This is a genomic window from Methylosinus sp. KRF6 (assembly GCF_018887255.1).
Classification (GTDB): Bacteria; Pseudomonadota; Alphaproteobacteria; order Rhizobiales; family Beijerinckiaceae; genus Methylosinus; species Methylosinus sporium.
This window is the reverse complement of the sequence record NZ_JAHLJF010000001.1, coordinates 1198635-1424109: the sequence shown is the minus strand read 5'-3', so window position 1 is coordinate 1424109 and position 225475 is coordinate 1198635. Positions and strand designations below refer to the sequence as shown.

197 protein-coding genes and 5 pseudogenes are annotated in these 225475 nt (G+C 62.7%); 96 read left to right on the top strand and 106 right to left on the bottom strand.

All coding sequences use genetic code 11. The features are described from left to right. Positions 1–445: 445 nt before the first annotated feature. From KP010_RS06830 to KP010_RS06820, 3 genes are read left to right on the top strand one after another with little or no spacing between them, the layout of a single operon-like run. The gene (locus KP010_RS06830; RefSeq protein WP_371824198.1) at positions 446–862 is read left to right on the top strand and encodes a putative toxin-antitoxin system toxin component, PIN family; all 417 of its coding nucleotides are present in this window, start codon (positions 446–448) and stop codon (positions 860–862) included. Beyond that, positions 859–1134, top strand: a complete 276-nt coding sequence (locus KP010_RS06825) for a toxin-antitoxin system HicB family antitoxin (RefSeq protein WP_216280324.1) — start codon at positions 859–861, stop codon at positions 1132–1134. The genes KP010_RS06830 and KP010_RS06825 overlap by 4 nt, the downstream gene beginning before the upstream one ends. A gap of 36 nt (positions 1135–1170) precedes the next feature. After that, positions 1171–2085: a recombinase family protein gene (locus tag KP010_RS06820; protein WP_216280695.1), complete on the top strand. Its 915-nt coding sequence runs from the start codon at positions 1171–1173 to the stop codon at positions 2083–2085. Positions 2086–2126: 41 nt separating this feature from the next. Here KP010_RS06820 and repC (KP010_RS06815) read toward each other — a convergent pair whose 3' ends face one another. From repC (KP010_RS06815) to KP010_RS06790, 6 genes are all read right to left on the bottom strand, one after another. Then, positions 2127–3461 carry a plasmid replication protein RepC gene (gene repC / locus KP010_RS06815; RefSeq protein WP_216280694.1) on the bottom strand — a complete coding sequence of 445 codons (1335 nt, stop codon included), beginning with the start codon at positions 3459–3461 and terminating at the stop codon, positions 2127–2129. A 150-nt stretch (positions 3462–3611) separates the two neighbouring features. After that, positions 3612–4607, bottom strand: coding sequence for a plasmid partitioning protein RepB (gene repB, locus KP010_RS06810; RefSeq protein ID WP_216280693.1), 996 nt, complete (start codon positions 4605–4607; stop codon positions 3612–3614). A gap of 78 nt (positions 4608–4685) precedes the next feature. Continuing rightward, a complete protein-coding gene (gene repA / locus KP010_RS06805) occupies positions 4686–5897 on the bottom strand; it encodes a plasmid partitioning protein RepA (RefSeq protein WP_216280692.1) in 1212 nt (403 codons plus the stop codon). 551 nt (positions 5898–6448) lie between these two features. Next, positions 6449–6832 carry a DUF5615 family PIN-like protein gene (locus KP010_RS06800; RefSeq protein WP_216280691.1) on the bottom strand — a complete coding sequence of 128 codons (384 nt, stop codon included), beginning with the start codon at positions 6830–6832 and terminating at the stop codon, positions 6449–6451. 4 nt (positions 6833–6836) lie between these two features. Continuing rightward, positions 6837–7454, bottom strand: coding sequence for a DUF433 domain-containing protein (locus KP010_RS06795; RefSeq protein ID WP_216280690.1), 618 nt, complete (start codon positions 7452–7454; stop codon positions 6837–6839). A 569-nt stretch (positions 7455–8023) separates the two neighbouring features. Next, a complete protein-coding gene (locus KP010_RS06790) occupies positions 8024–8671 on the bottom strand; it encodes a hypothetical protein (RefSeq protein WP_216280689.1) in 648 nt (215 codons plus the stop codon). Between the two features lie 989 nt (positions 8672–9660). Here KP010_RS06790 and KP010_RS06785 point away from each other — a divergent pair. The 5 genes from KP010_RS06785 (at position 9661) to KP010_RS23255 (ending at position 15375) form a co-directional block, all read left to right on the top strand. Next, positions 9661–9855 carry a hypothetical protein gene (locus tag KP010_RS06785; protein ID WP_216280688.1) on the top strand — a complete coding sequence of 65 codons (195 nt, stop codon included), beginning with the start codon at positions 9661–9663 and terminating at the stop codon, positions 9853–9855. Further along, the gene (locus KP010_RS06780) at positions 9848–11362 is read left to right on the top strand and encodes a DUF4173 domain-containing protein (protein ID WP_216280687.1); all 1515 of its coding nucleotides are present in this window, start codon (positions 9848–9850) and stop codon (positions 11360–11362) included. Before KP010_RS06785 ends, KP010_RS06780 begins: the two co-directional genes overlap by 8 nt. Positions 11363–11375: 13 nt before the next feature. Then, positions 11376–12071 (top strand): response regulator transcription factor, encoded by a 696-nt coding sequence (locus KP010_RS06775; RefSeq protein ID WP_216280686.1) that lies wholly within the window; start codon positions 11376–11378, stop codon positions 12069–12071. Positions 12072–12142: 71 nt separating this feature from the next. Further along, the gene (locus KP010_RS06770) at positions 12143–13702 is read left to right on the top strand and encodes an ATP-binding protein (protein ID WP_216281480.1); all 1560 of its coding nucleotides are present in this window, start codon (positions 12143–12145) and stop codon (positions 13700–13702) included. Continuing rightward, positions 13699–15375: a DUF2809 domain-containing protein gene (locus KP010_RS23255; RefSeq protein WP_216280685.1), complete on the top strand. Its 1677-nt coding sequence runs from the start codon at positions 13699–13701 to the stop codon at positions 15373–15375. The genes KP010_RS06770 and KP010_RS23255 overlap by 4 nt, the downstream gene beginning before the upstream one ends. Positions 15376–15861: 486 nt before the next feature. Here the strand turns inward: KP010_RS23255 and KP010_RS23250 are convergent, their stop codons facing one another. Both KP010_RS23250 and KP010_RS06755 read right to left on the bottom strand, forming a co-directional pair. Then, entirely contained in the window at positions 15862–17232 is a 1371-nt protein-coding gene (locus KP010_RS23250) for a HAMP domain-containing sensor histidine kinase (protein WP_216280684.1), read from the bottom strand. Then, positions 17229–17906, bottom strand: coding sequence for a response regulator transcription factor (locus KP010_RS06755; RefSeq protein WP_216280683.1), 678 nt, complete (start codon positions 17904–17906; stop codon positions 17229–17231). The genes KP010_RS23250 and KP010_RS06755 overlap by 4 nt, the downstream gene beginning before the upstream one ends. A 656-nt stretch (positions 17907–18562) precedes the next feature. Between KP010_RS06755 and KP010_RS06750 the strand changes: the two genes are divergently transcribed. The 8 genes from KP010_RS06750 to KP010_RS06715 all read left to right on the top strand — a co-directional run bounded on the left by KP010_RS06750 (position 18563) and on the right by KP010_RS06715 (position 28921). Then, a complete protein-coding gene (locus KP010_RS06750; RefSeq protein WP_216280682.1) occupies positions 18563–20809 on the top strand; it encodes a TonB-dependent siderophore receptor in 2247 nt (748 codons plus the stop codon). Positions 20810–20949: 140 nt separating this feature from the next. Further along, positions 20950–22221, top strand: a complete 1272-nt coding sequence (locus KP010_RS06745; protein ID WP_216280681.1) for a PepSY domain-containing protein — start codon at positions 20950–20952, stop codon at positions 22219–22221. A 47-nt stretch (positions 22222–22268) separates the two neighbouring features. After that, a complete protein-coding gene (locus KP010_RS06740) occupies positions 22269–24416 on the top strand; it encodes a S46 family peptidase (RefSeq protein WP_216280680.1) in 2148 nt (715 codons plus the stop codon). A gap of 418 nt (positions 24417–24834) precedes the next feature. Then, positions 24835–25419 carry a hypothetical protein gene (locus tag KP010_RS06735; protein WP_216280679.1) on the top strand — a complete coding sequence of 195 codons (585 nt, stop codon included), beginning with the start codon at positions 24835–24837 and terminating at the stop codon, positions 25417–25419. Between the two features lie 1126 nt (positions 25420–26545). Beyond that, positions 26546–26905 (top strand): hypothetical protein, encoded by a 360-nt coding sequence (locus KP010_RS06730; protein WP_142864565.1) that lies wholly within the window; start codon positions 26546–26548, stop codon positions 26903–26905. Positions 26906–26962: 57 nt separating this feature from the next. Further along, positions 26963–28081, top strand: a complete 1119-nt coding sequence (locus KP010_RS06725) for a hypothetical protein (RefSeq protein WP_216280678.1) — start codon at positions 26963–26965, stop codon at positions 28079–28081. Positions 28082–28214: 133 nt separating this feature from the next. After that, the gene (locus tag KP010_RS06720) at positions 28215–28616 is read left to right on the top strand and encodes a hypothetical protein (protein WP_216280677.1); all 402 of its coding nucleotides are present in this window, start codon (positions 28215–28217) and stop codon (positions 28614–28616) included. Then, positions 28604–28921 (top strand): hypothetical protein, encoded by a 318-nt coding sequence (locus KP010_RS06715; RefSeq protein WP_216280676.1) that lies wholly within the window; start codon positions 28604–28606, stop codon positions 28919–28921. The genes KP010_RS06720 and KP010_RS06715 overlap by 13 nt, the downstream gene beginning before the upstream one ends. Positions 28922–29228: 307 nt before the next feature. Here KP010_RS06715 and KP010_RS06710 read toward each other — a convergent pair whose 3' ends face one another. Genes KP010_RS06710 through KP010_RS06700 form a run of 3 tightly spaced genes read right to left on the bottom strand, consistent with a single transcriptional unit; the run spans position 29229 to position 32979 of the window. After that, a complete protein-coding gene (locus KP010_RS06710) occupies positions 29229–29780 on the bottom strand; it encodes a hypothetical protein (RefSeq protein ID WP_216280675.1) in 552 nt (183 codons plus the stop codon). 1 nt (position 29781) lies between these two features. Beyond that, complete coding sequence (locus KP010_RS06705; protein ID WP_216280674.1) at positions 29782–32169, bottom strand: DotA/TraY family protein; 2388 nt, start codon at positions 32167–32169, stop codon at positions 29782–29784. 54 nt (positions 32170–32223) lie between these two features. Then, entirely contained in the window at positions 32224–32979 is a 756-nt protein-coding gene (locus KP010_RS06700) for a hypothetical protein (protein ID WP_185966629.1), read from the bottom strand. Positions 32980–33876: 897 nt separating this feature from the next. Here KP010_RS06700 and KP010_RS06695 point away from each other — a divergent pair. Then, on the top strand, positions 33877–34191 hold the full coding sequence (locus KP010_RS06695) for a hypothetical protein (protein ID WP_216280673.1): 315 nt from the start codon (positions 33877–33879) through the stop codon (positions 34189–34191). Positions 34192–34355: 164 nt separating this feature from the next. Here the strand turns inward: KP010_RS06695 and KP010_RS06690 are convergent, their stop codons facing one another. From KP010_RS06690 to KP010_RS06680, 3 genes are read right to left on the bottom strand one after another with little or no spacing between them, the layout of a single operon-like run. Further along, a complete protein-coding gene (locus KP010_RS06690; RefSeq protein ID WP_216280672.1) occupies positions 34356–35564 on the bottom strand; it encodes a hypothetical protein in 1209 nt (402 codons plus the stop codon). A 12-nt stretch (positions 35565–35576) separates the two neighbouring features. Continuing rightward, on the bottom strand, positions 35577–36128 hold the full coding sequence (locus tag KP010_RS06685; RefSeq protein WP_142864574.1) for a hypothetical protein: 552 nt from the start codon (positions 36126–36128) through the stop codon (positions 35577–35579). Beyond that, the gene (locus KP010_RS06680; protein ID WP_216280671.1) at positions 36125–36613 is read right to left on the bottom strand and encodes a hypothetical protein; all 489 of its coding nucleotides are present in this window, start codon (positions 36611–36613) and stop codon (positions 36125–36127) included. The genes KP010_RS06685 and KP010_RS06680 overlap by 4 nt, the downstream gene beginning before the upstream one ends. 705 nt (positions 36614–37318) lie before the next feature. Here KP010_RS06680 and KP010_RS06675 point away from each other — a divergent pair. The 33 genes from KP010_RS06675 (at position 37319) to KP010_RS06520 (ending at position 68363) form a co-directional block, all read left to right on the top strand. After that, positions 37319–37759, top strand: a complete 441-nt coding sequence (locus KP010_RS06675) for a helix-turn-helix domain-containing protein (protein ID WP_159729435.1) — start codon at positions 37319–37321, stop codon at positions 37757–37759. 90 nt (positions 37760–37849) lie between these two features. Next, positions 37850–39193 (top strand): hypothetical protein, encoded by a 1344-nt coding sequence (locus tag KP010_RS06670; RefSeq protein WP_216280670.1) that lies wholly within the window; start codon positions 37850–37852, stop codon positions 39191–39193. Positions 39194–39507: 314 nt separating this feature from the next. Then, complete coding sequence (locus KP010_RS06665; protein WP_216280669.1) at positions 39508–40134, top strand: DotI/IcmL/TraM family protein; 627 nt, start codon at positions 39508–39510, stop codon at positions 40132–40134. Between the two features lie 16 nt (positions 40135–40150). Further along, a complete protein-coding gene (locus KP010_RS06660) occupies positions 40151–41107 on the top strand; it encodes a DotH/IcmK family type IV secretion protein (RefSeq protein WP_216280668.1) in 957 nt (318 codons plus the stop codon). Then, complete coding sequence (locus KP010_RS06655) at positions 41108–42430, top strand: DotG/IcmE/VirB10 family protein (protein WP_216280667.1); 1323 nt, start codon at positions 41108–41110, stop codon at positions 42428–42430. 10 nt (positions 42431–42440) lie between these two features. Further along, the gene (locus KP010_RS06650) at positions 42441–43877 is read left to right on the top strand and encodes a hypothetical protein (RefSeq protein WP_216280666.1); all 1437 of its coding nucleotides are present in this window, start codon (positions 42441–42443) and stop codon (positions 43875–43877) included. 39 nt (positions 43878–43916) lie between these two features. Further along, on the top strand, positions 43917–44453 hold the full coding sequence (locus tag KP010_RS06645; RefSeq protein WP_216280665.1) for a hypothetical protein: 537 nt from the start codon (positions 43917–43919) through the stop codon (positions 44451–44453). Positions 44454–44542: 89 nt separating this feature from the next. Then, entirely contained in the window at positions 44543–44809 is a 267-nt protein-coding gene (locus KP010_RS06640) for a hypothetical protein (RefSeq protein WP_216280664.1), read from the top strand. A 325-nt stretch (positions 44810–45134) separates the two neighbouring features. Further along, positions 45135–45545, top strand: coding sequence for a hypothetical protein (locus KP010_RS06635; protein ID WP_216280663.1), 411 nt, complete (start codon positions 45135–45137; stop codon positions 45543–45545). Between the two features lie 246 nt (positions 45546–45791). Further along, positions 45792–46301, top strand: a complete 510-nt coding sequence (locus tag KP010_RS06630) for a hypothetical protein (RefSeq protein WP_216280662.1) — start codon at positions 45792–45794, stop codon at positions 46299–46301. Between the two features lie 3 nt (positions 46302–46304). After that, positions 46305–49358 carry an ATP-binding protein gene (locus KP010_RS06625; protein WP_216280661.1) on the top strand — a complete coding sequence of 1018 codons (3054 nt, stop codon included), beginning with the start codon at positions 46305–46307 and terminating at the stop codon, positions 49356–49358. A gap of 327 nt (positions 49359–49685) precedes the next feature. Continuing rightward, on the top strand, positions 49686–50153 hold the full coding sequence (locus tag KP010_RS06620; protein WP_216280660.1) for a DotD/TraH family lipoprotein: 468 nt from the start codon (positions 49686–49688) through the stop codon (positions 50151–50153). Then, positions 50146–51126: a type IV secretion system DotC family protein gene (locus KP010_RS06615; protein ID WP_216280659.1), complete on the top strand. Its 981-nt coding sequence runs from the start codon at positions 50146–50148 to the stop codon at positions 51124–51126. Before KP010_RS06620 ends, KP010_RS06615 begins: the two co-directional genes overlap by 8 nt. A gap of 80 nt (positions 51127–51206) precedes the next feature. Further along, positions 51207–52367, top strand: coding sequence for a type IV pilus twitching motility protein PilT (locus KP010_RS06610; RefSeq protein WP_216280658.1), 1161 nt, complete (start codon positions 51207–51209; stop codon positions 52365–52367). Then, on the top strand, positions 52367–52615 hold the full coding sequence (gene icmT, locus KP010_RS06605) for an IcmT/TraK family protein (protein WP_216280657.1): 249 nt from the start codon (positions 52367–52369) through the stop codon (positions 52613–52615). The genes KP010_RS06610 and icmT overlap by 1 nt, the downstream gene beginning before the upstream one ends. Then, positions 52612–53010, top strand: a complete 399-nt coding sequence (locus tag KP010_RS06600; protein ID WP_216280656.1) for a hypothetical protein — start codon at positions 52612–52614, stop codon at positions 53008–53010. Before icmT ends, KP010_RS06600 begins: the two co-directional genes overlap by 4 nt. Continuing rightward, a complete protein-coding gene (locus KP010_RS06595) occupies positions 53007–53540 on the top strand; it encodes a lytic transglycosylase domain-containing protein (RefSeq protein WP_216280655.1) in 534 nt (177 codons plus the stop codon). Before KP010_RS06600 ends, KP010_RS06595 begins: the two co-directional genes overlap by 4 nt. Further along, positions 53540–54673, top strand: a complete 1134-nt coding sequence (locus KP010_RS06590) for a hypothetical protein (protein ID WP_216280654.1) — start codon at positions 53540–53542, stop codon at positions 54671–54673. The genes KP010_RS06595 and KP010_RS06590 overlap by 1 nt, the downstream gene beginning before the upstream one ends. Before the next feature lie 62 nt (positions 54674–54735). Next, complete coding sequence (locus KP010_RS06585) at positions 54736–55158, top strand: hypothetical protein (RefSeq protein ID WP_216280653.1); 423 nt, start codon at positions 54736–54738, stop codon at positions 55156–55158. Between the two features lie 28 nt (positions 55159–55186). Further along, on the top strand, positions 55187–57505 hold the full coding sequence (locus tag KP010_RS06580) for a type IV secretory system conjugative DNA transfer family protein (protein ID WP_216280652.1): 2319 nt from the start codon (positions 55187–55189) through the stop codon (positions 57503–57505). Between the two features lie 17 nt (positions 57506–57522). After that, on the top strand, positions 57523–58044 hold the full coding sequence (locus KP010_RS06575; RefSeq protein WP_216280651.1) for a DUF2726 domain-containing protein: 522 nt from the start codon (positions 57523–57525) through the stop codon (positions 58042–58044). Between the two features lie 54 nt (positions 58045–58098). Then, complete coding sequence (locus KP010_RS06570) at positions 58099–58311, top strand: hypothetical protein (RefSeq protein ID WP_216280650.1); 213 nt, start codon at positions 58099–58101, stop codon at positions 58309–58311. A 77-nt stretch (positions 58312–58388) separates the two neighbouring features. After that, positions 58389–59126 carry a phospholipase D-like domain-containing protein gene (locus tag KP010_RS06565; protein WP_253203578.1) on the top strand — a complete coding sequence of 246 codons (738 nt, stop codon included), beginning with the start codon at positions 58389–58391 and terminating at the stop codon, positions 59124–59126. 20 nt (positions 59127–59146) lie between these two features. Further along, entirely contained in the window at positions 59147–60487 is a 1341-nt protein-coding gene (locus KP010_RS06560; protein WP_216280649.1) for a DUF1173 domain-containing protein, read from the top strand. A 69-nt stretch (positions 60488–60556) separates the two neighbouring features. Then, positions 60557–60769: a hypothetical protein gene (locus KP010_RS06555; RefSeq protein WP_216280648.1), complete on the top strand. Its 213-nt coding sequence runs from the start codon at positions 60557–60559 to the stop codon at positions 60767–60769. A gap of 101 nt (positions 60770–60870) precedes the next feature. After that, positions 60871–61425 carry a hypothetical protein gene (locus tag KP010_RS06550; protein WP_216280647.1) on the top strand — a complete coding sequence of 185 codons (555 nt, stop codon included), beginning with the start codon at positions 60871–60873 and terminating at the stop codon, positions 61423–61425. Between the two features lie 620 nt (positions 61426–62045). Then, positions 62046–62462, top strand: coding sequence for a PAS domain S-box protein (locus KP010_RS22685; RefSeq protein WP_253203576.1), 417 nt, complete (start codon positions 62046–62048; stop codon positions 62460–62462). Between the two features lie 26 nt (positions 62463–62488). Next, positions 62489–63190: a sensor histidine kinase gene (locus tag KP010_RS22680; RefSeq protein WP_253203574.1), complete on the top strand. Its 702-nt coding sequence runs from the start codon at positions 62489–62491 to the stop codon at positions 63188–63190. A 289-nt stretch (positions 63191–63479) separates the two neighbouring features. Then, on the top strand, positions 63480–63818 hold the full coding sequence (locus KP010_RS06540; protein ID WP_216280646.1) for a phasin family protein: 339 nt from the start codon (positions 63480–63482) through the stop codon (positions 63816–63818). A 626-nt stretch (positions 63819–64444) separates the two neighbouring features. Beyond that, positions 64445–65524: an alpha/beta fold hydrolase gene (locus KP010_RS06535; protein WP_216280645.1), complete on the top strand. Its 1080-nt coding sequence runs from the start codon at positions 64445–64447 to the stop codon at positions 65522–65524. 350 nt (positions 65525–65874) lie between these two features. Then, entirely contained in the window at positions 65875–66078 is a 204-nt protein-coding gene (locus KP010_RS06530) for a hypothetical protein (protein WP_216280644.1), read from the top strand. A gap of 237 nt (positions 66079–66315) precedes the next feature. Further along, positions 66316–67455 carry a PAS domain S-box protein gene (locus KP010_RS06525; protein WP_216280643.1) on the top strand — a complete coding sequence of 380 codons (1140 nt, stop codon included), beginning with the start codon at positions 66316–66318 and terminating at the stop codon, positions 67453–67455. A gap of 587 nt (positions 67456–68042) precedes the next feature. Further along, positions 68043–68363 (top strand): hypothetical protein, encoded by a 321-nt coding sequence (locus KP010_RS06520; protein ID WP_216280642.1) that lies wholly within the window; start codon positions 68043–68045, stop codon positions 68361–68363. Between the two features lie 19 nt (positions 68364–68382). Here the strand turns inward: KP010_RS06520 and KP010_RS06515 are convergent, their stop codons facing one another. Continuing rightward, positions 68383–68553 carry a hypothetical protein gene (locus KP010_RS06515; RefSeq protein ID WP_216280641.1) on the bottom strand — a complete coding sequence of 57 codons (171 nt, stop codon included), beginning with the start codon at positions 68551–68553 and terminating at the stop codon, positions 68383–68385. A 644-nt stretch (positions 68554–69197) separates the two neighbouring features. Here KP010_RS06515 and KP010_RS06510 point away from each other — a divergent pair. Beyond that, entirely contained in the window at positions 69198–70202 is a 1005-nt protein-coding gene (locus KP010_RS06510) for a complex I NDUFA9 subunit family protein (RefSeq protein ID WP_371824197.1), read from the top strand. A gap of 606 nt (positions 70203–70808) precedes the next feature. Here KP010_RS06510 and KP010_RS06505 read toward each other — a convergent pair. From KP010_RS06505 to KP010_RS06475, 7 genes are all read right to left on the bottom strand, one after another. Next, positions 70809–72449, bottom strand: a complete 1641-nt coding sequence (locus tag KP010_RS06505; RefSeq protein ID WP_216280639.1) for an electron transfer flavoprotein-ubiquinone oxidoreductase — start codon at positions 72447–72449, stop codon at positions 70809–70811. A 625-nt stretch (positions 72450–73074) separates the two neighbouring features. Next, the gene (gene mobF / locus KP010_RS06500) at positions 73075–76215 is read right to left on the bottom strand and encodes a MobF family relaxase (RefSeq protein WP_216280638.1); all 3141 of its coding nucleotides are present in this window, start codon (positions 76213–76215) and stop codon (positions 73075–73077) included. Positions 76216–76218: 3 nt separating this feature from the next. Beyond that, on the bottom strand, positions 76219–76536 hold the full coding sequence (locus KP010_RS06495) for a hypothetical protein (RefSeq protein WP_216280637.1): 318 nt from the start codon (positions 76534–76536) through the stop codon (positions 76219–76221). A 157-nt stretch (positions 76537–76693) separates the two neighbouring features. After that, the gene (locus tag KP010_RS06490; protein WP_216280636.1) at positions 76694–77032 is read right to left on the bottom strand and encodes an integration host factor subunit alpha; all 339 of its coding nucleotides are present in this window, start codon (positions 77030–77032) and stop codon (positions 76694–76696) included. A gap of 336 nt (positions 77033–77368) precedes the next feature. Next, entirely contained in the window at positions 77369–77563 is a 195-nt protein-coding gene (locus tag KP010_RS06485; RefSeq protein ID WP_216280635.1) for a hypothetical protein, read from the bottom strand. A gap of 264 nt (positions 77564–77827) precedes the next feature. Next, positions 77828–79054, bottom strand: coding sequence for a PepSY domain-containing protein (locus KP010_RS06480; protein ID WP_216280634.1), 1227 nt, complete (start codon positions 79052–79054; stop codon positions 77828–77830). A gap of 82 nt (positions 79055–79136) precedes the next feature. Continuing rightward, positions 79137–81311 (bottom strand): TonB-dependent siderophore receptor, encoded by a 2175-nt coding sequence (locus tag KP010_RS06475; protein ID WP_253203573.1) that lies wholly within the window; start codon positions 81309–81311, stop codon positions 79137–79139. A gap of 745 nt (positions 81312–82056) precedes the next feature. Between KP010_RS06475 and KP010_RS06470 the strand changes: the two genes are divergently transcribed. Continuing rightward, positions 82057–82737 (top strand): response regulator transcription factor, encoded by a 681-nt coding sequence (locus KP010_RS06470; RefSeq protein WP_216280632.1) that lies wholly within the window; start codon positions 82057–82059, stop codon positions 82735–82737. Then, entirely contained in the window at positions 82734–84134 is a 1401-nt protein-coding gene (locus tag KP010_RS23245; protein WP_216280631.1) for a HAMP domain-containing sensor histidine kinase, read from the top strand. Before KP010_RS06470 ends, KP010_RS23245 begins: the two co-directional genes overlap by 4 nt. A 149-nt stretch (positions 84135–84283) precedes the next feature. Here KP010_RS23245 and KP010_RS06460 read toward each other — a convergent pair whose 3' ends face one another. The 4 genes from KP010_RS06460 to KP010_RS06445 form a co-directional block, all read right to left on the bottom strand. Beyond that, complete coding sequence (locus KP010_RS06460) at positions 84284–84511, bottom strand: hypothetical protein (RefSeq protein WP_216280630.1); 228 nt, start codon at positions 84509–84511, stop codon at positions 84284–84286. Between the two features lie 135 nt (positions 84512–84646). Continuing rightward, positions 84647–85867, bottom strand: coding sequence for a chromate efflux transporter (gene chrA, locus KP010_RS06455; protein WP_216280629.1), 1221 nt, complete (start codon positions 85865–85867; stop codon positions 84647–84649). A 6-nt stretch (positions 85868–85873) separates the two neighbouring features. After that, positions 85874–86449 carry a hemerythrin domain-containing protein gene (locus KP010_RS23240; RefSeq protein ID WP_371824230.1) on the bottom strand — a complete coding sequence of 192 codons (576 nt, stop codon included), beginning with the start codon at positions 86447–86449 and terminating at the stop codon, positions 85874–85876. Between the two features lie 152 nt (positions 86450–86601). After that, positions 86602–86946 carry a PadR family transcriptional regulator gene (locus KP010_RS06445; protein ID WP_216280627.1) on the bottom strand — a complete coding sequence of 115 codons (345 nt, stop codon included), beginning with the start codon at positions 86944–86946 and terminating at the stop codon, positions 86602–86604. Positions 86947–87333: 387 nt separating this feature from the next. On the opposite strand from KP010_RS06445, the gene KP010_RS06440 reads away from it, so the two are divergent. Both KP010_RS06440 and KP010_RS06435 read left to right on the top strand, forming a co-directional pair. Beyond that, positions 87334–87510, top strand: a complete 177-nt coding sequence (locus KP010_RS06440; protein WP_216280626.1) for a hypothetical protein — start codon at positions 87334–87336, stop codon at positions 87508–87510. 80 nt (positions 87511–87590) lie between these two features. Next, complete coding sequence (locus KP010_RS06435) at positions 87591–88097, top strand: hypothetical protein (RefSeq protein WP_216280625.1); 507 nt, start codon at positions 87591–87593, stop codon at positions 88095–88097. Between the two features lie 254 nt (positions 88098–88351). Here the strand turns inward: KP010_RS06435 and KP010_RS06430 are convergent, their stop codons facing one another. Next, positions 88352–88810 carry a YaiI/YqxD family protein gene (locus KP010_RS06430; protein ID WP_216280624.1) on the bottom strand — a complete coding sequence of 153 codons (459 nt, stop codon included), beginning with the start codon at positions 88808–88810 and terminating at the stop codon, positions 88352–88354. A 221-nt stretch (positions 88811–89031) separates the two neighbouring features. On the opposite strand from KP010_RS06430, the gene KP010_RS06425 reads away from it, so the two are divergent. The 3 genes from KP010_RS06425 to KP010_RS06415 are packed head-to-tail and all read left to right on the top strand — an operon-like array spanning position 89032 to position 94398. Beyond that, entirely contained in the window at positions 89032–89784 is a 753-nt protein-coding gene (locus KP010_RS06425; RefSeq protein ID WP_216280623.1) for an ImuA family protein, read from the top strand. Then, entirely contained in the window at positions 89699–91222 is a 1524-nt protein-coding gene (locus KP010_RS06420) for a DNA polymerase Y family protein (RefSeq protein WP_216280622.1), read from the top strand. Before KP010_RS06425 ends, KP010_RS06420 begins: the two co-directional genes overlap by 86 nt. Beyond that, the gene (locus KP010_RS06415) at positions 91219–94398 is read left to right on the top strand and encodes an error-prone DNA polymerase (protein ID WP_216280621.1); all 3180 of its coding nucleotides are present in this window, start codon (positions 91219–91221) and stop codon (positions 94396–94398) included. Before KP010_RS06420 ends, KP010_RS06415 begins: the two co-directional genes overlap by 4 nt. 190 nt (positions 94399–94588) lie before the next feature. Here KP010_RS06415 and KP010_RS06410 read toward each other — a convergent pair whose 3' ends face one another. Further along, a complete protein-coding gene (locus KP010_RS06410) occupies positions 94589–95443 on the bottom strand; it encodes a Rha family transcriptional regulator (RefSeq protein ID WP_371824229.1) in 855 nt (284 codons plus the stop codon). On the opposite strand from KP010_RS06410, the gene KP010_RS23235 reads away from it, so the two are divergent. From KP010_RS23235 to KP010_RS06395, 4 genes are all read left to right on the top strand, one after another. Further along, a complete protein-coding gene (locus tag KP010_RS23235; RefSeq protein WP_371824246.1) occupies positions 95390–95554 on the top strand; it encodes a hypothetical protein in 165 nt (54 codons plus the stop codon). The two genes, KP010_RS06410 and KP010_RS23235, sit on opposite strands and share 54 nt — an antisense overlap. A gap of 501 nt (positions 95555–96055) precedes the next feature. Continuing rightward, positions 96056–96745 (top strand): hypothetical protein, encoded by a 690-nt coding sequence (locus KP010_RS06405; protein ID WP_216280619.1) that lies wholly within the window; start codon positions 96056–96058, stop codon positions 96743–96745. Positions 96746–96849: 104 nt separating this feature from the next. Next, a complete protein-coding gene (locus KP010_RS06400; protein ID WP_216280618.1) occupies positions 96850–97683 on the top strand; it encodes a hypothetical protein in 834 nt (277 codons plus the stop codon). Beyond that, the gene (locus KP010_RS06395; RefSeq protein ID WP_216280617.1) at positions 97680–98375 is read left to right on the top strand and encodes a hypothetical protein; all 696 of its coding nucleotides are present in this window, start codon (positions 97680–97682) and stop codon (positions 98373–98375) included. Before KP010_RS06400 ends, KP010_RS06395 begins: the two co-directional genes overlap by 4 nt. A gap of 96 nt (positions 98376–98471) precedes the next feature. Here KP010_RS06395 and KP010_RS06390 read toward each other — a convergent pair whose 3' ends face one another. The 7 genes from KP010_RS06390 to KP010_RS06360 all read right to left on the bottom strand — a co-directional run bounded on the left by KP010_RS06390 (position 98472) and on the right by KP010_RS06360 (position 101484). Beyond that, positions 98472–98903 (bottom strand): DUF4326 domain-containing protein, encoded by a 432-nt coding sequence (locus KP010_RS06390; protein ID WP_216280616.1) that lies wholly within the window; start codon positions 98901–98903, stop codon positions 98472–98474. Positions 98904–98954: 51 nt separating this feature from the next. Then, a complete protein-coding gene (locus KP010_RS06385; protein ID WP_216280615.1) occupies positions 98955–99134 on the bottom strand; it encodes a hypothetical protein in 180 nt (59 codons plus the stop codon). Between the two features lie 36 nt (positions 99135–99170). After that, on the bottom strand, positions 99171–99389 hold the full coding sequence (locus tag KP010_RS06380; protein ID WP_216280614.1) for a hypothetical protein: 219 nt from the start codon (positions 99387–99389) through the stop codon (positions 99171–99173). Positions 99390–99459: 70 nt separating this feature from the next. Further along, positions 99460–99909: a hypothetical protein gene (locus KP010_RS06375; protein WP_216280613.1), complete on the bottom strand. Its 450-nt coding sequence runs from the start codon at positions 99907–99909 to the stop codon at positions 99460–99462. Between the two features lie 63 nt (positions 99910–99972). Next, entirely contained in the window at positions 99973–100110 is a 138-nt protein-coding gene (locus KP010_RS06370) for a hypothetical protein (RefSeq protein ID WP_161915343.1), read from the bottom strand. 344 nt (positions 100111–100454) lie between these two features. After that, positions 100455–100724 (bottom strand): hypothetical protein, encoded by a 270-nt coding sequence (locus KP010_RS06365; protein WP_161915344.1) that lies wholly within the window; start codon positions 100722–100724, stop codon positions 100455–100457. Positions 100725–100905: 181 nt separating this feature from the next. Further along, a complete protein-coding gene (locus KP010_RS06360) occupies positions 100906–101484 on the bottom strand; it encodes a hypothetical protein (protein ID WP_216280612.1) in 579 nt (192 codons plus the stop codon). Positions 101485–102608: 1124 nt separating this feature from the next. On the opposite strand from KP010_RS06360, the gene KP010_RS06355 reads away from it, so the two are divergent. From KP010_RS06355 to KP010_RS06345, 3 genes are all read left to right on the top strand, one after another. Next, a complete protein-coding gene (locus tag KP010_RS06355) occupies positions 102609–103913 on the top strand; it encodes a MobA/MobL family protein (RefSeq protein WP_216280611.1) in 1305 nt (434 codons plus the stop codon). 78 nt (positions 103914–103991) lie between these two features. Continuing rightward, positions 103992–104249 carry a hypothetical protein gene (locus tag KP010_RS06350; RefSeq protein WP_216280610.1) on the top strand — a complete coding sequence of 86 codons (258 nt, stop codon included), beginning with the start codon at positions 103992–103994 and terminating at the stop codon, positions 104247–104249. Positions 104250–104346: 97 nt separating this feature from the next. Beyond that, on the top strand, positions 104347–104916 hold the full coding sequence (locus KP010_RS06345; protein ID WP_216280609.1) for a hypothetical protein: 570 nt from the start codon (positions 104347–104349) through the stop codon (positions 104914–104916). An 11-nt stretch (positions 104917–104927) separates the two neighbouring features. On the opposite strand, the gene KP010_RS06340 is transcribed toward KP010_RS06345, so the two are convergent. Next, a complete protein-coding gene (locus KP010_RS06340) occupies positions 104928–105368 on the bottom strand; it encodes a single-stranded DNA-binding protein (RefSeq protein ID WP_371824196.1) in 441 nt (146 codons plus the stop codon). Between the two features lie 656 nt (positions 105369–106024). On the opposite strand from KP010_RS06340, the gene KP010_RS23050 reads away from it, so the two are divergent. After that, positions 106025–106618 (top strand): BPSL0067 family protein, encoded by a 594-nt coding sequence (locus tag KP010_RS23050; protein WP_371824228.1) that lies wholly within the window; start codon positions 106025–106027, stop codon positions 106616–106618. A gap of 1024 nt (positions 106619–107642) precedes the next feature. On the opposite strand, the gene KP010_RS06330 is transcribed toward KP010_RS23050, so the two are convergent. From KP010_RS06330 to KP010_RS06265, 14 genes are all read right to left on the bottom strand, one after another. Beyond that, positions 107643–108050, bottom strand: coding sequence for a hypothetical protein (locus KP010_RS06330; RefSeq protein ID WP_216280607.1), 408 nt, complete (start codon positions 108048–108050; stop codon positions 107643–107645). A 44-nt stretch (positions 108051–108094) separates the two neighbouring features. Then, positions 108095–108343, bottom strand: coding sequence for a hypothetical protein (locus KP010_RS06325; protein ID WP_216280606.1), 249 nt, complete (start codon positions 108341–108343; stop codon positions 108095–108097). A 22-nt stretch (positions 108344–108365) separates the two neighbouring features. Continuing rightward, on the bottom strand, positions 108366–108704 hold the full coding sequence (locus tag KP010_RS06320) for a hypothetical protein (RefSeq protein ID WP_216280605.1): 339 nt from the start codon (positions 108702–108704) through the stop codon (positions 108366–108368). A gap of 23 nt (positions 108705–108727) precedes the next feature. Next, positions 108728–108904 (bottom strand): hypothetical protein, encoded by a 177-nt coding sequence (locus KP010_RS06315; protein WP_216280604.1) that lies wholly within the window; start codon positions 108902–108904, stop codon positions 108728–108730. Between the two features lie 98 nt (positions 108905–109002). Continuing rightward, entirely contained in the window at positions 109003–109281 is a 279-nt protein-coding gene (locus tag KP010_RS06310) for a hypothetical protein (RefSeq protein ID WP_216280603.1), read from the bottom strand. Between the two features lie 275 nt (positions 109282–109556). Then, positions 109557–111380, bottom strand: a complete 1824-nt coding sequence (locus tag KP010_RS06305) for a ParB N-terminal domain-containing protein (protein WP_216280602.1) — start codon at positions 111378–111380, stop codon at positions 109557–109559. 237 nt (positions 111381–111617) lie between these two features. Next, positions 111618–112121, bottom strand: coding sequence for a hypothetical protein (locus KP010_RS06300; protein WP_216280601.1), 504 nt, complete (start codon positions 112119–112121; stop codon positions 111618–111620). Continuing rightward, positions 112118–113011 (bottom strand): phosphoadenosine phosphosulfate reductase, encoded by an 894-nt coding sequence (locus KP010_RS06295; protein WP_216280600.1) that lies wholly within the window; start codon positions 113009–113011, stop codon positions 112118–112120. The genes KP010_RS06300 and KP010_RS06295 overlap by 4 nt, the downstream gene beginning before the upstream one ends. Before the next feature lie 57 nt (positions 113012–113068). Next, entirely contained in the window at positions 113069–118126 is a 5058-nt protein-coding gene (locus tag KP010_RS06290; RefSeq protein ID WP_216280599.1) for a DEAD/DEAH box helicase family protein, read from the bottom strand. 109 nt (positions 118127–118235) lie between these two features. Then, positions 118236–118481, bottom strand: coding sequence for a hypothetical protein (locus tag KP010_RS06285; protein WP_216280598.1), 246 nt, complete (start codon positions 118479–118481; stop codon positions 118236–118238). Between the two features lie 37 nt (positions 118482–118518). Next, a complete protein-coding gene (locus tag KP010_RS06280) occupies positions 118519–118845 on the bottom strand; it encodes a hypothetical protein (RefSeq protein WP_216280597.1) in 327 nt (108 codons plus the stop codon). A gap of 216 nt (positions 118846–119061) precedes the next feature. After that, positions 119062–119496, bottom strand: coding sequence for a hypothetical protein (locus KP010_RS06275; RefSeq protein WP_216280596.1), 435 nt, complete (start codon positions 119494–119496; stop codon positions 119062–119064). Between the two features lie 64 nt (positions 119497–119560). Further along, positions 119561–120613, bottom strand: a complete 1053-nt coding sequence (locus tag KP010_RS06270) for a phosphoadenosine phosphosulfate reductase family protein (protein WP_216280595.1) — start codon at positions 120611–120613, stop codon at positions 119561–119563. A gap of 5 nt (positions 120614–120618) precedes the next feature. Continuing rightward, positions 120619–121596 (bottom strand): ArdC family protein, encoded by a 978-nt coding sequence (locus KP010_RS06265; protein WP_216280594.1) that lies wholly within the window; start codon positions 121594–121596, stop codon positions 120619–120621. A 352-nt stretch (positions 121597–121948) separates the two neighbouring features. Here KP010_RS06265 and KP010_RS06260 point away from each other — a divergent pair, with 352 nt between their 5' ends. Next, positions 121949–122434, top strand: coding sequence for a MucR family transcriptional regulator (locus KP010_RS06260; protein WP_216280593.1), 486 nt, complete (start codon positions 121949–121951; stop codon positions 122432–122434). Positions 122435–122953: 519 nt separating this feature from the next. On the opposite strand, the gene KP010_RS06255 is transcribed toward KP010_RS06260, so the two are convergent. Then, positions 122954–123733, bottom strand: a complete 780-nt coding sequence (locus KP010_RS06255; RefSeq protein WP_216280592.1) for a LuxR family transcriptional regulator — start codon at positions 123731–123733, stop codon at positions 122954–122956. 136 nt (positions 123734–123869) lie between these two features. On the opposite strand from KP010_RS06255, the gene KP010_RS06250 reads away from it, so the two are divergent. The 3 genes from KP010_RS06250 (at position 123870) to KP010_RS06240 (ending at position 127342) form a co-directional block, all read left to right on the top strand. Beyond that, positions 123870–124463 carry an acyl-homoserine-lactone synthase gene (locus KP010_RS06250; RefSeq protein ID WP_216280591.1) on the top strand — a complete coding sequence of 198 codons (594 nt, stop codon included), beginning with the start codon at positions 123870–123872 and terminating at the stop codon, positions 124461–124463. Continuing rightward, positions 124423–125715, top strand: coding sequence for a cytochrome P450 (locus KP010_RS06245; RefSeq protein ID WP_216280590.1), 1293 nt, complete (start codon positions 124423–124425; stop codon positions 125713–125715). Before KP010_RS06250 ends, KP010_RS06245 begins: the two co-directional genes overlap by 41 nt. Before the next feature lie 1273 nt (positions 125716–126988). Then, complete coding sequence (locus tag KP010_RS06240; RefSeq protein ID WP_216280589.1) at positions 126989–127342, top strand: helix-turn-helix domain-containing protein; 354 nt, start codon at positions 126989–126991, stop codon at positions 127340–127342. 34 nt (positions 127343–127376) lie between these two features. On the opposite strand, the gene KP010_RS06235 is transcribed toward KP010_RS06240, so the two are convergent. The 10 genes from KP010_RS06235 to KP010_RS06190 all read right to left on the bottom strand — a co-directional run bounded on the left by KP010_RS06235 (position 127377) and on the right by KP010_RS06190 (position 142194). Further along, a complete protein-coding gene (locus tag KP010_RS06235) occupies positions 127377–128000 on the bottom strand; it encodes a hypothetical protein (RefSeq protein WP_216280588.1) in 624 nt (207 codons plus the stop codon). 242 nt (positions 128001–128242) lie between these two features. Further along, positions 128243–128581 carry a 3'-5' exonuclease gene (locus KP010_RS06230; RefSeq protein WP_371824227.1) on the bottom strand — a complete coding sequence of 113 codons (339 nt, stop codon included), beginning with the start codon at positions 128579–128581 and terminating at the stop codon, positions 128243–128245. Between the two features lie 828 nt (positions 128582–129409). Then, on the bottom strand, positions 129410–131128 hold the full coding sequence (locus KP010_RS06225; protein WP_216280587.1) for a cyclic peptide export ABC transporter: 1719 nt from the start codon (positions 131126–131128) through the stop codon (positions 129410–129412). 279 nt (positions 131129–131407) lie between these two features. Further along, complete coding sequence (locus tag KP010_RS06220; protein WP_216280586.1) at positions 131408–133474, bottom strand: prolyl oligopeptidase family protein; 2067 nt, start codon at positions 133472–133474, stop codon at positions 131408–131410. 323 nt (positions 133475–133797) lie between these two features. After that, positions 133798–134646, bottom strand: a complete 849-nt coding sequence (locus KP010_RS06215) for an alpha/beta hydrolase (protein WP_216280585.1) — start codon at positions 134644–134646, stop codon at positions 133798–133800. A 386-nt stretch (positions 134647–135032) separates the two neighbouring features. Continuing rightward, a complete protein-coding gene (locus tag KP010_RS06210) occupies positions 135033–135737 on the bottom strand; it encodes a hypothetical protein (protein ID WP_216280584.1) in 705 nt (234 codons plus the stop codon). A 35-nt stretch (positions 135738–135772) separates the two neighbouring features. After that, positions 135773–138046, bottom strand: coding sequence for an adenosylcobalamin-dependent ribonucleoside-diphosphate reductase (locus KP010_RS06205; RefSeq protein ID WP_253203566.1), 2274 nt, complete (start codon positions 138044–138046; stop codon positions 135773–135775). A 182-nt stretch (positions 138047–138228) separates the two neighbouring features. Then, entirely contained in the window at positions 138229–140346 is a 2118-nt protein-coding gene (locus KP010_RS06200; RefSeq protein ID WP_253203564.1) for an ATP-dependent helicase, read from the bottom strand. Next, positions 140330–141256, bottom strand: a complete 927-nt coding sequence (locus KP010_RS06195) for a hypothetical protein (RefSeq protein ID WP_216280583.1) — start codon at positions 141254–141256, stop codon at positions 140330–140332. The genes KP010_RS06200 and KP010_RS06195 overlap by 17 nt, the downstream gene beginning before the upstream one ends. Next, positions 141253–142194, bottom strand: coding sequence for a DUF3991 and TOPRIM domain-containing protein (locus tag KP010_RS06190; protein WP_216280582.1), 942 nt, complete (start codon positions 142192–142194; stop codon positions 141253–141255). The genes KP010_RS06195 and KP010_RS06190 overlap by 4 nt, the downstream gene beginning before the upstream one ends. 258 nt (positions 142195–142452) lie before the next feature. On the opposite strand from KP010_RS06190, the gene KP010_RS06185 reads away from it, so the two are divergent. From KP010_RS06185 to KP010_RS06175, 3 genes are all read left to right on the top strand, one after another. Beyond that, positions 142453–142809 (top strand): WGR domain-containing protein, encoded by a 357-nt coding sequence (locus KP010_RS06185; RefSeq protein ID WP_216280581.1) that lies wholly within the window; start codon positions 142453–142455, stop codon positions 142807–142809. Continuing rightward, positions 142787–144994 (top strand): ATP-dependent RecD-like DNA helicase, encoded by a 2208-nt coding sequence (locus KP010_RS06180; RefSeq protein WP_253203820.1) that lies wholly within the window; start codon positions 142787–142789, stop codon positions 144992–144994. Before KP010_RS06185 ends, KP010_RS06180 begins: the two co-directional genes overlap by 23 nt. An 87-nt stretch (positions 144995–145081) precedes the next feature. Continuing rightward, positions 145082–145336, top strand: coding sequence for a transposase family protein (locus KP010_RS06175; protein ID WP_216280579.1), 255 nt, complete (start codon positions 145082–145084; stop codon positions 145334–145336). A 104-nt stretch (positions 145337–145440) separates the two neighbouring features. Here the strand turns inward: KP010_RS06175 and KP010_RS06170 are convergent. Further along, positions 145441–146573 (bottom strand): IS3 family transposase gene (locus tag KP010_RS06170; protein WP_216280578.1). Its coding sequence is split into 2 segments (ribosomal slippage): positions 145441–146318 and positions 146318–146573, totalling 1134 coding nucleotides; the frame shifts between segments, so codons are not numbered across the junction. A gap of 259 nt (positions 146574–146832) precedes the next feature. On the opposite strand from KP010_RS06170, the gene KP010_RS06165 reads away from it, so the two are divergent. Beyond that, positions 146833–147093: a hypothetical protein gene (locus tag KP010_RS06165; RefSeq protein WP_216280577.1), complete on the top strand. Its 261-nt coding sequence runs from the start codon at positions 146833–146835 to the stop codon at positions 147091–147093. Positions 147094–147325: 232 nt separating this feature from the next. Beyond that, positions 147326–148069, top strand: a complete 744-nt coding sequence (locus KP010_RS06160; RefSeq protein ID WP_216280576.1) for an SDR family oxidoreductase — start codon at positions 147326–147328, stop codon at positions 148067–148069. Between the two features lie 316 nt (positions 148070–148385). Here the strand turns inward: KP010_RS06160 and KP010_RS06155 are convergent, their stop codons facing one another. The 8 genes from KP010_RS06155 to KP010_RS06120 are packed head-to-tail and all read right to left on the bottom strand — an operon-like array spanning position 148386 to position 158944. After that, a complete protein-coding gene (locus KP010_RS06155) occupies positions 148386–149102 on the bottom strand; it encodes a M48 family metallopeptidase (RefSeq protein ID WP_216280575.1) in 717 nt (238 codons plus the stop codon). Continuing rightward, a complete protein-coding gene (locus tag KP010_RS06150) occupies positions 149099–152314 on the bottom strand; it encodes a type I restriction endonuclease subunit R (RefSeq protein WP_216280574.1) in 3216 nt (1071 codons plus the stop codon). Before KP010_RS06150 ends, KP010_RS06155 begins: the two co-directional genes overlap by 4 nt. Continuing rightward, complete coding sequence (locus KP010_RS06145; protein ID WP_216280573.1) at positions 152311–153159, bottom strand: HAD family hydrolase; 849 nt, start codon at positions 153157–153159, stop codon at positions 152311–152313. Before KP010_RS06145 ends, KP010_RS06150 begins: the two co-directional genes overlap by 4 nt. Next, positions 153152–154603, bottom strand: coding sequence for a Shedu immune nuclease family protein (locus KP010_RS06140; protein WP_216280572.1), 1452 nt, complete (start codon positions 154601–154603; stop codon positions 153152–153154). The genes KP010_RS06145 and KP010_RS06140 overlap by 8 nt, the downstream gene beginning before the upstream one ends. Beyond that, positions 154603–155814 carry a restriction endonuclease subunit S gene (locus KP010_RS06135; protein ID WP_216280571.1) on the bottom strand — a complete coding sequence of 404 codons (1212 nt, stop codon included), beginning with the start codon at positions 155812–155814 and terminating at the stop codon, positions 154603–154605. The genes KP010_RS06140 and KP010_RS06135 overlap by 1 nt, the downstream gene beginning before the upstream one ends. Further along, positions 155807–156832, bottom strand: coding sequence for a virulence RhuM family protein (locus tag KP010_RS06130; RefSeq protein ID WP_216280570.1), 1026 nt, complete (start codon positions 156830–156832; stop codon positions 155807–155809). Before KP010_RS06130 ends, KP010_RS06135 begins: the two co-directional genes overlap by 8 nt. Then, positions 156825–158342 (bottom strand): type I restriction-modification system subunit M, encoded by a 1518-nt coding sequence (locus KP010_RS06125; RefSeq protein WP_216280569.1) that lies wholly within the window; start codon positions 158340–158342, stop codon positions 156825–156827. The genes KP010_RS06130 and KP010_RS06125 overlap by 8 nt, the downstream gene beginning before the upstream one ends. Then, entirely contained in the window at positions 158339–158944 is a 606-nt protein-coding gene (locus KP010_RS06120; RefSeq protein WP_216280568.1) for a restriction endonuclease subunit S, read from the bottom strand. The genes KP010_RS06125 and KP010_RS06120 overlap by 4 nt, the downstream gene beginning before the upstream one ends. Positions 158945–159722: 778 nt before the next feature. Between KP010_RS06120 and KP010_RS06115 the strand changes: the two genes are divergently transcribed. After that, positions 159723–159863: a hypothetical protein gene (locus tag KP010_RS06115; protein WP_216280567.1), complete on the top strand. Its 141-nt coding sequence runs from the start codon at positions 159723–159725 to the stop codon at positions 159861–159863. 442 nt (positions 159864–160305) lie between these two features. Here KP010_RS06115 and KP010_RS06110 read toward each other — a convergent pair whose 3' ends face one another. Then, positions 160306–160635 carry a low molecular weight protein tyrosine phosphatase family protein gene (locus KP010_RS06110; RefSeq protein ID WP_216281468.1) on the bottom strand — a complete coding sequence of 110 codons (330 nt, stop codon included), beginning with the start codon at positions 160633–160635 and terminating at the stop codon, positions 160306–160308. 251 nt (positions 160636–160886) lie between these two features. Between KP010_RS06110 and KP010_RS06105 the strand changes: the two genes are divergently transcribed. The 4 genes from KP010_RS06105 to KP010_RS06090 all read left to right on the top strand — a co-directional run bounded on the left by KP010_RS06105 (position 160887) and on the right by KP010_RS06090 (position 163799). Then, entirely contained in the window at positions 160887–161996 is a 1110-nt protein-coding gene (locus KP010_RS06105) for a tyrosine-type recombinase/integrase (protein ID WP_216280566.1), read from the top strand. 443 nt (positions 161997–162439) lie between these two features. Further along, complete coding sequence (locus KP010_RS22660; RefSeq protein ID WP_253203560.1) at positions 162440–162721, top strand: hypothetical protein; 282 nt, start codon at positions 162440–162442, stop codon at positions 162719–162721. Positions 162722–162894: 173 nt separating this feature from the next. Continuing rightward, positions 162895–163161, top strand: a complete 267-nt coding sequence (locus tag KP010_RS06095; RefSeq protein WP_216280564.1) for a hypothetical protein — start codon at positions 162895–162897, stop codon at positions 163159–163161. Beyond that, on the top strand, positions 163158–163799 hold the full coding sequence (locus KP010_RS06090; protein WP_216280563.1) for a PIN domain-containing protein: 642 nt from the start codon (positions 163158–163160) through the stop codon (positions 163797–163799). Before KP010_RS06095 ends, KP010_RS06090 begins: the two co-directional genes overlap by 4 nt. Positions 163800–163933: 134 nt before the next feature. Here KP010_RS06090 and repC (KP010_RS06085) read toward each other — a convergent pair. Beyond that, positions 163934–164098, bottom strand: a pseudogene (gene repC, locus KP010_RS06085) (replication initiation protein RepC); the annotation flags it as partial. A 402-nt stretch (positions 164099–164500) separates the two neighbouring features. Between repC (KP010_RS06085) and KP010_RS06080 the strand changes: the two are divergent. Next, positions 164501–164662: a hypothetical protein gene (locus KP010_RS06080; RefSeq protein ID WP_216280562.1), complete on the top strand. Its 162-nt coding sequence runs from the start codon at positions 164501–164503 to the stop codon at positions 164660–164662. A gap of 8 nt (positions 164663–164670) precedes the next feature. Here KP010_RS06080 and KP010_RS06075 read toward each other — a convergent pair whose 3' ends face one another. Continuing rightward, on the bottom strand, positions 164671–165321 hold the full coding sequence (locus KP010_RS06075; protein ID WP_216280561.1) for a nitroreductase: 651 nt from the start codon (positions 165319–165321) through the stop codon (positions 164671–164673). Positions 165322–165634: 313 nt separating this feature from the next. After that, complete coding sequence (locus tag KP010_RS06070; RefSeq protein ID WP_216280560.1) at positions 165635–165784, bottom strand: hypothetical protein; 150 nt, start codon at positions 165782–165784, stop codon at positions 165635–165637. Between the two features lie 522 nt (positions 165785–166306). Here KP010_RS06070 and KP010_RS06065 point away from each other — a divergent pair. After that, the gene (locus tag KP010_RS06065; RefSeq protein WP_216280559.1) at positions 166307–167488 is read left to right on the top strand and encodes an FAD-binding domain; all 1182 of its coding nucleotides are present in this window, start codon (positions 166307–166309) and stop codon (positions 167486–167488) included. A 341-nt stretch (positions 167489–167829) separates the two neighbouring features. On the opposite strand, the gene KP010_RS06060 is transcribed toward KP010_RS06065, so the two are convergent. The 9 genes from KP010_RS06060 to KP010_RS06020 form a co-directional block, all read right to left on the bottom strand. After that, positions 167830–168465 (bottom strand): TetR/AcrR family transcriptional regulator, encoded by a 636-nt coding sequence (locus KP010_RS06060; RefSeq protein ID WP_216280558.1) that lies wholly within the window; start codon positions 168463–168465, stop codon positions 167830–167832. A gap of 15 nt (positions 168466–168480) precedes the next feature. Beyond that, complete coding sequence (locus tag KP010_RS06055) at positions 168481–170214, bottom strand: FAD-dependent monooxygenase (RefSeq protein ID WP_216280557.1); 1734 nt, start codon at positions 170212–170214, stop codon at positions 168481–168483. 257 nt (positions 170215–170471) lie between these two features. Continuing rightward, on the bottom strand, positions 170472–172244 hold the full coding sequence (locus KP010_RS06050) for a PQQ-binding-like beta-propeller repeat protein (RefSeq protein WP_216280556.1): 1773 nt from the start codon (positions 172242–172244) through the stop codon (positions 170472–170474). A 69-nt stretch (positions 172245–172313) separates the two neighbouring features. Further along, positions 172314–173438, bottom strand: coding sequence for a patatin-like phospholipase family protein (locus KP010_RS06045; RefSeq protein WP_216280555.1), 1125 nt, complete (start codon positions 173436–173438; stop codon positions 172314–172316). 55 nt (positions 173439–173493) lie between these two features. Then, positions 173494–174648 (bottom strand): cytochrome o ubiquinol oxidase subunit IV, encoded by a 1155-nt coding sequence (cyoD, locus tag KP010_RS06040; protein ID WP_216280554.1) that lies wholly within the window; start codon positions 174646–174648, stop codon positions 173494–173496. After that, positions 174645–175310, bottom strand: a complete 666-nt coding sequence (locus KP010_RS06035; RefSeq protein ID WP_216280553.1) for a cytochrome c oxidase subunit 3 — start codon at positions 175308–175310, stop codon at positions 174645–174647. Before KP010_RS06035 ends, cyoD begins: the two co-directional genes overlap by 4 nt. Then, a complete protein-coding gene (locus tag KP010_RS06030) occupies positions 175307–177313 on the bottom strand; it encodes a cbb3-type cytochrome c oxidase subunit I (protein WP_216281466.1) in 2007 nt (668 codons plus the stop codon). The genes KP010_RS06035 and KP010_RS06030 overlap by 4 nt, the downstream gene beginning before the upstream one ends. Before the next feature lie 2 nt (positions 177314–177315). Then, the gene (gene cyoA, locus KP010_RS06025) at positions 177316–178158 is read right to left on the bottom strand and encodes a ubiquinol oxidase subunit II (RefSeq protein WP_253203556.1); all 843 of its coding nucleotides are present in this window, start codon (positions 178156–178158) and stop codon (positions 177316–177318) included. Between the two features lie 630 nt (positions 178159–178788). Next, positions 178789–179439: a TetR/AcrR family transcriptional regulator gene (locus KP010_RS06020; RefSeq protein WP_216280551.1), complete on the bottom strand. Its 651-nt coding sequence runs from the start codon at positions 179437–179439 to the stop codon at positions 178789–178791. 144 nt (positions 179440–179583) lie between these two features. Here KP010_RS06020 and KP010_RS06015 point away from each other — a divergent pair, with 144 nt between their 5' ends. From KP010_RS06015 to KP010_RS23045, 3 genes are read left to right on the top strand one after another with little or no spacing between them, the layout of a single operon-like run. Beyond that, positions 179584–179874: a DUF1330 domain-containing protein gene (locus KP010_RS06015; RefSeq protein ID WP_216280550.1), complete on the top strand. Its 291-nt coding sequence runs from the start codon at positions 179584–179586 to the stop codon at positions 179872–179874. Positions 179875–179932: 58 nt separating this feature from the next. Then, the gene (locus KP010_RS06010) at positions 179933–180496 is read left to right on the top strand and encodes a carboxymuconolactone decarboxylase family protein (protein ID WP_216280549.1); all 564 of its coding nucleotides are present in this window, start codon (positions 179933–179935) and stop codon (positions 180494–180496) included. 39 nt (positions 180497–180535) lie between these two features. Continuing rightward, positions 180536–180760: a GFA family protein gene (locus KP010_RS23045; RefSeq protein WP_256448887.1), complete on the top strand. Its 225-nt coding sequence runs from the start codon at positions 180536–180538 to the stop codon at positions 180758–180760. A gap of 1 nt (position 180761) precedes the next feature. Here KP010_RS23045 and KP010_RS06000 read toward each other — a convergent pair. The 4 genes and pseudogenes from KP010_RS06000 to KP010_RS23230 form a co-directional block, all read right to left on the bottom strand. After that, positions 180762–181376 (bottom strand): annotated as a pseudogene (locus tag KP010_RS06000) (IS3 family transposase); the annotation flags it as partial. Then, positions 181370–181498: pseudogene (locus KP010_RS05995) on the bottom strand (IS701 family transposase); the annotation flags it as partial. The pseudogenes KP010_RS05995 and KP010_RS06000, both read right to left, overlap by 7 nt. 1254 nt (positions 181499–182752) lie before the next feature. Beyond that, the gene (locus KP010_RS05990; RefSeq protein ID WP_216280547.1) at positions 182753–186013 is read right to left on the bottom strand and encodes a plasma-membrane proton-efflux P-type ATPase; all 3261 of its coding nucleotides are present in this window, start codon (positions 186011–186013) and stop codon (positions 182753–182755) included. 399 nt (positions 186014–186412) lie between these two features. After that, positions 186413–186862, bottom strand: coding sequence for a hypothetical protein (locus KP010_RS23230; RefSeq protein ID WP_371824195.1), 450 nt, complete (start codon positions 186860–186862; stop codon positions 186413–186415). A 143-nt stretch (positions 186863–187005) separates the two neighbouring features. Here KP010_RS23230 and KP010_RS05980 point away from each other — a divergent pair. Next, positions 187006–188138, top strand: a protein-coding gene (locus KP010_RS05980; RefSeq protein ID WP_371824194.1) for an IS3 family transposase whose coding sequence is annotated in 2 segments (ribosomal slippage) — positions 187006–187261 and positions 187261–188138 — 1134 coding nt in all. Because the reading frame shifts where the segments join, the coding sequence is not laid out codon by codon here. 35 nt (positions 188139–188173) lie between these two features. Here KP010_RS05980 and KP010_RS05975 read toward each other — a convergent pair. The 3 genes from KP010_RS05975 to KP010_RS05965 form a co-directional block, all read right to left on the bottom strand. Beyond that, on the bottom strand, positions 188174–189619 hold the full coding sequence (locus tag KP010_RS05975) for a bifunctional enoyl-CoA hydratase/phosphate acetyltransferase (RefSeq protein ID WP_216280545.1): 1446 nt from the start codon (positions 189617–189619) through the stop codon (positions 188174–188176). A 32-nt stretch (positions 189620–189651) separates the two neighbouring features. After that, on the bottom strand, positions 189652–190416 hold the full coding sequence (gene fabI / locus KP010_RS05970) for an enoyl-ACP reductase FabI (protein ID WP_216280544.1): 765 nt from the start codon (positions 190414–190416) through the stop codon (positions 189652–189654). Between the two features lie 80 nt (positions 190417–190496). Beyond that, on the bottom strand, positions 190497–192452 hold the full coding sequence (locus KP010_RS05965) for an alpha/beta hydrolase (protein WP_256448886.1): 1956 nt from the start codon (positions 192450–192452) through the stop codon (positions 190497–190499). Positions 192453–192733: 281 nt separating this feature from the next. On the opposite strand from KP010_RS05965, the gene KP010_RS05960 reads away from it, so the two are divergent. After that, the gene (locus KP010_RS05960) at positions 192734–193990 is read left to right on the top strand and encodes an IS110 family transposase (RefSeq protein WP_216280543.1); all 1257 of its coding nucleotides are present in this window, start codon (positions 192734–192736) and stop codon (positions 193988–193990) included. Positions 193991–194148: 158 nt separating this feature from the next. On the opposite strand, the gene phbB is transcribed toward KP010_RS05960, so the two are convergent. Then, positions 194149–194871 (bottom strand): acetoacetyl-CoA reductase, encoded by a 723-nt coding sequence (phbB, locus tag KP010_RS05955; protein WP_216280542.1) that lies wholly within the window; start codon positions 194869–194871, stop codon positions 194149–194151. Positions 194872–195538: 667 nt separating this feature from the next. On the opposite strand from phbB, the gene KP010_RS05950 reads away from it, so the two are divergent. After that, positions 195539–196612 carry an AI-2E family transporter gene (locus KP010_RS05950; RefSeq protein ID WP_216280541.1) on the top strand — a complete coding sequence of 358 codons (1074 nt, stop codon included), beginning with the start codon at positions 195539–195541 and terminating at the stop codon, positions 196610–196612. Positions 196613–196621: 9 nt separating this feature from the next. On the opposite strand, the gene hpnK is transcribed toward KP010_RS05950, so the two are convergent. From hpnK to KP010_RS05925, 5 genes are all read right to left on the bottom strand, one after another. Next, positions 196622–197464, bottom strand: a complete 843-nt coding sequence (gene hpnK / locus KP010_RS05945) for a hopanoid biosynthesis-associated protein HpnK (RefSeq protein WP_371824193.1) — start codon at positions 197462–197464, stop codon at positions 196622–196624. A gap of 5 nt (positions 197465–197469) precedes the next feature. Beyond that, positions 197470–198636: a bacteriohopanetetrol glucosamine biosynthesis glycosyltransferase HpnI gene (gene hpnI / locus KP010_RS05940; RefSeq protein WP_371824226.1), complete on the bottom strand. Its 1167-nt coding sequence runs from the start codon at positions 198634–198636 to the stop codon at positions 197470–197472. A gap of 36 nt (positions 198637–198672) precedes the next feature. Further along, positions 198673–199347: a hypothetical protein gene (locus KP010_RS05935; RefSeq protein WP_216280538.1), complete on the bottom strand. Its 675-nt coding sequence runs from the start codon at positions 199345–199347 to the stop codon at positions 198673–198675. Positions 199348–199381: 34 nt separating this feature from the next. Beyond that, entirely contained in the window at positions 199382–200509 is a 1128-nt protein-coding gene (locus KP010_RS05930; RefSeq protein WP_216280537.1) for a cyclopropane-fatty-acyl-phospholipid synthase family protein, read from the bottom strand. A gap of 160 nt (positions 200510–200669) precedes the next feature. Further along, positions 200670–201716 carry a glycosyltransferase gene (locus KP010_RS05925; RefSeq protein WP_216280536.1) on the bottom strand — a complete coding sequence of 349 codons (1047 nt, stop codon included), beginning with the start codon at positions 201714–201716 and terminating at the stop codon, positions 200670–200672. Between the two features lie 500 nt (positions 201717–202216). Between KP010_RS05925 and KP010_RS05920 the strand changes: the two genes are divergently transcribed. Further along, positions 202217–203239, top strand: coding sequence for an AI-2E family transporter (locus KP010_RS05920; protein WP_216280535.1), 1023 nt, complete (start codon positions 202217–202219; stop codon positions 203237–203239). 305 nt (positions 203240–203544) lie between these two features. Here the strand turns inward: KP010_RS05920 and KP010_RS05915 are convergent, their stop codons facing one another. The 5 genes from KP010_RS05915 to KP010_RS05895 all read right to left on the bottom strand — a co-directional run bounded on the left by KP010_RS05915 (position 203545) and on the right by KP010_RS05895 (position 211156). After that, positions 203545–204213: a hypothetical protein gene (locus tag KP010_RS05915; protein WP_216280534.1), complete on the bottom strand. Its 669-nt coding sequence runs from the start codon at positions 204211–204213 to the stop codon at positions 203545–203547. A gap of 412 nt (positions 204214–204625) precedes the next feature. Beyond that, positions 204626–206419: a glycoside hydrolase family 15 protein gene (locus KP010_RS05910; protein WP_216280533.1), complete on the bottom strand. Its 1794-nt coding sequence runs from the start codon at positions 206417–206419 to the stop codon at positions 204626–204628. A gap of 625 nt (positions 206420–207044) precedes the next feature. Then, entirely contained in the window at positions 207045–208376 is a 1332-nt protein-coding gene (locus KP010_RS05905) for a DUF2254 domain-containing protein (RefSeq protein WP_216280532.1), read from the bottom strand. 603 nt (positions 208377–208979) lie between these two features. Next, positions 208980–209663 carry a CPBP family intramembrane glutamic endopeptidase gene (locus tag KP010_RS05900; RefSeq protein ID WP_216280531.1) on the bottom strand — a complete coding sequence of 228 codons (684 nt, stop codon included), beginning with the start codon at positions 209661–209663 and terminating at the stop codon, positions 208980–208982. A 215-nt stretch (positions 209664–209878) separates the two neighbouring features. Further along, entirely contained in the window at positions 209879–211156 is a 1278-nt protein-coding gene (locus KP010_RS05895; RefSeq protein WP_371824225.1) for an aconitase family protein, read from the bottom strand. Between KP010_RS05895 and KP010_RS05890 the strand changes: the two genes are divergently transcribed. Then, entirely contained in the window at positions 211110–212264 is a 1155-nt protein-coding gene (locus tag KP010_RS05890; protein WP_216280529.1) for a cation:proton antiporter, read from the top strand. The two genes, KP010_RS05895 and KP010_RS05890, sit on opposite strands and share 47 nt — an antisense overlap. Here KP010_RS05890 and KP010_RS05885 read toward each other — a convergent pair. The 4 genes from KP010_RS05885 to KP010_RS05870 form a co-directional block, all read right to left on the bottom strand. Beyond that, on the bottom strand, positions 212234–212668 hold the full coding sequence (locus KP010_RS05885; RefSeq protein WP_216281462.1) for a phosphate acyltransferase: 435 nt from the start codon (positions 212666–212668) through the stop codon (positions 212234–212236). The two genes, KP010_RS05890 and KP010_RS05885, sit on opposite strands and share 31 nt — an antisense overlap. A 3-nt stretch (positions 212669–212671) precedes the next feature. Further along, the gene (locus tag KP010_RS05880) at positions 212672–213211 is read right to left on the bottom strand and encodes a hypothetical protein (protein ID WP_216280528.1); all 540 of its coding nucleotides are present in this window, start codon (positions 213209–213211) and stop codon (positions 212672–212674) included. A 269-nt stretch (positions 213212–213480) separates the two neighbouring features. Next, positions 213481–215763, bottom strand: a complete 2283-nt coding sequence (locus tag KP010_RS05875; protein WP_253203550.1) for a DUF3141 domain-containing protein — start codon at positions 215761–215763, stop codon at positions 213481–213483. Between the two features lie 167 nt (positions 215764–215930). Further along, positions 215931–216137, bottom strand: coding sequence for a hypothetical protein (locus KP010_RS05870; RefSeq protein ID WP_216280527.1), 207 nt, complete (start codon positions 216135–216137; stop codon positions 215931–215933). A gap of 132 nt (positions 216138–216269) precedes the next feature. Here KP010_RS05870 and KP010_RS05865 point away from each other — a divergent pair. The 6 genes and pseudogenes from KP010_RS05865 to KP010_RS05840 all read left to right on the top strand — a co-directional run. Then, positions 216270–216840, top strand: a pseudogene (locus tag KP010_RS05865) (ATP-binding protein); the annotation flags it as partial. Between the two features lie 298 nt (positions 216841–217138). Beyond that, positions 217139–219511, top strand: coding sequence for a glycoside hydrolase family 65 protein (locus KP010_RS05860; protein WP_216280526.1), 2373 nt, complete (start codon positions 217139–217141; stop codon positions 219509–219511). Further along, positions 219508–220344 carry a universal stress protein gene (locus KP010_RS05855; protein WP_216280525.1) on the top strand — a complete coding sequence of 279 codons (837 nt, stop codon included), beginning with the start codon at positions 219508–219510 and terminating at the stop codon, positions 220342–220344. The genes KP010_RS05860 and KP010_RS05855 overlap by 4 nt, the downstream gene beginning before the upstream one ends. Further along, a complete protein-coding gene (locus tag KP010_RS05850) occupies positions 220341–221126 on the top strand; it encodes a beta-phosphoglucomutase family hydrolase (RefSeq protein ID WP_216280524.1) in 786 nt (261 codons plus the stop codon). The genes KP010_RS05855 and KP010_RS05850 overlap by 4 nt, the downstream gene beginning before the upstream one ends. A gap of 102 nt (positions 221127–221228) precedes the next feature. Beyond that, positions 221229–224801: a plasma-membrane proton-efflux P-type ATPase gene (locus KP010_RS05845; RefSeq protein ID WP_216280523.1), complete on the top strand. Its 3573-nt coding sequence runs from the start codon at positions 221229–221231 to the stop codon at positions 224799–224801. 114 nt (positions 224802–224915) lie between these two features. Next, a pseudogene (locus KP010_RS05840) lies at positions 224916–225122 on the top strand (IS110 family transposase); the annotation flags it as partial. Positions 225123–225377: 255 nt separating this feature from the next. On the opposite strand, the gene KP010_RS05835 reads toward KP010_RS05840, so the two are convergent. Then, the coding region (locus tag KP010_RS05835; protein ID WP_256448914.1) for a helix-turn-helix domain-containing protein at positions 225378–225475 on the bottom strand (98 nt) is incomplete at its 5' end.

The window sequence follows — 225475 nt, the reverse complement described above, 5'->3', positions numbered from 1 at the left end:
CGACGGGACTGGAGCGAAGCCGCTCGTCGAAACGCGCGAGGGCGTCCGACGCGCTTTCGAAGGGCGCTTGCAGGCGCTCGAATGAAACAGAGCCCGGGAGATCTAACCACATTTTAATTCCATGCGAATCAAGACAATTATCAATTTAATTCAATTTTAGCTTGAGTGATAGAGGATGCTATTTTCTCTTTCGCCGCCAGGATCGAGATGCGTCGCCGCGGCCGCCGAAAGCAAGCGTCGGAACGGCTCTGGAGGCGGGCTTTCTGCCTGCAAATCGGCAAAAAGGTCTGTTTTTTCGGGCCTTTCTCCTGCTCACCGCTATGTCCGGCGCGGAACTTCGGCCTTCGGCTACGTTTTCAAACGACCATTTATTGATATTTAGCATAATTGAAATCTTGGCTATTGATCACATCGTGGACGATATGATATCGTCGCAGCAATGAGATTGGTTCTGGATACGAACGCCCTGATCGCAGCACTCCGAAGCCCAAGCGGAGCCTCCGCCGAGCTTCTCAAGCTTGCACGTCGAGGACGTATCCAGCTTCTGGCCAGCGCCGCCCTCGCAATCGAATATGAGGCCGTGTGTCTGCGCGACGAACACCGAAAAGCGGCCGGCCTGTCGACGAAAGAGGTCGGTCAGTTTCTCGACGCGATCATCGATCTGATCGAACCGGTCGAAATCTGGTTCCTTTGGAGGCCGCAATTGCGCGATCCGGGCGACGAGTTGGTGCTCGAGGCGGCGGTGAATGGGCGGGCCGCGACGATCGTCACGTTCAATTTGCGTGACTTCGGACTTGTGCGAGAGCGCTTTGGGATCGACGTTCTCACGCCGAGAGATACGCTGATGAGGATAGTGCAATGAAAACCAAAACAGCCGCTTATGCGCTTCGGCTCCCCGCTTCGATGAAGGCGGAAGCCGAAAAGATCGCCGCCGAGGATGGCACGAGCCTCAACCAGTTCGTCGCTTCGGCGGTGGCCGAAAAGGTTTCGGCGTTACGGACCGCTCGCTATTTCGCGGAAAAGAAAGGCCGGACCGATTGGAGCGCCTTCGACCAGATCATGCGCCGCGAGGGTGGCGCTCCGCCGGTTGCGGACGACGAGATTCCTGAAGCTTATCGAACGGCTCGCAAATAGTCCGTCGCTGATTTCGTCGGAAGGAAACCAGCGCGAATGCCCCTGATCGGCTACGCCCGCGTCTCGACCGAGGATCAGGTCACGGACGCGCAGACCGATGTGCTGAAGGCGGCCGGCTGCGTCGAGATTTTTCGCGAGCATATGTCGGGGGCGAAAGCCTCGCGGCCGGAACTCGCCAAGGCCCTTTCGCGGGTGCGCCGCGGCGACGTGCTGGTCGTCGCGCGGCTCGATCGTTTGGCCCGCTCGCTGTCGCATCTCCTCGCCCTGATCGCCGAGCTCGACGCCAAGGGCGCGCATTTCAAATCGCTCGCCGATCCCATCGACACCACGACCCCGCAGGGCCGGTTCGCCCTGCAGGTTCTCGGCGCCGTGGCCGAGTTGGAGCGCGCCCTGATCCGCGAGCGCACCAAGGACGGCCTGCGCGCCGCCAAGAAGCGCGGCCGCATCGGCGGCAACCCAAAACTGCGCGCCGGCGACCGCGACGCCATCCAGCGCATCGTCGACGCCAAGGCGGCGAATTATTTCGAGCGCGTCAATCGAACGGCCGAACATTGGTTGCCGGTCGTCCGGCAAATGCGCCCGGATCACCGCTGGCAGGATGTCGTGCGCGTGCTCAACGCCAAGCGCGACGCCGCCAGCGGCGCTCCCCTGCCCCAATGGACCGTCGAGCGCCTGAAGCGCGCCGTCAAACGCTTTGCCGCTGAGGGTTTGATCGAGCCCCGCCTTCTTCAGCAAGCCGCCAGCCGAAAAGTCAGCAGCGAGCGCCTGGTCACGCTCGTCGCCGGGATCAAACGGGCCAATCCCGATCTGACGCTCGCGCAAATCGGCGCGCAGCTCGAAGCCATGTATGAGCGCACGCCGCGCGGCGGAACGCGCTGGGCTCCCTCCTCCGTCAAAAGCCTGCTCGCTCGCGCCGAAAAGCTCCGATTGCTCGACGCCGAAACGCTGTGAGCGAGCAGACTGCCTCGGCGCGTCCAAAAATCCTCTCCACGTCACCCCGTTTTCTTTCGTTCGCGCGCCGCCTTCGCGGCCCTGCCACGCAACAGAGCCATCAGCACAGGCCCGAGCGAGAACTCCCCTGCCCTCGCCTTTTCGGTCAGAACTCGGAGATAACCTCCAGCGCTCTTGATCTCCTCACCGCGTTGCAGGATCGCGGCGATGACGATCGAGGCGTCATGCTCGCCCAAGACGTCCAAGGCCTGCGCCCAGGCGTCTGGCGAAACGCCGAGCGCCGAGCGCACCGTCGCCGCCGCAGTAGCCAAATCCCGCCACGATGAGATCTCGCCACTCGGACCGTAATCGACGATGGCGGGACAGGCCTCCAGCACCATGCCGAGCGGATAGGCTCGAAGCCCCGGCTTAGGATCGGTAGTCCGAGAGCGTTCCGAGGATACTTCCGGCGCTAGCTCGATCGGCCCCCTGCCCTGTTCGAAGTTTGGCTGGGATGGATCGCCCCTGCCTTCTCGAAGGCTAGGTTCAAGATCAGAAAAGTTTGTGGTTTGATTCTGTATGTGACGCTCAGATTGAGACTCATTGCCGCTCATATTCTGAGCTTTTACGTGAGCTTCCAACAGCTTGTGAATTTCGACCGCCAACCCGGCGAGCTCCCCGGCCAGAGCCTCCAGATCGGCGCGCGAAAGCCCCCGCCCGTAGCGCCCCGAGAGCGCCGCATAGCGCTGATGCGCGTCGTCCCAGTCACCCGAAACGCCCTCCTCCAATCCTGTCTCGATCATCTTGACGATGTCTCGCCGCGTGAGCGTAATCTTTTCGCGCAGCAGCGTGATCGCGCGGTTCTCGGCCCGCACCTCCTCGGCGAGGTTCTCGATTTCAGCGGCGCGCGCGACGAGCGGCGCGAGGTCGAAACCGAAGGCATCCTCTATGGCTCCCCCCTGCCCTTTCCGGGCGAAGCGTTTGCCATTCGGAGAATCGCGGCGAATGATGAGTCCGGCGTCGACCAGGCATGCGAGATGCCGGCGCAGCGTCGCCGGCGCCATGCCATGGGCTCGGATCGAGAGTTCTCTGTTCGACGGAAACACGACGATGCCGCCGGCGGCTCCGCCCATCTGCTCGCGCTGCGCGTTATTCCCTGGCAATGAGAGCGCTGTCTCCTGGTGGAAGCTCAGCAGCGCGTGCAAAACGGATAGCGCGCGCTCGGTGACGCCGAGCGGCTCCTTGGCTTCGGTGAGCGCGCGAAACAATCGCCACTTATGGACGACAGTTTCGGATGCGCCCGGCTTTGCGGCGAAACTCTCAGTCGCGGTCTGGCTCGCCACCATGGCGAGCGACAACGGCCGCCGCCCAAAGGGCGTCGTTGGACGTGTCTGCATGATCCTTTGCCTCGTTCAGGCAAAAGAAATCTGCTCGCCGAAACGGCGCCGACTCTTGACAGCGATTTGCGGAAGTGTGATTCTCGGAGTGCTTAGATCAGAGAAAGGCTTCCGGGCGGCGACGTTCGGGGGCTTTTTTCTTTTGCGCGTTCAATCTCCTGATTCACTTATAATCTTCGTCTCCTTAAACGCTCGATAGAGTGCGTCGAGATTAGACGAGATGTATCGGCCGAACTCACCCGCTTCTTTCGACTTGAGCGAGAGGTTGAAGCTGCTTCCGTTATTCCGGTAGCTTGCAGACACGGTCTTGCCCTCCGATTCCCAGGACGCCGGATCGATATTTCCCCGCGCGGACTTCCGTGCCTTGCGTCCAAGCGTCTGGAGCTGGGCGAGCAAAAAATTGAACCGCTCCATTACGTCTTTGGAGCGGAATTCGTCGGACGCCACGACGACTATCGCAGCCTCTGCGGCCTTTGGCGACTTCACCTGCTTCTTGAGTTCTTCCCACCGGTCACGGCCAATGGTTTTGGCCGCGCCGATTGCTTCGATCACGGGTGCAGGAACCGTCTCCACCACGGAAAGCATCCTCGACAGCAAGCTGTCGTCGATCGTCAGTGCGGATTTGATGGTTTCCTTCCGCTGCCCCATGTCGAGGAGCTTCTTGGCGAACAGCGCCTTCTCGATGAAGGACAAATTTGCTCGTGCCGTGTTCTCCTGACCCTGCGCGATAATATGCGCGATATCCTCCAGGTTCTTGATCACCGCGCGAACAGGAATACCCAGTTCTTTGGCGACACGCGCGCGACGGTGGCCAAACACGATCATGAATCGACCCTTGCTCTGCGGATGAGGCCGCACAAGAATCGGCGTCGATTGTCCATGCTCCCTGATCGCCTCGCGCAGATCGGCGAAATCAGCATCGTCGTCTTCGATACGATCCGCGACAAAAGAGCGATCTAGAACTGAGACATCGAGTTCGACGACTGTTTCTCCGGCCAGCATTTTCTTCGCGTTCTCGGCCATCTCATCGATCGAAAGCATCATCGAGCGAGACGCTCCGCGAAGGGCATAATCATGCCGCGCGGCAACATCGGCCTTCGGCGTCTCCGCTCCCGTGACCGTCGCCAAGAGGTTCTTACGGGCCATATCAGGCACCTCTCCCTTGCGCTAATCTCTTGAGGAATTTAGCGATTCGACAATTCTGCACGGCTGTCAAAATGAAGATCATCTGCGCCCCCAAGCTTGATGGACGAGCGCTGTGATCTCCTCATTGACTGCATTCAATGCCTCCAATGCGCGATCATATGTTGCGCGCGTGAATTGGGCGCGCTCGACTTCGTACAGCGTCTGATTGGTGATTCCCGCGTCCGAAATAGCGGTCGATTTCACCATCGGGCTTTTGAGCATCTGTTTTGGAAACAGCGATTGCATGAAACCGACCATTTGCGCCTGCGGGCCATCGGTCGGCTCGTAGCGCGTGACGAGATACCGAAACCATTTGAGGCGAACATCGGCTCCGGCTCCACTGATCGATTGAAGAACGCCGCCCAGCATTAGCAAAAATTGGCTCATCGACATGACGTCCAGCATCTGAGGATGGATGGTGATGAGAACGGCGGTGGAAGCCGCCAATGCCGTCAAGGTGAGATAGCCGAGCTGCGGGGGGCAATCGATCACCACGACGTCATAATTGTGATCGACCTCCTTCAATGCGTCGGTGATCCGGGTGAAGAACATCCGCCCCTCCGTCGAGGATTTGTCGGAAGCGGCGAGAGGTGTTTCATATTCGTATTCCTGCAGTTCTAAATTCGCAGGAACGATGTCGAGCCCGGGGAAATTGGTGCGCCGAACAACCTCGGATATCGGCTTCTTCGAGCCATCGTAACGTAAGGCCTCGTAGAGTGACGGATTCCGATCGAGCTCGGGCTGAATACCGTGAAGTGCGGATAGGGACGCCTGTGGATCGAGGTCAATTGCGAGCACGCGATGGCCGGTGAGAGCCAGGTGCTGGGCCAGATGAGCGGCCGTCGTGGTCTTTCCACTGCCGCCTTTGAAATTGACGACGGCGACGACTTGGAGCTCTTCCCCCGCACGTCGATGCGGCACATATTTTTTGTAATCGGCTCGCCCATGACGATCGAGATACTGCCGCAACTCCAACATTTGCTCAGCCGTGTAGCTCCTACGTCCAGACGCAGAGGTGGCGGGAGTAGGGCCCTTGCCTTCGAGATGGAGCTTCTTAATGTTAGATGACGTCACGCCCAGAAAATATGCGGCCTCCGCCAAGGAAAAGGGGCGAAGGCTCTTAACGGCGTCGGGCGGATAATGCTCAAGCCGGAGCATGTTCAGCTTATCCGAGATCAATTCTCCCTGTTGAAGAATAGTCTCGTAGAAGCTGAAACCGCCCGTCTCGTCGATAGCTGTCGTCACATTCATCGGCGTCAATTCCCGAAATAACGCTTTTCCACGCCAAACACGCTTACAAGCGGGAATTAATCCTGATTCTCTCTGCTCCGCAACGAGTTTTTGGTTAATCACTGGTTAACGTCGCCGACCGCTCCAACGACGAGTCTTGACTCACGTCCAGCGCCATCTAGCTGTTTTTAAGAGCATTTCTTAGATCTTGCACGGCTGTCAAAATGAGGCTGCGAGCATATCATGCGTTCGCTGGAGCATCGAATTGTCGGCGCGCACACCAACGCTGACGAGCAGACGATTGCAGCGCGCGCCGGCCACGCTGCGCATGCGGACGCAACGGGACCGGAGAAGGAGAGGGTGCCGTTATAGAATAATTGAAGCCGTGCATTATCCGCGATTTCGCGACCTCTGAGTGCTAGGTCGGGTCCTAGGAGCGCGAGAAGCTCCAAACCGAAAAGGCGCACGCCGAGCCTTTCGCTTGGAAAGCCCATCGATAGCTTGGCGGACGAGCGTGGCGCCTGCCATCACCCCCTTAAGTCACGCCGATTCCACTCAGCTGAAACCGACGCTCATTCCGAGGCGGACAGGGCGCGGAGCGCGGGTCGACCGTCTGCGTCGAAGTCGAGACAGTGATTGATCATCGCGTCCATCGGATCGCCGCCGTGCCTTTCAAGGAAAACGAGCGCTGCTTCGATCAGAGCCCATCCGCGGGCGCGACTTGTCTGGGGCAGGGCGATCAGTCCCGGATGGATCGGTTCACGGCCGAGTAAGGCGCGAAAATCGCCGATGTTTTCGGTGACGATCACTCGATCCTCGGCGATGCAGAGATCCTTTACCGTGTGGTCGAGCTGACCGCGTCGGCCAACGTGAAGCGGGTGAATTGCGTCATGCCCCAGATGGGCGAGTTCGATGGCAAAACTCGGCGACAGACACTCGTCGATGAACAATCGCATTCGATCAAGCCGCTGGCCGTCGCGAGACGTTTTGGGGGCGGCCGGAGAGCGGATGCGATCTGGCGAACAGGAGCGCCGCTTCGAGGGCTTCGCGTGGCAGATCCGGATTTTCGGCGACGATGTCGTCCATGCTATCGCCGTGTTCGAGGCGAGCCTCGATGGAATGCACCGTGAGGCGCGTGCCTTTAATAACAGGCAGTCCTCCTTTGATGCCAGGGACGCTGTCGATCCAAGTATCGCGCGCTCTCAGATACCGATCGGTCCGCTCTAGGGCCTCACCGGCGAGCTCCCCGATATCGGCCGTTACAGATGGCGCGATTTCGACGTGCGCGGTTTTTAGACGCGATAGCTCGTGGCTTTTGAGAGCCTTTATCAGTTTGCGCTTGCCTGCGATCGTCAACGTGACGTCCCCGGTCAGTCGACGGACCAACGTGGCGTAGGCGACGCTCTCCACTCCGAGGAGGCGGCGCGTGCCCGTCGCCTTGCCGGAACGCAAGGGAGGAATTTTGCCGGTATGAACCGGTAGGACTTTTTCCTCGATCGCCTTTTCGATGGCCCGTTTGGGTACACCGGCGAGTTCGGCGACTTCGCGCGGTGTGAGATCGGCTGCAGTGCGGGTCATGCTCGCCTCTAAATTAGCTCCCAATAAGGGATAAGTTATATGATGGAGCGAGAAAATCCAATGTCGGTCCGACACGGCGCTCCCAAGCGAACGAGCCAGTGGATTTTTATGCCCTACAGCTCTGGTGAGATTCAGCTCAAACCGCTCGCGCTTACGCTGAGGGCGGCAGAACCTCTCGGCGCCGGTGTCGCCGAACCGCCTGTCGCTCGGTCTTCACAAGCGGCGATAAGACGAATCGAAATGCGCGAACTCGGATCGGCCACAACTGGTCACGAGTTAGATCGGATTTGAGCGGCGACTCGACTTTGGACTCGATGCGGCCGGCCTGGTCAACCTCCTCGCCCGGGAGGGTGATCCGCATAGTCCGATTGACGACGCGGCAGACGCGAGAGCGCGCCTCGCGTCTTGGGCACAGGCCAACGACGTCGATCCGACGCGCTTGCGGCGCTTGACGCTGTAGCGACGCTACCCGAGCCGTCCGCCTGCGTGGTTCTCTAGCCAGCCCCCATCGGTCTGTCGCGCCCGCTTCGAGGCACCGCCGGGCAGCCCACCGCTCACGGCCTGCCGCCTCAGTGTAAAGTCGTCCTCTTCGCATGCCCCGCGGAGAAATCCGAAGCCCGGGCGCGCCTGCAAGCAAGAACCACGGCATGAATCGACTTCTCGGCAGTGAGCGTCATCTCTCGCATTCGATCGAGGGTCTCGGCGAAATCCTTCTCACTCGCCGCCTTCGTCGGGTCTCCCGTCATCTCTTCGATGGCTACGAACATCGCCCGGAGCGTGGAGAGCACGGTCATCGCGTCAACGGCCCGTTCCGACAGATCCAATTCCTCGGCGCCCCCGAACAGCCCCTCCGCGAATCCATCCAGCTCCTGCCGTCGCATGGTCGCCAGCGACATGATTTCCTCTCTAATCGCCCGTGACTGCACTCGCTTCAGCCGGAACGGATCGCTACGTTCCTGATGCCTCGTCAATCGGTTCCATAGACCCATGACGAGCGCGCCGATGAGTTCGTTCGCTTCGTCGATCGAGTCGAACGGAGGCAGTTCACCACCCCACAGGCTCTTCACGGTCTCGATTGGCGACTTCGAGGAAGGGCTAGCGATGTTGCCGAGGAGCCGCGCACGGACTTCGTGGAATGGCACGGGACACTGGTAACGATCGAGCAACGCCTGCACTTGGGCGTCGGTCGCCGTGGGCGAATTGGGCCGTTTTGCCACGTCGCTCCTCTGAGCGGGATGGTGTCGCGCCGACTGACGTTAGCGTGGGAAAACATGTGCGTCCATCACAGGTCGGCGAACGCGTTTTTATGACCGTTTAAACATGCATCCGAAGGCCAAAGTTCGCCGCCGCGACATTGGTGACGAGGTGCGAATGGCCGGGAAAATAGCCCTTTTCGTCGATTTGCGACCCGAAAGCTCGTCTCCGGCGCCGTGCCGAGGCTTGCTTTCGGCTGTCGTGGCGCCGGATTTCGATCCGGTCGGCGAAAGGAAAATAAATATCGTCTGTCACTCAAGTCAAATTGGATATACCTTGATCCATATCGTGATTTGCACGGAATTAAAGTGGGTTTAGGTCTTCCCGCCTCTGTTTCGTTCGACCGCCTCCAAGCGCCCTTTGAGAGTGCGTCGGACGGCCTCGCGGGTTTCGACGAGCGGCTCCGTTTCAGTCCCGTCGCCTAAGCCTTCGTTCTTCGCGCAACAGATCGACCAATGGGGGGAGCGGGGGCAGGGCACCTCACCGCTGCAGTAAGGGCGGATGTCGGCGTGCGCGTTGCGGGCATATGGCGAGCCTTGACGCCGACCGCGGCGATATGCACTCGAGCGGGCCGAGCGGCGCCGGCCGGGGAGGGCGCACCGCCGGAAGCTTTCAAACTCTTTCGGTTGGTCGGGGCCACGCGCCCCAAGGAGCCGGAAGCGGAGCCTATCGCCCGAGATACCGCGACCACCGCCATATGTCCGATAAACCAACCATACCTCGTCTCCGACCTGCCCGAGGCCTAAACTCGGGCAATACCCCGTTCATCATCATTGCGGGAGACAAACCGCCGTCCTTCGGAATCAGCTCCCGACGGAGCCATCAGGCCATTTTTCCCGGTATTGAAGACCGTAACGGCCAGCCCGCGGGCTGCACGAAAACTGCAAAATAATCCTCGAAATCTGAGACCGGCCGGCAATCGCGCTGCAAAGCCCCAGCGCATTGTCCGAACATGGCCGACGTCATCTCCTTTCCATTACTCGCAGGACGACTGCCGCGCCGGCTCGTGAACGACGGCTGGTGGCTCGCCCGCCATCCCAACCAGCCGCCCGCGGAAATCTCGTCATTCCCCGTTCGCCGCCGGCGGCTCTGTAACGTCATTCCCTTCCCGATTGCGCATCGCCAAAGGAAAACCAGCGATGATTGAATATTCACTGTCCTCTCGCACTCCCATTCAATGGCTGGCGTGCAGGCTCTCGCTTGCCGCCGTGGCTGCGGCTCTCGCCGATTGGCTGTTCTTCGATCGGGCCGGCGTCGGCTTGTCGCTCTCTCTGTTTCTCGGCGCTGTCGGCCTGCTGACGATTCTCGTCAATCCGATCCGCGCGAACAAGCGATTGCGGATCGCCGCCGCCGCTGCCCTTATTCTCGCGCTGCTGGCCATCACGGAGAACGTCTCTTGGCTGTCGTTTCTCCTCGTTATTGGAGCGACGCTGATGTTCGCGCAGGTCATGACTTTCGGCGGCGGCGTCTGGCCGTCGCAACTCCGCCGCGCCTGCAATCTGCTGTTCGTCGGCCCGTTCTGGCTGATCGGCGATATTCTTCGTGCGCGAAGGCTGTCGCGGAGCAGGTCCAGGACTGTCCAGCCTGCGGGGACGCTGGTCGCCTGGATCGCTCCGATCGGCCTGTTCCTCATATTCCTGTCGCTCTTTGCTACCGCGAATCCCGTGATCGACGAATGGGTGCGCCTATTCGATCCGAGGCGCATATTCGAGCTGATGTCGCCGATACGCATCCTGTTCTGGCTGCTGATCGCGTGCTTCATATGGCCATTCGTTCATCTGCGTCGGCGGCGTGCGCCGGCGCCGCGATCGGCCCCGGCATCTATGAGCCAGAGGGACGACGGGGCCCTGCTCGGCGTCGATGCGGTGCTGCGATCTCTAATCCTGTTCAACGCCTTGTTCGCCGTGCAGACGTCGCTGGACGTCGCCTATCTCTGGGGCGGATTGGCCTTGCCGCATGGCCTCACCTATGCGGCCTATGCGCATCGCGGCGCCTACCCGCTGGTGGCAACGGCATTGCTCGCCGCTGGCTTCGTCCTCGTGGCGATGCGTCCAGGCGGCCCTGCCGAAACGTCACGTTGCATAAAGCCCCTGGTGCTGATCTTCGTCGCGCAGAACGTCATGCTCGTCCTATCGTCGCTGTTTCGCACAGGACTCTATGTCGACGCCTATTCCCTCAGCGAGCTGCGGCTCGCGGCGATGATCTGGATGGGCCTGGTCGCCGTCGGCCTCATGCTGATCACCGTCCAGATCGCCGCGCGAAAATCGAACAAATGGCTGCTCGACGCCAATGCGCTCGCCGCGGCCGCGACGCTCTACTTCTGCTGCTTCCTGAATTTCCCTCACATCGTCGCGAGCTACAATGTGACGCATTGCGCCGAGACGAGCGGAGCCGGCCCGGCGCTCGACGTCGACTATCTTCTTTCGCTCGGACCACAGGCGATCCCCGCCTATGATCGATATGTCCGGCTCTACGCCGAGCGGACAGGGCGCCGCCCACCGAGAGAGGAGAAATTCGCCCGCGCCTTCGCCCGCGCCGCCGTCACCGATATCGACTGGCGCAGCTGGACCTTTCGCGGATGGCGCCTGAAACGATATTTCGATACAAATCCGCAGGGCGCGACGCCGACGAGCGACGACGCCTCTGACAAATGATAGGCGCGCTTCCGTGGCCCACCGCATTCTCGTCGCCGACGACGATTCCCACATTCGCGACATCATCTGCTTCGCGCTGGAGAAGGCAGGCATGAAGACGGTATCCGCCTGCGACGGAGCCGAGGCGCTGCGCCGCTTCTCCGAGGCGACGCCGGATCTCGTCGTGCTCGACGTCGGCATGCCGGAAATGGACGGCCTGGAGGTTTGCCGCCGAATCCGCAAAATCTCGGATGCGCCGATTCTATTCCTGTCCGCGCGCGACGAGGAGATCGACCGAGTGATCGGCCTCGAAATCGGCGGCGATGATTACGTCACCAAGCCCTTCAGCCCGCGCGAGCTGGTGGCGCGCGTCAACGCCATTCTAAAGCGCGCGCAGGCTCGCCCTGCGCCAGAAGCCGCGGCGCTGTCGCGCGGCGATCTCACCCTCGATCCGAACGCCCATGCCGCGACCTTTCGAACGCAACCGATCGCATTGACGGCGATCGAATTCGCAATATTGAGGACTCTGCTCGCCCGGCCCGGCATGGTGTTCACGCGCGACCAGATTCTCGATGCCGCCTATGGCGGCGCGATCCATGTGGCCGATCGCACGATCGACAGCCACATCCGCAACATTCGCGCGAAATTCGGCGCTCTCGCCTGCGACAATGCGATCGAGACGGTGCATGGCGTCGGCTTCCGGATCGGTCGTTGCGGGGCGAAGGCTTGATCGACCGACCGCCGAATATAGAAGTCCCGCGCAAATGGCGGCCGAGCGTCGGCTTGATCGTATCGCTCGTCATGGCGACCGCGCTGGCGCTGCCACTCGCCGGCCTGTTCTTCTTCCGCATCTATGAGAACCAGCTCATACATCAGACGGAATCCGAGCTGATCGGACAGAGTGCGGCGATCGCCGCCGTCATGCGCCGCGAACTCGAAATGCGCGCGCCGGAGAATATTCCTCTGGGCGCGGAGGTCTCCGCGCCGAGAACCGATCCTGCGGAGCCCTATGCGCCGATCCTGCCGACGCTCGATCTGACCACCGACGACATGCTGGGACGAAGACCCGAGGCGCGGCCCGCCACAGCGCTGGCCGATCCGAGCTTCGTCGCGCTCGGCGCGCGCCTCGCGCCCGACCTCGTCGAAATCCAGCAGGTCACGCTCGCCGGCTTTCGTCTGCTCGATCCCAAAGGCATCGTGATCGCCGGACGCGAGGAGATCGGCCTATCGCTCGCCCATGTCGAGGAGGTCGCCGAGGCGCTCGAGGGGCGGTTTCGCAGCGTCATGCGTTCGCGGATTTCGAAGCACGAGCCGCCGCCGCTCTATTCCTGGAGCCGCGGGACGGCCGTGCGCGTCTTCACCGCCATGCCTATCGTCCTGCGCGGCCGCGTCGCCGGCGTCGTCTACGCCTCGCGCACGCCGAGTAATATTTTCAAGAATTTCTACGACGAGCGCGGCAAGGTGGCGCTCGCGGGTCTGACCATTGCGAGTCTCGCTCTGCTGATCGGCTTCGTGTTCCAGCGTACGATCACACGGCCGATGCGCGAGCTCATGCGCCGCACGGCCGCCGTCGGCCGCGGCGATCGTAGCGCGCTGCGGCCGCTCGCCCATCATGGCGCAATGGAAATTGCGCAATTGTCGCAGAGCTTTCTCGACATGGCCGCCAATCTCCAAAATCGGTCGGACTTCATCGCGACCTTCGCCGCCCATGTTTCGCACGAGCTGAAATCGCCATTGACGTCGATACAGGGCGCGGCGGAGCTGCTGCGCGACGATCTCGATCCATCCGCCCAAGGGATGAGCACAGAGGATCGGCGCCGCTTTCTCGACAATATCATTTCGGACGCGGGCCGATTGACGGCGGTGGTGCAGAGGCTGCGCGAGCTCGCCCGGGCGGAAGCCACGCCGACCTCGGGATCGACGACGGCGGCCGACGCCGTCATCGATTTACGATCGGGCTTCGAAACTCTGAGCATAGAGGCGAATGGCGATCTCGACCGCGCGATCCGGATTTCGGCGGAAAACGTGCGCATCGTCCTCTCGCATCTCGCCGACAATGCCGCGCGCCATGGCGCCACGCAATTGACGATCGCGGCCGCGGTGCAAGGCGAGGACCTGCGTATCGCGGTTCGGGACGATGGTTCGGGCGTGTCGCGCGCCAACCGCGAAAAGGTCTTCGACAGTTTCTTCACGACGCGGCGCGACAGCGGCGGCACCGGCATGGGTCTCGCGATCGTGCGGGCCATGCTGCGAGCGCATGGAGGAAGCATTGCTCTGGCAGAGGATGGCGAGGGCGCGTCACCGGGCGCGGCATTCGTTTTGACTATCCCGCTCGCAGAGCAGGAGCGTTGGCAGTCATGAAAATGCGCTTGGCCATCTGCGCAGCGATAATTCTCGCCGGCCTATCCCTGCGCGCATTCGGACATGGACTCGGCCTGCCGGCTTTCCTGGTGAAATACGGAGGTTCCGTACTATGGGCGGCGATGGTCTATTTTCTCGTCGCTGTCGGCCGCGGCGACTGGCCGCGATGGCGGATCGGAGCGGCCGCCATGTCGATCGCGATCGCGGTGGAGGCCTTCCGCCTCTATCACACGCCCTGGCTCGACGCTTTTCGCTTGACGCTTCCAGGCGCGCTGCTCCTCGGCCGCATATTCTCTTTGTGGAACATTCTCGCCTACGCCATCGGCGTCGCTGTGGCGGCCGTTTGCGATCCTTGCGGGGGACATGGCGCGCGGCCCACGTTTTCGCGCGCGATGTTCGTACTCCTATGGGCGACCGGCGCCGGCGCGATCGCTATCGCCGTCAGCCTAGAAGATCCTTTGTTCCTTCCGTATCGGAACTGGGCATGGGCGGCGATCATCGGCGCGTCGATCGCAGGCGTACCCACGTCGGTTTTCGCCATGCGGCGCGACGAGGGAGTTCTGCGCGAGGGGCGCCTCCTCATCGCGCTTTGGTGCTGCGTTCCACTCGCGCTCGCCAGCAATTGGTTCTGGGCGCGGCTGCGTGAACATCGCGTGATGAGCACGCCACTGGAACTCGGCCAGCGCTACGGCCGACATTTCATTGTCGGCTATGAGAGCGTCGGCGAGGTCGCGCCTCTCGCCGCGCGCGGTCTGATCGGCGGGATTTTCATCACCCATCGCAATGCGGCCGGTCGGAGCCTCGACCAATTGCGCGACGAGATCGCCCAGCTCCAAAGACTGCGGCGCGACGCCGGACTACCGCCACTGATCGTCGCCGCCGATCAAGAAGGCGGGATCGTCTCGCATCTGTCGCCGCCGCTTCCCGCACATGCTCCTCTGTCCGATCTCGCAGGGCTGCCGCCCGACGTCCGACGCGCAAAGGCGCGCGAGGCTGGCGAAACGCTCGGCGCCGAACTCGTCGATCTCGGCGTCACCGTCGATTTTGCGCCCGTGGTGGATCTGCGCTTCGAGCGATGGGCGGATGCATCTGACAATGGGAGCCGTATCGCAAGCCGCGCCATCGACTCAGATCCCGCCGTCGTCGCGGAAATCGCCACGGCCTTCGGCTTGGGACTTTATGCGAAAGGCGTGAGCGCGACCTTGAAGCATTTCCCCGGCCTCGGCCGTGTGCGGGAGGATACGCATGCGGTGCAAGCCCGCCTCGCCGCGAGCGCGGACGAATTGACCGAATCGGACTGGGCGCCCTTCCGCGAAATCGCGCGACAGTCGCCCGCGCTCGTCATGGCGAGCCACGCGATCATAGATGCGCTCGATCCGCTTCATCCGGTGTCCCAATCGAAAGCGGCGATCTCTGGCTTGCTCCGCAGCGAATGGGGCTTCGAAGGCCTCGTCGTGACGGATGATCTCGACATGGGCGCCGTCTACCGCCACGATATCTGCTCCGGCGTCGTCGTCTCGCTCAATGCCGGCGTCGACTTGCTGCTGGTCGCGTACGACGGTCGCCAATACTACCCGCTGATGGAATGCGTGCTCACCGCCGACGCTAAAGGCCAAATCGATCGCCAGATGCTGGCTGTCAGTGACGCCCGACTTTACGTTCGCCAAAATTGATCAAGTCCAGCGAATCACCACTGCTGAACGGCAGCGCAAGGTCCGCACCGCCGCGACCCTACCATACGTGAACGTGAAACTCTGACCCGAACCCGACCCATCGCGCCCGTGGACGGACGTCCGGTTACGCCGACAACAGACGTTCCGGTGGCAGAGTGCGCATCGAAAAACGTCGTCGCAGCGGGCCTACGGAAGTCGCTTCTTTCTCGGTCGTCCATAAAGTTCTGAAGCAGTCAAACCAAACACTTGGCGTTCCTCGTTGCGGAGAAGAGTCGATTGCCCGTGGCCGATTATTTCTGCTCGGTTTAACACTGAAACTCGGCCCTCCGAGCCAAGAAGGCGCTCTTCGTCGAACATTTCATCTTTGAAGGGGCCGCGACGCCCCTTTGGCGCCGAGTCCGTCGACCCGGACACTCAGTCGCCCTCGAGGCAGTGATTTGACTGGGTCGACATTCTCGCTTCCGCCGCGTGGTGAGCGCGAACCCCTTACGTCAGAATTCTCTCGAGCGACACTTCGAAGGTCGCTCCGCCTCCCGGCGTCGGCGTGACGGAAATCATTCCGGCGTGTAATTCCACGAGATCCTTCGCGATCGACAGTCCAAGTCCGGTTCCGCGGGAATGTTCGTCTTTCCGCCAAAACGGCTCGAAAATTTTCGATAGCTCGTCGTGAGAAATCCCTTCGCCGTGGTCGATGACCCTGATGGTCGCGTCACGGCCGACCTGCACGAGGACCGTCCCGCCCTCCGGCTCGGCGCGCAGCGCATTGTCGATCAGATTGGCTACCACGCATTCGAGAGCTCGCCGGTTGCCGCGCACGAGCACGGTCGAAGGCGGAGGATCGAACTCGATATGGCGTCGGTTCTCGATCACCAACGGCATATAGTCGGCGACCATGGTCAAAACGATCGCGCTGAGATCGAGCTCTTCATCCATTGCGCTCTCGGCATTGGATATTCGCGCTGCAGTCAACAATTGCTCGACGATTGTCTGAATACGCCGCACGTCGCGCTTCAGCTCCTGCGTGAAGGTCACGTCGTCGTAGGTTTCGAGGCGCGCACGCAATATGGCGACCGGCGTGCGCAGCTCATGCGCCGCATTGGCCGTGAAACGCCGCTGCGTGGCTACGCCGGCCGAAAGCCGGTCGATCGCCTGATTGACCGCGGTGACGAATGGCGCGACTTCTCCCGGAATACCCGCTTGCGGGATCCGTTGATCCAGGGAGTCGAGATCGATGCGCGATACTTCGGCGGCGGCGGCGCGCAGAGGCGCCAGCCCGCGCCGCACCATCAGCCACGCGATCGCCACGGCGCCGAAAATCATAGGGGAGGCGGACAGAAGACCGGGAATGGAAAAGAGGCTGCCGATGACAAAAAGCAGATCGTTCCACTGAAACGAATAGCCATACACGGCGATCAGCATGTCCTCGAAGGGCGGAGCCGTTCGATAAGCATATCCACGAGAATTCTCGTCCTCGTCGTCGCTGATATGAAATCTGAGCGAAGCCGCCTCTATCTTGCCGAGCCCGGCGAGAGTCGCGGCGAGTTCGGGAGAGGAACCATGCGCGACCGCGCGCGTTCTCGCATCGATCGCAGCTACGCGTAGCCGCGGCTGCTCGGCCATATAGGCGCGTAAAGCGGGAGAAGCGTCTAATCGCACAGAGCCGTCCGCCGCACGGACGAGCGAACCGACCACGAGATCATAAGCGTGACCTTGCGCCCAATCGTTGATGGTCATGTTCGACGCCGGCGCGCCGCCGGAAATCGAAATCAGAAAGGTAAAGAGCGGAATAGCGCCGAACGCAATCACCTGTGCGCTCAAGAGAACGGCGACGAGACGAAAGGACAGCGAGCGTCTCACGTTGATTTCTTCAACAGATAGCCGATCCCTCTCGCCGAATGAATCTCGACGCCGGCGCAATGATCGAAAAGCCGGCGGCGAAGGCGAGAGACGAGAATATTCAGCGCATTTCCTTGAATATCGTCGTCGAATCCGTAGATTTCATCCATCAGCGATGTGCGCAAGACGACACGGCCGGCATTGCGGACGAGCGTCTCCAGCAACGCCAATTCGCGCCGATGCAGCACGATGGACTCCCCGTGAATCCGCGCCTCACGGGCGTCGAGATCGAAAGACAGAGCCCCGATAACGACCGGCGGCAGGCGCTCGCCCCCCGGACGTCGAAGGCAGGCGCGGACGCGCGCCATCAATTCGTCGGCGTCGAACGGCTTGGTGAGATAATCATCTGCGCCGGCGTCGAGGCCGTCGATCCTGTCATTCACTGCGTCGCAGGCCGTCACGACGAGCACGCGCAGACCCGGCTGCAATTTTCGAATGTCTGCGAGCAGAGTCACGCCGTCGCCATCTGGAAGCCGTCGATCGAGAATCACGCAGGCGTATGAATGCGCCTCCAGCGCGCCGTGCGCTTCGGAGAGCGTGCGCATGTGATCGGCTATGAATCCGGATTTGCCGAGCTTGGCGGCGATCAGGCGCGCCATCTCGGGCTCATCCTCGACGAGCAGTATTCGCGTCACTCGATCCTTCCGCCTCGACGATCGCACGTAGCAAGCGGATAATTGCGGCAAATTTGTCACGACGCCAGCAAAAACCGCTGGGGCGCCATGATGTTATCCTCATGAAAGCTTAGGATGTCAACAATCTGCGCGCGGCGGAACGTGGGTGAGAGGCGAAAGAAAGGCGATGCGGCGAGGCAAAGGCCGAAAATACGGGACGAGCGCCACGGGCATGGTCATCCTCTGTCTGCTGGCTCTGCGGATCCTGTTCGCCGCCGCCGTTCCGGCGGTCGCTAGTCCTACGCATGGAGCGCCCGCGGAAGCATCGTTTCTCGTCCCCCAATCCTGCATTCACGCGGATGAAATCTCCAGCGACCCTTCTTCCCATTCGGAGCGGCGCCAATGTGACGCCTGTTGCCCTTGCGGCGTATGCGGACATACGCTCGCCGACCGTATCGCGACACGCGGCGCGCTGTGGAGTCTTACCCGCGGCGCGGCGCGGCGACCGTCCACCATCGACGACGCAGCGCCGGCGCGGCCGGATTCGCTTGCCCGCGGTTGGTCGCAAAGGGCGCCTCCTCCATCATTCTCGTGACGCCGTTCGCGGCGCCAGCTCTTCGTTTGCCTTTTCCTCTCCGATTTGCCCGCGCGACTGACGCGCAAAGAAAGTCGTCCCCATGTCCAGCTTCGATTCAGCGCGCGGCGCTTTCGCCGGCGTCCTGACGCTCGCCCTGTTCTCCTCCGGCGCCTTGTCGCAGGAGTCTCTACCGACGATCGAGATCGGCGCGGCGTCGAGCTCCCGCCCTGGCCCCCGGGCCGAAGACAAAGCCACATACCGGCCTCAGAACGCCTCCACGGCCTTGAAGACGAATACCCCGATCATGGAGACGCCGGCGTCGATACAGATCGTTCCGCAGCAGGTGTTGCAGGATCAGCAGGCGACGACCATTTCGCGCGCCATCGAGAATGTCAGCGGCGTCGCCGCTCTACCGCCGCTGGCCGCCGGCGGCGTCGAGCAATTCTACATTCGCGGCTTCCAGACTTACGATTATTACCGCGATGGCGTTCGCATGAACAGCATCGAGCAGAACTCCGGCGCCGAGAACATCGCCAATGTCGATCGCGTCGAAGTGTTGAAAGGGCCGGCCTCCATTCTCTATGGGCGCGCGGAGCCGGGCGGCGTGATCAATCTCGTGATGAAGAAGCCGGAAGCTACTCCGTTCTACGCGGTGCAGCAGCAGGCGGGCTCCTGGGGGACCTATCGCACGACGGTCGACGCCACCGGGCCGATCACGAAGGACGACACGCTGCTCTATCGCTTCGATTTCGCCTATGAGAACAATCACGACTTCTTCCAATTCTCGGGAAATCGCAATATTTTCGTCGCGCCGAGGCTGCGTTGGAATATCGACGCCCATACGCAGCTCGACATTTATCTCGACTATAAATCCGCCGCTTTTCCAAAGGGCTACGCCATTCCCGGCCTCGTGAGCAGCCAGGCCGCCTCGCGGGTCTATGGCGCGGGTCCGCTCTCCTTCCTGCCGCGGGGCTTCAACACCTCCGAGCCATGGTCGCGCGGCAATTCCGACGATGTGGTGTTGGGATATCAGTTCTCACATGATTTCGCCGAAGGGTGGAACATCAAGCACAAATTCCAGGCCGAGCTCGTCGATCTGACGAGCCAGACCGCCGCTGAGCTCGGCATAAACATCTTCAAGCTCCCGTTTGCCGATCGGGCCATTTCCGCCGATCGAGTCGCGGTCGCTCTGCCGGCATGGCATACGCATACTTATTTCACCAATCTCGACGTGACCGGAAAATTCGATCTCCTCGACACGAGCCACACGCTGCTCGTCGGGGGGGATTTCCAACATCTCGACGTGAATGGCTACAATCTGGAGCCGGCCCTGAATTTCTCCTGCATCTGCTATATTTCGCCGCTCAATTTCAACGCGCCTGTCCACACTTCCTATCCGACCTTCGGTTATGATCCGACGACGCGCAGCGACACCGCCTTCCGAGAAAATTGGTATGGCTTCTATCTCCAGGACCAGGTGAAACTGCCCCATGATTTCTTCCTGCTCGCCGGTCTGCGCTATGATCATTCGAATACCTACAATGTCGTCACGCGGCGGACGAACGACGATTCGCAAAAGGTCTCGCCGCGCTTGGGACTCCTGTGGCGGCCGGTCGAAGAGCTGAGCGTCTATGGATCTTATCTGACCAATTTCGGCGGCTCCAACGTCGGCGCCAAAAATCCGATGCCGCCACAGACGGCGGAGCAATGGGAAGTCGGCGTCAAGAGCGAATGGTTCGACAAGCGCGTCACGGCGACGATCGCCTATTATAATCTCATCAAGCAGAACATACCCGCCCCCAATCCAGATCCGCAGCTCGCGGCTCAGGGATATAGCGTCGCTGTCGGCGAAGTGCGCAACCGCGGCGTCGAGCTCGATGTCGCCGGCGAAATCCTCTCGGGGTGGAAAGTGATCGGCAGCTATTCCTATATCGACTCGCTCATCACCAAGGACAATGGACGTGTGACGGATACGAATGGCGTTCTCGTCAGCGTGACGGGAAACAAGGGACACACGCTCTTCAACGTGCCGAGGCACAGCGGCAGCTTGTGGACCACTTACGAATTTCAAAACGGCGATTGGCGCGGGCTGAAGCTCGGCGGCGGCGTCGTGGCGCGCGGCATCCGCCAGGGCGACAACGCCAATGATTTTCAACTGCCGGGCTATGCGACGGTCGGACTAATGGCTGGCTATGATTTCAAGCTGGAGGGCGCCACTGTAAAGCTTCAGTTCAATGTCGATAATCTCGCCGACACGAGATATTACCCCGCCGCCTCCAGCGCTGCATTCGCAATTTTCGCCGGGGCGCCGCGCAGCTTCAAAGGATCGGTGCGCATCGAATATTAGTCGCCGTCCGAGGCGACCGGTGGCAAGTGATTCTGCGGAAACGTATCGGGATTAGACCGGGTAACGCATGGGACTTCGCCATTGTCTCCCGATTACCGAGACAAGGCCCGATCGTCGATGCAAAATGATGGAGGAACGAGATGAGCATCGGCCAAACCAGGATCGGGGAGGCGGCGCCTCGAGCGGCCGAGCGCGTGCGGAGCAAAGGGAGATTGCGCCGCTTCTCTATGTCCGCGCACCGCTGGATCGGACTTGTCGCCGGCGCCTATCTCGTCCTCGCCGGCCTCACGGGAAGCTTCCTCGCTTTTTGGCAGGACATCGATGAATGGCTGAACGCCGAGACGATGCTCGTCGAGCCGCCATCCGCCGACGCCGCCTATCGGCCACTCTCGGAAATCTTCGCGGCGGCGCGGGAGCATATGCCGCCAGAAGTCGCGCCGGGGTCGAAATTCCCGATCTTCATGAAGTTTCCGGGCCATCGCCGCGGCGCCATCTGGGTCGCCTATATTACGGGCCTTCCCGACAAGGCGACCACCGATCCAGGCGCAAAGCCGGATATTTCGAAGATCGAGGGCCGCACGATCTTCGTCGACCCTTATCGCGCAGCCGTGACCGGTGAACGCCTTCAGAACAAAATGAGCGACGCTTTCGCGCAGCCCTTCGTCTATCTGATGATGAGCCTCCATTGCGCGCTGCTCTGGGAGCCCTTCGGGCGGATCGCCATCGCTGTGGTCGGCATGTTCCTGCTCGTCTCGACCTTCGTCGGCATCGCGCTCTGGTGGCCGTCGCGTGGCAAATGGAAGACGGCGATCGGCGTTAAGTCGAAGGCGTCGCCGGAACGGCTCGTATACGACATACACAAAACGGTCGGAGCACTTCTGGGACTCGTTCTTCTCGTCTCGATCTTTTCCGGTGTCTATATGAATTTCAAGGCGCCGTGGCGCGCGCTCGTCTCCCTCGTCTCGCCGGTTCGCGAGCTGCCGATGAAGGCGAGATCAGAGGCGGCCGAAGGACGCGCGCCGCTCGGTCCAGATGCGATCGCCGACGTCGCGGACGCGATGTTTCCTGGCGGCTATTTGCAAATGCTGCAATTTCCGCTCGGCGCCGAAGGAACCTATGTCGTCGGCAAGCATGCCGACGACGAGATCAACAAGGCCGGCGGCGGTCGTATCGCAATCATCGACCAATATAGCGGAAAGGCGCTCGCCTCACAGGATCCTCACGCCTTCACGGCGGGCGAACGCTTTTTCGAATGGCAGTATCCGCTGCATTCGGGCGAAGCCTTCGGCGATGTGGGACGCGCCTTCATGGCGGTCTTTGGCGTGATTCCGCTCATTCTATATGTAACAGGTTTCATCCGCTGGCGGCATAAACGGCGCGCGCGCCAGTTCATGAAGCGACGCCGCGCGTGATCCTCTTTCGGTAGAGGCGCGATCGGTCGCGCACCCGGAGCTTCTTCATGACATTTTCGCCTCGTCTTCGTCTATTGCTCGCTCTCGGATTGCTCTCCTGGGCGGGAGCCGCGTCGCCTCGCGCGGAGGAGGGCTTTTGGCTCTTTTCCGAGGCGCCCATCGACAAGATCGCGGACAAATATGGAATCCGACTGACATCGGACTGGCTCGATCACCTCGAGCAATCGACAGTCCGGTTCAACACCAAGCGCTTCGACGTCTATATCGGCGGATCGGGAGCCTTCGTCAGCGCCGATGGACTGATTGTCACAAATCGCCATGTCATTCCCCGCCAACTTCTCGCCGCGATATCAAGGCCCGATGCAGATCTGGCGCGTGACGGTTTCGTTGCGATGAGCGAGCGAGAAGAGCTCGAGCTTCCCGGCCTCTCGCTCGACGCCATCGTCGCGAGCGCCGATGTGACGGCGCAAGTCGCGGCGCACGTCACAGCGGCGGGGCTCGGAGCGGAAAACGAGAGCAGCCGCCGCGAGGCCATCGGAGAAATTGAGCGAAATGCGTCGCGAGCGCCCGGACTCGTCGCGGAAGTGGTCACGCTCTATTCCGGCGCGCGCGACATCCTCTATGTCTACCGCCGCTATTCGGACATAAGGCTCGTTTTCGCGCCGGAAGCGGAGGCTGCTCGGCGCCTGGGCGATCATCCGGCGCCAGTTTTCGACGTAGCGCTGGTGCGGGCCTACGAGAGCGGCGTCCCGGCCCGCTCTCCCCGGTTCCTGCGACCGTCGATGCGCCCGCTCGCCGAGGGGGAGCCGATCTTCATCAGCGGCGTACCGACCAAGTCGAGCCGCCGTCTCTTCGTCGCCGAGCTCGAGGCTCAGCGCGATATCGAACTCCCGCGCTGGGTGAGAGCCTATGCCGAGTTTCATCATCGGCTCGCCGCCTTCGCCGCAGGAAGCGCGGAGAAGGCTCGAGCCGCGGCGCTGCTTCTCGGCACGATCGGCTTTTCTCGACAGATCATCGAGGATCGCCTCGCATCGCTACAAGACGGACATTTTCTCGCTTTTCGTCGTCAAAAGGAGAGCGCGATTCTGACAGCCCTAGGCGAGCGTCGAGATGAACAGTCGATCGAGCTCATCCGTAGCGTCGGGGCGAATGTGGCGGGGCACGTGGAGAACAAGTTTCGCGGCGAGCTTCTGGCCTTCGGCGGCCCTCCTCCCTGGCGCGGGCAAGTGGTCACGCTGCCCTATGGCGTCGAATTGGCGGGACCGCTCTATTCCTTCGGCAATGTTCTGCTCAAACTGCGCCGAGAGCGGGAACTGCCGGAGAAGGACCGCAGCGACGGCTATCGTGTGGACGAGCGTGCCGAACTCGAGAAGTGGTTGCTCGGCGCTCAAATTATCGATCCAGACATCGAAGCCTTGCGGCTCATGAGCTTCTTCGAATCGCTCGTCGAGACGTTCGGGGCGAACCATCCGGTCGTGCAAATCACGCTTGCCGATGCTTCCCCGGCGCAAAGAGCGGAGAATCTCGTCCGCGGCACACGGCTCGCCGACCCGGCCTTTCGTCGCGCCCTATACGAGTCCGACCGCGAACATTTCGACGCCGCTCGCGACCCTCTTCTAGATATGTTGCGCTCGGTCGAACGTGAAAATTCGCGCATCGCGGATGCGTGGCGCGAGAGCGAACGTCTCCTCGACGAGGAGGGGGCTCGCGCGCGACGGGTTGCGGCGTCGGTTCGTGAGGAGAACAGCTATCCGGACGGAACGCGTAGTGCGCGCTTCGGTTTCGGAGAGGTGCAAAGTTGGGTTCGACAAGGCTCGAAGATCGCCGCTGTCACGCCGCTGGCCGCCTATTACGACAGTGACGGCAGTGATCCTACGGATTTTCGCCGGGCCCCGCCGCCCCGCTGGGCGCTGGCCGCCGACAAGATCGACCGCAAGGTGCCGCTCGATTTCGTGAGCACAGCGGACGTGGTCGGAGGCAACTCCGGGAGCCCGACGGTCGACGCCGAGGGGCGGCTCATCGGCGTCGTTTTCGGCCCAGGCGCGATCGAAGGCGCTATTGCGGCCGACATCGCGTACCAAGCCGGAAAGCCTCGCCGGACCGCTCATGTCACCGCGGCCGCGATCATAGAGGCGCTCGCGCATGTCTACGACGCGTCTCGCCTCGTCGACGAGATGCAGAGAGGCGATCACTGAACATCATCCGATCCCACGCGGATGTGCGGCCTATGAATTAGCGACGCCAGATTCCTTCAGGGATAGAAATTTGGCTGGAGCCCTTCGGGCATCACAGGAAACGAACTCAACGGTCAGCCAATCCTCCGCCGTGAACGTGCGCGAAATTGGAGGGAAAGCGGACCCTCGTGACGTCCGCGACGAACGGCCGCAATGTATAGAGAAAGCCGACCTTCGGTTCGCGAAGGTCGAATGTCCCCTTCTGGCGCATCCTCGCCATTAACGAACGCGAGAAGTTTGTTCGAACGTCACGCCACGAGCGCCCTGAACGCGCGTCAGTTCGCCGAACTTGATGTGTTCGAAGTTGGTTCACCCAGGCTGGCGTCCTATGATCCACGAATGAGAGCGCGGCATTCATCTCAGCGGGGAGTTGGACACCATGGGGAAAACCAAATGTGAAGGGTGCGGCCGTCAGACGCCGAGCTTCGAGATCGTCGAATATGGTTCGATGGAAAACGGATACAAGCAGCTTTGCCGCCGCTGTTTCAATAGCGAAGCGGCCGCCGCCGCCGGCCTCAAAGACTTCGAGCATGTGGAATTTGACCCCATACGTCTGAAAGACAGCGGAGGAAAGGTCCATGAATTCCATTTCCGTATATTCTTGTTTGGGACTGGCGTCGCTTTGGACGCGTTCGAACTACGCAAGGGAGCCCCGGCGGGCTACCAGTTCCAAGTGATTGCAGGCCCCGAAGAAGACCTTCTCGCCATGCTCGGTCGGCTGATCGCAAAGATACAGCGTGCCCTTGCCGTAAAACATCTCGAGGACGGCGAGCACGGTCTGCAGATCGCAAAGGCCGGCGTGGTGCGCGCCCTCATCGACTGGGATCCCGCGACAGAAGGAGGCCTGCCGCTCCTTATCATTGATGGACGGGAGATTTCCTGGGAGGATTTGGGCCGATGCCTGATGTCATTCGAGGGATTCCAGTTCAAGTTGGAGGTGCACGACAAAAGCGATGAAGTTTGACGCTGCTGGGCGCCGAGGAAGACAAGACCAGTGCTGAGGCCGACATGGTTTGGCGAAGCGCAACTTGCGCGGATCCGCTTGTGAATTCCCAATTGACGAAAAAGCGTCTTGCGGTCCCTGATGCCAACACCCTCAGCCAACCCCTCATTTTCATCCAACGGCGAGCACGGCGGCCGTCACTGAGTTTTGCATGATGAACGCCTGGAGGCGTTCCAAGAGCGCGATCAATTTCGGCTCTGGCATGTTCGGATCGGCAACGCGATCCCGTATAAACATCAGTAGCGGTCTGCCCTCCCAAACGACGTCGCCACTTGACAGCGATTTCCGCTAGTGGTTCGCTGATTCTGCAAGTGGATCGGCTAGGGCTTTCGGGACGGTGACGTTCCGGAAGCCTTTCTTGTTTTACGCGACGAAACTTCTGATCGATCGTCGAAAACTGCTGCGCGGCGGCATATTCTTCGTGCTGCTCAACAAGCGCGCTCAGCGCTGCGAGGGCACGCAGACAACATCCATTTTACGGGAAATGCGCCTTCAGCTCCATATAGGCTCCGTGAAGGGAGAGAAGTCTTCACCGCCGACGCTCGACCCCGGTCTAGGGAGCGCGCTCTCCAGTAACTCATCGAACCCTCCGATGTGGCGAACGTAGGCGGCGTCTCGATCGAAAAGAAGGCCACGTTTCCGTTTCGACGATCTCTGTTTCATATCAGACTCTCTTTTACGTCAGAGCCGTTGCTGCCGTGGCCAACAGAACCGACACGCATCGATGTTGAAGCGCTTCGGCGCGAATGTTTCGAAATGCGTCACGTCGACGCCGAGCGGCGAATTATGGGTGCGGCGAAATGACTCACTCGACACCGATTCGCGATTTCGATGCGCTCTGCGGACTAACTCTGGAAAGGCGTGAGTCCTGAAGGCAAGTTACGGCGCAAGCGTTGGCATGGCGACGACTCTTGAAGCAGAAACAGCGGGGTATTGCGTAGGGGAGATGTTGCTGTATTCTCGAGACCGAGACCTGTGACGAAGGCGGCGCGCGCGGTTCCTACCCCCTCCCTTTGCGTGTGCGTCTATTCCGATCAGCGAAACCAAAAGTGACGGCGCGATGTTATGCGTCAGAGCGATATCTTTTATGGAGCAGGGGGAGGCATTATTTTCAGCAGGGTGCGGCGAAATGGCGAAGCACGAACGAATTGACGACGCTGCCGTCGACAAAGCCTGTCCGATGACACTCGAACAGCAATGCGATCACCTCATCCAATTGGTGTTCACTCGCTATGGCAGCATGACGACGATCATTGCCCGCGTCGCGGCAGATGACGATATCGACCGCCGCTTTGTCGAGCTCGCTGGCATTCCACCGCGAACTCGCGACGACCTGCTGGCGAAAAAGGCATTGGCGACCGCATATACGGAATTGTTTGTCGGAAGGCCGAATGTCCTGACCGAGCTTTTGAAATCGATATGTGACGATTTCGAAGCGATCACATAGTCTGCGCTTTGGGTTCGCGCAGAATTTGCAGATGCTGGTGGTCGAAAGGAGACCACCATGAAATCGCATTCGGTTACGATCGCCGCGATACTCGCCGCGACGCTCGCCCTGGGCGAACCAGGGACATCATGGGCTGGAACAGAGAACGACGCGGGTGGGTCAGGAGGCCCGCCCGTGTCCGAATTGGAGAAGGGCGCCGCGAGCGTGGCTCTCGGCGCGTCGAAGCTTTCACCCCTTGCAACGGAATTCATCGAGCGGACGCCGGCGCTCAATCATCTCGCGAAAGCCGGCGCGCAGCTGTTCGATGCGGAGGGAGCGCATGGCCTGCGCGCGGTGGTCGCGCGGCAGGGCGAAGAGTTCATGATCTTGCAGGTCACGCCGGACGGCGAGGCGATCGTCGCGGGCGTGCAGACCGATTTGTCGGCAGATCTGCTGCTGACGATTGCCGGACGAAGCGAGCCACGAGTAACTGAGCTCGGCGTGAGCCACGGGATGCGAGGGCTGTTCGTGCGTAATGGACGACAGTTCCAGGTGTTCTACGTCACGCCGGATGGCGAGCGGGTGATCCCGGGCGTGATGTGGGACGCGAGCGGAAAAAACATCACGCGTGAACAAGTCACGCCGCTGCCCGGGGTGGCGCCCACCGTGACGATCGGCGGCGAGAAGGAGACTGGAGCGGGCAGCAGCGCCGGCCGGGGCAAGACCGTCTCGGCATTGGAGGCCGCCCGTAGCGCGACCTTCGGAACGATCGGCGCCGAAGCCGCGCCGCGGATCTACGTCTTCATCGATCCATTGTGCGGATATTCGGTTCGCGCTCTGCAGCAGTTGCAGCCGTTCGTCGCGGCCGGGAGAGTGCTCGTCGCGATCATACCCGTGTCGTTGCTGGACCACGAGGATGAAGGCCGAAGCACCAAGAGCGCCTTGGCGATGTTGAGCAAGCCCGCCGATCAAATGGCGACGGCCTGGTCGCTTGGTGATTTGAACGGGCCGCCCTTGAGCGGAGCGGAAGAGCTGCTTCGACGAAACATGGCGATCGCCGAAGCGATCACACTGCGCGGGACCCCGACGGTGATCTGGCGGAAGCAGGATGGCTCCGAGGGGCGGGTCGATGGGCTGCCGGAGGATTGGAATTCCGTGATCACATCCATAGGGAGTGAGAGCCATGCGGCGCGATAGATGGAAGCCGAATCGATCGGACACACTGAAACGAATCTCGCCGCTGAACAGAGCGTGGAACGAGGTGAAGTGGATCGGCTCCATACCGGGACGTGCGTTCCCGAAGCACGAAGTGACCGAAGGAGGCCGTGTTTTGACGGGATTGCTCGCCGGGGTTCGTCGTGGCCTGCGGCGCGATACGCGGTTCAGAGTCGATGTAGATCGCCACTTCGATCTCGAGGCGACGGCCTTTCTCCACGGCATGAAAGTCTGGCAGGTCGAGAGCCGCTTGCTACGCCGTCGCCGGCAGACCGCGCTCTCGGCCTATGTCTTTTTCGGGGCGGGTTGGGTGCTGTTCTTCTACTGGCTGTTCGAGATCGCGATCACGCCGTGGACGACTTGGAGCATTGCGCCGGTGCTGGAATTCGCGCCGTTCTGCTTGTTTCTCTTTCTGACGGCGTTTCAAAGCGGGCTGCAAAATTATCAGCTCAGAACACGGCGGCTGGCGACGGCGTGGGAATATCTCACCACGTCCGAGCGATTTTGGCCGAGCTGAAACGCGCTCGTATCCGCAACTCGACCCCGCCGAAGTCGCCGGCGGCGTCGACGACCGCGCCGAGAAACGCATGGCGCGCTGCCATTCCGATCGATCTCCAGCATGGCGAAAAAGGCTCGGGCGATGCCCAGTTTTTATCCGCGCATGGCCCGACGCATTTGGCCTGCAACGGCGAGCGAGGCCAGCTCGCTCGCGTGATTCGGCCGATCGGCGGACGATCGCGTGCGGCCCACGATCAGAACGTGCCGGGAGGCGCATTGCGGGAGCCCCCCGCCACGCCGGTCGCCCATGGCGCCGATTCGTAGTTGGGCCGGGTAGCCTGGGTGGAAGGTTCCGCCGGCTTGACCACGGATCCGTTCCTATCGATCACCGGCGGCCTCCATGTGGCGTTGGCCTCGCCATAAGCGGCGTAGGGGTCGTAGAATGGATGCCTGACTGTGGGGGCGGGAGGCGCGTCGTAATCGGCCGGGGCGTGGACATTTCCCGAGGAACACGCCGCGAGCGGGAGGGAGAGGTAAATGAGTGGGAGGAAGAGCTGTCGCATGAGGGTCTCCTGTGCGAAACCATCATGCGACGAGGCTGCGCGAATGCCGTCATGCTATCTGAAGTGGATCACGTCTTGAGTGCTCGCCACAGAGCGGCGATTCGTGGCCCCAGAGCGTCAGGGCGGCAAAGGATCTCGCCCTTCGACCACGCATCAATCATTTGATAGACGATAGACTTGAGTTCGGAATACTCTGGACGCTCTGCCTTGCCTTGTTCTGCCGCCTTGAGCAGAGACCAAAGACATTCTTCCAGACCGCTTTTGAATTTCTGCGTATTCAACAGTTTCCTGGAAGTCTCTTCGCCATGACTATCGGAGTTGGCCAGAGACTGTCGCAGGGATTCATTTTCGGCGACGAGCTGAGCATTGCGCTTCCGCTCCTTGTTGAGGAGGTCCATCCAGGCGTTGAAATCTTTGATATGGATCGAACGCCAGCCGGCGCGGTACTCGGCTTCCTGCTGGGCGTCGACGTTGCGCAACGCCGCCTGTTCGCCATTGCGGAAGCCATGGTTTCTCCCGTTCCGAAAGCCATCGCTCTCGCCGCTCGAATAGCCATCAGAGTGCCCGACCTCATACCAGAGAAGGCCGCTTCCAGAGCCGGGCTCGTCATCGTCGCGCATCTCAGGCCTCCTTATTATGATCTCCGACGTCGGTTTGTGCGCTCAAGGTCGAGTCGACGTTTCCATCTTTCGCCGAGCTCCCTGCCGGACCGGTGATCCCCTTCCGCGGAGAGGATAGCGTGCGGGTCGAAGATGATCCTACACCGTTCGCGCCGTTTTGTCCCGGCTCCTTGGTCAGCTGATTTCTCGCGTATCCGTCGATCGTTCGCAGGGTTCCGCGCGTTCCTGTCCACGCGGCCGCCTTGCTGAACTCGTCCATATCGACGCGGTTCGCCGGCGAGAAGCCGAGCATCTTCGGCACATGATGCGGGATGAGCGAGATCAGTCCGAAGGCTTTGATCGCGACCACGATATGCAGCAAGACGAAAATCGCCAGGAGCACCACGAGCCCGATCAGATTGGTGACGAACCAGCCCTTTTCGAGAACAAAATGCACAGCGACTCCAAAGCTTATGCGGATGAGCCAGGAGACCGACGAGAACACGAAATAGCCGGCGAAGAGCCCCAGGAGCATGAGGACCGGCCGGAAGAGCACGTTGAACAGTAGCTCATAGACCTGGATGGCGCGACCATGCAGGCCCTCGCCCTCGAATGTCATATGGGCGACCATCATGAGCGGAACGGCGATCACCGCTTCGATCACGAGGATCAGATAGCCGGTCACGCCGGCGATCCACATCACCCAGGGGATGAGCGGCAGCACATAGGCGATCATGATGCCGGGAATGAGAAGCGCCAGGAGACCGAAGAACAAGGGCGTCAACAGCGCCTTGAAGACGTCGGAGACCGTGGCGAGACCGGCGGCGGCGGCGGCCCCGGCGAAATTGCCGGTGAGCAGCGAGAAGGCCGCCGCTCCCGTCTGAACGGTCCCGGACGACGCGGCGATCGCGAGCCCATAAGCCGTCAGCGCCGCGGTCATGAGATATTGGCCGAGCGTGATGAGCGAGCCGAAGGGGTCAGACCACTGGTTCGATGTCGGAGAGATGCTGTTCGCGATATAGTTCAAGAGCGGCTCGCTGAGATTGATCGAACGGAAAACGCGCTCGATCCAGGAGCCGCCTTCGCGAGCCGCAGCATTTCCGAACGTGTCGGCGTTACCTGCAGGCGGGTTAGCCCCGTCGGCGGTGTTCACATAGGTGCGCAGCTGCGCGAGAAAATTGTCGCTGGCTTGGATCAGCGGCGCGAGATCTGTCTTGAGCGCATTGCTCCAGCCGCTGTAGCTCGGGCCGTTGACGATCGGCAGATCGTTGAGCAGCGACAGCGTGCGGCCATTCAGCTGAGCGAAGGTCAGATAATAGGACCCGGCTGACGCCCATCCGAGCGTCGACAGATCGGTCGTCGTGTTGTTGATGAGACCGAGCTTTCCGGTCCGCGCATCCTGGGGTTTGATGGCGTTCTGCAGCTGCTTCTGAATGTCGCTCGCCGCAGAGGTGAGCTGCTGCGTGTAGTCGCGGGTCGCATTCTGATAGGCGGCGAGCAGCGGAGTGAGCGCCGAGGTCTGCTTCGTCTGCCAATAGCTTTTCGCGACACTCTCGGCAACGGGACGAATATCCGACGCGATGATGTTCTGGAGAATTTCCTTCTGCTTTGCCGTCATGTCGGTATTGACGCCGGCGATGGGCTGCTGCGCGCCGGAGGGCTGGTTGACCGTGATCGTGCCGCAGCTGGGCGAGCCGGTCTGATTGCCCGGGGACAGCGAATAGGCCCAGGTGGTCGAGCCGGAGACGAGCGTCGGCGTCGGGGCTGGCGCAATCTGCGGGTTGGCGGTCGCTTCATTGACGAAGGCCCGGCAGAGCTCGTTCTCCATGACGCCGAGAACGATGTTTTTCGTGCCGGGGACGATCGGCGTGGCGATGACCATTGCATCGGGTCCGATGGCCTTGATCGCGAATTTGAAGAGCGATCCCGCCATGCCGATGCCCCACATGGAGGTTTGGACGACGGCGGCCTGACCGATCGAGAACCCAGACGTTATCGGGAACATCATGATGGCGGCGAAGCCGATCCTCACGACGAACATAGAGGTCATCGCGTTGGTGAGGAGATTGCTGGTCTCGGCGGTGCGATAGATATTCCAGATGGTCAGGTAGCACACATAGAACATGCCGAGAGCCATGGAGAAGCCGGTGAAGCGCCCAAGCAACTCGCCGATGACGGTGGCGGCGGAACCGGTGCATGTCGCGGACTGCGCGGCGCCGCTGCAACTGCTACCGTTGATCGGGAATACCGCTTTGATGACTTCCGCGGCCCAGTCGAGGCCTGGATCCAGGGCAGACCAGCTGACGTCGTAGTTCGGCGCCGCCGGGGTGGCGGATTGGGCGAGCGCCGGGGTGGCGCAAGCCACGGCGAAGAGAGCGATCGAGAGAGTGGGAAAGGTTCGGCGTGACATGGCGTCCTCGCGTGCAGATTGGTCAAAGCAATTTCGGGGGACGAAAAGGAGCCATCACGGTCCCGGGCTCGGGGAGGGCCGCGCTTCGGGATCGCGGTGAAACACGGCTTTGATTTTTTCGAGGACTTTTTCGACGATCTCGCGGGCCTTTTCGCCGAGATGCTCCAGCATGCTGCCGTCGCCCTCATGCCTGGGAATGGAGGAAGCGGCCTCGCCGACGGCGGCGTCGAGCTTCTTGAAATGATCGGTCCAGTTCGAGGCGTTTGGATGGGAGCCTAGAGCCGAAACGACTGCTCCTCGGTCCTTGCCGTATTGCCTAAGAGCATCGGCGGCTCGATCGTAAGCAGCGCCGAACGTATTGTTCTCGGAAATTGCTGCCTTGAGCTCCTCGCGCAGTCCTTCGAACCGGCCTCCAGCCTTCATGCCCTCGATTACAGCGCTCATGCCGCCCCTATTATTGGCGGCGGCGTCCTGGATGCGATTGAGGATCGAGGCGCCCGGCGCGTCTCGAAGCGCGCTCATTGCGTCGAGGGCCGCTCTGCCAGACGTATCGGCGGCGTGCAGCAGCGAGTCGTCGCGTTTCGATTGCATGCGCGTGTTCTCGAACTTCTGCAGGCGGCGTTGGACGTCTTCGGTGTTCGCCTGCTTCTCGCGCGCCGATGGCTCACGCGGCTGTTGCGCGCCTGGCTGCATTGCCGCTTGTGACGATGGCGTTGCGGCCTCCAGAATTCGGCCGATCGCGCTGGCGGAGCGCCCGACCACCCCGAGGGCCTTTCCGAACACGCCGCCCACCACGATCTTTTCCTGCACGAATTGCACTTCGTGTTTCGTGATCGGATCAGTCTCGTCAGGGTCCGGCGGTTCCGACGATGCCGGGGTTTTCGGAGCGTTGGGAGGCGTGGCCGGCGAGGCGGGCCGAGCGGCCGAAGCAGCAAGATTGCGGTCGTCATTGGCGGGCGTCGAGGGGGCCGGAGCGCCGCGCGAAGCAGGCGCCGGACCTTCGGACGAAGGAGCTACGGGAGACTTCGCCTGTGCGTTCGGCTCGTGAGCAGTCTCTGAAGACGTCGATGCGCGCGCCGTCGATGGAGCCGCAGCGTCGAAAGCCGCGATCTCGATTTTGCTTCTATCCGCGAGCGCGGACGGCGTGTTCGCCGTTTCGTCTGCCGGCTTGTTGTGTGACGTTACGCTCGGCTCCGCCGGCGTAGCGGAAGCCGGCATATTGCGAGGCGATTCATCGGCGACCGCGGGAGCCGTCCCAAAACCCTCGGGCTCCGATGGCCGTGCGGCCTCGACCGCAGCGTGATCGGAACTCGCGGAAATGGAGCGAGCCCTCGGATCATCGAAGGCGTCGATCTCCGCCTGTCTCGCGGGAATGCCCCGCGTTTCCGCGGCCGCTTCGGGAGCGGTCGGCGGCGCGCCGACCAACGCGACAGAAGGAGCGGGAGACATCGCGATCGGACGTTCGGGCTCAACCGACGGGCTGGCGATCGGCTGCGCGCCCGCCTCTCGGCGTGGCGCGTTCAGCACCTCGAATGACAGGGCGAATATTTCGCCTTGGACGGCCTTCGTCATCTGGTTCGATTTGGCGGCGATTTCCGCCGCCTTCTCGCGTAGCCGCTGGACCAGATCGGGGTCATCGAGCGTTTGGGTTTTTTCAAGAAGACTGCGCATCTGCTCGTTTTTGAGCCCAGGGCTCGACACTGCCAGTTGCGTGAGTTGGTCGCGAAGATCCTTGTCGACCCGGAGCGGACCGACAATTTTTTCTGCATCCTGCGCCGCATAAGCGAGAACGGTCTTGAAACTCGGATCGCGGAGCCGCTCGTTCGGATTGTCCAGAAACGTATCGGCAACGCGATCAATCCGCGCGACGAGCTGAGGATCTCGTACTTCGATCTGCGGCCGGCGTTCCTCGAGCTGGGCGAGCAACCCGGCTGTCGCCAAGTGGTCGCGGGCGCGCGTCAGCTCTTCACCGATCGTCTTGCGCTCGCGCGGGTTCATTGCGCCGTTCAGCTCAGCGCGTAGCTCTTCGACATGTTGCGCGTTGGGCGCGTCGACGCGCCGCTCGTCAGAAGCAGAGGTCGGATCGGGCTTGCGGGGAGAATTCTCGGGTTCGGTCGGCATGGGATTTTAGCCTCGTGGAACAGAGAAATGGAGAAGGAATTCGTGTGATGGAAGGCATGGGGCGATCAGTTGGAGAGGTTCGGGGTCGGCAGCTCGACGGCAGGCTTGAGGGTCTGAAGGTCGCGCTCGGCGACCGCCGCCAGCGTCGTGGCGTTGACGCTCGCGTTCTTCATCGCCATTCGGTAGTTCTCCAGGAGCAGGTAATTGGTGACGGCGAGCTCATTGGCGATCTCGCGTTCGACCGCGGCAGGCGTCATGCTCTGCAGCTGCGCCGCCGAATTGACGTCGCTGTATCGGCGATGCACGTCGAGTTGCAGGGCTTGCACCCAGGAGCCGGTGTCGACGGCCGTAAGACCTTCGTTCTGCATCTGCTGCTTCTGTGCGGCGTTGAGCGGAATCGACGGCGATTGAGCGGCGAGGACCTCGTTGAGCACGCTGCGCGCCAGCGAGACGCGCGACTCGTATTGGCGTCGCCGAACCGACGCTTCCTTGGCGGTGAGCGACGTCATTTGCGCGCCCCGCTGCGCCGTCGGCACGATCGGCTGGATCAGATTGGTGACGTAATCGTTGGCGGAATTGACGCCGTCCTGGCCGTCATAGGTCCCGGTTCCGAACAGCGACGAGGCGCGCTGATCGGCATTTTCCCGTTGGGACGCGCTGCAGAGGCCAGCGGCCGCTTCGTCCGCGGAACAGTAGCGCGAATAGTGCAGCATATTGATCGCTTCGACGGCCTGGGCGGCTCCATAGTAGGACGGCGTGCCCTTCGCCGCTTCGCCGCGTTGATCCGCGACCGTCTGGATCGCAGTGGCGACTTTCCACGACTGCCCCGCACCGACCGTGATCGTCTGGCCATTGTCGAGATGAGCGCAATGCAATGGACTGACGACATGTTCGTCGCGGATCACAGCGTTGCGCTTGTCGCGTTCGAATCTCGCCATGGCCGCGTTCGAGGCGTCGGCGATCTGTCGCTGGGCCGAGACCTGCGCCTTCGAGTAATTGGCGTTTTGCGTAAACCCCTGACGAAGGAGGGTAGTCACGTCTCCATAGCTGTTGGAGCCGAGCAGGCTCGCGAGTGGACCATTCAGGCCGAGCTGGCCCGTGATCGTGTTCAAGAAACTGTTGGCTTGGTCCTGAAGCTTTTGCAGCGCCTGCTGAACCGCGATCGACGTCGCATCGATGACCGCCAATTGCGCATTTGCGGGAGCTGCGCCGAAGACGATGGCTCCGATGACGACGCCCGTCGTCGCCGAAAGAAGATGAGAGGTCTTGTTCATAGGATTAGCTCCTCACCAGAGGCCGATCGTGTTCGGTAGCGAGTATCCGGTCGGCGCCCGGCCGGAGCCATTGACGTAGAGACTGCCGCTGCCGCCGGCGCCGCCGATTCCGATGTAGCCCATGGGCGGCCCTCCGCCGCCGAAGCTCAGCTTCGGGCAGGAAAGACCGCCGCCGAGATTGCCGCCGAAGTTGAACGCGCCGAGATTGAAGCCGCTCAGCGTGATGCCGCATTGCGCGCTGCCGAGCGCTTTCTTCCAGGCGTTGGTGACGGCGTTGCAGAGCTGGCCTTCGATAGCGTTGAAAAGATTCGTCGGGTCGAGGAGATTGACCACGACATTGAGACCGACGCCCTTTAGAATGTTGTCGAGGCAGGTGAGCGACTTCACAGTTTGGGGCGGTGCAATGTCCTTGTCGTCCGCCGCGATGCGCGCCGACGCGGCGCTGGCGGCCTGTTGGTAGAGCGTGCCGCAGGCGCCGGCGGAACCGGACGGCGGCGCGGTTTGCGCAAGGGTGGCGGTGGAGAGGGCGATTGAAACGGTCGCCGAGATGATCGTGCGTTTCATAGATAGGATTCCCTTTGATTGAATTTGTCTCGACGGCGCTCCATCGCGCAGAGGGCGAGAGAGCGAATGCGAAGTTCGGCAGTGATGCGACGGAGCAGAGCGTTTCTGGTCGCAAAGCGTGTCGCTCTACGGATCGCGTCGGAGGCGTCTCCCACCTCGGGCGCGATGAGAGCGGCGAGTATCACCTTGCGATTCGGCTTGTCGGGCTCCGTCAACCAAACGAGCAGGCGGAGGAGCCGCTCGGTCCCAAGCTGCGCGAGCACGGACTGGAACAAGGTTCGAGATGGATCGGTTCGAATGCATCGCGCGAGACCTGGCGGGTCGAACGCTGCGGCGTCGTCCAGGGCGACGCCGAGAGCGACGACGGCTGACTCGACGCTCGGATCCAACTCCGCGCGACGAGCCGCCTCGGGCAATTCGCTCAATAGATCGAGCCGGCTCGGATCGAGCCAGCTACCAGTTTGGAGGATGTCGAGATCTGGCATTCGGCCTCCTTTTCTGCTCGAGGCAGGATCGAAGCGTTGTGCGCGAATGACGAACGGATTTATCGACGGGTGATGGAAACCACGCGCTCGCGAACGACCGCGCGGAGGCCGAGCGGACGGATCGCGTCGCGGAGCACGCTCGGCCATGCTCGTCCTCCGCGCCAATCCACGAGGACGTTTCGATCCGCCTCATTGATGAAGCTGACTTTGATCGGCGCGGGGACAATTTGTCGCACCGCGAAGGAGAGAGGTATCGCCGTTCCGAAACCCCGCGCCAGCAAGCGTTTTGGCGTGGAATGATCGATTTTGCTCTTCTTCGACGGCGACGTCGCCGGCCGTGTCCGCGTTGGCGAGCGCTGTGGGGCCTCGGCTGGCGGCGTCGGCACGGAAACCGACCCTTGTTCCGTTGGAAGCAAGGAGAAATCGGCTTTCGCCGGGTCATGAAGACATATTAAAACCAGGGTCGGGCAGACGCGCAGGATCGTTGAGGCTCGCATGGGGAATGTCTCCGTTGATCCGGGGAGCGTGCGAGCGATCTGCGCGAATGACCACGGTGAATCGACGATCTCGGCGCGAGCCTGCCGTGATCGGGCATCTATTCGCGAACCAGGATCATTCGGGAAGCGGTATTGTCGGCTGCGTGTACTAGTTGCCAGATATGAATCACATCGAAAAGGTCACCGGGGAGAGACGAGGCGCTGGGCGATGGTCAAGAAAAAAAAGGAAGAGCAACAACCTGATGACAAAGAGCAGGAGGAGAATAGAGACGAGTTCCTGGTGGCGATCGGAGAGCGAATCCGGGCTTTGAGAACGTCGCACGGGTGGACGCAGCGCACGCTCGGCGATCGATGCGGCATGGCTGCGACCGCTATCTACCTGATCGAAAAAGGAACGCAGAACAGCTCTCTCACGACGCTGAAAAAGGTTACTTCGGCGTTGGGCGTGACGGTGGCGACGGTGCTGCCGGAGGCTGAGAGGGGAGTCGAAATGTCGTTTCGACTGTCGGAAAATTTGACGAACAGATCGGAAGAGCTGCTGGAAACGCTTCGCTCTCGCCGCAAGTCCGTGGACGCTTCGTTCGAGGAGATCGAAAAAAAGGTTCTCGTCTACCTCGAGCTGATGAAGGACCTGGAGGCCCCGAAATAGCATCTGACAACAGCGTATAATATATGGTGCGTTGACGCTCTTGTTAAACGGTGTTATCGGTCTGCTTCGGTGAGAGCCGGAGCAGACGCCATGCTCGATTGCGACCGTTCATTCGAAACATCCATTTTCAAAGCCACGCCCCATGAGGCGGGATTGCTTTTGGCGCTACTGGGCCGCGAATTGGCCAGCGCCGAAGGCCTCATCGACGGAATGTTGCGCGTCGGTCTCGGCGTCGACGCCATCGCAGCCTATTTGGGCTGTGCGCGAACGACCATCCTCGACGAAATTGCAGACCGAGCGATTCCCATCGATTCGGATCAGCTCGACAAGCCATTCCGGCCGCGCAAGAACGCCTGGCCGCTGATGGATCACACGCTGTTCATCGTCGGATGGACCTGCGGCGTGCGTATCCCGGCTTTGGCCGAATTGCTCGGGCGTTCAGCGGGTTCGCTCTATGGAAAGCGCCGTCGCATCGGCCTGCCGACGCGACGTCTGGCTACGGCGGATGGCCGCAGGAAGCCCGAGCAGCCAAAGAAATCCGCCTCCGCGTCAGCGACGACGCATGACGACACCTCCGCGCCTGCGACAACAAACGGGAAGCGAACACGTCGTCAGCCGACCCCCGAAGCGGTCGCAACGCCGACGGTGGATGCGACCTCGGAATCGCTGGAAACATTGCTGGACGTCTCATCGACGCCGATGGTTTCTCCCGTTCGCCTCGCGCCGGAAACGACTCAGACGATTGAGGAAATCCTGTCCCCGCAAGTGGAGCCGGTGGACCCGCCGCCCGCGACCCTTCCTCCGCATCGCCCTTCCGAGCCCAAAATCGAAGGACCCCTCGCCGGCGCCAAAGAGAAAAACCAGCGCGCTCCACGACAAGCGAAGCCGCTGCCATCGATCGCCGAGACGCATCCCGAATGGCATGCCGCGACGGAGCATTTCAAGGCGAACCGGCTTCCGCATGATGTGGCTATCATTGGCTGTCCCTCCATCGAGCTGAAAATTCTCACGGCTGTCGGGATACTGGGCGGAATGAGCAAGGCCGCGATCGAAGCTGCGACGGGATTGACCCTTCCATGCATAGGCAGCCATGTGTCTCGGATGCATCTCAGCTCAAAGGGCGCGACCAGCTCCACCTTCGATCGGCAGCGATACGAGGACGCCTTGAAGGTGCTTACCCCGAAAGCGGGCGGAGTGTCGCGTTGCTTGATATTCCGCGCGCCCGGAGACCATCGCCCCAACGTCGTCGACGAGAGCAACGAAAGAAGACGAAAAGCAGCGATAGGAAAGATAGGAAAGATAGCGAAGAACGCCGACGAATTCGTCGAGGAGAAGCTGAAACACGAGCCGTGGTGGACCGGGATCGAGGTTCGCAACGGCGTGCGCTTGTCCGCCGTTCCCAGCCTGTCGAAACCGTTCGAGTTCACGATATAGACTTCGTCTGCGACAGCATCCCGACAAAGCTGACTTCGCTTGCACGCACTCTGCTGCGCGAACGGTGAGCGCTACGCGTGATCCGACGGCGCCGTGACGCAGTCCCGGGAATCGCCGCGCGAACGTGTCGCTCAATCTCGACGGTTGCGATGATTGCGACGCAGTATTTCTTGGCGCATCGTCGTAGCGCGCGCTTCGCGAGAGACGTCGACGTCCCTCGTCGAAAATTTGCGGACACACAATTTGTCACTTTATATTCGCACACACCCTCTCGATGATCGTCGACATCGAATCTCTTCGAGAGGGATCGTTTCATGCAAAACGAACACGCCGCGATCAACCGCCGATTGTCCGATCCGGATTTTCAGGCGTCTCTCCTCAGCAAATCAATCGGCCTCGCGCTCGGCGCGTCGCTGCTGACGACGGTCTTCGTCGTCCATGACGTGTATCTGTGGACGCATCCGCCGACCCCGAAATATTTCGTGATCGACGGACGGAAAACGCGCGAAGTCACGGCGCTCGACACGCCGATCGTCGACGACGCGCAGCTGCTCGATTGGTCGACGCGCGCCGCGCTCGCGCCCTACAACATCAACTACAATGATTATCCGCAGCAGCTCTCCGCTGCGAGCCGAAAATTCTCCAAGCACGGCTGGAACAGTTTCGCCACGAGCGTGATGGACACCAAGAATTTCGACACGATGAAACGGTCGATGCTGCTCTGCTATGCACAGGCGCAACGCGCCGCCGTCATCAGCGAAGTCGCCACGATCGCGGGAGCGCTCGCCTACCGCATCCAGGTTCCGATCGTTCAGACCTGCCAGAACAGCCAGCAGAACATCACGCAAAATCTCGTGATCAAAGCGCTCGTCACGAGAACGAACGAAGAGGATCGCCCGGACGGCCTGGAGATCGACGAGCTCGTGGCGGTTCGTCAATAGCAACGAGGGCAAAACGATGCAGCACAAGCGAATATCATTTGGCGTGGCGGTCGTCCTTTTTGCGACCGCTTCGCCGTGCCTGGGGCAGCAATCGGCGAGCCTTCCGGGAACAGCCGATGGCGGAGGCGTGCAAGGGTCGGGGTCTGCCGATCGCGCCGCGAACATCATTCCCCTGACGCCCGGAATGATCCGGGATCTCGGTAAAAGGTTCGGGGACAACAAACGCGCGCAGGAGCAGGCGACGACGGAGTTCGCGGCGCCGGCGAGCCGTCGCGTCAATGTTTCCTTCGCGCCGGGGCAGGCGGTCAACATCATCCAGACGGTGAAGGGCTATCCGACGGCGATCTCCTTCTTCGACCGCACCGGCGAGCCATGGCCGATCCAATGGGACACGAACAGCAATCCCGCGGCCGTGACCGATGGCGGGAATTGCAACACGGGGCAGAACGCCAGCGGTCCCGCGGTCGCCGCAACGGGCTTTTATGTCTGCACGCCGGCCAAAGGATCGAACGTCCTGGAGATCACGCCGATGTCGCTGCAGCCGCGCGGCGGCCTCGTGGTGACGCTGCAGGGCGCGCCGAAGCCGATCAGCTTCCTATTGATCGGCGGCGGCGCTCGCTACGACGCCGATATTTCGATCCAGGTGGCGGAGCGGGGGCCGAACGCGAAAGCCGGGACCGTGCGCGCGAGCGCGCCGGATACGGCGGCGCCGTTCCTCACCGCCATGCTCGACGGCGTTCCGCCGGCCGAGGCGACGCCTATGTCGGTTCGAGGCGTCTCTCCCGACGAGCTGCGCGCCTGGCGGCTCGGCGATCGCGTCTATCTGCGCACGCGTCTCACCTTGATCTCCCCGGAGTGGACAGCGTCCGAGGCGGCCGAAGGAGGCCTCACCGTCTACCAGCTTCCCGCGACGCCGGTCGTGCTGCTCTCCCATCAGGGACGCACCGTTTCGGCCTCTTTGACGGAGGATTGAATGTCCGAGCTGTTTTCCAAGATCCCGCTGCTGTCGCAGCTTCGCGAGTTCAACCGAGGCGGGCGCGGCGGCCCGGCTCGGATCGTCACGATCGCCGTGGTCGGCGTGTCGATGACCGCGCTGCTCGTCGGCGTTTCGTCGATCTCGCACCCGGCTCTCCCCGAGTCGTCGGTCGCCAAAATGCCGGAGGTCGATCCGCTGCCGGGCGGCATGCACAGCAATCCGGCGCAGGACGCTCTGCTGAAGCGACATGCGCAGAGCCAAGCGGACAAAGCGCTCGCGTCGGGAGCGTCCTATACGCCGCCCCTGCCTGCCGCGGCGCCCCTGCGGCTCGTCGATCGGCGCGATCCTGAAGAAATCGCCACGGCGGAGGCGCCGCCGGCGCCCGCGGTGGTCCCGATTCCCGAACCGGCGCCGCTCTACGTCCCTCCCGAAAGACCGCAAGAGGAAGCGCGCGTCGAACAAATCGCCGCCAACGAGCCCTCGAGCACGAACGCGAGCGCTGGAGCGAACGACGAGCAATTCAGGCAGGCGGTGGGCGATCTGTTCAAGCAGTGGGAAGGACGGCCGCCGCGCACGGATGTGGTCTTGGCGCCGGCGGCGGATGTTCGCGACGACCTCGCGCAGGGGCAGGGCGCGCGCGTCGAGCCGCGCGCCAGGAACGTGCGACCGACGCCGCCGGCGCAACAACAGCAACGCGCGGTGGAAACCGTCTTGGTCCCGGCGGGGCGCGGCGTCTACGCCCATACGGTGCTCTCGGTCAATTCCGACACGGGAGGACCGATCGTCCTGCAGGCGGACACGGGACCGTTGGCGGGCGATCGAATGATCGGGATCTTCTCCAAGAACCAGGCCGCCGGCGCGCTGTTCGGCGACACCGAGCGGCTCATTGTCCGGATCAATTCGGTCGAGCACCACGGACAGACGATCAACGTGCAAGGCCTGGTGATCGCGGCGGACAGCATGGAGACCGCCGTCGCGACCAGCGTCGATCAGCATTACATCGAGCGCTTCGCGCTGCCGACGGCGGCGGCCTTCGTCGCCGGTCTCGGGCAGGCCATCGCACTGTCGAATTCGACGATCGGCTACACGCCGTTCGGCGGCATGATCCAGAGCTACGGCAAGCTGGACTTCCGACAGCAGGCGGGGATCGCCGGCGGAGCGGCGGCCGCGCAAATCGGACAGACGCTGCAACAGCAAACGCCGAAGGGCGCAACGGTCTTTCTGGCCGCCAATGCCGGCGTCGGCGTCATCTTCTTGGCCAATGTCGTCGCGGCGCCGGAGACGGCGAGCGTCGATCCCGCGAATCTCAACACGAAGTAGGAGCAGACCAATGACCGATGTCGCCACCCATTTGCATTTCGTCGACGGCGAAGACGCGCAAGGGCTCGCGCTGGGCCTTCCGGAGCCGGACAACGACACCACGCAGATCAAGCCCGCCTCCGAGCAGGACCTGGGCTCTGACAAGAAAACGCTGGCCGCGACGATCGCGACCAGCTTCGCGCGCATCCGCACGGAGTTCCTCGGTCCCCGACGAAAGCCCATCGACGCCGCGACGAAGGAGGAGCCGCCTTTTTCGGAAACGGGCGCGGACGCGGGCGCCGACTCGAACGCCCCCCGCATCGCGGATCCCGATGAGGCACCGCGCGGCGCCGCAAAGGAGCCGCGGACGAACCTCTTCGATCCGTTCGATCGCTACAAGCTCGTGACCTCGGTTTCCCTCGCGGCTGTCGCCGCCGCGACGATCGCCGCGGTCGCTCTTTGGCCCAATGGCGGAGGCGTCGAGGTCGGGGTGACGGAGAAAGGCGCCGACGTCGGGCTGATGGCTCCGGCCTCGAAGCTCGCTTCCGTCCCTCCGAATGAGCGCGCCGAGCCTGTCTTGGAAATTCCCGCGGAGTCTCCTCCTCAGAAGATCAAAGAGGAGGTCAGAGCGTTCTGGACTCCCGAGGACGCTCGCAAGGCGCCTGCGGGGCCGCTCACCGTCGCCACGCCCGCTTCCGCGCCGCCTTCCGTCGTCTCGGAAGTCGGCGTAAGGCCGCCGCCCCCGGCGGCCCCCGAAGCGCCGAAAGCTTTGCCCGCCCCGCCCCTCAAGACGCCGGCTGCGCCGCCGCCGGCTTTGCCCCCTTCGGTCGCCGCCCCCGTCGCTACCGCGGCGCCTGCCACGGCGAGCGAAGCTCCCGCGAAGGCGAGGGAGGAGGGGATCAAGCGCTTCACGTCATTGCCGCCGGAGGCGCCCGTCAAAGCGGAAGAGAAGCAGCTGGAGATGGAAACGAGACTGTTCGGCATGATCACCGAACTCTCGACGCTGGTGCGCCGCACCAGGGAGGAGATCGCCACTCTGCAGGACAGCGACAAGAGAATGGCGCGCGCGATCGAGGCGAAGCTGAACGATTTCGAGCGCCGGCTGAACCTCGGCGAGGCGCAACGCTCGCTCGATGCGGCGAAGGCCACGCCGACGTCTCCGCCGGAACCGGCGAGCCCGCCGCCCGCGGCGCCCGCCGCGCGGCCGGCGACCGGTATGAAGGGCGTCGTCCCGGCGTCGCTGTCGACGCAGAGCGGCGCCGACGCCACCATGCCGCCCGCCCGATATCGCGTGCAGGCGGCCTCGCCGGGCCTCGCCATGTTGGCCGAGCTCGATCGCAGTGGCGACGAGATCGCCCCGTTGCAAATCGGGATCGGAGCGCATGTGCCGGGCTATGGGCGCGTCACCAAGATCAGCCAGCGCGGAACCGAATGGGTCGTGCAGACGGAGAAGGGACCGATCCGCTGAGCGGGTCGGCTTCGAGGCATTCGGTAGAGGGGGCTGAACGTGCAAGGATTGGTCAATTTCGCAGGAGAGATCGGCAACGCGATCGCCACGCTGTTGCCGACCTTTTGTTATCTGGCGGCGCTCGCGCTGTTCATGTCGGCTGGATGGGGATTTTGGACGCAGGCGCAGAGCCACAATCCCTATCGCGGCCGTCCCTGGGTTCCGTTCGTGGCGCTCGTGCTGTCGGGCGCTTTCGCCTCGTTTCCGTCGATCCTGACGATGGCGAACAATACGGCGGGAACCAATCTCCAAGTGTCGATCGGCGCGCTGACGAGCTACACGGCGCCGACCGTCAACGGAAATCTCCTGGGACAGACGCCCGGCGACGCGGTGGTCAATGTCGTGACGCTGTTCCAAGGCTTCTTCCAGGCGGTAGGCGCAATGTCCTGCTTTTTCGCGATGCTGACCTGGAATGCGGTGATCGCCGGACGCAGCAATCGCAGCCCCGGCGGCTGCGGCGTGCAGTTCGTATTCGGGATCATGCTCATCAACGTCGTGACCGTCGCGACATGGCTGGTTGCCGTATTTCGGACGTGAACCATTGCGCGCGTCGGCAGGTTCGAACGCCGCGCTCCAGCGAGCCGACGCCGCTCATTCGAAATCGTTTCCGACACGGAGAAGGCATCATGCAGATTGTCGAGAAGCTGAGCCGAGCCCCGCTAACAATCACCTTGGTCGGCTGGGCGTTGTTCTATTCGTGGCTGTTTTCGATAGCAGGACTCGGCTTGTCGGTCGAGACCGTCCTCGATCTCGCTGAGCGGCAGGAGCTGGTGGAGCGCTTCGCTATGACGATGAGCTTCTATCTCGTGCTGGCGATTCTCGTGAGCTGCGCCCTCTATTTTTTCGCGTTCGTACGTTGGGGGCGGCTGTTTCTCGCCAATGCCGGCCGATAGGGACTCGCCGACATCGCAATGGTTCCCGTGGTGGGCGTGGGCCTCGCCGGAATGAGCGTGTTTCTCCTCGCAGGCCCGCAATGAGGTTGTTCCTCCATCGCCTCGCGGCGCCCGGAACAACCATCTTCGAGAAAATCGCGAAGGGTTTGTTTTGGGGGATCGCGATGAACCCTGGCGTGTGGCTGTTCGTGATCGCCCATCTCTGCGTTCGGCGGCGATAGCCGCAAACAAATATTTTCGACGCGCGAACGCGACGCTCGATATTCGCGCAGCTTCGTCCGAAGCTTTTTTTCGAGGGCGTGAGGCGCTCTCTCAATCGAAGGAGATGAACTTGCACACCATCGCCAATATCAAATCCCGCGTGTCGTCCCTGCTCGCTGGCGCGGCGCTCTCCATTTCTCTCGGAGCGACGAGCGCCTTTGCTCAGGCGGCTGGCCAGACGCTCGGCTCGCAGGTGCAGAGCATTTCGAAGGAGTTCTCGACCGCCGGCGGCTTCGCGGGCTCGACCGCTATGTATGTCGCCGCTCTGGTGACCTTCGTCGCCGGCGTCTGGTTCCTGTGGCAGTCGCGTCAGCCGGAAAACCGCGAGAGCGGGAAAGTCGCGGCCGGTCTCACGGGTCTCGTGCTGACCGGCCTGTTCGTCGCCGGCGGCTCGTGGATTCAGAAGGCCTCCTACACGACCACTGGCGCGGGCGCGAAAGTGACCGACCAGGCGGGCGTCATCACCTTCCAGTGACGCCCAACGCTCTCCTGCCCCGCGCCGGCGTAACGCGGCGAGGGGCAGGGGAGAGAAAGGTCCTCGCCGGTCGTTCGGTCGTAGAGCCGAAGGCCGGCGAGGACGCTTCGATCTCGAAATCGGCGCGCCGCGATGCTCCCTCTTTCCCTATCGGCAGCGATACATAGCAAACGGCCCGCATTCGCGGTGGCGCAGCCGCGCGCACGAGAATTCGCCGATCGCTGCCCGCATTGTGGATGTGAGATCGTGAGCTGGTCAGAAGAAGGCCCGGAGACCAGATCGACAGTCCCGCTCTTTGGCGAGCGAACGTGTTGTGCTCTCTGTCTCCTCTCGCAAAACCTCGAACGGCCCGAGATCGACCGCGAGGCCGTGCTGATCTGGTTGCCCGAATTCACGCAAGGCGCCGTCAATGCGCTCGTGCATCGCGTGCATTCGTCTTTCGCCAGACACGGGAAGCCCGTGTCGTGGCCGCTCGATCCCCTTCCCGCGAACAGTCCCGACGATCTGCTCGCCGCGAGCTCGGCCTATGCCGCCCTCATCGAGCGCAGTGTGATCGCGAAGCAGCGCCTCGGCACGTCGGCGCCGCGCGATCTCGCCGAAGCTCTGTCATTCATTTCGCCGAGCTCCTACGCCCGTCGCCACGAGCTGCTCGGCGGCGCGCGCTTGCTATCGCTCGGACGCTTTTTTGTCGACGGCCGCGACATTTATCCGCGCTTGCTCGTCAAGGAGCGGCTCGCATCGATTTTGAGGAGTTAGAAAATGCTCCATTGGATTTCCCGCGGGCTCGCCGCTGTGTCGTTGATGGCCAAGCAGCCCCTCGCGAGCTTTTGCGACGTCGAAGCCTCGCATGGCGACGCGCTCGTCACCAAGCACGGCGATTATGTGAGCTTCCTTCGTCTCGGCGGCATGCGCCGCATGTCGACGCGGGCCGATATCGATCGCCTCGCCAACGCCATGCGCATCGACATCTCCGGGACGCTGGAGAATAGGGGACATGCGATCGTCGGATGGTACGCCTCCGATCCCGATCTCGCCGCGGTCGAGATCGAGCGCGTCAACATGTCCGCCTGCCGGGAGATCGCCAAGGAAATCGGGCTGGAGCTGGGCGATATTTTCGAGGAACGCAAAAAGCTCTGGACCGGCATGATGCGCTGGGAGGCGGCGTATTTTATCTTGTGGACGCGCGCGGCGACGCTCACCAAGGAAGAGCGCAAGCAGATGAAGGAGGAGCAGGCGGCGCTCGCCAAGAAATGCCCGAACATCGGCGACGCACAGAAATTCTATCTGCGCAGCGACGTCATGGCGGCGCGTCACACCGGCTTCGTCTCTCGCGTCGTATCGTCCCTGAAAGGACTCGATGTCGCCGCGACGGAAATCTCGGCCCATGATGCTCTGGTGGTCGCGCGCGAGGCCATGTATCGCGAGACGGTCGGCTCCGCCTGGCGTCCGACCTTGGTCGGAGACGCCTTTCGCCCGAGATGGCCGGATGAGAAGGATGAGCGTCCGATCCTGGAAACGCTGATGTGGCCGGCGATCCGCGATCTCTTCTTCGACTCCGACGCCGTCGTCCATGACGGGCAGAGGGTGGAGATCGGCCTCTATGATTATGGCTGCGTCGATATGACGATGGGGCCGGAGGATCCGCGGCCGTTCGTCGAGCTGTCGTCGCGGCTCGGGCAGGATCGCGTCCCTTGGCGCGTCGCCTTCGTGATCGAGGGCGGCGGCAATTCGGACATGCTCCTGAAGAGCGCCGGCGCGCAGTTCTTGTGGATGTTTCCCGGCAACCGAGACATCACCCGCGCCTTCGAGCTTTTGAAGCGCGAGCGCGAAAACAACAACCATATCGCCGTGCGCCTGCGTGCGTCCTTCGCCACCTGGGCGCCGTTCGGCGAAGTCGGCAAGCTCCGCTTGCGGCTCTCGACATTGAAGCAGCGCCTCGAGGCCTGGGGCAATTGCCGGGGCACGACCGTCATCGGCGATCCGCTCGATGGCGTCATGAGCAGCGTGCCGGGGCTGGCGCTGGCGTCCACGGCGCCTCCGTCGGTCGCGCTGATCGGGGACGTGCTGACGATGCTGCCCTGGGGACGCACGGCCTCCCCCTGGGACCGAGGCAGCGTCCTGTTCCGCCAGCCGAACGGCGCCATGTGGCCCTACGACCCCTCCGGCGGCTCGAAGCGTCCGCAGGTGCTCGACACATTCGTCGCGCCGCCCCGTTCGGGCAAATCGGTGCTCGCCAATACAATCAACCTCGGCCTCTGTCTCAGCTCCGTGGCGCTGGGGGCGGTCGGCGCGAAGCTGCCGCTGATCGGCAAGGTCGATATCGGCGATTCCGCGGAAGGCTTCGTGCTGCTCATTCAGGAAGCGCTCGGGCCGCAGCGCCGGCACGAGGCGATCTACACGCGCATGCAATTCGCTCCCGGCTTCGAGTTCAACGTCTTCGATCTGCAGGTCGGCTGCGAATATCCGCTGCCGCTCGAAAAGGCCTTCTTGCAGAATTTTCTGGCGCTGATCACGCTGCCCCCGGATCAGAGCACGCCCTTCGAGGGCATGAATCAGATGATCGGCATCGTCATCGACGAAGCCTATCGGCTCTGCACCGATGTTCCAGGCGCGTCCCCCAAGCGCTATCGGCGTGGCGTCGAGCCTCTCATCGACATTGCGATCAAACGGCACGGCGTCGATCTCCACCAGGACGAGCCGCATTGGCGAGACGTGGTGAAGGGCTTGTGCGCGGTGGGAGAATATCGTCTCGCGGAAGTGGCGCAACGGCACGCCGTTCCGGTGCTGGAGGATCTGGTCGGGGCCGCGCGAACCGACCAGGTCAAGGACATGTTCGGCAAGCTCACCATCGCCATGACGGCGGAGCAGGCCTCGGACCTCTTCGAGCGCTACATCTACGATGTCATCCGCAAGTTTCCGACCTTGAACAGTCCGACGCGGCTCGATTTCGGGGCGGCGCGCATCATCGTCATGGATCTCGCCGAAGTCGCGCCGACCGGCTCTGCGGCTGCCAATCGGCAGACCGAGATGATGTATATGCTGGCCCGCCACATCATCGCGCGCAACTTCTTCCTGAAGCCCGACTATCTGCCATTCGTGCCGGAAGAGGCGCGGAGCTTCCACCAGCCACGCTTCCAGGAAATCTACGAATCGGTGAAGCGGCTCGACTATGACGAGTGGCACCGCACGCAAGGCAGTCCGCAAGTCCGCGCCCAGGCCGAGCTCGATGTGCGCGAAGGCCCCAAGCACAATGTTCAACTCGGTTTCGCCAGTCAGCGCTTGAGCGACATGGGCGACGCGATCGTCAGCCAATCGACGGGACGCTTCGTGCTGCGGGCCGGCGACGATGCGGAAGCCGAAGAGATCGTGCAGCGCTTCAATCTCTCCGAAGCGAGCGCCGACATTGTCCGCCACCGCCTTCATGGACCCGGTCCGGTCGGGGCGCCGTTCCTGGTCGTGCTGCAAGCGGATAACGCCAAATATGAGCAGATGCTCGTCAACACGCTCGGTCCGATCGAGCTGTGGGCGCTTTCGACGACGCCTGGCGATAGAGCGCTGCGCAATCGTCTCTATGACCGCATCGGGTTTCGCGAGGCGCTGCGGCGTCTCGCGAAAATATTCCCGGGCGGGTCGGCGGAAAAAGAGATCGAGGAGCGCAAGGCCAAGCGCATGCGCCGCGGCGAGCTCGACGCGCGCGCAGAAACGGGCGTCGTCGACGAATTGGCGGACGAGCTGGCCGACGCGCGCGGGATCGGCGCGAAGCTCCGATATGGCGACAACGGCTCGGAATTCAACGCGGCGGCGGCTCGATAGCGTCGCGCAAATTCTTTTCGCGCGTCGGAGAATTTGAATTCGCGCAGAGCAGGGGAATCGTTTCGGCCTGATTTCGTGATCGAGGAGCGTCGCTATGCCCAGCTTCCGCATCCAGCTTCGTCCAAATGGCGTCGTCATGTTCGGCTCGGGAACGCGCGACGTCGCTCGAATGGAACATCGCGGGGCTCTGGATCTCGAACGACTCGCGATTGCCGAAGAGGCCGAGCTACGGCGTCTCATCAAAAGCCGGCTCGAGCGGCAGAGATTTCATCGTCATTCGCGCCGACGCCGAATAGCGTGATCGCGCAAAAACACGGAGCAGATCATATGAGCGCCAACCATCCATGTCGCGTTCTCGTCCTACTACTGGCGTCGAGCATTCTGGGCGGCTGCGCGCATGATGTTGCGACGACGGTCGACGCCGCAGGCATGCCGAATGCGGAGATCGCCCTTCGGCGCAGCGTCGACCATGTCGATAGCGAGATGGGAGAGCTCGGCCGGATGCGTCCGGCTCCGCGTCAAGGGCCGGCCGTCGTGCCCGCCGAGCTGCAGAAGATCGTTGCCTTCGAATGGGAGGGACCGATCGAGGGGGCGGTCGAAAAGCTCGCTGGCGAGGTGGGATATGAGGTCGTCGTCGATTCCGCCTTCAACGTCCAACCAGTGTCGATCGGCGTCAAAGCCGGGCCTCGTCGCGTCTACGAGATTTTCCAGGCCATCGGCCGCGCCGCCGGCGACCGCGCGAGCGTGCAGGTCGACGCGCAACATCATCGCATACAGGTGATTTATCATGTCTAAGCCCGCGCTACATAAGCTCGTCTCGACATTCCTCGCGTCGTCTCTTTTGGCCTCGACCTGTCTCACTCCGTCCGCCCTCGCCGCCGACGGCGGGATCAAGGTCTATCCTGTACCTCCGGCTCCTTCGCCCGCGGAGATCGATGCGGCGGCGCATGTTCTCGGCAATCCGTTGAACAAGCCCATCACCGGAGCGGCGCAGGAACCTGCGGTCGTCGGAGGCGAACGGCCGCCGTCGCTCGAGGCGCTGCAGGCGGTGCGCGCCGGGCGCGGCGATCCCGGGCTCGGGCTGGAGCCGGGGCGCGAGGACACGCTGTATCAGGCGGCTCTGAGCTTCGGGGCGCAAGGCGGCCTGGCGGCGCGGTCCTTCGCGATCAACGACATGCTGCGTCGCTACGAGGCGACGCTCGACAAGAGCTATGATTTCAACGCCGTGGTGCTGCCGCTCGGCGGCGGCCGGACGCTGATGCGCCCGCCGGTCGTGACTCAGGGACAGCTCGCCTTTGCGCTCGGCGAGAATGCGCAGGTCGCTCGCGAAACGGACTGCGTCTATCAGATCACGCGCGAAGCGCAGCTCGCCTCCGCCCCGCCGAATTGGCGCGCCTATCTCGTCCGCAATTGGAAAGCCCCGACGCGGCCGCACGACGCCGTGCTTCCGCGCACCGAGCAGGAAGCCGCCTATTGGAACAAATGGGTGGCCGAAGGGTGGGCGCAGGGCGAGAAGCAGGCGGTGGAGATTTTTCTCTCCGACCTCGGTCGCCTGCAGCGCGACATCGTCGGCATGGCGCGGTTTCGCGTGCTGCTGCGCGCCGGATTGGTCGAGCATCCGAAGGTCGCCTTCCAGAACAGCATCGTGAACGGCGGTCGCGACGAGCTGCGCGCAGGCGATCGGATCGTCCGCATCACCGATCAGCCCGGCCTGCAGGCCGACGCGCGCCGTTGGGCGCCAAAGCGCCACGGGCCATGTCCGAAGTGAGGGCGTAGTGGTTTCCCGACCCCATCGACTGATTTGGGTTTGTCGAGCGGACGCGTGAGCGTCTGACGCAGGAGGTCATTATGGTCGACGAATTTTGGAATGGCGCGGGACTTCGCTGGGTCGCAGATCCGCGAAAGAGCGCGCCCGGCCTGGATTCGCTTCTGACCTGGGCCTATCGCTCGGGCGCTTCGAAAGTCTCTTTTCAGACGGGGCATCGCCCTCGGCTGAGGATCTACGGCCGCAATCGCAGGGTCGGAGACAGGGCGGACGGGGACGAGGCGATCGGCGACACGACGGTCGACGAGGCGGAGATCGCACAGATCGTCAATCATCTCTATGGCGCCGACGGCATGGCGCATATGCAGGGCGGCGGCGAGCTCGATACGACCTATGAGATCGCCTTGAGCCGCACCGAACGGCTTCGCTACCGGCTCAATGTCACCTCGACGCGCAGCAGCCGCAGGTCCGGCGTCAATATCGTGCTGCGTCCCATCCCCGGATTGCCCCCGTCGCTGGAAGAGCAGCTGGTCGAGCCGGGGATCATGGAGGCCTTCCGCCCCCGAAACGGCATGGTGATCGTGTCGGGCGGCACGGGCTCGGGAAAATCCACGCTGATCGCCGGCATGACGGTCGCAAAGCTTTTCGACCCGGATGGGCATTACGACATAATCGAAGGCGCCGCCCCGGTCGAGTTTTTGCTCGATCGCGTTAAGAGCCCCAGCTCGACGATCAACCAGAGCGAGATCCCACGCGATCTTCCGACCTTCGAACTGTTCATTCGTGGCTGCATGCGACGCGAGCCGACCGACATCATCGTCGGCGAGTGCCGCGATTCGGTGACGATGAGCGCCGCCATTCAGGCGGCGATCTCCGGTCATACGCTGACGACGACGATCCACGCCAATGACGTCGCGCTGACGATGCAGCGCATCGCCAGCCTCTGCCCCTTGGCCGAGCGCGAGAATTTGATCAGCGCCGTCGCGCAGTCGCTGCGGCTCGTCGTCAATCAGAGGCTGACGCGGTCTCTCGACGGAAAGCGCACGGCGCTGCGCGAGTTCCTCGTGTTCGATCGCAAGCTCCGCAATCGCTTTTTGGAGACAGACCCGGCGCAATGGCCGGGCCTGACGCGCCGCGCCATCGAAGAGCAGGGACAATCTTTTGCGCAGGCGATCGACAGGGCCTTGCGGGATGGCCGCATCAGCGAGGAGACGGCGGCGCACGAATTGAGGGAGGAAGCCTGATGTGGCGCAACACCGCTCTGCCGACTCGTATCTTGTTTCTGGACGGGCGCGCCTGCCTGCCCCTGCTGGTCTTCGTCGTCTATTGGAGCTGGGTCACTTTCTACATTGCGATCGGCGGCATGACCTTTTTCATCGTCGTCAGCTGGGCGGGCCTCACCGTGTCCTCGGTCTTGCGGCTCCTGCGGCGCATGCTGATCGGGCCGGTGCGAACCGCTGTTCCGACCTGGAAGCGCAGGAGGGCGGCATGATCCTGGATATAGCGGATGTCGAGGCTGTGCTCGAGAAGCTTCTGCGGAAAGGCGGGCGGCCGGTGCTGTTCGAGGGTGTGACCATACCTTTCGACGCCGCCGCCGCGGCGGATGGATTGCTGCCGCTGTTCCTGCTGACAGGGGAAGCCTTGTGGCGGGAAGTCAAGGGCGAGGGTTTCGGACTGACGACGCAGCCCGACGAGGGCGCTCTCCTCGGCTATCGCCTCGCCATGATCGACGCCGGTTCCTTCACAATGGCGATGCTGGCGACGATGGAGGCGATCTCGCAGGCCTGCGGGCCGAACGGGATCGTGGTGGAGAAGCTCGGCGATGTCTGGTCGGCCTCGCACGAACGCGTTGAGGCCGACCAGCGAGGGAAGGAGCAGCGCCAATGAGACGGATTTTCATAACTCTCGCCTTCTCGCTCGCGGCCGCCGCGGCGCCCGCGCGGGCCGCCGACGATCTGGCGAAAGGCAATTACGTCAAGGCGTGCATCGACGCGGCCGCGCACGCCCATTCGATCCCTCCCGAGGTTCTGCTGATCCTTCTCAACGTCGAGAACGGGCGGCTCGGCGCCGTCAGTCAGAACACGAACGACACCGTCGACATCGGGCCGATGCAGGTGAATCAGATCTGGGTGCCCAAGCTCGCGGAACACTGGCGCGCGTCGCGAGAGGCGACCTATCGCGCTCTCCGCGACGAATTCTGCGCCAATGTCGAAGGCGGAGCCTGGATTCTGCGACAGGCGCTCGACGAGGCGGACGGCGATCTCTGGGAGGGGATCGGGCTCTATCATTCACACAATGAACGGCACAAGGCCACCTACCGCCGCCTGGTCCTGGCGCAAGGGCGGCGTCTGCAACGCGAGGCCGCCGGCGAGATCGCCTCGGCCGACAAAGGCGCCGTCACCGTCGGAGTGAGGTGATGTCGGTTTCGCACGCGTCACAGGGCAATGTGAGCGACGGCGCTGCGTTCTTGATGAGCGTCGCCGTCTTCGTCGTCGGCATCGGCTTTGGCGGCTGGTATCTCTGGGAGGAGCAGCACGCCGCGATCAGCGCGATCGTCATGCAGGGCCTGCACGGCCAGATGAGAGTCATCCATCTGTTCACGGATCGCTATGACGTCGCCGACGCCCAGCTTCTCGCGACCAATCCCGCGACGGTGAAATTTTCGCAGCTGCTTCGGCTCGCTCGCGAGATCGGGCGCTTCTTTCTGCTGCCCTCGATCGGCGTCGTTCTGGCGCTCGCCGCGGTCTGCGCGAGCCGCGCCGGGGCGAAGCGCTTTTCCCGGCCGCTCGATCTCGAAGCTCTGATGCGCGAGCAGCTTCGATCCTTTCGGACGCCCGCCGCCTTCGTGCGCAGACAATTGGGGCTCGTCGACATCGGTCCGGGAAAGCCGCGTCCCGCAGATCGCGCTTTGACCCGCGCCGAGTGGATCGAGCACTGGGCGACGGACGACAAGGGCGCCTTCAATGCGGCAGGCGCGCGCGCGGAGCTGACGCGCCAGCTCGGCTCGGCCATGCGCGACCCGGCAGAGGCGCCGCCGCATATTCGCTGCCTATGGGCGGCCTTCGCCCTGCATCGGGCGCGGCGCCACGATGAAGGGCGGCGCTTGCTGGGCGATCTCTCCTCGGCGCTGGGGATGACGGGCAAGGAAGGCCGGACCGGACCCGATCGCGCCCTTGCATTCCCGGCCGCCCTCGTCGAGCGAGCCGATCATTGGTTGGGAGAGAGGGAGCTGGGTTCCTCCCTGGCCCAGACGATATCGGCGCATGGCTTCACGACCACGGCGACGATGAGCGCCCTCCTCGCCGCGCGAGCGGAAGGCGGCGTTCTCCCGCCCGCGGACTTCGGATTCTTGAAGCTCGTCGATCGGCGGCTCTGGTACGCGCTGCATTCCCTGGGCTTTCCCGCCGATATGTTCGACCCGCTCCTTCACCCGACGCCGCTCGTCGAAGCGATCGGCGCGCGTGACCATTGGGCCGCGGAGCGGATCGCCGGCGCGCCATTGCGCGTCGCGTCGATCGATAATTCGCTCGCGGCCGTCCAAAAGCTCTGACCCGCCTTCTCATTCGCGCAGAGCGCCTCGACCATGCGTTTCAGGAAGAACCGAGGGAGGTCATGATGGACGAGGCGATTTCCACTGACGAGAAAAGAATTGTTTTCGAAACGCCGCACATTCACATCGACGTGCATGTGCACCTGGACGGGCCGGTAGGCGTCGCGACCTCGGGGAACGGGCGAGCGCCGATCGCCGCCCCGACCGGCGGAACGAGACGTTCTCTGCTCACGACGCTCGTCGTCGCATTCGGCGTGTCGGCGGTCGCCTTTTTGGGCTTCCGGGCAGGGAGCGTCTCCTCCGAGCAAAAGCCGCTCGGCGCGAGCCGAGTGGTTGCCTCGCCGGATCCCGCCGCGTCGTCGGCCGCGCCATTGCCGGACGCGCTCGCTCGCGACCTGCAGCGGCCCCCGCAGATCACGCCCGCTCCGGGGACGCCGGCGGACGCGGGCCGATCTGGTCCGGCCGCCTTCGGCCTGCAGCAATGACGCGAGCGCCGACATCGGGGAGAGCGGCATGATCCCACGCGAGATTTCCGGGCCGCAGGAGCGGTTCGAGCGGTCGGGCGCGCAAGCGCTGCGCGATTTGCGGCCGATGTCGACGCGCGTCTGGGGCTCGCTGATGAGCGAGTTTTCCGGCGCCATGCTCAGCGTCGGCGCCGGGCTCATGCTGCTGGAGCCGGCCTCGGTCGACCTGATCGTCCCCGCGGCGATCGGATATGCGGCCCTTGTCCTGACGCGGCGCGTCGAGCTGCCGATGCGGCTTCCTAAGAGCGCCGGCGTCGCCGACTGGAACTATCCCGATCCCAGAAACCGCGCGCCGCGCATGGCGGCGGGAATCATTTATCTCGGCCGCGACGTCTCCGGCCGGGAATTATGGATCACCGCCGAGGACGGCCGCCAACATGCGACCATTCCAGGGACGACCGGCGCCGGCAAGACCACCGCCATTTTGGGCTTCGTCTCCAATGCGCTGACTCATGCGAGCGGCTTCGTGCTCGTCGACGGCAAGGCCGACCACACATTGTTCGGCGAGGTGATGGCGCTCGCGCGCCGGTTCGGCCGCGAGGACGATGTGCTGCATCTCAATCTCCTCGTCGCCAGCGGCAGCAAAGAGAGCAACAGCTTCAATCCTTTCGCCACAGGGAATGCCGACGCCATCCGCGAAATGGTGGTCAGCCAGCTCGGCGAGCAGGCCGCCAATGACTCGAACGGCGTGTTCCGCAGCCGCGCCGTCGCCTTGATCGGAGCGGTGATCCCCGTCCTGACCTGGATCCGAGATCACGCCGGCATTCCGATCGACATCGAGAAGATCCGCGACGCGCTCGAGCTCCGTGTGATCTGGAAGCTCGCCGTCAAAGGCCACTATGAATTGCGCGATCCCGCGTCCGGAAAGATCAGGGACATTCCGCTCGATCTGCCGCAGGATGTCGTCTATCCGCTGCTCGCCTATCTCGGCGAGCTTCCCGGCTATGACACGGACCTCGACTACAACAAGCAGAAGTCAGACGATCCGTCCAAGCAGCACGGCTATGCGCGATTCTATTTCACCGAGATGTTCACGCAGCTCGGCGTGTCGCTCGGACACATATTCAAGGTCGAGCAGGGCGACATCGACATGCGCGACGTGGTCTTGAACCGCCGCATTCTCGTGGTCTCGCTGCCGGCCCTGGAGAACTCCTCCGACACATTGGCGGGGCTCGGAAAGATCGTGGTGACGTCGCTGCGCGGCATGATGGCGCAAATGCTCGGCATGCCGAAAGAAATGCTCGGCATGGAGGCTCCCTATCATATCGTGCTGGACGAGCTCGCCTATTATGCGACGAGTGATCTCGACCGGATGATGGCGCAGGGCCGCAGCTTGAATATCGCCTTCTGGCTCGGCTTTCAGGAGGTTTCCGGTATATTCGCTCGGCTCGGCGAGAAGACCTATACGCTGCTCGGCAACGCCAATCTGACCGCGGCCATGCGCCAGCAAGACGCCAATCGCACGCGGGAATGGATCGAGGAGACCTCGGGCAAGACGGATGTGGCGCAGGCGACGAGCTTTCGCGGCGGCGACATCGGCGTCTATCATGACACCCGCCAGGCCGATGTGCGTCAGGTGTCGCGGGTGAACTGGCGCGACCTGCAGAGCCTGATCGAAGGCGAGGCGATCATGCTGTTCGGCGGCCGCCGGATCTACGCCAAGGTCTTTCATGCGAAGGTCGACAAGTCCGGGCCGAAGCCGCTCGTCAGGCGCCTGTCTCTCGCGCCGCCCGCCCGCGTCGAGCTGGAGGCGAAGCTCGACGCGGTCCACGAAATTGCGGCCAATATCGAGAATGGGATGGTCGCCGCCGGCGGCCGCGAGCCCATGGAGCCGACGCTGAGGGCGATATACGAAGCCTTACGCGACGCGAAGGCGAATGGAGGCGATCGGGACGCCTGCGTCGACGCGGCGATCCGCGCCGCGGGCGAAGTTCCTTTTATTCCGGGCGAGGAGAGGCAGGGCGCGGCGGCCCGCCTCCTGGTCATGCTCAAATCGGCGCTGCACGGAACGGGCGGGGAGGCCCCGGGCGACGTTCGGCCCAATGAGCCTTTCGACAAGGCGCTCTTCGAAAAGATCGTCGAGATCGAGGCGGCGATCGGCGAGGAAGGAGAGGCCGCCAGAGAGAGGGCGTCGATTCTTCTCGGCAAGATCGAAACAGCCGTAAAGGAGACCGAGGGGACATTGCCCAGCCGGGAAAATCGGGAGAAGCTGCGAGCCGATTTGGCGGCGATCACGTCGATGATCGCTCCGAACGCGGCGGTGGTGGAACAGCCGACGCCGCGGCGGCGAGTGGAGGCCTCCCCATAATGGCGCCGATGCGGCTTATGGATATCGAGCATGTCGCGCCTCTGGCGCTGCTCGGCGTCATCCTTCTGGTGATTGTCGCGCTCATCGGCTCCCGACGGCCCGCCTATCGGCGCGGGCGATTTCTGACGACAACTGAGAAGCGCTTCCTGTGCGTCTTGGACGAAGCTGTCGGACAAGGCTATCGCGTGTTCGCGCAGGTGCGGCTCGCGGAGCTCGTCGACGTCGATCTGAGCGCAACCAGCGCGAAGCGACGCGCGGCGATGAACAAGGTGTTCGGCAAGAGCATCGATTTCGTCATCTGCGATTCCGCCAGCCTGGAGCCCGTCGCGGCCATCGAGCTGGACGACAGGACGCATGCGCTGCCGCATCGAAGAGAACGCGATATATTCGTCGACGCCGTGTTCCGCGAGATCGGCATTCCGCTGCTGAGGGCGAGAGCGCGGCGAGCTTATACGGTTTCGGCGCTCGTGACGTTGCTGCGCGAGGCCGGCGTCGTGAAATCGGCTCGGCCCGAACTTCGAGCGATCGAGCGAAGATGAGAATTGCCCTCGGCGTCATCGGCTATTTCGAGCAAAGTAATATTGGATCGCAACATGAAAGACACGATCGAAACGTCATTGGGAAAAATCTGGGTGACGCTCCTGGAGAACGGCGAGATGCGCGTCTGGTGGCCACCCAACGCGCGCGTCGGCGACGCGGCGGCCGATGTGCTTCGTGGGCGCGCGCGATGGGATCCCCAGACCTATGGCTGGTATGTCTCCGCCAAGCACAAAGACAGTGTGCATGACGAGCTGTCGGAAATCTGAGCCGACGCGCCAATCATCCAAAAACATCGCGTTCTGAAGGCTCGAGGACGTCCTTCGATTCACGGGAGCGGCATCATATGTTTTTTCGCTTTTCACTTCTCGCCGGCGTATTCGTTCTCGCACAGTCGCAGTCGCTGTCCGTCATGGCGGCCGAACCACCTGAAATCCATTACGCGCCCGCCGAGAATCTGGAACGCGTCGATGTGGCGCTTCTTCGCGCCGCGCGCTCCACGATCGAACTCGCCGCTTACGTGCTGACGGATTGGCCAGTCATCGACGCCTTGATCGACGCTCATCGGCGCGGCGTGACGGTCCGCATCGTCCTCGATCCCAGCGAGCGGAGCGATCTCGATCGCCTGCGAGAGATCTCTGGAGACATTCGCGTCAGCCCGCCTGGGCCGTTCATGCACCTCAAGTCCTATTCCATCGACGGCGCGACGCTGCGGTCGGGCTCCGCCAATCTGACGGCTTCGGGTCTGAAACAGCAAGACAATGATCTCATTGTCCTGCGTGATCGCGCCGCGGCGCAGGCCTTCGAGGGGCGCTTCGCGCAGATCTGGTCGGCGGCCAAACCCATCGGCGCGCCAGGCCCTTCTTTCGCGTCGAAGGTCGTCGCTCCGGCTTCGACGAATGCGCCGGCGCCGGCGAGCTGCGCAATCAAAGGCAATATCAGTCGCAAAGGCGAGCGGATTTTTCATAAGCCCGGCGAACCTTTCTACGACCGCGTCAAGATCGACCAGAGCGCCGGAGAGCGGTGGTTCTGCTCGGAGCAGGAGGCGGTCGCGGCGGGGTGGCGGCACGGGCGCGTCGATTGATTGCGTGAGAAAGGGAAGCCGTGCAGCTGCTTCACGCCGTTCCGAAAGAGACCGAAGAAGAAGGCGTCGCTCTCTCGGAGGAGGACGATCGCCTGTTGCGCGCGGCTTTCGGACGCTACGGCGGAGGTCTCGCCGAGCGATCCAGAGCCGTCGAAGTCGTCGCGCATTATCAGCAGATGGGCGCTGGGATGTGGTTCGCCTGCGCCTGTCGTCCGGACGGGCGGCGCGGACGGCTGGTTCCCGTCGCGCAATCCTATATCCGGCGCCGAACGGGCGCCTGCTGGCCCGAACATGACGAGACATGCGATTTCTATCGCGATCCGTCGGAACAGCTCGAGATCGTAAGAACCTATACTCGGATCGCCGCCACAGGCCCGCTGCGCCTCGCGGGACCGTTCAGCGACGGGAGGCGGGCTCTCGATCGATCCTTTGTGGGAGTCTCCAAGGTCCGATCTCGGCCGAGCCTCGCGAAGCTGCTGGCCTTGCTGGTGGACAAGGCCGGATTGCAAATCGTTCCGCCCGGTGGCCGATTTGGCTTGCTTTCCGAACAATTCGCGGCGGTTCGACGAGCGTCCGAAGGCGTCTTTCTCGACAGTCCCGCCCGACTGAGGGATTTCTCGACGACCTTTCCGAAGGCCCTCGACAACCTCGTCTCGCGGATCGACACGGCGAGGCCCGGCATCTTCACCAGAAACCGTCCGCATGGCGTGCTGATCACGACGCTCGAAGCCGTTCGCCAGGGCGAGCTGCTGCCATTTTCCAGCACGCCGATCCCCGTTCGAGGCCGCATCTCGGTGTTCGGCGAGAAGGCCGGCGGGGCGGGGCGGAGCGCAGCTGGCGCTCGCGCGCCTTATCTCGCCGCTTGCCTCGTCGGGCGCGCCACGGAGAACGGCCCGATCGAGGTCCTGTCGGCCTATGTGCATCCCTGTGTCGCAAAGCATCGTCTGATGCTCGTCGACAACAATTTCGAGCGTCTGACATTGGAGCGCCTGCTCGGACTACAGGGGTGGCTCCAGAGAAAGCACGGAATCGAGGTGACGATCGAAAAGCCGGTGTTCGACGTCGGCCCGTATGCGAACGAAGCGGATCCGGTCGGACGAAGCGTCTGCATTCAAGATTTCGTACTGCGGGCGGCGCCCGCCGCGAATGTCGCCTGCGAGACGGTGATCGTCGAGACCATGGGCTTCGACGACGAGGATTATCGGTTGCGAAAGCAGCGAACCCACGCGACCATGCGAGCGGCCTATGGCGGAGCGCCCCTCGTCACGCACGATCTGGCCGGTTCCGACAGAGACGCGGAGCAACGAGAATTCGGGAAGGCGGTCGTGCGGGCGATTCTCGGAAGCGGCGGGCGCCGGTAAGGGGATCGGCGCCGATCCAGTTAAGGCAGAGCTTCGTCTATGTTTTGGGGTGGCGTTGCGACAATTCCTATGGCGATGATGCGCCAGGAGCAGTCATTGGCGCAACTGAATGCGCATGGCCGTCGCGTGCACGCTGAGAAGAAACTGCGTGGCAAGCCCCGAGCTGTCAGGCAACTACAGATTGGGCCCCCGGAGCGCGCTGCCGCGCGCATCGTCGACGAGCTGCGCGGTCGTCCCTACGACATCATCTTCGTCGCCGGCGGCTGGCAGTTTCGGACGTAGGTTGATAAAAGCGGCGCGCAGTTCCGCACTGATCTTGTCGTGGCACCTATACTCCACCGCCACCGGCGCGCTCAAGCACGCGAAAGGAGCACGGCCGTCTCATGGCCTCAGCGATTATCCTCATTCGCCACGGCCGCGTCGCGATTGCATCCGACGGCCTCTTTTCACGCGAGCGCTTCCTTCGCTATCTCGAAGATTACGATACCGCACCCCTCTGCTTGGATTCTCGTCCGCCGGAAGAATTGACCGAACGGCTCAGACTGGCCAGCGGCTTGTTCGCGAGCGAACTGCCGCGCGCGAGAGAATCGGCGCGCATGCTCTCGACCGATCGTGAAATTCGATACGAAGCGATATTCAATGAAGAGCCCCATCACGTCGTTCCACGACTTTTATTTCAAATGCCGCTCTTAGCGTGGTTCGCTTGGTCGCGCATCGGGGAATCAACGAATCGGTCGCTGCGTCGGGCGATCGCCGAACGCGGATCGATTGCGGCGAAGCGGCTCACTGTCGAGGCGCATCACGGGACCACGGCTCTGATCGGCCACGGCTGGTTCAATCGCGCCATTGCGCGTTCATTGATCGAGAGCGGCTGGAGATGCGTGTTGAGACACAGAGGTTCAGAGCCTTGGTCCTTCCGTGTCTTCATGCGCGAATGATTTTCGTAGCGCTGGAGCAAAGGCGATGCTCATGAGAGTTCGTCTTTGGGCTTGGAGCGCGATAATATCGTCATTGTCGCTTTCGCAAGGACCGCAACGCTTTTCTCACAAAGTCTCGCGGCGATCTCTGCTTCCTCGGGTCTGCCGTTCGGGCTCCGTCACTTCACGGACGGCGCCGATCTCCCGCGGATCGGCGTCGTCCCGTTCATCGTGGGCCTTGGTCCGGCATGGGATATTGCTCATGGGTCGTCGCAGGCGCCCTCGATCACGCCGATGCACGGCTGAATCGCTCTGCAGGTCGTCGCGGCCTTCGGGATCGTCATGGATGCGCCGAGCTCGACTTTGTCGTGGGCATGGATAGCCATGACGGCCGAGCATTTTTCAATGTGCCAATCTCCAATTTTCCCGGGTGGTTCGCGGTCTCTATCCTGCGTCGGCAGGAGCGAGCGCTGGGTCCGGCCCGTGCGCAAGATGAGGAGTTTCGACTCGCGACCGCCTTCCGCTTCATTGGAAGGGCTCCGCTTTCGCTGCGCTCACGGCAAACAAGCTAGCATTCAGCCTTGTTCCCGGAGCCGAATTGAGTCACTCTGACGGTCTTCGCGAATTCACCGGAAATTGCAATGGGCCGCACCTGCGAAGACAGCACCCCCTTGCGCGGCGAAAAGACAAAGCCTCCGAGCATCAGCGGGGACGCCTTCCTCGCCGCGATCGTGAACGGAGCTTTCGACGGCGTCATCTCCATCGATGAGGCCGGAACAATCCTCTCGTTCAACCCGGCCGCCGCGACGCTCTTCGGCTACGCTCCCGAGGAGGTCATAGGACAAAACGTCCGCATCCTGATGCCGGAGCCGTACAGAAGCGAGCATGCCCATTATATCAGCAATTATCTGCGGACAGGCCAGGCCAAGATTATCGGCATTGGCCGGACGGTGGAAGGACGCCGCAAGGATGGAACAGTTTTCCCAATGGAGCTGGGGATCTCCGAGGTTCATCTGGGCTCAAATCGCGTCTTCATCGGCGTCACGCACACGACCTGAGCGAGCGGCGCAGGTTCGAAAGCCGTATGCATGAACTTCACATGCAGAGGCTCGACGCCATCGCGAACATGACCGTCGGGCTCGCCCATGAACTCAAGCAGCCGCTGTCAGCAATCAACGCCTACCACAGCGTCGTCCGCAGACTTCTCGAGGAACACGGCGTCTCTTTGGAGAAGGTCGACAGAGCCTTGGACGCGGCGAGAGAACAGGCATTCCGCGTGTCGGAGATCGTCGACAGCCTGCGCCAGTTCGTTTCGCGCGGGGAAGCGGTAAAATCACGGGAAAGCTTGAACGAAGTGGTGCGATCCGCCTGCGAGTTCACTGACGCGATGGCAGTGGAGAATGGCGTCAACACGGTGGTGCGTCTTGACGCAAAGCCAGACCACGTTCTCATAAACCGGGTGCAGATCCAGCAGGTCGTAGTAAACCTGAAGCGCAATGCGATCGAGGCGATGCGGGACTGTGAGAGACGCGAAATGATCGTGTCCACGCGCTTGGCTGACGGCTGGATGATACCGACTGACGTGGCCGACACAGGCCACGGCCTCCGTGGTTCGGTCAAGGAGAAGTTGTTCGAACCGTTCATGACCACCAAGCCGCACGGTTTGGGCGTCGGCCTGTCGATCTCTCGCTCCATTATCGAGGCCCACCACGGAAAACTCTGGGCTAGAGACAATCCGGGAGGCGGCACCGTGTTCAGTTTTGTATTGCCGTTGGCGGAGCTTTGACGGCCAAGGGAAAACTTTAGAGTGCACGGATTTACAAGGCTCAAGATCGCTGCTGCGATGATCACGGAGCCCTGCCGGCGTTCAACCCTCGTTGAGATAGCGAGTACGATTCGTGTGGTCGCTCGCCGGCACGCAAATTCGATCACGGTCGTGACAACAGCCTTCACGGCTACGTGTTTCCCCGGGTTTGCCCGCTGAACGTTCATTTCCGACTTTCCAGGAAGCCTCATGCGAAGCGTGAGCGCTTCGCATGAGGCTTTTGCGGAGCGAAAGAACGGAGGGAACGAGAATGGCCGATCTTTACTTTGATACGTTTCGCGAATTCGGAAACTCCCAGATCGAGGCGTTCAATTCCGCGACCAATTCGACGGCGAAGAGCGTCACCGCGATCGGTGCGGAAGCTACCGAGTATTCCAAGCAATCACTCGACAAGGGTCGCGCCTATTTCGAGAAATTACTGCAGGCGCAGAAACTCGATGAAATCGTACAGCTCCAATCGGATTTCTGTTGGAGCGCTTACGGAGACTTTTTCACCCACGCTTCCCGCATCGGCGAGCTCTGCACCGGTCTCGCCAACGAAGCCGTGGTTTCGGCCCAGACGGTGAAGACGCCGCTGATGTCGATGTAGGCGAACGCATCGCTCCCGAGACTCGACGTTAGAACGAAATCGGACAAAGTGCGGCGGTTTGCGCTCAGGGCAGAATCATCAGGAGGATCGAAGGTCGAGCGCCAAGTTCCTTCCCGGTGCATCGTTGCGCTTCGCCTCGCCATAGCCGGCCGCCGTGCGAAATCCAGTGAAAGCGCAAGCGAGGCCGATCGGCCACATTTTCGGCTCGTTGCCGTTCGGCTGGACCTGTCGTGGCGGTGCTCGTTCGGTCCACGAATCCGAGCGTGAAGACGATGGATAATGATCGCCTGGTCGAGACGTTGCCGTATCCACCAAGCTTGTCGAGACTAGCCGGAGCTCCGTTGCCACGCGAGGACTTGTCGCTCGGTCCGTCGTGGTTTGGCTGACGGCTGCTGTCGATCGCAGGCGGAACAGCGACCGCGGCGCCTAGATGACGCGGAGTGGCGTCACAGATGATCGCTGAAATATCCGCTCCATGCGCCCCCTCGAACTTGCGCGCGCCGTGGCCCGTCCGTGATGGCCGTGCTCCAATTACGGGAGGCGCGTCGCGAATAGGCTCGCCGAAGCGGTCGATCCGGCTAGATAGGAACGGCGAGGCCGAAAGGAAACTGAAACGGAGCCAGGCGGTGGAGCTTCCTTTATCGACACTCATTTTCTCGCCTTCCAGCACGCATTTCGCGATGATGGACGAGCAGCGTCGCGCCATCGGCCGATTCCTCGAACTGTGCGGGTTTGGCCCCGACGAATGCACCTATCGCGTGGTGCTCGAGGGCCGTCATTGGCGGCTGCGCAAATACGCCTCCATCGACTGCGATGCCGCTGTGCTCATCGTCCCCGCGCCGATCAAGCGGCCCTATGTTTGGGACCTGTGGCCTTCGGCGAGCGCCGTGCGCGAGTGCCTCGATCGCGGCTACGAGGTTTACCTCGTCGAGTGGACGCCGGCCTCCGACGATTGTCCTCCACTCGGCATACTAGATTATGCAGGCGAAGCCGTCTCTCGATGCGTCGCTAAAGTTCGGGAACGCACCTTGGACGATCCGTCGCTCTTCGGTCATTCGCTGGGGGGAACGTTCGCGGTGATCTACTGCGCTCTCGAGGGAAAAGTTCGAAGCCTCGTGCTCTTGTCGGCTCCGCTGTGCTTCGAAGTCGGATCGAGTCGCTTCCGAGACTCGCTCGTGACGTTGTTTCCGCAAGTCATGTCCGAATCCGGTACGGCCCCAGGCTCCTTTCTCTCGCAAGTGAGCGCTATGGCGTGTCCCCAGGCTTTCGTATGGGACAAGCTCGCAGATGCGGCTCTGTGCGCTTTCGACCCCGCTTCGCTCGAGATCGAGGGACGTGTCGAGCGTTGGATGCTCGACGAATCGCCGCTTCCGGCGAAGCTCGTCGCGGAGATCGTCCAGCTCCTATATCGGGAAGACCGTTTTTGTCGCGGGGCGCTCGAGATCGGCGGCCAAACGGTTGGTCCGAAGAGCGTCGAAATTCCTACGCTTGCGGTCGTCAACGCCGCTGATGACGTCGCGCCGCTCGGCTGCGTCGCGCCATTCCTGAACGCGATGGTGTCCGCGGAGCGGCGCATCATCGAATATCCCGGTGAAAGGGGCGTGGGCCTGCAACATCTCGCACTGCTCGCTGGACCGAAGGCCCATGCGCAGATCTGGCCACAAATTCTCGGTTGGCTCGACGCGCAGCATGAGAGCGTCGAGTAGCGACCCGCCGAGGCCTTTTTCGCATTTCCTGCCGCGTGGCGGATGGCGCCTTCCAGCGTATCGATGGGGTCCGGTTTCATTGCAATAAACACGCCTCGATGGCGCGCCAATGCACGAATAGTTCGAAATCGGCTCTCGGTGAGAACGCATGCGTGAGCGTATGGTATGCCGAGCGACGACACGAAGACTCTCTTCGCCCCGACTTGAAGGACGGCGGGCTCCGTTTATATTTCAGCATCATCGGGAACGGGCGGCTTCCGAGAAGACGATGTATGCGTCCATGATGACTCGCTCGCAGGCGCGTGGCCTGCACATTCTCTCCTCAGCTTCCTCAAATCGCGATCACGACCATGTCAAAAATCGTCAAGATCGAGCTCGAACGCTCGCGAGCGGAGTTGCTTCTCGAGATACTCGAGCGTCGCCTGGAGGTAATCCAAAAGCTCGAACGGAGCAACGGCGCGATCGTCGCTAATGAAATCGAGCGAGAAAAGACCGCGATTGTCCCGCTTATTGTCACCCTCGAGGCAGCCTTGAAAATTCCGCCGCATCAGTGACGCTCATTCGAGCCGTCACGCCATCGCACACTCGATTTCAGTTCTCGTGGAGCGAAGAGTTTCAGTTGATTTGGAAGCCGGACGGCTTCGGGACCATGCCCGCTGACACCCGAGCCCACGCATAGCTGCCCCACCCGGTATTCTCGGTCTTGTTATGCAATGAGCCGTCGGGTCTCTCTTATCTTTTCCGAATTTGCGCTTACATGACCTGAAGGTCAGCCGTGTATCGAGGCGCAGATGCTCGAAACGATATCTTTGATCCGCCTGGCGGTCGAGCGGCTCGCGGTAGAGGCTGCGCCCGTGGCCATGGTAATGGTCGATGAGAATGGAACCATTCAATTCGCCAATACGGAGTCCGAGCGCATGTTCGGCTATGACAGATCAGAATTGATTGGGAAGCCAGTGGATATTCTGGCTCCCGAGTCGATTCGCAATGAACATGCTTCTTTGCGGAAGGGGTTTCTTGCCAATCCGAGCAAGAGGCCTATGGGCGCCGGACGCGATCTCAAGGCCACTCGTCGCAATGGCAGCGAATTCCCCGTAGAGATCGGCCTCGTGCCGATTCGAACCGAGATTGGATTAATCGTCCTTGCCACGATCGTCGATATCACGGCACGTCGTGAGGCGGAGATCGCCTCAAAGAAAAGAACCGAGGAATTGGAACAAGCGAACTATCGTTTAGCGCGTTTCGCTTACGTTGCTTCACATGATTTGCAAGAACCGCTTCGGAAGATCGCGACATTCGCAAACGTTATCCAGACGGCGCTCGACGAGCGGAACCTGGACGGCGCGAGACACGCGGCCGAGGTTGTTGATGCGTCGGGCCTCCGCGCGAGGGAATTGATCGACGATTTGTTGTCCTATTCCAGACACGTGAGCGCAGACCTCAAACTCCAGAACTTGAATCTCGGCGAGCAGGTCACATCCGTTCTCGAGGATTTTTCTGAGAGCATTAAGGAAAATGACGCAAGCGTCAAATTGGAAATCCAACCGCTTCTCGAAATCAGAGCGGATAAGGCGCAGTTCATGCGTCTTTTGTGCAACGTCCTGTCGAACTCGATAAAATACTCCTCGAAGGAACGAAAGCTCGAAATCATTATATCGGCGTCTGCGACACACGATGGAGGGATAACACTTTCCATTCGGGACAATGGCATCGGCTTTGAACCGGCATACGCTGAAACGATCTTCGAGCCTCTGAAGAGATTACACACTTCACAGTATCCGGGCACGGGCATTGGCTTGGCCATCTGTAAATTAATCTGCGAGAGGCACGGATGGCAAATTAAAGCTCGCTCCCAGCTCGGCCAGGGCGCAGTATTCACAATTTCAATTCCGGCTGACCTGCGCCCGACGTTTCATCCAGAAGCGAGTTGAGTCCCGGCGGTTTATACGCCCGCGGGCGTGGGGCAGCAACGCGCTCGGACAGTCCTCCCCTGTCGAGCTACGCCCAGCTTTCTGTTGACGCAGCGATCGTCTCGAATTTCAGCTGGTCACTTTAGAACCGAACAGCTTGGTAACGCGCGGCGCGACACGGCTTTTCGCCGATTCGTCCTTTCGCTTCCAAGGCGAAAAATTACTGAATGCCGATGCTCATATTTTCGCGCCTTCGAGCTGCGCGGGTCGGACTTCGGTATTCCACAGCTTGCAAGTGTGAGCGCTCCGCTAGTTTGACGGGATGACGGCGGGTTTCCCAGGGCCGCCGTCTTTGTACCTCCCTTTGGACTTCAGCCCGGCGCCTTCCGGGCTTTTTCCGCTTCAGCTTGTAATGACGCGAAATAAGCAAGTGGCGGACGCGGGAAGCAAAACGCGCGCGATCATTCCGACAATCGTTGGAAGCTGCAGTGAACGTTCCGCTCTTCAGTGCGCTGTCGTAAGCAGGCTACGAAATAGCCCCACTTGCGGCGTTGGGTCGGAGGCCATCCCATCTCTTTCGTGGCTGTGTCTGATTCCCAGAGGAGAAGATGATCGCTCCTACCGAATGCGCGATCTGCGCCAAGCTCGTGCGAGATGAATTGATTGTGGGCGCGAGAAAATGCCGTAAACACGATGCCCTTCTCCTGACGTACATTCTTAACTTGGACAAAAGCCCGGGCGGGGTTCGGGATATGATTGTTTCCGATCTCCGAGGATATCTCGATCTCGGGGCGACAAGTTGCGCGGCAGACACATTGCTGGTGCTGCGTCTGTTCCTCTTCAAATATCCCGAGGCATGCGAGCGCCGTGATGTTTGCATCGGTCTTTCGCAGACCGCTTTTGACAGCGGCCTCGATGGCGTTCGGTAGTCACGCTGTCGTGCCGCCCTTAACTGCGCGAACGCAACAGCGTCGATTGTCGATTCAGTAAGCGCAAGTAAGCGCTTTGACCAATGATGTCTCTCGCGAGTTCGAGAAAAACGCGACGGCGCTGGCCGATGTTTGTCTTCGCGGGCGATGCGTCGACGCCGGTCTGACCGGCGCGCCCGACGAGCGTCATAGCAGGAGCTCCCGACCAAGCAGCGGCTCTTCGTAAACGTCGAGGTCGCGGCAACCGAATGTTGCGAACGACGGCGCGGCGAACCTGCGTGCATAAGCGGCGCAGAAGGGAGATCCCGATTCGACGAGCGCCGGCAAGCTCCTCCAGCGATCTGTCAATCGATTTCGGTGATCGGAAATTGCCGGCCGCGTTGCACAAGCCCAGAATCTAGAATGTGAGCAAGGTTCGAGGAGTCCCAGTTTCGCTTCGGGTACACTATGGAAGCTTCCTTTGCAAAGCTTCGACTGCGGCGGTGGCGTTCAAACCAGTTATGCTCATTGGGCAACTGGCCGTCGTTGATAACGCTTCCGGGAAAGCGACAACGGCATTATTGAATGCGCGCCGTCGGAGACGATGTTGGCCGCTGCACGAAATCAGAACGCATAAAGGTTTGTGAGTTCATTGCGCGTTCTCCCCTGTCGGCGGATTTCGCAATGCACGCTTTTAGCGGCTCTGCGCACGAGACATGCGCAATTGCTCCCCTATCTGACATCATTGCGGCGTCGCGAATGCGACAAACGGGAGCGGCGCCGGTAGAGGCGATCGAGAGGGCGGCAACTTCTGTTCTCGCCTGACGGTTGATTCCGCCAAAACGCCGTGAGGCCGTGGTGAACGATAATCAAACGCGAAAAGGACTGGTGACAGTATTTGGCGGATCCGGCTTTATCGGGCGACATGTTGTCCGCGCGCTAGCGCGTAATGGGTGGCGCGTCCGTGTGGCGTGCCGACGCCCTGATCGCGCCTTCGATCTGCGGTCATTCGGCGAGCCGGAGCAGATTGATGTGGTTCAGGCTAATTTGCGCTATCCGCAGTCGATCGCGGCCGCGCTAGAAGGCGTGGACGCTGCAGTCAATCTCGTCGGCATCCTAATCGAAAGTGACGATCAGACGTTTGCCGGTATTCAGTCGCAGGGAGCGCGCGCGGTAGCCGAAGCGGTTAAACAAGCCGGCATCACGCGTTTCGTTCACATATCGGCGATCGGCGCACGTAAGGACTCTCCTTCCGCTTACGCCCGCAGCAAGGCCGAGGGCGAGGCCGCGGTGCACGAACTCGCGCCCCACGCCGTCATTTTTCGTCCGTCGATCGTGTTTGGCCCAGAGGATGATTTCTTCAACCGGTTCGCCGCGATGGCCCGACTCATGCCAATTCTACCGCTCGTCGGCGCAAGCACGCGATTCCAACCGGTATTCGTGGATGACATCGCACAGGCGGTGGCTCTCGCCGTCGACGGCAAGGCGACGCCTGGAACAACTTACGAGCTGGGTGGACCAGAGGTGAAGACCTTTCGTGAACTCGTTCAGTATGTCTGTCAGGTCACGCACCGCCGCCGGTATTTGGCTTCGCTGTCGTTCGAGACGGGAAAGCTCATGGCGAGCACCACACAAATTGCAGGCAAGCTGTCCTTTGGGCTGTTTCCGAAATTGCTGTCCATGACGACCGATCAGGTTGAATTGCTCCGTCGCGATAACGTCGTTTCGGATGAAGCGAAAGTGAGCGGAGCGACGCTGGAAGGGTTGGGAATCGTGCCGCAGCCAATTGCGGGAGTCGTCCCCGCCTATCTGGATCACGATCGCAAGGTCGGCCAATATCGATCGCGGCGCCTCGATTGATCTTGAAGTCCGTACCCAGATCGCGCCTGACGATGTTGCTCGGCGCCGAAACTGATTCCACGACAGGAATCGAAACATTTTGTCGCGGGTTTGAAGACGTTTCCTTGTCACCGCCGATAGATGCCGACAAAAGTCGCCTCCTGCATGCGAATTTGCGCACCTCTTGTTCAACTTCTTCGTAAGAAGGATGGGTTCGAAATGGAGGGTCTGCGCGTGAAAGTGCGAGCAGGCAAAAATGGTAATGATGAGCTCCTTGTCGATCGGGGGACATGGCCCGCAACGTCCAAGGCGTCTGGAATCGTTAATTGCCTATTTGAAATAGGCATGGGTTTTCGGTTGCCCTGCGCCTTCGACAAGACCGGTTCAATCGACAGGAGTGTGTAGGCAGCCCAATGATATCAGGCACCCTCAGGCGCGTCGGGATCGTCACGTATCAAGGCGAATCTCTGGATTCACGCGAGTGCTCAAAGCATTGCAAAGCTGGCGATCGCGTGCAGGAATCGCGACTGTGCTAGGCGATGGATTGGCAAAAATCGGCTCGCGCGCGCCGACGCGCCGTCGGCGGGGAGCAATAGCGCGTTGTTCACGGGGAGAAGGAGCTTGTCTTCACATATTCGGATAGTTCGGACCGCCGCCGCCTTCCGGTGGAACCCAGGTGATGTTTTGCGCCGGGTCTTTAATGTCACATGTCTTGCAGTGAACACAGTTCTGCGCGTTGATGACGAAACGCGGATCGCTTTTCGTCGCTTCGTCGCCATAAACGACTTCATACACGGCCGCCGGGCAGTTGAGCGGAGCCGGCTCGCCATAACGCGGGAGATTGTCGCGTACCGGAACATTGGGATCTGCAAGCCGCAGATGCACGGGCTGATCTTCCTCATGATTGGTGTTCGACACGAACACCGAAGAAAGCTTGTCAAACACGAGCTTGCTTGAAAGCTTGGGATAGGCGATCGGCGTCACTTCCGATAAAGGCGTCAGACAGGCGTGATCAGGCTTACCCTGTTTCAGCGTGCCGAAGAAGGAGAGGCCAAACAATTCATTTGTCCACATATCGAGACCGCCGAGCGACGCGCCGAGATAAGTCCCATATTTCGACCACAACGGCTTGACGTTGCGTACGGGTTTCAAATCGCGGCCGATGTCGGAGGCGCGCCACGCCGCGTCATAAGCGGAGACTTCATCATGTGCGCGACTCTCGGCCAGCGCCTTAGCGACATGTTCGGCGGCGAGAATTCCGGAAAGCATCGCGTTGTGCGATCCCTTTATGCGCGGGACATTCATGAAACCGGCCGCGCAGCCGATAAGCGCGCCGCCGGGGAAGACGAGCTTCGGCACGCTTTGCCAGCCGCCTTCGGTGAGAGCGCGCGCACCATAGCAGGAACACTGTCCATCTTCGAGCGTCGGCGCAATTAGCGGATGCGTTTTGAAGCGCTGAAATTCGTCGAAGGGCGAGAGCGTTGGGTTGGAGTAATTCAGATGCACGACGAATCCGAGGGACACAAGGTCCTCATCGAAATGGTAGATGAAGGATCCCCCGCCGGTATCAGCGGCGAGCGGCCAGCCAAAACTGTGCTGCACCAGCCCCGCCTTGTGCTTCTCCTTCTTGATGCGCCATAGCTCTTTGAAGCCGATGCCGAATTTCTGCGGCTCGCTGTCTTTCGCGAGATCGTATTTGGCGATGACCTGTTTGGAGAGCGAGCCGCGCGCGCCTTCGGCGAACAGCGTGTACTTGCCGTGCAGTTCTATGCCGCGCGTGAACCTGTCCTTGGGCTTGCCGTCGCGCCCGACGCCCATGTCGCCCGTGGCGACGCCAAGCACTTCGCCCTTGTCGCCGTAAAGCAGTTCGGAGCCGGCAACGCCGGGATAGATTTCCACGCCCAAAGCCTCAGCTTCGGACGCAAGAAAACGCACGACATTGGCAAGTGAACCAATGAAATTGCCCTGGTTACTCATGAGCTTCGGCATCAGGAAATTGGGGATACGAAAGCCACCGTTTTCGCTGAACAGGAAGAAATTGTCTTCGTGCACCTGCGTCTTAAGTGGCCGATCATCATTCTGCCGCCAACCGGGTAGGAGCCGGTCGAGGCCGATGGGATCGATCACCGCGCCGGAAAGAATATGCGCGCCGGCTTCCGAACCCTTTTCGATGACGACGACGGAAGCGTCCGGCGAAACCTGCCTCAAGCGAATTGCGGCGGCGAGGCCGGCGGGACCTGCGCCGACGATGACGACGTCATATTCCATTGTTTCCCGGGGCGGCAATTGGCGGTCTTCTCGGGGCATGATCGTGCCTTTTTGCAACTGGCTGCGACCAGTACAGCCTTTGCGCGGTCCACGCGGTCTTGTTGGCGAGCGCGACTGAGACAGGACGCGCCGGACGGCGCGTCAGGAGCGAATTGATCCATTGCGCTCCGGTGGCATTCTTACTGCAGGCGCAACGAATAACGCCGCTCCCGAGCACCGCCAGCCAGCGGGCTGTCGCCAGCACCAACGTAGTCGTTTCAGGTGTTCAAATCTAGCGTCAACGGCGTTCGCGACCGGAGAAGGAGGCAGTTGGCGTACGCCGAAAATACCTTTCTCAGCGACGCAGACCCGCAGTCGAAGGAGGATCAGACTGAGGGCGCGCCGAGGGTTCGTCTCTGGGCGACCTGAAGCGGGTCTGGGCTGACTGGCCCATTCAGCCCCTGGCAGCACCGCAAATGCCGTTTATCAATGATCCGGTTTCGTTTGCTATGCATAAGCCTCGCTTTTGGTGAGCCCGATTGCTGCGATGGTGTCATTAGGGTCACGTCCGGCCAAAAACCCGGAGTTGGGGCCGTAATCAGCTCTCTATATGTCGGGGCGCCCGATCAAGCCGATAGGCACAGCTTCATCGAAACGGCGACGGAGAGGGGCGTTCTACAGCTGGAGCCGGAGAGGCAGGCCCTGGCTGCTGCTTGTCGAGGCGGGATCCGATGTTCTCTTTCGCCTCACGCAATAGCGCGGCGTTTCCCTCGACGCCGGCGGCGAGATCGGCGATGTGGGGCGCGACCTCTTCCGCAGCGATCTTCGAGCGCACGCGCTCTCGCGCCTTTCGACCGGGATCCATGGCGTCGGCGGCCCGCCGGTGAAACGTGCGGCCTTGTTCGATGAAGGAGTCGATCGACCGCTCTCGCGTGCGTTTGCAGGCCTCGACGAGGTCGAGAGCGAGAGATTTATAGGGCTTGGCGGCCATATCGGCGGCGATCCGCTTCCAGAGATCTTCCGCCTCGATCGGCTTGGCGTCGCCGAGCGCGCGGCTTCGTCTCTCGGCCTCCTGGACGGCCGCCTCGGAAATCATCGTCCAGGTCGTTCCCCTGGCGCGGCTCTCGGCGACATAGGCCTTGAAGGCCGTGATGCCCGCGCTGCCGCGCGGCAGGGCATCGATATGTTCGTCCGAGGTGACGCCTTGCGCGGCGTCGATCGTCAGCGCATGGCCGAAGCCGAGCATCAGTCGCTTGGTGACGGGATCGGTCAGGCGGCGCCATTCGACCTCGCCGATCTGGCCTTTGGCGTTTTGCAGGAGGAGGCCGCCGACGGTCTTGCCCATGACCTTCACGACATGGCCGTTATAGCCGATCGGGCCTTCCTTGCCGTCGATCTTCGCCCATGTGTAGCGGTAGAGGCGAAGGTGGTCGCCGGTGGCGATCGGCAGGTCGAAGGCGTGCGGCTCCTTCGCGCCGCGCGGCGCAATCGCCTTGTGAACAGCCTCGTCAGCGCCGATCTCGCCGCGCGCTTTGAGCCGCGTCCGGATCGCCATGCTGATCGCGGCCGCGTCCTCATTGGTCGGCGCGGAAATCGTGATCCCGCGCTTCGAGCCGGCGGCGTCGAGAATGTCGCGCCGTCTGACATAAAAATCGGCGATCTTCGCGGCGACCTGGTCGAAATCGCCGCCGACCAGCATGGCCGTTCCCTCGGCGCGCTTCATCGCGAGGGCGGTCTCGGCCTCGGAGTCGCGGAACATGCCGGCGATCTGGCGGTCGCGTCGATCGACCTGACGGACGGCGGTGAGAAGCTCGGGTTGCGCCGATTTCGGCAGGGCGCGACGCAGGATTTCGATCGTATCGCCGGCCTCGATCGCCTGCGCCTGCTCGCGGTCGCCCAGCGCCTTGATGGTCATGCCGCTCTCGGCCTGCAGCTCGAGCAGCCGCAGCATCGGCCGCGGCGCGATCTGGCTGATCTCGTCGATGACCAGGATCGTGTTGCGGGTCGGTACGAACTCGCCGGCCTCGACGGATTTGAGGAATGGCTCGAGCGCCCGGGTCCGATCGATGCCGGCGTCCTGCAGCGCGTCGGCCTGCCGCCATGCGGTCGAGACGCCGACGAGCTCGCGGCCCGAGGCGTCGAAACGCGTGTCGGCCTTCCAGGCGGCGACGAGAGGCCGCAGCAGCGTGGATTTGCCCGCGCCGGCGACGCCAGTGAGGAGCGACAGCGCGCCGCCCTGGCCGAGCGCATAGATCGCGGCCTTTTGCGCGGCGCCATGCTCCGGCTCGCTGTCGAAGTCGAGCCCCGAAGCCTCAATAGCGCGGCGGATGTCGCCGGCCGCCAGCGCGCCGGACGTGTCGAGCGCGGCGCGCGCGGCATGGTCGCGAAGGCTCTCCTCGACGCGGATCTGCGCGGAATTGGTGACGCGGAGCACCTGCCGCGGCTCGTCCTCGGGATTTTCGCGCTTCGCCCAGGCGGCGACCAGATCGACGTGCTCGCCGTGAAGATCGACGCCCTTGCGCTCGATCAGCTCGACGACCCGGTCGATATCCTTGACGCCGCCGGCGACGCCGACGCCGATCAAGCCACGCGCGGCGTGGATGCGAAGACGATCATGGTCGATGACGGCGGCCGTATGGAATTCCTCGGCGAGATGTTTCGCCGCGAAGGCGTAGGCCCGCTCGAAACGCTCCTCGTTCGACAGCGCGGCGATCTTCACGTCCTCCATGACGGTCGAGTGTTCCCAGCCCATCGCCTCGGCCTGGTCGCGCCAGATTTTATGATCGGTCTTTTCGCCATGCTTGGCGAGGCGCGCGGCTGCGGCCGCTTCGCGGAGGATTTCGGCTTTCTTTTCCGCGGAGATGTCGTCCCAATCGAGCCCTTGGCCCGCCGCGAAGGCCTTCGCGTTGCGCAGGACCTGATGGGTGCTCTTGCTGAAGGCCTCATTGGCGAATTGCGGGATGGCGAGGATGACGGCGGCTTGCTCCTTCTCGTCATAGGCGACGCGGATGCCGAGCGCGCGCAGCTCGTCAGCCAAGACGGCCTGGGCGAAGGCGCCGAACTCATGGACCCGGGCGTGAAGGCGCTGGGTGTCGAGCGAGCCGATATGGCCTTCGCCGGTGACGACCAGATTGAACAGCGCATTGTGGATGTGATCGTGGGGATCGCCGGCGATCGGCGCTTCGAGGAGGTAAGTCGCGCCCTCGCGGCCGTCTTGGACCGGCAGGGTCGGACGGGCGATGTAATGTCGGAAGCTGACCCAGCCGACAGCGCCGGGATCGGCCCCGTTCTCTCCCGCGCGCCCGCGCCGCGCCCAGCCGATCTCCCGGGCGACATAGCGCATCGCCGCGTCATTGGCGCGATGGATGGCGTTGCGGATGGCGGCGGCCTCCGCTGGATCCTGCGCGAATTCCGCGGCGAGCGTCACGGATTTGTGCGGCGAGAAGGTGAAGTCGTAACCGCTGATCTCTCTCTTGTGCTTGGACCAAGCCTTTCCCGTGTCGGCGCGCTTGCCCTCGAAGAGCCGATCGAGCTCTTCGTCCTTGGGCGCATGGTGAGAATTAATGCCGAGCGCGCGGGCGACGGAGAGCGGCATATCCGATCGCCAGGCCGGCCCGGCGTCGCGGCCGGTGTAGTAGCTGGTGAGGCGCGATCCCGGCTCCAGCTGCTGCCGGCCGAGGGCCTCGGCCGCCTGCTCGGCCGGCGGCGGGCCGAGCCTCGCCTCGGTGAAATACATGCGGACGAGCTTGCCTTCGGAGGCGGCCGCGAACTTGCGGAAGGTGATCATCGATCAGGCCTTCGCGAGGGAAGAGAAGCGCTTTTCGAGGGCTTCGACGGTCTTGTCCGGGAGGCTTTGCTGCATGTCGACGAGGAGCTCGAAGGTCTTCCGCGAGAGGATGAGCTGCTCGCGGTTCTGCGCGATCAGATGGGCAAGCAAATCGCTCAGCGTCGGCTCGCCGGCGTCGTCCTTGGGTGTGAGCAGGGCGATGATCTCGTCGAGGCGGGCGATGGTGATGCGGATCTGCTCGTTCTGCAGGCCGACCGCTTCGACGATTTGGTGGGATTCCTGCTCGACGCGAGCGAGCCCTTCTTTCAATTCCTTGGACATGATTGCGCCTCCGCTAAGAGCGCAAAGGGTCGCCGGAGTCCGCGCGAATGAAAACGATCGCCGCCGAAAGATTCGCGGTGGCGTCCGGCGCTGGCGGCGCGCGGTTCGCGACATCAGCGGTCATGGGCGCTCACACCGCGCGGCGCCGGCGACCGCTCTACGGAGAGTCGCCGGCGACCGGGGATGCTCTCGACGCCGCCACTGCCGATTTGAGATGTGGCGCCGCTTTGAACACGACGACCCGACGCGACGAGATGAAAGCGGCGGCGCCGGTTTTGGGATTGCGGCCCGGGCGAGCGTTTTTGGAGCGGATACGAAAAGTGCCGAAGCCGCGGAGCTTAACGTCTTCTCCGCTGGTCAGGGCGGACAGCATTTCCTCGAGCGAGCAATCGAGCAGGGCTTTTGCGTCCGCACGGGAGAGGCCGGGGATGCGGGCGTAAATGGCGTGCGCGAGGTCGTCACGCGTCACCGTGCTCCTGGAAACAGCTGCGTCCAAAATCCCATCCGGCTTTCGCCGTTCCCTCGAAAACAAATCGCGTCGCCCGCAGGGCAAACCGAATCGCAGTGTGGCTGGTGAATTTCTAACCCGCAGGTAGGGGGCGGACCAGGGCCGCCCGAGCTTGGTATTTGGTCACTGCGGTTTTTCGTTGGCGATCCCGGCAAGTCGCTGGCTATAGGGGGTCTATGGCGAGGATGCGCCATAACCAGCCGTTCGACCCGCATGACCCGAGGACCGCTTGCCTTGGAATTCGCCGACGTTCGCCGCGCCGGATATCTCATAGCCTGGCTGAGGTTCTCGTGACGAGTTTTACGCCCCGACGGTCGGGGTTCGCTATGCCGAAACGGCGTTACGCGTGCGTGCGCGGCGGCGGCAATAATCGGCGACGGTGCGCGCCATCGGATGCCGGCGGTCGAGAGCGACCTCGGATATGGGCGTGACGAAGATCGCCGTGTCGAGGTCGTCGCCAACCTCGATCTGGCACATGAGGCCGTAGCTCTCGCCGGCGTCGAAGACATCGGTCATCATGCCCGTGTCGGGCCGCTCCTGTCGAGGCGGCGAGCGAGCGGCTTCTCGGATGCGCGACGAGAGGCAGGCATCGTCGAAGCGCGTCGAGCAGGCACCGCGTGTCGCCAGCGCGCACAGCGTCGATCCGATCGATGTTGGGAGAAGTTGCTCGGTGAAACATAATGTTCGTTTCCCAATTGATTTATATCGATCGATGCCGACAAGAACTTCCGCGGTTCATTTTCGCAGACGGTCTCGGACCGACGAGGTGCCGAATGCGAGCCGTCACTCGACGTCCGTCGCTTCCGGCGCCGCGCCAGCCGGCGCGCCACGCGCCTTACGAATGCGCCGCGCCTGCCTTTTCTTCCACCACATGTAGACCCCGGTAACGGAGAGCGCCGCGATGGCGAGGCCGAGGACGCAGACGAAAATTTTATAGGGAAGGCCGAAGACGTTGGCCTCGTGCAGCTCGACGAGCCAGGTGGTCAGCGTGTTGCCGACGCGATGACCGGTCGGCAAAATCATCGAGAGCAATGCGCCGGTGCTCGCGTCGAACCAGAAAAATGTCTGGCCTGACTTCTCGCCGATATCGCGCGAGGAATGAACGCGATATTCGAAGAGATGATTGTCGCGATCGAGGCCGAAATAGATGACTCTATCGATCGCAAATCCATGATCCGTTACCGCATCGGCGGCGATCCGCTCTGCGACAGTCTGCGCCGCCACCCAATCCATCGGCTCGCCAACGCTCGCAGAATCGTTCACGCGGAACCAATAGGATTGCTCGAGCGCGAACAGCGTGCGCGTCGCCGCCGTATAGACGCCGTTCAGATCCATATAGACGCTCGACCAGGCGAAGATCAGCAGCGCGGCCCATAGCCACAGCCCGGTCGCGCGGTGAATGTCGAAATTGACGCGATAGAAGGACGCCCGCCATTTGATCAGCCACGCCGGCTTCCATCGCCGCAGCCAGCCTTTTTGCGAGGAGCTGGTCGATGCGGATGCGGGAAGCGTCAGAAAAAAGGCGATGAAGCAGTCGAACGTCCACAAGAGCGCGACAATGCCGAGCGTCCAGCTGCCGAGCGAGCCCAGCGCCAGCGAGTAATGCAAGCGGTAGATGAACGGAAGCAGCGCGTCGAGACGATCCGGCAATGGGCCTGCGAGGCGCCTGCCGAGCTCTTCTCCGGTGATCGGATGCAGGAACAGCTGATTGAAGCTCGCCGGTCCGGCCGCATCGGGGCGAGGCTGCATTCGCACCGTCACGGCGTCGCCATTGCCTAGCTCGACGCTGGTCGCGCGAGCGCCGGGCGCGAGCGCCTCGGCGCGCCGAATGAGCTCGGCGGCTCCGAGCTCTGCGCCGCTGATCGAACCGAGATGAAACTGCGGCGTGATCCAGCGATCGAGCTCCGGCAGAAAGGCCAGAATGCTTCCGCTGAGCCCGACCACGATCAGAAAGGCCGCCGTCGCGAGCCCGAGCCAGCGATGAAGAAAGACGCAGAATGCTCTGATCATCGGCGAATATCCCACGACTGACGGGAGGCGAGCAGGAATAAAAGCCGGCGGAGCGCCCAATCCGCGCCCCGCCGAGCCACGCTCAGAACTCCATGCGCAGAGAGCCTCGGAACGTGCGGGGAGTGCCCGGGATCACGCCCTGGAAGCTCTGCGTCAGGTAATAGGTCTGGTCCAATAGATTATTGACGTTCAGCTGCACCGTGAATTTCTTCTGGTCGTATTCGAAGCTGTAACGCGACATCAGATCGACGACGGTGTAGCCGGGAAGCGTGAAGCTGTTGGCCCGGTTGCCGGCCACCTGGTCGCGGGCGATGAAGCCGGCGCCGAAGGCGAAGCCCTTCAGCAGTTCGGTCTGGGGCTCGTAGACCGCCCAGAGGCTTCCCGCGTGCCGCGGCACGCCGTACCAGTGATTGCCCACGCCGCCGCCGCGAACCGCCGAGACGATGCGGGAGTCGGTATAGGCGTAGCCGCCGATCACCTTGAATTCCGGCGTGATCTGGCCCTGGATGTCGAACTCGGCGCCCGTGCCCCTCACCGCGCCGGTCGTATCGGAGCGGGTCGCGGTCGCCGGCGATCTCACATTCGTCTTCAGAATGTCGAAATAGGCCGCGGTCGCCGTCAGCCGATCGTCGAGGAGCGAGAGCTTGATGCCCCCTTCCCACTGCCGCGCTTCTTCCGGCGGGAGGGGCTGATTATTCGTCGTCGCGCCATTGGAGGCGCCGAAGTTCTCGACATAATTGCCGTAGAGGCTGATCTGCGGCAGCGGCTGCCAGACGACGCCGACCCGCGGCTTCACCGCGTCGACGCCGACCGACGAATGATCCGGCAGCGCGGTCGGCAGATAATAGGTGAAGACGTCGGTGTTGCGGGCGTTGTCGTATCGGAAGCCGGCCAGCAGATGGAAGTCGTAGGGCAAGGTGATCTGGTCCTGCACATAGACGCCGTACCAGCTCTCCCGATAGTGATCGTTCTCGATCCAGTCCGGAGCCCGCGTGAGCGGCAGCAGAGCCACGGGACGGCCCGGACTGAACAGCTCCACGGAAGGCGTCGAGCCGAAATTGGCCGGATAGTGATATTGATCATTGGCGACATAGCCGTCCGCGCCCACCAGCAGCCGGTGGCCGAGGCCGAATGTGTCGAAGCGTCCGGTCAGCTCCAGATTGGCGAAATAGGTCTGCTCCTTCGCCTGAAAGTCGATCACGTCGCGCCCGACCGGGCAGGAGGCGAGCGTGCAGCTCGCGGCCGAAGGGCTGTAGATGTCGACCCAGGGCATGCGAAGCTCGCGGACATTGATGTCGAAGCGCTGGACGATCTTCCAGTCGCTGGCGAGCTGGTGGGTGAAGGCGTAGCCGAAACGAACATCCGATTTCGACTGCAACGCCATGTCCGTGGACGCGTAATTGGCCGATCTCGGCACGGGCGCGACGGTCCGGCCGAGGATCGGAATGCCCGCATCGATGGGGTCGCGTCCGCCATAGTAATTGAAATAGAACAAAAACGACGTGTCGGCGGTCGGCTGCCAGAGCAGCTTGGGCGCGAGATAGACATGCCGGTCGTACAGGCCGTCGCGAAACGAGCCGCGATCCTGATAGGAGGCATCGATTCGATAGAGCAGCGATTTGTCGTCGGTGACCGGCCCAGTGGCGTTGAGGCGCGTGATGTAGGTGTCGTAGGAGCCGAAAATCTGCTCGACCGAATAGCGACGTTCGGCCTCCGGCATCTTGGTCGTGACCTCGACGAGGCCGGCCGGCTGCGAGCGGCCATAGAGGATCGAGGCCGGACCCTTCAGCACCTCGATCTGCTGCACGTCGACGAGATCGCGCGGCGGGAGGGAGATGAAGGAGTTCACGCGCACGCCGTCCTGGTAGAAAGAGTACGTGTGGAAGCCGCGAATGAGCCAGCCGCCCTGCATTCCGCCATAGGGCAGGGAATAGACGTTGCTCACATTCTTCGCGGCGTCCTCGATCGTGACCGCCTGCTGATCGCGCAGCACCTGGCTCGGCACGACATGAATGCTGATCGGCGTCTGCATGATCGGCGTGTCGGTCTTGGTCGCCGTCGAGGTCGTGATCTTGCGATAGGCTTCGGGATCTTTCGGCCCGCCGCGCTCGGCGGCCGCGACGCCCCTCGTCGCGGCGCCGCGCTGCGCGCCGATGTCGATCGTCGGCAGCGCCTCCTGCGCATCGACGAGCGAGGAAGTGGCGAGCGTCACGAGAGCGCCGGCGGACGCGCCGCGCAGAATTTTGAATACGTGCATGTTCATTTCTCCTGAAGCGGCGAACCGCTCATGAATTCGAAGAGGGCGGCGAGCCGCGCCGCCTGCCAGACGAAATCAGGAGAAAAGCGGCGGCGCCTGCGCCGACCACGAGCTCGCCCAGCCTTCTGGGCGCGCATTGTCCGAGCGTCCGCGACCGGCCGCCGCAGCGCCGGCGCCCGATCCGATCTCGGCGGCTCGGAGCGAGGCTCGGTAGGGAGGGGGCGCTGCGTCGACGCCGTCCGGCGCGCAATAGGGGCAGCAGTTCGTTGCGAAGGGGCTGCCCCGCGGGACGTCATTGTGCTCATGGGACGCGGGGAGGCAGAAAGACGATGCGGTAGACGAAAGGTTCGGCTGCTCGTGATGCGAGAATCGTCCCGTCGAGACGGCGGTCGCCAGACCCTGGCATGCGATGAGGAGCGCGAAGACGCCCACAAGGAGCGCACGGACCGCCGCAGCGGAGAGACGCAGTTGTCCGTGTCGTCGAAGGCCGCCGCGCAACATCGAGATCAGAACCCCGGGAACCGCATCGCTTCGTCCCTGAACGAGAACAAAGGCGTTCCCGGCGACGAGCTCCGCCGACCGGGTAGCCTCGCGCGTCTTACGCCGTCCTTACGGGACGGACAAACTCGTCATTGCCGCCGGCTGTTGCAATTCTGCAACAGTTTTCAGCCCCCTCGGAGTTCCCGTAACCTCTCCCCGCCACTCCGATTTCGACAGAGTCGAAACGCCCAGAGGAAGGAACAGGATGCGGATCCTCATCGTCGAAGACGAGCCCGACATGGCGTTGCTCATGTCGCGGCGGTTGAATCGCGCGGGCTTCGCCTGCGACCAGACGGGGTCGATCGGAGAGGCGATGGAGGCGCTGCGGCTTTCGCCCTATTCTCTCGTGCTGCTCGATCGGCGGCTGCCCGACGGCGACGGCGCCGAGCATGTCTCCGCCTTGCGCCGAATTCGCCCCGAAGTGTCGGTGATGATGGTCACGGCCCTCGACGCCTATCGTGAGCGCGTCGCCGGACTCGACGCCGGCGCCGACGACTATGTCACCAAGCCGTTCAACGGTCCGGAATTTCTGGCGCGCGTCCGCGCGCGGCTGCGCGGCTCCGCGGGCGTTCGATCGCTGCCGCCGATCCGGCTCGGCCGCCTCGCCTATGATCAATATTCGCACGAGCTGACGCTCGGCGAGACGCCGTTCCATTTGCACAAGCGCGAGCTGGCGCTGCTCGGAGCGCTGATGAAGCGCGCGAACCGCGTCGCGACGCGGCCCGAGCTGACCAATGAAGTCTATGGGCTGGATCGCGATGTGTCCGCCGGCGCGCTCGACACGCTGGTTTCGCGCGTCCGCAAGCGCCTCGCCGACGTCGGGGCCACCGTCGAGATTCACCTCGTTCGCGGCAGAGGCTATCTACTGACCGAGCGCGCCTCGTGAACAAGGCGCCGTCGATCGCTCTGCGCTTCGCGGTCTTTCTGCTGGGGACGCAGATTCTCGGCGCGGTGTTCACCACTTTGGCGATCGAGCTGTTCGTCGACGACGAGTCCGGCCTGCTGTTCAACAAGAACAGGAGCGGCCTCGCCGCTCCGCGCGTCAATCACCTGATCGCCGAATCGCTGATACGCGCGCCCGACGGCGCTCTGTCGATCGCTCCTTCCGCGGATCTCGTGGAGGAGTTTCGGCGCGCGCCGCAGATGCGCGTCGCGGCTTTCGATCCGAAGACCAAGACGCCCTTGACGGGCTCGTCTCCGGAGCTCGTCGCAAAGCTCGTGGTGCTTCGCCATATCACTGCGTCCCACATGCACTTCAGGCTGGACGACGAAGCGGACGAGAGCGCGACCGGCCATCTCGCAATGGAGATCACGCCCTATGGCAAGCTCCTTCTGGCCACCTATGGCCATCAATTCCGACTCGAGGATGTGTTTCATACGCTCCGCTACGAATTCATGTCCTTCCTGCGCTATTTCGCCTTCGAGGCGCTGATCGCCGTCGCCGTCGGCTGGATCGCGTTCAAGCGCAGCCTCAAGCCGCTCAACGACGTCGCGCGCGAGGCGGAGCGCATCGACCTCGATTCGCTCCACCAGCGGCTGTCTCTCGAGCGTGTGCCGGCGGAGGCGATGACTCTCGTCTCCTCGATCAACAAAGCGCTCGCGCGGCTCGACGACAGCGCCGAGCGCCAGCGCCGCTTTCTCGCGAACGCCGCGCATGAATTGCGCACGCCCGTCGCGATCCTGATGGAGCGCCTCGACGATCCGGCCGAATCCAGCCTGCTTCCGAAGCTGCGCCGCGACGCGGAGCGCATTCGCAACATCGTCGAGCAGCTGCTCGCCGCCGTGCGCCTCGATCGGCGCGTCGCCTGCACGCAGGAGACGATCGATCTTTCCGAGATCGTGCAATCGATCGTCGACGATCATGCGCTGATCGCGGTGAAGACAGGTCGGCAGGTCGCATTCGAATCGATGGAGAGGTGTTCACTGATATGCGGAGATCGCCTCGCAGTGCAGAGCATTCTCGCCAACCTCATACATAATGCGCTGCGGGCGGAGCCCGAGGGCGGCGCCGTGGTCGTTCGGGTGCTGGCCGGACGCCGAGTCGAGGTAATCGACCACGGCGATGGCATTGCCGAAAGCGATCGCGATCAGATTTTCGAGCCCTTCTGGCGCAAGTCCGACAGGACTCCAGGAACCGGCCTCGGCCTCGCGATCGCCAAGGAGCTCATGGGGAAGCTCGGCGGACGCATCGAGGTCGGACGCACGCCGGGAGGAGGAGCGACCTTCCTGCTCACATTCGCGAGCGCCGATGTCTCGACACGCAACGATTCGCCGGAGAGCTGAGCCGCGCGGTGGCGAAGCAACAAGATCGTCGCCGCCTGTCGCACCGACCTTAGTCGCCGCCTGTCGCACCGACCTTAATTAAGGTCGGCGCAAGGATTACTATTTTTTGTACGCTAACTTGGACAGATCGTGAACTTTTCGTTGGGCGCTCATCCCGTCAAAGCACGGCAAAGCATGCCGGCTTTCCTGACGCCGGCCGATGCGGCGGCAAGCTCCTCCGAGAGGTCGGTTAGATCGGGACAGCGAGAGTCACGCACGAATTCGTCGCAGGAACAGCGATCGATCATCGGCGGGGCTCGGCTAAATTTTCCGTTGTCGGCAACGATGCGCGCGATCACCTTGGTCGAAGGCGGGATCGGTGATGCGGCGCGGGGCATGTCAGCTATCGGCGCAACCAGACGTTGGTAATGCGGCGGGACGGGTCTCCATTGGGTCACAATTCCCCGCTCGCCGTTCCGAAACGGCGAGGTGGCGCCATTTCCGGACCTTCGCGCGAAGGTCCGTGACGGGCCTTATGCGTGTGTCGTGACCGCCGTTGCGCCGAGCGCGCCGAGAACGACGACCAGCCAAGGCGGTGTCCGCCAGAAGACCAGCAGCAGGAAGGCGAGAACGCCGAGCCCGAAATCTGCGGGCGCGAAAATCGCGCTTGTCCAAACCGGCGTGTAGAGCGCGCCCAGAAGAATCCCGACGACCGTCGCATTGACGCCCCTGAGCGCCGTTCGCACGCCCGAGCGGTGACGCAAAGCGTCCCAAAAGGGCAAAGCGCCGAGAAGGAGAAGGTAGGACGGCAAGTAAATCGCCGCGAGGCAGATGAGACCGCCCGTCCAGCCGTTCGGCGCCGCCTTCATCGCCACTCCGAGATAGGCCGCGAACGTAAAAAGCGGGCCGGGAACAGCCTGCGCCGCGCCATAGCCGGCAAGGAAGGCGTCATTATCGATCCAGCCGCGCGGCACGACGGCCTGCTGCAGGAGCGGCAGCACGACGTGCCCTCCGCCGAAAACAAGGGAGCCGGAGCGATAGAAGCTGCTCATGAGCTCGACCGTATGATCGGCCGTCGCCTCTGCCAGCACTGGAAGCCCAAACAACAACGCGAAGAAAAGAGTAAGGGAAGTAATCGCTACCCCGCGACCGACAGGAATGGCAAGCGGCGTTGCGGCCCCGTCGGCCCCGCTCGAGAGGAAAAGCCAGCCAATCACGCCGCCCGCGACAATGGCTCCGATTTGTCCGCTGGCGGACGGAACCGCCAAGGTGAGCAGCGCCGCAGCCACGGCAATCGTCGCCCGCTCCCGATCTGGACAGAGGTTTCTCGCCATGCCCCAGACTGCCTGTGCGACGACTGCGACAGCCACGATTTTCAGGCCGAGCAGCCAAGCGACATGGGATAGATCGCCGAGGCGACCGACTCCATAGGCGAAGGCGATCAGCGCGAGCGCCGAAGGCATCGTAAAGCCGACCCATGCGGCCAGCCCACCTACGAAGCCGGCCCGCAACATGCCGAGGATGATCCCGGCCTGACTGCTCGCGGGGCCGGGCAAGAATTGGCAGAGCGCGATAATGTCGGTGTAGGCGGCTTCGTCGAGCCACTTGCGGCGCTCGACGAACTCCGTGCGGAAATAGCCGAGATGGGCGATCGGTCCACCGAAGCTCGTCACGCCGAGGCGCAAGAATATTCCAAGCACTTCCAGAAACGAGCCACGCTCCGTCGAATGCGTCGCGGCAATGCCGGCGCACATTGGGCCTCACCCTTTCGGCAGAGACGGCGGAGTAAACTGCGCTATATCGCCGATCCCGAGCGCTTCCTCGATGTGCGCAATCTGCGCGACCGCGTCCTCGAAGCCGTCCTTGCCGAATTGCTGATGCTCGATTTCCTCGAACAGCTCGCCCATTTCGTCGAGCTGATGGGCGGAGAGCGCGTCCTTCCATGCGGGAAAAACGATCGTGTCCTCACGGGCTGCATGGTGTTCATACATCAGCTCGACGCTGTCCAAGACCTGCGCCAGAGCGCCGGCGTCGCTGGCTCCTACGGCACCCTTGCCGACGACTCCGAGGATGTGATCCGTCAGCTCTCGTCCCCGCTTGTGCTGCGCAACGAGAATATCCACGTAGGCCGCCGCCGGGCCGCCCGCCTTTTTGATTGTCGGGAAAATATGCGTCTCTTCGAGTTTTTTCTCGTGATAGTCTTCGCCGAACGTTCGAAACATCGTCGCCGTGCGGCGGAGCAACTCGGGATCGAATTTGCTCGGCTCGGCGCGCAGTTTCGAGGCCGTGATGCGATAGACGAGGATCGCGCGGCGGATGACGCCGTGCTCGCGCATCAAGTCTTCGACCGCGCCAACTTCCTTCTCCTCTTTTTTCTCGCCCGGTTCGGGCTTTCCGGCTGCTTTGACGATTTTGGAGTCGGCTCCGGCCAGCAGGAGGCCAGCGCCGGCGGCGACGACAAGACGGCGGCGAGCGTTGTCGAATTCAGTCATGGGCGTTTCCTTTTATGATTGGTGTTTTCAGAAGGCTCATCTTCTTCAAACAGCTCGCCGAAGAGTTCCCGTACCTTGAGTTTTGCTACCGCGAGCGCGGCCGCTCCGGCGGGCGTTGCTCGATAGACGCGGCGCGCCGTGCTGCCGCTCCGTTCTTCGGTCGAGATCAGATAGCCTTTGCCTTCGAGCCCGTGCAGGATCGGGTAGAGCGTACCGGCGCTGATTTTGTAGCCATGCCTTTCCAGCTCCTCGATCATGGCGAGGCCGTAAATCGGCTCTTTCACGGCGTGATGCAGAACATGGAGCCGTATCAGACCTGCATAGAGATACTTGTCGTCCATTCGGCGGAGCCTAAGACGGAAACCGATATCGAATATCGATATCGTAAAGCGATAAGTGGCCGTGTCAAGGGCGTTCCGGGGCCGCGCAGGAGCGTGCAAAAGTGAAATAGAGTGCCTGCTTCCGTAAAATCAGCGGCTCATGACGAGAACGTCTCCTTAGGGTCACAGTTCCTCGTTCGCCGTCGGGAAGGGGGAACTGGCGCCAGGAGCAGACCTTCCGTGCCGGGATGATGACGAAGGCATTTTCTGCTCCGTATACGAAACCCAGGCGGCACGCTCGCGAATTTCGCGAATTTCGAGAAATCGCGCGATTGGCGCCGGCGGTCGCCAAACAATAGACGCGATCGCCGACATTCTCCTTTGAATGTCCGATTTGAGGAGGCTCTTTTGCGAAAACAATTTCTGCTCACCTGCGCGCTTCTCTCCCTGCTCGCTTTCACGGAACTAGCCTTGGCAAAGCAGGCGATAAAAGCACAAGCCGTGGAAGTCGAGCTTCCCGATGTGATCGTGGGCGCTGGCGAGCGCTCCGAGGCAATTTCCTATCAGGCGATCATTAAAGCCTAGAGGCGTTCGCTGGCCACAGCCATCTGGCCCCCAGGGCGACGCCGAGATTCATCCTCCAGCCACAGCAGCCGGATACGAATTTGAAAGAGCTGACTCTGGTTCTCACCGCGGCCAATCGGGACATCGAAATCGCGATCGACAAGAACGGCGTTTTCACCGCACCGCGAATCGACGCCCGCGAAAGCCTCGACGCTCGTATCCTGCTCAACCGACCCGATGGCGCCTTCGCGCTAAAGCCTTTTGTGCGCACGCCCGGACTTCCCCCGAACACTCGGCGCCTCGGTGACTTCCGGGCGATATGCGAAATGCGCTGGGCAATAGAGCGCGACGACGGGTCGATTCCACTCCCGACGCGGCTCTTGGCCGAGGGAATTGGCACGCCCTGCCGAAGCTGGTTGATCAAAGTCATCTTTCGGGAGCCGCGTCCGATCGCCGAAGTCTGGCTTGTTTCAGGTCAGAGGCGGGAGGCACTGGCGCAGGAGCGCATCCGACAAGACCGCACCAGCTTTTCACCGCCACTCCACGATGACTCCTGGCCGGACGATACGCTGATCGAACTCAAATTCGTCGAGGACACAAAGCAGTGACTGACGGCGCCGCAATCTTGCTAAAGCCCCGTGCGATTGTGAGGAGCAATAGACCGTCGTCGTCCGATGCGCGGAACCGAGCCTTCACGACTCGAATTTCATCGGGTTGGGTTGCGCAAAAGATACGACGGAAAATCGAGTGTCCTTTGATCCGAGGTCGGATTGCTTCCGCGAATGACAGCTTCGGGTCAAAAGTAGGCGCCGCCTCGTCACCAGATATCGCCGAGCAGCCGGAGCGCAAAGCGCCGATCGGCTCATAGCCGCCGTCTTTGCTCTCGGGTAATGGCTTGGTCCAACGCATGAAGGAACTGCGACCGGTTGGCTGAAGAAAATGGCGGTGGGCCACCGGTGATTTCGCCCGTCGAGCGGATATGCTCCATCAGCGAGCGCTGCGCGAGGGCCAGACCGATCGAGTCCTGTGTGAAGGCGCGACCATAGGGCGCGATAGCATGCGCGTTCTTCGCCAACACCCGTCCGGCCAGAGGAATATCGGCCGTGACGACGACATCTCCAGCAACGACCTGCTCTGTGATCCAATCGTCGGCCGCGTCGGCTCCGGCGTCGACGATGATCCTGGCGATCAGCGGTGATCGCGGGATTTGCATAAAGCTGTTGGATACGACGAAAGTTTGCAAGCCATAGCGAGAGGCAACTTTGTAAGTTTCATCTTTCACGGGGCACGCGTCGCCGTCGATGTAGATCTTGATCGTCATGGCGCATCCTAACCTATCGGGCGTCGGTCGTCGCCCGCTCGCAAGACTGGTCCCGGTTACTCTTTCCCGTTCACGAACGACGAGGTCACGCTACACTCTCGCGTTCGCGTCCGGCCGAGCAAAGAAATATCCGCAAGCCCATCCTCTTGACTCCCGACCTCGAAGGGGAGAACATTTAGGGAACATGACAATGAGCCCACATCCAGAGGTCGAGAAGGCGATTGCGGCACGAGCCCGCCATAGAGTCGTTGCGCGCGCAGATCGAGAAGATCGAAGGCCGAGCCCGGCGCGTCAAATCGGTCCTTCCGTTCGGAATCGCCGACATCGACGCGCGTCTTCCGGGCGGCGGTCTCCCTCTCGGTGCGCTCCATGAGATCGCCGGCGGCGGAAACGGCGCCGTGGACGGCGCGGCCGCAGCGCTCTTCGCCGCCGGGATCGCGACCCGCACGAAAGGGAAGGTTCTCTGGGTCATCACCCGATCCGACCTCTTCGCCCCGGCGCTGGCGCAAGCGGGCTTGGCGCCCGATCGCGTGATCTATGTCGAGGCCGGCAACGACAAGACCGTGCTCGCATGTGTCGAGGAAGGCTTGCGGCACGGCGGTCTCGGCGCGGTCGTCGGAGAAGTTGAGCGTCTCGACATGACCGCGTCCCGGCGTCTCCAGCTCTGCGCCGAGGGAAGCGGCTCGATCGGTCTCGCGTTGCGGCGCTGGCGCCGGCAATCCGAAGCCGTCGACTTCGGTCAGCCGACTGCCGCGGCGACCAGATGGCGCGTCTCGGTCTTGCCCTCGGCGGCTCTGCCGGTCCCCGGCGTCGGCCGTCACCGTTGGCTCCTGGAGCTGATCCGCGTCCGCGCCGGTGAAAGCGCGGATTTCGAAGTGGAGGCGTGTGATGAGTCGGGTCGTCTCGCTGTTCTTGCCGAGCTGGCCCACAGACCGGCTTCGACGGCAGGCGGGCGACGCGGCGCCGCCGGCTGAGACGCCGCTCGTCCTGATCGGTCACGACGGGAGGAGGCAGGTGGTGCGGGCTGCGGATGCGGCGGCCGTGGCCGCCGGCGCGCGCGTCGGAATGCCGGCCGCCAAGGCGCGGATTCTCGTGCAGGGACTCGTCGTTCGAGATCACGACGCCGCGGCCGACGCCCGAGGGCTCGACCGTCTCGCGCTGTGGGCGCTCCGACGCTACGCGCCGATCGTCGCGGCCGCCCCCCCGGATGGCATCGTGATCGACTCCACCGGCTCCGATCATCTCCACGGCGGCGAGGAAGCCATGCTCGCCGGCCTGATCGACCGGCTTTCATCGTCCGGCGTGCGCGCGCGTGCGGCGATCGCCGACAGCTGGGGCGCGGCGCACGCCTTGGCGCGCTACGCCGCGCGGCCCGTGCTGATCGCGCCGCTCGGACATGGCGGTTCCGTCCTGACGGGCCTCCCGCTCGCCGCGCTTCGTCTGCCTGCCGACATGGTCGCGGCGCTCCATGTTCTCGGCTTCGAGCGGATCGGCGATCTCCTCGCGCAGCCGCGCGCGCCGCTCACTCTGCGCTTCGGGCCGCAGCTCGGCCGCCGCATCGATCAGGCCCTCGGAATTCTCAGCGAGCCGATCGAGCCGATCCGCCCCGACGAGCTCATCGAGGTGAAGCGCAATTTCGCCGAGCCAATCGGCGCGGCCGAGACCATCGCCCGCCATATCGGCGAGCTGGTCGTCCAGCTCTGCGCCGGACTGGAGGCCGAGGGGCTGGGGGCCAAACGTCTCGACCTCATTTGTCACCGGGTCGACGATCGCCTGCAGGCGGTCCGTGTCGGGGTCGCCATGCCGGTGCGCGACGTGAAGCGCCTCACGCGGCTGCTGACCGACAAGATCGACACGATCGAGCCAGGCTTCGGCATCGAAACCATCAGCCTCGCCGCGACGCTGGCCGAGCCGCTCGCGGAAAAGCAGACCCTGACCGCGATGGTCGATGACGAAGCGCCGGACGTGTCCGATCTCGTCGACACGCTCGTCAACCGCGTCGGCGAGCGTAGCCTCTATCGAGCTGCGCCGGTCGCCACCGAGACGCCCGAACGCTCGGTGCGCCGAATTCCGCCCATGGCGCCGGACACAGGCGCGACATGGCAGGGGCGCTGGCCTCGGCCATCGCGGCTGTTGCCGTCGCCGGAACCGATCGAGACACTGGCCGCCCTGCCGGATCATCCGCCGGTGGCCTTCACCTGGCGCGGCGTGAGGCGGCGCGTCCGCCGGGCCGACGGGCCCGAGCGTATCCGCGGCGAGTGGTGGCGGCGCGATGCAGAGCTGACCGCCGTGCGTGACTATTTCCGCGTCGAGGACGACGCCGGCGAACGCTATTGGATCTTCCGTTCCGGGGACGGCGAGGACCCCAATAGCGGCTCGCAGCGCTGGTTCCTGCACGGAGTATTCGGATGAGCGGCCCATTCCGCTACGCCGAGCTGCAGGTCACATCGCATTTTTCGTTTCTGCGCGGCGCGTCATCCTGCGATGAGCTTTTCGCCCAGGCGGCGCTTCAGGGCGTCGAAGCGGTCGCCGTGGTCGACCGCAACTCGCTGGCCGGCGTCGTGCGCGCATTCGAGGCCGCCAAGGCGACAGGCGTGCGGCTGATCGTCGGCTGTCGCCTCGATCTCATCGACGGCGTGTCGGTGCTGGTCTATCCGACCGACCGCGCCGCCTATGGCCGGCTCTGCCGGCTTCTGTCACTCGGCAAGAAGCGCGGCGGCAAGGCGAAATGCGTCCTCGAATGGGCCGATCTCGTCGCCTATGGCGATGGCCTGATCGTCATCCTCGTTCCCGACGAGGCCGATGAGACCTGCGGCCTGCGATTACGTCGGCTGCGCGACGCCTTCGGCGACCGCGCCTATCTCGCATTGACGCTTCGTCGGCGCCCAAACGACCAGCTTCGCATCCACGAGCTGTCGACCATGGCCACGCGGATGCGCGTGCCGAGCGTCGTCACCAATGACGTGCTCTATCACGCGCCCGACCGGCGCATGCTGCAGGACGTCGTGACCTGCATTCGCCACGGCGTCACCATCGACGAGCTGGGCGATCGGCGCGAGCACGGCGACCGCTACATGAAGCCGCCCGAGGAAATGCGCCGGCTGTTCCCGCGCAATCCCGAGGCGGTCGCGCGCACGATCGAGATCGCGGCGCGCTGCCGTTTCGACCTCAGAGAGCTTTCCTACCAATATCCGGAAGAGCGCGACGATGCGACGCTCACCCCGCAGGAGACGCTGGAGAAGCTCGTCTGGGAAGGCGCGGAAACGCGCTATCCCGAAGGCGTGCCTGAGAGCGTCCGGGCGTCCCTGCTGCACGAGCTGGGCCTGATCGAGAAGCTTCGATATGCGCCATATTTCCTCACAGTGAACAGCATCGTCCGTTTCGCCCGCTCCCGCGACATTCTCTGCCAGGGTCGCGGGTCGGCCGCCAATTCCGCCGTCTGCTACGTGCTCGGCGTCACCTCGATCGATCCCGGCCGCAACGACCTCCTGTTCGAGAGGTTCGTCAGCGAGGAGCGCCGCGAGCCGCCGGACATCGATGTCGATTTCGAGCACGAACGGCGCGAGATCGTCATGCAGTGGGTGTTCGACACCTATGGCCGCGACCGCGCGGCGCTTTGCTCGACTGTCATCCGCTATCGCGCCAAGGGCGCGATGCGCGATGTCGGCAAGGCGCTCGGCCTCACTCAGGATATTGTCGAGACGCTGTCGAGTCATGTCTGGGAACGATCGGAGGGCGCCGAGGACGTACACGTCGGCGCCCTCGGCGACCGGCGCTTGCGCCTGGCGCTCGAACTTGCGCGTCAGCTCATGGGGACGCCCCGACATCTGTCGCAGCATCCCGGCGGATTCGTGCTCACCCAGGACAGGCTCGACGAGCTGGTCCCGATCGAGCCGGCCGCGATGGACATGCGGCAAGCGATCGAATGGGACAAGGACGACATCGACGCCTTGAAGTTCATGAAGGTCGACGTGCTGGCTCTAGGGATGCTGAGCTGCATGAAGCGCGGCCTCGACATGCTCGCGGATCATAAGGGAATCCAACTCGATCTCGCCGCCATCCCGGCTGAGGACCCGCGGACCTATGCGATGATCCGGTGCGCCGACACGCTCGGAACCTTTCAGATCGAATCCCGCGCGCAAATGTCGATGTTGCCGCGGCTGAAGCCGCGGACCTTCTACGATCTCGTCGTGCAGGTCGCGATCGTCCGGCCGGGACCGATCCAGGGTGACATGGTCCACCCTTACCTGCGCCGCCGGGAAGGGCTGGAGCCCGTCGTCTTCCCGAAGCCGGAGCTCGAAAAAGTGCTCGGCAAGACCTTGGGCGTCCCGCTCTTTCAGGAACAGGCCATGCGCGTGGCGATCGAATGCGCCGGCTTTACGCCCGGCGAAGCCGACATGCTGCGCAAATCCATGGCCACGTTCAAATTCACCGGCGGCGTCTCCGGATTCAAGCAGAAGCTGATCGAAGGAATGGTCGACCGCGGCTATGAGCGCGACTTCGCCGAGCAGACCTTCCGTCAGCTCGAAGGCTTCGGCTCTTACGGCTTTCCAGAATCGCATGCGGCCTCTTTCGCGCTCATCGCCTATGCCAGCGCCTGGCTGAAATGCTGGCATCCGGATGTGTTCTGCGCGGCGTTGCTGAACGCTCAGCCCATGGGCTTTTATGCGCCGGCCCAGATCGTCAGGGACGCGGTCGCGCATGGAGTCGATGTGCGGCCGGTCTGCGTCAACGCCTCGCGCTGGGATTGCGCGCTGGAGCCGACCGAGGACGACAGCCGCTTCGCGGTGCGCCTCGGCCTGCGCATGGTCAAGGGTCTCGCCAACGCCCATGGCGGCGCCGTCGTCGTCGCACGCGCCGACCGGCCCTTCGCCTCGGTCGACGATCTCTGGCGGCGCGCCGGCGTCCCATCCGCGGCTCTCGTCCATCTCGCCGAAGCCGACGCCTTCCGTCCGGCCCTGGGGCTCGCCCGCCGCGAAGCCCTGTGGGCGATCAAGGCGCTGCGGGACGAGCCGCTTCCTCTCTTCGCCGCCGCCTCCGCGCGGGAGGCGGAATTCGTGCCCGAGGTGAACGAGCCGGCGGCGACATTGCGGCCGATGACAGCTGGCGGCGAGGTCGTCGAGGACTACGGCCATGTCGGGCTGACATTGAGAGCGCACCCGCTCAGCTTCCTCCGCGAGGATCTCCGGCGCCGGCGCATCGTCACCTGCGCCGAGGCCATGGCGGCGCGGGACGGCCGCTGGCTGGAAGCCGCTGGCATCGTCCTCGTCCGCCAGCGTCCGGGCAGCGCCAAGGGGGTCATGTTCGTCACCTTGGAGGACGAGACTGGCATCGCCAATCTCGTGATCTGGGCGAAGCTGCTCGAGGCGAACCGGCGCGCCATCCTGTCGGCCGGCATGATGGCGGCGCACGGCCGCGTCCAGCGCGAGGGCGACGTCGTTCATCTGGTCGCGCAGCGCATCACGGACCTCTCGGCCGATCTCGCCAGCGTGGGCAGCCGAGAAGCGGCGTTTCCTCTTCCGCATGGCCGGGGCGACCAGCTCCGCAGCCGGGGCTCGATACGAGTGAAAGGCCGGGATTTTTGCTGATCGAAATCTCTACAGCCGCCTCGCCGCGACGGCTGCGTCGAGATAAGTCGACGCAGCCGCCAGGGTCGAGAGCGCATCAGCGATTTTGGAGCGCGGATGTCTCCTCGACGGGCGATGACCCGCGCGCCGAGAAGCTGGAAAGCTGGGGAGATCCGCTCGCCCTTTCGTGACCCGATTTTTTATCGAAAGATCAATGTCCCCGGCGCGGCAAGCCGACGGTGAGCTGCTGGTCCGCGGCTTGGGCGGCGCTCGAGATCACCCGTTCGAAATTGTGGAACGCCGGTATTTCATCGAGCCCCGCTCCCGGCGAGACCGACTCTCGGAAGGACCGGAAGTAGCTCTCGAGCGTCTTGATCTGATAGGAGAGGGCGACTGCGTCGCTTCGCTCAGCGATGTCGTAGGGAAAGAGACCGCCGGGGCCGGCGGGCCAAGCAGTGTTGAGCTGGCGACGATCGAACGCGAGCGCGTAGAGAGCCGCCTCCGTGATTGCTTCGCGCTCGGTGGGTCCACCGCCGAAATCGACGGTGACGAACCCTTTGGCCAGCGCGGGAAGACGCCCGAGGGCGGCGTCCTTATTGCCGATCCCGAGCGCCTCGCAGGATTCTTTCGCGAGCAGCGGGAAGCGCTTGTTGCCGGTGTAGGGGATATTTCCGACGAACAGGATTTTGAGCAGATAGTCCGGGCTGATGAAGTCGCCGGAGAAGATATCCTTGTAGCGTCGGCGGCAGTGCTCGAGGAGTTCCACCGAAGCGGACAGGGGCTCCTCGGAACCGACCGCGCGCTGGAGACTAAGCTCGGTCTCCATGGCGCTGAACGCGTCGATGTATTTAATTTTCCACTCCAACGCTTCATCTCCCGTGAAGCCGAAGGCGAGAAGCGCGAAGCCGTCGCGGGTCATCGCGAAGGAGCGAATAGCGCGACCCGGCACGGTCGGGTGAGCGAGCGAATTCTCCTTAAACCATTGTTTCTGCACATCCCCCAATTTTGGGGAATGGAGAAGATCATCGATATCGCGCAAGACATGATCATGCCTTTTGCCGAACACATCCGCGACTTGGCGACTGTCCGCGAGGACGGCGCCATCCGTGATGGAGACGAGACTTTCGATCGGCAGGTTCTGCGCCGAACCGCCGGCTTCATGGTTTTGATGATCTGACATCTTCAACTCCGCATTTGAAATATCGGCTGTTTTCCAAACAGCCGCTCTGCGCCAGGGCGCCACGAGAATCAGCTTGCGGGTGGTGTGCGCGAATATGAAGCGCCGCGCCGGCGGGAAATTCGCGCCAAAAAAAATTATCGGACCGCGCCGCGCGCGCCGAATTCCACGCCGGCGGCCTCTTCAAATTCAACTTTTGCGTATTTTCCCGCGCGTCAGCGCGCGTTGCGTGTGATGTTCGCCGGTTCGGCTCTGAGCGCCCCGAAGGGGCGTCCGGCACCAACGGTGCAATGGTCCATTCCCGGAGATTTTTGCTGTCCCGCTGGTGTCCCGGGTCTGTCTCGGAGGCGTCGCGGAAGCGTCCCGCTCGGCGGGGGCGTCAGCAAGAAGCGGGCCGCTATGGGGCGCGGGAGCGCGCGCCGAGCGGCTTCTCATTCGCGCAAACGCGACTCACGGTGACCCGTCAAGAGCAAATTTGCAAGCCGCGGAGGTCAAAGCGCGATGCAGAAGAAGACGGAACGGGTTCTCGGGCTGATCGCCCGGCCGGCGAATCGATCGGCGCTGTTCTGGTGGATGCTCGAAAACCACGATCGGATCGCTGAGGCGTCGAGCGGAACACGGATGGACTGGCGGAGTTTGTGCGCGGAATTCGCGGCGATGGGAATGGGCGACACGACTGGCAAGCCGGTGTCGGAGGCGAACGCTCGAAAGACCTGGTTCCGGGCGCGGCGCGAAAAGCAGCGGCGCGACGAAGCGACGAGAGCGAGCGAGGCGGCGCGGGGAGCGGTCGCCGAGGTGCGAAAGAGCTACCCGTCACGGCAGCCGGCGGATTTGCGGCCGTTGGTCGCGACGAATGGCGCGGCGAGCTCGGTCGCGAGCAGCGCCGGGGGCGGGCGGGCGCTCACCCTGCCGAAAGCGGGGGCGCCGGGCGTTCGCGAGGGGCTAGTGCGACATCCGATCGAGCCGCAGCGGGCGGTGCAGCAACGTGTCGCGGCCGAGGCGGACATTCGCACACACATGAGCGAGATCGGGGAGGACGGGCGTCTGACGCCGCACGCGATCGAGCTGACAATGGCGTGGAGTGGGATGCAGGCGCGCCGAGCGGACAAGTGGACGGGCGTAGCGCAGGGACTGCTCGTCCTCGAGGACGAAGTGATTCTGGTCGAGTTCGAAACGGCGAGGCGACCATGACGAAGGGACAAAAAAATTCGAATTCATATTCGCGCAGGGTCGGCCGACGTTTGCGGCGTCGGCCCGGCCGAGACGGCGGCGGTCGAGAAGCGGAGATTATCACGATGGCGAAGGTCGAAAACCAAATCGAAGACACGGGAACCGCAGTCGTCGGCGCGCCCAAGGCGGGCGAGGGCGCCGCGCTTCCGGTGCTGATCATGATGCTGGGCCGGGGTCGGGTCGGGAAGACGGCGACGGCGACGACGCTCATTCAATACTATCGGTCGGCCGGCGGGCAATTGCAGGTCTGGAACGCGGACCAGCAAAACGAGACGCACAGCCTGTCGCGTTTTCATATGGATGCGCTCGAACCGCGCCCCGGGAGCACCTTCGAGGACCGAAAGCGCTGGCTGGAGGATCGGATACAGGATCAGAGTCGGACGCGATTTCACGCCTTGATCGACTTTCCCGGCGGGGATTCGACGGTGCTGAAGCTGGCTCAGGAGACGCGTCTCGTTCGATTGCTGAAACGCATGGGCATTCGGCCGGTGGCGGTGCATGTCGTCGGGCCGGAGAAGGCCGATCTCGATTATCTGCGCCACATGGCGGCGGCGGATGTGTTCATGCCCGAGGCGACTCTCATCGTTTTGAACGGGGGCCTCGTGCAGTCGGGTCAGTCGGTCGATCAGTCGTTTGCGGAAATCATGACGGATAGCGTCGTTCGTGACGCGGTTTCCAGGGGCGCGGTGGTGATCACCATGCCGGCGCTTCCGTGCATGTCGGCGATCATGGATCTGGGGATCTCGTTCCGCGACGCAGCGGATGGGAGGTTCGAGGGCGACGAGGAGCTGCTGTCGCTGTTCGATCGGGCTCGGACCGAGATTTTCTTGGAGGAGGAGCTACCCGAGGCGTTGGGCGGGATTCCGCTCGCGTGGACGCCCGCGGCGAAGGAGGCATGATCATGTTGGATCACAGCAATCGACCGAGCGGCGCGCAAGCGTCCGAGGCGGCGACGATCACGGAGCCGCTCGAAGGCGCGATCCGCGAGGTCGAGCAGGCGGCTCACGGCTGGGGCGTTCGGACGAACCATCCGGAGGGTCGGTTCATAGCGGTGTTCCTGGCGGCGCTGCGGGCGCTCGGGTCGCTCGTTGCGGGATCGGTGGCCGAAATGCGGGAAATCGTTCGTGGCGCGCAGAGCGCGACGGATGCAGAGATCGCGCGCTTGCGTGAGGCGAATAGGCTGGCGACCCTGACGATCCGGCAGGCGGAAGTTGTTCAGGAGACGATCGTCACCAATGTCTGCAAGGACTTGGTGAAGAATCTGGTGAGCGAATCGCAGCGATGGCTGGTGTTGGCGGAGGACAATATCTCTCGTCGGCGCACGCGCATTTTCGCGATGAAGATGAGCGCTGCGGCGGTGGCGCTGCTGTGTGTGAGCTTTTGGTCCGGCTATCAGATTCGCGTGTTGCAGGATGAGCCGGCGCTGCAATCACTGGCGCGTTGCGCGAAGACGCCGATGCGGGTGGCGATACAGGGGCAGCCGACGGGCGACTGGGTGTGCAAGCTGGAGACGCTGGCTCCGCGGGAGTGGCGAGATTTGCCGGACGAGCTGAAGCGTCGCTGGCTGACGTGGTGGCCGTTTTCGGGCTGAGGCCGAGCCGGCGTGTCTGACACGGACGAGGGGCAGATGCGCGGCGCACGTCTGCCCCTTTCCTCTTTTTCGGGCCGGCCGCTGCGCCGGCGCGGTTCAATCGCATGTGAAGGCGAGGATTCTCTCGATTTGCGCCTTGATGAGATCGCCGTGGCACGGCTTGTCGAACGGAGCGCCGTGACACCAGCACATGAGGATGAGGCGCTCGCCGGCGCGCACGCGCTCGGCGAGTTGTTCAGTCGCGGCGGACATCGGCCCGCCGCGCGCGAGGTCGGCGTCGTATTTCTTTTTGTAGAGCGCGATGACTTCGGCGCGGCGGGCGTCGTCGCGATGATTTTGGAGAATGAAGGGATTGCCGAGGATCGGATTGCATCTGTCGATATCGACGACGGATTCGCCGGGGCGCGGCTTGGCGGCGGCTCCCTTGCGCTTGTTGCCGAGGCGGACGCTCCCCGAAGGGGCGCTCTCTCGGATTTGGTCGCGCGCGGCTGCCGCGGTGGCGGCACGTCGGGAATCGAAGGCGTTCATTCGCGAGTCTCCTGTCAGAGTGGCGAATCCGAAGCGCCGAGGGGCGCTCAGTCATTCGGGATCGGGAGGCTTCTGTTTGACGCGGCGATAGGAGGCCTTGCCTTTTTTCGGCGCGACGATTTTGGGCCGAGCGTCGAGAGCGAGCTCGGCGCCGGCGTTGGCGGCGCGACGGCGCAGGGCGCGGGCGGCCTGGTTGATCGGGCGGGCGATGGGCCGGCGGGCGGGAGGCATAGCGATGACTTTCGTGGTGGCGAGGCGAGGGGCGAGCTACCATTCGCCATAGAGTTCGTCGTCCTCGAGGCGCCAGACATCCCAATCGAAGCCGGAGGACGTCCCGTCGCCGTAGAAGGCGCGGCCGGTCTCTTTCAAGACGGCTCCTCCTTCGAGCGAGGCGACTTCGTCGTCGATCCCGAGGCGCACGCAGCTGTCGGATGACGCCATGACGCGCGCGACATAGGCTTTTGCGGTTTCCGCGGTGAGCTGCATGGGTCGCTCTACTTGTCGGCTGGATAGGTCAGTGAAATGCGGAAGCCTCGAGGCTCCCGCACGTTTTACGTCAAGGATCGAAGGCGGCGATTTCGGCGTCTGGCGATTTTCGCTCGGCTGGTTCGGCGCGATCGGCGGCTTTCACGAATTGGGCGACGAAGGTGAAGCTCGTTCCCAATTTGCCAGTGAACGGTTTCCAATAACCACGCAAGTCGAGCGTTGCGCCGATCGCGTATCGGGCGACGATCGCGTCGAATTGGTCTCGGCTCATATGGTCGGGGGCGTACCAGACGGCGCGGGCCTCGCGGCCGTTCGGCTGGTCGCCATAGAGATGGACGGCGCGGTCGCCGGCGATGGTGAAGCGGGCGTCCGGGTGATCGGTGAGGGTGAGGCGGAGGGCGTCGCGGGATCGCAGCAGGCGACTTGTGTGGTCGGCGGCGATGGCGTCGGCGCGGCGGCGCTGTTCCTGCTCGCGCTGCTCGGCGGCGTTCGGGCGGCGGAGCTTGGTGAAGTCGAACATGTCGTTCTCCATCGAGATCGCGAAAGAGGGAGGCGGGGCGCTTTCGCCCCCCGCCCGGCGACGTCAGCCGAAGGCGCCCATTTCGGCGGCGGCGGACTTGCGCTCGACAGTCTCGCTTTCGCGCCGCGCGACATAGGGCTTCCAATCCTCGCCGGTGATTTCGAGGTAGGCGTCGATGGCGCCCTGAGCGGCGGCGAGCATGGCGAGCGTTCTTGACGGCGACGCTGGGTGCGCCAGAGAAACGGCCGAGGCCGGGCGGAGTCCCGGCGTCGGCCGGGAAAGAGATTTCGTCTTTATGAGGGAAGCGCAGCTTCGCTCTGAAAAGGGCATGCGGAGGCATGCGCGGAAACGCATCCGCGCGCGGGAGCGCGCTGAGGAAAAACGTCGTCAGGCTCTTGGAATGCGGTGATTATTCGCGGTGACGGCCGGCGCGCGCGAAAGCGATCGTCGCCGAAGGCCGAGACGTCGCTCGCGACGGCTCGGCGAGCGCCGCCTTCGGCGCGAGTAGAGCGCGGTTCCGATTTATCGGAATTCGCCCAAGGGGATCAGTGGATGAAGAGCTTCCCGACGATGAGGAGCTGGAAGGCGAGCAGGAAACCCATCATCCATTTGAGGACGCGGACGTCGGCTTTGGTGTCGGCGCTATCGGCCTGCAGGGAGGTTTTGACGTCGGCGATTTTAAGCTCGAGGTCGTGTTTTGCGGCCTCGACATCGACTTTTGTCGCGGCTTGGGTGTCGATCAATTCGGCGAGGGCCGAAACCTGGTCGACGGAGAAGCCGGAGGCCTGGAGTTTGAGAATGGCTGAGGCGCTCATAGGGAAATCCTATCATAGGAGTTGAGATAGAAGAAGGGGTGGAGCTGGGCAAGAGGGCGAGCTCTGAGCGCTGGGACCGGGAGGTCCCAGCGCTCAGAGCGGTTCGTTTAGGATTTCGCGTCGCCCCTTTCGAGCTCGCGGATGCGGGCGGCGGGGACCTTTCGATCCCCGCCGCTCTTGCTCAGCCGAAGGCGCCCATTTCGGCGGCGGCGGACTTGCGCTCGACGCTTTCGGCCTCGCTGTGGGCGACGTAGGGCTTCCAATCCTCGCCGGTGATTGCGAGATAGGCTTCGACGGCTCCCTCGGCGGCGGCGAGGAGGGCGTAGGCCTGCATGGCGAGATCGGCGGCGAACTGGCGAGCGCGCTGGGCCTTGGACTCGAAGCCGGCGGGGGCGTCGCGATCCTCGTCGCGGGGGTCGTTGGCGAGCTTGCTGGTGAGGGACCGGGCCTCCGTCAGCTTCTCGGAGTAGAAGCGTCCGGCTCCCTGGGCGGAAGCGACGTAGGTTCCGACGACGCGCTGAAAATGCATCTTGGTGGCGGTCTCGTTGAGCGCTTCGTCGAAGGCGGTCCAGGTCTTGCGGAGCAGCGTGTCGTGGGCCTCGCGAATGCCGGAGAAGTCGGGCACGGAGAGGGCGAAGGCTGCGGCGACGTTCGTCGCGATCGCGTCGTCGGGGCAGAGGAGGCGCGCGCTCTCGAGGGAGATCTGGGGGCGAGCGGGCTTATTGCGTTTCGCAACGGACGTTTGGGGACGCTTAGTCATGATCGTGATCCTGATTATCTGGGCCGGGGGTTTCGCCGGCCCGATGCCGGTTTGTTCCCCTCGGTGCGATCCCTGAAAGCCTGGCCTAGAGAGCGGGCCTGCACCCGCGTCCGGCGCCCATCGGGCGGCGGCGCGGGCCGTAGCAAAGCGGAGGACGGCGAGACGCCGACTTTTTTGCTTCGCGATGCAAAGATGTCCGGGGCGAAGGAAAGAGATCCGGCGCTTGCGCCGGTCAAAAAATGAACTGCCCCGGCATCGGCGGAAAAAAGTCGGGGGCCGCCGTTGCGGGCACGGTCGGCCAGGCTTAGGGAGCCGCATAAAACCGAGGGGGCAAACCGACGCATCGGGCTCTCGATGCGAAACGCCCCCAGAGAAATCGAGCGATCTTCGCGACCGAGCGCGCTCTCCGAACGCCGCGACTGCGAGACGCATCCCGCCGACCATCGATCGACCGGAGCGCGCCGACGACTGCCGACGCGCGCGACGAACCGTCGACTGCCGCGGCCTCGGCCTCGATTGCCCGACGACTGCCCGCGGCCCATGACGCGCTCTGCAACCGGACCGCCCACGGCGCTCGACGAGACGGCCGACCCAGCACATCGGCGCGTCGGACGGACCGAGGCGCGCACTGCCGGGGTCCAGCTTTCTCGGAGACAGCGACGAGGCTTTCACCCCGACAGCGCGCTCGCCATCGACAGCGACGAGGGCGCGCCCGCCGTGCGAGAGACCCTTGGCCTGCGCTCGCCTTCGCGCCGAGCCATGCAGGGCTACGCCCGCCGCCTGCCGGGGAGCCGTCTCGCCGATCCCAACGGCGGGATTGGCTGCCCACGGCGCCGCGAGATTGCGGCGAGCACAAATCCGACGCCCGCTGAGCGCCCGGCCCGAGCGGCGGGATCGAAAGGCGCCCGCCTCTCCGCACGCCTGCCTCTTCATAGTGAGGGACGCGAATCTTCGTTCTGAAAACCGCAAACTGCGCAAGACCTTTGGAAGGCTGAGGATTGTTCGCGCGTCGGATCGGTTCGCGCCAAATTCGATTTCAACATTCGCGCAGATTTCGCGGAGCCTGTCGGCGGCGCGTCGGAATTCCGGCATGGGCTGGAGCGACGCGCGGCGAGGACTGCGAAATGGCGATCTTCTATCTCAATGTCATCACGGTGAGCCGGTCCATCGGGCGAAACGCAGTGGTCGCGGCGGCCTATTGCTCGCGGTCACGGCTGCGCGATTCGCGGTGGGAGACGGTCGCGGATTTTTCTACCCTCACCGACGCCGAGCATTCGGAGATCTTGCTTCCCGCAGGCGCGCGGCCCGAGTGGTCGGATCGCGCAATCTTATGGAACGAGGTCGAGGCGGTCGAAAAGCGCGACGACGCGCAGGTTGCGCGGGAGGTGGAGATCGCGATTCCGTCCCAACTGTCGAGAGAGGACGGCGTCGCGCTCGCGTGCGAATTCTTCAACGAACAATTCGTCGAAAGGGGGATCATTGTCGATCTGAACATTCATCGCGCGGCGGGGGCGGACGGCGTCGAACGGTCCTATGTGCAGGGGCTCTTCTCGATGCGGGAGATCGTCGAGGAAGGCTTCGGAAAGAAGCGGACGGATTGGAAAGACGCCAAGCTCTTGTCGAAGTGGCGCGAGCGCTGGACGCTTCTGTCCAACAAATATCTGATCGCCGCGGGCTGCGGCCAGTTGATTCGCGCCGGAGCGGATGCGGTTCGTGGGCGCGCGCTGGAACCTTTTTTCGAAGACGAAGAGATCGAGCGGCGCGCGGAAAATCTGGAAATCGCGTGGCGCAACGGCGAGCGCCTGCTCGGTGAACCCGAGCTAGCGCTGAGGGCGTTGACCCATGCGAGCGCCAGCTTCTCGCGCCGCGAGATGATCGCATTCGTGAGCAAGCACACTGCAGGCAAAGAGCAATTCGAAACGGCGCTGGCGCGCGTCGAATGTTCGGTCGAGCTGGTGCGGCTCGCCGGCGGCGAGAGTTTCAGCACGCGCAGCCTCGCAGCGACCGTGCAATGCAGAAATGATGAATCCATGAGTGGTTCCGACGCCTTAGGCGAGGTGAGCGCGACGGAGACGAGCCGCACGCTGGAGGAGGCGATCGCGCAATGGGAGCGCGCGGGCCTGCGGCTTCGTGGAGTGGGCTTGACATATGAGACCGCGAAGGCGTTCGAGAGGCGATCGGGCATCAAGAGCGTCGGTGTTCACGGCCTTCTCGGGCGGTGGAAGAAGAAGCAGGATCGGCTGGCGGCGACGGACGTGCTGGTCGTGAATGACGCCAAAGGCTTGAGCGCGCGGCAGAAGGAATGGATGTTGCGTGCGACGCGCGCGGCGCGGGCGAAGCTGGTGTTGATCGACGGGATCCAACTTGTCGAAATCGACGGCGGCGCGACCGGACTAAGCCCGGAAGAAATGACGGCCGTGAGCGGTTGACGCCTGTCGAGCCGGATACACATCCGTCGATCGGAGGCCATTGTCAGAGCAAGAATAGGCATTTGGAAAGAAGCATCGATGAACGCCGGCATTAAATTGACCGATGTCGATCGCCCGCGAGAACCGCTCGAGGTCGAGGTGGTGAAGTCGAACGCGCGCACGATGATCGTGGCGGTTCCTGGACCGATCATGGAATTTCAGTTGCGACGTTCGCAGGATGGCGCGTGGTTCGAGGGCGCGATCGGCGGGCGGTATTTCCGCTACGATCCGAGCGCGGCCACGTCGCGGGAGAAAACGAGCGCGGCGTCGACGCGGAGAAAAGTCGCCGCCGTGTGACTTGTCCTATTATCTTCAATAGGTTGTCGTTGCATCCCGACTCTGTGTCTGATTTGATGCGACGATCAGCGACAGGAGAGTTGCCATGCGCATCGAATTGACGCCGGGCATGACGAACGTCGTGCGCTTTCCGATCGAGCGGCGCGCAAAGCCGTCGATGGATCTCGTGCGCGAGATCGCGCCGGATCCGCGAGAAGTCTCCTTGGTGATCGAGTCGTTCGGATTCGACGACGACATCGATGGAATACGCGATGCGGCCGACCAGGAGCTGGCGGATTACATTGCCCAGAAGGGGGCTCGGCTGTCGGGTTCGAAGGGGCAGGCGGAGCTGGATTCGCTTCCGCAGCCGATCGTCGAACGCGCGGTGTCGCTGTGCCGCGAGGCGCATGACGCATCATTGGCGGCCGTGAAGGCGCAGCGCCTGGTGGTCGAGGCGCAGTCGGAAGGCGCCTATTGGCTGACGCCCCTCAGCGAACGGGCCTCCGCGCAGACCTTCTACGCCGCGCGACTGCTGGTCGACGCGCATGTGGCGTGTCAGCACGCGGCGGGCGCGTCGCGCGCGATCGAGATCGCGAAGCGCAGCGAAACCCGGGCTCCGTTCGACTTGCACGCGGAAGCGCTCGCGATGTGCGTCGACGAGCTCACGGCGAGGTCGTCGCATCGTTGAAGCGCTCGCAATCACGGGGCGCGCCGAAATCGGGACGAGGAGAGGCCTAGCGCCTCCCCTCCGGTCGGTCGATCAGTAGGGAATGGCGTCGTCCGGCGCCTGGACGCGGTCCTTTGCCGTCGCCCGAAGGCGTCGTCCCGGGCATCGGCGTCGCGGTGCTCGCCGTCACGATTGTCGGCGGCTTGCGCGAGGCGCGAGAAATCATTGCAGATGAGATCGACGGTGAAGACGCGTTCGCCATCGTCGCGCTCATAGCTGTTCTGACGCACGCGGCCGCGTGCGTGAACGAGATCGCCTTTGCCGATATATTTTTCAATATACCGCGCGGTCGTGGTCGAAAAAACAACGACCTCGTTCCAATGCGCGTCGTCCTTCCACTCTCCGCCCTCGTCCTTGTAGGAGTAGTTGGACGCGATGGTGACATGCGTGGTGGAGCCGACCTTCTTGATCACGCCGACGCGTCCGATGAGCTGAAACTCTGCTAGTTTTTCATGTCTTTTCTCCGAGCGGGGCCGCAGCCCGTTGCACGGCGTTCACGAACAGCCGGAAAGGCGATCCGGAGCCTCCGGCCGCAAGGCCGGAGGTCGAGCTTCAGCGCTGAACTCCTGGAGACGCCGAATTTTGTTGCGCGAGGAATGGCCGCGTCGGCCCGCCGATTTGAGGCGGGGCGACGCTGACAGGGGAAAATTCTGCGGCGCCTGGAGCCGAAGGAGTCGACGACGGCTGTAAAACGCCGGCGTGCAATCGGGCTTTCGGCTTCTCGCTCGATTTCGATTCTTCATTCCTGCTTTTTCGAATTCTACTATCACGCAAGTCCAAACGGACGAGTCCGCGGCGCGCCTGCAGGGGCGACGGCCGGTCGCCGCCGCCGGGAGCCCGTCGCTATCGAAGATCGCCAAAAGCGCGTCGACGAAACGCAGCCGAAAGATTCGCGACGATGATTTCGTGGTTGACAGGAATTTCACATTCGCACTGTTGCGAGCAATGTTGAGAGCCTTCTGCAAAAGGAGGTCTCATGTTGCGAAAGATGAATGTGTCCCCTCCGCGCGAGGGCGGTGGAGGAAACGGTGAGCGGCGCAACCGGCGCGTCGACTCATGCCGATTGATCGTGGCGGCGCTGGCGGCGATCGCTGGATGGCCGCTCTTGGGGAAGGCGCCGGCAAGCGCCGATCCGACTCCCGTCGTCGAACGTGGATTGCCCGCTGCGGTGATCCCGACCTATCGCGAGAAAGGAGCGCCGAATTTCAGCTACCCGACCGGCGGGACGGATACAGGTGGCGGGAACGGAGGAGGAGGAGGAAATGGCGGAGGCCACGGCTATAATGGCGACGGCGGAATAGGCTCGGGCTCGATCGCGACCGACTACAGCCAATACAATGGTCAGAGCGTCGGAAGTGGTCAGTGCGTCGCGCTGGCGCAAGCGACGTCGGACGTCGGCCTCACGTCGACCTGGGTTCCAGGAGAGCGCGTCCAGGGGGCGACCGATATTCCCGAAGGGACCGTAATCGCGACATTCGGTGAAGACGGAACCTACACAAACACTCCGGGCCAAAGCCACACGGCGATTTACCTCGGTCAGAACGACCAAGGCATTCAAGTCATGGATCAGTGGGTGGATCATCCGGCGAGCGTAAGAACGATCGGCTGGACGACGCATAACGCATACGAATCAGGGAGCCAATTCTATGTCGTCTCTCACTAAGATAGCCGCATATTTGTCGTTGTTGCTGATCGCGCCGGGGATCGCTCAAGCGTTCACGCCTTGCAAGGGAAACTTGAGTGGAATCGAGATAATCGAAGGGTCGTATGATCCTCCGGGGTACCAACCTCCCGACAATGAGTCCTATCGGCCGACCGGCCAATGGCCCGACAATTTGATAGAACAAGGCTGGCATAACTTGCGAAGGGCAAAGCGGCCCGTGAGCGTTTTGTGTCGCTATGCTAGCGGACAAAAGGAAAAAATAGTTCTGCCGGAAGGTACGAACGATTGCGTATTGAGGAACGGCCGCTCTGGTCTCTTTGTCACTTGCAAGTGAGCCTTCAAGGCGGCGTGGCATTTCGGCGATAGACAATTGCGCGTAAGCGACCGGGAGATGCGAAACATTTCCCGGTCGCGCGAATCTTTTCACTGGGAACGGACGTATTATCGATCGAGCGAGAATTTTCCCGAAAGGCCGGCTCCCAATTCGCGCAAGTGGGCCGCACGGTTGCAGTGCGGACGATCTCGGAGCGGCCGCCTGCAATTCGGGAGCTTTTCATGAATAAGGAATCGTCGGCGTCACGTCTTCATCCGAACGCAAGTCGGATTTCGAACTCTCTCGTCGGATTTCTTGCGGACGCCCTTTCGATAGCGATCGGAGCGGGTGCGCTGGGAGGCGCTGTCGCCGGCATCGTCGTGCTTCTGTTGGACGGTCCGACCACCATTCAAAGGCGGCTGCTCGACGCGCCTTTCGTTCATCCTGCTCCGCGCGTGAGCGACGATTTGCTGCGGCTATTCGAGAGAAGCGCGACAGATCAAGGCGAAGTTTCGGAGTCCCAAGTCTCGGGCATGAATCGGTCGCAATATGAGCGGACGGCGCCGCGCTCCACGTTTATGAGCGCTGAATGAACTCGGGACCGTTTGGCGCTCGCAAATTGAAAAATCTTAAGGGGAGGCAGTCTCGACACACTCCGGCGCCCTCTGCGTCCGAATTTCGTCGCTGGCGTGAACGCCAGGCGTATCTCCATTACGCAGCGACAAGCCGAAGCCGTGAATTGCGATCCGACAACCTCGGCAGCGACGGATATTCGGTCGCTTGCTTGCACATGCCGAGATCGTCGTGAAGGATCAGAGTGCGGACGGCGATCTTGCGAATGCGCCCATCACGGAGAGACCGCACGAGCGCGACATCGGAGCGGCCGCTCACAAAGACGTCTTCCCATTTGCCGGTAGCGCCGCTGCGGCGGGAGGCGGCGACGACGCCGTTCAAAAACGCCAGGACGATCCAGGGATCGCGGCACACAGGCGTCCCGCGAAATCGGTCGCGCCAATAGGAGTCGTTCTGCAGATAGTAGATGGCTCCGACCGCGATGACGCCGACGCCCTTGGGATTGTCTCCGCCCTGACAGCGCCGTGCGTAATATTGTCGAATCATTTCGAACCTCCAAAGGTGAAGGCGTGCCGTTGGAAAGCCTCGCGTCAGTCCGCCCAGGCGGCGACGCGGCGAATGGAACCGTCTTTGAAGGCGACTCGAACGCCGACGCCGCATTCGATTTCGGTCTTCGCGTGATCGATTTCGCAGGACCAATTTCTTTCGATCAGGCTCATGGCGTATTCGACGGTCATCTTGTTGCTGTCTTCGCCGTCGAATACGAATTCCGCCTGATGCGCGGTGCTGGTGGCGCCGCCCGATGTTTCGGCGGTGACATCGACGTGTGTCCTGGCCATCTTCATGTCTCCTGAAACGGGCCTACCGACTGGATCGCGGGCCGCGTTTGCGTTTCCCTGACGTCGCCCGGGAGTCGAGCTGCGGCGAAGGGGCGGGACCGTCGAGGTCGATCTCCTCGACTTCGTTGCCTTCGTCGTCCAGCAACACGCAATAGACGCGCGTGCGAACGAGATTGTTGGGTTCGATGCGGGCGCTCTGCCCGTCCGGCAGGGAGACCCAATTGGACGATTTGTCCCGTGCGCGAGCATGGGCGCCGGCGAGGATTTTTGCGCCGTCTCGGGGCGTGGAGGCGGCGACTTTGAATTCTGCGCAGTCGCTTTCCACCTGCTCTTCGACAAGAAGGATGCGGTAGGTCGGCATTCGGCTCTCCCTTGGTCGAAAGACTATGAACGCACGAGGCTTTGCGCGGTGATCTCTGTCGCATCGGTGAGCATGCGAACGAGGCTTCGTGTCTCGTCGAAGGTGAGACTCGCGTGTCCGAAGCTGTCGGTGAAACGAAATTGAACGGCGACGATATGCGGCGACTCGTTGTAGACGCGAATGCAATCTTGCGCCTTCATCGGTCTCTCGGTTTTGGGAGCGCGTTTCAGAAGTGGGGCGCGCCATCGCGACGCCATTTTCAGTATCGCATCCATTGTCGGGCCTTCTCCGATTTCGGTCAGGCGTCGGCCTCGGCGCCGGTGTGCTGAATCGCGAATGGCTCGCCGGCTTGGAACAGAGTCGCAAAGGCGTGCGCTTCGCTGGCCTGAAGCGCGAACTGATCGGCGAGACGCAGCGCCGCATCTCCCGTCGGGAGCAGCGATTTCGTCTCCGGTGATGGTGGAGCGGCCGCCAGCTTTCGGAATTCGACTTCATGATCGTTGAAGCGCTCCGCCGCGACGCGGCAGATATTGGCGAGCGTGGCGAGATCGTGCTCGGTGAAGAATTTCGATTTCATCGGGCTCCTCATGATTGCGTCGAGAGTCGTTGGACACGAACGCGCGAATTTTCTCGATCGCCGCATCCGCATCACGGCGGTTCAGGTAGGATGCCTCAAAGAGATCAAAGGCCTCGGTCCTCGGCCGAGGACGGGGCGACCGGCTATTGGTCAAGGAGTCGATACGCCAGCTGCCATCCTGGAATTGAAACGCCTACATGGTCGGACCTCCCATCCTCGACGGCTGGCTCCCCATGGACGCGGCCGGCGTCGAGCCGGCCGCGCCATCGCCTCTCTCAGGCGAATTCCTCGGCTTGATGATCCTCTTCGGGATCGGGGTCCTCATCAGAGCCCCCGATCTCCGGGTCGGGGCCCTCGACATTTCCGTCGTCGTCCTCGACGCCTTCGGTCGCCCGGGCAATCTCGCTCGCGATCTCCTCCTCGGAGAGGGCGAAGCGGGCGGCGGGAAGAACGTAGGTTCCCCCGGAGACCTGCTCGATGAGAGCGGCGCGCGTCTCCTTGGCGCGCGGACGCGGCAGCACGGAGCGCGCCGCGGCGGCCTTTTCGAGCGCGGCCTTCGAAAGCGACGACAGAAAATCGTCCGTCGCCATATTCGGCAGATGCGCATCCGCGCCGATCGCGTCGCCGACGAGGCGGGCGGCGACGCCGCTCGAATGATAGCCGGGGCGGCAGTTGAGAACATGGGCCAGCATGTCGCGCGCCGCCTTTCGAACGAGGGCGGCGTCCTGGGTGATGCGTCCGTCATCGGCGAGCCGATGCGCCAGGCCTCGACGCAGACGCGAAGAGTAGCCGCTGGCTTTCACATCGACATTGTCGGCGGCGAAGGCGACGACGAGCAGGCCGAGAAGCGTGAAGTCGTCGATCTCGTTTTCCGCCAGCGCTCTGACCAGGGCGTCGGTGCGGAAATCGCCGATGATCGCGAGGCCTTTCTGCGTGATCTCGGGACGGCTGCGAGCGGGCTCGGCGAGCGTCTCCGACGTCCCGCCGGATGCTGCATTCTTTCCCTTCTTCGGCTCCGCCTTGGGCAGGCGATAGGTGATTTCTTTCACCGATCCGTCGCGGGTGTCGACGTAAAGGCCGATCATGTCGCTCTTTCTCGGCTGTCCCCAAACCCGCTCGGCCTTCGGCGGCAACTTGCCCTGGCCGTATTCGTCGATTTGCAGGAGAACGCCATTTTTCGGGAGATTGGCTTCGATCCATGCGGCCTGCGCGGCGAAGAACGCCTCGACCTGGGTGGTGTAGCGGCTGTCCTGGTCGCCCTGCTCGAACAGATCGTCCTCCCAGACGATTCCGAAAGCCTGCTCTTCGTCCGGGCCGAACTTCGCGTTCTTGGCGTGGATGCGCCGTTTGTCGAGTGCGCGAGCGACCTCATGCCAACTGACGGTGTCCTGGCCCTTCTTGGGCTTGTGCTTCTTCCAGACGGACGCCTGCTCGTCGGCGCCGGCGACGGCGATGGTGCGCAGAAGATTTTCCTGCGGCATGTCGCCCTTGGCGATCTGGTCGAGAATCGCCGGATGGATATTGGCGAGCAGGCGCAATTTCTTGATCGTCCGCACGGGCAGGGCGAGAGCGTCCCCGATCGCCTCTTCCGTCCAATGGTCGGAAATGAGCGCTTCGATCGTGCGCCACTGGTCGACCGGCCCCATCTGCGCGCGAACGACGTTTTCGGAGAGCGAGCGAAGATTGTCGGCGCCGTCGTCGGGGCCGCGGACGAGGACGAGGATTTCGGAGAAGCCTGCTCCGATGGCGGCGCGCACGCGGCCGTGGCCCGCGACGATGACGAGATCGTCGCCGTCGGGACGCACCACGGGCGGCTGCGTGATGCCGGTGGCCTTGATATTGGCGAGCATTTGCCGGTCGGCATGCTCGCTGGGAGCGGTGCGACGGGGATTGTTGGGATTGGGCTTGAGAGAGCGCGGATCAACGTGGCGTAGCTCCAGGCAAACGCGGCCATACCCCGGCGCGGTGGCGATATCGGCGCCGCCTTTCGCCTCGACGTCGGCGACGATTGGTCGATCGGTCTGCTCGCCGGGAGCGGCGTGGCTGTGATTGTTGGAATCGGGCTCGTGAGAGCGCACATCGATGTGAGGCTGTGCCATGATGATGATCTCCTCTTTCAATTCCGATTGCCGATCTTCTTTTCGAAGACGAGGATCGAACGCCCCGATCGCGGACGGCGGGGCAAGAGCGCGCGGCACGCGCGGGAGCGCAGCGACGAACTCTTGCGGCGGTGGCCGCGCATGGGGCAAATCGCTTTTTTTCTTCTTCTCGATTTTCGTGCTCGTTCCGCTCGGCGCTGGCGGCTTCTCTCCTATCGGCGCGAGGAGGCGCGTCGTTCATTCGGAGAAATCGAACAGTGAGCCTTGGCGAAGGACCGCTGTCGGCGCTGTCGCCGGCGCGGTCAGATCGGAGCGAGTATCCGGTCGGAGGCTTGGTTCGTATTTGGCTTTCAGACGCTCGAGCAATCCGCGCTCTCGACGAGCGACGTCACTGTCGCGCTGCGCCTTGACGATCGCGAGAAGGTTCACCATCGTTATCCTCGATTGAACGAGCATCTCGACGTCGCAAAATGTAAATTCCGCGGAACCGTAACAGGGCCACTGCAGCGTTTCTTCGAGGAACGCGATCCTTCTTTCAGAATCGGGAAAGAAGTGCTCGAAGAATTGATGCTTGTCGTAGTGAGCAATATGCCCAAAGCTGTTGGAGAGGCGGACATAAAGTCGATCGATGAAGCCGCTCCTCGGACAATCGTCGGCGAGGAATTTCAACAGCGCGTTGGCGAACCAGGCCTTGTCATCCGCCGTGTGAAATTTGGTCGGCGTGAAGTCGGCGGCCGTCAATTGGGGGATTCGGAGAGATCGAATGATTGCGGGCGGGAGCATCGAAGGTCTCCTGATTGGAATGGGGCGGAAGCGATGAGCGGCGATGCGGCCTCCTTGGGATCGCCGGCGCCGAGGTGCTCCGACCAGGACCATCGTCGTCCGAGGCCGCGAGTGGTCGTGAGGCCGCGATGGTGCGCGCGCCGCTCCATCTCAATCGAGATCGCCGCCAGCTCGGGATGCGTCGCTGCGAGCCAGTCGACCTCGTGCTTCTTGGAGGCAGGGCACATGAAGCAGGAAGATTTCAGGGGGGTCGGCAGGCCTTCGTCGGCAATGACGCTTTCGCAGATTTCGCGCGTCCAGCCCCATTCGGCGAGCGGATAGCGGTAGCGATGGCCCGGCGGCCATTTGCCAGAGGCCTTGGCGATGCGCTTGGCGTCGGAAGGTCCGGCGTCATATCCGATAAGCTTCGTGACGTATGGCCCATGTCTCCATCGGCGCAGGCGCCGATCCCAACCCAAGTGATCGCGCGTGAACGCCCATTGGGGGTCCACTTTCCACTTCAGGGAGCAGGAATGGCCGCCGTAAGCGAGCGACGGAAGAATGCTTTTGCGCAAGCATTCGTCGTGCAATGAAACATCGCCCGCGCGCGGGCTTCGCCGGCGGACGATGGTGATGGGCGGAAACGCATTGGCGGCGAGCCACGCGCCGATGACGCCGAGATAGGCTTTTGTTTCGGGCTTTTCCGACCCGGTGTCGGCGAAGAGGATCAGATTCGGCGTGACCTTGTGGTTGCGCAGGCCGATCAGCATCGCCGTGCTGTCGACGCCGGCTCCGTAAGCGACGATGATCGGATCGCACCCCAAAGAGGCGCGAAACGCGCGAGAAGAGGCGTGAGCGAGAAGCGTCACGGGATTTTCCTTTCGACAATTTGCGGATGTGATCGAAGCGCGACCAAGAGCTGCGCGTCAGGCCGCGGAGCTGGCCTCGGCGTTTCCGTCGTCATTCGCCGCGAGCGACGCGTCGAGCGCCGCCAGCTCGTCGCGTTTCGCGTCGAGCTCGTCTTCGTAGGCGAAAGCTTCATCGAGGCGCCGGCGATAGGCCGGGAGGCGTTCGGCGGCGTCCTGCATGGTGCGCTTCTGCTCGGCCAGTTCGACCTCGAAGCGGCTGAGCGCATATTCGAGGCGAGAGATGACCCCGAGCGGGGTCAAATCGTGCGAATATTCGATCTCCATATGCCGACCGGCGCGCTGAATCGTCAGCTCGACCTCGGCGAGCTTCTGGCGCTCGACGGATCTCGCCGTTACAGCCAAATCGAAGCCGCCGATGTTGGCCACGCGCCAGTCGCCGCCCTTGCCTTCGAACTCCCTGGCTCGGATTCCTCTGAGCAGGGCGGCGCCGGCGTCCTTGCGTTCGACGAAGCGATGGCCCTCGACCTCCATTCGGAACGCGTCGCCGCGGGTCGGGATGCGCGTGACGATGTCCTGCTCGATCTCGCCGATCCGCTTTTCGGCGTGACGGAGCGAGGCCTCGGTCGAGGAGATCGTGCGGCGGACGGCGTATTGATCGTCGAAATGCGCGTCGCGCAGGCGCTCCAGGCGCGCGATCTCGGCTTCGAGCCCGGCCTTCTGCATGAGCCTCGGGTCGCCCGATGCAATGGCCTTCGCCATGGCGAATTGATTGACCTGCGATCCGGCGTCCTCCAGCCGGCGGATGCTGCGGTCGCCGGACATGGCCATTTCGATGAAGCGGGCCTTCCGCTCCAGCAATTGCCAGCCGGTGGCGTCGACGCTGCCCTTGGTGGCGTAGGCGTAGAGCTCGATCTCGTCATTCTCGTTTCCCTGCCGCTCGATGCGGCCCTCACGCTGCTCGATCTGCGAGGGGAGCCAGGGAACGTCGAGGTGATGCAGGGCGACCAAACGGCGCTGGGCGTTGACGCCGGTGCCCATCGTGTCGGACGATCCGATGACAATGCGGGTCTTGCCGGCGTTGATGTCCTGGAACAGGCGCTGCTTGGCGCCCGACTTCTTGTAATCCTGCATGAAGGCGATCTGCTCGGCGGGGACGCCGAGCGCGACGAGGCGCGACTTGATCCAGCGATAGGCCGAGAAGCCACGCGTCGCCTCCACATTGAGCGTGCCGAGATCGGAGAAGATCATCTGCGCCGCGCCGGGCAGGAGGTAGGGGACGCCGTCGGTCCTCGTGTAGCGGCGGTCCGACGTCTCGCGCCAGATCGAATAGACATTGTCGATCAGGGCGTTGAGCTTGTTGCCATCCTCATTGGCGGTGCCGGGGAGGACGAAGCGCAGATCGATGGCGGCGTGGCGGCCGTCGGTGATGACGGAGAGGAGAATGTCGTCGCCCTTCTCGGGCTTGCCCTTGCGCGCCTCGATGACGGCGATGCGCTGGGCGAGGATTTTCTGATAGGCCTTGAAAGCGGCGGTCGGCTCGGCCGTGACGATCTGGCGCTTGCCGCCCTTGACGCTCGGCAGGCGCAGATAATGGCGCAGGTCCGATTTGAGCACGACATCGGCGACCGAGCGATACATGGCCATGAGATCGGCGACGTTGACAAATTCCGAGAAGCGCGTGACCGGCTTGTAGAGGCCGGAGGGCTGCAGCTCGAGCTCGGTGCGGGTCTCGCCGAAGGTCGCCGCCCAGGCGTCGAACTCGTGAATGCCCCGTTCTTCGAGCGTCTCGGGCTGCATGAAGCGCTGCAGCGTGAACATCTCGCCGAGCGTGTTGGTGATCGGCGTGCCCGAGGCGAGGAGCAGGGCGCGGCCGGGATTCTTCTCGTCGACGAAGCGGGATTTGACGAAGAGGTCCCAGGCGCGCTGCGAGCCGTCGGGATCGACGCCCTTCAGGCTCGTCATATTGGTGGCGAAGGAGAGCTTGCGAAACTCCTGCGCCTCGTCGACGATGAGCTGGTCGACGCCCATCTCGCCGATGGTCAAGAGATCGTCCTTGCGGCTTTGCAGGGCCTCCAGCTTGGCCTCCAGCCCTTCCTTCATGCGCTCGATGCGCTTGCGCGAGATGCGGTCGTCGCCGTCGATCTTCTCGAGCAATTCGGAATAGCTGGCGAGGTGGGTCTGAATGAGCCCCTGCTCGAAGGCGGCGGGCGCCGGAACGAATTTGAAGGCGCTGTGGGTGATGATGATGCAATCCCACTGCGCCGTGGCGGCGCGGGCAAGGAAGCGCTGGCGCTTGTCCTTGGAGAAATTCGTCTCGTCGGCGACCAGGATGCGGGCGTTCGGATAGAGCAGGAGGAATTCGCGGCTGGCCTGCGCCAGACAATGGCCGGGAACGACCAGCATCGCCTTGGAGACGAGGCCGAGCCGCTTCTGCTCCATGATGGCGGCGGCGATGGTGAAGGTCTTTCCGGCGCCGACCGAATGGGCGATATAGGTCTTGCCGGCGCTGATGATGCGCCAGATGGCGCGCTTCTGATGGTCGTAGAATTTGATGACGCTGCTCGCGCCGGGAAGCTGGAGATGGCCGCCGTCGAAATGCCGCGGGACCAGATTGTTGAACTGGTCGTTGTAGATGCGGGTGAGACGCTCGGCCCGCTCGACATTGGTCCACACCCAGCGCTCGAACGCCGTCTTGATCTTGGCGAGCTTCTCCTTGGCCGCCTCTGTCTCGGCGGCGTTCAGCTCGCGCCGCTCTCTGCCGTCCTCCTTCCAGACGTCATAGATTTGCGGGATCGACGAATTGAGCGCGTCGCCGAGCAGGAGGCCGGCGTTGCGGCGCGCCGTGCCCCATTCGGAGGTCGCCTCGGCGCGGCCGGAGAAGGCGGAAAGCTCGACGGTCCAGGAGGCGATCTCGACGGTGTGGCGGATCGAGGCCTTCACGCCGATGACCTCGGCGACGAAGCCCATGACGACGTCGATCGGGATCCAGGGCGCGCCGAGCCGCGCGGAAATATCCGACGGCTTCAGATCCTCGGGCTGGACCTGGCCGAGCGCCTCGACATTGCGCCGATAGCGCGCATCTCGCTCGGCGGCGACAATCGCGGCGGCGAGCTTGGTGCGCACCGGGCCGGACAGATAGGCGTCGGCGGTTTGCCAGCTCTCGAATCCCTCGATCGTCGTCTGCGGGTCGAGGAAGACGCGTTCGCCGAGCTCGGCGAGCGTTTCGTCGCGCGAGCGCCCCAGAAGATCGGCGATGCGATCGATGTCGACATGGCCGAGCTCGTGCAGGGTGACGGCGAGGGCGTCGGCCGCGCTCTCGATCGTCGGCATCGCCGGCGGATGGAGCACGCGCTCGGAGAAGATCGGCCCTTTCGTCGCCATGCCGGTCTCGACGTCATAATCCTCGATCGAGGCGACGAGCCAGACGTCGGGGTCGTCGAGGAAGGGCTGGAGATTGGGGCGGCGCTGCGTCTCGCGCGCCTCGCCGGTCTTCGGATCCGTTGTTTCGCTGATGGTGGTGAGATTGATCGCTCCGAAATTACGCAGGAAGCTGTTGTAGGCGATACGCAGGCGCGTCTGGGCCGGCCCCCAGGGCTCATTGGCCTCCTGGGCGCGCAGGACCTCGCGGATGGCGTCGCGGATCGGGATGAGCGCGCGAATGATGCGGGCGTGCTTTGCGGGAATGCCCTCGGTTCCCTTGCCGCCGCGCACCTCGACCTTGCGCGGCGCGCCGTCGATGATCTGCGTCAGCGCGTCGTCGACGATGACGAAGCTGCCCTCCTTGATCGTCGCGCCCTCTGCAGCCGTGCCGACGCGGAGGGCGGGGCGGCTCGGCGCGGCCGCGGCGACACGCTCGCTCGGCTGATGGATTCCGCGCGGCAGGCGCGAAACGGCGGCGTCGATTTGCTGGTCGAGCGCGGCGCGGTCCTTTCGCTGGCAGGTGTAGGTCGGCCCATAGGCGCTGCTGGTCCGGGCATGGAGCCCCATGACCATCTCGGGATGATCGAGAAAATAGCGATTGATCGCGAGCGGCTCCTCGCCATCCTCGGCGGGGACCGCTTCGGCGAGGCCATCCCATGCCGCGCCGGCGGGCTCCTGGTCGGCGGCGCGCCTCTGCAGGAACAGAATGTCGACGACGACATCGGTTCCGGCGGCGGCGTTCATGGCCCCCTCGGGGAGCCGGATCGCGCCGACGAGATCGGCCATTGTGGCGATATGGGCGCGCGCCCTGTCGTCGACCTTGTCCATGGTCCAGCGGCTGGTGACGAAGGCCGCGAGGCCGCCCGGCCTCAGCCGCTCGACGGACCGCGCGATGAAATAATCATGCAGGGAGAGATCGAGCCGCTCTGCCCCATCGAGACGCGCGCGCCGGTCGCTGAACGGCGGATTGCCGATGACGAGGTCGTAGCTCTCCGCGATCCGCGCTTTGGTGAAGTCTTCGCGCCGGATCCAGGCGTTCGGAAACAGCTGAGCGGCGATGCGTGCGGTGGTGGCGTCCATCTCGACGCCAGTGAGGCTCGATTTGCCGATGAGGCTTTCCGGCGCGAGGGCGAAGAAGAGCCCTGTCCCGCACCCAGGCTCCAGGATCGAGCCGCCGGCAAAGCCCATACGCTGGACGGCGCGCCAGATGGCGCGGATGATGAACTCGGGCGTGTAATGAGCATATTGCGTGGCGCGGGCGAGGCTCGCCAGCTCTTCGCGCGGGACGAGCCGCTCCAGCTCCTCGCCGAGATCCTCCCAGCCCTCAGTGAAGGTCTCGCCAGCGCGGCGGAACATCATATCGGCGAGGTCGCGCGCGCCGAAGCCGACGAAGCGGCTCAGGACGTCCTGCTCCTCCGAAGTCGCATTCCGCTTCTCGGCCTCGATTTCGAGCGCGAGCCGGATGGCGGCGAGATTGTCGGCGGCGCGAGCCTTCCAGCCGTGGGCGAGCTGGCGGTCGCCGCGAAGCACGAAGTCCTGCGCGGGAATGGCGGGCGCCGCCGCGACGGCCAACGTTTCGTCCTCTTCGGGGAGATCGGTCGAGGGGCGAAAACTTCCGCCGTCGAGCGTCAAGCCGCCGGCGAGGCTGGTGGAATCGAAGAGAGAAAGCGTCAGCTGATTGCTGTCCTTGGCCATGGCGAGAAATCCTTTCGGCGAGCACGAAAAAGCCCGGCGCGCGATCGGCGGCCGGGTGGTTTTGGGAATCGAGGCTTGGAGAAGCGTGAGGACTGGACCGGCGCGGCCTTCAGGCCGACAGCGCGCTCCAAAAGCCGCGGAGCACGGCCTGACGGGTGGCGCTCCAAGGAAGCGTCGTGTCTCGGGCGATGTGATCGAGGATCGCTGTGAACGTCAGCGATTGCGAACGGTCGAGGCGAACCGACGGCTGGTCCGGGGAGATCGGAAGCGCGCAGATCACGATTTCCTGCGCGCCGTCGGAGAGGATCTTCGCTGTGAACCAGTCGAGCTGGTTCGGGATTGGATCGCGGAGCATGTTCGCACCTTTCGGATCAGAGGATCGAGCGCCGGGCTCACCAGGGTCCGAAGGCGGCTTCGATGGCGAATCGCTCGCGTCGATCGACCAGATCGAGGGCGCGAAGGTGACGCACGGAGCCTGCACGCGCCCGCGCGACGACATGGCCCCAGGCCTCTCTGTCGTCGCGAAATTTAGGCGGACCCTCCTCCGGGTCATCGAACTTCTGCAGCTCGATGCGAGGCGCGCCGTCGCGATAATTGCCGCAATCGGATATGACCCAGCCGTCGCGGCGCGCGGCGTCATGATCGAACGCGTCGAGACTGAATGTCGCCGCGGTGGCGGCGTCGCGATTTTCGGATTCAGTCGTGCTGATCTGTTGCATCGGAGTCTCCTCTCGATCTTCTTCTCGAAGACCCCGATCACGCACCGAGGACGAATGGCTGGGGCAAAGGCGGCGCCTCGTGCGCCGGGATCGCTCCGGCCCAGCGAAGCGGCCGGAGCGACCCCACCCTTTGCGGCGGCCGTTCGTTCGCGGTAACGCCTTCCTTCTCCTTTCTCCTCTTTGGATTTTCTTTTTCAACTTGCGAATTGCGAAGCGTCACGAATGGGGCCGAACCACCCGAGCCGCCGGCGCCTTGTCACGCGCGATACGGTCGGAGAGCCAGCGCCGACAATCGATCCTGTCGACGACGCGCTGTTCGCCGAGATCGAGCAGGCAAGCCGCGCCGCCGAAGGCGTCGAACGAGGGGAACACGCAGCCTTGACTCCAATGGAAGCCCCACAGGCCGGTCAATCCGAAGGTCCTCGCACAGCGCTGGACGAATGCGATCACCTGTTCGGGATCGCCGTCGTCGCCCGACACGATGCGAAGACATCCTCTATCGGCGTCGCTGGCTTTCACCGTGAAGCAGACGCGCTCAAATCTCGCGTCGAGCTCGTCCGCATATTGCTCATAAAGAGCAATGGCCGGAGGGACGAATTCGGAACGGCCGAGGGGAAGAACGCAGGAAAAATGCGTGTAGGAGCGGGACATGTCGATGTCTCCTCTGCGAGGCGTGAAACGGATTTTGAGAAAGGGAAGTCGAGAACTGCGGACGTCAGCCGGGGCCGGCGGCGTCGCCGAAGGCGCCGGCGGGAAGGCGCCAGCGTTCGGGGGTAGTGCGTATCGCCGGCAACCAAAACTCGGACATGGCGAGCTGCACGAGATCGGACCGCGCGAGCGCGGCTGGATAGGGTCTGCCGCGATCGGCGACGTCATGAATGGGCGCGTCGCGTTTGATGGTGCCGCCGAAGCCCCGTTCATATTCGGCGATCATCTCGAAGCGTTCCGGCGCCATCCATCTGATCGTCGCCAGCTGGTCGGGCGAGGCGAAGATGCAATGCATGCAGGAGACGCGGCCGAAGCCGAGCGGATAGGCGACGTGCGGACCGACGCCGTGACGCCGGAGCAAATCCCACACTTGTCGTTCCTCCAAGCCGAGGATCGGACGCCAATGATCGACGTGGCGAGGCCGGCGTGGTCCGCCGCGCGTGTCGGTGCGATGCGGCTCGAACGCCATATAGCGCGCCCTCGCCTGGCTCTCCTCGGCGCGCTCGCCGGTGACGACGAGCGTACGCTTGCCGAAAAAGCGCGGCGAATTGCAGATCATGCTTCGCATCACGTCGATCTTGGCGACGGAACTGCACCAGCGAAGCCGCAAATCGGCTGTGACCTGCGGGAAGCGCAGACGCGTGCCAGGACCGCCGCGGCCGCCAAATGTCGCGATACTTTCTTCGGGCGTTTCGAACATCACGGAAGCTGTGGGTTCGCCATCGCGCAACATCTCGCGGCGCAGTCCTCCGTCGCGCCATGAGAAGTAGAGCGGAACGCCGAAGGACTCGGCGATCACTCGGCAATAGCCGGCGGTGATCGGCCAATCGAACGTCGGCGGCCCGCGACCGTCGACGTCGTGATGATGCAGCTCGATCCGCGAAGGATCGCCGCCTTCATCGAGGAGATGAAGAAGGCATGCGAGTGAATCTTTGCCGCCCGAGAAGGCGACAAGAATGTGATCGTAGCTCCTGAGATCAGGAGCAATGAGAGATTCATTGCGGACGAGAGCGAGCGTGCCCGCTCTCGTCTCTGGGGATTTCGGAGTGATGCGCGGCATATCGATCACGCCGCACGAATAAGGGGGGAGTTGTCGCCGGCAAAGTCCTCTTCATCCGAGCCGAATTCGCTTTCGGCAAAATCGGGATGAAAGGCCAGACAATAATCGGCGGCCCTCTGCGCCGCCGCGGCGGCGCGAAATATCTCGCGCTTGTCCGTCTTGAGGCGCTGGAGCCAAAATGCCACATAGCTCGCGTGGTTCTCTATGTCTGTCGGCAATCCGAGCTCTGTGTTGACGAGACAGCTCGCTATGTCCGCGACAAGTTCTTCGAAAGCGTATTTCGCCGAACCGAAGCGTCCTGTGAGATCACGGTTCAGCCGACTCGGCGCGCCAGAATAGTGACAGAGCTCGTGCATTTGCACAGCTGCGTATGCCTCTGGAGATCGGAATGCGCGTTCCGGCGGTAGCTGAATGTGGTCGGTCGACGGACTATAGAACGCTTGGTCGCCGCCAATGCGAACGACGGCGCCGCTATTGCGCAGGATGATGTCGGCCGCGTCGAACCGGCGCCACGGCGCTTCTTCGATCGTCGGCGCCACGAATTCAGGGATACCGTCGATCTGCGAGCCGTTAAATACCGTGTAGGCGCGAAGCAGAGGGATGTTGCGCGTGTGCTCCTCGCCATCGGCGGGAGCGTCGCGATCCTCGACGCGTAGCTGCTTATAGAAGAAGACGGTCGTGCCCTTTTCACCGGCGCGCACCTGCCAGCCCCTGGCCTTCGCCTGCTTATAGCTGCAATAGCGTGGATCGCCGCTCGCGAATGAAAATAGCGACATGCCGAGCAGAAGAACGTTGATCCCGTGATAGCGGCGCCCCGTGACGGCGTTGATCGGCGAGAGTGGCCCGCCCGATTTTTCGGGATCCCAGGGCCTGCGCCAGGGAGCCGTGCCCGCTTCGAGAGCGGCGACGATGCGCTCCGTGACGTCTTGGTAATGGTCGCGACGCGCGGACGCCCGTCCATTGCTTTTCATGTCATTATGCATGGGATTCGTCTCCGTTTCAGGTTTTGGAAAGAAATCCCACGCCCCGCATCGCGGCCGCCGGGGCAAGGGCGGACTCGCCGCTCGCGGCGAGAACGGGCGCGCGCGCCTTCACCCTTGCGGCGGTGGATGCACATGCGGGAACGGCGCTTCGCGCTTTTCGATTCTTTTTTGCTTCGGCTGTCGGCGTTTTCTGGATGCGCCGATTATCATGTGGCCGAAGACGCTCCGCGTGGCGAGAGCAGTCCATTCGACTCCTCTCCAAAGAAAAGTCTCGGAAAGCGCTTGCGCTGGTGCGGAGGAGCGGCCAATAGTTTCGAAATCTAATTCGTCATGAACTTCGAGGAAAATTCGAATGACGGCTTCCGAGGCAGAACCTTCTCGTTCGACCACGCTCGCGGCCGAGGTCGTCGCGGCCTTCGTCGCCAATAATTCCCTGCCGATCGGAGATCTACCTTCGCTGATCCACGCTGTGCGCGGCGCCCTGGAGAACCTCGGCAAAGCGTCGATCGTCCCGACGACGCCAGCGGTGAAACGAGAGCCTGCTGTTTCGATCCGCAAGTCCGTCACACCCGATTTCATCATATGTCTCGAGGACGGAAAGAGCTTCAGATCGCTGCGACGCCATTTGAGGGCGCTCGGCATGAGTCCGGAGGAGTATCGGGCGAAGTGGAATCTTCCGTCGGACTATCCGATGGTCGCGCCAAATTACGCGGCGCAACGATCGGAAATGGCAAAGAAGATCGGGCTCGGTCAGCTTCGCGAGAAGGCCGCACCGCGCCAGAAGGCCGTCGCCGTCGCGCCGGTCAAGCGCGGTCGCACGACCAAGAAAAAAGTGTAACCGGCGAGCAATGATGCCTATCATGTCGCGCCGCTCGTCAGCGCCGGATGTACACTGGCTCGATCGCAACTCGGCGTCGCGCTCGTGCCGGCCGACGCGGCGTCGGGGCCGGTCGGATTCGCGCTCGGCCTCAGCGGAATCGCCCGCTATCTGATCGAGCGAACGTTCGGCTCGTCGACCGTAACAATCCCATGAGTCCGTAAACGCGATCGAGGCGACCCCGCCGACTTTTTCGGCGGGGTTTATTTTTTCAACAGCATAGAATAATACATTTTGGTCATCGAAAGGGTTATCATGCATCAAAATGCTCACATCGATCCCGACGTTCGGCAAGTCGTTGCTAGAACTATCGAAAATACGGACACTCTGCTCGAACGAGGAGAATTGAGCATCGATGCGGCGAAAGATGGGGTCAGCAGGGTCTTGTCCGATCTAGCGCAGCAAGAACCCGCCTGCTCCAATTGGATTCATTCCCAGCTTCAAAATTGGGTTCGATCGCGTTATTCTTGATGGCTTCGGTCACACATCGATCAGGCCGCCATATATCGCTTTGGCGACAGCCTGCGACTTGGTTACGGCATCGAGCTTCCTCAGAGCCCCACGCGCATATTCTTCGACTGTCGATTCCGAGATTCCCAATATCTCTGCCGTCTCGGACATTGTTTTGCCTCGTGCGGCCCACGCGAGCACATCGCGCTCGCGATCCGTCAGTTGGCCATGCGGCAGGAGCCGTCCGCCACGGCCTCCGTACCGTTCGACCCGGCCATTCTGCTTGTCCATAATGTCGATGATCCTTTGAGCGCTGTACAGCGCGACGACATGCAGATCATGTTTGCCGCCCGCGATCGCGAACTCGAGCTTCCTTGCTTCATCCTTCCAAAAAAAGACGCACGAAGCGCTCGCGACGCGCCCGATTCGGTCGGTCGTATGGATGGGAATAACGAGACCGTTTTGAAAGCCATGATCTCGTGAGGCCTCGAGCACTTTTTGTCCGCCCGGCTTGCGTTTGCCGCGCCGTTCCGGCGGCGGAATGTCGCTCCAAAGAAACGGAAGGTTCGAACGCCGCACGACCGGCAAGATCGGGTCCACAAGCACGAAGTTGTTCGAGCGGTAATCCTGGTCCCAGCTCTGATTCGTTGTCGTGATGAAGAACGGGACCTCTTTGGCGGGATCGCCCACGTCGACAAAAGAAAAACTCTCGAATCCATAGTGCTGCGCGATCTCGTGCAGTCGCGCTCGCACCTCGCCGATCGTGACGCAGCTCTCGATCGCGGCCAGATGCTCTTCGAGTTTGTTCATTGCTAAACCCCTGGAATCCCAGGGTAGCACAAGTAACAGCGTCGTGTGACACCTCACCCGCTGGCAAGCAGGGGGCAGAACGATGCAAAGTAGTTACTCAGTGACGTACTTTCGTGCGGAAGACGACGAAAGACTAATGAACGACGTATTTGCATTCCGTAAAGCATTATTCGTCGATAGATACAATTGGGATTTGCAGATCATTTCGGACGGCGAGCAAGACCGCTTCGATAATCCGGATACGATCTACTCTGTTTTATACAATCATGGCCGCTTTGTCGGAATGTTCCGGGCGATCCGCGCCGATCAGCCGTATCTCGGCGAGGCCGTGTTCCCCGAACTCTCGAAACTGCGGCCGTATCCGAAGAGCCGCGAGTTCTGGGAAATCAGCCGTTTCGGGGTCGTTCCGGACGTCGGAATTCGTCACGCCGAAATGAACTATGCGGCGATGATCTACTTCGCTCTGCGAGTGGGCGCGAAAGGCTTGGTGGCCGTCGCCGACCTCACCTACGAGCGGTTCCTCTCCATGCTGGGCATTCGCTCTGTTCGTTACGGCGCGCCTCAGGTCATCGGCAAGAGCCGCAACGGCCTGCCGCTCACAGCGGTTGCCGGCGAAATTCCCCTCGCGGAGCAGACCAGCCCCAAGTTCCACCGTTTCCTGTCTCTCATCGAAAAACTGGAGATTCGTGATGTTTCGCAGATTTTCGGACCTTCCCGCATTTCAGCGTGACGCGCTCGGGTTCTTTCTCGAGAAGGGCGCAAACGCGACGGCGCCGCTCGTGGAGCTCAGAGTCGGCTTCGATCCGGTCTATCTCGTTGCAGACCCGACGACGGCCAAAGCCGTGCTCAAAGCCGACGAGGCGGTCCTCGACAAGGGAAAGCTGATTTGGAAGCTGCGCGAGGTCATCGGCCGTAGCATGCTCACGATCAGCGGGCCAGAACACCGCCAGCGGCGTGAGGCGGTCCACCGCGAATTCGCTCAGGGCGTGGGCGGCCCCTACGTTCCGATCATGTGCAGCGTGATAACGGAGTGGATCGCGGAAATGGTTCGCGCCGGTGAATTCGAGGCGCATAAGGCGACAGCCACCCTGGCGCTGCGCATCATCGCCTCCCTCGTCTTCGGCAAGGGCGTTCTCACACCAGACGATGAACGCGCCATGACAGAAGCCGTCGCGCTCGCCGAGGACGACCTCGCCGCGAAAGTCTTTCAAGTGCTTCCTGATCTGCCCTGGAACTACGTTCGGAAGAAGCGCAAGCTGGCCGCCGCACGCGCGACGATGGCCGAGATCGTCGAGAAGACGCGGCGTCGCGCATCGGACGCGAGCCTCATCCGGACCTATGAGAGAATCGGCCTCGACGACGAGACGATGCGAGACGAAATCCTGCTCATGCTGCTCGCCGGCCATCACACCAGCGGCACCGCGATGGCATGGACGCTCTATCACATCGCCATCGACCCGGCGATCGCCTCGCGGCTCGCCGAGGAGGCGAGGAAGGTCGTCACGGACACCGGCGAGCTGACCGCCTCATCGATCCGGCGCGCGCCCGTCAGCAAGGCGTTCGTTCAAGAGGTCGTCCGCCTCTATCCTTCGACCTATTACATGTCGCGGGAGACCAAATGTGAGCACGAAGTGGGCGGGGTCCGGCTTCGGAAGGGAACGTCGCTCGTGATTTCGCCGTGGCAGTACCACCGTGACCCGAGATACTGGGTCCGACCGGAGACTTTCGACATGGACCGAGAGTTCGCCGGCGACCATTACATGCCGTTCGGCGTCGGGCCGCGCGCCTGCGTCGGATTGAGCGTCGCGATGCTCGAGCTTCAACTCCTGGCGCTGGAGTTCGCCGCGGCGCTCGAGCCGACGGTCACAACGCAGATCCCCGCGCCGCCACCGAAGCCGGTGATCACTCTGGTGCCGCCGAGCATCGGGATTCGAGTGCGCCCGCGCGGTCTCCCGACCGCTGAACGAAAGAACGCAGCATGACGAAGAAAGGATCGCGTGCCGATAAAAGCGGGCATGAGCAAGCGATTCTGAAACTGTGGGAGGCTTACAATCTCATTGCCGACAACCGACGTGACCTCCGGGTGTTCGTCAGGACCGCGATCGTAGGGCTCGCCGAAAAGGAGCCGGCAGGCGCCGGCTCCCGCATAGAAAGGCCGCCGCTCTAGGAGCGGCGGGCCCCCACCTTCTCATCCGCATTAGCATCGCGCATAGCAGCGGCGCGGCTCTGAGCCAGTGGCTCCGAGGAATAGAAGTGACGGCCAGTCGACATCAGCGCCATTGCATCGTCCGCCTCGACCACGGCGAGTGGATTGCGATGCCATGATAGCCATCCAAGGATGGCGTAATCGGGAAAATCCGCAATGATCGCACCCCAATCAACTCTGACTTTGCCGGATCGAGCATGAGACGCATCCTGCGCCAAATGCCCTATTTTCTCGCTTTCGCGGCGGTCTTTCCAGCCTCGACAGCATGAGGAACAAAGCAGAAGCTCCGGCCACCCAACGATCCTTGGTAGGGAGCTTGGCGGCTGTGGCGAAATAATCGAAATTGGACGGATGTGTTCGGCACCGCCAGCGTCAAAGACGTCTCGTCGACAGCAATGATGTCGACTTCGAGCGCCTCTCCAGGGCGGTCTATGTCAGTGAGAGTTATTCGTCCTTCCACGACGGGTGCTCCTGAAACAGATTCTTATGAAATGCGATCGACACCGCGCTGCTGGCGAGGAAACATCGGCGCCTATATGCCGCGACGTGACGGTGAGGGGTCGGACATGGCGCAAACGCAATGCGCACGCCGTAGCCGGCGTACCGAGAAAGCGATCGACTAATTGTCCGTTCGCCGCATTCTCACGTTTTCCAATGCCTCTCGTATCATTTCGTCGACCGCGAAGCGGACATTGCTCTCGAGCGAGTCGAGACCGTCTCTGCCGATCAGATAGAGAGCGTCGTCGACGTGCGATTCGAGGAAGTAGCGGGAAATGATCGGCTGGTCGAAACCTGCGCCTCTCGATCTCGCTCTGATGCTCGCCATCGCTGCGTCACGCAGCGCTCGAGCGAACTGCTTGCACGTGCTCAACAAAATCGTCGCCGAAGAGACGGCATGACCCAGATGCTTCTCACGCATATTCGGACTCTCGGTCGTTTACGGACTCGCCCCCTCTGCCGCGCCGCCGATTCGCGTCCTCGAACCAGCGGCTACCGATTGTAGAGTATACTCCGTAGATAAATACTCTTCAAGCTGGCTGGTTCTCGTCATGGAAATGCGAGAGACGCTGGCGCGCAATCTGAGGAAATATCGACGGGCGCAACGCCTGTCGCAGGAAGAGCTCGGCCATCGGGCAGAGCTCGACCGCACCTATATCAGCTCGATCGAACGCTGCGTCTATGCGGCGACGGTCGACGTCGTCGGCCGCCTCGCCGACGCGCTCGGAATCCCGGCGCTCGAGCTTCTGAGGCCGGGGAACGAAAGCGCGGAGACGAAATCGTCGTCGACGACATCGGCGGAAAGCGCGAGCACGAAGGCGCAGGCCAAGAAAGGCGCAAAGCCCTCTCGGAAAAGTGAGGGGCCGGCGGAAAGGCGGGCGACTCGAAAGAAGCCGGGCCCGTAGCCAGCCTAGCGACCACGGACCCGAGCACGCAGGATCACATCGGCGAAACAGCCGCTTCCGGCGACGCCAGCCGGGCGATATCTGCGAGCGCCGAGCGCAGTTCCGGCCAAGGAAACTCCGCATCCGTCGGGCTCGGCTCGCCGAGCTGAATGAGGATGGCGAGCTTGGCCGCGACGCCCGGCAGGCTGGCGGCCTTCGTCTTCGGGATCGAAACCACGAAATCGCGCTCCTTGCCGAGAACGGCGCGGAGTTCAACGTCCACGGCGTCCAAGCCGAGCGCCGCGGCCGCCTCGTTCCAGCGCTTTTGCTGCTCGTCGAACGCGGCGATCAGCGCTTCTCTCTCGATCGCCGGCTCGTTCGCGACCAGTTCCTCGATCTCGTCGATTGATTGAGCGAATTTGGCCTCCTCCTCGCCGGAAAGGCGGATCGTTACCTCGGGGATGCCCACCGTGTGAATGAGCTGCTTTTCGATGCGCTGCCATTGGCGCGTCAGCGCGACGACCTGTGTGTGGTTGGCCTGCCAATTCCGCCAGAGCTGCAGCGCGGGGTCGGAGGGCGCCCCGTCTGTCCTCTTCCCGGACGGCAAGGCGTCGGTCCCCCGCAGGATGGCGCGCCAGCTGATGGCGGGCGGAGTCGTGCTATGTTCAAAATCAGCCATGATCCAGGCTCCTCGAAAGCGTGGGTGGTGGTCAGGCCGGGCCGGATGTTCCACCATCCCGTCCGGCCGCTGCTCGTGAGATTGTAGCCGGGAGAAGGTCCCCGGTTTTAGCAACGCATACTCGAAAACGCAGAAATCCATAGCGTTGCGCCGCAGACCGTCCGGGCTACGGCGACGGGCGCGCAGGCGGCACAGACGTCTTCAGTGAGTTTGATTTCCTCCTTGCTTCTCCGCGGCTCTGCTCAGGGCCTGCGCAAATGGTTCGGAAGCCGTCGCCGATCGACAGGACCGCATGCGGCGTCGCGCCGCTGGTCGGCTGCGCCGAGGCGCCCTTTGACGCAATGGGTGTCGGGAATGTCATTGATGAAAAGAGACGGCGCTCCGAAGCCGCGTCGAAAGCCGCAGTAGGAAATGCTCACGCGCCGCATGCCGCGCATCAGCGCGACAAAGGTCAGCCGGCGCTCTTCATCGGCGTCGCCGCAATCCGAGGGAAACACGCCGGCCTCCCAGGCGGCCAGGAAAACAAGCGGGAACTCGGGACCCTTCGCCTTGTGCAGCGTCATCGAGCGCACGCGGTCGATTTCGTCCTCGCAGGGGCGTCTCTCATGCTCGCCGCTCCCTTCGGATCGAGGGGAAGGTCGGAGTCGCTTCCTCCTTTTCCTCTCCCAAAACGCTGTCGGCCGACCGCGAGGCGGCCGCGCTGCAAGGGCGCGCGAATCGCGCGGGAGCGCAGCGACGCACCCTTGTCGGCGCGGACGGCGCTAGCGGTAGCCATGTCTTCCTCTCGCTTTGCTCCGGATTCCCATACCTGTTTCACTCGTACGCGAATGCGAAGCGGATGGAGGCGAGTGGAGACTGGCGTGGCGGTGACGGACGAGATCGCGGACGTGCTGCAGGGACAAAACCCAGAAGGAACGCGCCGCCGCGCCTGGAGCGTCGTGGCGGGGCGGGATCTCTTTGGCGTGCGGCGTCGATTATCGCATCATCGAGGCGTCGCCCGCCGCCGAGCCCCTCCTGGAAATCGTCGGCCTCTCGCGGAGCGAAGATCGGCGAAACAGGCGAGTGTCGCCGTGAACCCTAAACCGCCGGCGGAAACGGCCGCTTCTCGGGGACCTATGCTACGCTCGCCACTCGACGAGCCTGCCCGTCGCCTTGGCGATCAATCGCTAAAGCGAGATGAATAGTGTATAAGTTCAACATGATATGTGTCAGCGCATAATCTCGATTATGGAACCTAGAGCCTCGCCGGACGAGCCGCGTGCGTTCGCCACGCCGTCGCCTTCGACAATAACCCTCACGGATCCGCGGCGTTATCGGAGAGACAGATATGCCCGTCGTCAAGAAACCGTGTGAATGACGCCCAGCGGTCGAGGCTGATCACGGGATCGCCGAAATCGTCGCTCACGCGTTCAACGACAAAGCCGCTCGGGACCAAACTCGAGGCTCGGAGGGCATGGTGGACTGTCGCCCACTATACAGCCGCCTTCGATGTGAATAATCCGATCGGCGGCGTCGAAATAGCGATCATCGTGCGAAACGACGATCAGCGTCTTACCATCGGCCTTCAGCTCAGGCAGAATCTCCTGGTAGAAGATGCGGCGAAACGTCGGATCTTGCTCCGCCGCCCATTCGTCGAGAACGAAGATCGGACGCTGCTCGAGGTAAGCCCCGACGAGCGCAAGGCGCTTTCGTTGTCCGGTCGACAGATCGGTCGTTGTGAACTTTCCCGCTTCGATTGACACCTTGTGGCTAATGTCCAGACGTTCGAGATGACGCCGCGCCGCCTTCATCGCCGTCTCGTCCGCGGCGATGAGATCGTCGAAAAGAAAAAAGTCGAAGAAAATCGCCGAAAAATGCTGACGGTAATCATCACGACTTTCGTCATCGACGATCGCGCTGTTAAGTAAAATCTGGCCGTCTGTCGGTAAGTAGAGGCCGAGAATCAGCTTGATCAGGGTCGTCTTTCCGCTCCCATTTTCTCCGGTGATGAAGAGGGTTTCCCCCGTCCTGACGACGAGATCAATCGGACCGAGCGTGAAAGGCTCCGCGCCTTCAACGCGGGGAAACGAAAAATGGATGTTGCGAAACTCGAGTACGGCGGCGGCCTCCACTTGTGCAGATGCGGGCGGCGCTTCGAGGAGAGCATTTTCCGAGCCCGCGAATGTCTGGCTCAGCTCCAGCACCTTCTCGAACGAGACAAGCGCCAGATTGAACATCGGTAATGATGTGACGACCTGACTCATCGGGCCCTTCATATACATCAATACGAGCACGAAGGCGGCGAGGTCGCTCTTGTTAGCCCCAAAGACAGGAGCAAGGCCGATCAGCGTTCCCGTGATTGCGAAGAAAGACGCTGAATCGAGTGCGCCGCCGGCAACGAAGCGGGCGAACGCGCGATTGCTCGACTCGCGGATGCGATCAATCGCGACAGAAAGTTGATCTTCATAGAAGTGCAGCCGCCGCTTTTTGTTGACCCGCAGCTCCTTGGCTCCCTCGACGAGTGCGCGGTAGCTCCTTTGCAGTTCGTCCACGGCCGCTCGTTCGTCAGCAAGATTCTTGTAAGCGCTTTTCAGCGTCAGCCGGATCGCGGCATATGCCGCCGCTCCGACCACGACGCCAATGAGGAACATGGGCCAGGAGAGATAGATGAGATAGGCGACGCATCCGAGCGTCTGGCAGGAGGCGACGACGATATAGGATAGCCCGCGGGTGAATTCGCTGATCCTGTCCACGTCCTGATTGAGGGTCGTGATGATGCGATGAGCCTGAAGGCGTTCGATCTCGGCGATCGGCGCGCAAAGAATCTTCTTTGTGAGATCCTTGCGAACCTCTGCGATAATGTTCTGACCGACGAGGCTGTTGCCGACGCCGGACACGATCTCGCTCGCCAGCAAGAGAAGGGTCAGGCCCGCAAGAGACAGAAGAAGCGTGGCGGGCGCAGGCGTCTCGGCGTGAAGTTCGCGGTCGACGAGAGAAATAAGCGACACTGCCGCGAGGCCGCTCGCGCCGCCCATGGCAGTGGCAGACAGTGTGGTCTTCCAAAAGGGGCGAAGAAGTCCGATCGCATAGGAAAGCAGCGCAGCTGATGAAGAATTCATGATCATGTTCTTGCCCGATCGCTGCGCCACGCAAGGCGCGTTCACCGGTTGGAGGACACAGATGTGGCCGTCGTCGAGAAATCGCGTGAATGACGCCCGGGGTTGAGGCTATAGTTGATTGCCTTGCAGATATCGCTTTTGCCCGAGACGAGCGCGCGTTGCCCCGACGAAGCGCTTGTCTGGCTCGAATTCCTGTGATCCTCGACCTCACGTTGGGGAAGTCGCGAAGCGACCATCTCGAGGGGCGAGGGGGTCCAGCGGATGGTTTTCGCTCTCTTCGAGACGGGGGCTCTTCGGCACGGGAAAGGGTCACCCGATTGTCCCGGCCTCCACCTCCCATCCAATCGCGCGACGCAGAAAGCTCATTCCCAGTGCCGCGAAGCGCGCGACCTCAGCATTGTCCTTGCCGTAGCCGTGCCCACCGGCTGCCGGCTCGTAGAACAAGGCCGGATAGCCCAGCGCCTGTAGCTTCGCCGCGAATTTGCGGGCATGGCCGGGATGCACGCGATCATCGCGCCGCGTGGTGGCGATGAGGATCGGCGGATAGGCGCGGCCGGCCTCGACATTGTGATAGGCGGAAATCTCCTGGAGGAACGCCCAATCCTCGGGCAGGTCGGGATCGCCATATTCCGCGACCCAGCTCGCACCCGCCAGCAGCTTGTGATAACGGCGCATATCGACGAGTGGAATTCTGCAGAACAGCGCGCCGAATTTCTCGGGATGCCGCGTGAGCATGTTGGCAATCAGCAGGCCGCCGTTGGAGTCGCCCTCCGCCGCGATCCGCTGCGGACGAGTCACTCTGCGCGCCACGAGATCAGCGGCGATCGCGGCGAAATCATCATGCGAGCGGGCCTTGCCCTCGCGCCGTCCGGCCTCGTGCCACGAGGCGCCGAACTCGCCGCCCCCGCGCAGATTCGTCAACACGACAACGCCGCCCTTCTCGAGCCAAAGCTTGCCCCGGGTGGCGGAGTAATAGGGCAGCGTGCTGATGCGAAAGCCGCCGTAGCCGGTCATATAGACCGGCGCGTCGCCGGTCTCGCCCGGCGGTCCGATCTGCACATAGGGGATGCGCTGGCCGTCCGGCGCGACCGCCTCGTGACGGGTGACGACCGCGGCTCCGGGATCGAAAGCGGCGGGCGATCGGTGCAGCGGCGTCGGAGCGGCGACGCCCGGCGCGAGCAGCGACAGTTCCGGCGACGCGATCGGCGTCTGCGACAGCGCCGCCAATTCACCCGTCGATTCCAGCGGATCGCTGTCGAGTGGCCAGAGATCGACCGCGCCGATCGACGGCAGGCCGGCGATCTCCTCGACCCGCCAGTCCTCGCACGCAATGGCCCTCAGAAAGACCGGCCGCAGATCGTCGAGCACGGAGATCACCAGATCGCCGCCGCTCCAGAACTGCCATCGCAGCGCTTTGCGCGGCTCCGGCGTGAACAGCACGCGAAAATCGCGCGCGCCGGCGAGATAGGCCTCGCGCGAGGTCACGAGAATCGAATCTGCCGGATAGGTCGTGTCGCCGACCGTCCACGGCCGGCGCGGCCGCAGCGCGATGAAGCCGCGGCTCCAGCTCGTTCCGGCGTCGGTCGGGCGATCGATCTCGGTCTTCGGGCCGGAGCGGTCGCCGATCGAAATCACCGAGTTGTAGAAGTCGATCTGCTCGCCGAAGACGATGTCGGAATTTTCCCGATCGAACCAGGCCCAACAGGACATGCTCTCTGCAGCGACCTCATGCAGGATCGCGGCCTCTGCCGGATCGGACCCCCGCGGCCACAGCCGTACGGTCCGCGCATAGCCGGACTTCGTCGCATTGCCGTCACCGAAAGTGGAGGCCAGCAGCAGCGTATGGTCATCGAGCCACGAGGCGCCGCCCTTGGCTTCCGGCAGAACGAAGCCGTCCGCGACGAATGCGCGCGTCCCTAGGTCGAACTCACGCAGAACGCCGGCGTCCGAGCCGCCGCGCGAAAGGCGGACGAGCGTGCGATCATGCGTCGGGCGCGTCGTCGCGCCGCTCCAGACCCAATCCTCGCCCTCCTTTACGGCGAGCGCATCGATGTCGAGTAAGAGCTCCCATTCCGGCTCCGCGCCGAGATAGGACTCCATCGTCGTGCGGCGCCAGAGCCCGCGCGGGTGATCGGCGTCGCGCCAAAAATTGTAGAGGAGCCCGCCCTGCCGGGTGACATGCGCGATACGGTCGGGCCGATCCAATATTTCCAGCAGCGCCGCCCGATCGGCCTCGAAGCGCGCATCGGCGAGCTTTGCGATCGTTTCGTCGCTGCGCGCCTGCGCCCAGGCGCGGGCCGCCTCGCCCTCGACCTCCTCGAGCCAGAGCCAAGGATCGTCGTCGGGCGCGAAAAGGGTCGGAAGCAAATCTATCATAAAAAAGGATTCCCTTTGATCGACCAGAAGGCGCGGAGCCCGTGGCCACAACGGGACGCTAAGTCGAGACGCAGCTGAGTTCAAGACGCAGTGGGCGCAACGCCAACAAGCCCGACAAGCGCGCCAATCGCCGAGTTCTCGACCCAAGGTCCCCCGAAGCCCCGGACGAAGGGCGCGCGCTTGCAGGACCGCCTTCGACAATACCCTCACCGACGCTCCTCGTAGAAGCGAAAGCGACGATCTTTCCCGATGCGTCTGACGCAGCCCTCGCCGACCTTGGGCCTTCGACGCGGCTCCGACGAACGGGCGCTTTCGGCCTGAATTCAGAGATGCTCGCCGAAAAAGCTCAGGATCCTCTCGCGGTATTCGACATTGGCGCGGAAATAAATGTCCTCATGGCCGACCCCTTCAACGGCCCAAAAGGCCTTCGGCTCGGGAGCGCGGGCGAAGAGTTCGCGCGCTTCGTCGATATGGGTATTCGGGTCGCGAACGCCCGAAATGACGAACACCGGCGCGCGAAGCTTCTCGATCCGGTCGATCGGACGCAGAAACGCCGGGTCGAGGCCTGTCATTGTCCGCCCGACGACGAGCAGCGCCGGCGTCACGAGATGGCCGAGCGGACCGAAAGGCGCCGTCAAACGGTCGTCGATGGCGCGGTCGATGTCGGGATAGACGGATTCGAGCACGAAGGCGTCGGCCGTGATCGGCCCCTGTCCCAGGAGCGCCGCCGCGCCGCCGAGCGACTGCCCGATCACGGCGATCTTTCGACCCGGCAGCTTTTCTCGCATAAAGGAGAGCGCCGCGGCCGCGTCGGCGCTCTCTTCTTGACCGAAAGTGATTTTGTCGCCCGTGCTCTCGCCATGCGCGCGAAAGTCGATCGCGGCGACGGAATAGCCAGCCTCGTTCAAAAAGCGCATTCGGGCGATCATCGCGAGCCGGTTGGCGCGCACGCCATGCAATAGCAACACGCCGCCGCGTTCGGGCGCGCCCGGCATGAACCAGCCCTGGACATTCACTCCGCCGCTCGGGGTGAGCGTGAAGCGCGTCACGGGCAGATCCTCCGGCGCCTTTACGGTCGCCGGCGCTGGGGCCGTCAGCGCATGCACGAGACCGACGAGCGCGATCGGAAAAAGCGCGAGCGCGCCAAGTACGGTGTAAAGGAGTGGGCGCATAAATCTCATCTGCCTGCTACCCTTTTATCGAATGCATGAATGAGGCGCCGAGAATCCAACCGGTATCTTAGCGACAATGTGCCTTTGATACAGGAAAGTGAAAATAGGAAAAGCTCAGCGACCCTCGTCGCGGCGCTCCCACGCCGCTGGTTATTCATCGTCGCGGCGTTTTCGTCCGGCGCGCCACTCGACGAACTCGCTTCGATGTAACTCTAGCCAGGTCACGAGATCATGTAGCTCTTCCAGCTCTACGAGCAGTGCGTCGAATTCCGATTGACGGACTCCGCCGCACTTTCTGGGACCGGCGGTCCGTAGGAGCTGCTGGACGACGCGGATCGTCGCGGCGTGTGCGGTGAGAGAATGTCGTTTCTTTCCGCCGGGGCCAATCATGGGTTTCGCCTCAGCCATCCGAAGGATGGTTCCCCGACATAGTTTCTTTCCCAAATATACCACGCGAAATCCGTTCGTCCTCCGCGCGCTTTGAGCCCTGCGAGAATGACTGGACCGGGCGGCATGGAAGGGCGCGGCGTGATGATCAGCACGCGCCGCGGAAATGTTCTCTCCAGCCATCTGGAGCGGCGGTCGCCGGAAATCCAGGAGACCGGCAGGATCATCGCGACCTTGCGTCTCGCGATCTCGCGCGCACGAATGACGAACTCCCGCGACTTTCGAAATGGCGGATTGCAACAGATGTTGTCCGGCGCCGGCCTTCCGGCTTCCTCGGATAGGAAGTCGACGGCGCGGTCACAGTACATGGATCGAGAAACCAGGTCCTCGCCCCAGACGTCATTGTAGCCCGCGGCTCTCGCGGCTTCGATGATGCGTCCGAGCCCGCAGGCCGGATCGTAGATCGAACCTTCGAAGGTCTCCTCTTCGAAGAAGCGATGATCGACCCAGCTTTCCTCGACGTACCAATCCTGCGGATGCCGCACCCAGAGATGAGCGTTGAGCGCGCGATCGGGCACGGCGGGGAGGATTTCGACCGGCTCGGGCCGATCGTGGCGCGCCCGGTAGGACTTGCGGCGCGCCGGCATGGTCAGGCCGTCTCGCTCGACCAAGATCGACGACGGCCGTAGGGTCAAGTCGTTCATAGAATGTCTCCTTATACGAGGCCGCGATGAGACATTCACGAACATTTCGACCAACCGCAGTGACGGCAGGTCAGACAGCCGTCGTTCTTGATGAGACCCGGTTGGCTGCATTTCGGGCAGAGCGCGCCGAGGGCGCGCGCCGGCGGAGGTACCTCGGAAGCATCCGTCACGATCGTTTCAGAGGGAGAGAGAAATCCGATGTCGATCATGTGTCGCTCGATGATCGAGCCGAAGGCGGCGACGAGGGAGGGGACATAGCGCCCTTCGCTCCAATGTCCGCCGCGCGGGTCGAACACGGCCTTCAACTCTTCCGCGACGAATCCGACGTCGCCGCCGCGTCGGAACACCGCGCTGATCATGCGCGTCAGGGCGACGACCCAGGCGTAATGTTCCATCGACTTCGAATTTAAGAAAACCTCATAGGGCCGCCGCCTCCCATCCTCTTCGATGTCGTTGATCGTCACGTAGAACGCATGCTCGCTTTCCGGCCATCGCAGCTTGTAGGTGGCGCCGGCGAGCTTCTCCTCGCGCGGGGTGATCGCCGGATGCGGCTGCGCCGGGGGAACGGTAGCCGCCGGCGTGGTGGTCGACAGGATGGAGCCGGTGATCTCGTTCGGCCGATAGGTGGTGCAGCCCTTGCAGCTGGAACGATAGGCGTCCACGTAGATCGTCTTGAAATCCTCGAAAGAGATATCGGCCGGGCAGTTCACCGTCTTCGAGATCGATGCGTCGACGTGGTCCTGAACCGCAGCCTGCATGCGAATGTGATCGGCGGGGGTCAGGGTCTGCGCGGTGACGAAATAGTCCGGCAGTTCCGCGTCCGCGCCGAATTTTTCGCGGTAGAGCCGTACGGCGTAGTCTTCGACCTCCTGCTCGACGGAGGAATTGTCGGGTTGGCGGATCTTGCGCAGATAGGAAAGATCGAAGATCGGCTCGATCCCCGAGGAGACATTTTCCGCGAACAGCGAAATCGTTCCCGTTGGCGCGATCGAGGTGAGCAAGGCGTTGCGAATGCCATGCTCGACGATTCCGGCTTTGATGTCGTCATCCAGATTGCGAACCGTCTCGCCGGCCAGATAGGCGTCGCGGTCGAAGAGCGGGAAGGCCCCCTTCTCCTTGGCGAGACCGATCGACGCGATATAGGCGTTTCGATTGAGCAAGCGATTCCAGCGGGCCGCCATCGCGGCGGCCTCCGGCGTCCCATAGGTCAGCCGGCACATGGCAAGGGCGTCGGCGACGCCGGTAACGCCGAGACCGATGCGCCGCTTGGCCAGCGCTTCCTCCCTCTGTTCGGGGAGCGCGAATTCCGACACGTCGATCGTATTGTCGAGCATGCGCACGGCGACGGTGGCGAGGCGTGCGAGGCCGCCCTCGTCGAGGTGGGCGCGCTCCGTGAAGGGGTCGCGCACGAGCTTGGCGAGATTGTTCGAGCCGAGGAGGCAGGCGCCATAGGGCGGCAGAGGCTGCTCGCCGCAAGGATTGGTCGCCGCGATCGTCTCGCAATAATAGAGATTGTTGCGGGCGTTGATGCGGTCGATGAAAATGACGCCGGGGTCGGCATAGTCATAGTTCGCACGCATGATCTGGTCCCAGAGGTCGCGAGCCCAGATCGTGCGATAGACCTCGCCACCGAAGACGAGCGGCCAATTCTTGTCGGCGTCGACGGCCGCCATGAAAGCGTCGGTGACGAGGACAGAGAGATTGAAATTGCGCAGGCGAGTCTTGTCGGCCTTCGCGGAGACGAAAGCCTCGATGTCGGGATGATCGCAGCGCATCGTCGCCATCATGGCGCCGCGCCGTGTACCGGCCGACATGATCGTGCCGCACATGGAATTCCACACATCCATGAACGACAAGGGGCCGGAGGCGTCGGCTCCAACCCCTTTGACGAGCGCGCCCTTCGGGCGGAGCGTCGAAAAGTCATAGCCGATGCCGCCGCCGTGCTGCATGGTGAGTGCCGCCTCACGCAGATGCGAGAAGATGGCGCCGAGATCGTCCTCGATCGTTCCCATGACGAAGCAGTTGAAGAGGGTCACGCGGCGCGAGACCCCTGCCCCGGCCAGGATGCGGCCACCCGGCAAAAATTTGAAGTCCTCCAGAGCCGAATAGAAGGTTTCCTCCCATTGCGCGGGATCGGACTCGGCCATCGCGAGGGCGCGGGCGACACGGCGCCAGCTGTCTTCGACGGTCAGGTCGATCGGCTCTCCGGCTGGCGCCTTCAGCCGATATTTTTCGTCCCAAATCTGTTGCGAGATCGCGGGCAGCGTCGCGCCTATCGGGCGCGATCGGGTTGCAGATATCATATTCATGATTTGCTCCTCGAGCAGTGAATGGTTTTCTCCGATAAAACCCCGAAGGCCGCCTCACGCCCGTCGGGGCAAGGGCGCGCGGAACGCGCGGGAGCCTCGGCGAACCCTTGCGGCGATGGGCGTGCAGGCGGCACTCGTGTCTTCAATGATTTTCGGTTCTCGTTCTTTCATGCCACCTTTGCTCACGGCCGCCGCAAATGGCTCGGGAGCTTCCGCCAATCGATCGGCTGGCGTGGCGTGCCGCGGCGCCGCTCTGCATCGCGCAGGCGGCCTCTGACGCTGTGCTCGTCGGGGACATCGTCGACGAAGAGCGACGGCGCTCCGAAGCCGCGCCGGAAGCCGCAGTAGGAGATGCTGACGCGGCGCATGCCCCGCGTCAGCGCGACGTACGCCAGCCGGCGCTCTTCATCGGCGTCGCCGTAATCCGAGGGAAATACGCCCGCCTCCCAGGCAGGAAGAAAGACATGCGGGAACTCGAGGCCCTTTGCCTTGTGCAGCGTCATCAGGCGCACGCGGTCGGTTTCGTCTTCGCCGGGGCGGCTGGTGGCGAGCGCCGCATGGTCGAGGAGCTCACGCGCCGTGTGGACCTCGCCGGCGAGCGCGATCAGCTCCTGCAGGTTTTGGAGGCGATCCTCCGAGCTCTCGGCCTTGCTGTCACGCAGCATGGTCCGATAGCCGCTGGCGTCGAGCAGCAGCGAGATCTGATCGGCCAGGGTGTGCGAGCGGTCCTCGCCGATGCGACGGAGCTGATCGGCGAACAGCAATCCGGCGGCGCGGCATTTGGCCGGCAGCTCGGCGGTGTCCAGGGCGCGCAGCAGCGAGACGTTGCGGAAGGAGGCCTCCGTCTCGACCGCTTGCATGGCCTTGGCGCCGAAGCCGCGGCGCGGCTCGTTGATCACGCGGCGGAAGGCCTCGTCCGACTGACGATCGTCAGGCGTCGCGGCGAGACGTAGAAGCGCGAGCGCGTCCTTGACCTCGGCGCGCTGATAGAAGCCGACGTCGCCGACGATCACATGCGGAATGCGGGCGCGCATCAAGGCCTCTTCGAAGCCGCGCGACAGGAAGGAGCTGCGATAGAGAATGGCGATCTCCTGCCACCCCGTTCCCTCGGCGTGGCGAGTGAGTATCTCCTCGACGACGCCGGCGGCCTCTGCCTGCGCGTCGCGATAGGCGACGATCTCGATTCTGTCGCCCGCCTCTTTTCGCGTGTAGAGCGTCTTGCCGAGACGTTTCCTGTCGCGAGCGATGACCGCATTGGCGGCGGCGAGTATGTGGCCGGTCGAGCGGAAATTCTCTTCGAGCCTGACCCGCTCAGCGTTCGGGAAGTCTTGTTGAAAGCGGCGGATGTACTCTATATCTGAGCCTCGCCATCCATAAATCGCCTGATCATCGTCGCCGACGCAGAAGACGCGTCCATGCTCCGCCGCAAAATGCTTCAGCCAACTGTATTGAGCGAAGTTGACGTCCTGATATTCGTCGGCGGCGAGCCAATCGAAGCGCGACGCCCAGCGCGCGCGATAGGCGTCGTCCTTGCGCATGGCGAGGGTCGGCCAGAGGAGCAAGTCGCCGAAATCCGCCGCGTTCGCCTCGCGCAGGGCGCGCTGATAATCGGCGTAGACGCGCACGGCGGCGCGCAGCGCATGGGGATCGATCGGTTCGCGGGAGCGATCGCTTTTGGCGATCTTGGCTTCGACCCAGGCGGCGGCGCCGGCCGGCGTGATCAGATTGTCTTTGAACTTCGCGATGCGATTGCACATGATCTTCAGCGGATTGCGTGCAGTGCCGTCGCCGCCCTCCTCGCCACCGAGGCCTTGCGCCTTCATGACGCGTTTGACGAAGCGGCGGCAGTCGTCGGCGTCGACAATGTCGAAATCGGGCCGAAGCTCGGCGATCTCCGGCGCGTCGCGGAGCTGACGCGCGGCGAGCCCGTGATAGGTGCCGAGCCAGGAGGGAGCCGCGTGACCGTCGAGCGCGGCGCGGATGCGCGACGCCATCTCGGCCGCGGCCTTGTTGGTGAAGGTGACGGCGAGGATGCGGGAAGCCGGAATGCGCTCGACGGCGATGCGATGCACGACGGCGGCGGTGAGCGTCGATGTCTTTCCGGTGCCGGCTCCGGCGAGGACGAGGATCGGCCCCGTGTGCGCCGCCGCGCGCGCCTGCTCCGACGTGAGGGTTACGGCCATCCTGTCGAAAGCGTCGGCCGACGGAATGTGCTCCGCCGGCGGTTCGTCGAAGCAGGGCTCGAAGCGGTCCCACTCCTCCATGCCGGCGAGCGGGTCGATGTCAGAGTATCTCGACATGGCAGTTCGCTCCATTGCAGCGGATGAGTTCTCCGCTTTGTGTGTCGACGGTCGTGAAGACGACGAAGTGATCGTCGAAGTAGAAGGCGCCCGTGTCGTTGCGTTCGCCGTCGACGACGACGCCCTCGACGATTTGCGAGCCGTCATCGGCTTCGACCTGAACGAGCGTGTCCAGTTCCCGTCTGCCGGTCGGGATGTGTCGGCAACGACGGCGCTTCGCCTCGGGCAGCTGGGAGAAGGCTAGGGCCAGTTGCACGAGCGTGTCGTCGATCGCGATATCGTCGAGTGCGTCGGTGACGTCGATCGCGGCGCCGAGCTCACCGAGCCTTTGAAGGAAGAGTGCGCTGGCGAGCTTCGGCGGCCACGGCTCCCAGCGCGACATGCCGGGCGGCAGCGGCAAGGGGTCGTCGTCGAGCGGATCGAGCGTGATCTGCAGGCTCGATCTTATGTCGTCGCGACTCCAGCCGACGACATGATAGGCTTCATTCGCCGCGGCCTGGCGATCGGCGCGCTTATGGAGGGCGTAGCTATCGTCGGTCCATGGCGGCAGACCGTAACGTCGATCAACTGCTCGCTGCAGCCGCCGATCGAGCCGTGCGAAGCCCTCGCCGAGATGCGGTTTCAACGGCATGAGCACGTCGAATCCGACCAGCCCCTCGGTGGCGTCGTGAAGAAGCTCGCGCAGGGCCTCACGCGGCGCGAGCTTTCTCTCGCCTTCGCGCAAGGCCAGAACGGCGAGGCTGTGCTGGGCGACGCTGAGCGGCAGGTCCCATGCCGAATATCCGCCCCAGCGATAGGCGCGCGACAGGCCGATCGCCAGATCCTCGTCGGTCCAGGCGTCCGGCTTCGGATCGAGCAGGTCGAGCCGACCGCCGGATTTGAGCAGCATCCAGGCGCGATGTGATGTCATGGTTTCGTCCTTTCTCGTTGGTCGAGCATGTCGTTCCAGTCGCTGTCCTCGACGGGCGGCCGTAATCGCTCGAAGGCGACGCCGGCGGCCGCGGCGATCAGCTGGTGGCGCGCCGCGTAGCGGTCGCCGGCGCGATTGGCGTCCGTCGCGCTGCAGAAGCGCGATCCCGAGATGGGCGCGAGGCGCGCGACGATCGCCTCGATCTCAGAGATTGTTTTCGGACCCATGCCGCCGCCGGTCGCCGCATACAGCGTGTCGGCGCGAATGTTCTCCAAGGCGGCGAGGCTGAGCGCGTCGATCGGCGCCTCGGCGAGGGCGAAGCGCGTCGGCGGCTCGGAACCGCCGGGCAAGCGGAACAGGATCTTGTCGCCGCCTCGCACCGATCTTTTGAAGTCCGGTCCGCGGATTTCGATATGGGTGACGGCTCCGCGGTCGTCGTGATGCGCGAACCAGGCGCTTCCGTATGGCCCCTCTCGGACGACGTCGGCGGCGCGAGCCGTCTCCAGGACGCTCGGGGGAAGGCGACGCGCGTCGGTGAGATATCGCCAGACCGGCGATCCGCGCCGAAGCCGAGGGCGGCGCGCCCATCTGATCGGGAGCGGGAGATCGGGGGAGCGTCCCCTTTCGATGGCGGCGGCCGGAAAACTCGGCTGTATCCCGGTGAACCGGCGCAGCACCTTGCGGACCTCGCCGAAATTCAGGCCAGGCTCGAGATGCTGCACGAGATCGAAGACGTCGCCCTTCGCGTCGCTCTGGGGATCCCACCAGCCGCGGCCCTCGTGATTGACGATGAGGATTTCTCCCCGCCCGCGTCGATATTTGAGGCAATGCTTCGTGCTCTCTCGGCGATCGAGCCGCCATGGCGGCGTCGAGCGCTCCAGCAGCGCGGCGCAGTTCGTGCGCGCGCGCAAGATTTCGATCTCCTCGTCATGTCTCATGGTCTCGCGGCGCTCCCTTCGGGTTTCTCGGGAAGGGCCGGAGGCCTCGAATCTCCCTTTTCCTTTCCCGAAACGCCGTCGGCAGACCGCGAGGCGGCCGCGCCGCAAGGGCGCGCGGAACGCGCGGGAGCTCAGCGACGAACCCTTGTCGGCGTGGGCGGCGCTAGCGGTAGCCATGTTCCCTCTTCCTTTGCTCCGGATTCCCATTCGTGATTCACTTGTGTGCGAATGCGAAGCGGGCGGGCGTGGAGGGCCGGCATGGCGGCGATGGACGAGATCGCGATCCTGTTGCAGGGCCGCAATGCGGAGGCGAACCGCCATCGGGCCTGGCGCGTCGAGGCGGGCCGCGATCTGTTCGGAAAATGGATGGTGCGCGTATCTTTCGGTCGGATCGGCTGCCGGGGGCGGACGTTCGCGCGAGAATTCGCGTCGGAGGACGAGGCGTGCGCTTATGTGCGCGACGGCCTGCGCCGCCGGAAAGGCGCCATTCGCCGCTGCGGCGTCGAGTATCGCGTCATCGACGCGTCGCCAGCGGCGCTGCCTCTTCTGGCGACGCTCAAAATATCGAGCGCCCCGAAGATATTCGAAGCGGCTGGGCCTCGCCGTGAAGCCTGAACGGCCATCGGCGGCCGCCGCGTCGCGGGAAACCCTCGTCGGCTCGGTCGAACGCGTGACTTTTCATAATGAGGAGAATGGGTTCGCCGTCCTGAAGGTCAAAGCGCGCGGCAAACGCGACCTCGTGCCGGTCGTCGGCCACGCCGCTTCGATCTCGGCCGGCGAATATATTCACGCCGTCGGCGTTTGGATCACGGATCGCACTCATGGTGTTCAATTCAAAGCGGATTTTCTGAAGACCACGCCCCCGACGACGGCGAAGGGCCTCGAAAAATATCTCGGCTCCGGCATGGTCCGCGGCATCGGTCCCAAGCTCGCCGCGAGAATTGTCGCCGCCTTCGGCGTGGCGACCTTCGAAACCATCGAAGCGGCGCCGGAAAGACTGCGGGAAGTGTCCGGGATCGGGGAGTTTCGCGCGACGCGGATCGCCGCTGGCTGGGCCGAGCAGAAGGCCGTCCGCGACATTATGGTGTTCCTGCACTCGCACAGCGTCGGGACGTCGCGCGCCGTGCGTATCTTCAAGACCTATGGGTTCGACGCCATTCGGGTCATGACCGAGGATCCCTATCGGCTCGCCCGGGATATTCGAGGGATCGGCTTTCGGACCGCCGACGCCATGGCCATGAAAATGGGCGTCGCGCGGGACGCGCCCCAACGTCTGCGCGCCGGAGTGTCGTTCGCGCTACAGGAGGCGACCGACGACGGTCATTGCGGACTTCCGGTCGAGAGCCTGCTCACGCTCGCGGTCAAGCTGCTCGATGTCGACAAGGCGCTCGTGCGAACAGCGCTCGATCACGAGCTCGCCGGCGCGGAAGTCGTCGGCGACACGATCGGCGGCGAGCACTGCATTTTCTTGCGCGGACTTCATACCGCCGAGCGCGGCGTCGCCGAACGGCTGCGAGCGTTGGCCGACGGCGCGCCGCCCTGGCCGGCGATCGACGTGGTAAAGGCCGCGCCGTGGGTCGAAAAGCGGACGGGAAAGACCCTGGCGCCGTCGCAGCGCGCGGCGATCGAGATGGCGCTCCGATCCAAAGTGGCCGTGATCACCGGCGGCCCCGGCGTCGGCAAGACGACTCTGCTCGACGCAGTTCTGCGCATATTGGTCGCCAAGGGAGTGAAAATTCTCCTCGCCGCGCCGACCGGCCGCGCCGCCAAGCGCATGGCCGACCAGACCGGCATAGAGGCGAAGACCATCCACCGTCTCTTGGAGGTCGATCCGAAATCCGGCGGGTTTCGTCGAGACGCCGACAATCCTCTCGACTGCAACCTGCTCGTCGTCGACGAGACCAGCATGGTCGACACGTCGCTCATCTATGCGCTCGTCAAGGCGATCCCGACGCCATCGGCGCTCCTGCTGGTGGGCGACGTCGATCAGCTGCCCTCCGTCGGACCGGGGCAGGTGCTGGCGGACATCATCGCATCCGGCGCGATCCCCGTGGCGCGTTTGACCGAAGTGTTTCGGCAGGCGGCCGAGAGCCGCATTATCGTCAACGCCCACAGGATCAATCGCGGTGAAATCCCGGAATTGCCGAGGCGCGGCGAGGATTCGGATTTCTGGTTCGTCGACGCCGAAGATCCCGAGAAGGGAGCGGCCAAAGTCGTAGAGATCGTTCGCGACCGCATTCCGCGGCGCTTCGGTCTCGACCCCATCCGTGACATACAGGTGCTCTGTCCAATGCAGCGCGGCGCGCTCGGCGCGCGATCTCTCAACGCCGACCTGCAGACAGCGCTCAATCCCGACCCGCCGGCGAAGGTGGAGAAATTCGGCTCGATCTTCGCACCGGGCGACAAGGTCATGCAGACCGAGAACGATTACGATCGCGACGTGTTCAATGGCGATCTCGGGACGGTTACGCGAATCGACGCAGTCGAGGGCGCGCTCGTCGCGAGCTTCGACGGCCGAGAGGTCGTATATCCGTTCGGCGAGCTCGACGCCTTGGTCCCGGCCTATGCAACGACGATACACAAATCGCAGGGCTCGGAGTATCCTGCCGTCGTCATCACGCTGGCCACCCAGCATTACACCATGCTAGCGCGCAATCTCGTCTACACGGCGGTCACTCGCGGCAAGCGCCTCGTCGTTCTTGTCGGTCAGCGCCGGGCGCTGGCGATCGCCGTGAGAAGCGGCTTTGGCAGAAAGAGATGGACGAAGCTGAGGGAGTGGTTGTCGGCCAGGGCTGTTTAGTTCTCTGATCTTTAGAAGGAGTTTCACGATTCCCATCGCGGCGGCTATGTGAATCTATAGGCGACAACCCGAATCAGAGGTTGTCGCATGCAGGTGTCGCTACTGGAGATTTTGCAGGAAATTCCGGATCATCGTCGTCGGGAGGGCAAGCGGTTCGATCTTTCGACTGTGCTGCTCTACGCGATCCTCGCCATGGTCGCCGGGGCCAATTCCTATCGGCAGATGCACGAGTTCATTCGCGCGCATCGTCTGCGATTGAACGACGCCTTCGGCCTGAAGCTGCCCTACACGCCATCCTACAGAGCTGGCCCCGCTTATTTGGACAGCGCCCCGCGGAAATAAGGTGGATCACTGCCGGGGTTTGCGGAACGCGGGGCTTTCGCGATTTTGTCGCGGCGTCGGGAGGGCGTAGCCCGACCAGAGGCGCGGCAAAATCGCGGCGACGATCATGCAGCCATCACAGCCTCGCTACAACCGAAATAAGCCTCGTCCGGCGTGCGGGAGTCGAGGCTCGAATGCGGGCGCCGCTCATTGTAAAAGGCCAGATATTTGGCGATCGACGCGCGCGCCTCGGACACGCTGTCATAGGCGCGCAGATACACCTCCTCATATTTGACGCTGCGCCACAGCCTCTCGACGAACACATTGTCACGCCAGGCGCCCTTGCCGTCCATGCTGATGGCGATTTTCGCATCGAGCAGCACGCTCGTGAAGTCATGGCCGGTGAACTGGCTACCCTGGTCCGTGTTGAAGATTTCGGGTCTGCCATGTTTTGCCAGCGCCTCTTTCAACGCTTCGACGCAAAACTCCGCCTCCATCGTGATCGATACGCGATGCGCCAGCACGCGCCGGCTCGCCACGTCGACGACCGCCGCGAGATAGACGAAGCCGCGCCGCATCGGGATATAGGAAATGTCCGTCGCCCAGACATGATTGGGCCGCTCGATCTTCATGCCGCGCAGGAGATAAGGGTAGATCTTGTGCCCTGGCGCCGGCTTGCTCGTGTTCGGACGCCGATAGATCGCGGCAATGCCCATCCGCTTCATCAGCGTCGCCACATGGCGGCGACCGACGACGACGCCCTCGCGCCGCAAAAGATCGCGCAGCATCCGCGCCCCTGCAAAGGGATGGTCGAGATGCAATTCGTCGATCCGCCGCATGAGCTTCAAATCCTCGACCGAGACGGGCCGCGGCTTGTAGTAGACCGAGCTGCGGGCGACGCCGAGCGCTCGCGCCTGACGGGCGATGGGGAGCTCGTGGCTGCGGTCGATCATCGTTTTACGCTCAGCAATCCCGCTTTGGTGAGCGCGCCGGACAAAAAATCATTGGTCAGCGTCAGCTCGCCGATCTTGGCGTGAAGCGCCTTCAAATCGACCGCCGCTTCCTTCGCTTCCGGCTTTTCGTGACCGAAAACGCCCGCCGCGCCTTCGAGAAGCTGGCCCTTCCAGGTCGTGATCTGGTTCGGATGAACGTCGAACTGCTGCGCGAGTTCGCTGAGCGTCTTCTCGCCCTTGATCGCGGCCAAAGCCACCTTCGCTTTAAACGCCGGGGAATGCGTCCGGCGGCTCTTCTTCGTCATCGAATGCTCCTGATTCGCAGCGAGAATCCTCGCCGCTGTCAGGCAGAAAATCCACTCAAGTCACTGTCCGAATTTACGAGGCCGGCTCTAATCTCCTGCGCGCCGACGGTTGCGACAACATCAGGAACGCCAGATGGCGCGCCGCTCTCGATATCCGAGCCGCCCTTGAAATAGCAGGGTGTCATTGAGAACTAAACGACCCTGGGTTGTCGGCGCGGTGATGCCGACCGCCGTCAGCGCATGAAGAGGCGCTCGAGAAATGCAGAGAATAAGCGCCTCGATGGCGAACGACAACAGAGCCGCGACAACGATCCCGGGATGCAGAGCGACAGGCGCCGATCGACAGGCGCAAGCGCGGGGACGGGAGATCGTGCGCCTCCACCAGACGCTGGAGGAGTGGCGAGATCGCCGACGGCTGGCGGACGCCGCGGGTTGGCCGGCGCTCGCCACGCAGGTCATCGGCATCGAAATCCGCGCGCTGGAGCGGGAGGTCGCCCGGCAAGCCCGCGAGTTGTTTTGAGGTCGCGCCGACGCGGATGCCGACTCCGGAATCCGACGGCACCGATCCGCGCCCGCTTCGACGGGCCCACGCCGATGTGCGACGGCCGACCACGGTCATGGGCGCCGGCGTCGGCGGCGCGTGTGGAGGGCGCGGATGTCGCCGAACGCGCGTTATGGAACCCTTATATTCCTCGCGATCGTAGGTGGCGGATGATCCGACCACATTTGCCGTCTTGCAAGGAGGCCCCCGAATGGATCTTCGGATACAGGACAGAACCGCTATCGTCTGCGGCGCCTCTCGTGGGCTAGGGATGGCCTGCGCCTTGGCGCTCGCCAATGAGGGCGTCCGTGTCACACTCGTCGCTCGTCGCGCCGAAGCCCTGCAGATGGCGGCCGAACGAATTGCTGAGGCGACGGGAACACAGCCCGGCTTCGTGGTCGCAGATGTCGGCACGGCGCAGGGGCGCGCTGCGGTCCAGGCGTCGAACGCTGATCCAGACATCCTCGTTACCAATGCCGGCGGCCCTCCGGCCAAAGATTTCACAGACCTGACGCTCGAGGATTGGGAGCAGGCGCTCGACGCCAATTTCCTGTCCGCGGTCGAGATGATTCGGATGTTTGCGCCCGCTATGCGTGCTCGGCGCTTCGGCCGGGTCGTCAACATCACGTCAGCGACAGTCAGGATGCCCGTCGAAAGACTCGACCTCTCCACCTCGACCCGACTAGCGCTGACCGGATATGTGGCGGGGGTCGCTCGACAAATCGCCAAGGATGGCGTGACGATCAATAATCTACTACCGGGAACTGTCATGACGGAACGACTCGCCGAGCTCGGGGCAACGGCGGATGCGCTGATAGCCCGTGTGCCCGCCGGAAGGGCCGGAAAGCCGGAGGAGTTTGGAGCTGCATGCGCATTCCTGTGCAGCGAGCAGGCCGCTTTCATCACCGGCCAAAACCTTCTTGTCGACGGAGGACTGTGCACGCTGACAATCTGATCGCCACGAACCTCCGTCGTCGAATAGAAGCGACACGGTAGCGATGACGCGCTATCGTCAGTTATTCGGCGCGCCAAGATTGGCCCCCAATCGGCGTGGAGGCTACAAGAATATACAAGAACAATCGACGGCTTGGTTTTGCGACCCTCGCCGATTAGGGGTCAAGGCGTCGAGCCGATTCACATTTGGACGAAGCTGAGGGAGTCGGCGTTCGCCTCCGAATAGCAGATCGACTCCTGCGGTCACGAGTGTAGGGAGAAAGTGGTCAGTTGGGAACCGCTAAGGACGCGGGGCAAGGGATTATCGGCTACGGCATTCACGCCATCCGCAGTTCAAGCCTTTGTTTGCGCTCGCGCCAATCCGGAAGAACACGATTCAAAATCTCAAAGAACTCCAACCCGTGATGCGGCACGGCGATGTGGCAAAGCTCGTGCGTGATTACGTAGTCGATCGCATCGGTCGGCGCTTCGATCAGTCGGCGATTCAACAACAGACGGCGTGATGGAGACATCGAGCCCCATCGCTGCCGGAGGTGACGAACGATCAACCCCTTGGGCCGAAAATCGTCGGGAGCAGGAAAGCGCAGAAGGTTCAATTCAAGGCGCTCGGCGAATTTGGCATGCGCGCGTTCGCGATACCACGCCTCAACAAGTTCCCTTGTGACCTCGGCGCGATCCGGCCTGTGAGTTTGCACCACGATAAGCCCGCGCGCGAGCTTCACCGAAGCCTGAATATGGAACACGACCTTCAACCGATACAGGCGACCGAGATAGAGATGCGTTTCGCCTGCCACATAGCGGCGATCCGGCGTGCGCGGCAGGAACTGATTGAAGTATCGCTGCTGACGCTGAATCCATGCAGCGCGCTTGCGCACCTTGGCTTCGATCGCCGCGAGCGGAGCGTTCCGCGGCGCAGCGACCACGACGGAGGCGTCGGGCTCGACAGCGATTTCCAGCGTTGTGCGCCCGCGGCGCACAATCGCGAATGCAATGCGGCTTTCACCATACTGGATGCTGTGACACTCTGTCGTCATCCTGGAAAGCGCGCCCGCGCGAGGTCCATGATCTTGAGTTCGATATCGTCCATCACCTCGACCGGCAATTCGATGCCGCGCTCATCGCGAAGCACGTCGAAGAAATAGTCGTCGATGGCATTGCGCATCTTGTTTTGGGCAATGTCGTTCGACCAGACATCAACGATGTGGTGGGCCTTTATGATGCCGATGATCGCGAGAGCAATCTCGGCGACCTCATCCCCTCGGATCTGCTTATCGTCAGCCCTCGCGAGCGTGCCTTCGAGGATGCCAAAGAATGCTTGGCCATCGTCATTGCCCTTGATGGCGTCCGGCACCGCACGGCCTCGGTCCTTGCGCGCGACCCTGCCCGCGAGGTCGAGCACTTTTTTAAGGTAATCTCGCTCCGAAATCCGCTTGGCCCGATAGTCGCGGATGGTCTCCTCCAGCAGCTCCGAGAAACTACGATAGAAGGTCGGGTCCTCGTCCATCTTTTCCGTGATGGTTCGCCGGGTCGCGCTGGCGATTCGGTCAGCTCGTGACGCCTCGGAGACGCCGGCTTCTTCCACCACGGCCTTCAGGGCGTCGGGGTCGTTGATGTTGACCATCTCGATGATCGTTTCGGCCGGCATGGCGACCACATGGTCGTCGAGCAGCTTCTGAATCTTGGGCTCGAATTCCTTGACGTCGACCGTTTCCTGATAGCGAAGCTGAACCGAGCGCCGCAGTTCGGAAAACTGCTTCCAATCGTGCTTCATGGCGTCGATCTTTGCCTCGGGGAAGACGTCGAGCAGCTTTTCCGATGACAGCGAAATATGCAGGCAGCGGCTGAACGCTTTCAGCCGTTGATAGAAATCGTGCCGAATTGCCTCGTCGGCCAGGAACTGTTCGAACCGCTCCATGTCCCTTTTGTTTTTAACGGGCTTGAACAGGTCCCAGAGCTGATCGTGCAACTGGGGCAGCTTGCGGATTTCCTCGCGAACATCATGGACCGTGCCGACGAGATCGGCGTCCTCGAAACCCTCGAATGCGCTGTATGCCGTCAGCGCGGTATCCAGTTCGCCGAGCAAGCCTTCATAGTCGATGATGAAACCGAATTGCTTCTCGCTCGCGCCATCCTCGTATAGCCGGTTCACGCGGGCGATTGCTTGCAGAAGGCTATGCTCGCGCAGCGGCTTGCACACATAAAGAACCGTGTTCCGCGGCGCATCGAAGCCGGTGAGCAATTTCGACACGACGATCAGGATCTCCGGATCGCCCGAACCTTTGAACGTATCGATGATTTGCCGATTATATTCGTCCTCGGTCTTGTAGCGGCTCATCATCTGCGCCCAGAACGCGCGCACGAGGTCCTTCGATTCCTTATCGACCTCTTCGTTGCCTTCGTTGTCATGGGGCGGCGAGATGACGATTTCGCTGGTGACATGCCCGATCTCGTCGAGCACCCGCTTAAAGCGAACGGCGGAAGCCTTGGACGGCGCCACGAGTTGCGCTTTGAAGCCGGTGCCCTGCCAGTGCTGCCGGAAGTGCTCGGAGATATCGAACGCCTTGGCCCGGATGGCCTGGCCGGTTTTGGACAGCGCGCCCATGCGTGAATACTTACGTTTAAGGTCGGCCTTCTGGCTGTCCGTCAGTCCTTCGCTGATCTTCTCGAACCACTTGTCGATTACGCCGCCGTTGACCTGCTGTTCGACCAACCGCCCTTCATAGAGCAGCGGCACGACGGCCCCATCGGCGACAGCCTCGTCGATCGCGTATTTGTGGACCAGACCGCCGAAGGTCGAGAGCGTGTTCTTGTCCTTCTTCAGCAGCGGCGTACCGGTGAAGCCGAGATAGCAGGCCTTGGGCAGAAGCCGGCGCATCCGGGTGGCGAACTGGCTGTGGCCGCCATAGTGGCCGGTTTGCGAGCGATGGCTCTCGTCGACCAGAACGAAGACGTTGGCGTCTTCGTCCACGTCCTCGGCGGCTTTGGCCGCCGTATCGAACTTGTTGATGATGGTGGTGACGAGCGGGCTCCGGTTGCGGATCAGCTCGATCAGGTGGGCGCCGCTGGTAGCTCGGACGGACTCCAGTTCGCAGGATTTGAACGTATCCTTGATCTGCTTGTCGAGGTCGTCGCGGTCGGTGACGATCAGGATGCGCGGGTTGGGGATGGCTTTATCCATTACCAGCGACCGGCCCAGCATCACCATGGTCAGCGACTTGCCAGAGCCCTGGGTGTGCCAGATCACGCCGCCCTTGCGCCTTCCGTCCAGGTTGGACTGGCGAATGCGCTCGACGGCCTTGCGGATGCCGAAGAACTGCTGGTGGCGCGCGATCTTGCGGGCGCCACCGTCGAACACGGTGAAGCGGCGGATCAGATCCAGCAGGCGTTCCGGCCGGCACAGCGCATGAAGGGCGCGGTCCTGCGCCGTAACGGCTCGCGGACCCTCGGCCGCCAGCGCCTCGAAATGCGCGCGGGCGAAGGCGAAGTCGCCCGAGAACACCGCCTCGGCCTCGGCCGCCGTCAGGGGGCGGTTGGCCAAGGGGGCGATAGTCTCGTCGCGGTCTTCCTCATCCCGCCACGTCTGCCAGAACTGCCGCGGCGTGCCGACGGTGGCGTAACGCGCCTCGACGCGGTTCATGGCCATGAGAAGCTGCGCGAAGTGGAACAGTTGCGGGATGTTGTCTTCGTTCTGATAGCCGATCAGTTGGCTGCCAGCCTTCTTCAGACCCTCGGTCGGCCGCTTGTTCTCGATCACCAGGAACGGGATACCGTTCACGTAGCCGACGATATCGCACCGCCTAGTCTGGGTGCTGGCCGTTCGCTCCACCGAAACTTCGGCTGACACGTGGAAGAAGTTGTTCGCCGGCGTTTCCCAATCGATGTAACGGAACGAGTAGGATTTGGAGTCCCCCTGGATCGTCTTGGTGATGGTCGTGCCGAGCACGAGGCCGTCATAAATATCCTGGTTCGTGCCGCGCAGTCCCTTCTGCCGATCCGGCGTCGGTTTCAGCCGGCGGATGGCCTCGTGCGCGTCTTCGAGATCGAAGGGATAGGTCCGGTCACGATAGGTAAAGCCGTTGATCTTCAGAAGCTGGTCCGCGAGGATGTCGTCAAGCACCACGTTGCGCAGGCGCGCGCCACGCAAGTGAATAGCCTGGGCCTGGGACAGCGGCTTGAACCCAAGCGCCACCAGCATTTGCAGCGCGGGAATCTGAGACTGATGCTTTTCGGCGGCGTCGAAGGTCATTGCGTACCGCCCGAAAACAGCCCGGAGAGCGCCGCCCGCGCCGCGACAGCATTGATATTCGCCTTGATGATGCGATCAAGATCGCTGCCGTCCGTGTAAATGGCCGGCGCGACGCAATGAACCCTGCCATCCTTGATGTAACGATCCGCCTTGCCGCGCGCGCCTTTGGTGTGGGGCTTGAAGACCGCCACGGAAAGACCACCCTGCTCCTTGACCAAACGAAAGCACGGGATGTCGGTCGAACCGTCGCCGATGAACACCATGTTCTCGAAGGGAACGGGTCTATCTCGCTTCTCGACGAACTGGTTGACCTTGCTGTTGTCGCTCAGGTCGAACGCACCCTTGTTGATCCGGAACAGATATTGCGTCTTGGTCGTGTAATTGACCGCCAGTGCCGGCCACGCGGCGACTCCGTTCTGGTCGAACATGAATTTTGACGCATAAACCTGAGCGAACTTGGACGCGATCGGCGTTCCAGCGAAAATCTCCGCATTCCCTGACGAGACGAGGTAATGCTCGACGCGCACGCCTTGCACTCTGCCATAGCCGGTGATGCGGTCGAACCACTCCTCTACCCCCTCGAATAGCTGGATGGTCTTGCCGCGCGCCTTGAAATCATCCCGCCGCACCGGAACGTTGGCCGCGTCGGCCTTGCGCAGCATGAGGTTCATGTATACCAACACCTCATCGGCCTGATGTTCCTTTGTCAGGCGTTTCACCTCGGCCCAGAATGCCGCCGGCTTCATGCCGATATCGGGCAGGAACTGATGCTCCTGCATGTTGCCGTCCGCCAAGGTGCCGTCGAAGTCGTAGGCGATTGCCATCTCGATGTGTTTTCTAGCCATTGGCATCGCCCTTCAATTCTTGCAGTTTGGCAGGCTCTTCGGCGGCCCGTAGAAAGACGCTGAGCTGCTTGAGTTTCTCGAGCAGCTCGTCGAACGTCACGATCTCCACGTCCTTGGAATTCCGTCGGAACAGCTCGAACGATTTCTTCTGGTCATCGCCTTCGGGCGTCTTGCCGATGACAAGGCAGCAATGCACGGCATAGGACTCGATATCGTAAAGCCGCGTATTGTCCTTGATCTGGGCGATCTGCTTTTGAAACTGATACTTCTGATCCAGCGCCTGATTGATCGATCCCGAGAAGTCGGTCGATGGTGTGAAAACACCATCGCGAAACGGCGTCTTGTTGAGGATCGAGGTCTGTGGCGTCTTGATTTCGAAGATCGCCGTGTTGTTGGTCAGGCTGTTCTTGACCAGAAAGTCGGTAATCTTCTCGCCATCGCCGGACAGCTTCCGGCCGCCAACCGAGGCTTGGTCGTGAACCTTGATGACGGGATAGCCGAAGGCCATGTTCAGGATGAACGGATTCTCGTTGAAGAAATCCTGCCAACGTCCTTCAACCAGCTTATCGCCGAGCATCTCGTCATATCGCTTGATCAGCGCTTCCAGCGTCACAAGCTCGATATCGCCGCGCAGCTTGGCGAGCTTCTCTGGCTGGCCCTCGGCAATGCTGGCGACGTGATTGCTTAGGGCGCCGATGACGGCGTTCTGATCTTCCTCGGACAGCTCCTCCTTGCCCTGCGCCACAGCGGTGAAGAGCTTTCGATAGGGGTGCCGGCCCGCCTTGGGATCCAGCTTCTGTACGCCAAGCCGTTCTGCGAAGATATTGTAGGCAGTCGTTTCTTTGACGGCACGCGCGGCGGTTTGAGCGAGGCTATCTATGCTGTTGATGGCGCGCCGCGCGTGCTCGAAGTCTTTATTTGAGATGTAAAAAAGTTGACCGTCGTTTGGGTCAGGACCCGTGGGGTATTCGGCGGTGATGACGATCTCGGTGCAATCCGACAGCTCTTCCACTGCATCGATAATGAATCGATATGGCTTCGCCAAGCCGAGCCCATAAGCGTAGTCCTTGGTGAAGGCGGATGGCAACTCTTCGAGAACTTCCAACACACCTTCGGGCGTCGTCGGCACGCCGCCATCGTCGCCGCCACGAAAGACGATGTCCGTGCCATCGAGCGTGATACGCTCGATTCGGCCATATTTCGGTTTCAGGAAATCGGGCTTGTCTCCGAACGTGCTGATCGGATGGATGGACAGGAACGTGTCCTGGCCATTGATTTCCAGCAGCTTGGCCCGGTAGCTCTTCGCCCGCGTCGGATCGAGTCCTGCCGCAAGCAAGCTGTGCTCTGGGGGCACGAAGTAGACCTCGACGAAGTTCGGATGATACTCTTCAACCTCGAGGGTGCCATCGCGCGCGGGGTCATGTTGCCGGAAGCCGAGTGCCATCAGTTGGCCTCCACCTTCACGCGCCATTGGCCCGTCAGCAGCTTCTGCATCAGGCCGCGTTTTTGGAGGTTGACGACTTCGATCTGTGTTCTCAGCACCGCGCTCTCGGCGGCAAGGGTGTCCAGCAGATCCGCTTGCTTTTTCTGATCCTCGGTGGGTGGCAGGAAAACCTTGATCTTCGAGAAAGCTGGAAACTTCAGGTTCCAGGTGTCGCTGGTCAGGCCCTGGGAATAGCGCTCGAAATCGAACACCATGCGCGGCGATTTGAAGAGGTGGGCCGCGTAGCGTCCGACTATGCGCTTTGTGACCGGCGTGACGACCGTGTAGGCGGGGCTGACGATGCCACGCAACGTGGACAGACCCGACACGCCCTGCCACATGCGCATCGTGTTGTAGCCAATGTCGCCGGGCAGAATGAGCTTGTAATTCGACTTGTCTTCCATCGATGTGTCTTTGCGGCCCACGTCGTCGCGATCGATGACGCCACCGGACATGGTGATGCTGAGTAACCGGTCGCCTTCCCCTCCCGATTGGCTACGCTCATGAAATACATTGCCGAGTTCAAATTCACGCCATGTATTCGGACGGCCATTGTACGTAGGATGGCAAGGTTCGAAGAACCGCCGCGCGAGCGCCTTGTAGCGGTTTTCGTTCGACGCCCGCAGCGCCTCCAGCTTCTCGATGGCCTCCTCCCAGGTGCGCAGGATTTCGGCGATCTTGCGCTGTTCGGGGAGTGGGGGAAGAGGAACTTGAATTGATCCAATGGCATCGGCATTAAGCCCCGGCATTGTTCCGCCGTGTGCGCGACGCTCCAACAGCCGTCGGATCTCCGCCGATTCAAGAAATTTACTTACAAACGATGGCTCCGCAACAGACCTATCGAGTACAATCCGCATCAACCGCGGGTTTATGATTCCCGGCTCTGCCGCAGAGGGTACAAGAAAAACATTACCAACAGTGCCCATCATTGTTATAAGGATATCGCCAGGCTCAACGGCGCAGCTCTTAAGCTTCTCAAACATATGTTTCGAAATATAATAACGTTCAGCATCGAGGTTTCCGCTGACGACTTCTTGCTGCCCATATACTTTAAAGCCGGATTCGACATAGCTGTCTTTTGTGACAGCAGATCCGAATGGCCCCGCCTTCAACACTGGTCGCGATTTGCCGCCAAGCTCGTCGAGGCGGCGCCATGTCCAAGCACTATTCACGCTTGCCCCCCTTCGTCCGCCCCTTCGTGGCTTTTTCCATCTCCTCCAGCCGTGCGATGTCCGCTTCATCCGCCGCCAGCGCCTCCGCCGCGCGCCGGTTGGCGTCGAACACCTCGAACCGGTCTGCCGCCAGCTTCTGCGCCACATCCATCCGCAGCCGCCCGGCATGGGTCAGCACGTCGCGTTCGTTGAAGGACAGGAAGGCGTCGAGCTTGTCGGCCCATTCCGCCATGGTGATCGGGCGGCGGCGCTTGGCCTGGTCCTCGGCATAGTCGAGATACATCACGACGATGCGGTTGAGCTCCTCGACTTCCTCGGCCTTGAGGTAGTTCTTGGCGGTGCCGACATCGCCCTTGCGCACGACCGAGCCTTTCCAGCTGGTCAGGCCCATATTGGGGGCTTCCGGGTCGCTGCGGCTTTCGATCAGTTCGGCGGCCGTCTTGCCGGTGACCGCCCAGAGCATCTTGTTTTGCACCTTCTTGAAGAAGGCCTGCGCCTGCTCGGACGTCTTGTCGTAGTCGATGGCCGTCGCGTAGAGGTCGCGCACCTTCTGGTAAAAGCGCTTCTCCGAGGCGCGGATGTCCCGGATGCGGGCAAGCCACTCGTCGAAATAGTCCCACTGCTCGGCCTGTTTCAGCCGGGCGTCATCCATGGCGAATCCCTTGACTAGGTATTCTCGCAGGACGGTAGTGGCCCAGCGGCGGAACTGGGCGCCGCGGGCGGAGCGGACGCGGTAGCCGACGGACAGGATGACATCGAGGTTATAAGCGTCCACCTCGCGCTCGACCTGCCTGGCGCCCTCGGTTTGAACTATCCGGAATTTCCGGATAGTTGCCCCGGGGTCACACTCCCCCTCGGCGAAGACGTTGCGGATGTGCTCGTTCACGGTGCGCACATCCTTGTCGAACAGCTCCGCGATCTCCCGCTGGCTCAGCCAGACCGTGCCACCGACGGCCCGCAGGCCGATGGTCGCGGTGCCGTCCTCGGTGCTGTAGAGGATCAGCTCGCCTTCAGACATCGACGCCCAGCTCCTTCAGGTAGCCGGCCATGCGCCCGCGCACCTCGGCCAGCTCGGCCTCGATCGAGTTGATCTGCTTCTGCAGCGCGGCGACGTCGATTTCCGCCTCCGGCTCGAAAGTGTCCACGTAGCGGGGGATGTTGAGATTGAAGTCGTTTTCCGCGATTTCTTCGAGGCTGGCGCGGTGCGAATATTTTTCCACCTCCGCCCGCGTGGCGTAAGTTTCCAGCACGCGGGCGATATGGGCCTCGTCCATCACGTTCTGGGTCTTGCCGGGCGAAAAATCCTTGCTGGCGTCGATGAACAGGACATCGCGGCGGGACTCGTTCGGGCCGCCCTGCTCGCGGGAGCGGTCGAAGACCAGGATGGCGACCGGGATGCCCGTGGTGGTGAACAGGTTGGCGGGCAGCCCCACCACCGCGTCGAGCAGGTTCTCCTCGATCAGCGCCCGCCGGATGCGCCCCTCGGACCCGCCCCGGAACAACACGCCATGCGGGACGATGACGGCCACCCGGCCGCTCTGGCGTTTGGCGATTTCGACCATGTGGGTGATGAAGCCGTAATCGCCTTTGGACTTGGGGGGGATGCCACGCCAGAACCGCTTGAAGGGGTCGGTTTCCGCACCCTCCGCGCCCCATTTGTCGAGGCTGAAGGGCGGATTGGCCACCACCACATCGAACTTCATCAGGTGATCGCCCTCGACGAGGGCGGGGCTGTTGAGCGTGTCGCACCATTCGATACGCGCGGCGTCCTTGGCGTGGAGAAACATGTTCATCCGCGCCAGCGCCCAGGTGGCGCCGTTCACTTCCTGGCCATAGAGGGCGAAGTTTTCTGACCCGACCTCCTCGGCCGCGCGGATCAGCAGCGAGCCGGACCCGCAGGCTGGATCGCAGATGGTGTCCCCCGGCTTTGGCGCCGCCAGTTTCGCCAGCAGGCGGGAGACGGCGGAGGGCGTGTAGAATTCGCCGGCCTTCTTGCCGGCGTCGGAGGCGAAGCGCGAGATCAGATAGATGTAGCACTCACCGATGATGTCCTCGGTGACGCGGCTGGGGCGCAGGTCCATCGCAGGCTTGGCGAAGTCCTCGAGCAGGTTCTTGAGGCGGCGGTTGCGATCCTTGACGCGGCCGAGATTGGCTTCGGAGTTGAAGTCGATGTTGCGGAACACGCCTTCGAGCTTGGCGCGGTTGGTGTCCTCGATCCGCTCCAGCGCCATGTTGATGCGCTCGCCGATATTGGCCTCGTTCCGCGCTTCATACAGGTCGTAGAAGCTGGCGCCTTCGGGCAGGACAAAGCGCTCCCGCTCCAGCCGCCGCCTGATGCGCGTTTCGTCGCCGCCATACTGCTTGCGGTAGGACTCGAGGTGATCGTTCCAATGGTCGGAAATGTATTTCAGGAACAACATCACCAGGATGTAGTCCTTGTACTGCCCGGCATCGACGACGCCGCGGAAGGTGTCGCAGGCGGCCCAGGCCGTCTGGTTGACCTGTTGCTGGGTGAGCTGATCGTTCATCGCGGCGTCCCTTTTTTCGTCGCGCTGGTGCGCTTTCTGCCCGCTCGCTCGACGAGGATCAGGCTCATCATCTTTCTTCGCGCTTCGGCGGCGCGCTCCGTCAGCTCCCGCTCCCGCTCAGCCAGCGCATCGATGGCGACGATTCGTCTCTGCGTCTCGACATCCGGGATGTCGAGTTCGAGGTCGTCCAGGCTGGATCGGGGGATCATCCGGATATTCGTGCCGCGCGCGGCGGCGTCGAAATGGCGCTGGGCCGGGGCTTGGTTGATCGCCCATGCCAGATACGCGGGGAGGACGACATCGGGCCTAGGCCGCAGCACCATCAGGGGGAGCACCGCCAGAGCGGGCTCTCGCAGGCGTTCGTCCAACGCCGAAGCCGTGTTGCGCTCGCCCCGGGAGCGGAACACGATGTCTCCGGCGCGCACGAAATACCGGTCGGGCAGGTCGTCCAGATGGACGCGCGTCAGACGCTCGGGATCGACAGTGCCTTCGGGGGAGATGTCGCGCAGCTGGATGGCAAGCACGCCTCCGGCAGCCGTCGGCTCCAGTCTGCCGCGGGCGGTGTAGCCCGTGTGGATGGCGCAGGCGTCTGCGAGTCGCATTGGGTCCGTCTCTGTAGAACTGCCTACAGATAGAACGAGGCTGACGCCTGTGTCAATACGCTGTAGGCTGTTCTACAGCGGAATGTAACTGCGGTGGCCTTGCAGGAGAACGCTCGCTGCGCCCCAACGGTAATCGTGAGAGGCGCGTGAGCGCCCCCGCCGCAATGCGAGCAGTTGTGCGACGGATGGGTGTCGCTAAAGGCCTCGGCGATGAGGTGGCTTTACCGCGCAGCATCGGACTCCCATCGGAGAGATGCCTGCCAGCAGCACCCCAGTTCAGCCGCGCGGCGAGAACGGAGTCGACCGCCCATAGGAATGTCCGCGCCGGCGCGCCCGGCGGGCGTCGCCTTTGCGAGGAGCTCACAGTCTGCGCGGCCGCGGAGAGCGGACGCGCATCGGCGGGCAGCGACGCTGCAACGGCGGCCCAATTAACCTTTGGCGGTACCAGCTGCATGGCGGCGGCGAGCCTCGCGCCGTCCAGCGCCGGACCGCGCGCCGAACCACGCCAAAGCGCGAGCAAGGTGCCCGCCCGGCGTCAGCGCGTCAGCGCCGGGCGCGGCGAGGCAGAGGACGGCGCGCAGCGCCGCCTCGTCCTTCCGCACTCCGGCGATCATGGCAGCGGCGGCCGCGGCGCCGCAGCGCGAGCGGGCGTCGCCACGCGCCGACGAAGGGCGGCGCGGCTCGAAACGCCTGATCGAGCAGCGCGAGGCCGACGCCGGCCGAGAACGACGCGCCGCGGGGCGCGATCTGTGCCAAACGCGAAAACACGACATCTGCCATGCTGTTATGCGACGTCTCCGCCGAACCGAACCGCCCCGGCGCGCCGCTCGACGCGCAGGTTTCCCACAACGACAGCGGTCGCATCGTCGGACTCGAATCGGCGCATCGCGGAATCGTAACCGACGGCGACGCTTTGTGATGCAACTTCGAACACAAAGCGCCGCGCCTGTCGGTCTCGCTCTACGTCCGATAATCTTTAGCTTATCGGACATCATGGGGTCGGCCCGGAAAATCGCGAGCTTCGGTCGCATTTCTTGGCCGGGCGCCCCGGAAAAATCGAATTCAGGCGTCGGATTTTCGCGCTCCGTCGCTGGACCGGCTTCGCGGTTCATCGGTGGACTGGGGCCGACGAAGCCCGGAAAATCGACGAGCCGAGCTCTCGAGAGCAGCGCGGGCGGACGCCGACCTTCGTCCGCTCATGGAGTGCGGGTCCGGCAATGAACCGCGAGCCCAAATCGCGGAAAGCCGGGTAAATCCAGTCTACTCACGAAGCGTGAGGGACAGGGCCTTCGCCGCCGGTCGCGGCGCTCGGGCGCGTTCCGAGGCGTCGGACGTTTGCGTCCGCCTTCCGGCTGGCGCTTTCAGCCGGGCGGGAAATGCCGACCGAGCCTCGTTTGCAGCAGTTTCACCAACGTCGGGTCCATGAACTCGAACTCGTCCGGAATGTCGAGGCAGATCAATCGTTTGCCTTTTAGCGCCGAGCGAAACCGCTTCTGCACCTTGGAGCGATGAGCCTTTTCCATGACCACAACCACATCGGCCCAGGCGACCAGTTCGGAAGTGAGGGGATTGTCGGCGTCGTTGTTCGTTCCGGCCGACGCAACTTCGAGGTCCAGCCGCGACGAAAAAACCTGTTCGGCGGTAGGGCTGCGGAGACGGTTCTGACTACATACGAATAGAACTTTTTTCATATAGCGAGTCTTCGGCGTCGAGGCCGCCATCTTAATTCCAATGACCGGCAGCGGGAACCGTCGATCCAGCCCGAACGCGATCGTCGAGGCGACTGCCGCCCAGCAGTCTCGGCGGAGGTCCGAGCGTCCGGCCGGCAGGGGCGCAAGTTCCTTGCGTAGGCGCGAGATGCCGTTTCATTCTGGCGCTCGAAGCGCGAATCATCGACGCGGGACGCCCATTCGTCGTCCGCTTTCGCGCTCGAGACCGAGACATGACCGAAGCAGACGACGTCATCATAGACGGGGATTTGCCGGACGCTCCGCCGGCGGCGGCCGAACGGAGCGTTTCACCTCATCTCGCGGCGCTCGGCCAGAAGGCCAAGGATTACGCGCGCAACGCCCGCGCCGAGAACACCCGTCGCGCCTACGAGTCCGACTGGCGGCAATTCTCGTCCTGGCTCCGCCGCCAGGGGCTCCCCGCCGAGCCCCCGGATCCGCAGATCGTCGGCCTCTATCTCGCGGCGTGCGCGGATGGAAAGAAAGGGGGAGCGAGCGCCGTCTCCGTCGCGACGCTGGAGCGCCGCCTCTCCGGAATCTGCTGGCGTTACCGCCAGCTCGGCGAGCCCCTGGACACCAGCGATCGTCACATCTCGACCGTGCTGGCCGGCATCCGCCGCGCCCATGGGCGGCCGCCCGTGCAGAAAGAGGCGATTTTCGCCGACGATCTGCGCGCCATGCTCGCCGTGCTGGACAACGACCTGCGCGGGCTGCGCGACAAGGCGATGCTCGCAATCGGCTTCGCCGGCGGCCTGCGCCGCTCGGAAATCGTCGGGCTCGACTGCGGGCCGGACCAAACCGAAGACGGGTCTGGCTGGATCGAAATCTTCGATCGGACGACCGCGACCACCGGCGACGAACGAGCGCCGTCCGCCGCGACGAGCGACGGCGGCCTGCTGCTGACCATCGACGGCAAGACGGGCTGGCGGGAGGTCGAGATCGGCCGCGGCTCCTCGCCGGCCACCTGCCCGGTCGCCATGCTGGAGACCTGGATGCGGCTCGGCCGGATCACCCACGGCCCCCTCTTCCGCGCGATCACGCGCAAGAACGGCGGCGTCGGCGCGGAACGCCTGACCGACAAGCACGTCGCCCGCCTGGTGCAGAGAACCGCGCTCGCCGCCGGCGTTCGCGGCAATCTCCCCGAAGGCGAGCGCAAGCTCGCCTTTTCCGGCCATTCGCTGCGCGCCGGTCTCGCCTCCTCTGCGCAGATCGAGGAAGCCCACGTCCAGCGCCACCTCGGCCATGCCAGCGCCGAAATGACGCGCCGCTACCAGCGCAAACGCGATCGCTTCCGCGTCAACCTCACCAAGGCCGCCGGGCTATAGCAGCTTGGTGCCTCGTCATTCCGTCGGCTCCCGATTACGGGCGAACCGGGCCACTCTCGGCCGCCCGTCACGAATCACGAAGTCCATGCGAGCGTTCTGATTTTTCCTTCACCTCGGCGGTCAGCGGCCGTCACGCAATCTCGGAGGATGGGATGGGATTGAACGAACCTCCCCGAAAGCCCCCGCCGGATCCACGTCGAAAGGTTCGCTTCCGCGAGGCCGCGCGCGACATCGTCGCCAAGGACCGTTACGACCGCCGCTATGGGCGCGCGGTCGACACCGCCGGCGCCATAGCCCGCGCTCTGGAGCGAGCCTACCGGGAAGGTTTCGCGGACGCACAATCGGAACCGCGAGCGCCCGACATTTCAACGGAGTCGGTCCCCGGAGCGATCGAATGGGCGCTGATCCCGCCGAGACCGCGAAATGCGCTCTGGAGCATCTGCTTGTCCATCTGCGGACGCGTCGACGCCCCAGGGAGCGGCGGTTATTTCGTCCCTGTCACGACCGTTCGCGGAACCGCGGGGTGGAGCCTGTTTCTGCCGAAGCGCGACTTTTATGAAAAAGAGCTCGGCGAACGAACGATAATCCCGCTCGTTCGTCTGGGCCTTCTGGAACTGGCCGCGGACGAGCCTTCGCGCCTCCTCCTCTCAACACGTGGCGAGGCGACCTGGAGGCGTTTCCTCGAGCGTGGCGGCCGATTCCCAGAAGATCTGAGCAATATCTGATCCCTTCCGCTTCAGCGTCGCCGCAGCTTGCAGATCATTTGAAATGCCCTAGATCAAATGATATCGTTCATGCTTCCAATACAGAAACAGCCATGCCCAAAGCCCTATCCGCCACGGTCCCAGACCCCCTCGAGGCCCGCGCACGCGCCATCGCGACGCAGGAAAACCGCTCCTTGTCTAACGTCGTCGAGAATGCGCTCGGCGTCTTCACCGCCCTACCCAAGGACTTGCGTGATCAGCTGGTCGCGCGCCTCGCGATCGGCGGCCCAGACGATCCCGGCTTTCGCGAAGCCAGCCATGAAATGATGTTCGTCCTCGCGCGCAGACGCTACGAGGAAGCCCGTGACGCGCTCGCCAAGTCGATCGATGAAAAGGCCATCGATCCCGCGCTGGCGCGTCTCGATGATTGGCGCATTGACGCGGAACCGACAGCGCCATGAAGGGAGCGTCGCCGCTCCGGATCGTTCTGGATGTCAACATCTTCGTGAGTGACATCATCGGCCGAAGCCTCGGTCGTAGAGGAACGACCAGTCAGAAACTCGTCGACGCCATGCTCGCCGGCAAAATCGGCGATCGACCAGCGCAACTCGTTATCTCCCTCGCCATGCTCGAAAGCTTTCGAGGCGCGCTGCTTCGTTTGCGCGCTCCGACGGCTAGCATCGAGTCGGCAACCGAGGCGCTTCTCGACCTCACCCGCAATGGTCCTGACAGACTGGACCCTTATCTCCTGCTCGATACGGGTCATGCCGCATTCTCCATGCAAGATCGCGAGGATGCCGGGGTGTTGGCAATCGCTTTCGCGGCGAACGCCGATCTCCTCGTCACCGATAATCTCGCGGACTTCGCAACCAAGGACTGCGTCTCCATCGAAACTTCACAAGCTCGCCACGCCGATGGGTCGGAACGCCAACTGTCTTGTCAGTTCCACCGCTCACCAACCGGTCGAGAATTGGTCGTCGCACATCCGCTCGACGTCGCCGCTCGAATGGCCAAAGGGCAAGCAGTGACCTTCGATGATCTGACCGAAGCCGCTGAATCGATCTTCGCACGTCGCGACAGCGGCATCCCAAAGAATTGAGCGCGGGACGCCCGTTCCAAATGCGATGATCCCCCGCTCCGAAACATTCTCGAGCGGCGCCTGAGCCAGTCGCCATATCGATCGTGCGCCACAAAGCGGTGGTTGCGTCAGCGGCTCGAAACAGCCAGCCGATCTCACCCCGCCGCTTTTCTTTCGCGCGCCGCCTTCGCGGCCTTGCCGCGCAACAGCGCCATCAGCACCGGCCCGAGCGAGAACTCCCCTGCCCTCGCCTTCTCGGTCAGAACGCGGAGATAACCGCCAGCGCTCTTGATCTCATCGCCGCGTTGCAGAATCGCCGATCCATCAACCTTGTTTGGGTTCTATGCTCGGGTTCAAGCGTTTCCGACATGCTGCGATCACGATCGCCGACGTCGAACTCATGCCTCGCATCAGAAAGGGCCAATTCGCGCTGAGCAGATTTAGAGCCGCCGGGACAACTGCGCCCGAAATCTGAAACGGGGTGCTGGCTGCCTGACCCTCATGAAGTGCCAGCCCCCGTCGCACGGCCATCCGCAAAATTTGCACCGCAACCTATGGCGCGGCAATCTGGATGAGAAGACTCTCACCTTGTTTGGCGCGCGGCAGCAACCGCCTCCTTCTCCTCGCTAAACTTCGTTGGCTTCTTCCGCTTTTGCATAGGCTCGCCTTTCTCAAAGAGGCGACCTCAAACTTCGAAATTTACGTATTCCCCACGATGTGGCATGCTCTCGTTACTGCATATCGACAAGGCGCTCGGGCGAACCGCGCTCGATCACGAGTTGGCCGGCGAGGAAGTGTTCGGCGAATCGATCGAGGGCGAGCACTGCATTTTCCTGCGCGGACTTCATATCGCGGAGCGTGGCGTCGCGAGCGCGGAAGGCTGATTTCAGGATCAAAGGTCGAGGAAGACGACATGATCCTTCGCCTGCTCGCGGGCGATCTCGAGCCGATTAGCAGGAAATTCCGGGTCGGGGTAACCGACGGCAAGGCCGCACAATATCAAGTAATCAGCCGGGATTGACAACTGTGTACGGATAATCTCAGGGTAACCTGTGACCGAGACTTCGACACAGCTGCCAATTCCGCGTTCGGTAAGAGCCAACAGCAAGGTCTGCAAGAACATTCCCACGCCGACAGCGTCTATGAGACCGAGGTCGTGGTGCATGCAAACGATGCCCGCCATTGGTGCTTTGAAAAATTCCCAATTGCGCAAAACAGCGGCCGCATGCCCCGCTGTGTCGGTGATCGGAATCCCCATCGCTCCATAGACTTGCGCCCCTAGTTCACGGCGGTAGTGTTGAAACTCCTTGGGCAAAGTCGGAATGTCAGGCGCCGCGCTTCGAGCCGCATGGAGCAAGGCAGCGGTGAGGCGATCGCGCCGCGCTGCTGATGCAAATACTAAATGCCACGGCTGGGTGTTCGAATTTGAGGGCGCATGCTGCGCCAAGGCTAGCGCCTCATCGATCAATTCGCGCGGCACCGGCCGTGATAGAAACATTCGCGTCGAACGCCGCTCTCTAATTGCCTGATCGAGGTCCAGCATCGCATCTTTTCCTACCGCAGTCTTCGCCACCGCCAGCTTCCGTCCATAAGCCCTTATCGCTGTCGCGTAATTGGTCCGCCCGAATTGGACCGAGAGCCCGTTGACGGAGTTTATGTTCACGATGCGCCCAAATCGTCTCTCGCGCATCGTCTCGATCACGGAGCTGTATATATTTTGAAGCAGCCGCAAAGATCGATGTCGATCACCGCACACCATTGCTCGCAGTCAAATTGGGGGGGGCGCGAGTGACGCCCGCATTGTTGACCAATATCTCGATCGGACCGATCGCTTGTGCAGCGTCCGCTACGCCGTGTCAGCAGGCGTAGCGTTCCGCCACGTCCCATACGGTCGAGATCCCCTTGCGAAGCGCCACCACTTCCCGCTCTTTTCCGAAATAGGTCGCCGCGACCCCATAGCCGAGCTGGGCGGACATTTTGGACGGAGTCGCGCGGATGCTAGTCACGCCGCCCGTCTCGACCGCTGCACCGCATGGGCACCTCCTCCACTTCTTTGACTTTCGATGGCTGCTTCCCCCTGGCCCAAGCTGTCCATCGCGTCACCGAGCACCGGACCTCTTCGCGTTAAAATGGGGGCATCCTCTCAAATCGGCGAGCGAGGGCCGAAGCGCTCGGGTGCCGCCATGTCCGTCAAGCGCATTATCGCGTTGCCCTTAATGGCGCCAATGCAATAATGTATATTATCAACCTATTACGCGAAACTTGAGTTGCCCCTTGTTTGAGAAATCGCTCTTAAAGGCACCATGGAATCGGCACCCAATTGCTCTTAAAGCACAAATTCCTGGCGCAAAAAGTTGTTCACCGGCGAACCAAATATTTTCGCGTAGCTTCAACACGTTGGCGACCATTCGGGCTAAAACCGAGCGCTGTTATCAACGATTTCTCTCGCAAATTAGAGGCAACTCAGCTGCCCCTAACGCGAGATTCGCCGAATAAAAGACAACGCGACAAAACGGAAGGAAGCCGCTATGAAGATCGCGATCAGTGGGGCCGGGATCGCCGGGGCGACGCTCTCCTATTGGCTCCTGCGCGCCGGGCACGAGCCGCTCCTGATCGAGCACGCCCCGTCTCTCAGGACCGGCGGCTACATCATGGACTTCTGGGGGCTCGGCTATTCGATCGCCGAGCGAATGGGCGTTCTTCCCGCCGTGCGCCGAGCCGGATATCAGGTCGAGGAAGTTCGTTTCCTCGCGGATGACGGGCGCAAGGTCGGCGGCTTCTCCGTCGACGCGCTCCGCGATGCGATGGGGGGACGAATGACGAGCGTGGCGCGAGGCGATCTGGCGGCTGCGATCTATCGCTCAATCGACGGCCGTGTCGAAATAATGTTCGACGAGCAGATTTCGATGATCGACGAACATGAGGGCGGGGTGCGGATCGCGCTGCGGAGCGGCGAGACGCGCGACGTCGATTTGCTCGTCGGCGCCGACGGCCTGCACTCACGCGTGCGCGAACTGATCTTCGGCTCCGAGGACCATTTCGAAAAGGATCTCGGCTATCGCTTCGCCGTGTTCGAGACCAACGGCTACGCGACGAGCGACGAGAATGCCTACGTCATCCATGCCGCAGCGTCGCGCCAGATCGGTCGCTTCACGCTCCGCGACGGCAGAACGCTTTGCCTGCTCGTCTTTAGAAGCGAGCTTTCCAACGGAGCCGAGCCGAACGGTCGAGTGGAAACACAGGCCCTGCTGAAAATGATCTTCGACGACGCAGGATGGGAGTCGGGCCGCATTCTGGCGGCGATGGAGGCCGCGGACGATGTCTACTATGACCGCGTCAGCCAGATACGCATGTCCAGCTGGCATAGCGGGCGGGTCGCGCTCATCGGAGACGCGGGCATGGCGGTGTCCTTTCTCGCTGGCGAAGGGGCCGGGCTCGCGATGACGGAAGCTTATGTGTTGGCGGGGGAAATTTCGCGCGCGCCGGGTGATCACGCGAAAGCCTTCGCGGCCTATGACGCCCGGCTACGGCCCTTCATCGAGGGCAAGCAGCGGACCGCCGAAAGTTTCGCTTCCACTTTCGTCCCACAGACAGAGCTCGGGATTTGGCTCCGCAATCAAGCGACCAAGCTGATGGCCTTACCCGGCGCAGCCAATCTCATGCTGGGCAAGAGCCTCCGCGACGACTTCGCGCTGCCCGACTATCTATGATCGAAGATATGAGGCGAGTCGGCCCCATGACGGGCATTTCGTGGCGTGGCTTTTGCTTTCTTTTCGGCGCCGTGTCTTCCTTTGGAAGCGGAGCCTGTCTCGGCTCGGCTACGCGGCCAGTCGCTCGACGCGAATATTGTCGCCGCCGCCGGCGTGGTTTCGGCGGCAGTGGAGATCGCATCGCTCATCGACTTGCATCCTGAGAAGCTCCGAGAATGCGGCTATGACGCATCTCGTGATCGCTTCCCGAATGTGCCGCTGGAACGGAGCACGCACATCGTCGGGGTCAAAATTTCTTCGATAGCGCTCGAAGAGCTCGAGCGAGCCGACTATCCGACACGTCAGGATTCTCCATGTAGCTCGATCGCACGTCGGAGGAAGCGCATCGCCTCGTTCTTATAAGTCGCTTCGTGCGGCGATACGATGCCGCTTACGATGTCACGGGCTATCTGGTCTAAAACAGCCGAGATGAGACGTGCGGCATAGGCGGGCGAAAGATCGCCGCGGATGAGACCGGCCTGCTGATCGCGGCGGATGAGAGCGGCCAGACGCTGGAGATGAGGCTCGCGCAATTCTTCCGCCCGTCGGGAGCTGCCGAACAACAAGGCTTCGGAGCCCAGGAAGGGCAGAATATCGGCATAGTCCCGGCAAACGGCGGCGCCTGCCTCCATGAGCCGCCCGATCAGCTCGATCGCAGGAACGTCCGCGGAGGAGCACAGCGAGATCCGGGCGTCGATCGCGCGCTGAACGTCATCGGTGAGCGCGACGATCAACGAGGCCTTCGACTCGAAATACAGATAGAATGTTCCCTGAGCGACGCCGGCAGAAGCTGCGATTTCGGGCACGCTCACCTCGTCATAGCGCTGTTGGGCGAGCAAGCTGCGCGCGGCCCGCAGAATGCGCTCACGCGCGTCGCCGCGAGGGCGGCCTCGTGGGCGTCTTTGTCGAGGCTCGGCCAAGTCCGGACGTTTGGTCATATTGGGATCGCCATCTCACGCAGGCCCATGGGCGAGCGGCTCTGCGCGAACGCTTTGTCCGATCCGCAACTTGTCCGCAAGATAGCGGCGCAGAGGGGATTCGAGCGCCGGCTGACTTCGAAAGCCGATGAAGCCGTCGGGACGTATGAGGAACAGACATTCGTATTTTGCGCCGTAGCGCTTATGCAGCGCGCCGTCTTTGTCGTGCAGCACGCCCGGCGTCGCCTCCCGTGTCACGAGGAAAGGTTCGAGAAAACCTTCGTGATCGACCTTCAGCCGGGCGACGAGCTCTGCGAGCCGGACGAGATCGCTCGGTTTGGGATCGACGCCTCCGAGAATGACGACGATCGCAGAGAGATCGTTCGCCATCAAACGGTGCAGGCTCGTCTCGCTTCCATCCGGCAGGACGAGACCGGCGGCGTCCGGCGCCCAATCGCCCGGCGCTGGCGCCGTTCGAAAGGCGCGGCGTTGGTCGCAATTGGGAAAGGGTCCGCCGCTGATGATTGCGCCAAGATAATCTGCCGACGACTGCTGACGATCGTCGACGATCGTGCTGTCCCGATAATGAAAGGCGGTCGCCGTGAAGGCCGCCGTCAGCACATTCTGTATCGGGCGCAGGCGACCGAGCGATTCCGCAGCGAGATCACGCAACGCGATCCGAGTGGGACTTTCGAGGCTGATAGCGCGTTGCGCGAGCTCGGTCTCGCGGACAATCGCGCGCATGATCGGAAGCCGCTCGTCCTCATAACTGTCGAGCAATTCTGGCGACGCCACGCCTTTTACGACGGCTGCGAGCTTCCAGGCGAGGTTGATCGCATCCTGCACGCCGGCGTTCATGCCCTGTCCACTTTCTGGGCTATGAATATGCGCGGCGTCGCCGAGCAGAAATACGCGGCCTTTCCGCAGCGTCTCCGCCACTCGGCTCGAGACGCGAAACACGGAGATCCACTGCGGATCGCGCAAGACGCCGTCGAATTCGGGGAAAGCCGCCAAGCCGTTCCGAAGATCGGCGACGGCGACGCTATCGGCGGTCACATTCGGTCGGTCGGTCAGGTCGACGACGACGCGCCAATTTCCGTCTCGCAACTTGCCGAAGATCGCAAAGCGACCGGCTCGCAGCAGCGTGTGAATCTCTTGTTCGGGCCAACGCGTCTCATCCGGGAAGTCGATCGCGAGATCGCCGGTTGCGAAACGGCCTTCGAGTGATCTGCCGTCGAAACCGACTCCCAGCGACTGACGCACGAGACTATGAGCGCCGTCGCATCCGGCGATGTAATCGAAGCGAGCTTCCTCGAGCCGGCCATCGGCGCGGCGCAATACAGCCGTGGCGCCGTCGACGGTCTGGGCGAATGCCTCGAGTGGGACGGGCCGTTCGATTTCGACGCCGAGCTCCCGCAGTCGCTCGATGAGAAAGCGCTCGCTCTTGCCTTGCTGAACGAGGAGCGAGAACGGATAGGGTCGATCCTTGCCGCATTCGAGGCCGATCCGCAGAACCCGTTCTCCGCTCGAATAGAAATTGGCGGCGCGGAGCGCCATGCCAGCGTCGAGGAATGGCGCCGCTGTCTTGTTGCGCGCGAAAGCTTCAATGGAGGGTGGGTGAAGTCCGATCGCCCGGGATTCCGAATCTGGGCGCTGCGGCGCCTTGTCGATAATGCGAATTCCGACGCCGGCGCGCCGTAACTCTAGCGCGAGAGTGAGACCCGCCGGCCCGGCGCCGACAATGAGGACTTGCGAATGCGAGGGACGCATGGGAGTCTCCATTTAATATAATGAACATTATTATATTAAATTGAGCGCAATTGCGCAACCCATGAACTCGGCGAAGCCCGGAGACGTCGCCACGTCTCAGCCCCGCGAAAGCCGCCGCCCCGATCTCACGCGACAATCGTTCTTCGCGATTGTGCGATCGATCGAAACGCGGTCGACGCGGAACCCCGGCGGCATGTCGCAAATCGAAATAGGGTGTAGCGCTCAATCGCGCTCGATGCGGATGCGGCGCCGCATCGTCAATCGCCGGCGACGCCCAGGATCGAAACCTTCGCCGTCGTGATCTCGGTCGGCCACAAGATCTCGGTGAGACCGGTCGCGACGGCGACGCGCTGACCTTTCGGCGTCGCGAAGGTGATGACGCCGCCGCCGACCGCGCCGCCGATTTTCGCGCCCCACAGCCTGCCGCCCGTGTCGGCGTCGAGCGCATAGAAATTCCCGCCCATGTCGCCGAAGAAGACGACGCCGCCCGCCGTCGGCGTCACGCCGCTCTGCACGGGATAGTTGGTCTTGGCGCGCCAGCGCCATCGGCCGCTGTCCGCATCGACGGCGGTGAGCCAGCCCGCCCATTGAAAGACCGGATCGGCCCGGCCCCACATGTTGAACGGATCCAGCGAGTCCTCGCCGGACCATGGCGCGAATTTCGGCGCGCTCTCGATCTCCTTCTCGGGTTCGGTTCGGACGGTCGTGCACCATTGCACCTCGCCGATCATGACGAGATTGTTCTGCGGATCGTAGGCCGGTCCGTTCCATTCGGCGCCGCCGACGGAGCCGGGGCAGAAATGCACGCTCCTGTCCGCCGAGAACGGAACGTCGGCGTTCTCGATCTTCGTCACCGGGACGCGATAGAGCCGCTCCTTCGTATCGAGGTCGAAGCCATAGAGATGGCCATCCTTCGGCGCGACGAGCATCACGCGCCTGCCGGACGCCGTGGCGACGAGCGCCGGCGCGCCCGAGACATCCCAGTCGTGCCAGTCCTTGCCGACGATCTTGAAATGCGTCCGATAGGCTCCGGTCCTCGCGTCGAGCACGACGACCGAATTCGAATAAAGATTGTCGCCGCCCCGCAGAGCGGCCGCGAAATCGGGCGCCGGATTGCCGCCCGGGACATAAAGCAGCCCGCTGTCGGGATCGAGCGTGTAGGAGGTCCAGGTCGCGCCGCCCGAGATCGGCGAGCCGGGCGCCTGATTCCAGCTGGAGGCGTCGAGCGGGGACGCGCCTTGCGGACCGCGAGTCGAATCTCCCGGCTGCTTGGGAACGAGATAGAACTCCCAGGCGATCCGGCCGGTCGCCGCGTCGAGCGCATACATGCGTCCCTTCACGCCTTTGAAATCGCCGCCGGCGTTGCCGATGAAGACGAGGCCGTTCCAGGCGATCGGCGCCGCCGGCGCCGTCTCGCTCTTCTTCGGATCGGCGATCGCGGTCTCCCACAGGCGCGCGCCGGTCGTGAAATCATAAGCGATCACGCGACCGTCCTGCGTGCCGCGGAACACACGTCCGTCGAGATACGCCACGCCCCGATTCACGCCTTGCGGCGTCGCCGGCGCATAGCTCTCGCGCTTCCGCCAGTTCTCGCGACAAGTGAGCGGGTCGATGGAGAATGTGTCGTGCTCGGTCGCAAAGAGCAGCGCTCCGCGCACCATGACGAGGCCCGAGTTGAAGCCGGTGTAGCGACCGGTGTCATAAGTGCAGAGAACCTTCAGCCGGCCCACGTTGGCGCGGTCGATCTCGCTGAGGGAGGAGAAACGGTCGGAAGCGAGCGTCTTGTTGTAGCTCGGCCAAGAGCCGTCGTCCGGCGGCGCGGCGCGGGTGTCGGCGACGCGCGGCGCCGTGTCGAAGTCGGGCGCGGTCTCGACCGTCAATACGCCCGCGGGGGCGTCGAGATAGCGCCAGTAATTGAGTCCCATGGCCGCGATCGGAACGAAGGCGTTCCAATGCGTATAGATCGCGGTCGCCGCCGCGGCGCCGAGCGCGGCCGTGACTCCGAGCGCGATTGTCGTCGCCTTCTTCATGGGATCGCTCCGCTCATCTATTCGACCGCGGGCGCCCGAGCCGACGGCCCCTTTCGATCTTCGCGGCGCTCAGCGCCGTGTCTCCTCGTCCCGGGTCAGATCGAGAGTCGCCATTCCTCCCGGCGCGCGTGTGCGCGTGAGCCATTCGGGATGGCTCAGCGTCGTCTCCACGTCGCGCTTGCCGTCCTTCCAGTTGCGCATCATCGTGTAGCGGGAGAACTCGAAATCCTCGGAGGGGCCTTCGCCCGCCGTCGGGCGATGGATCAGATGCACAATGGTCGTGGCGTTCTCATGCGCGGCTTCGTCCAGAATGCGCCAGTCGGCATCCTCGCGCAGCTCCTGCGGCGCTTTGGAGCCGAGGCGCGCGATCGCCGCGGAGAGCTGGTGCAAGCGGCACATCACATCGGTGTTCATGCGAGTGCGCGAGGAATAGCGAATCTCCTTCTCGCGGCAGGCGATCTCGAGCAGCGTCTGCGGCAGCTTGCCGCGCGCGCTGAAGAGGTCCAGCTGAAACACCAGCATGTCCCGACGAGGCCGTTCATAGTCGAGCACATATTGCAGCGGCGTGTTCGAGACGAGGCCGCCGTCCCAATAATGCTCGCCTTCGATCTCGATCATCGGCAGACCCGGTGGCAGAGCGCCGCTCGCCATCACATGCTCGGGGCCGATCCGCTCGCGCGCCGTGTCGAAATAATGGAAGTTGCCGGTCCTCACATTGACCGAGCCGACGCTGTAGCGGATGGCGCCGGAGTTGAGCAGGTCGAAGTCGACGAGCGACAGCAGCGTCTCACGCAAGGGCGTCGTGTCATAAACGCTCAGACTCGCGGGTGCGTGGCGGAAGCCGGGAATCGTCGGCGGAATGCGCGGCCGAAAAAAGCCGGGCGCGCCGAAAGCCGCAGTCATCGCGGCGCTCGATTCGTCGAAGAGCTGAAGGACCAGCTCCTCGTCGTTCGGCGGCGACGCCGTGACGAGGCTCGAGGCTTCACGCCAGAATTGGCCGAGACGCTCCACGCGGCGCTCGGGTGGATTGCCGCAGATGATCGCGCCATTGACCGCGCCGATCGAAATGGCCGCCACCCAGTCGATCTTCTGGCCGGCTGCGAGAAGCGCCTCATAGGCGCCGGCCTGATAAGAGCCCAGCGCGCCGCCGCCCTGAAGCACGAGCGTGGAAAGTTCGACGTCGCCTGCGCTCATCCCGTCTCTTCTCCTATCTGCGCGTTGCGCGCCATCCGCTCTGCGACGCCACGCCTCACGGGTCTGTTCTCTTGCGCGGAGAGATGCGCGCTCTCCCGACTGTCCCCGGCGCGAGCGCATGACCCGGATCGCGCGCCATGATCTCGACGCTCGCCTCCGCGCCGGCTCGCGCCGGCTCGATCTTCGTCACCTCTCCCTCGAACGATCGCCCGGGAAGGGCGTCGATGGTGAAGACGGTCTTGTCGCCGACGGCGATCAGAGCGCTTTGCGCGGCGCCGAGCTTCACGACGATGCGCGCCGTATCGGGAGCGATCACGAACATCGGCGCTTTCGACTCCGCAGAGACCTCCTCGCCCGGCGCGACATTGCGCGCGCGGATCGTTCCGTCGATCGGCGCAACGATGCGCGTCGCGGAGAGCTCCGCCTTCGACGCCGCGAGCGCGGCCTGCGCCTGTTCGACATCCGCGGCCGCGCGATCGACGCTCCTTTCATGCCTTTCGACCGATCGACGGAGTCGCGCGACGGCGCTGCGGCGCTGCACGCCCTTTGCGCCCTGCAGAGCGTCGCGGGCCGCGCCGAGCCGCGCCGATTCGCGGTCGAGACGTGCTTGCGCCGCCTTCAGCGCGTGCGTGGACCGATCCACCGCCGCTTGGAATGGCCGCGGGTCGATTTCGGCGCAGAGCCATCCCGCCTCGACATGCGCGCCGGCTTCACAGCCGATCGCGGACACTCTTCCCGAAACATGCGCTGCGATTTGCTGCGGCTCGGTCGGAGCGACTATCCCCTCGACGCGCAGGCCTCCTTCCGCCGCCATGCTCTCGAGGTCCGTCCTCGCCATCATGCGATCCGGCATCACATTGTGCTCGAGATGGGACATGATCCACAAGGAGCCGCCGACGACCAGAGTGACGATCAGCACGCCGAAGGCGAGGGCGAGCGCATTATTCGTGTTGTCCGGCGCAGTGGTGAGATGGAGGAAGAAGACGAGATGCACGCCGATCTGCGCGATCGCCAGCGCGACCAGCGCCATGGTGATCCCCGGCCCCCAGATGAGATTCGTGCGAACGAGATAGAATGACGCGATCGTGAGCAGAGCCGCGAGCGCGAAGCCCGTGAAATAGGTGAGGAGCCCCTCGCGCACGCCATGGCCCGGCGCATCCATGAAGCCTGGCGCGACATCCTCGGAGTTCTTTTCCTCGACATGACTCATCGGCCTTCTCCGATCAGATAGACGACCGTGAAGATCGCGACCCAGATGATGTCGAGCACATGCCAGAACAGATTGAAGCAGATGAGCCTGTAGAGCACGGGTCCGAAACCCTTGACGAAGAGCTGCGCCATCATCGTGCCGAGCCAGAGCAGCCCGACGCTGACATGCGCGCCGTGCAGGCCGACGAGAGCGAAGAAGGAGGAGAGGAAGGCGCTCCGCATCGGCCCGGCGCCGCTCGTGATCATTCCCGAGAATTCCTGCGCCTCGAGCGAGAGGAAGGCGAACCCGAGCAGGCCGGTGACGAGCAGCGCAGCCTGCGTCCAGAATTGATTGCGCGCATTCGTCGCGACCGCCGAGAGGCCGCATGTGAAGCTCGAGGCGAGCAGGCATGCGGTTTCGAGCGCCACCCTCGTCGGATCGAACAGGTCGCGTCCGGAAGGGCCGCCGTCCGTCGCGGTCTGCAGCACCGCATGCGCCGCGAAGAAGGCGGAGAACATGACGATGTCGCTGAGCAGGAATATCCAAAATCCGAAGGCGATGATGACGCGCTTCGAAGCCGGTCCAGCCTCGCCGTGACCTGTCGCCAGGATCTCGGAGCGGCGGAGCCTGTAGGGGTCGATGTGTCGGCCGAGCGCAGGCGCCGGCGCCTCGATCGTCGTCATGTGGTCTCACTTGCTTGCGGATGTCTCGCGAGCCAATCGGCTCGGCTCTTTCGGTGGACGAGATCGATGCGCTCGACCTCTTCCGCCGATATCTCCTCCTCAACCTTGTCGCGCCAAGCGTACCAGACGAACACGACATAGGCTGCGACGAGGCCGATGGCCGCGAGCCACCAGATGCGCCACACCATGGCGAAGCCGGTGATCGTCGCGAAGAAGCCGGTCACGACGCCAACCGGACTGTTTCTCGGCATGGCGATCGCCTCGTATCGCGCGTCGCTCTGCTGGGTCTCGATCGCGCGCCGCTTAATCTCCCAATAGGGTTCCTCGCCTTCCACATTCGGCTGCGTCGCGAAGTTGAATTGCGGCGGCGGCGACGGCGTCGCCCATTCGAGCGAGCGGCCGTTCCACGGATCGCCGGTCTCGTCCCGCAGCCGGTCGCGATGGCGAATGCTGACGACGATCTGGATCACTTGGCAGATAAAGGCGATCGCGAAGAGGACGACGCCGACCATCGCCGCCGCCACCCACGGGCGCCACATCTCCATGTCGTAATGCTGCATGCGACGCGTCATGCCGAGTAGACCGAGCACGTAGAGGGGCACGAAGACGGCGTAGAAGGCCGCGAGAGTGAACCAGAATGCAGCGACGCCCCAGCCCTCGTGCAGGCGAAAACCGAAGGCTTTCGGAAACCAATAGGCGATGCCGGCGAAGGCGCCGAACACGACGCCGCCGATGATGGTGTTGTGGAAATGGGCGACGAGAAAGAGGCTGTTGTGCAGCACAAAGTCGGCCGGCGGCACAGCGAGGAGGACGCCTGTCATTCCCCCGAGGACGAAGGTCACGATAAAGCCGAGCGACCACAGCATCGGCGTCGTGAAGCGAATACGGCCGCCATACATTGTGAACAGCCAATTGAAGACTTTGACGCCGGTGACGACGGCGATCACCGTCGTGGCGATGCCGAAAGCCGCATTGACCGTGCCTCCTGCTCCCATGGTGAAGAAATGATGCAACCAGACGAGATAGGAGATGACGCATATGCCGAGCGTCGCGAGCACCATCGACCGATAGCCGAACAGCGGCCTGTCGGAGAAGGTCGAGATCACCTCGGAAAAAATGCCGAAGGCGGGCAAGACGAGAATGTAGACCTCTGGATGCCCCCAGGCCCAGATCAGATTTATGAACATCATCATATTGCCGCCGCCGGCGTTGGTGAAGAAATGAAAGCCGAGATAGCGGTCGAGCGCGAGCATTGTGAGCGTCGCCGTCAGAATCGGGAAAGCGGCGACGATCAGCAGATTGGATGCGAGCGCCGTCCAGCAATACATCGACATTCTGAGGTAGCCCATGCCGGGAGCGCGCATCTTCAGAATCGTGGTGACGAAATTTATTCCGGTCACGAGCGTGCCGACGCCGGAGATGAGCAGCGCCCAGAGGTAGTAATCGACGCCGACGTCGGGCGAGAATTCGCGCTCGGAGAGCGGTGGATAGGGCAACCATCCGGCGCGCGAGAACATGCCGACGACGAGCGAGATATTGACGAGAAGCGCGCCGGTGGCGGTGAGCCAGAGACTCGTCGAATTCCATGTCGGAAAGGCGACGTCGCGCATGCCGAGCTGCAGGGGAATGACGAAATTCATGAGGCCGATCATCATCGGCATCGCCGCGAAGAAGATCATGATCGTGCCGTGCGAGCTGAAAATTTGATCGAAATGCTCGGGCGGAAGATAACCTTCCGCGCGATACGCATAGGCTTGCTGGGAGCGCATCAATATGGCGTCGGCGAAGCCGCGCAGCATCATGACGCAGCCGAGCGCGATATACATGACGCCGATGCGCTTGTGATCGACGCTGGTGATCCACTCGCGCCAGAGGTACGGGAGATGGCCGGCGAGCACGACCCAGGCCACGATCGCCAAGCAGATGGCTATGACCACCGCGCCCGCGATCAACGGCAGCGGAGAATTCCACGGGATCGCGTCCCACGACAGATCGCCTAAAATCTTCATCGCATCGCCTCCGGACATGGGACGGCGGAATTGTCGGACGCCTTCTGCGGCGTGAGCTTCCCCGTCGCGATATCCGAGAACAGGGCGGGCGCGACCGAACGGAAGACGAAAGCAGGCACGTTCTGACTTGCGGGCAGAAGCGCTGCGTAGCCGGCGTGATCGAGATCGCAGGCGCGCTTTCGCGCCTCCGCGATCCAACGCTCGAAGTCCTCCTCGGATTTGACATGCACGGCGAAATGCATGTCGGCGAAGCCGTCTCCGCTGAACTGTGTCGAGAGGCCCCAGAGATCGCCGATATGATCCGCCTTCAAATTGAGCTGCGTCACCATTCCGGGCATGGTGGCGATCATGCCCCCGAGACGCGGGATGAAGAACGAGTTCATCACCGTGGCGGAGGTGAGAGAGAAGTGGACCGGAGCCTCGACCGGCAGAACGAGCTCATTGACGCTCGCGACCGACTGCTCCGGATAGACGAAGAGCCATTTCCAATCGAGCGAGACGACCTGCACCTCGACCGGCTCGCGCGAGGCGGCGATCGGCCGGAACGGATCCAGCCGATGCGAGCCGATCCAGATCAGCCCGCCGAGAAAGAGGATGATGAGCAGCGGAAAGCCCCAGTTGACGAGCTCGAGCCGGCCGGAGAATACCCAGTCGGGAAGATATCGGGCCCGGCGGTTGGATGCTCGGAACCACCAAGCGCAGACGAGCGCCCCGATGATGGTCGGGACGACAATGATCAGCATCGTGCCGAATGCGTTAACGAGAATTTTGCTTTCTTCAGCGGCAATCTGTCCCTTGGGATCGAGCACCCCGCCAGAACAGCCGGCGAGCAGCAGCATGGATGCCTTCGATAGAAGCGTCGCGAGCGTCGACGCGCGGCGCCTCGCAGGATGACGACCCGGCTGCATATACGCTTTCTCTCTCAGTAGATACCGAAATACATGCCTCAATTGTCTCGCCCGTCGAAGCGACTTCGACTCGCGACTCGACTCAAAACCGTTAAGTGAAGAATTGGTTCCGGATTGCGCCCCGCGCCTCGGTCTCGTCGACCGCTAAATCCGCAAGGTGTAAAGTTGCATGGAATAAGGATGTCAGGAGCCATTTTGGCGTGAGAATTCGATGTGAAGAAAATCAATGATTTGATAGAAAGCCAGTGATTGAGAATATCCATTTAATTCGATAATATGGCTTGCTGAAGCCAGCTAATTTGAGAATCTGCTGTTCCAACATTTCTATAGAATTGCGAACAGCGACGCACGACACAGCCTAGTTTTCCGGCCAAAGCGACGTGGGAAGCCATCAAACGTGAGAATATTATCGGTCAATATTATCACGTTTGATGGCTTTTTGGATTCGGATTCCGATATTCTCAAGCCAAGATGGCTCCTGACAGCCGTTTGCGCTCTTGGGATTGGATACCGACAACGACACTGTGTTCATGAGCTTCAGCCAAGCTTGTCCTTCGCAAGCTACGAGTCATTCTCGAGGCCCTGGAGGGCGTTTTGGCCAGTCGCCCCCTCCTCGCGCAGAACGCCATAAGCGGCGAGCGTCGCGCGCGCCGCGGGCCAGAGGACGGCCCTGTCCGGTACTACCTTGGCCATCATGTTGAGTCCTACCAAAAATGTCATAAGCGCCAGCGCGCAGGCCGGAATGTCGGTATCCGAAGGTAGCTCGAACCGGGCGACGGCAGCGCGCAGAAGCGCCTCGATACGCTCCACCCGCGCGATCAGATGCGCCGCGATTTCGGCGCCGAGATCGTCGACGGGCGGGCACAGCGCGCCGACGCTGTTGACCAGCAGACACCCCTTCGCCTCGGCGTCCGCCGCCAATGTCTGGCACACGGTCCTGAAAGTCTGGGTAATCAGTGCGCAGACACTGCCTTGCTGAGGCATTTGCGCCAGCGCGCGGTCTGGCGAGCCATCGAGATAGCGGCCGAGCGCTTCGAGGAACAGCGCCTCCTGACTGTCGAACGCATTGTAAAAGCTCGACCGCGTGATCCCCAGACGCTCGGACAGGGCCTTGACCGAATTGGCCTGATAGCCGTCGCGCCAGAACGCTCGCATCGCGGTATCAAGGGCTGCGTCTCGGTCGAACTGCGGGGGTCTGCCGGGCTTGGGCATTTTGTTTGTACACCTATGGACAAAATGTTGGGCAGGTTTTATACATCGCTGCACATAACCTGTCCGCCGGTCCTTGTCGACCGGGTTCGCCGGTGGCGGGTTGCGCGATCCTCTCTTTCAACGTCGATCTTCAAGGAGCCCCCAATGACCGCGTTCTTCATCGTCGCCACTACCGTCAAGGATTCTGAGAAGTACCAGGCCTATCTACAGGGCGTCGGGCCGACTCTTGCGCCCTTCGGCGGCAAGGCGCTGCTGCGGGGCAAGGCTATCGATGCCCTCGCCGGCAAACTGACCCACCAGACGGTCGGTGTCATCGAATTTCCGGACATCGACGCGCTCAACGGCTGGCATGCGTCGGAAGCCTGTCAGGCGCTCGTCCCGCTGCGCACGCAGGCCGCGGACATGACCATCACCAGCTACGTGGCGTCGGCCTGATCCGGCCTCGCCCCGACCGTTCTTGACCTCAAACGATCCGTTCCAGGGACTTCCCTTCATGTTCACCTATCACGATGAGACCACCGCCCCCGCCGCGTCGCTCCCGCACATCGCGGGCGCGAGGGCCATGTTCGGATTTCTGCCCAACCTGCACAAGGTGCTCGCCGAATCCCCCGCCGCTCACGAGGCCTATTCGACGCTCTACAAGCTGGCGACCGAGAAGACCGGTTTCACCCCGATCGAGGCGCAGGTCGTGCTGATGACCTCGAACTTCCACAACCGCTGCCACTACTGCATGGCCGGCCACTCTCTGATCATGTCCATGCTGAAGGCGCCGCAGGACGTGATCGACGCGCTGCGCGAAGGCAGACCGATCGCCGATCCAAAGCTCGAGGCGCTGCGCCGCTTCGCCAGCCAGTTGCTCGAACAGCGGGGTCATGTGGGAGACGATACGCTGCAGGCGTTTCTCGATGCTGGCTATACCCGCGCGCAGGCGCTCGACGTGCTCGTGTGCTTGTCTGCGAAACTCATCTCCAACTTCACCAACGCGCTCGCCCATACCGAGCTCGACGTGCCGATGAAGGCAATGGAATGGACGCATCCGCACGTCAGCGCGGTGTGATAAGGCCTGTCGATCTGTCGCGATGCAGGAACGACTGAGATGCGGACGTACAGTGGAAAATGTCTTTGCAGCGGCGTTCGCTTCACGGCGACCGGACCGCCGGTCATCGTCGCGCAATGCCATTGCGAAGAGTGTCGGCGATTGAGCGGCACGGGCCATTCGGTGGGGGCCATGCTTCGGACGGACGCGGTTGTCCTGAGCGGCAAGACAAGCGAGTTCGTCTATCTGAACCGCGCCGGGATCGCCGGAGGCCATTTCGTCTGAGTCACGCCGCGATGGCGGGCTCCTCGAGTTGCGCATAATAGCGCGCTTCGGCTTCTGCCGGCGGAATGTTTCCGATCGGCTCCAGCAGTCTGCGATTGTTGAACCAGTCGACCCATTCGAGCGTGGCGAACTCGACCGCCTCGAAGCTTCGCCACGGCCCGCGTCGCCAGATCAGCTCGGCCTTGTAGAGTCCGTTGATCGTCTCGGCGAGCGCGTTGTCGTAGCTGTCGCCGACGCTGCCGACCGATGGCTCGACGCCGGCCTCGGCGAGGCGCTCGGTGTATTTTATAGAGACGTATTGAACGCCGCGGTCGCTATGATGGACGAGGCCGCCGCTGTGAACCGGCCGACGATCATGCAGCGCCTGCTCGAGCGCGTCGAGCACGAAGCCCGCATGCGCTGTGCGCGAGGCGCGCCAGCCGACGATCCGCCGAGCGAAGGCGTCGATCACGAAAGCTACATAGACGAAGCCTTGCCAAGTCGAGACATAAGTGAAGTCGGACAGCCACAGCGCATTCGGCCGCGCCGCCCGAAATTGCCGGTTCACCTTGTCGAGCGGGCATGGAGCCTTGCGGTCGCTCACCGTCGTTTTGACCGGCCGGCCGCGCACGCATCGTCGTCGGCCAACGTCTCCAGCGCATAGTCGCGCACAATGTCACGCAGCGTATCCGCGTCCCAACGTCCGCGGCCCAGAATGGCCTGTTGTCGCCATGGCCCCGGATCGCCGGTGGCCGCCGCAAGCCGCTCGCTCGCTACGGCGCTATGAAAAGCGCGCGTCGCGAGCCGCTTGCTCCCGAGCTGCTACACCACCGGTGGGGGCACGACCATCCCACCAGCCGCGGCCCTCGTGGTTGACGATCAGGATTTCTCCCCGTCCGTGCCAATATTTGAAGCAGAGCTTCGTACTCTACTCTGCGATCGAGCCGCCGCGCGGCGTCCGGCACTCCAACAGCGCCGTGCGAGATTTCGATCCCCTCGTCATGTCTGAGGTCTCTCGGCGCTCCGTCAGGCTTCACAGGAAGGGCCGGAGGCCTCGAATCCTCCTTTCCCTTTCCCAAAACGTCGGCAGAGCGCGCAGCGGCCGCCGATCACTTCCGGGGCGACGAGTTCGCTGCGAGCATTCTCCTTCGTAATCACCCGGATTCGCTCGAAACCCGCTGCTATAGGAGCAGAATAGCAGAAGCGTAGACGAGAGAAGCGACATTAGCGATACATCTGAAATTTCCTCAGGGGGGGTTGAATCAGCGCCACTCTTGTCTAGCTGGTCGAATTAGGAGCCTCTTGGAGGAGGCGTCTAGGAAGCGCGGGTGCATGCGGGCGGCGGCGTCTAGCGACAGCGCTGTCGTTTGCATGCATTCGCAAAATTAGAAACATCTGGCCATGATCAAAGTCGAATTTGAACGACAAGTCGCAGCCTGCCTATTGGAAGTCCTTCAACGGCGGCTCGAACTCATCCATCAGATCGAAAATCATCACCCGCAGAGGCTATCGACATCGACTCAGGCAGAGCGGTCCGCTCTCTGTCCGGCGATCGTCGCACTCGAGCATGCACTCAAGCGATCAGCTTGCCCGAGAACGGCGGACGTCCCTTAACGGGAAATGCGAGCACAATTTCTGCTGATAATATTTCGATTCTTCGTATTATCCGTTCGGCGCAACCGCCAAAAAAAGTGTCCGAACCGCTGAAAATCCTCGGAACAAAAGCAAAGGTTGTCGAGTCGTGTCACGGAGTAACGTGTGTGATGCGAACTTGAGTCGGGAGGAACTCCGGGAGCAGTCGGCGCATGCGAGTGCTTGACCATCGCTCGCATGCGCGCTGACCAATATGCGAAAGGCGCGCATGGCAAATGATCTGCGTCCCTTCGCCGTCCAACCACACGATCTAAGGAACGCAGCAGCGAAATTTCTCCGCGTTCGCACCAAGTACGGTTGCGGTCGTCCAGCGACTTTCGTCGCGTTTCCTCGAACTCCTCGACGCTGCGACCCGTCGCGCTACGGGCCGCGGACTGCGCCTTGGCCTTCATCCGGCTCGTAACGCGGCTCCGCGGCGCTCGAAACGATTCGCTGCGGCGATGCCAGTGCGAGGCCGAGGACGAGCAGAGCGACGAGGCTCAGAGTCATCGCGTTTATCCCCGCGACTGCAATGAGGCCGAGCAGGCTCGCGGCCAAACCCGCGAGCATTTGGTTCTTCGCAAAAGCCTGGTCCATTCTTCTCGTCAGAATTTCGCGTCCGGTGAATAACACCGGCGCCCAGGCGAGGATCGCAAGCTCTAGCGCGTACAAGCGCGACCGCGAATTCCCGCTCAGAACGAATGCGACTCCGAAACCGATGATCGCGGATGGCGTAAGAACCGTGACGGGACCGCCGAGTAGAACGAGCGCGCCCAGGAGCGCGCCGCCGCCGCCGATCAGCGCAACGCCCAGCCAGCTGACGACGCCGAACGGATCGGCCGGAACAGAAGCGGCACTCGGCAAGGAAGCAAGCCTCGCCGAGTCGACCAGCAGCGCCCTTCCACGCAACAGCAGAGCCAGACCGAGAACGACGGTCGCAACCGCAGCCATCACAGTCGAAGCGAACCCCGATAGTCCGATCATGGTCAAGCCCGATATGGCGACGCCGGCGGCGAGATCCGCGAACTGGATGGGCGCGACCCTTACGAGGTGCAAGGGAACCGCTGCTCGACCTGGACGCCCGCCTGCGCGCGCAGGACGCGAGCGCCGCCGAGCTTCGCGAATGGGACGTCTTTCCCTCCTGCGGTCGAGGATATGGTAGGCGCCGAGCTTGACCGCGTCCATCGCCAGCATCCACACGATATCATAAGCCCAGATGAGGCCGATCGCGGCCAAAGAGATTGGCTGCATGAGCCAACCGAACCAAACGAAGAGCACGCCGACGATCTGTGTCGCCACGACCGCCGACAAAAGCTGCCAAGACGGGTGTGGACGTCGCCAAAACGGACGGCGCGTGCGGCTGACGAGCAGAAGCAGATGGCCGCCGACGATAAAGCGCAAGAACATCATCGTCTGTGTTTCGGCAACGCCGATTCCGAAGACAGAGCGAGCGAGAATAAACAATGCGAAGCTTTGAGCGAGCGCCAGCGTCCCGAACATGACAGAGATGATCAGCAGGCGGTCCATCTGCCAGCGAACCGGTTTCGGACTCAATTCCGTATTGTCCCAGGCGATGGTCATGATCGGAATGTCATCGAGCAACGCCAGCAAGATAATCATGATGATCGTCAATGGATAATCATAGTACACGATCATCGTCAGCACCACGAATACCATGATGCTCAACGTCATGGCGATGCGATAGATCGTGTAGCTCGTCATTCGAGCAAAGATGCGTCGAGCCTCCTCCACGGCCTGGACGATGACCGATAAGCCAGCTTCGATAAGGACGAGGCTGGCGGCGTCCCGAGCGGCTTCGGTCGCGCCGGAGACTGCGATTCCGACCTCGGCCTGACGGAGTGCGGGCGCGTCATTGACGCCGTCGCCAGTCATGGCGACGATATGGCCCTTGTCCTGCAACGCCTTGACGATGTTGAACTTATGCTCGGGAAATACTTCGGCGAAGCCATCGGCTTCCTCAATGGCGCGCGCCAAGCGCGGACCACCGTCTTCGTTTCCGCCTTGAAGCAGCGCCGCGGCAGGATGAATATTTGTCCCCAAACCGACCTGCCGAGCGATCTCACGGGCGATCGCGGTGTTGTCGCCGGTCACCATCTTGACGATGATTCCATGATCGCGCGCATTCGCGAGCGTCGCCTCGGAATCGTCACGTGGGGGATCGTAAAGCGGCAAAACTCCCAAAAGCCGCCAGCTCGCGCCATTGTCGTCCGAGCGCGCCACGCCCAATGTCCGGAATCCCTTGCGAGCGGCTTCGTCGATCGCCTTATTGGCGCGCTCGAGCGCATCTTCTTGCAAATGGCACATTTCGACGATGACCTGAGGCGCGCCTTTCGTCACGGAGAAGACTGTTTCGTCGGCCGCTTTCACTGCGGCCTCTGTGCGCTTATGTTTCGGATCGAACGGCGTGAACCGCGTCTGGCGATAAGGCTCGAGCGCTTTGGCGTCAGGCAAGGCCGCGATCACCGCATCGTCGATCGCGTCTCGATTCTCCTTCTTCGAAGCGAGCGCCGCGGCCAGGATCAACTCGGCTGCGTCTTGCGCCTCGAAGATCACGGGATCGCCCGCGGTGAGCTTGTTCTGCGTCAAAGTTCCCGTCTTGTCCGCGCACAGGACATCGACCCCGGCCATCTCTTCGATGGCCTCCAGGCGAGACACCACGGCCTTCATCCTGGAGAGGGCGAGCGCGCCCAGAGCCATGGTCACCGACAGCACCGCAGGCAAGGCGACAGGAATGGAGGCGACCACGACAATCAGCACGAAAGAGAGCAGTTGCAGCAATGCTACGCCGCGATAGATCTCGACGACGACGAGGAGCGCGGAAAGAGCTATGGCGCTGATGACGAGAGTATTGCCGATGCGGAGAACGGCGCGTTGGAAATGGGATTCCGCGCCCGCACTTTCCACCAGCTTTGCGGTCCGACCGAAGAAAGTGTTCGCGCCCGTCGCGCACACGACGGCAATCATCTCGCCTTCTTTGACGGCCGTGCTGGAATAAGCGATATTTCCCTCATTCTTGGTCACTGGCAATGATTCGCCGGTCAGCGCAGATTGGTCGACGGAAAGATAGTCGCCTTCGAGCAGCTTCACGTCCGCAGGCGTTATGTCGCCCAGTTGAATACGCACCACGTCGCCCGGCGCAAGATCGGCGGCGTCGATTTCGATCCATCGATTGTCTCGTCGCACACGCGCCTTCAGCGCGAGCTGTCCTTTCAGCGCGTCGAGGGCGTCGGCGGCCGATTTCTCCTGCCAGAAGCCGACTCCGCCGTTGATGAACAGCATGAGGAGAATCACGCCGAAGCTGCGCCAGTCCTCGTTCACCGCCGAAAGCACAGCCGCAACTTCGATCATCCAGGGAATCGGTCCCCAGAAATACGTCAATAGGCGGCGCCACAATGGAACGCGTTTTTCTTCGAGAGTGTTGGGACCATAGACGCCGAGGCGACGGCGGGCTTCCTCGGCGCTCAATCCTTCGGGCGCGCTCTCGAGCTTCGCCAGCGCCTCCTGCGCGCTCAGCTCGGCGAAGGCGTCGGCGCTCTCGCCTCTGCCGGGCTTTTGCTGTGCTGCTCTCTCGCGCGGATCCTCAGAGGCGGAGCTGTCGATTGCTTTCGAGTCCTTCGCCATGGCCGACCCCGTCGTGGATTGCGGAGCGCGTAGTTGCGCTCCTGTGATCCGTTCAGCTTGCTTGATCGTCACACTCGCCGCTTTTTCAAGTTTGACCTGTCCGTTCGGCGGCGCAGCTCAGCGCCCTCACCGTCGCGCTGTCGAGATCAGAGCAGCAGATTCCATGTATGGCGCGCGATCATGAGATCCTCGTCCCTCGCGATAACCCATGCGGAAGCTCGGCTTTCCGGCAGCGAAATGCGCGGCCCGCTCGCCGCGTTGCCGCTTCGTCGAGTTCTATCCCGAGCCATCTCGCTCCCCGAGACCACCGAGCGCCGCCGCCAAGGAGCCGCGCTCTCGTCCAATACTGTATATGAAAAGCTCGACCGCTTGTTTCGCTAGCGGGTCGCCGCTCGCCATCTACGTCCGCATGTCGTCACTGACGCCAGAGACGCCCAACAGGCCGGACGCGCTGTAGAGAAGCTCGCTGACTTCCCGAACGCTCATTCCCTTCTGTCCGATCAGGTAGAGCACCACGCCCGGGTCGAGAGCGCCACAGCGGTGGCTCATCGGACGCCCGTCGAGCGCGGTGAACCCCATTGTGGTGGCGACGCTTTTGCGTCTGTGCAGCGCGCACATGCTGGCGCCGCTGACGAGATGGGCGGCGACGATTCGACCATCGGCCTCCGTCGGTCCCATCGCTTCGGGAAGGACGCTCGCGATATATTCATACGAAACACCATGGAAACCGTAACGCCGAACGCCTACGTCGGCGAGCGCGCGCGGCCGGCCCGGTCTTTCATCGGCGGGAAGGAGCGCGAACTTGACGCTCGAGGAGCCGGCGTTGATCGTCAATATGGCGTCGCTCATGTCCTGGCTCCCGCCTCTCGACGCGCGAGCAGCAGCGCGATTGCGCAGGAGGCGAGAGCTGGCCTCGCAAATTCGGACAGTAGCTTGAGTGGATTTTCTGCCTGACAGCGGCGAGGATTCTCGCTGCGAATCAGGAGCATTCGATGACGAAGAAGAGCCGCCGGACGCATTCCCCGGCGTTTAAAGCGAAAGTGGCTTTGGCCGCGATCAAAGGCGAGAAGACGCTGGGAGAGCTGGCGCAGCAATTCGACGTTCATCCGAACCAGATCACGACGTGGAAGGGCCAGCTTCTCGAAGGCGCGGCAGGAGTTTTCGGTCAGGAGAAGCCGGAAGCGAAGGAGGCGGCCGTCGATTTGAAGGCGCTGCACGCCAAGATCGGCGAGCTCACTCTGACCAACGATTTTTTGTCCGGCGCGCTCAGCAAGGCCGGCCTGCTGAGCGCAAAGCGATGATCGATGGCGCTCACGAGCTTCCGATCGTCCGCCAGGCGAAAGCGCTCGGCGTCGCCCGCAGCTCGGTCTACTACAAGCCGCGACCGGCCTCCGATGAGGATTTGAAGCTGATGCGCCGCCTGGACGAGCTGCATCTCGAATATCCTTTCGCCGGAGCCCGGATGTTACGCGACTTATTGAACCGCGAGGGCGTCAGCGTGGGCCGTCGGCATGTGGCGACGCTGATGAAGCGCATGGGGATCGAGGCGATCTATCGGCGACCAAATACGAGCAAGCCGGCGCCGGGACACAAGATTTATCCCTACCTCCTGCGCGACGTGAAGATCGAGCGGCCCAATCAGGTCTGGGCGACGGACATAAGCTACATTCCGATGCGGCGCGGCTTCGTCTATCTGGCGGCGGTCGTCGACGTGTTCAGCCGGCGCGTGTTGGCGCATCGGGTGTCGATCACCATGGAAGCCGATTTTTGCGTCGAGGCGCTCGAGGAGGCGCTGGGCAAACATGGCAAGCCCGAGATTTTCAACACGGATCAGGGCAGCCAGTTCACTAGCATCGACTTCACGAGCGTGCTGCTCGACGCGAAAATCGCCATCAGTATGGACGGCAAGGGCGCGTGGCGCGACAATGTGTTTGTCGAGCGGCTGTGGCGCAGCGTCAAATATGAGGAGGTCTATCTGCGCGCCTATGACAGCGTGTCCGAGGCGCGTGCTTCGATCGGCCGATATCTGGCCTTCTACAACGAGGGGCGCCCACATTCGAGCCTTGACGCGCGCACGCCCGACGAGGCCTACTTCGGCGAACTGGAAACGGCGATGGCCGCATGATTGTCGCCTTCGATTTTGTCGCAGCTCTGGTCGGGCTAAAGCCCTCCCGCCGCCGCGACAAAATCGAACCGCCCCGTGTTCAGCAAATCCCGGCAGGAATCCACCTTATTTTCGCGGGGCGCTGTCCAAATAAGCGAGGCCAGCTCTGCGAGACGGGCGAGGGGCTTGTCGGCGCGACTGGTGAGAATGATCGGCGCGCGCGCTCCCACCACGATCCCGGCCACTTGCGAATCGGCGAGATATTCGAGCTGCTTCGCCAGCATGTTGCCGGCGTCGAGATCCGGCGCGACGAGGATGTCGGCATGCCCGGCGACCGGCGATTTTATGCCTTTCGTCTCGGCGGCCTCCGCGGATATCGCATTGTCGAAAGCGAGCGGCCCATCGATGATGCCGCCGGCGATCTGTCCCCGATCCGCCATCTTGCACAACGCCGCCGCGTCCATCGTCGATTTGATTTTCGGCGAAACCGTCTCTACCGCCGCGAGGATCGCCACCCGCGGCCCCTCGACGCCGAGCGCCTGCGCGAGCTCGATCGCATTTTGGATGATATCGGCCTTGTCCTCGACAGTCGGATAGATGTTGATTGCAGCGTCGGTGACAAACAACGGCTTCGGATATTCCGGAACGTCGATCACGAAGACATGGCTCATGCGTCTGGCGGTGCGCAGCTTTGCTTCGCTGACGATCGCGCTCATGAATTCTTCCGTATGGAGGCTGCCCTTCATCAATGCTTCCACTTTTCGATCTCGCGCGAGCGCCGCCGCCTGGGCCGCCGCCTCATGGCTGTGCTCCGTCGGTGCGAGCTCATACGCGGAAATATCCACCTCGGCCTTTTCCGCCACAGCGCGAATCTTGGCTTCGGGACCTATCAGGACGGGGATGATGAGCTTTGCTCTCGCGGCCTCGATCGCGCCGAGAAAGGAGACCTCGTCGACAGGATGGACGACGGCTGTGCGGATCGGCTCCAGCCCGCCGCACCGCTCGAGCAGGCGACGGAAATGACGGCCACGCTCGCGGAACTCCGGCTCGGGCAAAATCACCCGCTGGCGCGATATTTTCTCGACTGGCGCGATGACTTCGGCGACGCCGTCGATGACGACCTCACCGCGCTGGTTTGTCGCAGCGCAGTCGAGAACGACTCTGTGGCTGTCGTTCTTTTTGGCGACCTTGACGGTCACGGTGATGGCGTCGCCGAGCCCGACCGGCTTTCGAAAACGCAGCGTCTGCCCGAGATAGATCGTGCCCGGTCCTGGAAGCTCGGTGCCGAGCACGGTCGAGATCAGGGAGGCGCCCCACATGCCATGCGCCACGACCTTGTGGAACATGTCGCTTTTGGCGAATTCACGATCGACATGGGCCGGATTGACGTCGCCGGACATAACGGCGAAGAGCTCGATATCCTTGTCGGTGAGCGTCCGCGCGATGCTGGCCGAATCGCCGATGCGCAGCTGGTCGAAGGTTCGGTTCTCGATCTTGTTCATTTACGGCCTCCGATCGAAAGCGAGGCTGCGAGTCACCCCAGAATATGGTAGCCCGCATCGACATATTCGATGTTGCCGGTCAGCGCCGCAGCGGCGTCGCTTACGAGAAAGGCGGCCACATTGCCGACGTCCTCGATCGACACGAGCTGGCGCTCCGGCGCACGCAAACGTGTCCTCTCGAGCAGCTCGTCGAACCGATCTATGCCCGACGCCGCTCGCGTCTCGAGCGGGCCGGGAGACAGCGCATGGACACGAATGCGCTTTTGTCCCAACTCGGCCGCCAAATAGCGCACTGTGCTCTCGAGCGCGGCCTTCACCGGCCCCATGAGATTGTATTCTTCTACGACCTTTTCCGAGCCGTAGAAGGTAGCGGTGAGCAGGCATCCGCCATCTGACAAGAGCGGCTCGGCCAATCGAGCCATGCGAATGAAAGAATGGCAAGACACGTCCATCGCCAGCGCAAACCCCGCCTGCGAGCAGTCGACGACCCGACTATGAAGATCCTCCTTCGGAGCATAGGCGATAGAGTGCAGCAGAAAATCGAGGGCGCCCCAATCGGCGGCGACCCGCTCGAACACGGCCTCGAGCTGGCCGGGCTCACGAACGTCGCAGGGAACAATTATGGGGCTTTGCAGCCGCTCGGCCAGCGGTCGGACATAGGGTTCCGCCTTGGCATTGAGATAAGTGATCGCCAACTCTGCGCCGGCGTGGCTGAAAGCCTCGGCGCAGCCATAGGCGATGCTATGGTCGTTGGCTATACCGAAGACCAGTCCCTTTTTGCCGAGGAGTTGCGACATGAGCACTCTCCTATGATCCGGCCGGCCCATTTGAACTCGGCTCCTCGCGAAACCGCGGGAGGCTTCGTGGAGGCTGCGGATCAGCGCTCCAAGACGTATGCGCCCGGCGCATTTTCGAGCGAGGGATATCCTTTTTCGGGCGCGCCCAGAGCGGGAGGAGAAGCGCGTCCACCTGATCGAGCGTCGAGCCAGGAAACCCAGGCCGGCCACCACGATCCCTCTTCGGCCTCCGTTCTCGCGCGCCAAGTGTCAGGGTCGACATATTGGGTGTCAGCCGCGCGATGGCCGATTCGGTAACGCCGACCCTTGTGGCCCGGTTCGCTGACGATGCCGGCGTTGTGGCCGCCGCTGGTCAGAACGAAGGTCACGTCGGTGTCGCTGACCAGATTGATCTTGTAGACCGAGCGCCATGGCGCGACATGGTCTCTTTCTGTGGTGACGGCGAAGATCGGAGCGCGGACGTCGCTGAGCACAATCGGCTGTCCATCGACCTTATAGCGGCCTTCGAACAGATCGTTGTGGAGGAAAAGACGGCGCAGATATTCGCAGTGCATGCGATAAGGCATGCGCGTCGTATCGGCGTTCCAGGCCATCAGATCGAACATGGGCGATCGACGCCCTATCAGATACTCATGCGCCACGCGAGACCAGATGAGATCGTTCGATCGCAGGAGCTGGAACGCTCCCGCCATCTGTCTCGTGTCGAGATAGCCTTGATTCCACATCATGTCTTCGAGATAGTTGAGCTGGCTGTCGTCGATGAACAAGCTCAGCTCTCCAGCCTCGGTGAAATCCGTTTGCGCCGCCAGTAGAGTGACGGAGTTCAAGACAGAGCTTTTTTCCCTTGCCAAATATGCGGCAGCGATCGACAGAAGAGTTCCACCAAGGCAGTAGCCGACCGCATCGACCTTGCATTTCGGTACGATCTCCCCGACGATCTGAAGAGCGTCGAGAACGCCGAGCCGAAGATAGTCATTGAAGCCCAAATCTCGATCTTCGATATTCGGATTGTGCCATGAGATCATGAAGACGGTATGCCCGTGATCGACGAGATATTTGACGAGGGAGTTGTCCGGCGAAAGATCGAGAATGTAATATTTCATAATCCAGGCCGGCACGATGAGCACCGGCACCGCGCTGACATCAGATGTCGTCGGCGCATATTGAATGAGCTCGATCAACCTGTTGCGATAAATCACTTCGCCTTTCGTCACCGCCACTTGTTCGCCTGGGCAAAAGTTTTCCGCGCCGATCGGGAGCTTGCCGGAGATCGTTCGTTCCCAGTCCGCCCAGAAATTCGTCGCTCCACGAACGAGATTTTGTCCGCCCTCTCGAATCGTCGCGCCGAGAACCTCGGGATTGGTGGCAATGAAATTGACGGGGGAAACCACGTCCAACAACTGCCGTGTGCCGAAGGCGACGACCTGCTCATGATGCTGCGATACCCCGCCGATGTTCGTCATAGCGCCGTGCCACCACTGCTGCGTCAGAAGGAATGACTGGTAGATCAGATCGAACGGCAGTTGCCGCCAAGCGTCGCTTCTGAAGCGATGATCCTGCAGCAAAGGTTCGATGCAGGGAGCGCAGGCCGGGTCGGACGCCCGATGCACGAGATAGGTCAGAAACAGGATTGTCTTCTGCCCGATTTTCTCGGCCAATTGCTGATGTTTTCCAGGAGACGCCCAAAAATGGATCGCCCAATCCGCATAGGCGATCCATAGCGCAAATGGAGAAAGGCCGAAAGTCAGACGTCCCATGCCGGCGTGGAGCAGCCGGTCGAGATTGGAAGAGGATTTCGCTCCGGCGCGAAGATCCGGCTGCCGTCGCTCATTCCGCGCCGATCCGATTTCCTGGACTCGGGCCGATGGCTCGAGCTGCGGAAGTCGAACGACCGTGCGCCATGCTTCGAAAGTAGCATCGATGAGCGCAGTCAGCGGCCATGTACTCACCTGCCGATCAGGCTTTTCATCCATTGCTGCTCCTCCCGAGAGCCTCCAGTCCGTTATGAGACGCCCACCCCCCTGTACCGTTCCCAAGGTTCATGACGAGCAGCGCGCGGTCGGGAGCGCGACGCGGAGCGTAGCGCAGCAAAGCGCTTCCGACCGCGCGCGCCGAAAGACCGAGACCGAGCTACTCTCCTGGATCGAGCCGACCCGCCGGGAGCGACCAATCGCCCCCTGTGTCCTGAACACCTGGGGGGGACCTGTGCCCCGGCGGGCGGCCGCGATGAATGCCCCGTGGGGAGTCCGCGCCTTCGAGCGCCAGTACAGGGAATGGCTGACATCGCGGCGGCTCCGTGGACACGGGGGGCTTCGAGATGGAGGATGAGAATAACTGGTTCGTGGGCGTCGATTGGGCTTCGCAGACGCACCACGTGCGCCTGTCGGACGCCAAAGGCGCCAAAATCGGCGAGCGCGCCTTCGAGCATGGCGGCGAAGGGCTGAAGGAGATGGCCGACTGGATTCTCAAGTCCACCGGCGCGCCGCCCGAGGCCGTGATGGTCGCCATCGAAGTTCCGCATGGCCCCGTCGTGGAAAGCTTGATGGAGCGAGGTTTCCGCGTTCACGCCATCAATCCCAAGCAGCTCGATCGCTTCCGCGATCGCTTTTCGCCCGCCGGCGCCAAGGACGACAGCCGCGACGCCGAGGCGCTCGCCGACGCATTGCGCACCGATCGACGCTGCTTCCGGTTGCTGGCGCCGCTCGATCCAGTGGTCGTCGAGCTGCGGGAATGGTCGCGCATCGCCGACGAGCTGCGTGTCGAACGCACCTGTCTTTCCAATCAGGTCCGTGAGCTGCTGTGGCGCTATTATCCGCAGTTTCTCGAACTCTGCGACGACGTCGCCGCCGATTGGGTTCTCGAGCTGTGGCGTCTCGTTCCGACGCCCGACAAGGCCAGGCGCGTGCGCGAGCCCACGGTCGAGCGTCTGCTCAAGCGTCACCGTATCCGTCGCATTACCGCCGCCGGGGCGTTGGAGCAGCTGAGGGCGCCCGCCATCTCCGTCGCCGCCGGCACGGTCAACGCCGTGACCGGGCAAATCGAAGGCGCCGCCCAGCGCCTCGCCCTCGTCAATCGCCAGATCCGCGAGGCCGACAAGCGCCTCGATCGCCTGACCGAAAAGCTCGCCGGCGGCGAGGAGACAGCCGAGGGGCAGAGAGAAGAGCAGCGCGACGTGACGATCCTGCGATCCTTGCCGGGCGTCGGAAGGATCGCCCTCGCCACGCTGCTCACAGAAGCTCAGCACGCTCTGCAACGCCGAGACTACCATGCGCTGCGCTGCCTGTCGGGCGTCGCGCCGATCACGAAACGGTCGGGAAAGAGCAAGATCGTGCTGATGCGCCAAGCCGCGCATGTTCGACTGCGCTACGCCGTCTATCACTGGGCGCGCACCGCCGTGCAGCATGACCCGAGAAGCCGGGCCAAATACGCCGCCCTCCGCGCCCGAGGCCATGGTCACGGACGAGCCCTCCGCTCGGTCGCCGACCGCCTGCTCGCCGTCGCCTGCGCCATGCTCCAGACCCGGACTCTCTTCAATCCAAATCTCCCCGCGAAAATCACCAATCCCGGCCCATGATCACGCTTTACAAACGGTGGGGAGTCCCCCCCCGCGTCGAGGTCGGCGAACGGTACAAGCGGACATTGTTCGGCTCGGACGCTCTCCAGTGAGCGTGCCCCAATTGCCTCCGCCGAAGAGCATGGTGACCAGGCCCTGCGTCGGGGTCGCACGTCGGGCTATTGCATATATTTGCCGCCGTTGATGGAGAGCGTTTCGCCCGTGACGAATCCCGCTTCGTCGCTGACGAGGAACGTGACGCCGCGCGCTATTTCTTCCGGTCGCGCGAGACGCCCGATCGGCACGGTTGCCACAATTTTCGTCAAGACATCCGGGGGCATAGCCGCAACCATGGCGGTGTCAGTATATCCGGGCGCGATCGCATTGACGGTAATGCCGCGAGATGCGCTTTCGAGGGCCAGGGCTTTGGTGAAGCCGATGATCCCTGCCTTGGCCGCGGCATAATTGGTCTGGCCGAATTGGCCGGCGAGAGCGTTGATCGAACTGACATTCACGATTCGCCCAAATCGCCTTTCTCGCATACCCTCGATCACGGCTCGGCACATGTTGAAGCACCCGCCGAGATCGACGTCGATCACGGAGCGCCACTGCTCATGAGTCATCTTCTGTAGCGTCGCGTCCCGCGTGATTCCTGCATTATTGACCAATATTTCGATCGGCCCGATCGCTTTCGCTATTTCCGTGACGCCACCCTGGCATGCGTCGAAATCCGCTACGTTCCACTCGTATGTCGGAAGCTCTGCTTCCTTGGAAAAGATTTCGGCATCTCCTTGGTTCTTGAAATAGGTTGCAGCCACCCGATAGCCAGCTTTCGAAAGAGCTCTGCAGGTAGCTGCGCCAATGCCGGTCACGCCGCCTGTCACGATCGCTGCTCGCGCCATCGCCAATTCTCCTTCTTTCTCGAATGCGCAAGGACGCGGTCTGGCCACTTCCATACCAAAGAGGGACCACCTTGGCTCACGCGCAACGGAGTGCTGGTGCGGTCGAAGCCCGTCACCGTCTTCGCAAATAGTTGGCTGCTCCGGGAAATCCATCGCTGCGCCCGACCGTCAAAAGAATCCTGATGTCTTGCGGCAGAGCGCCCTCAGGGCGCTCTGCAGGTCTACGGAGAGGGCGACAAAGCTCTCGTCGCCGAATGACATGGGCGGGCTCGAAACCAAAGAACGACCGGCATCGATGACCCAGAGGAACGCCTGCGACGGAGACGTCGAGATCATACACGTCGCAAGAGTCCCCTCATCCGTGAGCACAAACCGTTCGCTACTCCGCTTCAGCCTACATCTTTTCCTTGATCCCAGACCGCATCGGTCTTCCTCACATCCTGTTGCGCCCTTAATCGGCCGGCGCCCCCTGTCGCTGTGAAGTTTCGCGTTCAGCGCTCACCGAGCGGGCCACCGAAATCATTTATCTACTCGGCCACGGCGTGGGCGGACGTCCGGGAGCAAGCTACGCTGTCGACATTTTCCCGAGAAGGATTCTTCCTATCTCTTTGGCCGGCGGCGGCTACGAGATCGTCGTCCGATGCACGAGCCAAGGGGCAGGAGAAGAATGATGAGCTTCGATCGAAATGAATCGGACCCGCGCACTCCCCTTCGATCGCCGAATGCATCGCTTTGGATCATCGGCGTCACCGGCCTCGTTCTCTTCTACCTGCTGCGCTGGGTTTTGCTACCTTTCGTGATCGCGGCATTGGTTGCGCTCGTCTGTACGCCGCTCATCGACCGATGCGCTGCGCGGGGCAGGTCTCGAGGAGTCTGCGCGACCATCATTTTTCTTCTTGTCCTCACGATCGTGGCGGCGCTGGGATTTTTCGGGGCTTTGCCCTTAATCGGAGCCGTGGAGCGATTGGCCACAGGCGATATGCAGGACGCGATCGCCAAATTGGTTGAGGATACGACCGGAGGGCAGAGTCATTTTCTCGGACAACGCTTGGATGCGAATAGAGCGGCCGAATCCGCTACGGCGGCGCTTCGTAATTGGCTCGAGGAGCCGTCGAGGATCACCAAGCTGTCGTCCATTGCGATTGCCGCTCTATTCGGCGGCTTCTTGACATTGGTGCTGCTGCTTTACCTCTTGGTGAGCGGCCCCAGGCTCGCGCGCGGCTTGCTTTGGCTCGTTCCCGAACGCGAGCGCGGGAGGCTCGAAGCGATCTCGAGCGCCCTTGCGCCCGCTGTCAGGCGCTATTTCATCGGCGTTTTCATCATTGTCGTCTATGCGGCTGTCGTCGCCTATGTCGGGCTAGGGTTACTACTCGGGCTCCGGCATGCCGTCCCTCTCGCCGTGCTTACGGGCGTTCTCGAGCTTATACCTATCGTCGGCCCCGCCGCTTCTGCGATCACAGCGGGCCTAATTGCGCTGGCCCAGGCAAAGAGCATCGGAGCCGTCCTAGCCTACGCAGCCTATGCGGTGGCGCTTCGCTTGTCGATCGATCAGGTCGTTGGTCCGTTGGTGCTCGGCAAAGCAGCGCAGCTTCACCCGATCATCATCATCTTGAGTTTTCTCATCGGCGCAGCGCTCTTCGGCGTTTCAGGCGCGCTACTCGCGATTCCGTTTGCGCTCGCCGTAAAAGTGACGGTCGCTACGAGCCGAGGCCAGGAGGCCTTCGAAAATCCGCGAGCGTGATCCCCAGATCTATGCGTCGCCGTAGCCGCCGAGCAGCAGGCGAGAACTCCGCGCGGCCTCGATCGTCTCGGGTGCACAAAGGGCGTCGAATTCCTGCCGATATCCGTAGCCGGAAGCGTGCCCGACGAAGTGATCGACGACTGCTGGATGTGTATAGATTTCCGTGATCCCGTCCGGCGCCCCTTGAAGAAGGCCGAGGAGCCGCTTCTTAGTCATTGCGCCCGACCATGCCCAACCAAATACGGACGTTGGCGCGAGAAGCGTCGCGTTCCGCGCTCGACTCGCTAGCAGCCCGACAAAGAAATCCACCGTCCTCGGTTGCGGCTTGACGCCCGCTTCGATGCTAGCCAACATGCCGATCGGTTCACGAGGAACACGCATAGCTCGTAGCCCATAGCGCCGTCCTATCGAGATGATTTCGGCGGCGACAATCGGGTGAATATGATAATGGGCGTGCGCGTTCACATGGTCTAGCGGCAGGCCAGTCGCAACGAAAGCTTCGAACTGCGCCGTGATCTCCGCCCGCAGCTGGTGGCGAACGGAGGGCCGACACGCGATTTCCACTCCAAGTCGCGCGAGGTCGCGCCGAAATTGTTCCCCATCGAGGAGGTCGGGAATGTTTGAAAGCGGCGAGGTCGGCGCGCCGTCCACGAGCGTGACGTGAAGTCCGACCCGAAGAGTTTTAAGCTTGTGCGCCCTCGCGACCGCGTCGCCGGCCGCCGAAGCGCCGACCATCAAGCTGGCCGCGGTCAGAATTCCGGAGCAATGAGCGCGCTCGACGGCCTCATTCACCTCCGTCGCGAGGCCGAAATCATCGGCTGTGATGATGAGAGTTCCGCGACGTCGACACACGGCCGCTACTCGGACGGCGCCACTGTGACGCCAGATCGGTTTCCGTCGCTTTGTATCTTGCCGTTCCTGCGCATCTCGAGAGTCGTTCCCCGCCATTCGACACTATGTCCGAATAGGCTCGTTACGAATACAGCGAAGGACAAAAGGTCTCGAGCCGGAATGAGCTCGTGCGGTTGCCGGGCAAGCCCGAAGGCATGACGGACGCTCTCGCAGAGGAGGGCGCGACTGGCCAGCGCTGCGACGATCAGCACGAGGCCATGATGCCCCCCAACCGTGAAATCTATCAGCGCCATTGGAAGCGGATGGGTGATGACCGAGCCGCAATGCCCGAGAGGACAAATTTGGCGGATCGTTCGCGCTGCCCGCACCTCATTGGAGAAGAGCGCCTTGAGTGACTTCTCGAAGCAGAGATGGCCGAGGGAAGACGTCGCGATCGACACTTTGCGCCCCGCGGAACGGACTGCCATTCCGATAGCATGATCATCCGCGAGGCAATCGGCGAACGCCTGCAAGCCTCCGATGTTTTGGAGCGTGCTCTGTCGGATAGCGATCGTCGAGCCGAAGCACGGCCGCGCCAAGCCGAAACTGATAGCGAGAACGACGCTCGGTAGAAAATGCGCATTGATCGCCAGCGCCGCGTAGCGGGACCAAAGGGCCTTCGACGGCACACCGTGATAGAGGCACGTCACTGCGCCGACATCAGGTTGAGCGAACCAGGACACGACGTTGGTCAGATAATTCTGATCGACCTCGATGTCGCTGTCGGAGAGCACCAAAATCTCATGCCGGGCGTCCCTCGCCATGTTTACGAGGTTGGACACTTTACGATTTCCTCCGTGCTGGAGCGGGTCGATCCTGAGCTCGATGCGAGGTCCGACGGCGTCTTGAGCGATCCGTACCGCTTCGGTCGCAGGATCTGCGTGATCGCGAACACCACAAATCATTTGCAGCTCGCCTTCATAGCGCTGCTCACAGTACGCTTGGATTCTTTCGGCGAGCCGCGGCTCGGCTCCGTGCAATGGCTTCAATATCGTCACCGGAACGGCCGGCGCTTTCGGCTGGCCTCGGCGTCGGGAAAAGCGCAGCACGACTGCCGAGGCGACGAGAAGATAGACGCATCCGACAATTGCCATTGCGGAGGAGATGTCGGAGACGAGCTCGAATATTTTCACATCCAGCAAGGTCGACCTCCAAAGGAATAACGCTCGCTAAGCGACCGGCTGCTCCTTCCCTCCGAAGCGTCTTTCGAGATTGTTACGCGAAATATAGGTCAAGGTCCGGCATCGGAACAAAGTGTCGGCGTGCAGAGCCGACGCATTTTCGGCGAGAACCAGCATTGAGATTAGGATGTTCTCCCCGAACCAGTGAAGGCGCTCCTTATGGGACAACCTCGGCGTCGGAAGCTGCTCGAATCCGAAACGTGAAGCGACACGCGCGATTTGATTAGAGCGGCTCTGCGCGCCTAGGCTTAGATTGCCTCGAACTGCGCTGACCCCGTCGAGGGTCCGATTGCGCGCGAGATGAGCTGCCAGCTCTCTCAGCGAAGCGTCGATGCAGCGGTCGAGTTGCCGCGCCCAACCGAGGTTAGGGCCACCCTGAGGAGTGCGAGGGACGTGCTCGTTCCAAATATGAAGATCGAGGATCGGGGCGCCTCTTCGAAGAGGCGTTCCGTCCCCCAATATCGCGTCGATTGTGCTTTCAACCAGTTGAACACGAAAGAGACATTGTCCCAAATTCGAATATTCGTAGACCCCTTGTCGCCGCCGAAGATAAGCGTCGAGGGCGCGAATGCTCGATTTTAACAACGAATATTCTCCATCGGGCGAGCCTTCACGCCCTTGTTGCGCCGCCGAAGGTTCCATATCATCCTCGCGTTCAAACATTCGTTGAACGCGCCAAGCGCAGCGTCGTTGCATCTCAGATCAACTTTAAGCGATCCTGACGCGGCTCGGTGAGGACAGCAGCACCATCACTATACTGATGCTCCCGTGTCCAAGGACGAATGGCCGGCCAATCGTTCGATCCTGGCTTGTAAGCGAGGGCCTGCGCGACAGAGAGCCAACCCCGATCGAAGGCATACGCCATTCCAGCAAGATAGGTGTCCCAGATACGGAAGCGTTCGGGGCCTGCGCACGCAATCGCTTCGGCGGCTCGGGATTCAAGTCGCCGAGACCAGCAACGCAAGGTGCGCGCATAATGCGGCCGGAGATCTTCAATGTCGGCGAGCTCGAGGCCCGCGTCTGCGATCTCGTAGACGGTCCGCGACAGATGCGCGATGGCCCCGCCAGGAAAAACGTGACGAGCGATGAAATCTCCGAAGTCGGGTCCATGACTCTCGCCGTGCGGATCTGTGGCGATGACCCCGTGATTGAGGAAGGCTCCTCCAGGTCGAAGCAACCTCGCAATGCTGCCAAAATAGGTCCGCCAGTTGTCCACGCCGACATGTTCGTACATTCCGATCGACACGATTTTGTCGAAGCCTTCCTCGTCGACGAAGTCGCGATAATGTCGTAGACACACCTCGATCTGCTTTTCGAGGCCTTCTCGCGCGATCATTTCACGCATAAAGGCGTACTGATTCTCGCTCAGAGTGACGCCGACGCCTTCGATATCGTATCGGCGCGCCGCGAATTCGAGCAGTCCGCCCCATCCACATCCGACATCGAGCAGCCGCTCACCTGGCTTCAAGGCGAGCTTGCGGCAAACATGCTCCAGCTTCTGCTCCTGTGCGCTGTCTATATCTTCGTTTCCGAGACGGAAATAAGCGCAGGAGTAGATCATGCGCTCACCGAGCCATAGCCGATAAAACTCGTTCGAGACGTCGTAATGGCTGCGAATATCGCGCGCATCCTCGCGCCTGCGGCCGCGGGCCACGAGTCGATGAAACGAGAGAGCCGCCTTGGTCGCGACGAGACCGCCGATTCTGTCTGCGAATGCGATTCCAGCCTCCACGACATCGTCGATCTTCCCATCGACGGTCAAGCGCCCGTCGACATAGGCGTCACCGACTTTCGTCAGATCGCCGGAGATGAACGCTCGCAGCACGCCGGGCGATCGAATTGTGATCGTTGCGACTGGCGCAGTCCCGAGATCGACACTTTCTCCCGTCCATAAAATGAGCCGAAGCGCCGGGTGACAGGCGCCGAGCCTGGATTTGAAAAACAGGAGCGCTCGATAACTGATCGACATATTTTCGCCCGCCCGATCACGGATAGACACGACCTTTCCACCGTCTGCGTTTGAGACGGCGACGTCGGATGCTGTCGAAGGCGAGCGCCATTCCGACCGTATAGCCGACCGGAAACAGGAGACCATAGTACAGAGGTATGCCGAAATAGACGGAGCCGGAGAGATGCAGCCCTATGGCCGCTCCCAAGGCGCCTAGGGCAGGAACCGCCGCGAAGCACGCGGCGGCGGCGCCGTTCGCGCAATCCCATCCGTCGACGGCTGGCGTCAGCCATATCGCCCAGGCCAACGCCACCGCCGTCACGGCTGTGGTCGCCGTTCGCAGCGGACCACCCAGCGTTTCGACGAGATTTTTTGTCAATCCCGGCCAGAGGCTGCCCCATCCATTATACATTCGCGTCGACAGCATCTCGCGCCCGTCCAGCAATAGCACGCGGTCTCCGTTACGCTTCGCCGCCCGCGCCAGAGCCACATCCTCGCATATGGAGCCGCGAACAGCCGCATGGCCGCCAGCGGCTACATAGGCGCTGCGGCGAATCAGCATGAATTGGCCGGTGACCGTCGGCTCGTCGCACTCCTGTGACTGCGCCTTGCCCAGGTGACGGCAAAATCCCAGAGTATAAAGTCCGCATGGAATGATTATTCGCTCGGCGAAGCTGCGCAGCTCCTGCCGAGGAGCGAGAGACAGTATGTCGACGCATTCGGCGCTTGCCGCAACGACCGCGCTCGTGAGCAAGCTCGGCTCCGCTTTCATGTCCGCATCGATGAAGCATAACCACTCGGCGTCATCTACCGCGGCGCCGGCTCCGACCCAGCAGGCGTAGCACTTGCCCGTCCACCCCTCGGGAAGCGGGGGGCAACGGACAACCGTCAGGGAGGGTGCTCGGTGAGCGATCGATCGAGCAATCTCGATTGTCGCATCGACCGAATGATCGTCGATCAGACAAATCGAAAGGCGCTCACGCGGATAGTCCTGAGCAGCGAGGCTGACGAGACAACGCGCTATGTTTCTCTCTTCGTCGCGCGCGGGAATGATGATCGCTACGCTCGGCGCATTGTCGCCCATGTTCCGTGCTTTTTCTAGCCTTCGAAAATAGCCTCGCTGTCCATAGGCCCGCAGAATTAGCCAGCCTACGAGCAATGGCAGAATCCAGGACAGCGCTCCGTTCATGTGATCTCCCAAGACAGTGAACTATCCCGAAATCCGTAGCTCCGAAGCCCGCGCAGCCAGAGCCTCCCACGCGCGGCCCGCGAAGGCCGCCTCCGAATTGAAATGGCGGACGCTCGGGATGGTTCCCATCGCGGCACGGCACACGTCAGCTCGACGCACCGTCCGAGAAGATCACGGCCGGGACCGACTGCTTCGTAGCACGCCGTTACCGAGCGAGACCCGAATTCATGACAATGGATGGCGCTCCTGAGCCGAAACTGCGCGCGATTGACGCCGACCAGTTCGACGCCACTATTTCGTCGGGCCTCGCGAGATATGCGAAGACGACGACCTCCCAAATTATTTCGTCGAGCCGCGCTGAAGAACCGCCGAACGCGAAGGTGAAAGAGCTGTCGATGCAGACGACCCTGGGCGAATTCTCGAAGCGAGCCGCTGTGCTTGTCGCTTTCGCGCTCGTTCCCGTCTTGGTCTGGCGTTTGTTCGATGTGATTTTGATCTTGATCGGCGCCGGATTGTTCGCGATCCTGATCGAGGTCGTCGCGGAGCCGTTCCGGTGGGTCAGACTACCCAAAAGCCTAGCTCTGCTTTTGTCCGGAATCGTGATCGCCTGCGTGATCATCGGAACGGGCTATCTGTTCGGAACCAGAATAGCGGAGCAAATGGACGAAGTCATCCGCCGCGCTCAAGAAGCGCAAGGAAGCATAGTGGTTTCGCTCGAAAGCTCCCGTTTCGGAAAAGCCCTCGTCTCCCACATTCAGGCGGCGCAATTTCCCGTTACCGAAATCGCCGCTCGCTTTTTCAGCGTGAGCACGACTCTGCTGGCGGCCTTCGTTGTGACGATTTTCTTGGGAATCTACGTAGCTGCTCAGCCGGTCGTATACCGCGATGGCGTGATCAAGCTGTTTCCGCCGCACTCGCGAGCGCGCGTCGGAGAGACGATCGAGGCCGTCGCCAATGCCCTGCGCTTCTGGCTTTTTGGGCAATTGATCGAAATGGCGATCATCGCGATACTTTCCGGGTTGGCCGTCTGGATGATCGGACTGCCCTCCCCTATCGCCCTCGGGATCATCGCGGGCGTCGCAGAATTTGTTCCCTATCTCGGTCCGATCATCGCGGCCATTCCGGCCGTTCTCGTCGCCACGACATTGGGGCTGGGCGCCGTAATCTGGACTTTGACGGCCTATATGTTCATTCATCAGGCGGAGGGTCAGCTGATCATGCCCATCATTCAGCGACGTATGGTATATGTTCCTCCTGCGCTCATGCTGGCGAGCATTATTACGCTCACTTACCTCTTCGGATTGACGGCGGCCATTTTTGCAGCGCCCATAACGGTCATCCTATTCGTGACTGTCAACAAGCTCTATGTTCGCGACTCGCTGGGAGAGCCCGTTGCGCTCCCCGGCGAGGACAGCTGACGAAGCAAGCGTCTGAATGCCATTCGTGTGCGGATTTCGGTCGACACTGCGCTCCGAAACGACTTGGAAATTAGACGCATTCCGATGCGCCGAAGAGGTCGTGCCGCTCGAAGGAGCTGCGGAGCGCCGCCGTGATCCGAATCGTCGAACCATGCGGACTCGGGTCGGGTGTCGAATTTGAGCGCTCGGCTTTTCGTAATCTCATTCTACGCGCGACGACGTCGAACGATGGCCGATATATATGAGCAGCCACCCTCCTGCACGGAGCCGATTGTGCAGGAGGGGGTTTGTCGAGTTACGTGATCTCAACGCCGGGTCTCCGGCCTCATGAGAGACATCACGGTTGCGCTCAAAGCGCCCCCCGTCATCAGCACCGTAGCTCCCAATCCGAGTAGCGCGACTAACACCAAGGTGAGATCGTCTCCTTGGCCTGCCAGAGCGATAAGACCGAGCACGATCCCACCCAAGCCGGCGAGCACTTGAATTCCCGCCGAGCCGGATGCGAGCTCATTCGCGAGAACTTCGGCGCCGCCGGTCGTCGTCACGTCAGCGCTGTGCGATGAACCCATTTGACGGGTTGCATTAGCGCTCAGCAGCAATGCCGTGCCGAACGCGATCACAGCCACCGCCGTGAGCCGCAAAGGATGCACTCCCAGCAAGGCGAGAACGCCGAGAACTATTCCCGCGGCTCCGACGAGGAAGAGGAACGCGAGACCGCTGGCCTGGACTTCGGCGATCGAACGGCCCGATATGTTGGCAGCCCTGCCATGCACGCCCTCTGAAGCCATTGCCCCGGCCTGGACAAACAGAGCCACGCCAAAGACGATTGTCGCAATCGAGGTCAGAAGCTGCGGATCGACTCCCGCCAATCCGCAAATCGCCAGCACTATCGTCGCGACGCCACCCGCGGCGTCGATCAGTCCTCCATATGCGGCGTTTTCATATGCGGCGGATTGAACATAGGGCGTAGACATAGGCTTCTCCTTCTCATCGCCCCCGGGCGCGTAGCTAGCCTGAAAGAGTGATGGGACAAGTCAGTCATGCGCAATTTGGATATCTCGGGCTCTAGTGCGCAGCCTCAGACGGACCATGCAGGAACGCGGGCCAGCTCGTCGAAAAAGATCTTTGCCGGCTTCGTCGAGACGAATGGCTCGTCGGATTTGTTCTTTCGCCTGTGATGTATCGGGTGTCGTTCGCGCTTTGTCGCCGCGGCCGGTCCACAACTCGGTCGTCGGCTATTTGTCCGACCGATGAGATAGGCGTCGAACCGAATGATCGAGGCGTAGCTCGTATCGCGGGGATTTGGCGCCAAATCGACGAGATCATTGTAGCGAAGAGCGAGAGGCGGCGTTCCATTGCCTCCCAAGAACGAGAAGCGCACTCGGATCAGGAACTAGATCTTTGGTGAGCCGGCTTTTCGGCCATGCCAAGGTTATGGGCGCTGTTGATGAGCGCAATGTGAGAAAGCGCCTGCGGAAAGTTGCCGAGCATCCGCTTCGATCCCGCGTCGACTTCTTCGGACAATAGTCCGACATCATTGCGGAGCGCCAGCAGGCGTTCGAAAAGTGACCGCGCATCCTCGGTCCGTCCGAGAAGCGCCAGATTATCGACGAGCCAGAAGCTGCAGGCGAGAAAGGCGCCTTCGCCTTCGGCGAGACCGTCGTCGCCGTCGCCAGAGTCGTAGCGCATGACCAAGCCGTCGCGCAGGAGACGCCTTTCGATCGCGGCGACAGTGCTTCGCATGCGCGGATCTGCCGCCGGCAGAAATCCGACGAGCGGCGCGAGCAGCAGGCTCGCATCGAGACGTTTCGAACCATAACTTTGCACGAAGGCTCCGACTTCTCCGTCGAACCCGCGTCGGCAGACCTCCTCATGGATCTCCCTTCGCACAGCGCGCCATCGATCGAGCGGTCCTTGCTCTCCGAAGATTTCTGCCGTCTTGATCGCGCGATCGAAGGCGACCCAGGCCATCACTTTCGAAAGCGTGAATTGCCGAGGGCCACTCCTCATCTCCCAGACGCCATGGTCGGGGTCGCGCCAGGTCTGCTCGAGATGCGCCAGAAAGGCGCATTGGAGAGCCCAGCCCGCGGCGTCGGCGCGCAGCTTACCGCGTCTCGCATGGTAGAGCGCGTCGATCGTCTCGCCATAGATGTCGAGCTGCAGCTGGCTGCAGGCGGCATTGCCGATGCGAACAGGCCTGGAGTCCTCATAGCCGCAGAGCCAGGGCGCCTCCCATTCCTGTAGCCGTCGCTCTCCGTTCAGGCCATACATGATCTGAGCCTGCTCGGGCGCGCCCGCCACGGCGCGCAGCAGCCAGGCGCGCCACGCCCGCGCCTCTTCGAAATATCCGGCGTTCATCAAGGAGAGCAGCGTGAAAGTGGCGTCACGCAACCAGCAAAAGCGATAATCCCAATTGCGTCCGCCGCCGAGACGTTCTGGAAGTGACGTCGTCACGGCGGAGACAATTCCGCCGGTCGGACGATAGGTGAGAGCCTTCAGTGTGATGAGCGAGCGCGTCACTGCTTCTTGCCATTCGCCGATGGCGTTCGCGCTCGCCGTCCAGCAGCGCCAGAAGGTCTCGGCGTCGACGAGCGCGGCAAACGGATCGATTGCATCGGGAGCCGGCAGATGAGACGGGCCATAGCTCAGAACGAAGGGAACAGTTTCGCCGGCCGAGATATCGAACGCGGCCTTATGGGCGAGCCCGTCCGCCCTCAGCGGCGCCGGCGTGCGGAGCACGACCAGGTCGGGTCCGGCGACGGCCAGAAGCGCGCCTTCCTCGAAGCGAGTGATCCATGGCACGAGCGATCCATAGTCGAAGCGAATCACCAGCTCCACATCGACCGGCAGGACTCCACGCTTGCCGACGACGAGCCGCACGACATCAGACGCGTTTGCACTCGGCGGCATGAAATCGATGATGGTGGCTTCGCCTCGAGAGGTCTCTATGTCGGTCTCGAGGATCAGAGTATCCTTGCGATAGCGGCGGCTGATCCGCGCATTAGGATCCGCTGCGCCAACACGCCATCGCCCATTCTCTCGCGAGCCGATCAGTGCAGCGAAGCACGCCCCGGAATCGAAGCGTGGCCAGCACAGCCAATCGATCGAGCCGTCTCGCGCGACGAGGGCGGCGGTTTCGCAATCGCCGATCATCGCATAGTCTTCGATACGCGCCGCCATGCTCCGTTTTCGCTCCGGACTGCACCTCTCGCCGCAGATCACGCGAGCCACGAGCTCGGCGAAATGGAGGGTCCGGCGACCGGCTGCCTGCTCGATCTGCTCGCGGCAGCTGAAGCCATCGGCGCGGCTCCGTGTCTGTTCTGGAGCGGCGCACATTTTCGGCAAGAGCATGCGCTCTGAAACCAGCGGCGCGCGCCTTCCGCGTCGCGACCGACGCCCCCGAGTCGGGGCTCGGCTACAGCCATGCGAGCGAAGCGGCGCAGCGTGCGGGGCCCTCAGCAATGTCATCGCCGAAGGAGCTTTCGACATTCCGCGGCTCGGGGTCAAGATGGTCGACGCCATGCGCAATCTCTGCCGGCGACGCGGCGATGCACCTAGCGGTCGACGTAATCATCACTCTGACGCAGTTCCCAGGAACCTATTCCGTTGCGCAACGGCTGCATATGAGAGGCCACTGGCCGTCGTCGGAATATTCCGCGTCTCGCTCGGGCCGGCGTGCGCGGCGGCGTTTCGGTCGCCTTGGCCTTGTCGCTTCTGAACAATCGGGCCTGCGTCCAAGGCTCGACTCTGCCTTATTGGCAAAGCGAACCTTGCGATCTCACGCGCCGGCGCCTCGACCCAGCGGCTACTTTGATTTCCTGGTCTCCAAGCGCTCCAGGCAGCCCGTGACGCCATGTTCCGCCATCGCTTCAAAAGCGCCGTGGCGTTTGCGAATAGCGTCGAGATCTTCCGCCATCGCGATCGCATTGCTGGCGGTCGCCAGCACCAGATCGGCGTGGCGACGCAAAGCCGCGACGCGGTTGTCTCGATGCTCGCAGCTCGAGACGATGGTCAGCACGCTCAACATGTGGGCGAGCAGAGAGGGGCTATGCGAACCGTTCTGGCGGATCATATCGAACATCAAGTCGAGGAGCTGATCATAGTCGATGCTGGGGATCACCAGAACGGGCTTGCCGTCGCATTGCGACACGCCAGTGGGCAGGTGCAATGGAGCCAGACGGCAGAGCGCGTCGCCGAGACGATTTACGACGCTCATCGCCGTATGAGGATCGTTGATCGACGGCGAAAGCGCTCTGACTGCAACTTCGACGAGCTGCCGGACGGCAAACTCCATATCGGGCGATTCGTCACGTACCCGACCGAGCGCTGTAGCCTTGCGGATGACAGCTTCCGCGCCCTCGGCATTTCCTATTGCGAGAGCGATCGGCGCACCGGGAAACAAGTAGTCTCCAGGACGAACGAGCAATCGCAGCGCCACGCCATTGCGGACGCACCATCTGGCGAGTCCTTGATTGTCGAACTGCTGGAGATAGCCCCATCGCGGATCAATGAGCGTTGTGGCCTCACGCCAAAAGACCGCGGGCGGCGGCTCTGGTTGGGGGAGCCGCATTGTCGAAGCTTCCAAGGCCGCCCGAATATCTTCACTCACGAGGCCGATGACCGTGTCGACATTGATGCGACCCGCCATATGATCGACGAAGTAGACGAGAGCGCCAACGCAGAGCAAGGCGAGCATGATGCCGATGCTGAGCGATAGATGCGGAACGAATCCGCCCTCCTCGGGCGAGCGGACGGCGCGCAGCACCGTCAGCGCGTAGGCGAATGTCCCGAGGAAGGTGCCGAGAGTGAATTGATTGCCACGATCCCTGGTGAAGTTGCGCAGCAGGCGCGGCCCCATCTGATTGGCGGCGAGCGAGAGCGCCGCGATCGTGATGGAGAAAACCGTTCCGGCGACCCCTATGGTGGAAGAAGCGACAGCGCCGAGCAGCGTTCTGGCTCCCTTGGCGCCGCCATAATAAATCCAAGAGCTGCCTTTCAGCCATGCCGAAAGCGATCCGACCTCATCGACCTGCACCAGCGCGACCGCGAGAAGGACTCCGCCTATGGTCATCGCCCCCGGAAGCAGCCAGAAAGCTTCGCGAAGTGCGACAAGAGCCTTCTGAAGCCGAGCTTTCAAGTCCAACTCCGATTGTTCGAGCCCAGGGCCGAATCTCGACGCGCCGCGCGCGATTCGAACTCATAAATAGAGGCTTTCCAACGGCTATGTATCGGCGGTTCAACGACTTGTTCCGGGACGAGAAGGCGCGCTTATATGCGCTGGCGCTCGATGGTGACGAAAAGCGCGTGATGTCGATCGCCTCGAATCTGGGTCTTTGCCTCTGGACCGGGATCGCGCCGAGGGAGCGCGCTCGGCGCGCGGCGCCTGTTGCAGGCCGGATATATGGGGGGGTAAGGACTTTGCGCCGCTTGCCCAGGACTAAGCCGCATTTGCGTCAAGACAGCGAACCGGAAAGCCGATATCTCAGCGGTCGCACCCCGCGAACGGCGCGGTCTGCCACGCTAGGGCGCCGCGCCTGTGCTCGTCGGGCGCTGGGACTCGCATTTCGTGGAATAGTCATCGTGGATTGGATCTTGTCGCTGGTGTCGCCGTTCGTTGCGACGTCGTTCGGCGCCACCCTCGCCGTCACTCAACTCGCCTCGATGGCGCCTATCTGAAATTCATCGTCGCGCCGGTGATCTTGTACAGCTGCCTTCATCCAGGGTGAGGCTCACGTCTCCCTCAACTGTGAAAGCGCTCGAACGCGGGCAGCAGGACAATGGTGAGAAAATCCTGAAGGAAGTGCATCACGACCGGAGCCACCAGGCTTCTGCGCCACAAATAGACGAGCGCGAAAAGAGCCCCCATCGTCCCGACTGTCACGACGCCTGCCGATCCCTCGTAACCATGCCCGAGGGCGAAGACCGCCGAGGAGAGCAGCACCGAAGCCGTCGTGCTTCGCAGAATGCCCTGGAAGCGGAGCAGCAGGTAGCCGCGGAAAATGGTTTCCTCGGCCAAGGCGACGACCGTGACCAGAAGCGTGGCCAGGAGCGCTTCGGCGGCGCCCTTGTCATTCAGAAAGGATGGCAGCGGCGTCGTAGGCGCGGACAATCCAACGCGCACTAAAGCGCGTTCGAGCAGAGCCGCGCCTAGGAAGACCGGGGCGAAGCATACTATGCCGATGGCCAGTTCCCTCACCATGTGACGTCGCGTCCAGCCGAGGCGGTCGACCGGCTCGCCATTCCGCCAAAGGAAGTACAGTATCAAGCAAACCAGGCCCACATCACGGAAGATCGTTGCCGTGGCCGCCAGCACAAAGCTCAACTGCCCTTGTCGAATCACAAAGAGCGACAGAACCAGCGATGGAACGATGAGCAGCAGAAAGACGGCGACTTCGGACGTCAGGACCCTCCGGCTCGGCGCCATGCCCTGCTCCCTATTTTGGCGGCAGATCGAATGTCATCGAGGCGGTTGCCGCGTTTGTTGATGTCCCGCGGCGATAGGGTCCATCGGGCGTCCCCCAGAGGCTTTCGGTGGGAAAACTGCACCTCCGGATCTTTAGGGGACCGGGTTCCGATTCGATTGGACTGAAACCCGGTTCCATTTTTCTACCTGGAGCGAATATCTTGGACCAACGCGCTCTATACGTCGCGCGGATCGCTTCGGCTCGCTTTGTCCTTGTCGTCTCGGCGGTGATTCACGACGCCGCCGGCGAGGATGATTTCGATTTGATCCGATGTGAGACCGTGCTGCGCTTCTATCGCCCGGCTCGCGCACTCTAGAACGACATTCTCGCCGCTTCGGAGCTTTTGACGCAAATCCCGCACGCTGAGCATATCGTTCTGCTCCAACCGATCATAGTCCTGGGCGTCGATGAAGAGCAGTGGGAGAATGCCGTAATTGATGAGGTTTTGCCGATGGATTCGGGCAATGCTCTTCGCGATCACGATCCTGAGACCGAGATAGCGCGGCGCCGCGGCGGCATGCTCCCTCGACGAGCCCTGCCCATAGTTCTCGCCCGCGACGACGAGATGCCCCGCCTTCCGGCCGATCGCGCGAGCACGATCGACATAGGCCCTGTCGATGCGTTCGAATGAAAATTCGGCGATCTTCTGGAGGTTGGAGCAATAGGGCAGCACCTTCGCGCCGGCCGGCATGATCTCGTCGGTCGAGACGTCGTCTCCCATCTTGAGGAGCACCGGCAGCTCCATTTCTTCAGGGAGGCCGTCGAACTCGGGCAGCGACTTGATGTTCGCCCCCTTGACCAATTTAACGTTTCGCGCCCTCTCGATCGGTAGAGGCGCTTCGAGCAAGGAAGAAGCCGAGTGCGAGATCGTGGGTTGCGAGAGCTTCGGATACATGACGCGCAACGTCCTCGGGTCGGTGATTTTTCCGAAAAGGGCGGAGGCGGCGGCAGTTTCGGGAGAACACAGGAACACCGAATCTTCATCGGTTCCCGAGCGACCCGAAAAATTGCGCGGAGTGGTGCGCAACGAATTGCGTCCAATCGCCGGAGCCTGTCCCATGCCGATGCAGCCGTTGCATCCGGTCTGATGAATGCGCGCGCCCGCGCTCACGAGCGCGCCGAGATGTCCATCATCGATCAGCATCTGCAGCACTTGCCGCGATGTCGGATTTATGTCGAAGGACACATTGGGCGGGATCGTTTTGCCGCGGACGATTTCCGCCGCTATGGCGAAGTCCCGCCATCCAGGGTTCGCCGATGAGCCAATGTAGGATTGCGCCATCTCTTCGCCTTCGACTTCCCTGACTGCGACGACTTTGCCAGGGCTCGACGGCTGGGCGATGAGCGGCTCTAGCTTCGAGAGATTTATGCAGTCGTGCTGGTCGTAACCACAGCCATTGTCGGCCATGAGCTCGACCCAGTCTTGCGGCGTGCTCCTCGGTCCCGACGTGATCGGGGTCCTGACGCGTTCCGATCTTTCCGCCTTCGGAGGCTTCCTGCAGGCGTCGCTCGCGCTCGTCGCCTTCCAAATAGGCAGCAAGCTGACCCGCTCCGAATTGCGCACGCTCAGCGCGAGCATCGGCTGGCTCGCCCTCTGTCAATTGCTCGCTCCGCTACTCGCCGTGCTCGCCGCATTGGCCATCCTTCATTTCCCCTGGTCGACAGCGCTGATCGCCGCGGCTGTTGCGCCGGCGACCGCGCCCACAACGACTTATGCGGTGGCTCGACGCCACGATGCGACAGGTCCTTTTGTCGATCGTGCGCTTGGAATCCTCGCAATCAACGATGCGCTCACGATTCTTCTTTTCAGCATTATCTCGACGACAGCCACCGCCGGGCTCGGCGCGCAAAGCGCGTCGGCCGAAATCTGGACGGCGTTGTTGCCCGGAGCCGCGGCGCAAGTGGCTTTGTCCTTGGCAGCGGGAGCCGCATTGGGAGGGCTCTACCATATTCTGTGCGCCGTGCTCGCGGATGGAACATCAGGCTGGCAGGATCGGCTTCGAGCGACGCTTTACGCTCTACTGCTTTTGGCGGTGGGGGCGGCGCACGCCTTCGGACTGTCACTTCTGCTGACAACGCTCGCGATGGGCGCCGTGGTCGCCAATGGCGTCCGAGAGACGGAGGAGGAAGCGACGCGAGCGACCGTCGGCGACATCGAGCAGCCACTCTACATGATCTTCTTCGTGTTGGCCGGCGCACACCTACCTGCAACGGACTTCGTCGGGCATAGGGCGATCTTAATAGCGGCCGCGGCCTATGTACTGGCGAGGCTCGCGGGTAAATACGTCGCGATCTTTCTGGGAGCGACAGCGCTGCGGCTCGACCGAGCGACGCGATGCTACCTAGGCCTATGTTTCCCTTCGCAGGGGGGCGCCGCCATCGGGCTCGTCCTCGCCTACAACGGGTCCCCAGCTGTCCGTGCCCTGTCGCCCACCGCCAGCAGCCAAGTCGAAACGGCGGTTTCGATCGTGCTTTTGGGCGTGCTCTTGTCGGAGATATTCGGGCCGACCCTCATCGATTACGCATTTCGTCATGGCTCGAAGGGTTCTCGAAGCGCGTAGATGCGGTCAAGATCGCGGTCAGCCTCGATATTCGGCGCGAGCAGAACGTCGGCGCAGCCGGTGACCGGCGAGACGAGGTTCTTGACGCGGGCGGCCTCGGCGTCGACGGCGGCGTCGAGATCGAGCGGCCCGTCGACGAGTCCGCCGACGATCTGCCGCCGGTCCGCCATTTTGGCGAGAATGGCGCCGTCGAGCGTCGCCGCCATTTTGGCGCGCACCATCTCGACCGCCGCGAGCACGGCGACCTTGGGCGTCTCGACGCCGAGCGCGCGGGAAAAGCCGATCGCGTTCTGGCAGATGTCGCGCTTCTGCTCCGTGTCGGGAGCTATGTTGAGCGCGACATCGGTGAGCACGATGCGGCGCGCATAGGTCGGCGTGGAGATGAGCGCGCAATGGCTGAGCAGCCGCTACGTGCGCAGCCCGGACTCCTTCTGCATCACGGCGTGGAGCAGCACGTCTGTGTGCAGGCTGCCCTTCATCAGCGCCTGGGCTTCGCCCGCCCCGGCCGCGCGCGCGGCCTTCAGGGTGGAATCTTCCTCGTTCTCTGTGGAGACGATCCGGCAGCGGGAGAGATCGAGCCGCGCCGTGTCGGCGATGCGACAAATCTCCGCTTCCGGCCCGAACAAAATGGGCGCGACGAGACCCGCTGCGGCGGCATCGAGAGCGCCTTCCAGCGCATCCGCGCTCAGCGGATGGACGACGGCGGTTCGCACTGGCTCGAGGCCCCGGCAGCGCTCTAACAATTCGTCGAGACGATGATCCGGCGCCTCGACCCTGACGGCGACGGCCGGCGCCGCCACCTCCAGCGCGGCGGTCGCCAGCAGCGCGCCGTCTGGCGCGGTGAGCCGGCCGTCCAGCGTCACAGTCCTGCCCGCGGAACGGGTCTCGCGCACCGTTACCGTCGCGGTCAGCGCCTGGTCGAGCGGCAGGGACGCGCGCGGCGTCACCGTCGCCGCGCGGATCGCGGAGCCGGGTCCCGGAAGCCCGGTGCCGACGAGGGCGGCGAAGACGGAGGCGATAACGCCCGTTTCCGCCTGGCCGGCCCCCGCCTCGTAGAAGCGGCCGGCGTCGCCGAACGCGGCCGCCCAGGCGCGGAGATCTCCGGACCTGCACCGTCCGGTGCGTCGAGGCGCTGTCGCCGGGCCGAATCTCGTCGAAGGTTCGGTTCTGGAAAATCGGCATCGGCAAGTCCTCGATGTTCGGGCGCCGTCGGCGCTCAGCTGGTCGTCGAGACGCGCCGGCGCGTCTTGCGAAAGCCGATGTCCTCGGCGACGAACGGCGGCGCCTCGGGAGAAGAGACGCCCAATATTCCCGCGATCTTCTCGACGCGCAGCCGCTCGGCGAGCGTCAGAGCGCCGCCGCTCCCGACGATGGCCGTCACATCGTCGAGGAGGCCGCGGCGGGCGCCCTCGTCGCTCACGAGGGCGGGAAGCGTCTCCATCGCCGCCTCGCGCTCCTCGAGCAGAATGGCGAATTGCTCGCGCACCAGAGCCTTGAAGGAGTCGATGGACAGCGACATCAGCCGCTGACGGGCGACATTGAGAGCCTGGGCGCAACGGTCGTCCAGCGTCCGCTCGGCGGAGATGACGAACAGAACGGCGCGGGTGAGCGCCTCGTCGAAGCCGCCCTGCGCGGTCTTCGCGCGCAAGTCGGCGAGCCGTCGCTCTCGCGAGGCGCGCCGCTGCGGGCCGACGCCCGGCAGCTCGCGCGCTTTGTCGCCGGCCGCCATTCCGAGCGCGGCCTGGAGCACCGGCGCGCGATAGATAGAGAAGAACGTCTGCTCCGTTACGCGGTCGCGCATGTCGCGAAAAGCGTCGAGCGATGCGACGATCGTGTCGGAGACGCGCTTCTCGGCGAGGAGAAACGGATTGTCGGCGGCGACGGGTCGGCGCGCCGACTTCACCTCGTCGGCCCTCTCCGCCACATCCTTCATGAAAGGATTGCTGTCCGAGAACAGCCTGTAGCCGAGACGCAGAGGATGCGTCTCGAACAGCAGCTCCGCGAGCTGCGGCGTCACGAGGGCGCGCGCAGCCGGCTGGACGAATGCGCAATAGAGCGCGTGGTCGATCTCGGAGACGCGCTTCGCGGCCGCGAAGGCGCGGTCGTCCTCCACGCTGTTGCGGCCGAGCGCGCGAATATCGTCGAGCGTGCGCATCTCGAAACGGCTGCGCCAGGCGCCGCCCTCGCCTGCGGCCACGTCGGCGGGCGAGATCACTAGCTCGTAGAGGCCGGGCGGCAGACAGTCGAGGACGTCCATCAGCCGCACCATCTCCTCGTCCTCCTTGGCGCCGACCTTGGCCGAGACGAAGATGGCGAGATGGCCGACCGTCTGGTTCAAGCAATAGACGATCGTGCGCCCCTCGGCGCGAATTTCATCGACGTCCTCGTAGAGATCGACGATCCAGCCCAGCGTCTGCTGCGGCGGGCTGATATTGTCGCCGAGAGAGGTGAAGACGATGATGGGAGAGACGATGTTGCGAAGATCGAATATCGTGCCGTCGTCGGCGCGGATCCCGTTGCGCGCGAGCTTGTCGCCGATGAACATCTCGTCGACGAGGAACTGGATTTCCTCGCCGTTCAATTCGACGAAATCGCCCCACCATTTCTCGAAGCCCAGATAGCGCGGCCCTTCGGTGTCGACGGCGGAATAAACGCCGTACTGCTTGCTCCACAGCCAATTGGCCGGATTGAGCTCGTCGAAGTTCTCGATCAGCCAGGCGCCGTCGAACTTGCCGCGGCCGAGGTCGGCGAGAAAAGCGGTGAGCCAGCTCCCGCCGGCGAGGCCTCCGGCGTAACGCATGGGATTCTTGCCGCGCACGCCCTGCCAGAACGACATGGGAGAACCGGCCGCCATGCAGGGACCGAAGAGGTCGGGACGCAGCATCGCGACCATCAGCGTCTGATAGCCCGCTTGGCAATTGCCGATAGCGAAGGGACGTGGCGCGTCCGGGTGCAGCTCCACGATGCGCTCGAAGAAGGCGACCTGGCCCTCGACTACATCGAGAAAAGTCTGGCCCGGCTCTGGCCGCGCCGAAAATCCGATGAAATAGACGGGATGGCCGCTGGCCAGAGCGTCGCCGATCTCGCTCTGCGTCTTGAAGCTGCCGATTCCCGGGCCTTGGCCGGCGCGCGGGTCGACCACCACCACCGGACGCTTTCGTGGGTCGAGGTCCACGCCCGCGAGCGGCGCGATGCGCGAGAGCGAATAATTGATGGGCCGCGGCAGGGAACGACCGCTCATCAGCACTTCGTGATCGAAGGCGAGAACCGTCGCCATGGGACGCGACGCCATCTCCTCCTGCTCATTGCCGCGACGGCGCAGAATGTCGAGAAAGAGGATGCTGCGCTGCCATGCGTCGACCAGATAATCCTGCAGCGCGCCGCCGGCAGGCTTGGTCGTCTCCGTCGCCTGCTCGGTCCGCCTCGGCGCCGTCGCCGCAGGGGACAATCCCCAGAAGGCGGGGTCGAAGAGCGACGGAATCATGGGCTCGTCGGACATGCGACTCCTCCCCGACCCAAGCGAGATCTGCGCGCGAGGCCAGACGCCAAAGCGCGAACGGTTACAGAGGGCGTCGCATGGCGATCGTCAATCGTCTTCGCTGCAATGGCGCGGCGCATACCGTCATTGATGCGTCACATCCAGAATAGAGCGCCGTTTGCAGTCGGTCAGAGAAGCTTTCCGGCGCGGTAGAGGAGCGAGCCCACCCACACGACGAGGACGAGGTAGTAGAGCACCCAGCCTTCGGCTGGCGGAAACCAGCGGGATATCGTGCGGAAGTGCTGAACGTACCACCGGCTACCGAAACGCACCACGACGTTCGCACCGATCGCGTCGATGAGAAGGAGGTAGAACACGAGGGACTCTAAGCTCATACGCGCCCTCCATGATCTGTTCTGACAACAGGCGACGTGGCCGGTTCGGCGAGCTATGGCGGCGGCGCCTGAAAGGGGCATGACGACGAAGCCCCGAATAATCAGCGACTGTCGCGCCGTCAATCCTGATGCGTCGGCTCGCTGAACAAGCCGCTCGTGCTGGAGCTGGCGCGCTGCGAATTTGTCGTCGTGCGCGAGAACATTCTCGCGATCGGCAACAGCGGCACGGGGAAGACTCACTCCTGCTTGGCGCTCGGGCTCGCCGCGTGCCAGGGGGGCTCCATCACCTTCACGACGGCGGCGGGGCTCGTCCATCAGTTGGATGGAGGCGCGCGACGAGAAGCGTCTGCTTCGGCTCCAGGCGCAGCTCTCAGCCGTGAAGCTGCTGATCGTCGACGAGCTCGGCCCTGTGCCGCTCTCGCAGACCGGGGCAGAGTTGCTGTTCGAGGTGTTCAGCCAGCGCCACGAGCGCGCCTCAACCATCGTCACCTCCAATCTGCCCTTCGACGAGTGGATGAGCATATTCGCCAATCAGCGTCTGACCGGCGCGCTGCTCGATCGCCTCACCCACCACGTTCACATCCTCGAGATGAATAGGGAGAGCTATCGGCTCCGACAATCGAAGGCGCGACGACGCGTGACCCCCACGCCGATCGACGAGGCGAGCGTCGACGCCGACACGGGTGAAAACCTCTCCGCGTAGGCCCACGAGAAATTTTTGTCACCGACATCAAAGGGCGCCATCGAGCTCATTTGCATGTCGGCGGTCCCGCTCCGCTGACCTGATTTTGCGCCGCCCCGACAGCGGGAAATCTCTCCGCTGTTGACAGGGGCGCCCGGTCGATCCGACGGCGCCTGAAGTTCATCACCCGAACGGAATGCCGCCCTACCTTATCTGCCTGGAAGGTTTCGATCCACGTCGAAATCCGAGGCTACGGCGCAGCTTCCGAAACCAACGGTCATCCGCGCCGGCCCGAATTGGATCGGGAGACGAAGACGCCATGAGCGAGAAAGACACATCGCAGAGGTCGGGTGAAAGCAGCCCGGGGCTCTCCGACGTCGACTTCCTTCTGACGCCCCCCAGGGATCCTAGCTGGCTCATAGTCGAGGACGGCTTCACTCTTGTGCGCGAACACGAAATCGAATCGATCTTTGCCGTCGCCAATGGATATATCGGCGCCCGGGCGGCCGTCGAGGAAGGAAGCCGGCTTTCACAACCGGGCGTCTTCGCTGCGGGGGTCTATATCGATGATCCAAACTCTCTGGTCGGTCCGGCGCTCGCGACGCTACCTGACTGGTCGCGCCTCGAGATCATAGTCGACGGTCAGCGTTTATCTCTGGAATCAGGCCGCGTGCTCGAGCATCGGCGGATTCTGGATCTACGCCGAGGCATACTATGGCGCGAGTGGCGTCAACAGGACTTATGCGGTCGAATAACCCGAGCGGTCTTGCTGCGTCTCGTATCCTTGTCCGATCGGCATGCGCTGCTGCAGTCGGCAGCCGTCACGGCCGAGAACTACTCCGGACAAATCGAACTCGTCGCAGACGCCGCGTCGTTCGATCGCGGAAACAAGCGTGGGCGGCTCACAGCGGATTCCGAGGCGACGATCATTACCGTCCTCGCGGGAAAGACGGTTGTCGCAATGGCGGCGGGAGCCATCTCCCGACCAAACTGTGAATTACCGCGGTCGTTTCGCAAGGGTTCGTCGGTCGATCGTCCGGAGAAACATTGGTCTTGGGAGGCGCGTCTCGGCGAGACGGTTCATCTGCATCGACCGGTCGCGATCTACACGTCGCGCGAAGCCGCAGACCCGGGGGTTAGCGCGCAACGCCATGTCGCGTACCTTCAAGAGCAGGGGATGACGGCGCTCATCGCAGCCCATAGCGCCGCCTGGAGTCGCCGATGGAGCGCAGCCGATTTACGGATTGTCGGCGACAGCAAAGCGGACTTGGCCCTCCGTTTCGCCGCCTATCATCTGATAGCGGCTGCAAACCCCGCCGACGAACATGTTTCGATCGGCGCGCGAGGCCTTACCGGCCGAGCTTATCAGGGCCATGTCTTCTGGGATACGGAGATCTACATGCTGCCGTTCTACCTGCTCACCGAGCCGACCGCGGCGCGAGCCCTCCTGATGTATCGCTATCACACGCTCGGCGCGGCCCGGCGGAAGGCCGAAGCGTATGGTTACCGGGGCGCCCTTTACGCCTGGGAGTCGACCGACACCGGCGCGGAAGCCACGCCGCGGGCGGCTCTCGCCCCGGATGGCCGCATCGTTCCCATTCTGACCGGCGCGCAGGAACATCACATCAGCGCCGATATCGCATATGCGGTATGGCAATATTGGCGCGCGACTGGAGATGACGGCTTCATGATCGACGCCGGTGGCGACATTTTGATCGAGACGGCTCGATTTTGGGCGAGCCGCGCCAGGATGGAGCCGGATGGTCGAGCGCATATTCGCGCCGTCATCGGCCCCGACGAGTATCACGAGACCGTCGACGACAATGCTTACACCAACATCATGGCGCGCTGGAATCTCGATCGTGCGGCGGACGCCGCTACCAGGCTCGCGCGGAAGCGCCCTGCCGAGTGGAGACGGCAGGCGGCTCGCCTAGCGCTCGACGACGACGAGCCAATGACGTGGCGACGCATCGCTGCGGCGCTCGTGACAGGGTTCCATCCCGCCACGGGCCTCTTCGAACAATTCGAGGGTTACTTCGCGCTCGACGACGTCGACGTCGTCTCGCGCCGAGAAGGATCGACGCCGCTCGATCTCTATCTGGGCCGAGAGAAGACCCGGCGATCCAAAGCCATCAAGCAGGCCGATGTCGTGGCGATCTGTGCCTTGCTGTGGGACGAATGGCCGCGCGCCGTCCATGCCGCGAACTTCGCTTATTACGAGCCTCGGACCGCGCATGGCAGCTCGCTCAGTCCGGCGATCCATGCTCTCGTCGCCGCGCGGCTGGACGATGGCGAGCGCGCTTTGAAATACTTTCGCCAGTCCAGCGAAATCGATCTGGCCGACAACATGGGCAACGCCGCAGGGGGCGTCCACATGGGAGCGCTCGCGGGGCTTTGGCAGGCGGCCGTTTTCGGCATGGCCGGTCTCCGGATTCGGGAGGACGGTATTGCGCTCGATCCTCATTTGCCGCCGGGCTGGTCGGAAATATGCTTCCCCGCGCTATGGCGGGGGCGAACGGCGAGGCTGACCCTCGAAGCGGACCCCGCTCGGATCGAGGTCGAGGTAGAGGGCGTCGGCGAGATGACGATCCGGGTGATCGACGGTCCCTCGTGCCGCGCTCGCGCGGGCCGGTGTTATGTCTCGAGCCGTCAAGGCGCGAGATGGGGCGCCTGGCGGGAGGCCTGCCGATGACGGCCGTGCCGACCCTTCTGGTTCCTCTCGATGGCTATTCGAGCGCGATGGCTGCACTGCCGGTCGCCCGCGGTCTCGCATCCTTGCTGGACGCCACGGTCACCCTTTTCTATGTCGGGAACGAGGCGTTGGCGCCGGATGAGCTTCTCGGCCGCATCAAGCTTGCGCAAGACGATGCTCGTGGACTGATCATCGAGCAGGATACGGGATCGCCAGCGGACGTCATTGTCCGCGCAGCTTCGGCGCGCGACGCCGCATTCATCGTAATGATCGGCGCTGGCCGGCCGTCTGATCCCTCCTGCCTATTTGAAGGCGTGACAGGAGGCGTTTTGCGGATGGCGCCATGCCCGGTCGTCCTCGTGCCCCCTGACAGGGGACAGAAACCGTGGGTTCTACGCCGAGTGGCGCTGCCGCATGACGGCACCCCGACCAGCGCCGCAGCCATAGCTCCGACTGCGAACCTCGCCTCGCGGGCCGGCGCAGAGCTCCTCGTCATTCACGTTGCGACGCCGGGCGTCGCGGCTCCTGCGGAGCCGGGAACATTCGCAGCGCCACGCTACCTCGACCATCCACATCACGAATGGCCGATGTGGACAAGCGAATTCCTCGAGCGCGTCCGTTGCGCCTGCCATCCGGCGCGTCCCGAGAAAATCCGCCTCCTCGTCGCGCAAGGTGAGAGTGGAGAGGCGATCCTAGAGCTTGCTCGTCATAACGAGAGCGATCTGATCGCTCTCGCATGGCGTGGCGGTCTCGAGCCCAAGCGGGCGAAAACGATTCGACGAGTTGTTCGTGGCGCTCATTGTCCGGTGATCATCTTCCGGGTGCAGCCGTGACGCAGTCTGCGAATCGCATCGACCTCCGCGAAGTCGAAGCATTTCTGTTCGACCTCGACGGCGTCATCACGCGCACGGCAGGCGCTCATGCCGCTGCCTGGAAGCGTCTTTTCGATGATTATCTGCAACAGCGAGCCCGTATCGAGGGCGTGATCTTCATACCGTTCGATCCGATCGACGACTACCAGGACTACGTCGATGGCCGGCCGCGAGAGGCGGGCGTTCGCAATTTCCTGGAGGCGCGAGGGATCGTCTTGCCCCTTGGAAATCCCGACGATCCGCCCGAGATGGAAACGCTGAATGGCCTCGGCAACCAAAAGGATCATTACTTTCTGCGAGAGTTGGCGCGAGATGGCGTCGAAGTATGCGAAGGCGCGCGGCATTTCGTCCTCGACGCACGGACCCGGGGAGTGCGCACCGCCATCGTCTCTTCATCGCAGAACTGTGCGGCGGTCCTCGAGGCGGCCGGCCTCACGCAGGCCTTCGACGCGAGGGTGGACGGTCTCGATCGCCGTCGCCTCGATCTTCATGGCAAGCCGGACCCGGATATATATTTGGAAGCGGCGAAGCGGCTTGGGACACCGCCTCGACGCGCCGTCGTTTTCGAAGACGCCATCGTCGGCGTGCAAGCAGGGCGCGCTGGCAGGTTTCGACTGATCGTCGGCATCGGACGAGGAGCGCATGCCGGCGCTCTCAAAGCGCACGACGCCGATATCGTCGTGGGCGATCTTCGTGAGCTTTTACTCGAGAACGATGCGCACGGCTTTCGCAGACGTAAATGACGTCGATCGGTCGCATCTCGCAGAGGGCTGCAGCAAGGAGTCGACACCCGATTCTCGTAGATGTTCTTGTTCGGCGCCAATCGCCGCTGATTGGAGATCACGATGGCTACGGATCAATCGACCGCCGAAGTCGAAGCCGATGCCATGAGCCCCGGCTCTGCGGCGGGGCTCACGGAGGAAGAGGCCAGGCGACGCCTTGCAAAGTTCGGCAAGAACACCCTGGCGGAGCGTAGGCTCGGAGCATTTCGACGGCTGGCCGGATTTTTCTGGGGGCCGATTCCTTGGATGATCGAGGCGGCGGCGATCTTGTCCGGCGCCCTACGCCATTGGGCGGATCTGGCGATCATCGTGACGATGCTGTTCGTCAACGCCGGCGTCGGCTTTTGGCAGGAATACAAGGCCGACACGGCCATCGAGCTGCTGAAACGACGATTGGCGCTCAAAGCACGCGTCTGTCGCGACGGACAATGGAAAAATATCGACGCCGAGCTGCTCGTGCCGGGCGATGTCGTCGAAATCAAGCTCGGCAGCATAATACCCGCGGATGTAAGGCTCCTGTCAGGAGCCTATCTCAGCGTCGATCAGTCGGCGCTCACCGGAGAATCCTTGCCGGTCGACAAGAAGGCGGGAGATACGGCCTACTCGGGTTCGATCGCCAAGCTCGGAGAAATGACGGCCGAGGTGACGGCAACCGGCATGAGCACCTATTTCGGCCGCACCGCGCGGCTCGTCGAGCAGGCGCGAACGGTTTCGCATTTCCAGCGGGCCGTGCTCCGGATCGGGAATTTTCTGATCCTTATCACCATCGGCCTGGTCGCCCTCATCGGTCTCGTCGCGCTGTTCCGTCACGATCCTCTTATCGAGACGGCCCAATTCGCCCTCATTCTCACGGTCGCATCCATACCCGTCGCGCTGCCTGCGGTCCTCTCGGTCGCCATGGCGGTGGGCGCCGAGCATTTGGCGAGGCTCAAAGCAATCGTCTCCCGTCTCGTATCGATCGAGGAGATGGCGGGGATGGATATGCTGTGCTCGGACAAGACCGGCACACTTACGAAGAACGAGCTGACGCTCGGCGATCCGCAGGCTGCGCCCAATGTCGATACGGATGAGCTCATTCTCGCCGCCGCCCTGGCGTCGCGGCGAGAAGCGCCCGACGCGATCGACGCGGCGATTCTCGCGGCCGCCCCATCCTCCGAAGTTCTGGAGAAATACACGCTCCGGGCCTTTCATCCGTTCGACCCTGTTATCAAGCGGGCCGAGGCGGAGTTCGAGCGCGAGGGCGTCTGCTTCAGAGTGGCTAAGGGAGCGCCGCAGGTCATCGTCGATCTGTGCCGACTGGACAAGGAGGAGGCGCGCAGCATCGCCTCCGTGGTCGACGCCGACGCCGCCAGGGGGTTTCGCACCCTCGGCGTGGCGCGAGCCGACGGCGATTGGCGGTTCCTGGGCCTGTTGCCATTGTTCGATCCGCCGAGAGACGATTCCGCCCTCACTATCGCAGCTGCCCGCGCCATGGGCGTCGATGTAAAGATGGTGACTGGCGACCATGAGGCCATCGCGCGGGAAATCGCGGGCAAGCTCGCGCTCGGCAAGGACATCGTCGTGGCCGAAGCCGTTTTCGGCAAAGGCGCGACCTCCGAACAGCTCGCTGCGATCACGGCCGCAGACGGCTTTGCCCGCGTCTTTCCCGAGCACAAGTTCGAGATCGTCAAAGCGCTCCAGGAGGCGGGACACATCGTCGGCATGACCGGCGACGGTGTGAACGATGCGCCGGCCCTGAAGCAGGCAGACGTCGGCATCGCCGTCAGCGGCGCGACCGACGCCGCTCGGGCTGCGGCCGACCTCGTGCTGACGGCTCCAGGGATCTCGGTCATCACGACAGCGATCGAGGAGGCTCGGCGCATCTTCGAGCGCATGAGCAGCTATGCAATCTATCGCATCGCCGAGACCATTCGCGTCCTTCTGTTCATGACGGCCAGCATCCTCGTCTTCGATTTCTATCCAGTCACCGCTGTCATGGTCGTCCTGCTGGCGCTGCTCAACGACGTGCCGATCATGATGATCGCTTACGACAATGCGCCGATCGCCTCGAGGCCTGTTCGGTGGGACATGACGCGTATCCTCGCCATCGCTTCGGTCCTCGGAGTGTACGGCGTCTTGGAGAGCTTCGGATTGTATTGGATCGTGCGCGATTATCTGGCCCTACCGTTTTCCGTCGTGCAGCCTCTGATCTTCCTCAAGCTGCTTGTGTCGGGCCATATGACGATCTACCTGACGCGGAACAAAGGGCCGGTCTGGCAGCGCCCTTGGCCGAGCTGGAAACTGGTCCTCCCCTGCGAGTCGACCCAGCTCTTGGGCACGCTCGCTGTCGTCTATGGATGGTTCATGTCGCCGACCGGCTGGAGGCTGGCGCTGATGGTCTGGGGCTACACCCTGATCACTTTCCTCGGCGCCAGCGCCCTGAAGCTCGTCGCCTACCGGTTGTTGGAATATCGTCCAATCGTGCAATTGAAGCATCTCGATCGCGTCGAATTGGCGAGCGCAGGGCGCCCCTCGGCCGTCGGCCGCCGATCCTTTGTGCTCGGCGCCATCGCTCTCGTTGCATTCGGTGTCGGCGCTTTCTTATTGGCGAACCGGCTGCAAGCGCCCGGTGGCTACTCGACAGAGGTTATCGGCCGTGGCTCCATCGTGCAGACGATCGAGGTCAATGGCTTCGTCGAGCCGGCCCGCAAATTTCTTGTCACTCCGCGCGTGTCCGGCGTGATCGCGAGCATTTCTTGCGACATCGACATGCAGGTCGAGACGGGAAAGGTCTGCGCCACGATCGCGCCGCGTCCTTACGAGGACGCCGTCGCTCGCGAGAAGGCCGATGTCGCGATCGCCGCTGCACAGCTCGCCGAAGACGAAGCCGTTTTGGCGCATGCGAAAATCGCTCTCGAGAGCGCCAGAAGGGAAAGCAGACGCCGCCGTCTTTCGCGTCATGAGTTGGAGCAGCGTAAGAGCGCCTACGACCTCGCGGTCGCTCGAATCGAGCTCGGCAAAGCGACGATCGCGAAAAAGCAGGTCTCGCTCCGAGCAGCCGAAGGTGACCTCGCGGGGACAGACATCGTCGCGCCGGAGCGCGGGACGATTATCTCGCGCCATATCGCCATCGGGCAAGTGGTCGCCCCTCGGGTCGAAGCCCCTGCTCTCTTCACGATCGCTGGCGATCTCGCCCGAATGAGGGCGATCGCTCATGTCTCCGAACGGGAAATGGGTGACATCAAGCCCGGCGACAACGCGCAATTCTTCGTCGAGACTTTCCCAGGTCACGCCTTCGAAGCCGTCGTCGCCGAGGTTCGTTTGACGCGAACGACGCAAAGCGCGGCGACCTACGACGTCACTCTCGACGTCGACAACTCGAAAGAAATCCTGAAGCCGGGCATGACCATCAGAGCGCGGATCATAACCGCGCGACGCAACGACGTATTACGGACGCCGGATCAGGCGCTGGCCTATTCCCCGCGCGGCGTCGAGGCGCCGCCGCTTCTGGCCGCCGGGCAAAGCCGCGTATGGGTCTTGCGCGCAGGAAAGCCAGTCCCGGTCGCGGTCAGGCTCGGACTCGACGACGGTCGTTATTCCGAGATCTTGCACGGCGACCTGAAGCCCGATGATCGCGTGATCGTCACCCCAGAATGAAACGGCTGGCTCGAGAGCGACGTGCATCGCAATCGGTTGTGATGGGGTGGACGCCCCCCGACGGCCTCGATGTGCCAGAGTGGAGGTGTTGAATCTTACTCGGGGGAGGCGTCCATGAAAAAAGTTAGCACTATCGGATTGGATCTGGCGAAGAATGTTTTTCAAGCTCATGGCGCGGATTCGTCAGGGGCCGTCATCTTCCGCAAGAAACTACGGCGAACGCAGGTGCTGGAATTCTTTGCGGCCCAATCGCCATGCGTCGTGGCCATGGAGGCTTGCGGAGGGTCGCATTTCTGGGGCCGAGAGATCGGCAAGTTCGGGCGTCGCCGCGCAGGACGACATGTCGGTCACGAGATCATAGGCGCCGACCAGAGAGGGATCATTAGCGAAGGAGAACGCGTCCGCCAGCACGAAGAAGGTGCAGGCGACCCCTCGTAAGAACGAAATTGCAATGACCTATGACGCCGATCGGCATCGAGACTCCACGCCGAATATCATTTGAGCGCAACGCACCGTCGCCGGCGTCTGCCAGCTCTGATTTCGCCATCGGCGCGAGCGACTAACGCGCACCATCCATCAGATGACAGCCCACGCCCTGTATCTCCCACGCCCGGTCAGTTCGCGAAGGTTCGACGAGAGTTCGTCGATCATCGTGGTGGCGGCTTGTTGAGAGA

Bases quoted from the DNA above. Each gene is read 5' to 3' on its own strand.
- KP010_RS06825 (WP_216280324.1), top strand. From the start codon at position 859: ATGAAAACCAAAACAGCCGCTTATGCGCTTCGGCTCCCCGCTTCGATG.
- KP010_RS06820 (WP_216280695.1), top strand. From the start codon at position 1,171: ATGCCCCTGATCGGCTACGCCCGCGTCTCGACCGAGGATCAGGTCACG.
- repC (WP_216280694.1), bottom strand. From the start codon at position 3,461: ATGCAGACACGTCCAACGACGCCCTTTGGGCGGCGGCCGTTGTCGCTC.
- repB (WP_216280693.1), bottom strand. From the start codon at position 4,607: ATGGCCCGTAAGAACCTCTTGGCGACGGTCACGGGAGCGGAGACGCCG.
- repA (WP_216280692.1), bottom strand. From the start codon at position 5,897: ATGAATGTGACGACAGCTATCGACGAGACGGGCGGTTTCAGCTTCTAC.
- KP010_RS06800 (WP_216280691.1), bottom strand. From the start codon at position 6,832: ATGCGATTGTTCATCGACGAGTGTCTGTCGCCGAGTTTTGCCATCGAA.
- KP010_RS06795 (WP_216280690.1), bottom strand. From the start codon at position 7,454: ATGACCCGCACTGCAGCCGATCTCACACCGCGCGAAGTCGCCGAACTC.
- KP010_RS06785 (WP_216280688.1), top strand. From the start codon at position 9,661: ATGGCCGACGTCATCTCCTTTCCATTACTCGCAGGACGACTGCCGCGC.
- KP010_RS06780 (WP_216280687.1), top strand. From the start codon at position 9,848: ATGATTGAATATTCACTGTCCTCTCGCACTCCCATTCAATGGCTGGCG.
- KP010_RS06770 (WP_216281480.1), top strand. From the start codon at position 12,143: ATGGCGACCGCGCTGGCGCTGCCACTCGCCGGCCTGTTCTTCTTCCGC.
- KP010_RS23255 (WP_216280685.1), top strand. From the start codon at position 13,699: ATGAAAATGCGCTTGGCCATCTGCGCAGCGATAATTCTCGCCGGCCTA.
- KP010_RS06750 (WP_216280682.1), top strand. From the start codon at position 18,563: ATGTCCAGCTTCGATTCAGCGCGCGGCGCTTTCGCCGGCGTCCTGACG.
- KP010_RS06745 (WP_216280681.1), top strand. From the start codon at position 20,950: ATGAGCATCGGCCAAACCAGGATCGGGGAGGCGGCGCCTCGAGCGGCC.
- KP010_RS06740 (WP_216280680.1), top strand. From the start codon at position 22,269: ATGACATTTTCGCCTCGTCTTCGTCTATTGCTCGCTCTCGGATTGCTC.
- KP010_RS06735 (WP_216280679.1), top strand. From the start codon at position 24,835: ATGGGGAAAACCAAATGTGAAGGGTGCGGCCGTCAGACGCCGAGCTTC.
- KP010_RS06730 (WP_142864565.1), top strand. From the start codon at position 26,546: ATGGAGCAGGGGGAGGCATTATTTTCAGCAGGGTGCGGCGAAATGGCG.
- KP010_RS06725 (WP_216280678.1), top strand. From the start codon at position 26,963: ATGAAATCGCATTCGGTTACGATCGCCGCGATACTCGCCGCGACGCTC.
- KP010_RS06710 (WP_216280675.1), bottom strand. From the start codon at position 29,780: ATGCGCGACGATGACGAGCCCGGCTCTGGAAGCGGCCTTCTCTGGTAT.
- KP010_RS06705 (WP_216280674.1), bottom strand. From the start codon at position 32,169: ATGTCACGCCGAACCTTTCCCACTCTCTCGATCGCTCTCTTCGCCGTG.
- KP010_RS06690 (WP_216280672.1), bottom strand. From the start codon at position 35,564: ATGAACAAGACCTCTCATCTTCTTTCGGCGACGACGGGCGTCGTCATC.
- KP010_RS06685 (WP_142864574.1), bottom strand. From the start codon at position 36,128: ATGAAACGCACGATCATCTCGGCGACCGTTTCAATCGCCCTCTCCACC.
- KP010_RS06680 (WP_216280671.1), bottom strand. From the start codon at position 36,613: ATGCCAGATCTCGACATCCTCCAAACTGGTAGCTGGCTCGATCCGAGC.
- KP010_RS06675 (WP_159729435.1), top strand. From the start codon at position 37,319: ATGGTCAAGAAAAAAAAGGAAGAGCAACAACCTGATGACAAAGAGCAG.
- KP010_RS06670 (WP_216280670.1), top strand. From the start codon at position 37,850: ATGCTCGATTGCGACCGTTCATTCGAAACATCCATTTTCAAAGCCACG.
- KP010_RS06665 (WP_216280669.1), top strand. From the start codon at position 39,508: ATGCAAAACGAACACGCCGCGATCAACCGCCGATTGTCCGATCCGGAT.
- KP010_RS06660 (WP_216280668.1), top strand. From the start codon at position 40,151: ATGCAGCACAAGCGAATATCATTTGGCGTGGCGGTCGTCCTTTTTGCG.
- KP010_RS06655 (WP_216280667.1), top strand. From the start codon at position 41,108: ATGTCCGAGCTGTTTTCCAAGATCCCGCTGCTGTCGCAGCTTCGCGAG.
- KP010_RS06650 (WP_216280666.1), top strand. From the start codon at position 42,441: ATGACCGATGTCGCCACCCATTTGCATTTCGTCGACGGCGAAGACGCG.
- KP010_RS06640 (WP_216280664.1), top strand. From the start codon at position 44,543: ATGCAGATTGTCGAGAAGCTGAGCCGAGCCCCGCTAACAATCACCTTG.
- KP010_RS06635 (WP_216280663.1), top strand. From the start codon at position 45,135: ATGAACTTGCACACCATCGCCAATATCAAATCCCGCGTGTCGTCCCTG.
- KP010_RS06625 (WP_216280661.1), top strand. From the start codon at position 46,305: ATGCTCCATTGGATTTCCCGCGGGCTCGCCGCTGTGTCGTTGATGGCC.
- KP010_RS06620 (WP_216280660.1), top strand. From the start codon at position 49,686: ATGAGCGCCAACCATCCATGTCGCGTTCTCGTCCTACTACTGGCGTCG.
- KP010_RS06615 (WP_216280659.1), top strand. From the start codon at position 50,146: ATGTCTAAGCCCGCGCTACATAAGCTCGTCTCGACATTCCTCGCGTCG.
- KP010_RS06610 (WP_216280658.1), top strand. From the start codon at position 51,207: ATGGTCGACGAATTTTGGAATGGCGCGGGACTTCGCTGGGTCGCAGAT.
- icmT (WP_216280657.1), top strand. From the start codon at position 52,367: ATGTGGCGCAACACCGCTCTGCCGACTCGTATCTTGTTTCTGGACGGG.
- KP010_RS06600 (WP_216280656.1), top strand. From the start codon at position 52,612: ATGATCCTGGATATAGCGGATGTCGAGGCTGTGCTCGAGAAGCTTCTG.
- KP010_RS06595 (WP_216280655.1), top strand. From the start codon at position 53,007: ATGAGACGGATTTTCATAACTCTCGCCTTCTCGCTCGCGGCCGCCGCG.
- KP010_RS06590 (WP_216280654.1), top strand. From the start codon at position 53,540: ATGTCGGTTTCGCACGCGTCACAGGGCAATGTGAGCGACGGCGCTGCG.
- KP010_RS06585 (WP_216280653.1), top strand. From the start codon at position 54,736: ATGATGGACGAGGCGATTTCCACTGACGAGAAAAGAATTGTTTTCGAA.
- KP010_RS06580 (WP_216280652.1), top strand. From the start codon at position 55,187: ATGATCCCACGCGAGATTTCCGGGCCGCAGGAGCGGTTCGAGCGGTCG.
- KP010_RS06575 (WP_216280651.1), top strand. From the start codon at position 57,523: ATGGATATCGAGCATGTCGCGCCTCTGGCGCTGCTCGGCGTCATCCTT.
- KP010_RS06570 (WP_216280650.1), top strand. From the start codon at position 58,099: ATGAAAGACACGATCGAAACGTCATTGGGAAAAATCTGGGTGACGCTC.
- KP010_RS06565 (WP_253203578.1), top strand. From the start codon at position 58,389: ATGTTTTTTCGCTTTTCACTTCTCGCCGGCGTATTCGTTCTCGCACAG.
- KP010_RS06555 (WP_216280648.1), top strand. From the start codon at position 60,557: ATGGCGATGATGCGCCAGGAGCAGTCATTGGCGCAACTGAATGCGCAT.
- KP010_RS06550 (WP_216280647.1), top strand. From the start codon at position 60,871: ATGGCCTCAGCGATTATCCTCATTCGCCACGGCCGCGTCGCGATTGCA.
- KP010_RS22685 (WP_253203576.1), top strand. From the start codon at position 62,046: ATGGGCCGCACCTGCGAAGACAGCACCCCCTTGCGCGGCGAAAAGACA.
- KP010_RS22680 (WP_253203574.1), top strand. From the start codon at position 62,489: ATGCATGAACTTCACATGCAGAGGCTCGACGCCATCGCGAACATGACC.
- KP010_RS06540 (WP_216280646.1), top strand. From the start codon at position 63,480: ATGGCCGATCTTTACTTTGATACGTTTCGCGAATTCGGAAACTCCCAG.
- KP010_RS06530 (WP_216280644.1), top strand. From the start codon at position 65,875: ATGTCAAAAATCGTCAAGATCGAGCTCGAACGCTCGCGAGCGGAGTTG.
- KP010_RS06525 (WP_216280643.1), top strand. From the start codon at position 66,316: ATGCTCGAAACGATATCTTTGATCCGCCTGGCGGTCGAGCGGCTCGCG.
- KP010_RS06520 (WP_216280642.1), top strand. From the start codon at position 68,043: ATGATCGCTCCTACCGAATGCGCGATCTGCGCCAAGCTCGTGCGAGAT.
- KP010_RS06515 (WP_216280641.1), bottom strand. From the start codon at position 68,553: ATGACGCTCGTCGGGCGCGCCGGTCAGACCGGCGTCGACGCATCGCCC.
- KP010_RS06505 (WP_216280639.1), bottom strand. From the start codon at position 72,449: ATGGAATATGACGTCGTCATCGTCGGCGCAGGTCCCGCCGGCCTCGCC.
- mobF (WP_216280638.1), bottom strand. From the start codon at position 76,215: ATGATCACCTTCCGCAAGTTCGCGGCCGCCTCCGAAGGCAAGCTCGTC.
- KP010_RS06495 (WP_216280637.1), bottom strand. From the start codon at position 76,536: ATGTCCAAGGAATTGAAAGAAGGGCTCGCTCGCGTCGAGCAGGAATCC.
- KP010_RS06485 (WP_216280635.1), bottom strand. From the start codon at position 77,563: ATGATGACCGATGTCTTCGACGCCGGCGAGAGCTACGGCCTCATGTGC.
- KP010_RS06480 (WP_216280634.1), bottom strand. From the start codon at position 79,054: ATGATCAGAGCATTCTGCGTCTTTCTTCATCGCTGGCTCGGGCTCGCG.
- KP010_RS06475 (WP_253203573.1), bottom strand. From the start codon at position 81,311: ATGCACGTATTCAAAATTCTGCGCGGCGCGTCCGCCGGCGCTCTCGTG.
- KP010_RS06470 (WP_216280632.1), top strand. From the start codon at position 82,057: ATGCGGATCCTCATCGTCGAAGACGAGCCCGACATGGCGTTGCTCATG.
- KP010_RS06460 (WP_216280630.1), bottom strand. From the start codon at position 84,511: ATGCCCCGCGCCGCATCACCGATCCCGCCTTCGACCAAGGTGATCGCG.
- chrA (WP_216280629.1), bottom strand. From the start codon at position 85,867: ATGTGCGCCGGCATTGCCGCGACGCATTCGACGGAGCGTGGCTCGTTT.
- KP010_RS23240 (WP_371824230.1), bottom strand. From the start codon at position 86,449: ATGCGCGAGCACGGCGTCATCCGCCGCGCGATCCTCGTCTATCGCATC.
- KP010_RS06445 (WP_216280627.1), bottom strand. From the start codon at position 86,946: ATGGACGACAAGTATCTCTATGCAGGTCTGATACGGCTCCATGTTCTG.
- KP010_RS06430 (WP_216280624.1), bottom strand. From the start codon at position 88,810: ATGACGATCAAGATCTACATCGACGGCGACGCGTGCCCCGTGAAAGAT.
- KP010_RS06420 (WP_216280622.1), top strand. From the start codon at position 89,699: ATGAGTCGGGTCGTCTCGCTGTTCTTGCCGAGCTGGCCCACAGACCGG.
- KP010_RS06415 (WP_216280621.1), top strand. From the start codon at position 91,219: ATGAGCGGCCCATTCCGCTACGCCGAGCTGCAGGTCACATCGCATTTT.
- KP010_RS23235 (WP_371824246.1), top strand. From the start codon at position 95,390: ATGGAGAAGATCATCGATATCGCGCAAGACATGATCATGCCTTTTGCC.
- KP010_RS06405 (WP_216280619.1), top strand. From the start codon at position 96,056: ATGCAGAAGAAGACGGAACGGGTTCTCGGGCTGATCGCCCGGCCGGCG.
- KP010_RS06400 (WP_216280618.1), top strand. From the start codon at position 96,850: ATGGCGAAGGTCGAAAACCAAATCGAAGACACGGGAACCGCAGTCGTC.
- KP010_RS06395 (WP_216280617.1), top strand. From the start codon at position 97,680: ATGATCATGTTGGATCACAGCAATCGACCGAGCGGCGCGCAAGCGTCC.
- KP010_RS06390 (WP_216280616.1), bottom strand. From the start codon at position 98,903: ATGAACGCCTTCGATTCCCGACGTGCCGCCACCGCGGCAGCCGCGCGC.
- KP010_RS06385 (WP_216280615.1), bottom strand. From the start codon at position 99,134: ATGCCTCCCGCCCGCCGGCCCATCGCCCGCCCGATCAACCAGGCCGCC.
- KP010_RS06380 (WP_216280614.1), bottom strand. From the start codon at position 99,389: ATGCAGCTCACCGCGGAAACCGCAAAAGCCTATGTCGCGCGCGTCATG.
- KP010_RS06375 (WP_216280613.1), bottom strand. From the start codon at position 99,909: ATGTTCGACTTCACCAAGCTCCGCCGCCCGAACGCCGCCGAGCAGCGC.
- KP010_RS06370 (WP_161915343.1), bottom strand. From the start codon at position 100,110: ATGCTCGCCGCCGCTCAGGGCGCCATCGACGCCTACCTCGAAATCACC.
- KP010_RS06365 (WP_161915344.1), bottom strand. From the start codon at position 100,724: ATGAGCGCCTCAGCCATTCTCAAACTCCAGGCCTCCGGCTTCTCCGTC.
- KP010_RS06360 (WP_216280612.1), bottom strand. From the start codon at position 101,484: ATGACTAAGCGTCCCCAAACGTCCGTTGCGAAACGCAATAAGCCCGCT.
- KP010_RS06355 (WP_216280611.1), top strand. From the start codon at position 102,609: ATGGCGATCTTCTATCTCAATGTCATCACGGTGAGCCGGTCCATCGGG.
- KP010_RS06350 (WP_216280610.1), top strand. From the start codon at position 103,992: ATGAACGCCGGCATTAAATTGACCGATGTCGATCGCCCGCGAGAACCG.
- KP010_RS06330 (WP_216280607.1), bottom strand. From the start codon at position 108,050: ATGATTCGACAATATTACGCACGGCGCTGTCAGGGCGGAGACAATCCC.
- KP010_RS06325 (WP_216280606.1), bottom strand. From the start codon at position 108,343: ATGGCCAGGACACACGTCGATGTCACCGCCGAAACATCGGGCGGCGCC.
- KP010_RS06320 (WP_216280605.1), bottom strand. From the start codon at position 108,704: ATGCCGACCTACCGCATCCTTCTTGTCGAAGAGCAGGTGGAAAGCGAC.
- KP010_RS06315 (WP_216280604.1), bottom strand. From the start codon at position 108,904: ATGAAGGCGCAAGATTGCATTCGCGTCTACAACGAGTCGCCGCATATC.
- KP010_RS06310 (WP_216280603.1), bottom strand. From the start codon at position 109,281: ATGAAATCGAAATTCTTCACCGAGCACGATCTCGCCACGCTCGCCAAT.
- KP010_RS06305 (WP_216280602.1), bottom strand. From the start codon at position 111,380: ATGGCACAGCCTCACATCGATGTGCGCTCTCACGAGCCCGATTCCAAC.
- KP010_RS06290 (WP_216280599.1), bottom strand. From the start codon at position 118,126: ATGGCCAAGGACAGCAATCAGCTGACGCTTTCTCTCTTCGATTCCACC.
- KP010_RS06285 (WP_216280598.1), bottom strand. From the start codon at position 118,481: ATGCTCCGCGATCCAATCCCGAACCAGCTCGACTGGTTCACAGCGAAG.
- KP010_RS06280 (WP_216280597.1), bottom strand. From the start codon at position 118,845: ATGCAACAGATCAGCACGACTGAATCCGAAAATCGCGACGCCGCCACC.
- KP010_RS06275 (WP_216280596.1), bottom strand. From the start codon at position 119,496: ATGTCCCGCTCCTACACGCATTTTTCCTGCGTTCTTCCCCTCGGCCGT.
- KP010_RS06270 (WP_216280595.1), bottom strand. From the start codon at position 120,613: ATGCCGCGCATCACTCCGAAATCCCCAGAGACGAGAGCGGGCACGCTC.
- KP010_RS06265 (WP_216280594.1), bottom strand. From the start codon at position 121,596: ATGCATAATGACATGAAAAGCAATGGACGGGCGTCCGCGCGTCGCGAC.
- KP010_RS06260 (WP_216280593.1), top strand. From the start codon at position 121,949: ATGACGGCTTCCGAGGCAGAACCTTCTCGTTCGACCACGCTCGCGGCC.
- KP010_RS06255 (WP_216280592.1), bottom strand. From the start codon at position 123,733: ATGAACAAACTCGAAGAGCATCTGGCCGCGATCGAGAGCTGCGTCACG.
- KP010_RS06250 (WP_216280591.1), top strand. From the start codon at position 123,870: ATGAACGACGTATTTGCATTCCGTAAAGCATTATTCGTCGATAGATAC.
- KP010_RS06245 (WP_216280590.1), top strand. From the start codon at position 124,423: ATGTTTCGCAGATTTTCGGACCTTCCCGCATTTCAGCGTGACGCGCTC.
- KP010_RS06240 (WP_216280589.1), top strand. From the start codon at position 126,989: ATGGAAATGCGAGAGACGCTGGCGCGCAATCTGAGGAAATATCGACGG.
- KP010_RS06235 (WP_216280588.1), bottom strand. From the start codon at position 128,000: ATGGCTGATTTTGAACATAGCACGACTCCGCCCGCCATCAGCTGGCGC.
- KP010_RS06220 (WP_216280586.1), bottom strand. From the start codon at position 133,474: ATGATAGATTTGCTTCCGACCCTTTTCGCGCCCGACGACGATCCTTGG.
- KP010_RS06215 (WP_216280585.1), bottom strand. From the start codon at position 134,646: ATGCGCCCACTCCTTTACACCGTACTTGGCGCGCTCGCGCTTTTTCCG.
- KP010_RS06210 (WP_216280584.1), bottom strand. From the start codon at position 135,737: ATGAACGACTTGACCCTACGGCCGTCGTCGATCTTGGTCGAGCGAGAC.
- KP010_RS06205 (WP_253203566.1), bottom strand. From the start codon at position 138,046: ATGAATATGATATCTGCAACCCGATCGCGCCCGATAGGCGCGACGCTG.
- KP010_RS06200 (WP_253203564.1), bottom strand. From the start codon at position 140,346: ATGTCGAGATACTCTGACATCGACCCGCTCGCCGGCATGGAGGAGTGG.
- KP010_RS06195 (WP_216280583.1), bottom strand. From the start codon at position 141,256: ATGACATCACATCGCGCCTGGATGCTGCTCAAATCCGGCGGTCGGCTC.
- KP010_RS06190 (WP_216280582.1), bottom strand. From the start codon at position 142,194: ATGAGACATGACGAGGAGATCGAAATCTTGCGCGCGCGCACGAACTGC.
- KP010_RS06185 (WP_216280581.1), top strand. From the start codon at position 142,453: ATGGCGGCGATGGACGAGATCGCGATCCTGTTGCAGGGCCGCAATGCG.
- KP010_RS06175 (WP_216280579.1), top strand. From the start codon at position 145,082: ATGCAGGTGTCGCTACTGGAGATTTTGCAGGAAATTCCGGATCATCGT.
- KP010_RS06165 (WP_216280577.1), top strand. From the start codon at position 146,833: ATGCAGAGAATAAGCGCCTCGATGGCGAACGACAACAGAGCCGCGACA.
- KP010_RS06160 (WP_216280576.1), top strand. From the start codon at position 147,326: ATGGATCTTCGGATACAGGACAGAACCGCTATCGTCTGCGGCGCCTCT.
- KP010_RS06155 (WP_216280575.1), bottom strand. From the start codon at position 149,102: ATGACGACAGAGTGTCACAGCATCCAGTATGGTGAAAGCCGCATTGCA.
- KP010_RS06150 (WP_216280574.1), bottom strand. From the start codon at position 152,314: ATGACCTTCGACGCCGCCGAAAAGCATCAGTCTCAGATTCCCGCGCTG.
- KP010_RS06145 (WP_216280573.1), bottom strand. From the start codon at position 153,159: ATGGCTAGAAAACACATCGAGATGGCAATCGCCTACGACTTCGACGGC.
- KP010_RS06140 (WP_216280572.1), bottom strand. From the start codon at position 154,603: ATGGCACTCGGCTTCCGGCAACATGACCCCGCGCGCGATGGCACCCTC.
- KP010_RS06130 (WP_216280570.1), bottom strand. From the start codon at position 156,832: ATGTCTGAAGGCGAGCTGATCCTCTACAGCACCGAGGACGGCACCGCG.
- KP010_RS06125 (WP_216280569.1), bottom strand. From the start codon at position 158,342: ATGAACGATCAGCTCACCCAGCAACAGGTCAACCAGACGGCCTGGGCC.
- KP010_RS06120 (WP_216280568.1), bottom strand. From the start codon at position 158,944: ATGCGACTCGCAGACGCCTGCGCCATCCACACGGGCTACACCGCCCGC.
- KP010_RS06115 (WP_216280567.1), top strand. From the start codon at position 159,723: ATGCTGTTATGCGACGTCTCCGCCGAACCGAACCGCCCCGGCGCGCCG.
- KP010_RS06110 (WP_216281468.1), bottom strand. From the start codon at position 160,635: ATGAAAAAAGTTCTATTCGTATGTAGTCAGAACCGTCTCCGCAGCCCT.
- KP010_RS06105 (WP_216280566.1), top strand. From the start codon at position 160,887: ATGACCGAAGCAGACGACGTCATCATAGACGGGGATTTGCCGGACGCT.
- KP010_RS06090 (WP_216280563.1), top strand. From the start codon at position 163,158: ATGAAGGGAGCGTCGCCGCTCCGGATCGTTCTGGATGTCAACATCTTC.
- KP010_RS06080 (WP_216280562.1), top strand. From the start codon at position 164,501: ATGCTCTCGTTACTGCATATCGACAAGGCGCTCGGGCGAACCGCGCTC.
- KP010_RS06075 (WP_216280561.1), bottom strand. From the start codon at position 165,321: ATGCTGGACCTCGATCAGGCAATTAGAGAGCGGCGTTCGACGCGAATG.
- KP010_RS06065 (WP_216280559.1), top strand. From the start codon at position 166,307: ATGAAGATCGCGATCAGTGGGGCCGGGATCGCCGGGGCGACGCTCTCC.
- KP010_RS06060 (WP_216280558.1), bottom strand. From the start codon at position 168,465: ATGACCAAACGTCCGGACTTGGCCGAGCCTCGACAAAGACGCCCACGA.
- KP010_RS06055 (WP_216280557.1), bottom strand. From the start codon at position 170,214: ATGCGTCCCTCGCATTCGCAAGTCCTCATTGTCGGCGCCGGGCCGGCG.
- KP010_RS06050 (WP_216280556.1), bottom strand. From the start codon at position 172,244: ATGAAGAAGGCGACGACAATCGCGCTCGGAGTCACGGCCGCGCTCGGC.
- KP010_RS06045 (WP_216280555.1), bottom strand. From the start codon at position 173,438: ATGAGCGCAGGCGACGTCGAACTTTCCACGCTCGTGCTTCAGGGCGGC.
- cyoD (WP_216280554.1), bottom strand. From the start codon at position 174,648: ATGAGTCATGTCGAGGAAAAGAACTCCGAGGATGTCGCGCCAGGCTTC.
- KP010_RS06035 (WP_216280553.1), bottom strand. From the start codon at position 175,310: ATGACGACGATCGAGGCGCCGGCGCCTGCGCTCGGCCGACACATCGAC.
- cyoA (WP_253203556.1), bottom strand. From the start codon at position 178,158: ATGCTGCTGCTCGCCGGCTGTTCTGGCGGGGTGCTCGATCCCAAGGGA.
- KP010_RS06020 (WP_216280551.1), bottom strand. From the start codon at position 179,439: ATGCCCAAGCCCGGCAGACCCCCGCAGTTCGACCGAGACGCAGCCCTT.
- KP010_RS06015 (WP_216280550.1), top strand. From the start codon at position 179,584: ATGACCGCGTTCTTCATCGTCGCCACTACCGTCAAGGATTCTGAGAAG.
- KP010_RS06010 (WP_216280549.1), top strand. From the start codon at position 179,933: ATGTTCACCTATCACGATGAGACCACCGCCCCCGCCGCGTCGCTCCCG.
- KP010_RS23045 (WP_256448887.1), top strand. From the start codon at position 180,536: ATGCGGACGTACAGTGGAAAATGTCTTTGCAGCGGCGTTCGCTTCACG.
- KP010_RS05990 (WP_216280547.1), bottom strand. From the start codon at position 186,013: ATGGCGAAGGACTCGAAAGCAATCGACAGCTCCGCCTCTGAGGATCCG.
- KP010_RS23230 (WP_371824195.1), bottom strand. From the start codon at position 186,862: ATGAGCGACGCCATATTGACGATCAACGCCGGCTCCTCGAGCGTCAAG.
- KP010_RS05975 (WP_216280545.1), bottom strand. From the start codon at position 189,619: ATGAACAAGATCGAGAACCGAACCTTCGACCAGCTGCGCATCGGCGAT.
- fabI (WP_216280544.1), bottom strand. From the start codon at position 190,416: ATGTCGCAACTCCTCGGCAAAAAGGGACTGGTCTTCGGTATAGCCAAC.
- KP010_RS05960 (WP_216280543.1), top strand. From the start codon at position 192,734: ATGGAGGATGAGAATAACTGGTTCGTGGGCGTCGATTGGGCTTCGCAG.
- phbB (WP_216280542.1), bottom strand. From the start codon at position 194,871: ATGGCGCGAGCAGCGATCGTGACAGGCGGCGTGACCGGCATTGGCGCA.
- KP010_RS05950 (WP_216280541.1), top strand. From the start codon at position 195,539: ATGATGAGCTTCGATCGAAATGAATCGGACCCGCGCACTCCCCTTCGA.
- KP010_RS05935 (WP_216280538.1), bottom strand. From the start codon at position 199,347: ATGTTTGAACGCGAGGATGATATGGAACCTTCGGCGGCGCAACAAGGG.
- KP010_RS05925 (WP_216280536.1), bottom strand. From the start codon at position 201,716: ATGGGCGACAATGCGCCGAGCGTAGCGATCATCATTCCCGCGCGCGAC.
- KP010_RS05920 (WP_216280535.1), top strand. From the start codon at position 202,217: ATGCAGACGACCCTGGGCGAATTCTCGAAGCGAGCCGCTGTGCTTGTC.
- KP010_RS05915 (WP_216280534.1), bottom strand. From the start codon at position 204,213: ATGTCTACGCCCTATGTTCAATCCGCCGCATATGAAAACGCCGCATAT.
- KP010_RS05910 (WP_216280533.1), bottom strand. From the start codon at position 206,419: ATGGCGGCGCGTATCGAAGACTATGCGATGATCGGCGATTGCGAAACC.
- KP010_RS05900 (WP_216280531.1), bottom strand. From the start codon at position 209,663: ATGGCGCCGAGCCGGAGGGTCCTGACGTCCGAAGTCGCCGTCTTTCTG.
- KP010_RS05890 (WP_216280529.1), top strand. From the start codon at position 211,110: ATGAGCTCGACCCAGTCTTGCGGCGTGCTCCTCGGTCCCGACGTGATC.
- KP010_RS05875 (WP_253203550.1), bottom strand. From the start codon at position 215,763: ATGTCCGACGAGCCCATGATTCCGTCGCTCTTCGACCCCGCCTTCTGG.
- KP010_RS05870 (WP_216280527.1), bottom strand. From the start codon at position 216,137: ATGAGCTTAGAGTCCCTCGTGTTCTACCTCCTTCTCATCGACGCGATC.
- KP010_RS05860 (WP_216280526.1), top strand. From the start codon at position 217,139: ATGAGCGAGAAAGACACATCGCAGAGGTCGGGTGAAAGCAGCCCGGGG.
- KP010_RS05855 (WP_216280525.1), top strand. From the start codon at position 219,508: ATGACGGCCGTGCCGACCCTTCTGGTTCCTCTCGATGGCTATTCGAGC.
- KP010_RS05845 (WP_216280523.1), top strand. From the start codon at position 221,229: ATGGCTACGGATCAATCGACCGCCGAAGTCGAAGCCGATGCCATGAGC.